Origin of the sequence: Microbacterium sp. NPDC091382 (assembly GCF_044757025.1) — a bacterium.
Lineage (GTDB): Bacteria > Actinomycetota > Actinomycetes > Actinomycetales > Microbacteriaceae > Microbacterium.
Genome location: NZ_JBIVUD010000003.1, coordinates 195903 through 418404, shown reverse-complemented (window position 1 = coordinate 418404; position 222502 = coordinate 195903). Strand labels below are relative to the sequence as shown.

The window sequence follows — 222502 nt, the reverse complement described above, 5'->3', positions numbered from 1 at the left end:
CGAACATGAAGAAGTTGACGATGATCTCGTCGACCTCCCACACGAATGACAGGATGAACGCCGCGATGCCGAACGGGGCGGCGATCAGGGTGACGGGCAGCGCGCGTCGGCGCATCTCGGCGGGGTCGGCCTTGCGCTTGGCTTCGAGGGCCTGCGCGTAGCGGCGACGGGATCGGACGGGGTACTCGACGTCGCCGGGATGGTTCTGGAGCGCGTTCACGTCAGGGGCCACCGGACCATCCTGGCACCGCTGTCGTGCTCCGACTGTCAGGGGGCGCCGGCGACGACCTCGGCCTTGAATCCGGCGGAGTTCTCGAGCCATCCGGCGTAGTGATCCGGTCCGCCGGCGTGCGGATACCGCTCCTGGTACAGCGGACGCCAGCCGTGCTCGGGCGCGGCGGCGATGATCGCGTCGACATCGGCTCGGGATCCGCCCGAGAAGGCGAGGTGGTTGACCCCGGGGGCTCGCCGGTCGTGCACGGTGGTCGACAGGTTCGGTGAGGTCGTCAGGGTCAGGTAGGCGCCGCCGGCTGCCCAGGACTCCCCCTCGGCCCACATGCCCTCGCGGGCGAACCGAGTTGTCGCACCCTCCTTTGCGAGGAGGGCCTCCGCCATCGCTTCGAGGTAGCGTGAGCACCACCCGATGAGAGGGGAAAGATGACCGAGACGCCGATGAGTCAGCCCGCCGCTGCGCGCCCGTCGAACCGACTCGCGGTCGCGACCCTGGTCGTCGGGATCGTCGCGTTCCTCACCGGGCTCGTCCCGTGGCTCGGTCTGCTCCTCGGTCTGACGGCGTTCGGGCTCGGGATCTACGCCCTCACGCGCGGCCAGTCGAAGGTGATGGCGTTGGTGGGCGGTTCGCTCGGATCGATCGCCGCGGTCACCGGCTTGATCTCGACGAGCGCCCTCATGATGTGGCTGCTCAGCGGTAATGCCTGACGCACTTCTGCCCGCGGCATCCGTCCCGCTACGGTGACCGCATGAGCGATACGGCAGCAGGATGGTACGACGACGGTTCCGGCACGATGCGGTGGTGGGACGGGACCGCCTGGACCGAGCAGACGCAGCCGCCTCCTCGCCCGCAGCCCGGGATCGGCGGCTTCATCGCGCAGGCGCAGGCCGACGCGGTGTCCGGCGCGCAGCCGCGGCCGGCGCAGGCGGGCATGAGTTACGTCGTCCTGCAGGTGGTGCTGAAGGAGAAGTTCTTCGGCAGCGGCTCGGGGAACCTCACGGAGCTCGAGCGGGCGATCAATGCGCAGGCGGCCCTCGGATACCGACTGCACACGATCACGACCGCATCATCGGGCAGCACGGGTTTCGGCGGCGGCGACCGGATCCAGGCGACGCTCGTCTTCGAGAAGCTCGTCTGACCGAGGCTGCCGTCAGTCCTCCGCGAGCGGGGCGCCGTGGAATCGGCGATCGAGCACGGCGCCGGACTCGCTTCCCGCGAGGTACATGCGCAGCGCCGTGGCGAGGCCCGCGAGGTCGGCGGGGTCGAGGAGCAGACGCGCACCCTCGTCGATGACCCGGTCGATCTCGCGCAGCTGCGGGACGATCTGACGTCCGGCGTCGGTGAGCTTCAGCTCGAGGGCCCGCCGATCCTTCACGTGGGGTGTGCGCTCGACGTACCCCCGCTTGACGAGTGTGTCGACGATCCGGCTGGGGCTCCCCGTCTCGCAGACGATGAGCTCGCCGAGCTCCTTGAGCGACACCGGACCGTACTGGTCGAGCACCAGGATGATCTCGAACTGCGACGAGGTGAGGCCGAGCGGCGCCAGCTGCCGTCCGAGCGCACGGTTGCCTTCGCGTTGAGCGGCGAGCACGAGGTAGCGCAGCTCGAAGGGTGCGAGGGTCGCGGGGTCCGCCTCAGAAGGCGTCAGCGCCGTGTCGGTCATGCTTCGTCCAGCCGTTCGGGTCGATCGCGGGTGTCGCTCTGCACCCAGTGTGCCAGGTGAGGAACGCCGGCCGGCGTCCGGGGGGGGAGGAGCTCCACCGGCCGGCATTCCCGCTCAGGTGAGCGCGGGTTCCCGGGTCGGAGCCTCCAGGCCCGCGTCGGGATCCGCCGCCGGCTCCGGCTCGGTGCGTCGTCCGAACGCCCGCGGTCCGATCGCCCGGAGGATGCTCGGCATCACGAGCATCCGGATGACGACCGCATCGAGCGCGACGGCGATCGCCAGTCCGATCCCGATCTCGCGGACGATGCTGATCTGCGCCGTCATGAACGAGAGGAAGACGGCGATCATGATGACGGCGGCGCTGTTGATCATCCCCCGGGTCCGCGCCGCGCCCTGGAGGACCGCCTGCTCGTAGTCCAGCCCGCCTCGGTAGAGCTCCCTCATGCGGGACATGATGATCACCATGTAGTCCATGCTCAGACCGAACATCACGGCGAACAGCAGGATGGGCGTCACGGAGTTCAGGGGGACGTCGCTGATCGCTCCCTGGACCAGCGTCAGCAGTCCGACGCTCGCCCCGACGACGAGCAGGTTGAAGACAAGCGCCAGCAGGGGCAGCAGCACCGACCGCCAGGCGAGTGCGAGCATGATGAAGGTCAGCGTGAGCACGATGGCGGCGATGGCGGGGATGCTGCCGATGATCGTCTCGTCGAAGTCGACACCCTGCGCGGTGGCACCGGTCACGGCGACGTCCGCTCCCCCGTCGATGCGGCCGGCGAGGTCGGCGCGGACGTCCTTCACGAGGTCGTGAGTGCTGACCGTATCCGGTCCCTCCGACGTCGTCACGAGCAGTCGCGTGGCAATGGTGCCGTTCGTCGAGCTCCAGAGGCGCTCGACCTCGGCCGGGACGGTGCCGTCACCCAACGCCTGGGCGAGCGGGCTTCCGGACGGGGCGAACTGCGTCACGTCGAGCACCCCGTCGACGCCCGAATGATCGACGAGCCAATCCCGTGCCTCTCCGGTCTCGGCGAGCGCGGTGGCGGCCGTGGTCCCCTCGGGGAAGGTGAGGATGACGTCCACCGGGAAGAGGCCCTCCTGCCCGATGTCGGCCTCGAGCAGTTCGAGGCCGGCGCGTGCCGGGTCGCCCGCGGGAAGCACCGTCGCGCTGGCGACCGGCGATTGGAGCGAAAGCCCGGCGATCGGCAGGGCGGCGATGATCATGACAGCGGCGCCGGCGAGACCGACCAGCCCGGGGCGGCGGATGCGGGCCGAGCCCGTGGCGGACACTCGCTTCTTCTTTCGCGATGAGAAGGGCAGCCGGCCGGCGTCGATCCGCGTGCCGAGCAGAGCGAGACCTGCAGGCAGAACGAGCATGGTGACGGCGAGCGCGACGAGCGCGACGACGATGCCGCCGAGCGCGATGCTGGTGAGCGCCATGACCTGCGGCACGAAGAGCGCTGACAGGGCGAGGGCCACCGCGAACCCGCTGAACAGGACGGAATGACCGGCGGTCGCCATCGTCACGTGGATCGCGTCGGGCGTTGACCTTCCGGCCGCGAGCTCCTCGCGGAAGCGTTTGATGATGAACAGCGAGTAATCGACGGCGACGGCCAACCCGATCATCGAGACGATGTTCGTGTAGAGGTTGGAGATCTCGGTGACCCCGGTCGCGAGGGTGCCGATGCCCATCGAGATCATCAGAGCCGATCCGGCGACAAGCAGGGGCAGGATGGTCGCGACGACGGATCCGAACACGAGAAGCAGGACGACGATGAGGATCGGGAAGACGATCAGCTCGGCGCGAATCGCATCCGCCTTCGAGTGCGCGTTGAGCTGGTAGTCGAGGGCAGGCTGGCCGGTCACGTAGGCGTCGGCAGCGATGCCCTGTTCGTCGAGGGATGCCTGGAGTTCGGGCACGAGGTTCTGCACCGTCGTGCTGTCCGCTGTGAACCCCGCCACGACGGCGACCGTTCGCCCGTCGTCGGAGGCCAGGGCCGCCTGCTCCGACGGCAGGGTGACCCGGTCGGCCCCGGCCTGACGGGCGAGGTCGGCCGCCTCATCGATAGCGGCGTCGGTGACGGGGTCGGCCGCGGAGAGGACGATCACGAGCTGGTTGGGGGCTTCATCGAACTTCTCCTCGAGGACGGCCTGCGCCTGCAGGGCGTCGGCTCGTGGATTGGTGAACCCCCCGCCGCTCAGCGCACCGTCCAGCCGAAGGGCGAGCAGCGCGCCGGCGATGAAGAGCGTCGCCCACACGGCGAGGACGACACGGGGGTGTCGGATGGATACGGCGGTCAATCGATGCATGGCTTCCCCCAGTTAGGTGTTACGTCATACGTGTTGTGACATGTATACACGACATTGCCCGGTCGTGAACATCGGTGACTTCTAATGCCTCATTCATTGACGGGACACACGTGTATCCCTAGCGTCACGTGTTGTGACATTCATGCGACGACAACCGTCGCCGACATCGATCACGAACGCCGTCTGGGCGGCAGAACTGGGGGCAGTCATGACTATGGAAATCGGTGCGATCGTCGGGTCGACGCTGTTGGATGCGGCGGTCGACGCTATCGAAGCGATCCGACGGGGGGAGATGGTCGTCATCGTCGATGACGAGGATCGCGAGAACGAGGGCGACCTGGTCGTCGCGGCGGATCACGCCACGCCGCAGGTGATCAACTTCATGATCACGCACGGGCGCGGGCTGGTCTGCCTGTCGCTCACCCGCGAGCGGGCGCTGCAGCTGGAACTGCCGCCGATGGTGACCTTCAACGAAGACCACATGGGGACGGCGTTCACCGTCTCGATCGACGCCACGCGTGCGCTCGGCGTCACCACGGGGATCTCCGCCGCCGAGCGCGCCAGGACCATCCAGGTCGCCATGACGGGTGCCGCGGGCGACCTGCAGCGCCCCGGTCACGTCTTCCCGCTGATCGCCCGCGACGGCGGTGTCATCGAGCGGACCGGCCACACCGAGGCATCCGTCGACATCGCGCGCGCCGCCGGCTGCACGCCCTCCGGGGTGATCGTGGAGATCATCGGCGACGACGGCGAGATGCTCCGTCGCGACTCGCTGCGCCGCTTCGCCGACGAGCACGGGCTGCTGATGACGAGCATCGAACTCCTGCGTGAACACTTCCTCGCGGGAGCGCGTTGACGTGCGCGGGGAGGTCACCGTCCGCCGGCTGACCGGCGCGATCGTCCGGCGGCGCCTTCGACGCCATCTCGTCACCATCGACGGCCTGCAGCATCTGCCGACGTCGGGGCCGTTCGTGCTGGTCCCCAACCACCGCAGCTACTTCGACCACTTCGTGATGGAACTGCTCGTGAATGCGACCGTCGGTCGCCCCGTCTGGTTCCTGACGAAGAAGGAGAGCTTCGACGCCTACGTCTCACGGCTCTGGACGCGGGCGTGGTACGGCATCCCGGTCGATCGAGATCGCCCGAGCCCGGAAACGCTGAGAGCCGTGCAGCGGGTGTTCGCGGCAGGCGAGGTGCTCTGCGTCTACCCCGAAGGCACGCGGAACGCGACCGACGAGATGCTGCCGTTCCAGGCGGGGGCGTTCCGCTTCGCCCTGTCGGCGGGGACGCCGGTCATCCCCGTCGCGATGGTCGGCACCGAGACGGTCCTCCCCAAGGGCAGCCGGCGGTTTCGGGATGACGGGCGCGTGCACCTCGTCATCGGCGAACCGATCCTGCCCGATCTGACCGCAGGCAAGCAGCGGGCAGCGAGCGAACTGGCCCTCTCGACCCGGGGGGCCATCGTCGCCCAACTCGAGGCGGCCGCGAAGAATGCCCGGGATGCCGAGAGGCCGGAACTCGTGGTCGGTGCCGCGCACGCCGTCGATGAACTCATCACGGCGGCGCTGAGCGCAGATGGGCGACTGGCGGCATCCGACCGCCGGAGGCTCGAATTCGTGGTGTCGCTCCTGCAGCGGATGGAACGGCACCCGGTCCACCTCGAGACGCAGCGGATCAGGCTGAGCGGGTTGGCGATCTCGAATCTGTCGGCCGCCCTCCGGGTCCTGCCGGCGTTGCGGATGCGGTCTCGACTGGATCGCGTGCTCGCGCGGGATCCGGAGCATGCGGTCGCGAACTATCTGCGGGGAAGGTGGTGCCTCGCGATGCCGTCCGCTCTCGGTGGCGGGCGGGCACGGGCGGAGGCCGCCTTCGTCGTCAGCGCGAGGAATGCGGACCGCGGTGACACGCGGGCGCTGGCGGGTCTGGCCGAGCTGTACCTAGCCGAGGGGCGCATCGACGAAGCGCGGGCGAACCTCGAGCTGATCGCGCGCGCACCGGTACGCGCGGGGAGCCGCGGTGAGGCGCGCGTCGACCGAGCGCGTCGGCAGCTCGAGGCGCTCGAGCCGACGGCGGAGGTGGGGGCATGATCGGGACGCTCCGCGCGGGACCGCTGACCGTCATCGAGGATCTCGCGATCGTGTTCGATGACGACTCGCGCATCCGCTGGTCGCGCGGACAGGGCGATCGATGGCTGCTCGCGGAGAGCTGGCCGAACACGGAGGAACGCGCTGCCGTCGATCAGCACCTCGAGGGTGGCGGCTGCATGCTCGTGCTCACCGATGCGCAGCCGATCACGACGTACGCGCTGGGCGACGAGGTGCCGGCGGCGGACGGCACGGTCGCCGCCGGGGAGATCGTCGAGCTGTCACTCCCCCACTTCGACTGGCTGCCCGACGTCATCCGCGCGCGGGGTGAGGCGTTTCTGCGCACGCAGCGGGAGCGCTTCGCCGCACTTCCCGCCCTCCTCCGTCCGCCGGTGGTGCTCGAGGGCGACAAGCCGTTCTCGGCGGGGAAGGTGAGCTTCGCGCTCCTCTCGGCCGGGGTCACGCGCGCCCGGTTGGAACGCGAGCTCGCCGACTACCTGGCCTATCTCCGCAGCACCGACGCCACGACCTGGAGGACCGCATGATGTACAGCGCGACGCTCACGATCGACGCCCCGCCGGATTCGCTGGTCGACATCCTCACCGACCTCGGTGCTCTCGCCGAATGGAACCCGGCCCTCGGTCGCGTGGATGAGACCGGGCAGGCGCAGCCCGGGCGTCGGTATCGCAGCCGGATCCGCGGCGTGGTGCCCGCGACCATCCGGTACGAGACGATCTGTGACGCGCTGATCACGTATCGGATGCAAGGACCGGGTGTCTCGGAACAGGGCGTCTGGGCGCTGGACCCCCTGCCGGACGGGCGCACGCGCGTGCGGCACGAGTTCGTGCACACCGGGCTCGTCCTGCGGCTGATGTCGACGGCATTCGAGCCGGTCGCGGGGTGGCGGCTCGGACGTCTGAGAGAAGAGGTGCGGAGCCGGCTCGCGGGCCGGAGCTGAGGCATCCGTCGCGGCGGAGCGCCTTGGTACGGTGAGCTCATGGGGGATACCGCACTTCTCATGACCATCATCACCATCGCTGCATCCGCGCTCGGGCTGATCATCACCTTGCTTCTGCTGTACCTGGTGATCCGTCAAGCGATCTTCCACGGCATGCGCGCGCACACCCGTTGGATCGACGAGGGCCGACCATAGACAGGTCGGACTCCGCAAAGCTCGATGCGCCCGCAGCTCGTCCGCCCGAAAGCGGGCTCCGTCATGCGCCGACGTCTGCCGAGACCCTTCCGGCGCTGACCGGAACCGAACGGCACCTCACGCTGAGATTCGCGGGAACCTGTCGTCGCTGTGGGCTGCACCTCGAGGCAGGATCGCGAGCCGTCCACGACCGCGCGACGCGCACGGTTCGGTGTCTCGCATGCTCCGGACCCGCCGCCTCGGAACAGACGCCCGCGCCGGAGTCCGAGGTGGCCTCGCTCGCGAGCCGCCCTCCGGCGGCATCCGTCATCGCTCAGGTGTTGCGCGCACAGTCGACCGCTCCACGGCGCTCTCGCGTCGATCGATTGTTCGGGCGCTCTCCGCTCGCACTCGACGCAGACTCGTGGTTCCGCGGTGCGCTCGGCGAACTGGCGGTCGCACAGCGCCTGGCCGGGCTCGGACCGGAGTGGCGCGTCATCCACGCGGTGCCCGTCGGGACGCGCGGGGCCGACATCGATCACCTCGTCATCGGTCCGACCGGCGTCTTCACGGTCAACACGAAGCACCACGCAGGCCGATCGGTATGGGTCGGGGAACGGCGCGTGATGGTCGACGGCCAGCGGACGGACCATCTGAGGAACGCGGCGCACGAAGCGGCGCAAGCGAGTCGTCGACTCTCGGCGGCGACCGGAGTCGCTGTCGACGTCGCTCCGCTCGTCGTCATCGTCGGCGCGTCGCGGCTCACCGCGAACGCGCGCTCAGCGCAGGTCGTCGTCCTCAGCTCGGGAAGCGTCGCCGGGTGGCTGCGATCGCGCCCGTGGTTCCTCCCGCCTGAGTCTGTCGACAGCATCGCGGCAGCCGCGAGCGACCTGGCGACGTGGAAGGCGGCTCCCCCACCAGAACCCGACCTCGCTGCGTTCGCCGACCTGCGCGAGCAGATCGGGCGTGCTCGTTTCCGTCGTCGAGTCTGGACGGGTGGGCTGCTCGTGGGACTCGTCGGCGTGACGATGACCGCACCGTTGTGGGTGGGGACGGTTCTGGCCGGAACGGTCATCAGATAGTACGGATGCCGCGCCGTGGCCATGGCGACGGGTCGACCAGTACGCGTTCGCGGGTGCGTGCCCGAGCTTCCGCCGCGTCAGGTACCGCTGTGGATGAGCCTGACCTCGACACCGCCGTCGCCGCGGATGGCGGGGTTCGTGGCCGCGATCGCGAGCGCCGCATCCTCGTCGTCCGCTTCGATCACGTACACACCCGCGACGACCTGCGCGGCGTGAACGCGAAGGCGGCACGCAGCGCCCCTGATCTCGCGAGCTTGTCGCCGTGCGGGTTGGGTTCGGCGAGCTGCTCCCCCGATGCGTCGAGAGCGTGCGCGGAGTCGTCGGTGTAGATCAGGACGGCGTACTGCGGCATGACGGCAACCTTTCTCTCCTGGCTCAGCTGGGTAGTCGTCGTCCGGATGATGAGAGTTCGCTAATGTACTGAACGGCCTTTTCTCCACCCGAAGGATTTTGATCTCGTGTCACCCCGACGAATTCGCGTAGCCGGCGTGCGCGGAGATTTCCTCACGCCGCGAGGGTGGCCGACGCCCACTGATGACTGGATTCGCGAGAACGCCTTCTGGCAACCGCCGGTCGGGTGGACGCCGCTCCCCGGGCTGAAGCCTGCCCCGGCGGGGTGGCAGTTCTGGACGACGAACCCGACGTGGGATGCCGCCGCGACAGCATGGTACGCACCGATCCGAGGCTGGTACCGCGCGTTCATGATCGCGTCGAGCGCATGCTGGCCCGCCTTCATCGCCGCGGCGGTCTTCCACATCGATGCGCTCCGGCTCGCGGCGTTCGTCTTCTTCCTCATCGGTTTCCTCTGCCTCGTCACGTACGAGGTACGCAAGCGTCGCATGACGGCGGAGATGTTCCTCCGTGTGACGACCGGCGCCACGCGCAGGCGGGACGAAAGACTGGTGCGCGAGTATCAGTCCTATCTGAGGGATGCCGCATGACGCTCGACGAGGCACGCGAGGCGCTCGGTGTGGCGCGAGGTGCGAGTGTCAAGGAGGTCCGCGATGCGTTCCGTCGGCGCGCACGCGACCTGCATCCCGACCGCCACCCGATGGCGTCCGACGCGGAACGGCGTCGCCTGAGCCTGGCGTTCGACCGGGCACGTCACGCACGCGACATCCTGGTGAGGTTCGTGAGCACGCCGTCTGGGGCCGCGGCATCCGGCCCGACGGCCTCGTCGAGCAGCGCCCGATCGTCGACGACGACGGCTCCGCCCCGCCGGGAACGCGCCCGTCCGCGCACGACCGACTCCTCCCGCAGGACGGAGGCTCCTCGCGTCACCGTGCGCTTCGACGAGTTCGTCCGCGCAGCGGATGCCGCAGGGTTCGGTCCCGGGCCACGCACGCGCCGGTGGTTCGATTGGCCGCGGGCGGTCGCGTGGTCGTCGGTGGGTGTCGCCACCGGGGCGATCGTCGGCGCCGGCTACGTCGCGACGGCCCTGGTGTGATCGAGACCGCCTCTCAGGCGAGCTTCACCATCTCGACGCTGCGGTCCCACAGCTCGCGCGCGAGCTGCTCGTCGGTGGCGAGCTTGTGGGTCTTTGTGACGCGGTCGTTCTCGTAGTAGGCGCCGGGCAGCCAGTCGGTGCCGGGGGTTCCGTCGGCGAGGAACACGAGGCGCTTGCCGCCCTCGTCGGTCGTCGTCAGCAGTCGCTTGGCGAGGGGGTTGTGGTAGATGAACCGGAACGGTCCGGTCAGGTTGGCCGCGAATCCGGTCGCGACGACGCCCGGGTGGAACGCTCCGGCCGAGATGCCCTCGCTCCCCCACCGGCGCTGCAGTTCGCGGGTGAAGAGGATGTTCGCGAGCTTCGCGTTGCCGTAGGCGACGCGTCCGGAGTAGCGGCGTGCGCCGTTGAGGTCGTTGACGTCGAACCGCGAGAAGATCCGTGCCGCGGCGCTGGCGGTCTGGATGATGGATGCCTCGCTCTCGACCAGCCGGTCGTGCAGCAGGTTCGTCAGCAGGAACGGGCCGAGGTGGTTCACCTGGAACGTCTGCTCGAACCCGTCGGTGGTGAGCTTGCGCGGACCGAAGATGCCGCCGGCGTTGTTCGCGAGCACGTCGATGCGCGGGTAGGCGGCGAGCAGTTCGTCCGCGAGGCGGCGCACCTGCGCCAGGTCGGAGAAGTCGGCGAGGTGGTGCGGCATGTTTAGGCCCTCGGCGACGGCGCGGGTTTTCTCGGGTGAGCGTCCGACGAGGACGACCTGATGGCCGCGGGCGACGAGTTGACGGGATGCCGCGGCTCCGATCCCGTCGCTGGCGCCGGTGATGACGATGGTTCGCATGAGGCGAGTGTCACACCCTTCGCTGTGTCGGTGGCGGCTCTTGACGGTGGGCGCGCGGTGTGGCCGGGGTGGGTGGGGTCGGCGCGGTGGCGGGTCGAGGTGCCGCACGGCCCGGAGCCTCGCGTCGGAACGCGGGCTCCCGACTCGGGTGCAGACCACCGCGTTGAGAACCGGACTCAGAACGGCGGCGGATCGCTGGCGGGCCAGGTCCGCTCGGCAGGGGTGAACGCGACGGCCGGTGTCGGTGCGTCTTCGCGATACGTTCTGCCGAGGGGTGAGGTCCATTCGAGGACGCCACCCCCGAGTTGTCGCACTTTCCAGGCGGTGAACTGCTTCATCGAATGATGCCGTTGGCACAGATGCGCCAGGTTGCCGACCTCGGTCGCGCCGCCGAGGGCATGGTCGTGGGTGTGGTCGACCTCGCAGCGGATGGTGGCGAGGCGGCATCCGGGGAATCGGCAGTGCTGATCACGTGCCTGCAGGTGCCGTCGCAGGGGGTTCGGCACGCGGTACGTGTCGACGGCGAGCACGGTGTCGGTGATCGGGTCGGTGACGAGGCGTTCCCACGAGGGCGTGTCACCGGCGAGCCGCCGGGCGGTGGCGGCGTCGATCGGCGTACGCCCGACGAGGTCGCAGGGCACGTCGGCGCCGGCGAGGGTGAGCGCGGGGACGACGACCTGCACGCGCGCGCGTATCGCGCCGAGGGGGCCGGCGGTCGTGTCGCGGGTGTCGTCGAGCGCGGGTGTGCCGGCGAGCAGCAGGTCGGCGAAGACGTCGGCGCGCACCTGGTCGGCGGTGCGCGCGTCGGTGTCGACGATCTCGCTGGAGCGCTCGCTCCGCGTGTCGATGATCGCGCGCGCCTGACGGGTGAGCCGGTCGTGGACGCCCTCGGCGATGACGGTCGGCAGCGTCGCGACGAGGTCGCTCATGCCGTCGCGGCCGGGGATCAGGCGCACGGCGCGGTGGGCGGCGGCATCCTGGTGGCGTTCGGTGAAGGACCGCGGATGCATCTGCAGCGCGAGGATCTCGATCTCGGCGCGCACCCGGTTGGGGGTGTCGCGGCGGCACCGCTGAATGGCGACGGCTTCGAAGGCGGGCCGGACGTCGGCGGGGAGGTCGGCACCGGCCTCGACGATCACGTCGACGTGACCGCGGGTGAGGATGCCCGCCTCCCAGGCCTTGAGGGATGCCTGATAGTCCTCGACGATCGTGCGCGCCTGGGTGATGCGGCGTTGCACGGTGCGGTCGGTGAGGCGGAGCACCCCGCCGAGTTCAGCGGCGATGGCCCGGAGCGCCATGTCGTGCGCCTGCACGCGCGCCGAGGACTCGGCCGCCTGCTGCTCGGCGAGCGCCCCCGCGCGGGCGAGGACCTGCAGCTGCACGATCTGCGCCCGGGTGATGAGCTTCTCGACCATGGCGGTCTCGTGCACGATGTCGGCGAGGGGCGCGAAGCGTTCCCGGATGCCGATGGTGCCGAGCGAGGTCATACCTCCATTGTGGTGGGGGCCTCCGACATCGCTTCTGCGCCCGCGAAGCTGGTCAGCCGGCGCTCTGGCGCGGCGGGTTGAACATGAACTCGAGTCGCACACCGTTGTCGTCTTCGACGAACGACGCGTAGTACCGGTCGCTGAACCGCGGGTACGGTTTCGGGTCGCGGACCGCCGTCCAGCCCGCCGTGATCGCGGCGTCGTGCAGTCGATCCACGTCTTCGCGGGAGTCGACGGCGAAGGCGAGGTGTTGCCATCCGACGCGGCCGTGGCGATGCGGTTCGTCATGGTCGTCGCGGGCCGGGTAGAGGATGAGCTCCTCTTCGCCGCGGTACCACGAGACGGAGCCGTCGGCATCCTCTCGGGTGCACCCGAGCATCGTCATGACGGGGTCGAACTGCGCGGTCGACGTCGCCAGGTCGCGCACGCTGATGCCGATGTGATCGAAGAGAGCCATGCCGCCATCCTCCGGGGCGCGGTCGCCCGCGCGCTAGCCCTCGAGCCGCCGCAACCGCAGTCGCGCCATGTCCTGCGCGCGAGGGCCGGACCCGAGCGCGCGCTCGGTCACACGAAGGATGAGGCGGGTCGCGGTCTTCACGGGCAGCCACGAGCGACGCAGGCCGAGCATCCGTCGGATCCGCGGCGGGAAGGTCGCGACCGCGGCGGCGAACAGCACGCGGTAGGCGACGCCCATGAGCCCGGTGAACGGGGGCTTCTTGAGGAACCGGACGACGTCGTCGACGCGCTCGTCGCGGCGCAGCTCGCCGCGGTCGAGGAAGCCGTCGATCTCGGCGCGGAGGGCGGGGTCGGTGAGCGGCGGATCGGACACGCGCATGAGGCGGCCGGCGGTGGCCCAGTCCGCGACGTACGCGTCGGGTCCGCCGGGGATCGGGCCGCCGTACGCCTCGTGGCTGCGCAGGAACGCGTCTGTGAAGGCGAGGTGCACCCAGCGCACGAGGTCGGTGGCTTCGGCGGTGTACGTCCGCGCGGAGCCGTCGCCGGCGACGTACTCGCCTTGCACGCGCTGGTGGAAGCGCCCGACGCGGGCCGTCTCGGCATCCGCCTGCGTCGTCGACCCGTAGGTGAGCGTGATGACCCAGCGGACGGTGCCGGTGAGGCGGCCGATCGGATCGTCGCGGTAGCGCGACCAGTCGTGCACGCCGGCGAGGGCGCCCGGGTGCAGAGCCTGAAGGAGAAGGGCGCGGATGCCGGCGACCAGGGTGCCCATGCCGGCGTGAACCGTCCACGCGGGGCCGTCCTCGGCGAAGTACCCGGTGTCATCGCCCTCAGCGAGCGCGCGGACGTAGGGCGCCATCCCGGTCGGGTCCCCGGCGAGAGCGATGAGCAGGCGACCGCGGAGCCGGGTCACGCGTGAGGAGGGTGGTGCGGACGTCACGGTTCCAGCGTGCCACCGCCCGGGGGTGGCGGGGTCGGGTGAGACCTACGCGCCGACCGCCATCGCGAGTTCGCCGTACCCCATAGCGATGAGGAAGGCGAGCACGGCGAGCACGATCGTGACGGGCACCATCGTGTTCCGCTCGGGCTTGCTGCGCGAGATCGCGTTCATGAGGATGCCGAGCACGAAGTACGCGAAGACGATCCACATGCTGATCTGGGCGACGACGCCTGGCACGATGTCGATGGCGCGGACGCGATCCCACGCGAGCACGGCGATCAGCGCGTAGACGAGGACGGAGACCAGGCTGCCGATGCGGAACCGCGCCGGCAGAACGCGATGCTGGCCGCCCCACGCGAACCGCCCGAGCGGAGCGCCGAGGACGAGCACGATCTGAAAAAACGCGAGCAGGGCGAGGACGACGGTGAGTGCGAGCGCAAAGGGCACGGGCTCAGGCTAGCGGGCGGGCGTTCTCGGGTCGGATCCGGGCGCCGCGTAGACGACGCCCGAATGAGGTGTCAGTAGCCGACGGCCTTGAGGCCGAACTTCGCCTGCTCGGCGGTGAACTGCGACCCGTACTCGCTCGTCAGCTGGTCGTACAAGCGGTCCTTCGACAGCGACATGGTGTCGAGATACATCTGAGCGGCCTCGGCCGCCTCGGCGTTCCAGTCCGCGCCGGCCTTGTCGACGGCCCACTCGGCGACATCCTTCGGGTACGACTCGCCGTACTCGCTGGTGAGCTGATCGATCAGGCCCGCGCGGCTGAAGGGCATCGAGTCGAGGTACATCACCGCGGAGCCGAGAGCGTTCGCGTGAGCGAGGGACGGTGCGTCATCCTTCGCCGTCTCCTCCGGCTCTGCCTCCGCCTGCTCCTCAGGCTCCGCCTCGGGCTTGGCCGTCTTCTCAACGCTGACGACGACGGTATCGCCGTCCTTCGCCTTCTCTCCCGCAGCCGGAGCCGTGCGGAGGACAGTCCAGTTGTCGCGATCGAGGACCACACCTGACTCGGCCGAGAAGTCGACCTCGAGGCCTGCGTTCTCGAGGAGGGCAGCTGCCTCCTTGGCGGTCTTGCCGACGGTGTCGGGCACATCGACCTCGGCGGCCGCGTCTGCGTTCTGCGCGGGGTTGCTGTCGGCCGCGACGGGCGCTGTCTCAGGGTTGGACGCCGGCTTGTTCGCGGCACCGGCCGCTCCTCCGATGACGATCAGCGCGAGCGCTGCCGCGGGAATGATGATTCGCTTCTTCTTGAACCAGGGCTTGTTCGCCTTCTGGTCCGCCACAGGAGGCGGCGAATACGGAGGCGGCTGGACGTTGCTCATTTGTTTGCCCTTTCGGCTGCTGTGTGCGCGCAAGCGCCATCGCTTGACACGATGAACGACCCTCAAGATCGTTGCCTTTGACGATCGGGCAGAGCGCTTCGGGAGCGATGCCGGGCCGGTTCCGACCCCAGTGGGAACCGATCTATTCCTAACACAGTTAGAGAAATCTCATTTGCTGATAGTAGGGCGAGGTGCGCCTAGCGGACGAGTTGGGATGCCGCGGCGGCGTGAGTGCCCAAAAGGCCCGCCGCGTGATCTCCTCCACCGCCGCGGTCGCGAGCACCAGGCACCAGATCACCAGCCAGGTCGAGAAGTCGGCGTCCCCGATCGAGAAGGCGTGGAGCAGGCTCGCGCCGAGCGGAACGCCGACAGCGCCTGCGACAGCGGTTCCGTTTGTCCGGCGATTCTCGCGTAGATAACCACGAAGTGAACCAGTTAGACGACCTGAGCGCAGGGGCCTGGTTCTGACTCTGGCAGAGCGATTCACCAGGAGAACGATCCTTCTATTCGGCCCGTCGTCGTCAACAACAGCGAAGGCCCCGGAAGCCTCTTCCCCCTCCTGCCCTTAACAGGTTCGGCGGTCCTGCAACAGAGATCCTGCCGAATAGGACCCGCCGGCGCGAGGCGGCGAGTGTTCCGCCCACACCACCGTCACATACGCCGATCCACCCCTCATCACGGAGAAGGGGCCCAGGGTGCGACCTGCGAAAAGCGCGTCGACGCCTTGAACCGTATTGTGTGACAAACGCCAGGTTTCTGGGGCACGGATAGGAGATAGATCGATGGGCGAAGCAGGCAGCCCGAACCCCACGCCGACCCAAGGGTGGTACGACGACGGTAGGGGGCAGATGCGCTGGTGGGATGGATCGGCGTGGACGGAGCATGTCCGACCGGTTTTTCTTTATCCGGCAGAGCCTGGCGCGAGCTCGGTTCAAGCAACGGCTACTGATCGTTCGGCCGATCAAGACTCCCGGCCGCAACACGGGCAAGATCGCGACGCAGAGCATGGACTCGCAACAATCCAGGGGCTCCCAGCTCGCGAGCTTGAAGCCGAACGGAGAAAGGCCAACCGTCAGACCAAAGAAGCAGCCGCGGTGACCGCCCGGGATCAGAAGCGAGCTGCCAGGGAGGCCAAGCAGGCAGATAGAGACGCACAGCGAGCTGCCAAGGACGCTGCACGAGCAGCGGAGCTTGCGGCCTGGGATGAGCTGACAGGGCAGAAAATCTTCGAGCGCTCGTTCGGCATCACGGCCATCGTGCTGTACGAGAATGGATACGCGCGCTTTGGCACGTCTCTTCTGGGAATGACTGGGCAGCCCGGCGCCCCGGAACGGTTGCTCGGCGCGTCGACCAGCACCCAAGTCCAGGACAAGAGCGCAGGCGGACGCGCTGTTGCAGCCGGAATGTCGTTCGGAGTGAGCCTCCTTGCCTCGAACGAAAAGCGACTTGTCTTTCTTACGATCACTACCGACAAACAGGTTCGGGTTCTGAAGATGGACGGCGACATGATGCGCACGGTCGACCGATCCGCCATGGAGATAGCGGCGCGGGCCGCGGCCCTGATTGAGCAAAGTGCTGCCCTGCCGACCGCAGTTCGAGAGGTCGCCGGCGGCGAAACCCCTGTCACGAATCGAGACGACGTGATCGAACAGATCAGGCGAATAGCTGAACTGCGTAACGCGGGGATTCTGACACCCGAAGAGTTCGAGGCGAAGAAGACCGAGCTGCTCAAAAGAATCTGAAGTCGCTGGTGGTCGGAACTTCGATCAGATGAGAGGTCTTCGCGGTGAGTGGGCGCACGGCCCTGAATGATCTCAAGGGACACCACCGTCGATCCAGCAATCAATCTGACGTCCGTGCCGATGGCTTGACGCGAACACCGGCGAGAAAGTCACGATTTCGCGCGCCAGGCTCCTCACCGATACAACCGCCTGAGCACCAACCGTTGCCCCAGCGTCCACGTCACCGTCGTCAGCAGATGGATCCCCGCCGCGAGCGGCAAGAACACCGCGACGACCGCGGTGGCGAACTGCAGCGCTCCCAGCAGTCCCACCGGCACCCCTCCCACCGGCTCGACCCGGAACGCCCGCCGCGTGATCTCCCCCACCACCGCGATCGCGAGGACGAGGCATCCGATCACCAGCCAGGTCGCGAGGTCGGCGGTTCCGGTCGTGACGGCGTGCAGCAGGCTCGTGCCCAGCGGGACGCCGAGCAGCGTCTGCGACAGCAGCTCGTTGGCGTGGCCGGCGATGCTCGCGTGGATGAAGACGGAGTACAGCAGCCCGACGATCGGCGCCTGGATGAGGATCGGCAGGCAGCTCGCAAACGGAGACACGTTCTCGGCGCGGTAGAGCGCCATCGTCTCGCGCTGCACGCGTTCCCCGTCGCCGCGGTGCCGGGTCTGGATCTCGCGCAGCCGTGGCGCGAGCCGCATCCGCGCCTGGTCGGCTTTGGCTTGGGCGATACCAGCCGGGATGAGCGCCGCCCGCACCACGAGAGTTACGAGCACGATGGCGAGCGCGCCCGCGAACGCTCCCGTCCACGGGGTGAGGAGCGAGGTCAGGCCGATGAGGCCGCGGGAGGTGAGGTCGAGCAGGGTGGAGATGACAGGCAGGGTGGTGATGTCCACGGGGTTCCGTTCGTCGGAGCGATCAGGGTCGGCTGATCGGCCGCGAACGGATGCCGGGGCACGAGGTGCCCGGACGGTTCGACGCTACGCGGCCGCAGTCACCTGACCGGGCCCGCGACGGCGGACGTGTCCGGCCGCGTCGGGGTCGCTCTGCGATAGCGGCGCCGTGAGCTCGATGCGACGGGTCGGATGCGGGGTGGATCCGCGCGTGGCGGCGTCGAGCGCGGTCGCGAGGAGCGCGAGCGTGAGGACGGCGAGTGCGAGCAGCGCGACGGTAAGAGCGGACCCGCTCAGCGACGGATCGACGGCGACGAGGAGCCCGAGGACCTCGAGGACGACGCGTAAGAGATCGTGGATCATGCTCGCCTCTCGTCGCGTCGTGTGGACCTCAGGCTAACGGAGCCTCACCCGAGCTGCACCATCTCGGCGCTGCGCTCCCACAGTTCCTGCGCAAGGCGCGGGTCGGTCGCGAGTCGGTGCGTCTTCGTGACGCGGTCGTTCTCGTAGTAGGCGCCGGGCAGCCAGTCCTCGCGCGGGATGCCGTCGGCGAGGAACACGAGGCGCTTGCCGCCCTCCTCGGTCGTGGTCAGCACGCGGCGCGCGAGGGGGCTGTGGTACATCCACCGCAGCGCTCCGCCCGTGTTGCCCGCGAAGTTCGTGGCCACGACGCCAGGGTGGAACGCGACCGCCGAGACGCCGTCGCTCCCCCACCGGCGCTGCAGCTCGCGGGTGAAGAGGATGTTCGCGAGCTTCGCGTTGCCGTAGGCCCGCCACCCCGAGTAGCGGCGCGCGGCGTTGAGGTCGGTGACGTCGAAGCGCGAGAACAGTCGCGCCGCCGCGCTCGCTGTCTGGATGACGGATGCCTCGCTTTCGACCAGCCGCTCGCGCAGCAGGTTCGTGAGCAGGAACGGCCCGAGGTGATTCACCTGGAACGTCTGCTCGAACCCGTCGCCGGTCAGCTGCCGCTTGCCGAAGACGCCGCCCGCGTTGTTGGCGAGCACGTCGATGCGCGAGTACGCCTCGAGCAGCTCCCCCGCCAACCGGCGCACCTGCGCCAGGTCGGAGAAGTCGGCGAGGTGGTACGGCGTGCCGAGCTCAGCCGCGACGGCCCGCGTCTTCTTCGGCGAACGGCCGACGAGGACGACACGGTGGCCCCGAGCGACGAGCTGACGGGATGCCGCGGCCCCGATCCCGTCGCTGGCTCCGGTGATGACGATGGTGCGCATGGGGTGAGTGTCACATGTGCGGTGGGTGTCGGCGAAGCCATTGACGAAGAGGTGGGCGCGGTGGAGGCCTGTTGAGGTCGATGGCAGCCCTCGCCCCTGGACACCGCGTGGAGGAGCACGAACACGCGATGGCAAGCGCGCCGGCGAACGCTTCCGTCCAGGGGGGTGAGCAGCGAGGTCAGGGCGAGCAGGCCGCGCGAGGTGAGGTCGAGCAGGGTGGAGATGACAGGCAGGGTGGTGATATCCGCGAGGGTTCCGTTCGTCGGAGCGATCAGGGTCGGCTGATCGGCCGCGAACGGATGCCGAGGCATGAGGTGCCTGGACGGTTCGACGCTACGCGGCCGCAAACACCTGACCAGGTCCGCGACGGCGGACGTGTCCGGCAGCGTCGGTATCGCTCTGCGCGAGCGGTTCACGACCGAGACACGGCTACGACACCGCGATCACAGCTGCTCACCGACGAAGACCACCGGTCGGGCTGCCGTCCCGACAAGGTCGTCTCGCCGGACACCGCCTCGGCAGAAGGCGAGCGACACGCGCTCCTTGCCGGGAGGGGTCGAGAAGGTCAACAAGTCAGAGGCCGCCCGCGGGGGCGCTATCGGCGGGTGCCGGTTCAGCGCCGCCAGCAAGCTATTTCCCCGTTACTCGGTTCTCGAATGGTTCTCTGATTGGGAGCTTGCACCAGGTACTTGCATGGTTCTTATATATCTTCCCGCCAGCCGGGTTTTTTGAGCGAAGACTTCAGCCAATCAAGTAGCTGAACCCAGGGCATCATTAACGTCATGAAACGCAAACAAGGTTTCGGCGAGAGGGAAACCATCGCCAGCATGCTCGAGCGCTCGAAGCGCCCGAGCGGGATGGTTCAGATCCGCAACGCTTTCGTCCAGCTGGGCACGAGAGGCAAGCCCGCTCCGGGCGTCCTCGCCGACATGGTCGCCGCGCACGATCGGAGTGGCTTGGACCTGTTCCTGCTCCACCGGATGATGGCGAGCGCGGCGCCGTGGGACGCCGGCAAGGAAGCAGGTGTATGGGCGCGTGCCCTCGGACTCGCCGTCTCGGACACTGAGATGCACGCGGAGCGCGTCTCGCGCATCTTCCGCCGTCTCGACGAGAACTACCGCTTGGTGAGCCGCGACCATGCCCGTCGGGGCGGCAAGGTCACGTCCCTGCTTGAGGACGGATCTGGCAATCCGTATACCTCACCCAAGAGCAACTACTTCCGGCTGCCGTTCGCCTATTGGACGAGCGACTTCCACCGACGGCTCAGCATGCCCGGCAAAGCCGTACTGCTGATCGGGCTCACCCAAGAGCCCGGCTTCGTGATCCCGCCGTCGCAGGTGAAGGCCTGGTACGGGATCTCGGACGACACCTGGACAACGGGCGTGAGCGAGCTCGAGGACGAGAAGGTCATGAGGAGCGATCGCGGTAAGCAACGCGACTGGATGAAGGGCCTCGCGTGGAACTACGAGCTCGAGTACACGATGCTGCCGCCGTTCGACACCCGTACGCAGCCTGGCTTCACGGGAGGTCTATGAGCAGCATCTGATCCCGACCGACAAACCACTAGACCATCATCTCGAGCTGGCGTCTCGCCCCAACGGCGAACGCCCGGTGCTGTCACACCGAGCGCTCAACCCGAATCCGTGCCCTAGGAGGACACGTTCATGCACTCTAACTCGCCGCAGGCATCTGTGCCAGGCCACCCCAACGGGGTAAACGTCCACGTCCACGTCAACACCAGTTCGCCGTCGGCCGCGCCGCCATCGCGGATCCCGCGATGGCTAGGCTATGCCGTCATCGGCCTGTTCGCGATCGGCTTCATCGTCGGGCAGCTCGTCGTCGGCGGCGTCATCACCTTCGCCCTACCGTGATGGCGGCGGATCGACATAGGCCTCGGCGCTGACAATCCTTTGCCGCCTGAACCATCGACGCGCACCCACGTGCGCCAGTGATCCAGGCGGCAAAGGCTGATTCGCCGCTCCAACTGCTCACGGCACTCGGTAGCCTCAGCAGGACGGGGCAACGAAAGGAGGAGTAGTGGGTGCGACATCGCTCTTCACCGCCTTCGAGGGGTACTTGAAGCCCGAGAAGGCAGAGGCAGATCTCGCGTTGCGGCGGGCGATGTCCTGTGCGACGGCTCTCACAAATCACTTTTATGGCGACAAAGACTCATCGGAGTTCTTGACCCTGATCGGATCGACCGTGAAGGACACCTGCATCCGGCCGATCTCGGACATCGACCTGGTGTTCCACTTGCCGGCTGGCACATACACCCAGTACGACGCCTACGCAGGAAACGGGCAGTCTGCGCTCCTGCAGGAGGTCCGATCGGCGATAGCGAAGCGGTACCCAGACACGGTCATTAAAGGCGATGGGCCAGTCGTCATGGTGCAGTTCGCTTCCGGCCCCGCTGTCGAGGTCGTGCCCGGCGTCCTGTACTCGGACGCTTCGATCCTGGACATAGATTGTTCCGTGCCGATCACGAGGGATGGCGGGAAGTGGGAGGCAACGGACTACGGCGCCCACTTTGACGCCTTCCACGAGGTCGACCGGGCCCGAAGCCGTCAGATGGCCCGGCTGATGCGCTACGCGAAAGCTTGGCGACGAGAGAAGTCCGCAGTGATCAGATCGATCATGCTCGAGGTCATGGCGGTGGACTTCTTCAACGAGTGGGACACGCCGCGCGCGCAGACGAGCCACACGTACGACGACTGGCTCGTCCGAGACTTTCTCGGATACATGATCAGGAACCAGGACACGACCTACCAGCTGCCCGGAAGCTCGCGCACCATCACGGCCGGATACGGCTGGCGAAGGGATGCCAGCGACGCCTTCGACGACGCAACGACAGCGTGCGCTGCCTCAGATGAAAGCGTCGCCTATGTGACCTATTGGAGGAAGGTGCTGGGCAGTGGTTTCGGAAGCTGACCCTTTCCTCGCTGAAGTGCGCGAGGCGTTCGCGCGGGTGGCGTACTCGCATAAGACTCAGGAGAAGGAAGCCGAGCGAAAGGGGTCCCAGGCGACCCAAATCCGGGTCTGGAACGTAGCTGTCTTCGGGACCGCAGCCATCACGACCGTCGTTGCTCCCCTCCTCGAAAGTGTGATCGCCGCGTGGGTGGCAGCGATCGCGACGATCATCGGCTTCGTCTTCACAGCCCTTCAGCTGAGCTTCGACCCCGCCGACGAAGCAGCATCCCACCGGCTAGCAGCAAAGTCCTACTTGACTGTCCGCAACGACTACATGCGCTTCATCGCTGACGTCAGCGCCGCGTCGTCAGTGACCACCCGAGCTCGTGCCCGCCGTGAGTCCCTCGCGGAGCAGGTTCGACTGCTCGACTCCCTGGCTCCCCAAACCTCCCCGCAGGCGTATGCGGCGGCTCGACATGCGCTGCGAACAAATGAAGAACTCACCTTCGACGAAGCCGAACTCAGTCAATTGCTTCCGGGGCAGCGACCGCCCATCACGTGACCGAGTGGGCTGTCTCCTCGAGCTCAGGTAGCGACTCGAGCGTGAACCCGACAAACAGGATCGCGGCGTCCGCGATCGCTACCGGGTTGATACAGCACCACAGTTCGTCCAGTTCTTTGCTCGTGCCCGCCAACTTCGCGTTCGCGTACCGGCCCGGGAAGCCGCCCCCCGTCAATGGCGCGATCTTCGCGACGAACAGCGAGCACCACGCGCGCTCCTCGTCGGTCAAGTGGTCATAGACGGCACCCTTGAGGGCGCCGTCCATTCTGGCGCCGAGCGAGTGGCGACCGTTGCCGCTTTTGGGGGCACGATGGCGATCTAGCGCGACGTCGAGGGCGTTCTCGCAGAGCTGATGCACTGCGAACAGGATGGGCCGGCTGAGGCTCCACCTGTCTTCGGAGGCCTCGGCAGAGTCCACAAGCGCGCGAAGCGCGCGCGCCCACTGCTCGATGATCGCGACGCGGTCCTCCTCGGGGCCGCTGCCACCAAGGGAAGCGCAGTGGCCGCCTTCGGGGTGCTCGACGTCATCGGCCGGGTAGGCGAGGTTTTCAAGCGGTGGCAGCGCCATGGTGTGATCTCGATTCATCGCAAGATTCCCATTCTCTCGCGATCCCGCATCATCGACCCTGAAAGTTCTCGTGTGCGCCATGCGCTTGGGAGATCAAGGCACCGTTCCGGGCTGGGATGCCGAGCCGAACATCTACCACGCCATCACCAAGCTCCAAGGTCAACGCCCCTCGCGAGATTGCTTGCGCCCCGGGAACCCTACCCGGCAGTCTCAAGCGAGTCGCGCGTGTAGCCACACCCCGCGGCGATGCACTCGACGAGTGTCTCGTCGCCGTTCGCGAGACGTCCACGCCGGTAGAGCGACTTTCCGCAATCGACGCCGCCCTTCGGCCAGAGCATGTACGGGATGTGTCGCCACTCGACCTCGGAGTCCGCCCACCGGCGGAGCGCGTTCTGCATCCGTCGCACGAGGCCGGCGCGTTTCGCTCCACCGGATGTCGAGACGATCGACTCAGGATCCGACCAGCGGTCGACCGCGGCGGGCACTTGGGCGACTAACTCGGCATGGTCTTCCTACATGTCGAGTGCCGCCCGGACGTGGCGGGCGCCGAAAGCCTCCAGGAGACCGTCAGCCGCGATCCACGCGTCGGGCACTAGGGCCCCCGCTGCCCGTCCCATACTTTGCGCGGGTTCTCGGCGAGACGACGCGCACGGGGTCGCGGACGAGATGCGCGACGCGGCCAGCGGCGTACCACCGGCCGCCGAGCATCTTCGAACGATGCGCGAACGCCGCGTGCTCGAGGGGCCCTTCGATGACGACGTGGTCGATGTCGGCTAGATCCGCCCACGGCTGGACCTTGTCGGCGATGAACTCGATGCGCTACGCGGTGCCGTCGTCAGTGGACGTCTTGATCGTGCGGGTATCGGTCGAGCCGTCGTCGCAGAGCGCGGCGAGCCCGGTTGCCCGTCGCGACCAGTCGATGTAGAGAATCACTGGCATAGTCCCTTCGATAGAGTGCAGCGGATGACATGTGAAGAGATCCGCACCGTCGCCTGCGGGCTTTACGAGATTGCCGATGCTCTGAACCGGGCGGACCCGTGGACGACCTACGTCATCCCGATCGCATCGATCGTGGTGACGCTTCTTCTCGGCGCCGCGACGGTGTTTCTCGGCATCGCGTCCTACAAGGTGTCGAAGCAGACTACCGAGATGAATGCACGAACGAATGCGATCGCTGAGCGCGCGGAGCGCCAGCAATACGCGGACGCGATCATCGCCTACTGGGAGTCACGACGGGAGGACATCGCATCTGGCAAGAACTGGAACATGCCTCACTACACGGACGACGTTGAGGCGGTCGGCAAGCGCATCGGCGCGCCGAACGCTGACAAGCTTCTGCGGTGGCTCACGGACAGCATCGACGCGCTCCTGAATGTCGCCGAAGAGCACCGGAGCGATCGAGGCATGAACGCGTTCCACTTCCGCGGCGCTGTTAAGGTCGCTGCCGCGGAGTGGGTCAACGATCCCAAGGGCTTCGATCAGGAGCGATTCAAGCTCTGGCACGAACGGCACGGCGGCTAGGCAAGCGATCCCTTGGGCACTCATCCGCCTCGACGCGCTCGTCGGCACAGACGGTTGTCCAGTGCTTCCACCCGAGCGAGCGAGAGCGTCGACGCAAGTCGGCGAAGAGCTCGCTCATGGCGCACAGTCGGGGAGGTTCTCCAGCTACCGATCAAGCTCGGTCTTCGCAAACTTCACCCGCTTCTCGGTCCCGACGAGTTTGAGCTGACCGCGGGACCGTAGGTCGTCGAGTTCGCGGAGTGGCATCGAAAAGCATTAGGCCGCGGTCTCCCGGGCCATCAGTGCGGCGGGAACTCAATCCGCTGGACGACGCCGGCGCTCATGCGGCTTCCATCGCGCGTCGGGCGTCGGCGGCAGTGCTCGCGGCTTCGGTGGCCAACGCTTCGGGGTTAGGGATGCGTGCGACGTGGTTACTCGACGCTGCCTACGCCTCCTTCTCGGCGCGGTAATGCCGAGCCCGACCGCGCCGACATCTGTCGGTTTGAGGAGCGCGATCCGCTTGCGGCCTGTAAAGCGGATGATCCAGTCGTGGCCCCGCTTCGCCGACATGACGTCCTCCCGATGCACACATACGGCACACATGGACTCGCAATCACTGTGTTTGCAGGTGCGTCCGAATCCGGGCCCGCGATCGGTGGAAACACGCGGGTTTGCGCTAAATGTGTGGTGCCCCTGGAGGGACTCGAACCCCCAACCGTTTCCTTAGGACGGAACTGCTCTTCCATTGAGCTACAGAGGCTGGCCCGTCGAGTCTACCGATCCCCCAGCGTCCGGTAGGTTCGCGACATGACCGTCCGGCGCGCAGCACCCCTGATCGCCGCGACCGCGCTGCTGCTCACCGGATGCGCCGGCCAGGAACCGCCGCCACACGATCCTCCCGCCGGGCCGCAGCTGCCACCCGCCGGTGGTCAGCTCGATTACCAGCTCGGCGGCTCGTACGACCCACCCGACGGCGTCGATATCGTGGTGCGCGACCGGGCCGCGGCATCCGTCGACGACCTCTACTCCGTCTGTTACGTCAACGGCTTCCAGACGCAACCGGGCGAACTCGACGCCTGGCCCGACGATCTGCTGCTCCGCGACGATGACGGCGAGCCGGTCATCGACCCGGACTGGCCGGACGAGATCATCCTCGACACCCGCAAGGCGGACGAGATCGCGAAGATCGTAGGACCCTGGATCCGCGACTGCACGTCCGACGGGTTCGACGCCGTCGAGTTCGACAACCTCGACACCTACACCCGCACCGACGGCGCCCTCACCCGCGACGACGCGCTCGACCTCGCGACCCTGCTCGTCGACACCGCACACGACGTCGGACTGGCGGCCGGTCAGAAGAACGCCGCCGAGGATGCTTCCTTCCTCCACTCGCGCGCCGGCTTCGACTTCGCCGTCGTCGAAGAGTGCGCGGCCTACGAGGAATGCTCCACCTACACCGAGGTCTACGGCGATCACGTCCTCGCCGTCGAGTACACCGACAACCTCCCCCGCCCGTGGGACGAAGTGTGCGCCGACCCAGGGACACCGGCATCCGTCGTTCTGCGGGATCGGGACCTCGTCACGCCGGATGACCCGGCGTATGTGTACGAGACGTGCGAGTAGGAACCGACTCGGTTACTCACTGACGGGCATGTGCGACCTGAGGTACTCGCGAAGCGCCGGATCGCAGACGTAGATGTATGTCCCGCGGATCCCGCGCGTGAGCAGGACCCCGTAGATGTTGCGGATGAACGTCAGCAAATCGTCGTCGGAGTAGACGACGCCGAGTTGCTTGTTGTTCTCCTTGCCCTTCGCGTCGTGATACGCCGCACGATCGACGAACAGCCGGCCGCTCGCCTCATCGAATCGCAGGTCCGGTCCGACGATCACGCCCGCGTAGTTCAGGTCGTAGCCCTGCACGGTGTGAATGGATCCAACCTCGTTCACCGAACTCGCCTGGTTGATCCAGTCCTTGTCGGTGCTGTTCCACCTCAACTGAACATCGCCGATCTCGATGTCGAAGGCTGACGGGTCCTTGCGGCTTCGCCACTTCCACGCGTAACCGGCGAGAAGTCGGGCAAGCCCGTGTTCCCTCTCGCGCTCGAGAATCTGACGACGCATCTCGCCGAGGTCGTCGAAGAAGCGCAAGTCGTAGTCCCCCAGACCGCGCAGCGCACCCGGCGACGGCTCGCCACGGAGAAGGCCGCGAATGCCCGCCACGTAGTCCGATCCCGCGGTGACGCGCATCTGGGTCATCAAATGGAAGGCACGGTTCTCGGCCTTCGCCTGCTCGAGAATGCCGCGGAGGGTCGCCAGTGGCAAATCAGCCGGTCGAACCGTCTGCTCCGCATCGAGGAGAAAGATCTGGTGCTTGCTCTTTGCGCGGATCCAATCCAACTGAGTCTTGGACAGATCATCCGCACCGAACAGGTCCGCATTGATACTCGAGAACCGCTTGTTGTTGACCCCGGACGACTGGTTCGCTCGCTGGTTCAGTCGGTGCGTTTCGTCGACGAGGAGAATGTCCCATGTTTCGGGAGACGCACCGACATCGAACGGGGTGAGGACCTGAGCCTGACTCAGCTTCGGGGTCTTCCGAAAGACCCGCTTGATCGACTCACGAAGCGACTGCTGCGGCACCACGATGCCGATGCGAAGGTCGCGAAGGAGCTCCCGGTTCTCGGGAACGAAGTGCTCGGCGAACAACGAATCGGGTTCGAAATCGACCGCTGAGTCGTAGTCACGGATGTCGGCGAGCAGCTTCATGAGATAGATCGCGACGATCGTCTTGCCCGTACCGGGGTGCCCCTCGATCACGCTCGTCGACGTGCCTCCGACGGCGAGGTCCTCGAAGAGTCCATCCAGGATGTTCTCCACCGCGCTGGCCTGCTCCGCAGTGAGTACCTTGAACGGCGACAGCTTGAAGAGATCGCTGTTCTCGATCTCGGGGATGGTTTGGCGGAACAATCCTTCGGAGCGAAGCTGGTCGAAGATGTCGGCGAAGCTCTCACGATAGATCCCGCGCTCGTAGTAGCGAGCGTCAACGATCCCCTCGTTGCCGTTGACCACCTCGAACTGCCCGTCGCCGGCCAGCCATCTGATCAGGTGGGACTCTAGGTCGAGACACGCGGACTTGTTGAACGTCTCGTCGAAGACCCCACGGACGTGGCGGAAATTCGCTTTCGACGCACTGGCGAGGTGCTGCCGCATCCGGGACCCCGCATTGACGGTCTCGCCCACGTACACCGACGATGTACCGGCTTTGCCCGCACCATCAAGCACATAGACCACAGGCCAATTGCGCCGACGCTCGTCCGCTCGGGCCCAGGCATCCGCAGCGTCTTTCGCGAACGGAAAGCGCTCGATCTCAAAGGGCGTCATATTTGGCGCTGGTCCCCTTCGCGCGGTCGACGGGATACTTCTGCGTCGTTGTTCGGAGCTTCTCAAGCACGATCTCGTCGAGATCGAGATCAAGCTTCTCGGCAAGGAGGGTGCAGTACGTCACCACATCGGCGAGTTCTTCTCGAACGCGCGTGGCATCCGCGTCGTCACTCCACTGAAAGCATTCGAGGAGTTCGGCGGCCTCGATTGAGACGCTCTTCGCGAGGTTCGCCGGTGAGTGGAACTGAGCCCAATCGCGCTCCTCAACAAAGTCGCGCAGCGCACGCCTGACCTGCTCACTCGTCACAGCACCGACGCTATCAGCGCCTCGAACACAGCTCAGCGATACCGGATCACCGCTTCGCGAATGGCGTCGGCGTACTCGTAGATCTCGTCGAGCGTCTCGATCGGATGCCGGGTCTCGACCTTCGCCTCATCGAGAAGGCCGAGGTACTTCTGCTTTCCGTTGAAGTGCAGGCGAGCGAGCGGCTTGCGGTTGTTGTCGTCGAGGAGGACCGCGAAGTAGCTCTTGGCGTCACGGTGGGTGACCCGCTGCGGCTTCGTCTCACCACACGCGATCGCCTTGACGATCTGGTATCCCTCGAGTTCCTCAAGAGTCGTCTCGATCTCGGTGTCGCGATCGAGGTCGTCCTGCACGACCGGTTCGCTCGTCACTGCGGGCGGCTCGGTCGGAACACGAACACCCACCCCCGCGCCGAGGGCGGTCTTCAAGCGGTCGTTGACGCTTTCGTTGAGGAACTGACGCGCGGCCTTGGCCACAAGGCTCGTGAACTGCTCACGGACACGCTGGGTATACGAACCCTCGTAGACCTTTTGAGCGAAGTATTTGATCCAGTCGTCACTGGGCTCGCGGAACTGCGCGGCGATCTCACGCTTGAGGGCCCCCACATACTTCAGCTCTTCCGCGGCATTGATGATGGACTCGAGGTCGAAGTTGTCCTTGCTCAGCTTCTGAACTTCAGGGATCAAGGTCTCGTCGATGTCCAGCAGGTCGAGCACGAGGAAGGGCTTGGCGTCCATCCGGTTCGGGGCGTCCAGGTCGGTGAAGAATTGCCAGATCACGCCGTTTGTCAGCGCAGCGATACGCGCATTCGTCGTGGCGAAGTAGCGGAAGAGCTGCGATGCGTGCTCGATCTTCGGCGCCCCCGTCGACGCCTTGCACTCGATCAGGATCTGGACTTCGCCGTCTCGCATGATGGCGTAGTCGATCTTCTCGCCCTTCTTTATGCCGACGTCCGCCGTGAATTCGGGCACGACCTCGAGGGGATCGAAGACGTCGTATCCGAGGATGGTCGAGATGAACGGCATGACGAAAGCGTTCTTCGTCGCTTCTTCCGTGCCGATTGCTGACGCCTGATTCTCGACTTTGACAGCCAGCGCGCTCAAGCGGTCGTGAAACTCCATTGTTTCCCCCATTGGTTCGAGTTAGTCGAGGCTATCGACCAGCGCCGAATCGGGAAAGCGCCACGCCACGCGCACGCTCGAACTCCCGTACCGAGCACGCCACGACGACTCCCCACACCGCGAGAGTGAGGGCTAGATCACCTCATCGGGCGATGCACCCCACCACCCCGTCTGCCAGACTGCCCCCATGCGCCGCGCCTCGACGATCCTCGCCCTCGCCACCACGGCGCTCCTCACGGCGGGATCGCTCACGGCGTGCTCGGCCATGGAGATCGTCGCGACGAGCGAGAAGCCTGCCGCGACCCCCGCAGCGCCCGAGTCCGCCGACGCCGCCGCCCCCCACGCCCCCGACTGGGAGGGTCTCCCCTCCGAACCGGTCTCGCCCGCGGAGTACGCCGACACCTACATGCAGGCGAACCCGAACCACATGCTGCACCGCGACCTGGGCGGCATCCTCGAGTACTACCGCGCCGCGGCGACGGCGTTCCCCTTCCCGCTCCCCGCCGGGTACTCCTTCCCCGTCGACCCGGGCTACTACGACCGCCCCGAAGACGGGCCGAACTGGGCCGAAGTCACAACCGCCAACCGCATCTGGAGTTACTTCGAGTACGCCAACGTCGACGCCGCCCGCGCCGCCTTCGACCGGGGCGATGAGCCTGCCGCCATCGGCTACCTCGACGTCATCCGCGACGCCTACCTGTCGGACGCGTTCCCGAACAACTTCGAAGGCACGTCTCCCGAGGGCTGGTACGACGGCGTCTACAGCGGCATGCGCGAGGGCGACTTCACCCTGCAGGAGAACTTCATCTTCAACCCGTTCCCGTGGAAGCCCGGGCAGTCCTGACGCGTCATCCCGTCGGAGGCTGATCGCCCTCGCTCTTGCCCCACCCGGTCTCGCGTCGCAGCTGGACGAACCCGGCCACGATCAGACCGAGCGCTACGGGGATGAACAGCAGCTTCACCCACCACTCCGCGAAGTTGAAGAACAGCACCGGCGCCACTCCGGCGAACGTCGCTCCGATGAAGTACCAGAAGGCGACAGGCACCTCAGCCTTCTCTTCCGTCATGGTTCACTCCTTCCGCGGTTCGAGGCTAGGCCGGGCCGCAGCCGGCCGACCTCCCCCTCGCGACGGAAATCAGTCGGCGACGTTGCGCTCCTGCTCCATCATCTGCTCGAGCTCGGCGATCCGCTCGCGTCGGTCGTCCGCCGATGCCGGGTGCAGGTCCCGCAGGAAAGCATTGAAGATGGCGCCCGCCGCCGACTCGTCGACCTCCAGGCGCGCAGCGATCGCGGCGACAGCCTCGTCGTCGGTCGTCGTCCCCTCGAGTGCGGCGACGATGTCCGGGAGGCGGTATGCGGCATCCGACACCGCGCGTTGCTGGTTCAGTTCCTGCGTCATCTCCCGCAGCGACCAGCCCGAGTCCTCCCACCTCTCGCTCGGACGAAGGGCGTCGATGGATGCGGCGGTGATGATGATCGGCAGCGGCTCGCCCTTCATCCGAAGCGGCACCAGCCACGCGTGCAGGGTCGCTTCGCCCGGCTCCAACTGCGCCCACGACCCCCGATCGATCACGACCGGGACGCGCGCGTACTCACCGGGATCGAGCGCCACCGCCGGCGTCCCGTCGGAAGCCGCCCAGTGCATCACCACGCGCGGGTCACCCGGCCCCGCCACAGCACCGACGACGTGGAACGTGTCGCCGTCGGGTTCCCACCGCCGCTCGCCCGTGTTGACGATGTCGATCGCGAAGCCGTCGGGCCCGGCATCCGTCCGCTGACCTTCCGGCCACCGCAGCGCCAAACCGCGCCGCCGCTCGGCGTAGCTGCCGCGAAGCCGCGCGGGGCTTTCCTCGGCCCAGACGCTCTCGCCCTCGTGGACGGTACCCACCCACCACGTCTGACGGCCATCGTCCGCCGGAGCGCCGATGACAGCGCTCGACTCGTGTTGCCGGAGGATCCGCCACCCCTGCGCCACCGGCACCGGGATCGGATCGGCACCGCACCTGCTCACGAGGTCGACGAACGGTTCGCCCTCACCCTCGAGCGCAGCGGGGTCGACAGCGTGGTTGTGGAGTCGCGGCAGCTCATCCTCAGGATCCATGCCGTCATGCTCCCACGCGCGCGACCCCTCCCTTAAGCCGGCAGGCGCCGCCGCCGCACCACGAAGCCGACCCCGACCGCCGCCATCACCAGCAGCGCGATGCCGGCCCACGTCCAGCTCTCGTCCGAGAGGCCCACCGGAGGCGCGGCATCCCGCACGTTCTGCGCGAACCGGGCCGACACGATCTCGGCCGCACGATCGATCGGTGTCGCCACGCGGATGTCGTCGAAACGCGCGGAACCCACCGGCGTCACGATCCCGGCATCGAGCGTGTACCAGGCGGCGATCGTCGGGTCCTCGACGACCGTCGCGCCGGCAGCGACCTCGGCGAGCGCGGCGGCGGTCGCGGCATCCCCGTCCACTCCGGCGAACGTCGCGTCGGAATCCGGCGTCTCACGCCACACTCGGTAGACACCGAGAGCCTCACCCGACCCGGACAGGACCGGCGCCACCCACTCGTCCATCGCCGACACCGGGTCGCCCACCCCCGCGATCAGCGACGCGCTCCACGCGTGCACCCGATGCACTGTGCCGAAGGATGCCGCATCCGCCAGATCTCCGAGCCCACTGGCCTCGTCCGACTCGAGCTCGACGGCGTTCTCGACCGAGAACGCGGCGACCACGTCGGCAGGAGTGTCACCCTCAGCAGCGGATGCCGCGGGTGCGCCGACGGCGAGCAGACCCAACATCGCCACGACCGTCACGACGATCCGCCACCGCTTCGTCCCGCTGCCGGCCATGCGTGCCCCTCCGCCCGAGCGATCCCCTTCCGCTGAACGCAGCGCGCGGGGATCGGGCGCGGGATCACGGTTCGGCGGCGAACCGTTGAGCGCGAATTGCCGCGTTCCGGTGGGCCGGGTTAGCGTGCAGTGTGCGCACGGGGGTGAAAGTCGCAGCTTTGGCGACTGCAGGTTCAATTGCTGTCCTCTCGGTGACGGCGTTCACGGTGTCGCTTATCAGCGGGGCGGCAGACTCTGTCATCGTTGTTTCGCCGCCGGCCCCGACGTCGGATCCGAGGACACCAGCCCCTTCTGAGGTGTCCGCGGAACATGCTGCCTACACCGATGCCGTTGCGTCGTTCGATCGACCGATGCCTGACGGTTACAGCTTTCCCGAGGGTCTCGAGGGTGCTGAGACGGCGGAGAAGTGGTGGTGGTGCGCCAATCTGCATGGCGCGTGGCACGCCTATTACCGCGAAGACGACGAGCCACGCGCGATCGAGTACCTCTCGCGAATCAAGGACGTCGACCCCGGTTCCTTCGGCAAGTACGACGACTGGGTCCTCGAGAACGGCACGATCTCCATCGTCAGCCGGAATGTCTCCTTCATCGATGGTGGCGTCGACGGGTACTACCTCGAGGAGAACTCCAAAGGCTGTTATCGCTGGGCCCGCGATACTGGCGGCGAGATGTGGCCGACCGAGCTCTCCGGCTGAGGAACATCGCCTCAGACCACGAATCGAGGATCAAACCTAAAGGGTGTAGGTTTACTCCTCGTGCCCCGCGCGAACCTCTCCCCCGACGCCCTCACCCGGGCGGCGCTCGACCTCATCGACGCCGACGGGCCCGACGCGCTCTCGATGTCGTCGCTTGCCCGTCGCGTCGGCGTGCAGACCGCCAGCCTCTACACGCATGTCCGCGACCTCGCCGCGCTCCGCAGCGCCGTCCAGGCCGCCGTCTTCCACGAACTCGCCGACACCATCGGCGACTCCCCTACCCTCCGCGACCTCGCGAACGCGCAACGGTCCTACGCCTTCGCGCACCCGGCACGCTGGGCGATGATCTCGCAGCCGGTCGAGCGCAACGAGATCACCGAGCCGGCGGCATCCCGCATCTCGGCCCTCGTCGTCGGATCGCTCGGCGACTACGCCATACCCGAAAGCGAGACCGTCCACGCGGTGCGCTTCGCGAGCGCCACCATCGGCGGCTACCTCGCCCTCGAATCCGCCTCGTCGTTCGCCCACCGCGACGAAGCCACCAACACCTCCTGGAACCGCGCCCTCGACGCCCTCGACCGCGCGCTCCGCACCTGGACTCCGAAGGACCCCGCATGATCGACATCACCCTCGACACCGCGACCGTCCGCGGACTCGCCGAGCTCGAACCCACCAGCCGCGGCCTGCGCCTGCACCGCCTGCCCGCCTGGGTCCGCACGCAGTACCCCGAGCCGCAACTGCTCGGCGTCGAGGCGCAGCCCGCCGGCGCGCGCATCGCGGTGCGCACCGCGGCATCCCGCCTCGAACTCGACCTGCACGCGACCCGCGCCACCCTGCGCGGACTCTCCCGCCCGCGCGGACGAGTCGACGTCCGCATCGACGGCGCCCTGCACGCCAGCGTCGAGCTCGACGGCGGCGACACCGTCGACACCAATCCGGCGACCGGAATCCGTCAGCTCGTCGACGGGCCCGCGCAGCGCATCACCGTCGACGGACTCGACCCGCGCGACAAGCTCGTCGAGCTGTGGCTGCCGCACAACGAGACGATCGAGCTCATCGCGCTGCGCGCCGACGCCCCCGCCACCCCCGACACGACCGAGCGGCCGCGCTGGGTGCACCACGGCAGCTCGATCAGCCAGGGCTCCAACGCGACGCAGCCGAGCGCCACCTGGGCCTCGCTCGCCGCCCGGCGTGCCGGCCTCGACCTGCGCAACCTCGGCGTCGGCGGCAGCGCGCAGGTCGACCCGTTCATGGCGCGCGTCATCCGCGACGCCCCCGCCGACGTCATCAGCGTCGCGCTCGGCATCAACGTCGTGAACGCCGACGCCATGCGGCTGCGCGCGTTCGTCCCGGCGGTCCACGGCTTTATCGACACGATCCGCGACGGCCACCCCGACACGCCCCTGCACCTCATCACGCCGATCTGGTGCGGCATCCACGAAGACACCCCCGGCCCCGGCACCATCGACCCCGATTCCTTCGCCACCGGCACGCTGCTCTTCGGCGCAGCCGGAACCCCGGGCGACACCGCGGGCGGACGCCTCACCCTCCGCGTCATCCGCGACGCCCTCGCCGACGTCTTCGCGCACCGCGACGACCCGCACCTGCACCTCGTCGACGGCCTCGCCCTGTACGGCGAAGCGGATGCCGCCACGCACCCGCTCCCCGACCGGCTGCACCCGAGCCCCGAGGCGCATCGCCTCATCGGCGAGCGCTTCGCCGCGACGGCGTTGCGGTCAGTACGAGACGGAGTACGTGAGCAGTGAGCTGAAGGCGAAGAACATCGCCACGAGGCCGGCTGCAGCGCTGGCGTAGAGCCACCAGAGGTGACCGTGGCCGCTGCGACGCGAGATCACGGCGGCGACCGCCGTCGGCACCGCCAGCCAGAAGAACGGCAGGTGCGCGAAAAGGAGGACGAGCGATACGACCGCCCAGACTCCCAGAACATGCCACGGCGTGATCACCGGGGGCGCGACCGTCTTGGGTTCCACCGGCGCGGCTGCCACCGGGTCGATCGTCTCCTGCATGCCCGCACCTTCCGCCACTCGTCACTGAACCATGACAGGCGGGCGGGCTCGTGCGCAACTGGGCCACTACGCCCGACCCGACGCGCACCAACCTCCCCGCCGAATCTCCGAAGCTCAGGCGAACGCCGCGATCTGCAGCAGGTTCCCGACCGTGTCGCTGAACACGGCGGTCGTCACCGGCCCGTGGTCGATCGGCGCCTGCGTGAACTCCACGCCGAGCCCCTGCAGCCGCTCGTACTCGGCCTGCACGTCGTCGACACCGAGCACGAAGAACGGGATGCCGTCCTCGATCAGCGCGTCGGTGAACGGCGCCACCGCGGGGTGGGCCTTCGGCTCGAGCGACAGCTGGGTGCCGTCGGGCGACGCGGGATCGACGACCGTCAGCCACCGGAACTCACCCATCGGGACGTCTGCGGCCACGGCGAAGCCGAGCTTCTCGGTGTAGAACTCGAGTGCGCGCTGCTGGTCATCGACGAACACGCTCACGGTCTGGATCTTCATGACTCTCCTGCGGAAAGGGGCCAGCGCTCCGAGATCTGAGCGAGCGGCCGGGTGTCGATGGTGTGGAACTTGAACTTGCCGCGACGCTCACTGTGCACGAGGCCCGCCTCTTCGAGGACCGCCAGATGCTGCGACACCGCCTGACGCGAATGCGTCACGCCGCGATCGGCCAGTCGCACGCACAGCTCGAACAGGGTCTGTCCGTCGCGCTCGGCGAGGTCGTCCAGGATCATCCGACGCGTCTCGTCGGCGAGAGCCTTGAACACATCGCCCATGCCGCGAGTATAGGCAAGTCGCTACTTGCCTATCAAGACCCCACCGGATAGTCGACGTACGCGAACCGCGACCCGTCGGACGTCCAGCTGTTCACGTTGATCGTTCCCTGACCGCCGAACACCGTCGCGACGGCCTCAGGGTGGCGCCAGTGCCCGTTCCGCACGAGGCGCAGCTCTACCTCGACGTCCGCCGGATGCCCCTGCGTCCCGGGCGGGAAGCTGATGTACACCGCGTCGCGTCCCGTGGGTGAGGGATGCGGGAACCAGTTCACCCGATCGTCGAACGTGAGCTGCTCGAGCCCCGACCGGTCCCGCCGCATCCGCGCGATCTGCGCATGCCCCGGCGCCTGCGAGAACTGCTCGGTATTCAGGTAGATCCACGAGCCTCCCGGTGACCATTCGCTCCCGTCGGCGACCTCACCCGTCGTCAGCGGCGCATCCTCCGATCCGTCGATGCGCGCCGTCCGCAGGTCCGCCGAGAGCACCTCGCCGTCCTCGATCGACAGCGCCGTGTACGCGATCCATGCGGCATCCGGGCTCACCCCGTGCAGGAAGTGCATGAACGGATCACCCGGATCCGTGATCCGCACGCCTTCTCCCCCGGTCCGCGGTGCGCGGTAGATCTGCCCGTCGTTCGCCGACAGCAGGATGTCCCCCGACTTCGGCACGAGCACGTGGTCGTTGTTGAGCGGCGGGATGCCGGTGAACGCCACCTCTGCGATGTCGGCACCCGCGGCATCCGGGTCCAGCAGCCACAGTTTGCCGGCGCCGTTGAGGAGCAGACCCTCCGGCGCCCAGTTCGGAGCCTCGAGAAGCACCTCGTCGGTCTCGAACACGACCCGGTCCGTTCCGGTCACGACGTCGTAGACGTGGACGCGGCATCGCTGCCCGTCGAGGGCGAAGTCGCGCGGCGGGAAGACGGTGATGGCCATGCCTCACCGTATCGGCCCGTCAGTGATCCTCGTCGATGTCCTCGTTCTGCGTGCGCATCTGCTCGATGTGCGCCGCCGTCAGCTGATCCTTCGGCGTCCCCTGCGTCAGCGACCACTCCGGGTTCGCCTCGGACCCGCCGAGGATGCACTCCTGGTAATACTGGCCGAACTCGTTCTCGGCGAGGATCGTGACGTACCAGCGCGGCGAGACCGAACGCTCGTAGACGGTCGGCTTTCCGATCTGCGTGTCGCCGGCGCTCTGCCCCGTGCGATGCTCCGCGGCGCAGAGGGTTCCCGCCTGGGCGGAGGTCATCGCCGCGGCATCCGGGTCGGTACCGGTCGGCGGCTCGACGGGCCGCGTCGCGGGCGGGCCGACGGGCGACGACGTCGGACTCGGGCTGTCGCTCGGGGTCGGCGGGATGCCGGGGCTCGGGTCGCTGCTGGGTGTCGGGCTCGGTGACGAGACGCTCGGCGACGGTGACGAGATCGTCGGCGACGGGGACGGCTCGGGAGCGCATCCCGCCAGCATCAGCGCGGCGACCACCACCGCACCTGTGGCCGCACCGGCTCGCGTCGTCATCCGCCTCACGGCAGCCTCCCTCGGTCGTCGGTTCAGTGTCTCACCGCGAAGCGCCGACTCACGGCATCCCGCGGTCACGCGTCGTCCGGGGTCTGCCCCTTCTCCGTCGCACTGAACCAGCCGAGCCAGCCGGCGTCGGTCCTCACGACCTCGTATGGACCGCAGGCGAACACGGTCGTCGGCAGCGGCTCGCCGAGACTCCCGTAGCGGCTGTCGAAGGGCAGTCCACGGCGGTCCATCTCGGAGCACCCCTCGAGTTCCCCGCCCTCGACGGCGATGACGGCGTTCGTCTCGTCGTCGGTCGCGGTGTTCTTGATGCCCGTGGCCCCGGCGGGGATCCACTCCGGCATCGCGACGCCCACCCATCCTTTCTGGGCCGCGGAGCGATCGGCGAACTCCTCGGAATGGACCTTCTGCAAGGCGTCCATCGGGTTGCAGGCGGCGAGCGCGAGGACGAGGAGCGGTGCGACGAGACCGGCGGCGGCAGCCACGCGAAGACGAGTGTGGGTCATGACTCGAGTCAAGCCGGACGGCCCTTCGGGCGAATCGGTCCGCGTGATGATCCGGCGTACGTCGTGGGGATGATTCCCGAACCTCCGTATGCCGTGTGAGTGCGCGGCAATGGTGTGTCAGCGGTTGCGGCGGCGCCCGATTCTCGGCATCGTTGCCCGCTCACGCCCGCAATCCACGGAAGGGAGCATCATGCTCACTCTCACCGAGAACGCCAGCACCGCCGTCAAGAGCCTCTCCTCGCAGATCCCCACCGAGACCGGTGGCCTCCGGATCGCCGAGGCCGCAGACCCGCAGAACGGGTACGCCCTGTCCCTCGCACCCGAGCCCGTCGAGGGCGACACCGTCGTCGAGAGCGACGGCGCCCGCGTCTTCGTCGCCCCGGCCGCAACGGTCGCGCTCGACGACCGCATCCTCGATGCCCGCGTCGAAGAGGACGGATCGGTCGGCTTCGCCCTCGCGCAGGCCGTCTGACCCCAGAGTTTTCTCGAAAGCCCCGGACCTGTGCGGTCCGGGGCTTTCGCGCGTTCAGGGGCGCATCCCGCGTCTCAGAACGAGGCGCCGATGCGCTTCTGCAGCTTCCGGAGGTTGGTCGACTCGGGAATGGTCCACTCGGCGGCGCCGCCGTCGAACTCGATGCGGACCACCTGAGCGCGCTGCTGAATGTCGTCGAGGTACGACACGCGGAGCGGCCGCGGGGCGATGGCGACGCCCGTGAGGGTCACGTCGTTGATGGCGATCGTGCGATGGTCGATCGCCGCCTCGCCGCCGACATCCTCCCGCGGCGAGAGACCCTCGACCTCGCCCTGGATCAACCGGATGCGGCCGTGCACGTACCGCGGACCCCGCCGAGCGTCGCCGACGGCCACGAGCGCGTCGCCGAGTACCTCGAGGATGTCAGCCAGCATGCGACGATCATGGCACGTCGCTCCGCGCGCGTCAGGCCATGCGTTCGACGCGCTGCTTCGCCTTCTCGGGGCGCATGAGCGCCCGCACCGACGCCGCGATGCACAGACCCGACAGCACCAGGACGGCGACGGCGCCGATCAGCATCAGCACCCCGAGGACGACGACCGGCATCGGGTTCGTGATGAACAGCACCCCGAGGATCGCGAAGCCCGCCGCGACGACGAGGAACACGAGGCTCATGAAGATCGCGACGAACGCCCCCGAGCCCATCTGCTTGCGCTGGACAGCTTCGTTCCGCTGCGCGTAGTTCGTCATGATGCCCTCCGACCGGTGAAAGTCCTCTCACGCTAATCGCGTCACCCCGGTTCTCCCCAGGGCTTGCGCAGCGACGCCGAGCCCGCAAGGACCACGGCCCCTGTCACAATGGACGCGTGCGCCCGTCCCGAGTCTCCCGCGTCGCCCGCGGCGCACTCGCGGCATCCGTCGCCACGTGGGCGGCCCTGCTCTCGCACGTCGCCGGCGGCGGACGGGTCCCCGGCTGGCTCGGCATCATCGTCCCGCTCGCGCTCTCGCTCTTCGTCTGCACGGCGCTCGCGGGACGTCGCCTCTCGCTCCCCCGTCTGGCCCTCGCCGTCACCGGCAGCCAGCTGCTGTTCCACGCGCTCTTCGTGATCGGCACGATCACGCCGACGGGCGCGCCGCACCAGCACGGGATGACGCTGATGACGGATGCCGGGGGCACCGCCGCCGCGATCGGCGCCGATCCGCTCATGTGGGCCATGCACGGCCTCGCCGCGGTCCTGACCGTCGCGCTGCTGCACCGTGGCGAGCGCACGGCGCAGCGCCTGCTCACCCTCGCCGCCGACATCGCCCGGTGGGTGCGCCGCCGCATCCTCACCGCGGTCCTCGTGCTCGGAGCCATGGGCCGCCCGGTGCCGACACCCGCGTCCGCCGACGTCCCGGTCCTGCGCTCGGTCACGCTTCGCGTCGCCGCCGGTCGCGGTCCGCCGCGCGCGCTCGCCATCTGACGCGCGCCGCCGTTCCGCTCTCGACGAGGGATGCCGCGGTGCGCCGCGCGCGCTCACATGGGGCGCGCGCCGACCCTGGGCCCTCGACGAGCGATGCGCGCACCGCGCCCTCTCGTCGGCGGCCCGCCCGCAGCATCCCTCTTCTTCGAAAGCGATCATGACCGCCACCCTGCCCACCCGACCCGCCACGGTCCGCCCCACTCGACGACCGGGCTGGTTCGGCGCCTTCCTCGTGCGCCTGCACTTCTACGCCGGCATCCTCGTCGGACCGTTCATCCTCGTCGCCGCGCTCAGCGGCGCCCTCTACGCCCTGTCGCCCACGATCGAGCAGGCCGTGTACGCGCGGCAGCTGCACGCTCCCGTGACCACGACGCAGCTCAGCCTCGGCGAGCAGGTCGAGATCGCCGAGACGCACGTCGGCGACGCCGCGACGCTCGCGGCCGTCCGGCCCGCTCCTGAGCCGGGCGACACGACGCGCGTCATGTTCGCGCAGGACGGCCTCGGCGAGAGCGAGTCGCGGGCCGTCTTCGTCGACCCCGGCACCGGCGAGATCCGCGGCGACGAAACGGTCTACGGCACGAGCGGATCGCTGCCGCTGCGCACCGCGATCAGCAACATCCACCGCAGCCTCGGCCTGGGCGACCCGGGACGCCTGTACAGCGAGCTCGCGGCATCCTGGCTCGGCATCGTCGTCGTCGCCGGCGTCGTCATGTGGGTCATCCGCATCCGCACGGCACGAACGAAGAAGGACTTCGTCCGGCCCGCCCGGACCTACACCGGGTACCGCCGCTTCTTCAGCTGGCACACGTCCGTCGGCATCTGGATCGCGCTCGGCGCGGTGTTCCTCTCGGCGACCGGCATCACGTGGTCGACGTACGGCGGGCAGAACGTCACGAACCTGCGCGCCGCCCTCGACTGGACCACGCCCGCGGTGTCGACGAGCCTCGGCGGAACCGCCGGGGGCGCCGATGAGCACGCGGGGCACGGCACGGCATCCGCTGCTCTCACCGTCGATCCGGGCACATTCGACGACGTGCTCGCGGCGGCTCGGAAGGTCAACATCGACACGAACCTCGTGCAGATCACGCCGCCCGCCGCGGCCGATCAGGCGTGGAAGGTACAGGAGATCGACCGAGGCTTCCCCGGACACCTCGACGCCGTCGCGATCGACGGTGCGACGCTGAAACCGGTCGACCGCGTCGACTTCGCGGACTTCTCGTTGCCGGCGAAGCTCGCCTCGTGGGGCGTCTCGATCCACATGGGCACGATGTTCGGCCTCGCCAACCAGATCGTGATGTTCCTGCTCGCCCTCTCGATCGCGGGCATGGTCGTCCTCGGCTACGTCATGTGGGTGAAGCGCCGGCCGACCAAGACCGCGCGGGTCGGGATGCCGCCGCGCCGCGGCGTGCTCGACGGCGCACCCTGGTGGGGCGTCACGGCCGTCGTCGTCGGCGGGGTGCTGGTCGGGCTCGCGCTGCCGCTCGTCGGCTGGACCCTCGCCGCGTTCGTCGTGGTCGACGTGATCGTCGACGCGGTGCAGCGGCGGCGTGCCGCGGCCTGATCCGCGACACCGGTCGAGGGTCACTGGAAGTCCCTCGACCGGTGCGTCACCCCCACTCTCAGGTCTTCGAACCCGTCGGCGACGAGGTTCGTCACCCCTTCGGGTGAACGTTCGAGCATGCCGCGTGCGATGAGCGCGGGGCTGTCGCGCAGGATGCGGCGGTACCTGTTCCACACCCCGACCGAGCAGATCACGTTCATGACGCCGTGCTCGTCTTCGAGGTTCAGGAAGGTGATCCCGGATGCCGTCGCCGGTCGCTGCCGGTGCGTCACCAGGCCCGCGACCTCGATGCGGCGGCCGACCTCGTGCTCGCGCATGCCGCGCGACGTGATCACCCCGCGTGCGTCGAGCTGCGACCGGTAATGCGTCAGCGGATGGTCGTCCGCCGACACCCCCGTCGCCCACAGGTCGGCGGCGAGCACGTCGTAGCTCGACTGGTCGGGGAACAGCGGCGGCTGCACCGAGACCAGCGACCCCTCGAGGAACTCCTGGCGGTCCTGCGCGGCATCCCCCGCCAACCAGATGCCCTCGCGCCGCGTGATCCCGAGACTCTCGAACGCGCCCGCCGTCGACATCGCCTCGAGGTGCGCCGCCGTCGCACCGGTACGCCGCACGAGGTCGCGCAGGTCCCGGTACGGACCGGATGCCTCGCGTTCGGCCACGATCTTCGTCGCCAGTGGCACCCCGATCCCCGTGATCGAGGCGAGCCCCAGCCGCACCGCGAAGTTGCCGTCCCGCCGGTGCGCCGCGGACTCGTCCGGCAGCGCCCGGTCGAACTCCGGCACGGGCGGCTGGATGCGGTCGGCGCAGGAGTCCCGACCCGTCGGGGCGCGGCGGTGCGTGTCCCCCTCCGTCACCGGTTCCAGCCCGGCATCCACTCCCGAGGCGTGCAGATCGGGCCGGCGCACCTCGACCCCGTGCCGCCGTGCGTCGGCGGTCAGGGTCGCAGGCGAGTAGAAGCCCATCGGCTGCGCGCGCAGCAGCGCGGCGAGGAACGCCGCCGGGTAGTGCAGCTTCAACCACGACGACGCGTACACGAGCAGCCCGAACGACAGCGAGTGGCTCTCGGCGAAACCGAAGTTCGCGAACGCCTGGATCTTCACGTAGATGTCGTCGGCCGTCTTGCCGGTCAGACCGTTGCGCGCCATCCCCTCGTAGAGCTTCTTCTTCAGCGAATCGATCCGCTCGATCCCGCGCTTGGAACCCATGGCACGGCGCAGCAGGTCGGCATCCTCCCCCGAGAGATCGCCGACGGCCATGCCCATCTGCATGAGCTGCTCCTGGAACACCGGGATGCCGAGGGTCCGCTCCAGCACCGGCTTGAGCTTCGGGTGCGCATAGGTGATCGGCTCGTCGCCCAGCTTGCGCCGCACGAACGGGTGCACCGCACCGCCCTGGATCGGCCCCGGACGGATGAGGGCGATCTCGACCACGAGGTCGTAGAACTTCCGCGGCTGCAGGCGGGGCAAGAGTCCCATCTGCGCCCGCGACTCGACCTGGAACACCCCGATCGAATCCGCCCGGCACAGCATGTCGTAGACCGCGGCCTCCTCCTTCGGCATCGCATCGAGGGACCACCGCTCCCCCGTCGCGGCCGCGATCATGTCGAAGCAGTACTGCAGGGCGGCGAGCATCCCGAGCCCGAGCAGGTCGAACTTCACGAGCCCCATCCACGCAGCGTCGTCCTTGTCCCACTGGATAACGGTGCGGTTCTCCATGCGCGCGTGCTCGATCGGGACGACCTCGCCGACCGGCCGATCGGTCAGCACCATCCCGCCGGAGTGGATGCCGAGATGTCGAGGCGCCTTCAACAGCTCACCCGCGTAGGCGACCACCCGCTCGGGGATGTCGTGGTCGGGCGGGGTGTCGAGCGACGCACCCCACCGCTCGACCTGCTTCGTCCAGGCATCCTGCTGACCGGGCGAGTGCCCGAGCGCCTTCGCCATGTCGCGGACGGCGTTCTTCGGTCGGTACTGGATGACGTTCGCGACCTGCGCCGCGCGCTCGCGGCCGTAGGTCTCGTAGACCCACTGGATGATCTCCTCGCGCCGGTCCGAGTCGAAGTCGACGTCGATGTCGGGCTCCTCGTCGCGCAGCGCCGACAGGAACCGCTCGAACGGCAGGTCGTAGAAGATCGAGTCGATCGCGGTGATGTCGAGCAGGTAGCAGACGGCACTGTTCGCGGCCGATCCGCGCCCCTGACACAGGATGCCGCGGCGCCGCGCCTCTTGCACGATGCCGTGCACGATGAGGAAGTACCCGGGGAAGTCCTTCTGCTCGATGACCCCCAGCTCCTTCTCGATGCGCGCCCGGTTCGCGTCGGTGGCATCCGGGTATTTGCGGGGCACCGCCTCCCACACCAGGTGCCGCAGCCACGTCATCGGCGTGTGCCCCTCGGGCACCTGCATCTTCGGCAGCGCGGGCTTCGCGCGGCGCAGCGGGAACGCGAGCTCGTCGGCGAGCTCGACCGTGCGCTCGACCGCACCCGGATACCGCCGGAACCGCCGCGCCATCTCGGCTCCCGAGCGCAGGTGCGCGCTCGCGTGCGAGGGCAGCCACCCGTCGAGCTCGTCGAGCCCCCGGTTCGCGCGCACCGCCGCGACCGCCGCGGCGAGGTGCACCTTCTCGGGCACGGCGTAGTGCACGTTGTTCGTCGCGACCACCGGCAGCCCGCGCTCGGCCGCGAGCGCGGCGAGCACGTCGTTGTCGCGCGAGTCGGTCGGCGCTCCCTGGTCGATGAGCTCGACGTCGACGCGCTCCGCCCCGAACAGGTCGATGAGCCGGTCGAGCTCGTACGCCGCGGCGGCCGGGCCGTCAGCGGCGAGCGCCTGCCGGACGGCGCCCTTGCGGCATCCGGTCAGCACCTGCCAGTGCCCGCCCGCCCGATCGGCGAGGTCACGCAGGTCGTAGACCGGCCGTCCCTTCTCGCCGCCCGACAGCTGCGCGTGAGTGATGGCGGCGGCAAGCCGGTGGTACCCCTCCTCGCCGCGCGCGAGCACCAGCAGGTGCGTGCCGTGCGGGTCGGGCTCGCCGTTCTGCGGACCAGGCAGCCCCAGCGACAGCTCGGCGCCGAAGACGGTCTGCAGCTGCAGGTGCTCGGCCGCCTCGGCGAACCGGACGATGCCGTAGAACCCGTCGTGGTCGGTGATCGCGAGGGCGTGGAGGCCCAGCCGCTCCGCCTCTTCGACGAGGTCTTCGGGCGAGGACGCCCCGTCGAGGAACGAGAACGACGAGTGCGCGTGCAGCTCGGCGTAGGGCACGACGTCGCGCGGCCGCTCGATCTCGGGAGCACGATATTTGCCGCGCTTGTGCGACCACGCCGGACTGTCACCGCCGTCGGTACCCGCCGGCGCCCCCTCGGGACGGCGCCGGTCGCTGAGGATCCGCTCCATCTCCGACCACGAGACCGACGGGTTGTTGCCCCACCCCATCAGTCGTACCTGCCCTCGGCGTGCCAGACGCCCTCTTCGCACACCAGCAGCCAGGCCGTCTGCGCCTCGTCGACGATCTGGAACCGGTGCGCGCGACGGGCACGGGCGGCATCCCACCCCCGCTCCATGACCGGCCACGGTCCTGCCCACGAGTCGATGCGGCGCGGATGCCGGGGCCTCCGCGCCCCCGATGCGTCCGGCGCTCCCGGCAGGATCAGTGCGACCGGCTCGGCCGTCAGCTCGCCGCGTCCGTCGACGGCGACCATGTCGTCGTCGCGGTCGATGACGGCGACGGGCACCGGCTCGGGGAACACGGTCGCCGGCAGCGGGTCGGGCAGGCTCCCCGGCCACGGCCGCGCGCGCTCGGCGATGACGGCGCGGTCTCCCCACGGCACGAGCACCTGCCGCTCCGCGAGCCAGCGCCCGCCGCCGACCTGCGGGGTGACGACCCCGGTGTGCCCGAGCATCGCCTGCACGCGCGAGAGCGCCGAGTGCACGCGCTCCTCGGGCCCCGAACCGAACAGCCCCTTCACGTGATGGGATGCCGCGTCCACCTTCTCGGGCGCGATCCGCACCTTCGCGACCGCGCTCTTCAGCCCGCGCTCGGCGAGCTGCCAGCGCACCCGGTCGACGACGGCGGCCGCATCGAACGCCCCCGGATGCAGCCAGACCCGCTCGCTGTGGTCGCCGCGGTCGCCCGTCAGCGCGACACGCAGCTCGGTGCAGACGAGGTCGACGGCACCGAGCCCCGAGATGAACTGCTCCGACGCGAGCCTGATGCCGAACGCCACCTGGTCGGCGATCTCGAGCGGCGGCTCGAAGCTGACCTCGCGCTCGAGCTCGGGCGGCGGCGTGCGCGGCTGCACGGGCTGCGAGTCGAGCCCCGACGCGAGCGCGTGCAGTCGCGCCCCGCGGGGACCGAGCCGTTCGACGAGCCGCGCGGGCGGCAGCGCGGCGAGCTGACCGAGGGTGTGGATGCCGAGACGCGCGAACAGGCTCGCGACCGAGTCGTCCTCGAGCGTCGTCACCGGCAGCGGCGAGAGGAACGCGGCCGCCGCCCCGGGCGGCACGATCCGCATCGGCGCATCCGGTCCGGTGGTGCGGGCGGCCTGCTCCGCCGTGAACGGGCCGTCGCCGACACCCGCCCGCACGTCGGTGATGCCGAGCTCGGCGAGGGCACCGGTGAGCGCCGTCGCCGCTCCTGCTTCGCCGCCGTAGAACCGTGCCGGCCCCTTCACCCGCAGGGCGCACAGTCCCGGCTCACGCAACTGCACCCCGGGGGCGATCTCCTCGAGCCTCGCGATGAGCGGGGCGAACGTGCGGTGGTCGCGCGCGTCGTCGGCGTCGACGACCTGGAGCTGCGGACACCGCGCCTGCGCATCGCGGCGCCGCATCCCCCGCCGGACTCCGTCGGCGCGCGCGGTCGGCGAGGTCGCGGCGACCATCCCCTTCGCGAAGACGGCGATCGGCCCCTCGGCCTCGGCGAGTCCTTCACGGGCGAGCGCGACGACCGGCCAGTCCGGCACCCACACGACGAGGCTGCGGACCGGCTCGGTGCCGGTGTCGACGAGCGCGGGATCCATCAGCTCACCGCCCGCATCGGCAGGTCGACCACCGGGACGACGGGCTGCTCGCGCACCGCGATCGCGCCGTCCGGGGCGGGCAGCAGCATCCGCGACGACCGCGGCACCGGAAAGCGTCGGCTCGTCACCGTCACGGTCAGCTCCCGATCCGACAGCACGCCGTACCCGTCGCCGAGGCCCGACCAGCGGGCATCCGTCACGTCGATCATCGCCTCGGTCTGCGGCCACGGCCCCTGCACGAGCAGCACGACCCCCCGCTCTCGCATGCGCGCCGCGAGCCGTGAGATCTCGGCATCCTTCGCCCGCGACGGCGGACGCACCGCGACGACCGGGAGCACGTCGGCGATCGTCGCGATCACCGCGAGCCAGCGCGGCCCCGGCTCGGGGATCAGCACGAGGTGCGTCAGGTCGACCCCCGCCTTCTCGGCCGCCTCGGCGCCGAATCCCGGCATCCCCACCACCCCGCACCAGCTGCCGGTCTGCGACGGCTGCGCCAGCAGACCGAACAGCAGCGACATCGAGCCGCCGATCGCGTAGGACGAACCGGGGCGCAGTCCCCCGCCCGGCAGCAGCTCAGCCAAGGCAGGATGGGTGGGAAGGGGCGGCGCATCGAGCTTGCGCCCCTGGATCTGCGCCATCTGCGCGCGCAGCCGCTGCACCTCTTGGGCAGTGGCGGTGTTGCGCACGATGGATCTCACCTCGACATGGTAGAAGCTTTGTTCGAGTGACTCAAGCGGTCGAGTTCGAAGATACGCACGGGTTCCGACATGGCCCTCGTCGGCGCGGGACGGAACGGCGCGCACGAAACGACGCGCCGCCCCTCGGCGTGTCAGACCACCTCACCGGGGAACGGCCGCGCGCATCCCTCGGATCAGGACATTTGCCGCAGATTCGGACGCGAAACCGCTTCGCGCTCCGAATCCGGGCGCATCATCCGAATCCGCGACATGCGCCGCACGCCCGGGCGACTCCAGACCCCGACTGCGGTTACGCCGCGAGCGCCAGATACGGCTCCCACACCGGATCGGCGCGCTCCGCCCCGCGCACGCGCCACCCGGCACCGCGGGGCGGCTGCGGCATCCACTTCAGCTCCCAGTGCATCTCCTGAGGTGTGCGGTCGCCCTTCAGGTTGTTGCACCGCAGGCAGGCGGCGACGAGGTTCTCCCACGAGTCCGCTCCCCCGCGTGAACGCGGCAGCACGTGATCGATCGTGGTCGCACCCTTGCCGCAGTACGCGCACCGGTTCCCGTCTCGCCTAAGTACGCCCCGCCGCGTGACGGGCACCCGGCGCGCCGCAGGGATCCGCACATAGCGGGTCAGCACGATGACGGCCGGTCGGTCGTACACGTCGCGCGTACCCCAGACGGGATCCTCCTCGACGCGCTCGATGATGGTCGCCTTCTCGGTCATGACGAGCACCAGGGCTCGTTTGAAGGAGATGACGGCCAGGGGTTCGTAACCTGCGTTCAGCACCAGAGTGCGCATAGGGGTGTCCTCTCGAACGGCCGTGACGGCTTCAGCGGCCTTCCGTGTCGTCGACGCGGCGCGGGTCGAGAGGGGTGCGGGTACGAAAAAAGGCGCCGTCATGAAGACAGCGCCTTTTTCGCACGACCGATGTCGTGGCAATCGTGCACACGATGCCGCAGCACATGCCTACCTAGCGCATTCCGGTTGCGAATGCGGGGTTGGATGTCCATGCGGCTCCCCTCGGCTCGAACGAGCGTCGGGGTCAGGGTATTACACCCCGGGATGCCCCGGGGCGAACAACAGCAGAACGACAGCTGTGTGTCGTCAGCCGGCGTTGGCCTGCAGCCAGGACTCCGCGTTGGTGTACCCGTTGTTGATGCGGATCTCGAGGTGGAGGTGAGTGCCGAACGCGCGTCCGGTGTCGCCGACCTGGCCGATGAGCTGACCGACCGAGACCGTGTCGCCCACCTGGACACGGCGCGTACCCCAGTCCATGTGCGCATACAGGGACGTGACCCGCACGCCGCCGATGTTGTGGGCGATCTTCACGTACACGCCCCAGCCCGGCCCGGACTCGGACGAGGCGACGACGGTGCCGTCGGCGACCGCGTAGATCGGCTCTCCGCGACCGACCATGTAGTCGGTGCCCTTGTGGCCGGCGTACGGCGTACCGAAGTTGTTGAAGTGCGCGAGCGGACGACGCACGGTACCCGAACCGGGAGACACGAGCGGCACCGAGTTCGAGAAGCTCGACGACGACCGCGCCGAAGAAGAAGAGGACGACGACGAGGACGAGGATGCCGCCGCCAGGCGAGCCGCAAGAGCAGCCTTGGCCGCCTTCTCGGCGGCTTCCTTCGCCTTGGCGGCCTTGATCTCCTCGGGCGTCGTGGCCGAGTATCCACCGCGGTCGAGGGTCGCAGGGGTCCCCTCCGAGGCGACGACGAGCGACTGGGCGTCGTCCGCCGAGACCTGCTGCAGCGTCTGCGCCTCGGCGACGTCGCCGCGATCGGCCGCGGCGAAGGCGGGAATGGCCACAGTGGCGACCATGCCCGCAACAGCGGCGAGGGTCACGAAACTGCGGACGGGGTGAGGGCGGGATGCCGTCGAACGGGTGGCGGGCGCCTTCGCGGCGATCCGTCTACTCAAACGACCTTTTCGGGGGGCCGTCGATGCCTCAGAAATCTCGTTCGACGGGTGGAACTCTTCAGCCAAGCTGTCCTCCAGCGCCTCCGCATCCGGGGGCGGATGCTGGCTCGTCGGCACTCCATGTCGGGCACGGATGTAGGGGGCACTTCGCGAACGACGAGCCGGAGAGGCAACTCGCGGAGCGGTCCGAGGCGGGCTTCTCGCCGGTGGACCCTCCGAGGCTACCCGAAGGTAACGAATATGTCACGCTCTCGCCCTTGCGTGAGGGCGGCGCGGGATCCCGTCAGATCTCGTGCGCGTCGATGACGAAGATGTGCGACGCCACCTCGACGGGGAGTTCGAGCGCCTCGTCGATGCCGTCCATCTCGACCAGGACGTACCCCTCGTTGAACCGGAACGACCCGGTCCGACCGGGCACGACGCCCGCGTCGCGCAGCTGGGTGAGGAGCTCCGGGTCGACCTGGATCGGCTCCGCCAGACGACGGATGCTGCCCGTCACCGGGCCGCCGGCATCGTTCAACCGTCGCACGAGACCGACCACTCCGCTGTCGAAGGCGTTGGCCGGGACGTCGCCCAGCTGGTCGAGCCCGGGGATCGGATTGCCGTACGGCGATTCGGTCGGGTGATCGAGGAGCTCGATGAGGCGACGCTCGACGAGCTCGCTCATGACGTGCTCCCAACGGCAGGCCTCTTCATGGACGTAGGCCCAGTCGAGACCGATGACGTCCGACAGCAGTCGCTCCGCGAGACGGTGCTTGCGCATCACGTCGACCGCCTTCTGTCGCCCCGGGTCGGTGAGCTCGAGCGTGCGGTCCTCCGACACGACCACGAGACCGTCGCGCTCCATGCGACCGATCGTCTGCGACACCGTGGGACCCGAGTGCCCGAGGCGCTCCGAGATGCGCGCGCGCAGGGGCGTGATGCCCTCTTCCTCGAGCTCGAGAATGGTGCGCAGGTACATCTCGGTGGTGTCGATGAGGTCGGTCATCAGAGCCCTTTTCGCGCGGGAGACAGTGCCTTCCCAGCCTATCCGGCATCGGGTCTCGGAGCGTCATGCGGCCGGGACCGCCGGAGCCTGCGCCCTAGACTTCTCGGCATGGCGACTGTGACCCTCCCCCGCGAGTTCCTGCCCGTCGACGGACGCTTCGGCTGCGGCCCGTCCAAGGTCCGTGCCGAGCAGCTCGAGGCGCTCGTCACCCAGGGGGCGTCCCTGTTCGGCACCTCGCACCGCCAGGCCCCGGTCAAGGACCTCGTCGCGCGGACCCGGTCCGGTCTCGCCGATCTGTTCCGCCTTCCCGACGGGTACGAGATGATCCTCGGCAACGGCGGGTCGACCGCGTTCTGGGACGCGGCGGCCTTCGGCCTCATCGAGAAGCGAGCGCAGAACCTGGTCTTCGGCGAGTTCGGCGGCAAGTTCGCCGCTGCAGCGGCAGCGCCCTGGCTCGAGGCGCCGGACGTCCGCAAGGCCGACCCCGGCACGAGCGCCGCACCCGAGGCCGTCGAGGGTGTCGACGTCTACGCCTGGGCACACAACGAGACCTCCACGGGCGTCGCGACCGCGATCACGCGCGTCCACGGCGACGCCGGCGCCCTGACCGTGATCGACGCCACGAGCGCCGCCGGCGGTATCGACATCGACATCGCCGAGGCCGACGTCTACTACTTCGCGCCGCAGAAGAACCTCGGCTCCGACGGCGGCCTCTGGTACGCCGCGGTGTCGCCCGCCGCCATCGAGCGGATCGAGCGGGTCGCGGCATCCGGCCGGTACATCCCCGAGTTCCTGAGCCTGAAGAACGCCCTCGACAACTCGCGTCTGCAGCAGACGCTCAACACGCCTGCGATCGCGACCCTCCAGCTGCTCGACACGCAGCTGCAGTGGATCAACGGAAACGGCGGACTCGCGTGGGCCGGCGCCCGCACGGCGGAGTCCTCGGGTGCGCTGTACACGTGGGCGGATGCCGCATCCTTCGCGACGCCGTTCGTCGCCGACCCCGCCGACCGCTCCCCCGTCGTCGTCACGATCGACTTCGACGACTCGGTCGACGCCGCCGCTGTCGCCAAGAGCCTGCGCGCGAACGGCATCGTCGACACCGAGCCGTACCGCAAACTCGGCCGCAATCAGCTTCGCGTCGCGACGTTCGTCTCCATCGAGCCCGACGACGTGCGCCAGCTCATCAAGGCCATCGATTACACGGTCGAGCACCTGGCCGACTGACCCCCGCACGACGAACGCGGCCCCGAGGAGTGATCCCCGGGGCCGCGTTCGTGTGCGAGCGGATGCCGCGCGTCAGTACTCGCGCAGCGACTCGCCGTCCTCATCGTCGTCGTCATCAGCGTCGTCTGAGTCGTCTTCGTCGGGCTCGTCTTCGTCCGACTCGTCGTCGTCCGAGTCGTCGTCGGCGGAGTCGTCCTCGTCCGCCGCGGTGTCGTCGAGCTCGTCGATGTCGACGCCATCCACATCCCCTGCGTGAAGGATGGGCGATCCGTCGCTGTCGAAATCGGCGGCGTCGAGGTCCTCGGCGTCGTCGTCCGCATCGTCGTCGTCTTCCTCGTCGTCGACGTCGTCGTCGTCATCCTCGTCGGAGTCGTCCTCGCCGGCGGCGGCCTGTGCGGCCTGATACTCGGCGAGCCGCTCCGCCCACGGCAACCACTCGGGCGCGAGGAGCGCGCCGTCGCCGGGCAGGAGCTCCACCTCGAGCACGGTCGGCTCGGATCCTTCGACGACTGCGACGCTGACCGTCCAGAACCACCCCGGGTATCCGGCCATCCGGTTCGAGAAGCGGAGCGAGACCACTCCGCCGTCTTCGAGCAGGTACCCGGCGGCTTCGCCGACCGTCGCCTCAGGGGTCACTTCGAGAAGAGCCGCGCGAGCCAGGTCGTACGCCTCGAACAGGCGCGGATCCGTCGGAGCCGACTCCTCTTCGTCGACGCCAGCCGACTCCGCCGCCCCCGTGGTGTCCGTCGGCTCGCCTGACTCCGTCGACTCCACGATGTCGGCCGACTCGGCGGCTCCGGCCGACTCGGCGACATCCGTCGATCCGGTCGACTCCGTCGAATCCGTCGACTCAGGCATCGAGGTCATCGGCGACCTTGCGGAGCACAGCGGCGACCTTCTTGCCGTGCGCGCCGCTCGGGTACCGTCCGTGACGCAGGTCCCCGCCGATGCCGTCGAGCAGCTTGACGAGGTCCTCGATGATGACCGCCATGTCGTCGGCGGGCTTGCGGTTTCGCTTGCTGAGGCTGACGGGCGCGTCGAGGACGCGGACGGCGAGCGCCTGCAGGCCGCGGCGGCCGTCGGCCACGCCGAACTCCAGGCGCGTCCCGGGCTTCATCGTGGTGGTCCCGGCGGGAAGTGCGGTCGCGTGCAGAAAGACGTCCTGACCGTCGTCGCCGGTGATGAAGCCGAATCCCTTCGCCTCGTCGTAGAACCTGACCTTGCCGGTGGGCATGTGTCGAACCTCGCTGATCGGCCCGCGCGCGGGCATGGAAAAGTGGGACCGTCTCAGCCCCACCACCAGACTACGGCACCGCGGCGAGCCGCTACTCTGATCGGATGAGCACTCCGCCCCCGGCCGGCGACCTTCCCGTACGTCGTATCGACCGCATCCTGGCGTTCATGTCCCTCGGACTGCTGGTGCTCTCGGTGGTCTGCTTCTTCGCGATCATCATCGCGTCGGGTCCCGGCGGCCTGAAGCAGGAGGACTTCGCCACCGGCGTCTGGCCTGCGGTGAGCCTGGTTGTCTACATCGCCCCTCCGGTGGCCTTCGCGCTTCTGCTCGCGCTCCTGATCATGACCTTCGTGCGACGGGGACGGGCGAACAAGGGCCGGTGACGTGACCGCCTCCGACGCTCGTGCCCTCGCGACCCGACTCGCGACGCTCGATCCGGATGCCCTCGCCACCCTGCTCGATGCCCGGCACGTCGCACCGTCCACGTCGTGGATGGACTTCTTCGATGCGGCCGACGGATTGCTCGACCCGGCGCAGCTGAATCGCGCCCTCGCCGATGTCTCGGACGTCGAGGCGGCCGCACTGCGCGACGCCGTGCAGAGCGCGACACCGGTCGACGGGCCGTTGCGACGCCCCCTCGCGGCACGCGCACTGACGGACGAAGACGGAACCCCCTACGACGCCGTGGCCGCAGCCCTCTCGTCCGCCGCGACCGTGGAGACGACGCCCGTCGTCGCGGGAGCGGCCGAATCGGATGCCGCCAGCGCCGAGCGTGCCTTCGACGCCGTCGCCTCGCTCGCCGACATCCTCCATTCCGCGACGCGGACGCCGCTTGGCCGGATCGGCTCGGGCGCGCTCAGCGCAGGCGATCGCCGCCGGCTCGTCGATGCCGGCGCTGCCGCGAGCCATGACGACGCCGACATCCTCGTCTGGATCGCCGACGAGGCGGGACTGCTCGACGGCTCCGAGCGCAGCTGGACGGTCACAGAGACCGGGACGTCGTGGCTCGACAGCCGCACCGTCGAGCGCTGGCTCAAGGTCGCCGATCGACTGCGCGATCGGCTGCCGCCCGCGGTGCGCTCCCCCGAGGGCGGCTGGCGTCCCCTGACGGAGTGGCCGGGAGCCTATCCCTTCGACCCGGCATGGCCGGAGCGGGTCGCGCGTCTGGTCGCGATGCTCGTGCAGTGGGCCGTCCTCGGCCCGGACGGCACTCCGCCGACGTGGGCGGCCGATCTCGCCGAGGGCGGCGATGCCGACGCCGACGCGCTCCGCGCCCTGCTCCCGCACGAGGTCGACAAGGTCTATCTGCAGAACGATCTGACCGCGATCGCACCCGGTCCCCTCGAGCCGCGTCTCGACCTGCGCCTGCGCACCACCGCGCGCCGCGAGTCCCGCGCGCAGGCGGCCACCTACCGGTTCACCGCCGAGACGATCGGCGCCGCCTTCGCCGCGGGTGAGACCGCGGCATCCCTCACCGGATTCCTCACCGAACTCTCGCTCACCGGCGTGCCGCAGCCGCTCGCCTACGAGATCGAGCGCGCTGCCACCCGCCACGGGACCCTGCGCGTCGGACCCGATCGGCAGGGTTACACCCGCCTGTCGGGTCAGCGCGATCTGCTCGACGCCATCAACGTCGATCAGGCGCTCCGACCGCTCGGTCTCATCGTCGACGGAGACGACCTCGTGACCCGCACGAGCGTCGACACGACCTTCTGGATGCTCGCCGACGCCCGCTACCCGATCCTGGCGGTGGACGCCGACGGCGCTCCGCGCTCCGTCGGGCGCCACGACGTCGCCGTGACGGCGCCCCCCGAGACGTCGGCGTCGGACCGCTACCGTCCGCTCATCGAGACGCTGCGCTCCAGCCTGTCCGACGATGCGGATGCCGCCTGGCTCGAGCGCGAACTCGACCAGGCGGTCCGTGCCCGGGCGACGATCGACATCACGGTCCGCATGCCCGACGGGTCGACGCGTGACGTGACCCTCGAGGCCGCAGGTCTCGGCGGCGGGCGCCTGCGCGGACGCGACCGGGCCGCCGACGTCGAACGGACACTGCCACTGTCGAGCATCGTGAGCGTCCGGCCGGTGTGACCGTCGGGGCCGGTAGACTCGTCCGTTATGGCTGACGGCCCCCTCATCGTCCAGAGCGACCGCACGGTGCTGCTCGAAGTAGCTCACCCCGACGCGGAGAACGCGCGACACGAACTCGCGATCTTCGCCGAACTCGAGCGCGCACCCGAGCACATCCACACCTACCGGATCACCCGGCTCGGGCTGTGGAACGCACGCGCCGCCGGGCACGACGCCGAGGACATGCTCGCCACCCTCGAGCGCTGGGCGAAGTTCCCGGTTCCGCCGTCGGTCTCGATCGACATCCGTGAGACCGTCGGCCGCTACGGACGCCTGGTCATCGAGCGCGACGACGAGGGGACGCTCATCCTCCGCTCCACCGATAAGCCGGTGCTCGCCGAGATCGCCCGGAACCGCCGCATCCAGCCTCTGCTGATCGCCCACCCGAGCCCGGAGACCTACGTCATCGACGCCTGGGCCCGTGGTCAGATCAAGCAGGAGCTGCTGAAGATCGGCTGGCCGGCCGAGGACCACGCGGGCTTCACTCCCGGCACGCCGCACGAGATCGAGCTGCACGAGGACGGCTGGACGCTGCGGCCGTATCAGCGGAAGGCCGTCGACATCTTCAGCGAGGGCGGCTCCGGCGTCGTGGTCCTCCCCTGCGGCGCAGGCAAGACCCTCGTCGGCGCGGCGGCGATGGCCGACACGAAGACCACGACCCTCATCCTCGTCACCAACACGGTCAGCGCCCGGCAGTGGCGCGACGAGCTGCTCAAGCGCACCTCGCTCACCCCCGAGGAGATCGGCGAGTACTCCGGTCAGTCGAAGGAAGTGAAGCCGGTCACGATCGCGACGTACCAGATCCTCACCGCGAAGCGGAAGGGCGAGTACGCCCACCTCGCCCTGCTCGACGCGCTCGACTGGGGGCTCATCGTGTACGACGAGGTGCATCTGCTCCCCGCCCCCGTCTTCAAGCTCACCGCCGATCTGCAGGCGCGGCGCCGGCTCGGTCTCACCGCGACCCTCGTGCGCGAGGACGGCCGTGAGGGCGACGTCTTCAGTCTCATCGGCCCCAAGCGGTTCGACGCTCCGTGGAAGGAGATCGAGGCGCAGGGCTTCATCTCCCCCGCGGTCTGCTACGAGGTGCGCATCGACCTGCCGGCATCCGATCGGCTCGAATACGCTGCGTCCGCCGATGACGAGCGCTACCGCCTCGCGGCGACCGCGCACGCGAAGATCGACGTCGTCCGCGACCTCGTCGCCAAGCACGAGGGCGAGCAGATCCTCGTGATCGGCCAATACCTCGACCAGATCGATGTGCTCTCCGAGGAGCTCGGCGCGCCGAAGATCACCGGTTCGACGCCGGTGGACGAGCGCGAGGAGCTCTTCGACGCCTTCCGCAACGCGCGCATCCCCGTCCTCGTCGTCTCGAAGGTCGCGAACTTCTCGATCGACCTGCCGGACGCCTCGGTTGCGATCCAGGTCTCGGGGTCCTTCGGGTCACGGCAGGAGGAGGCTCAGCGCCTCGGCCGTCTGCTCCGTCCGAAGTCCAACGGTCACAAGGCGAGCTTCTACACGCTCATCGCGCGCGACACCGTCGACCAGGACTTCGCTCAGAACCGTCAGCGGTTCCTTGCGGAACAGGGCTACAGCTACACGATCCTCGACGCCGACAACCTGATGGCGGCCTGAGCATCCGGCTCAGTCCGACGAGGACGAACCCGACGACGCGTCGGAGCCACCGGCATCCGTTCCGGAACCGGACGATCCGCGGTCCGCGGAATCGGACGGTGTCGGGCCGGACGCAGGAGTCGATCCTGGCGCGGGGGTCGCGTCGGGCGAGGGTGCGTACTCGCCCCATCGCGGCGCCTGGTGCGGCTGCAGGGGCGGACCGTCGTAGGGCGCGGCCGGAGGCGTCGACGCCGGAGCCGGTTCGACCGGAGGCTGGCCATAGACCGGAGGCTGACCGTACACCGGAGGCTGACCGTACACCGGCGACTGCCCGTACACCGGCGACTGCCCGTACACCGGCGGCTGCCCGTACACCGGCGGCTGCCCGTAGACGGGCGGATATGCGCCCGCGTACACCGGCGGAGCCGGCACGGGTTCGAGGGCCGGCGTGATCCGCAGCGTGCGGCGGCCGTCGCCGCGGCGCCAGAGCCATTCGACGACTCCCACGAATGCAGCGATCATCACGGCCGACGATACGAGGCTCACGACGCTCGTGTCCGTCGCCGCCGCGTCGGTGAGGCCGAACACCGAGAACCCGAACGCGGCGAGGTTGTTGACGATGTGCAGCGCGATGGCTGCCTCGAGTCCCCCGGTGCGCCACGTGAGCCATCCGGCGGCGACAGCGAAGACGCCGACACTGACCTGACCGGCCCAGTCGTACATGTGCCCCAGCACGAACAGGGGCACGGGCAGCAGGATCGCCCACGCGGGGTGCTTCAGCCAGCGTCCCACCGTCTGCATCAGGTACCCGCGGAAGACGTATTCCTCGGCCGTCGCCTGGAACGGAACGAGGATCAGCACGATGAGGAAGGATGCCACGAACGCGGGATTGTCCTGCGGCGAGACGAGCGTGCCCCCCGATCCCTCCTCCGCCGGGAGCAGGAAGGAGAGCGCGGAGACGACGATGTACACGACGACCGCCGCGCCGGCGCACAGCAGCAGCCACCTCCAGCGGAGCGAACCCGCGACCGACGACAGGAAGCCGACGCGTCGACCGTTCACGAGGAACGACGACAACAGGTAGATGGGCCACATCACCGCGAGCGACGACAGGATGACGGCGAGTCCCACCGGATCCGTCACATCGATCGTCTGCAACCGGTCCAGGAGTGCGTAGACATCGCCGGACGGGTCCGAGGCGAAGACGCTGAGCGCGAAGACGAAGCCGATCACCGTGGACACGATGAGGTAGAGCACGACGCCGATCGCCCCCGTCGCCAGAGGGGTCCACCAGCCGCGACGCTGCCGCGCGAACAGCAGGCGGTGGAAGGCGGCACCCGGGCCTGTGGTGTCGGCGGGGAGCGCCTTCGCGGGGCGCTGAGGAACGGGGACGGGCGGCGGGACGGTCACTGTTCCATCCTGTCCCACCCCGGGACGGGATCGTACCCCCGAGCGACCCGGGATCGGAATGTCCAGCAAACCGATTGATTCCGGTGCCAGTATGGGCTCATGACCGCTGCACGAATCCTCGTCGTCGACGACGAGCCGAACATCCGGGATCTGCTCGTCACGAGTCTCCGGTTCGCCGGATACCAGGTCCGTGCCGTCGCGAACGGCGCTCAGACCATCTCGGCCGTCCTCGAGGAAGAACCGGACCTGATCATCCTCGACGTCATGCTCCCCGACATGAACGGGTTCAGCGTGACCAAGCGTCTGCGCGGCGCGGGCTACACCGCGCCCATCCTGTTCCTCACGGCGAAGGATGCCACCGAGGACAAGATCGAGGGGCTGAACTCGGGCGGCGACGACTACGTCACCAAGCCCTTCAGCCTCGATGAGATCGTCGCGCGCATCCAGGCCATCCTCCGACGTACGATGCAGGCCGACGAGGACTCGATCATCAAGGCCGGCGAGATCACGATGGATCAGGACACGCACGACGTCCAGGTCGGCGACACCTCGATCGACCTCTCCCCGACCGAGTTCAAGCTCCTGCGCTACCTGATGCTCAACCCCAACCGCGTGCTGAGCAAGGCGCAGATCCTCGACCACGTGTGGGAGTACGACTTCAACGGCGACGCGGGCATCGTGGAGAGCTACATCTCGTACCTCCGCCGCAAGATCGACCCGCACTCCTCCGAGCCCCTCATCCAGACCAAGCGCGGCTTCGGATACATGCTGAAGGCCGACCGCACCGCCTGAACGGAGGCGCCCCCTGGGCCCGACGGCATCGCAGGACCGCGTCACGCACTGGTGGCGCGGTCTCAGTCTGCGCACCAAGGTCACCGGCGTGACGGTCAGCATCCTCGCGTTCGGCATGATCGCGGCCGGCGTCGGCACCATGATCTTCCTGCGCAACGCGCAGCTGTCCGCCGTGGATCAATCGCTCACGCAGACGGTCACCACCGACCTCGCGAGCAGTCTGATGAACGTGACGCTGGACGGCGGCGAGGCGACCTTCACCCCCATCGCAGCGGCCCCGACGGATTTCTCCGTCGCGGTGTACAGCGGCAAGGGCAAAGGAGCGCGCCTCGCGGTCGCCGGCGGCGACGGTTCGCTGGCCCCGCCGGAGTTCCCCGCCACGTTCTCGCTCGATCAGACGGTGCTCGACGGCACCGCGCCGTTCGATCTCACGTCGGCCGACGGCACCGTCCGCTATCGCGCGAGCGTCGACACGCTGCCCATCCCCGGATCGCGGGAGTATTACACGCAGCTCGTCGCCCTCCCCCTGAACGACGTCAACCGGACGGTCGCCAACTACATCGGCATCTACACGGCTCTGGCCCTGTTCACCATCGTCTGCAGCGCGATCCTCACACGCGGACTCGTAACCCTCGCCTTCCGCGGCCTCGGCCAGGTCGAATCCACCGCCATGACGATCGCGCAGGGCGACTTCAGCCAGCGCATGAGCGACATCGCCCCGGGAACCGAAGTCGGACGACTCAAGACGGCGATCAACGTCATGCTGGAACGCATCGACGATGCCCTCGGTGAGCGGGACTCGACGGTCGACCGGATGCGCCGATTCATCGGCGACGCCAGCCACGAACTGCGCACGCCCCTCGTGACCGTCCGCGGCTACGCCGAGCTGTACCGGATGGGGGCCATCCAGGACCAGGAGCAGACCGCTCAGGCCATGGAGCGCATCGAGAAGGAGGCGATCCGCATGGGCGCGCTCGTCGAGGATCTCCTCGCGCTGGCGCGTCTCGACGAGCAGCGCGACGTCGCCGTCGTCCCCGTCGATCTGCGCCCCATCGCACGGGATGCCGCTCTCGACGCCCGCGCCGCCTCCCCCGACCGCGAGGTCGCCTTCACGGGCCACACCCCGACGACGGCCATCCCGCTCGCCGTGTTCTCGGAGCAGGAGCCCGCACCGAAGCGCCGCAACGGCCCCATCGCCGGCGCCGGCCGGCTGCTCCGCAGAAGGCCCCGCACGGACGCCGCGCCCCCCGCGCTGCAGACGGAGCCGATCCGACTCTCCGAGCCCCAGGTGGTCCTTCCGATCGTGCTCGGCGACGAGAACCGCATCCGTCAGGTGGTCGCGAACCTGCTCGGCAATGCCCGCCGTTACACACCTGCCGGCTCGCCCATCGAACTGACCGTGGGAGCCGATCCGGACTCGGGGCGCGGATGGATCTCGGTCGCGGACCATGGCGAGGGCGTGCCCGAACAGATCCGCAGCAAGATCTTCCAGCGATTCTGGCGCGCCGACTCCTCTCGGACCAGGGAGACGGGCGGCTCGGGCCTCGGCCTCTCGATCGTCGCATCCATCGTCGCGACCCTGCACGGCACGATCGAGGTCACCGACACCCCCGGCGGCGGCGCGACCTTCACGGTCTCCCTCCCCCTCGCCCTCGACCGCGCCACGGCCGGTGAGGCCGTCGATCTCGCGACGCAGCCGCTCCCGCGTGCGTCCCGCAGCGAGGACTGAGCGCCTTCTCCCCAGGGCACGGGTGCACGCCGCTCTCCCCCGGGCGACGTCTCCGCGGCGGAGCGCGGCGGCGGTGTCTCTAGCGTGGCGGCATCCCATCGAAAGGAACCGCCATGACCGTCTTCACCGTCGACAGCGACGCCGTTCTCGCCGCAACCGCAACGATTCGGGCGACCGGCGATCGGGTGCAGTCCGAGACCACCGCGATGCTCGGCCACCTCACGCAGCTGCAGGGATCGTGGACCGGCAACGCGTCGGTCGCCTTCCAGGGAGTCGTCGAACGGTGGCGAGCCGCGCAGCGGGAGCTGGATGCCGCTCTCTCCGACATCAGCACCGCATTGGGGAGCGCCGGGCAGCAGTATGCGCAGACCGAGATGGCCGCCGCCGGCATGTTCCGCTGACCACGGCATCCCACCGGATACGACGAAGGGCCCCTCCCGGAGGAAGGGCCCTTCGTGCTGACTGTCAGCGCTGGATCAGAAGTCCATGCCGCCGGTCGGGTCGCCGGCCGGAGCCGCCGCCTTCTCGGGCTTGTCGGCCACGACCGCCTCGGTGGTGAGGAAGAGGCCGGCGATCGACGCGGCGTTCTGCAGCGCCGAGCGGGTGACCTTGGCCGGGTCGATGATGCCCGCGGCGAACATGTCGACGTACTCGCCGGTCGCAGCGTTCAGGCCCTCGCCCGCGGGGAGCTCGGCGACCTTGTTCGACACGACACCCGGCTCGAGGCCGGCGTTGAGAGCGATCTGCTTCAGGGGAGCCTGGATGGCCACCTTGACGATGTTCGCACCGGTCGCCTCGTCGCCGACGAGCTCCAGCTTCGCGAACGCCTTCTCACCGGCCTGGATGAGGGCCACGCCACCACCGGGGACGATGCCCTCCTCGACCGCTGCCTTCGCGTTGCGGACGGCGTCCTCGATGCGGTGCTTGCGCTCCTTGAGCTCGACCTCGGTCGCCGCGCCGGCCTTGATGACGGCGACGCCGCCGGCGAGCTTCGCGAGGCGCTCCTGGAGCTTCTCGCGGTCGTAGTCGCTGTCGGTGTTGTCGATCTCGCGGCGGATCTGGGTCACGCGACCCTCGATCTGCGACGCCTCGCCGGCGCCTTCGACGATCGTGGTCTCGTCCTTGGTGATGATGACCTTGCGGGCACGGCCGAGCAGGTCGAGGGTGGCGTTCTCGAGCTTGAGGCCGACCTCCTCGGTGATGACCTGGCCACCCGTGAGGATCGCGATGTCCTGCAGCTGAGCCTTGCGGCGGTCGCCGAAGCCGGGAGCCTTGACGGCGGCCGACTTGAAGATGCCGCGGATCTTGTTCAGCACGAGCGTCGCGAGGGCTTCGCCCTCGACGTCCTCGGCGATGATGAGGAGCTCCTTGCCCTCCTGGATCACCTTGTCGACGACGGGCAGAAGGTCCTTGATGTTCGAGATCTTCTGGTTCGCGATGAGGATGTAGGGGTCCTCGAAGACGGCTTCCTGACGGTCGGCGTCGGTGACGAAGTAGGGGTTGATGTAGCCCTTGTCGAAGCGCATGCCCTCGGTGAGCTCGAGCTCGGTGCCGAAGGTGTTGGACTCCTCGACGGTGACGACGCCTTCCTTGCCGACCTTGTCGATGGCCTCGGCGATCAGGGCGCCGATCTCGGGGTCGGCAGCCGAGATGGATGCCGTCGCCGCGATCTGGTCCTTGGTCTCGATCTCCTTCGCGCCGGCGAGCAGCTCGTCGGAGAGAGCCTTGACGGCCTTCTCGATGCCCTTCTTGAGCGAGATCGGGTCGGCACCGGCCGCGACGTTGCGCAGGCCCTCGCGCACGAGCGCCTGGGCGAGGACGGTAGCCGTCGTCGTGCCGTCACCGGCGACGTCGTCGGTCTTCTTGGCGACCTCCTTGACGAGCTCCGCGCCGATCTTCTCGTACGGGTCGTCGAGCTCGATCTCCTTGGCGATCGACACGCCGTCGTTCGTGATCGTGGGAGCGCCCCACTTCTTCTCGAGCACGACGTTGCGACCGCGGGGGCCGAGCGTCACCTTGACGGCGTCGGCCAGGGTGTTGAGGCCGCGCTCGAGGCCGCGGCGGGCCTCCTCGTCGAAAGCGATGATCTTTGCCATAACTGTGTCGTCCCTCCCGGACGTGAGGTTCAGTACCGTGCTCCCAGGGACTGGGAGCGGGATCGTTCTGGCACTCAGGATGAGTGAGTGCTAAATCATTCTGGCACTCGACCATAGGGAGTGCAAGCCGCACGGCACCTCCGACGGTCGCGACGAATCGGCGGGCTGGGAGCACTCCGCCACCGCACGCGACGACGCGGAAGCCGTCGAGGATCGCTCCGGCTCGGAGCGGAACACGCCCGGGGTGAACGGACGGTTCTCCGGCCGCTACGGGAGCTGGCCGCCGTCAGGCGAGGACGCGGACGGACTCGGCCTGCGGGCCTTTCTGCCCGCTGCCGACGGTGAACTCGACGGACTGTCCCTCTTCGAGCACGCGGAAGCCCGACATGTCGATGTTGGAGTAGTGGACGAAGACGTCCTGTCCGTCACCGAGGGTGATGAAGCCGAAGCCCTTCTCGGCGTTGAACCACTTGACGGTTCCCTGGGTCATGCGAATCTCCTGAAGCTGTGGGACATCGAAATGCTAGCCACGGCGTCCGTGCCGGATTCGGGGTTACGGCGTCTTTTGACACCACCGAACCGAACTGTTTACGACCGCGAAACACATCCCGAGGGACCCCTCCCTCCAGGCTCACTCCGAGCGGAAGTCCAGACCCACGACGATCACGAGCTGCGGACGGCTCGTGCCTCCGGCATCCGTCGTCTCGGGAGGAGCCACGACCTGGTACGAATCGTCGAGCGAGACGTCCGCACCGCCGATGGCATCCGCAAGACCGCGTGCGGCCGCTTCGTCGCCCGCCGTGCCGTAGTAGACCGTCGTCGTCGGGAAGTCGTCCGAGCTCGCGTTGCTCGCTTCGACGTCGGCGGCCGCCCATCCGGCAGCGATGACGTCGTCGCGGACCTTGGCGCCGAGTCCGCTCTCCTTCGTCGCATTCAGGACAAGGACCTGGTACGAAGTGTCGACGCGCGGCGCCACGACGCTCGCCCGCCCTGTCGCGGCCGGCGCCGCCTCGAGCCGTCCGGTGGCGTAGAGGGTGCCGAAGACTCCCGCGGCCACGATCGCGACGGTCGCGACGACGGACCAGAGCACGATGACGCCCACGCGCAGGCGAGGAGCCTCGGCGCGGTGCGCACCGACGCGCGCGGAGCGCACCGGGAGGTCGTCGAAGCGATCCGTGCTGGCGGACCGGCCCTGCGAGGCGGAAGGATCCGTCGGGGCGGGCTGCTCTGGCTCGGTCGAGGAAGTCGGAGACGGCACCCGAGGATCCTACCGGGCCGAGGCCGGGAGGATCCTGGCGCGGGTGCGTCGCTCGCGTTCCTGCGCAGCCTGCAGCCGCCGAAGCCGGTGGACGAGCACCGGATCGTGAGCGACGGCATCCGGTGAGTCGAGGATCCGACCGAGGAGCTGGTAGTACCGCGCAGGCGTCAGCGACAGCTCAGCCCGCAGCGCCTCCTCCTTCGCACCCGAATGCCCGTGCCACAGCGCCTCGAAGTCGAGGATGGCGCGGTCGCGGTCGGAGAGGGGCACTCCCCCACCGTACGACCGTCATGCGGCGACACTGCGGAACATCCGGGCGGTTCGTCCGGTTGAATAGCACGAGGGAAGGAAGAACACATGAGCTATCGCGTGGAGAAGACCGACGAGCAGTGGCGTGAGGAGCTGACGCCCGAGCAGTACGCCGTCCTGCGTCAGGCCGGGACGGAGCGCGCATGGACCGGCGAACTCCTCGATGAGGATCGCGCCGGGTTCTACACCTGCGCAGCCTGCGGGTCGGAACTGTTCCAGAGCGGCACGAAGTTCGACTCGCACTGCGGGTGGCCGAGCTTCTACGAGTCGGTCCGCCCCGAGGCGGTGGAGCTGATCGAGGACAACAGCCACGGCATGGTCCGCACCGAGGTGCGCTGCGCCAACTGCGGATCGCACCTGGGGCACGTGTTCCCCGACGGGTTCGGCACCCCGACCGGAGACCGTTACTGCATGAACTCGCTGTCGCTCTCGTTCACCCCGAGGGCCGACGAGGCCTGACCGACCGCGGCGCTCAGCGCCGTACGCGCCAGAAGGCCGCGACGGACACCGACGCGAGGCCGATCACGACCGTGATCGCCTCGACCACGAGTCCGGGGCCTGCCGGTGCAGGCCACGCGGCGTCGAGGGCCAGTGAGGCGACGAGCTGACCCGATACGGCCGCCAGGCCGAACAGCAGGACCCCTGTCCGCGCCACGATCGCGGCCGACATCACGATGTACGTGACGCCCAAGACGCCCCCGAGGTAGAGCCACGGCTCCCCCGGGGGCGTCGCGGGCGGGCCGCTGACCAGCGTGACGATGACGGCGAGCACCGTGAGGATCGCGGTGCCGACCACGAAGTTGACGAGAGTCGCCGTCAGCGGCGTCCCGACGCGAGCCCGCAGACGACCGTTCGTGGCCTGCTGCCAGGCGAGTCCGACCCCGACGATCACGGGCAGGATCACCATCCACACCGGCACCCCGGCCAGACCGTCACCCGCGACGAGCATGACGGCCACCGCCGCGAGCGCGAGCACCCCGCCGACCAGGCGCGGCACCGTGACGGCCACGACGCCTCCCGGGCCGTAGCCGATTCGATCGAACACGAGACCACCCACCGTCTGTCCGGCGACGATCCCCACGGTGAACAGCGAGACACCGACGATCCCGACGGCGAGACTCTGCGTCCCGACGGTGAGGGCGCCGGCTGCGCCGCCCACCAGCATCCACCAGGGGATCGAGTGATCACGGATGCCGCGGGCCAGCGCCGCGGCGCCGCGTCGCCCCGCGGGCGTGGCCGCACTGATGACCGCGATCAGCAGCAGCCCGCTCGCGAACGAGATGACGGCGGCGGCCATCGCGTGCTCCAGACGCACCCCGAGTTGCCCGTTGATGCGGGCCTGAACGGCGGTGAGGACACCGACCGCCACCGCGCCCGCCAGGGCGGGACCGATGGATGCCGGGGCTGATGGAGACCCAGTCGTCACGCGGATCGGCTCAGCCGAACAGCGCGGCGGCTTCTTCGTACCGGTGCAGAGGAACCGTGTGGAGCGACCCGAGCGCCTCGGCGAAGGGGACGCGGACGATCTCGGTGCCCTGCATGGCGACCATCTGACCCCACGCGCCGTCGACGATCGCGTCGGCGGCGTGCAGACCCAGACGGGTCGCGAGAACGCGGTCGAAGCCCGAGGGCGATCCGCCGCGCTGGATGTGACCGAGCACCGTCGAGCGGGTCTCGATGCCGGTGATGCGCTCGATCTCGGGAGCGAGGATCTCACCGATGCCGCCGAGACGCGGGCGGTTGAAGGCGTCGAGACCCTTGTCGCTGTAGGCCTCCTCCATGCCGGTGAGCTTGAAGCCCTCCGACACGACGACCAGCGGCGCACGACCGCGGTCGTGTGCCTTGGTGACCTGCTCGGCGATGTCGTCGATCGACATCGGCACCTCGGGGATGCAGATGACGTGGGCGCCGGACGCGATGCCCGAGTGCAGGGCGATCCACCCGACGTGGCGACCCATGACCTCGGCGACCATGCAGCGCTGATGAGAGTCGCCGGTCGTGCGCAGCCGGTCCATCGCCTCGGTGGCGATGTTCACCGCCGTGTCGAACCCGAAGGAGTAATCGGTGGCGTGCAGGTCGTTGTCGATCGTCTTCGGCACACCCAGGACGTTGATGCCGTCCTTGTGCAGCCGGTCGGCCGCCGCGAGCGTGCCCTCGCCGCCGATCGCGACGATGCCGTCGAGGCGGTGTCCGTACATCGTCTTCGAGATGTTCTCCGCGCCACCGCGAGGCCCCTCATAGGGGTTCGTCCGGCTCGTGCCGAGGATCGTGCCGCCGACCTTGGACAAGCCCTTCACCTCGTGACGCGTCAGGGGGAAGAAGTCGCCGTCGACCACGCCGCGCCACCCGTCGCGGATACCCACGAACTCGATGTCGTAGGTCGTCGTGCCCTTCAGCACGATGCCTCGGATGACGGCGTTCAGTCCAGGACAGTCGCCGCCGCTCGTGAGGATACCGATCTTCATGGGTGGTCCTTAGGTGATTCGGGTTGATGCTCGGGGCGACGCTGCCTCCACGACACTAGCGTCGCGGCGGCATCCCCTGCCAGCGGACCGGCGTCAGGCTGCGCCGAGTGCCTGTCGGAGCAGATGCATCAGCGCCGACAGCTGCACGGAGTCGCTCGAGGTCGGATCGACCGCGTCACCGTCGAGGGCGCGCTGCGCGAGACCTTCCTTGCTGTCGATGAGCTCGGCGATCTTCGTGTCGATCGTGTGCGCGGCGATGATCCGCCACGCGGTGACCGGCTCGCCCTGCCCGATGCGGTGCACGCGGTCGATCGCCTGCGTCTGCTCTGCGGCCGTCCAGCTGAGTTCGGCGAGGACGACGTTCGAGGCCGCCTGCAGGTTCAGGCCGACACCGGCGGCGGTCAGCGAGCAGACCGCGATCGCCACGTCCGGCTCGCCGTTGAAGGCATCGATCGCCTGCTGACGGACGGGGGTCGTCTGGTCGCCGCGGATCGAGACGGTCCGGAGCCCCGCCGATGCGAAGTGCGCCTCAGCGGCATCCATCACGTCGATGTGCTTCGCGAAGAAGACGACCTTGCCGACCGAGCGCTGCAGCTGCGCGGCGTAGTCCGCCGCCAGCTGCGCCTTCGCCTGGCCGATGCGGCGGACCATGGTGAAGACGTTCTCGGAGCCCGACCCGGCGGCCTTCGCCTCTTCGAGCTCGCCGTGGGCGACGAGGCGCACGATGTCGTCGTCGGCCTCGCCGCGGATCACACGGTCGCCGCGGGCCTCGATGATCCGGCGGTACTTGGCCGCCAGACGCTCGCCCAGCTCGCGCTCGGCGGCACGGATCGAGCGGCCGTACTCGTCGTCGAGCTCCACGGGGAGGTCGGCCACGAGCTTGTCGGGCAGATCCGCGGCGACGTCCTTCTTCTTGCGGCGGACGATCCCCATCGAGATCACGGCCGAACGCGCCTCGGGGTAGAACGCCTTGTCGGCGGGGGTCAGCCCCGTCTCGTCGAGCCGCGCCATGAGATCGGGACCGGGCTTCTCGCCGTTCGTCCAGCCGAGGAAGCGCCAGATCGCGTCGAAGTCCTCGACATCGTTGATGAGCGGCGTACCCGTCAGGGCGAGCAGGAGCGGATCGCGCACCTGCTCACGGATCCGCGAAGCCAGGGCGAGCACGTTCCGCGAGCGCTGCGAGGTGAGGTTCTTGATGAAGTGCGCCTCATCGACGACCATGCCCTTCAGCCCGATGGAGCTCAGCCAGGCGAGGTGACGATCCAGGATCTCGTAATTCACGATGAAGACGTCGGCGAAGGCGTCCATCGTCTCGCCATCGCCCTGGATGACGGTCGCGCGGCGCTGCGGCGTCCAGCGCTCAACCTCGCGGGCCCAGTTCATCTTCACCACGTTGGGGACGACGACCAGCAGCGGGTAGGCGTCGGCGACGGATGCCGCGAGCACCGACTGCGCCGTCTTGCCGAGGCCCGGCTCGTCGGCGAGCAGGAAGCTGCGGTGCCCGGCGCGGACGGATTCCAGGAACCGCGACTGGTGGGGCATGACGTCAAGACCCTTGGGCGAGAGCCGGTCGAACTCGGGTACGGGCGGGAGCTCCATCGAGGCCGCACCTCCCCCGGCACCGGTCTCGAACGCCTTGTAGAGGGGGCCCATGAGCTCCCAGCCGTCGAGGCGACGACGAGGCGTCGGTCCGGCCGCGCGCAAGGCGACGTCGGGCGCGAGGAAGGGGTTCGACTCCTTGCGCGCCTCGACCTGCGGCGGCACGACCTGGCGATCGGCGACGCCCTCGGGGACGACGGGAGCCTGCGCGGGCTTCGCGTCGGTGATGATCAGCTCGTCCTCGGCGAGGTCCGCACCCGATTCGAGCAGCCAGTCGCGCCTCATGCGACGGGCGACCGGCGACGTCGCCTGGTCGACCTCCAGCAGCTGGATGAGGGAGGTGTCGCGGGCGGCGGTCTTGGCGAGGATGGTCGCGACGCCGTCGAGCCGCTTGAGCAGCTCGGCGCGGGCGCCGTCGGCGATGTCGGTCGCGGCCTTGACGCGTGCGCGCTCCTCGCGGACCAGGAACGCGATGACCTGGAACTTCACCCGGTTGGTGGGCCCCAGCTTCCCGCGCTGCGCCTTGGCTTCGACCTCGCGCACCTTGCGGGCGAGGATCGGGATGAGGGGTGCTTCGTCGTCTCGACGCGACGACGATCCCCGGCGACGCCGAGCGGCGGTCTTGGGGGCGGTGGCTGCCGTGGTCGGCATGCTCCTCCTGAGCGTGACACCGGCGGATGCCGGCGGTGGCCGTCGATGACGACGGTCTTACGGGACCGCGACGAAGGACCGCGGTGCGAATGTGTTCCCCGGATCCCCCGGCTGCGGGCACTCGCTTCTGCGGGCTGCGGCGACGGAAGGATCCTTCTCCCCCAGTCTAGCGCGTCCGCGACCCCGGACACGTCGCGCCGCGGCCGGGCGCGTACGCTGGGAATCATGCCCACCGAACGCGAACTCGCCGCCACCATCGACCACGCGATCCTGAAGCCCGAGCTGACCCGAACCGACGTCGACGCCGAACTCGACATCGCGGCGGAATGGGGCGTGTTCAGCGTGTGCGTTCGCCCCAGCGACATCCCGCACGCCGTCGAGCGTCTCGCCGGTACCGGCGTCGCCGTCGGCACCGTGATCGGGTTCCCCCACGGCACCACCTCGACGGCGGCGAAGGTGGCCGAGACCCGTCAGGCTCTCGCCGACGGCGCCGTCGAGGTCGACATGGTCATCAACATCGGCGCACTCCGCTCGGGCTTCGACGACGTCGTGGTGGCCGACATCGCGGCCGTCGTCGAGGCGGCGGACGGACGCGTCACCAAGGTGATCCTCGAGACCGCGCTCCTCGACGACGAGCAGATCGAGCGCGGCAGCCGCCTCACCGAGGCGGGCGGCGCGCACTTCGTCAAGACCTCCACCGGCTTCGCCGGCGGCGGCGCGACGGTCCCCCATGTGGAGCTCATGCGTCGCACGGTGGGTGCGGACGTCGAGGTGAAGGCCTCCGGCGGTGTCCGCAGCTACGCCGACGCCCTCGCCATGATCGAGGCGGGTGCCACGCGCCTCGGTACGAGCGGCAGCGCCGTCATCCTCGGCGAGGCACGACGAGTGGATGCCGGGGCCTCGGCGACCGGCGCGGTGGACGACACCTCGTACTGAGGCCTCCCCCGGCGGCCCGCCGCCGGGGCCGACCCTCAGCCCCGCAGTGCGGCGCGGACGTCGACGACGTCGGCATCCATCTGGGCGATGAGAGCCTCGATGCCCTCGAAGGCGACCATGCCGCGGACTCGGGCGACGAACTGCGCCTGGACCATGTGCCCGTACAGGTCGAGTCCCGTCTCGTCGAGGACGTACGCCTCCACCTGCCGGACCGGCACGTCGTCGAACGTGGGGTTCGTCCCGATCGAGATTGCGGCGGCGTATCTCGTCGCGGGCGCGTAACCGCCGGCATCCGTGCCCTCGTCGACCAGCCAGCCGGCGTAGACACCGTCGGCGGGAATGAAGCCTTCCGCATCGGTGGCCAGGTTCGCGGTGGGGTAGCCGAGCTCGCGACCCCGTTTGAGCCCGTGGACGACCTCCGCCCGGACGGCGTGCGGGCGGCCGAGCAGCCGCGCGGCGTCCTCGACCTGACCGGCTGCCAGCAGTTCGCGCACCCAGGTCGACGAGACGCGGCGTCCGCCCCCCTGGACGTCGCCGACGACGTCGACGGTGAAGCCGTGCTCGCGCCCGAACTCGATCAGGAACTCCGGCGTGCCCGCTCCCCCGCGACCGAATCGGAAGTCGGCGCCCACCATGACGCAGACCGAGCCCAGGGCGTCGACGAGGATCCGCTCGGCGAAGGTCTCGGGCGCGAGCGCTGCGAGAGCCTCGTCGAACCGCAGCACGAGCACCGCGTCGACACCGGCGTCGCGGAGCAGGGCGATCTTCTGGTCGACGCTCACGAGAGATTCGGGGCAGCGGTCGGGGCGCAGGAGGCTCAGCGGATTGCGGTCGAAGGTCACCGCGACGACGCGAGCCGCGGCATCCGTCGCCGTCACGCGGGCACGGTCGATGACCGCGCGGTGGCCGGAGTGCACGCCGTCGAACTTGCCGATCGCGACGACGCTGGGGCCGAAGCCGGCGGGGATCTCGGCGGGGTCGCGGAAGACGATCACACGGCGCCGCCCGTCGTGCGGACGCGCCGATGCGCGATGAGCCACCAGAGGCCGAGGAACGGCAGAACGAGCGGGATCAGGACGTACCCGATGCCGTAGCCGGACCACACCGTGGGGTGGTTGAAGAGCTCGGGATGCGTCAGCGAGAGGGTCCCGACGACGAGGACGCCGACGAGCTCGAAGACGATCGCGGCCCACGCGATGCGGTACCACCGCTCCGACGCACTGAAGATCAGGGCGAGGGTCGCGAGGACGTAGACGAGCGCGGAGAGCGCCGACAGCGAGTACGCGAGCGGTGCGTCGTCGAACTCGCGGACGATCTGGACGAACGAGCGGCCCGTCGCTCCCAGTGCCATGATCGCGTAGACGACGACGAGGACGCGGCCGACTCCGGTCATCCGACGAGGGGATGAGGATGCGGCCGACGGAGCGGACGGGGTCGGCGCGATCTCAGGCATGGCCCTTCAATCCTACGGCCGTGGCGAGCGGGCCTCGCCGCCCGGCCGGCAGGCCTCAGGCGACCTGGATCGTCCAGATGACGTTCATGCGCCACACCATGATCGCGATCGCGAACGCCGCGACACCCATGACGACGGTGCTCCACCGGCTCCGCTCGATGAGAGCCCAGATGACCGCGGCCGGCGGTATCAGCACCGCCGAGACCAGGTAGACCCAGAACTCGAGCAGATCGCCCGACGGCGGATTGCCCGCGAAGGGAGCGATGATGGCGATCACCACCTGCACGATCAGCAGCACCAGGATGAGAGCCTGGGTCCCGACCGACAGGTCGCTGGGGCGTCGCCCCGCGAGACCCAGCACGGTGCACAGGAGCCCGGCGGCGCACGCGACGGCGATGACGACGACGGTGAACCAGGCGATCACGGCTGCTGCTCCTCGGGCATGTTCATGAGGCTCTTGACGTCGCCGCCGCGGCGGCCGACGATGCCGACGAGGGCTCCGTCGGGAGCGATCGCGGCCGGGGTCTCCGCCTCGAGTCGCTCGGCGGCGCCGAGCAGGCGCTTGCCGTGCCGCAGGTCGCGCGCCTCCTCCGCGGTGACGGGGAAGGCCCCGAGAAGGGATGCCGCGACCCCGGCGGCATCCCTCAGCGGCATCGCGGGGGTCAGCTCCGTCACGGCGTCGGCGACGTCGAACGGGCCGACACGGGTGCGCCGCAACGCGGTCAGGTGCCCGCCGACGCCGAGGTCCGCGCCGAGATCACGGGCGAGTGCACGGATGTAGGTGCCGCTCGAGCAGTCCACGACGACGTCGACGTCGATGATCTCCTCGCTGCGGCGGACCTCAAGCACGTCGAACCTGCTCACGACGACATCCCGCGCCTTCAGCTCGACCTGCTCCCCCGCGCGAGCCAGGTCGTAGGCGCGTCGCCCGCCGACCTTGATCGCCGACACCGTGCTCGGGATCTGGGCCATGGGCCCGGTCAGCGAGCGGATGCCGCGGTGGATCGCGTCGTCGGTGACACCACCGGCATCCGTCCGCGCGGTCTCAGCACCGTCGGCGTCGTCGGAGTCCGTCGCGACGCCCAGCCGGATCGTTGCCTCGTACGTCTTGTCGAGTCCGACGACGTAGGTCAGCAGCCGTGTCGAGTGGCCGACGCCGAGGACGAGGAGCCCGGTCGCCATCGGATCGAGGGTGCCGGCGTGACCGATCTTGCGGGTGTTCAGCGCGCGGCGGGCTCGAGCGACGATGTCGTGACTCGTGACGCCGCCCGGCTTGTCGACGAGGAGGATCCCGCCGCTCGCCTGACTCTGGTGCATGGCTTCCAGCCTAGGCTGGCGCCCGTCCCCGCTCACGCTCCCGCCTTCTGTCCAGATCATGTTCTCTCGTCGACATCACACGCTGTGCGCGTTCGTGCGATGTGCTCTCGACGAGAGCACATTATGTGGCCGGGCAAGGAGGGCACGCGTGGCGACCTAGGCTGGAGCGGTGCCCGACCTCGCCCCGCCGCTGATCGCGTGGTACCGCGAGAACGCCCGGGACCTGCCGTGGCGTCGCAAGGGTTTCAGCGCTTGGGGGACGCTCGTGAGCGAGTTCATGCTGCAGCAGACCCCCGTCGCGCGTGTCATCCCACGTCTCGAGGAATGGCTCGAGCGCTGGCCGACTCCCGCCGACCTCGCCGCCGCTCCCCCGGCCGACGCCGTGCGGCTGTGGGCGAACCTGGGCTACCCGCGCCGCGCGCTGTGGCTGCACCGCGCGGCGACGGAGATCCGCGACCGACACGACGGTGTCGTCCCCCGCGACGTCGACGCCCTGCTCGCCCTCACCGGGATCGGGGACTACACGGCGCGGGCGGTGGCGGTGTTCGCGTTCGGCGACCGGCATCCCGTCGTCGACACGAACACCCGGCGCGTGCTCGCGCGCGCCGTCGACGGCCGCTCCCAGCCGGGGCCTCCCGCGAAGACCGACCTCGCCGCGATGGCCGCGATCCTCCCCGCGGACGACGACGACGCAGCGATCGTCAACGCGGCCGCGATGGAACTCGGCGCCGTCGTGTGCACGGCGCGGTCGCCGCGATGCGAGGCGTGCCCGCTGGCAGAGACCTGCGCCTGGCGCGCGGCCGGGTACCCGGACACGGGCGACGAGCGCCGCAAGCAGGCGCGGTACGAGGGCAGCGACCGGCAGGCGCGCGGCGCCGTCATGAAGGTGCTGCGGGATGCCGACGGTCACGCCGCGCCCGCAGAGTCCGTGATCGCCGAATGGCCCGACCCGCAGCAGCGGGACCGGGCCATCGACTCACTCATCGTCGACGGCCTGGTCGAGGCCGTCGACGGGATGCTGCGGCTGCCGCGATAGAACGCGTCAGGCAGACGGTGTCAGTCCTCGTCGCCCTCTTCGCGCGGCTTCACGTAGGGGTCCGCTTCGCCGGCGTAGGTGCCGGATGCCGCGATGCCCGCCACCTGCGCGTCGCGCTCGCGCGCCTCGCGGAGGAGGTCCTCGATGTGCCCCGCGTTCTCGGGGAGCCCATCGAGGATGAATTCGAGGGTCGGGGTCAGACGGGTGCCGAGCTGGCGCCCGACCTCGCTGCGCAGCATCCCCGTCGCCGCCTTGAGGGCAGCGGCCGAGTCCGTCCGCGCGTCGTCGTCGCCGTAGACCGTGTAGAAGACGGACGCGTGCTGCAGGTCACCCGTGACGCGGACGTCGGTGATGGTGACGAATCCGAGCCGCGGGTCGCGCAGCCCCTTCTCGAGGCGCTCCGCGATGAGCACGCGGATGCGGTCCGCCAGCCGTGCCTGCCGTTCTCCGGCCATGTCCTTCTCCTCTTGTGCTCCCCACCCGCGATCGGCGGACGGGGGAAGTGCGGAGGCGATGGATGTCGCCGGGATAGTCGGGGTCTTGGGGTCCCGTTATCCCGGCGGCATCCATCGCCGTAGCAACAGACGCGATCAGCCGCGCGGCTTCTCCACCATCTCGGTCGTCTCGATCTCGTCGCCGATCTGGATGTCGTTGTACTTGCCGAGACCGATACCGGCCTCGAAGTCCGTACGGACCTCGGTGACGTCGTCCTTGAAGCGGCGCAGCGACTCGATGGCCAGACCGTCGGCGATCACGACGCCGTCGCGGATGACCCGCGCCTTGGCGTTGCGCGTGATCGTGCCCGAGCGGACGATGACACCGGCGATGTTGCCGAACTTCGAGGAGCGGAACACCTCGCGGATCTCGGCGACACCCGACTGCACCTCTTCGAACTCCGGCTTGAGCATGCCCTGGAGGGACTGCTCGACGTCGTCGATCGCGTTGTAGATGACCGAGTAGAACCGGACGTCGACACCTTCACGGGCGGCACGTTCACGGGCCTTCGTGTCGGGGCGGACGTTGAAGCCGATGACGATCGCGTTGTCGATCGTCGCCAAGTTGATGTCCGACTCGGTGACGGCACCCACACCGCGGTGGATGATGCGCAGCTGGACGCTGTCGTCGACCTCGATCTTGAGGAGGGACTCCTCGAGGGCCTCGACGGCACCCGAGACGTCACCCTTGATGATGAGGTTGAGCGACTCGACCTTGCCCTCTTCGAGAGCGCGGGTGAAGTCCTCAAGCGAGATGCGCTTGCGGGCCTTGGCCAGCTGGGCGTTGCGCTCGACCGCTTCACGCTTCTCAGCGATCTGGCGGGCCATGCGGTCCTCTTCGGTGACGATGAACACGTCGCCGGCGCGGGGCACGGAGTTCAGACCCTGCACCTGCACGGGACGCGACGGGTAGGCCTCGTCGACCGCGTCGCCGTTCTCGTCGATCATGGCGCGGACGCGGCCGTAGGCCGTGCCGGCGACGATCGCGTCACCGACGCGCAGCGTTCCGGACTGGATCAGCACCGTGGCGACCGAGCCGCGACCCTTGTCGAGCTTGGCTTCGATCGCGACACCGCGAGCCGCCTTGTTCGGGTTGGCCGTGAGGTCCAGACCCGCGTCGGCGGTGAGGAGAACGGCATCCAGCAGCTCCTGGATGTTCGTGCCCTGCCGAGCCGACACATCGACGAACATGACGTCGCCGCCGTACTCCTCGGCGACCAGGCCGTACTCGGTGAGCTGCTGACGGACCTTCGCGGGGTTCGCGTCGGGCTTGTCGACCTTGTTGACCGCGACCACGATCGGCACGTTCGCCGCCTGAGCGTGGTTCAGCGCCTCGACCGTCTGCGGCATGATGCCGTCGTCGGCCGCGACGACGAGGATCGCGAGGTCGGTCACCTGCGCACCGCGGGCACGCATGGCGGTGAACGCCTCGTGACCCGGGGTGTCGATGAAGGTGATCGCACGCTCGATGCCCTCGTGCTCGGTCCACACCTGGTAGGCACCGATGTGCTGGGTGATGCCACCCGCTTCACCGGCGACGACGTTGGTCTGACGGATCGCGTCGAGCAGTCGCGTCTTACCGTGGTCGACGTGGCCCATGACGGTGACCACCGGGGGACGGATCTCGAGGTCGTCCTCGCTCTCGGCCTCGAGTTCGGCCTCGAGGTCGAGACCGAAGCCTTCGAGGAGCTCTTTGTCCTCGTCCTCGGGAGAGACCATCTGGATCTTGTAGCCGAGCTCCTCACCGAGGATCTCGAAGGTCGCCTCGTCCAGCGACTCGGTGGCCGTGGCCATCTCGCCGAGGTTGAAGAGGATCGTCACCAGGGTGCCGGGCTGAACGGTGTAGCCGCGCAGGGCCTCGAGCTTGTCGGCAAAGTCCGCGATGGACGCGCCGCGGCGCAGGCGGATGATCTCGCCGTTGCCCTTCGAGACGTTGACGCCGCCGACGACCGGCGCCGACCGCATCTCGAACTCTTGCCGCTTCGCCCGACGCGACTTGCGCTGCTTGGACTTGCCGCCGCCCTTACCGAAGGCACCCGCGGTACCACCGCCGGGGCCGCGGCCACGACCGCCGCCACCACCGGGACGACCGGCGAAACCGCCGCCGGGAGCACCGGGACGCGCAGCACCGAAGCCGCCGGCGCCGCCGGGACGACCGGGGCCGCCGGGACGCTGCTGGAAGGGTGCGCCGGGACGACCGCCACCGGGACGGCCCGCACCGCCGGGGCGCGGAGCGCCGGGGCGAGGGGCGCCGGGACGCGGAGCCTGCGGACGCGGGATGTTGCCCGGGTTAGGACGCTGGCCCATGCCCTGCGCCGAGGCGAAGGGGTTGTTGCCGGGACGCGGGCCGGCGGGACGCTGTCCCATGCCCTGCGAGCTGGCGAAGGGGTTGTTGCCGGGGCGCGGTGCACCACCGGGGCGCGGCGGCTGAGCACCAGGCTTGCCCGGAGTCGCGCCGGGGGCTGCTGCACCCGGCTTGGGAGCCGCGGACTCGGCGGCAGCCGGTGCGGGCTTCTGCGCGGCCGGCTCAGCCGGTGCGGCGGGCGCCGCCGGCTCGGGAGCCGGACCGGGCTTGGGAGCCGACGGGCGGGGGCCGGGGGTCGCACCGGACGCCGGCGACTTGGCAGCGGGCTTCGCGGGCGCAGCGGCAGGAGCCTTGACGCCTTCCGCCTCGAGGGCGGCGCGGAGCTTGCGAGCCACGGGGGGCTCGATGGTGGACGAAGGGCTCTTGACGAATTCGCCGAGCTCCTTCAGCTTCGCGAGGGCGACTTTACTGTCGACGCCGAGCTCGGAAGCGATCTCGTGCACGCGTGGTTTTGCCACAATTCTCCTGTCTGGGGTCCGCCCCGGACAGGGCGGACCGTCATTCGCGGACGGGTCTCATTTCGAGCCGTTCACTTTGTGTCCATAGCCGTTCAGCCGTTTCGCTGGAGGGATTCTCTGGTGGTCCGCGCATCCAGTTCCGCTGTGTCCAGCGGTGTGGATACCCGTAGTGCGCGTCCGAATGCGCGCCGCTGGAGGGCGGTGCTCACGCATTTGTCCGTGTCATGCACCCACGCGCCCCGTCCCGGGAGGACGGCCTTCTCGTCGATGACGAGGGCACCGTCCCTGGCCACGATGCGGAGCAACGAGGACCGGGCGGCACGCGCGCGGCATCCCACGCACGTTCGAACAGGTTCCATCCTACCGCGTCAGGACTCGTCGAGAATGCTGTCGGGCTGGATGTCGATCTTCGCGCCGGTCAATTTCGCCGCGAGCCGCGCGTTCTGGCCCTCCTTGCCGATCGCGAGCGAGAGCTGATAGTCGGGGACGAGGGCACGGACGGCCTTGGTGGCCTGGTCGAGCACGAAGCTCGAGGTCACCTTGGCGGGCGAGAGCGCATTCGCGACGAACTTCGGCAGGGTCTCGTCGTAGTCGACGATGTCGATCTTCTCGCCGCCGAGCTCCTCGGTCACGGCGCGGACGCGCCGGCCGAGCTCCCCGATGCAGGCGCCCTTGGCGTTGACGGCGGGATCGTTCGCCTTGACGGCGATCTTCGTGCGGTGACCGGCCTCTCGGGCGAGCGAGACGATCTCGACGACGCCCGAGGCGATCTCGGGGACCTCGAGGGCGAAGAGCTTGCGCACGAGGCCCGGGTGGGTGCGCGACACGGTGATCTGCGGGCCCTTCAGACCCTTGGAGACGGACGTCACGTAGACGCGGAGGCGGGAGCCGTGCGGGTAGTCCTCGCCGGGGACCTGCTCCTCGGGAGGAAGGATGGCCTCGATCGTGCCGAGGTCGACGTGCACCATGCGGGGGTTCGGCCCCTGCTGGACGACGCCGGCGACGATGTCGCCCTCCTTGCCCTTGAATTCTCCGAGGACGGCGTCGTCGGCGATGTCGCGCAGACGCTGGCTGATGACCTGCTTCGCGGCGAAGGCGGCGATGCGACCGAAGTCGTCGGGAGTGGACTCCTCCTCGCCGATGACCGCGCCCTCGTCGTCGCGCAACGGGATGTACACGGCGACGTGTCCGCTCTTGCGGTCGAGGTGGGCGCGAGCGCCCTCGGGGAGTTCACCGTCGGGAGAGGTGTGCTTCGCGTAGGCCGTCAGGATGGCCTGCTCGATGATCCGGATCAGCTCATCGAACGGGATCTCCCGTTCGCGCTCGACAGTCCGCAGCAGCCCCAGGTCGATGTCCATAGGTGCCTCCCTTTTCAGTTGCTCAACACGGCGCCGCGATCACGCCCGGGAACCCGGTGCGTCGCGGCATCCCGTCAACGTTACCCGATCGGCTCGGCGGCGACCTGAGAAGATCGGAGGATGACCGATGCCGTGGAGGACGCCGCGCGCAGCGTGCGCCGCTCCCCCGTCGCACGGGGCCTGGCACGCGGGGGGTACGCCGCCAACGGCATCGTGCATCTGCTCTTCGGGGTCATCGTCGTCGTGATCTCGTTCGGCGGGCGCGGCGAATCCGATCAGGCGGGAGTCTTCCGCGCGATCCTCGAGGCGCCGCTGGGCCTCGCCCTCGTGTGGCTGCTCGGCCTGCTGCTCGGGGCCCTCGGCCTGTTCCAGGTGCTACGCGCCTTCCTCGCGAGGGGAACGGATGCCGCGGCCTGGGGACGCCGACTCTCCGCCGCCGGGCAGGCCGTCGTCTACCTGGCGCTCGCAGCGATCGCCGTGACGGTCGCGCTCGGCGCCCGCCTCGACGGCGACCGCAGCGCCCAGCGGGTGACGCGGTGGCTGCTCGACACTCCGGGAGGCGTGTTCGTCGTCGCCGCGGCCGGGATCGGACTCGCCATCGGCGGTCTCGTGTTCGCCTCCATCGGTGTGCGCCGTTCCTTCGACAAGCAGGTCCGGATCCCCCGTGGAGCGATGGGGACGGCCGTCACCGTCACGGGCATCGTCGGCTACCTCGGCAAAGGCCTGTCGGTCGTCATCGTCGGCGTGCTGCTCGTCGTCGCCGCCGTCAAGCAGGAGGCTGCGGCGGCCGGCGGGTTCGACGCCGCCATCGCGGCGCTCCTCGAGCAGCCTCTCGGCCCCCTCCTCGTCTTCCTGATCGGGTTCGGCCTCATCGTCTACGCCGCATTCAGCTTCCTGCGCGCCCGCTACGCGAAGCTCTGAGGCGCTCCGATCACGACACGGCGTGCGGCTCGTTCGGCGGGGAGGCGGTCGGCGCGGATCCGAGCTCGTTGACGGCGCGGATGAGGTGATGCAGCTCGCCGACGCGGTGCCGGTCGAAGTCCATGATCAGCCGCGGCATGTCGAGACGGTCGTCGTCCTGCCGCTCTCGCCGGAGAGGGGCCGTGCGCTCTATCCGGCCGCCGGTCAGCAGATGAGAGAACCGCTGCGAAAGGTCGGCGACCTCAGCGTCGGTGGGTTCGGCGCACAGGCGCAGGACGAGGCGCGAACCGATCCAGCGCAGCGAGTCGTAGTTCCGCCAGAACCCGCTGATCTCCGCCTCCGCATCGGCCACCGAGTCCGTGATGAGGACGCGGTCGAGGTCGTCGGGAGAGATGACCCCCGACGGGATGAGCTGCTCCCGCGCGAACCGCTCCAAGCCGCGCCAGAACGTGCCGCCGGGGGCGTCCAGGAGCACGATCGGCGTCGGCTCCGCCTTGCCGGTCTGCTGCAGGGTGAGCAGTTCGAACAGCTCGTCCAGGGTGCCGAAGCCGCCCGGGACGGCGACGAACCCCCGTGACTCCTTGACGAGCATGAGCTTGCGCGTGAAGAAGTACTTCATCGCGACGACGCGATCGGCCTCGGCGATCACGGCGTTCGGCTTCTCTTCGAACGGGAGGCGGATCGACACGCCGAGCGACCGCTCGGGCCCTGCACCCTCGGCGGCCGCCTGCATGATGCCCGGACCGGCACCCGTCACGACCATCCAGCCGCGGTCGGCGAGCGCACGCGCGATGTCGGCCGCGGCCCGGTACAGCGGGTCATGCGGCTGCGTCCGCGCCGACCCGAAGATCGTGACCTTCGGCGACGACCGGTACGGCGCGAACAGCGAGAACGCCGAGCGCATCTCCGACAGCGCGGCCGACGCGATCTTCAGGTCCAGGCGATCGGTGTCGTCGACTCCCAACCCCACCCCCGTGACGAGGATGCGTGCGACGAGGTCGACATCCTCCTCGACACCGGCATGCGAGAGAAGGGTGCGGATGGCGTCGGTGACGTCACCGTCGAGGGAGGACGTGGAGCTCGGCGACATGCCACCAGGCTGTCACGATCCGACGTCCCACGGGTGAACGACAGGCTCTCCGGCGGTGACGGATGCCGGCGCTCAGGCGGTCAGCGCTGCGACCGCATCCGCCGCGGCGAGCGTGGTGCGCTCTCCCGACCGGCGATCCCAGAGCTCGACCTGGCCTTCCGCGGCGCCCCGGCCGACGATGAGGATCTTCGGCACGCCCACGAGCTCCGCATCGCCGAACTTCACGCCGGGCGAGACCTTCGGGCGGTCGTCGAAGAGCACGTCGCGCCCTGCGGACTCGAGGTCGGCGGCGAGTTCCTCAGCGAGGTCGAAGGCCGCCGCATCCCGTCCGGTCGCGACGACGTGGACGTCGAACGGCGCGATCGACTCGGGCCACACGAGCCCCCGGTCGTCGTTGTTGAGCTCGGCGAGGATCGCGAGGATGCGCGTCACGCCGATGCCGTACGAGCCCATCGTGACGGTGACGAGCTTGCCGTTCTCGTCGAGGACCTTCAGGCCGAGCTTCTCGGCGAAGAAGCGTCCCAGCTGGAACACGTGGCCGATCTCCATGCCGCGGGCGAGCTCCACGGGACCGGAGCCGTCGGGCGCGGCGTCGCCGGCGCGGACGTCCGAGACGTCCACGACGCCGTCGGCGGTGAAGTCGCGGCCGTAGACGACGGAGTGCGCGTGCTTCTCGTGCTCGTTCGCACCCGTCACCCAGGCGGTGCCATCGACCACCCGGGGGTCGACGAGATAGCGGATGCCGGTGGCCGACTCCTCTCCCAGGACAGCGCCGTTCGGCGACCAGGGTCCGATGTACCCCTTCACGAGACCGGGGTGCGTGGCGAAGTCGGCCTCGGTCGCGGCCTCGACCTCGGCGGGCGCGAAGGCGACCTCGGCGCGCTTGTCGTCGATGTCGCGGTCACCGGGGAGCCCGACGACGACGAGCTCACGTGTGCCGTCGAGATGGGTCAGCGCGAGCACGACGTTCTTGAGCGTGTGTGCGGCCGTCCACTGCTGCACACCGTCGGTCGCGGGACCGGCGATGCCGGGCGCGGGTGCCTCCAGATGCGCGTTCGTGTGCGCGACGAGGGTCTCGATCGTCGGCGTACCGGGCGAGTCGAAGACGACGGGCGCACCGCCCGGGATCGGCAGGGCGTCGGGCACGACGGTCGCGAAGGCCTCCACGTTGGCGGCGTACCCGCCCGCGGAGCGGACGAAGGTGTCCTCGCCGACGGCGATGGGGTGCAGGAACTCCTCGCTGCGCGCGCCGCCCATGAGGCCGTTGTCGGCGGCGACGATGACGTACTCCATGTTCAGGCGCGTGAAGATCCGCTCGTAGGCGTCGCGCTGCGACTGGTACGAGACGTCCTGGCCCGCGTCCGTGTAGTCGAACGAGTAGGCGTCCTTCATCGTGAACTCGCGACCGCGCAGGAGGCCCGCGCGGGGGCGCGCCTCATCCCGGTACTTGTTCTGGATCTGGTAGATCGTCAGCGGCAGATCCTTGTACGACGAGTACAGGTCCTTCACGAGCAGGGTGAACATCTCCTCGTGCGTGGGCGCGAGCAGGTAGTCGGCGCCCTTGCGGTCCTGCAGACGGAAGATGCCGTCTCCGTAGGAGGTCCAGCGGCCGGACTCCTCGTAGGGGTCGCGGGGCAGGAGGGCCGGGAAGTGCACCTCGAACGCGCCTGCCTCCGCCATCTCCTCACGGATGATCTGCTCGAGCTTCGCCTTCACGCGCAGACCCAGCGGCAGCCACGTGAAGATGCCGGGCGCGGCACGGCGGATGTAGCCGGCGCGCACCAGCAGCCGGTGGCTGGTGACCTCGGCGTCGGCCGGGTCTTCGCGGAGCGTGCGGAGGAAGTATGTCGAGAGACGGGTGACCACGAGGGTCAAGTCTAGGACCGCCCGCCGGCCGCGCGTGGCGGGTGACGCGTAGCCTGGACGGATGCCGACACTGCTGCTGACCGGCTTCGAACCCTTCGCGGGCGACACCGTCAATCCTTCCGGTGACGCGGTCCGCGCCGTCGCCGAGCGGTGGACCGGGTCGGATCGTCTCATCACCGAGGTTCTGCCCGTCACCTTCGACGGCGCCATCGCACGGATGGCGGCCTTGCTCGACGAGCACCGACCGGACGTCGTCCTCGCCACCGGTCTCGCCGGCGGCCGCACCGCCGTCACTCCGGAGCGCATCGCGGTGAACCTCGCCGATGCCCGGATCCCCGACAACGTCGGTCACCGCCCGCAGGACGCCGCCGTCGTCGAGGGCGGCCCCGCCGCATACTTCGCGACACTCCCGGTCAAGGCGATCAGCGCGGCCCTCGGAGCGGCCGGCATCCCGTCCACCCTCTCGCACACGGCGGGCACCTTCGTCTGCAACGCGACGATGTACGCCGCGCTCCACGCGACCGAGGGCACCGCCACGCGCGCCGGATTCATCCATCTGCCGTGGGCCGAGGGGACCGGGCCCGACGGAGCACCGAGCCTGCCGATCGAGACCATCAGGGACGCCCTCGAGATCGCGGCGCGTGTGGCGCTCGCTTCCGAGGACGACGTCGCTGCAGCAGGCGGCGAGCTGTCCTGAGAAAGGCGGTCCGGCTCGACCCGACGAGGGCCGCCCGGACCTACACTGACCGCGTGCCCAGCCGTCGCGCGCGTCTCGTCTCCCCCGCCCAAACGGAACTCCGCGACGCGCTCGCTGCCCTTCGCACCGAGTTCGATCTCCCGGCGGACTTCCCGGCCGATGTGCAGGCCGAGGCCGAGCACGCCGCCCGCACCGTCCCCGTCGATCCGGCGGTCGAGGAACTGGCGGACCTCCGCGACGTCCCTTTCCTCACGATCGATCCCGCGGGCTCGACCGACCTCGACCAGGCGCTGCACCTCGAGCGGACCGCCGACGGCGGCGGCATCCTGCACTACGCCATCGCCGACGTCCCGGCGTTCGTCGCCCTCGGCGGGACGGTGGATGCCGAGGCCCGCCGCCGCGGCCAGACCGTCTACGCGCCCGACGGGCGGATCCCCCTCCACCCCGCCGTCCTCAGCGAGGACGCCGCCTCACTGCTGCCGGAGCGGGATCGTCGCGCCTACGTCTGGCGGTTCGAGCTGGATGCCGGGGCCCGGCCGACCTCCACGACGCTGACCCGCGGGGTGATCCGCTCCCGGGCCCAGTGGTCGTACGTGGACGCGCAGGCCGCGCTCGCGGGCGGCGGCGCGCCCGACTCCATCCATCACCTCGTCTGGTTCGGCGAGGAACGCGCCCGCCGGGAGATCGAACGCGGTGGAGCGAGCCTGAACCTCCCCGAGATCCGCGTCGTCGCCACGGCGGACGGGTACGCGCTCGAGGCCGACGACGGCATCCCGCTCGAAGACGCCAACGCGCAGGTGTCGCTGCTGACCGGGATGGCCGCGGCCGAGATCATGATCGCCGGGCGCGTCGGGATCCTCCGCACGATGCCCCCGGCATCCAACGAGGACGTCGCGGCCTTCCGCGCGCAGACCGCCGCCCTCGGTCTGCCGTGGCGCGAAGGCGTCGCCTACGGCGAGTACCTCCGGGATCTGCCGCGCACGCCTGCGGGCCGGGTCGTCCGCGACCTCGCCGCCGGACTCTTCCGCGGAGCCGGGTACGCCGCCTTCGACGGAGACCTGCCGGAGCTGACGACGCAGGCGGCGATCGCGGCTCCGTATGCGCACGTGACGGCCCCGCTCCGGCGGCTCGTCGACCGATGGTCCCTGCTCGTCTGCGACGCACTCGCCAACGGTCGCGCGGTTCCGGGCGAGGTCCGCGCCTCGCTCGCCGAGATCCCCGAGGCGATGGAGCGGTCCGCCAGGTCCGCGTCGCAGGTCGATGCGGCGGCCGTCGAGCGTGTCGCGGCGGCGGTCCTGTCGGCCCGCGTGGGCGAGGAGTTCGAGGCCGTCGTCCTCCGGCGCCGCGAGAACGGCGCGCGCGTCGCGATGTCGGATCCCCCGCTCGAGACCGTCGTCCCGGGCCTCGACGCCGAGCCCGGCAGCCTAGTCCGCATCCGCCTGGTCGCGGCGGACGTGACGACCGGCACGAGCGAGTTCACCGCCGCGTGAGCGTGTCGATTTGCACGGCGGGGCGGTGACGTGTGCAATATATTGCATGCCAGTCCCCTCCACCTCTCTCCCTCCCCGTGGACTCCTCCGCGACGAGGTGCGCGCGACGCTGCGCGATGCCATCGTCGACGGCACCCTCGCGCCGGGCGAGCAGCTCCGCGACGCGGAACTCTCCGCCTGGCTCGGCGTCTCACGGACGCCTGTCCGCGAGGCGCTCCTCGACCTCGCCCGCTCCGGGCTCGTCCTCGCCCAGCCGGGCCGATCGACGATCGTCGCGCCCATCGACGGGCGGGCTCAGCGCGATGCCGCCTCGGTCGTGGCGGCGATGCACCGCATCGCCGTCGTCGAATCCACGCCGCGCCTAACCGACGACGACATCGATCGGATGCGGCGGGCGAACGACGCCTTCGTGGCCGCCCACGCCGCCGGGGACGCCGCTGCGGCCCAGCGTGCCGACCACGACTTCCACGCCGTCGCCGTCGATCGGGCCGCCAACGAGGCCGTCCGCACGGTGCTCGCCCTCTACGGACCGGTCCTCGAGCGCGCCGAGCGCCTGCGATTCTCCTCCGACGAGGCAGACGCCTCCGCCGCCCGCCACGCCGACCTCATCCGCCACTGCACGGCGCGGGACGCCGAGTCCGCAGGCGCCGTGGCCGAGGGCCTCTGGCTCGACCTTCTCGCCGACACCACCCCTCAGGAGACCGCATGATCCTCGACCAGTTCCCCCGCCATCCGCTCACCTTCGGACCGAGTCCGCTGCAGCACCTGAAGCGGCTGACCCAGCACTTGGGCGGCGCGGAGGTCTGGGCCAAGCGCGAGGACGTCTCGAGCGGTCTCGCCTTCGGCGGCAACAAGACGCGCAAGCTCGAGTACATCGTCCCCGACATCCTCGCGAGCGGTGCCGACACGATCGTGTCGATCGGCGGCTACCAGTCCAACCACACCCGTCAGGTGGCGGCCGTCGCCGCGCATCTGGGGCTGACGGCGCGTCTCGTGCAGGAAAAGTGGGTGCCGTGGGACGAGCCGGTCAACGACAAGGTCGGCAACATCCTGCTGTCCCGCATGATGGGCGCCGACTCCCGCCTCGACGAGGCCGGTTTCGACATCGGCATCCGCGATTCGTGGAAGCAGGCGCTGCAGGAGGTGGAGGATGCCGGCGGCACCCCCTACCCGATCCCCGCCGGCGCATCGGAGCACCGCCTCGGCGGTCTCGGCTTCGCGAACTGGGCGTTCGAGGTCGCTGAGCAGGAGAAGCAGTTCGGCGTCTTCTTCGACACGATCGTCGTCTGCACCGTCACCGGGTCGACCCACGCGGGCATGATCGCCGGGTTCGCGGCGCTCGAGGAGATGACCGGTGTCCGGCGTCGGGTGATCGGCATCGACGCATCCGCCACGCTGCAGAAGACGCGCGACCAGGTCGCCCGCATCACGCGGAACACCGCCGAGCTCATCGAGCTCGGCCGCGACCTCCGCGAGGATGAGATCCAGGTCCTGGAGGGGTGGGCCGGCGACCTGTACGGAATCCCCGTCGAGTCCACGATGAACGCGATGGCGCTCGGCGCGCAGCTCGAGGCGATGATCACCGACCCCGTCTACGAGGGGAAATCGCTCGCCGGGCTCATCGACCTCGTGAAGGGCGGCGACATCCCGAAGGACTCGACCGTGCTGTACGCGCACCTCGGCGGTCAGCCGGCGATCAACGCCTACCACTCCCTCTGGAGCTGACCGGGAGCGGATGCCGGAGGTCAGGCCCGCGGCATCCGTGTCCCGTCAGGAGGTGACGACCTGGGCGGTCCCGATCGGGGCGTCCGGCCCCATCTCGTCGGCGAGACGGTTCGCCTCCGCGATGAGGGTCGCGACGATGTCCTCTTCGGGGACGGTCCTGACGACCTCGCCCTTGACGAAGATCTGTCCCTTGCCGTTGCCCGAGGCGACACCGAGGTCGGCGTCGCGCGCCTCGCCGGGGCCGTTGACGACGCAGCCCATGACGGCGACGCGCAGCGGCACGGTCATGTCCTTGAGACCCTCGGTGACGTTGTCGGCGAGGGTGTACACGTCGACCTGGGCGCGACCGCACGACGGACACGACACGATCTCGAGCTTGCGCTCGCGCAGGTTCAGCGACTGAAGGATCTGGTGGCCGACCTTGACCTCTTCGGCGGGGGGTGCCGACAGCGAGACACGGATCGTGTCGCCGATGCCCTCCCCCAGCAGGATGCCGAAGGCGGTCGCGCTCTTGATGGTGCCCTGGAAGGCGGGCCCGGCCTCGGTCACGCCGAGGTGGAGGGGCCAGTCGCCCCGCTCGGCGAGCATGCGGTAGGCCTTCACCATGACCACGGGGTCGTTGTGCTTGACCGAGATCTTGAAGTCGTGGAAGTCGTGCTCCTCGAAGAGGGATGCCTCCCACACGGCGCTCTCGACGAGGGCCTCGGCCGTCGCCTTGCCGTACTTCTCGAGGATCCGCTTGTCGAGCGATCCGGCGTTGACGCCGATGCGGAGAGAGACGCCTGCGGCCTTGGCAGCTGCGGCGATCTGACCGACGTTGCCGTCGAACTCGCGGATGTTGCCGGGATTGACGCGCACGGCGCCGCAGCCCGCGTCGATCGCGGTGTAGATGTAGCGCGGCTGGAAGTGGATGTCGGCGATCACGGGGATCTGGCTCTTGGCAGCAATGATCTTCAGCGCATCGGCGTCTGCCTGGTGGGGCACCGCCACACGGACGATCTCGCAGCCCGAGGCGGTGAGCTCGGCGATCTGCTGGAGGGTCGCGTTGATGTTGGTGGTGGGCGTCGTCGTCATCGACTGGACGCTGACGGGCGCGTCGCCACCGACGAGGACCTTGCCGACCTTGATCTGACGGCTCTTGCGACGAGGTGCGAGGACCTCCGGCACGCGGGGCATCCCGATGTTGACAGCTGGCACGGGTCCAGCCTAAGCCGCCGGGGCGCGCGCGGCACGGTGTGCGGCCGCGAGGATGCCGCCAAAGCCGCCTGTGGTAGGTTCACCCCATGTTCGCGAACCGCACGTGGTGGCGCACCGCCTGAGGCGGACGCCGCGAACATTCGACGACCGCCCGAGCTGAGAGCCCGGCGGTCGTTTCTCGTTTCATCGGCGACCGCCCCGAACGGAAGAACCACCATGACCGGCACCGCCCCGATCATCCTCGCCGACCTCGCCGCCCGCGGCGTCCCCTTCGCCCTCCTCGCCCGCGACGGCGAGACGGTCGAGGTGCTCACGGGCGAGGTCGTCGACGTCGACCTGCTCGCCGACATCCCCCTCTCCGACGCGGACGGCGCCGACCGCGAGGTCCTCGCCCTCGTGCCGTTCCGTCAGGTCGTCGAGCGGGGCTTCGCGTGCCACGATGACGAGGCACCCCTGCGCTGCCTCGTCATCGGAGAGCGACGCGCCCTCCCTCTCGCCGACGCACTCGCGCAGCTGCCGACCGACCGTATCCCGCTCGAGGACGCGGGCTTCGACATCGACGACGAGGCGTACGCCGACATCGTCCGGCGCGTCATCGCGGACGAGATCGGCCGCGGCGAAGGCGCCAACTTCGTCATCCGGCGCGACTACGTCGCCGGCGTCGGCGGCGACCCGCTCACCGCCGGCCTGACGTGGTTCCGCGCCCTCCTCGAGCACGAGCGCGGCGCCTACTGGACCTTCCTCGTCTCGACGCCCGGTCACCTCGCCGTCGGTGCCAGTCCCGAGGCGCACGTGAGCGCGCAGGACGGCATCGTGACGATGAACCCGATCTCGGGCACGTTCCGGCACCCCGCCGGCGGCGCGACCGCCGAAACGCTCACCGAGTTCCTCTCGTCCACGAAGGAGACCGAGGAGCTCTTCATGGTCGTCGACGAGGAGCTGAAGATGATGTCGGCCGTCTGCAGCGACGGCGGACGGATCACCGGCCCGCACCTCAAGGAGATGTCCCGCCTGACGCACACGGAGTACATGCTCCGCGGGACGAGCACGATGGACCCGCGCGACATCCTCCGCGAGACGATGTTCGCCCCGACCGTCACGGGCTCCCCCATGCAGAACGCCTGCACCGTCATCGCCCGTCACGAGCAGAGCCCGCGCGGCTACTACTCGGGCGTCGCCGCGCTGTTCACCCCGCGCGCCGGCGGCGGCCACGACCTCGACGCCCCGATCCTCATCCGCACCGCCTACGTCGCGGGAGGCCGACTGCGGGTGCCCGTCGGGGCGACCCTGGTGCGCCATTCCGACCCCTACGGCGAAGTCGGCGAGACGCACGGCAAGGCCGCCGGTGTCCTCGGCGCGATCGGCGCCATCCCCCGCGACACGGTCGTCACCGCCGAGGTCGACGAGGATGCGCCCGCCCCCGCGCGCCGGCCGCTGGGCGAAGACCCGGCGATCGCCGAACTCCTCGCGTCACGCAACGCCCGCCTCGCGGCGTTCTGGCTCAACCCGCAGGGTGAACCCGGACGCGGTCCTCTCGCGGGACGGACGGCCCTAGTGGTGGATGCCGAGGACCGCTTCACGACGATGCTCGCCCATCAGCTGCGTCACCTCGGCTTCGAGGTGACGATCGCCCACTGGTCGGAGGCGACCCCGGATGCGGTCGCCGCGGCCGACCTCGTGGTCTCGGGCCCCGGCCCCGGCGACCCCCGGGATGCGGACAGCGAGCGGATCGCGAGACTGCGCCACGTCGTGGGCGCCCGCCTCGATTCCGGCGCGCCGCTGTTGGCCGTGTGCCTGAGCCATCAGGTGCTCGCCGACCGGCTGGGCATCGAGCTCGCGCCCCTGGCGAGCCCGCACCAGGGGCTGCAGAAGACGGTCGACGTGTTCGGGGCCGAGGCATCCATCGGGTTCTACAACACCTTCACCGCGCGCGTCGCGCCGGGGACCGACCGGGTGGGGGCGACCCACGTCGCCGCGGACCCCGCCACCGGCGACGTCTACGCACTCCGTGGTCCGGGGTACGCGTCCGTTCAGGGCCACCTGGAGTCGATCCTGTCGCGCGACGGGCTGACGACCCTCGAGCGGCTCGTGACGCACGCGCTCCAGCCCGCTGAGGGCTGACGCGACGTCAGCCGAACAGCTGGACCGGGTTGACGATGTCGGCGAGGATCAGCGTCCCGCCCATGAGGATGAGACCGATCACGACGACGTAGGTGACGGGGACGAGCTTCGTGGCGTCGACAGGTCGCGGTGCGCGGCGCCCCGTCAGTCGTGCCCAGGCACGCTTGAGTCCGTCCCAGAGCGCCACCACGATGTGACCGCCGTCGAGCGGGAGCAGCGGCACGAGGTTGAAGACGAACAGGGCGATGTTCAGCGACCCGAGCAGGGTGAGCATGCCCGAGATCCGGTCGAGCACGGGAGCTTCGGTCGCCGCGACCTCGCCCGCGATGCGGCCGGCGCCGACGACCGAGAGCGGTCCGTTCGGATCGCGTCCGGCACCCGTGAACGTGTCCACCGCTGTCTGGTAGACGCGCGCCGGGAGCTGCCAGATGATCCCCATGACCCGTCCGGTCTGCTCGATCGCCGCCTGCGGTCCGTCCCAGATCGGCTGCGGGACCCGCGCGACCGTGGCGGTCATCCCGACGAAGCCGACCTCGGCCGTCTTCGAGGTCCCGTCCTCCCCCGCGATCTGACGGGTGGCGAGCACGGGGGTGACCTGGAGCGTCTCGCGGCGGCCGTCGCGATCCACGACGACCGGAAGGGTGGCGCCCGGGGACTTCTGGATGATCGCGGATGCCTCGGCGAAGGTGTCGACGGCGGTCCCGTCCACCGAGACGAGGACATCGCCCGGACGGATGCCGGCGGCCGCCGCCGGGGATGCGGGGTCTTCGGGGGCGCACGCCGTCTGGGACGTCCCGGCCGGCAGGACGCACTCGTTGACGGCGGCGACCGTCGTCGTCGCTGTCTGCAGACCGATGCCCGAGAAGACGATGCCGAACAGGATCACGGCGAGCACGAGGTTCATCACCGGCCCACCGAGCATGATGATGACCCGCTTGTAGACGGGAAGTCGATAGAAGGCGCGCTCCGCACCGTCTCCCTGGAGCGTCTCCTCGTTGACGACGCGGGCGTCCTGGATCATCGCTTCGAACAGGCGTCGACGGCGGACGGGGCCGCCCTCGGGTTCCCCGGCGGCCGCCGCCTTCGACGGCGGGTACATGCCGGCCATCGAGATGAACCCGCCGAGCGGGAGCAGCCGGAAGCCGTACTCCGTCTCGCCGATCCGACGCGAGAAGATCCGCGGACCGAAGCCGATCATGTACTGGCTGACACGCACGCGGAACGCCTTCGCCGGGGCCAGGTGTCCGACCTCATGGAGGGCGATGGAGACGGCGAGTCCGACCACCAGCACGAGGACGCCGACGATGAATGCGAGAACGGTCACGAGCCGACGCTACCCCCGCTCACTATGAACCTGCGATGACCGCGCTCGCCACCACCGGGACGCTCCCGATCTAGGCTGGTGGGGTGATCCTCCGCCCCGTCGACTCGCGTCGCGCACGCGTCGTGCGAGCGGGCGGAGCGGCGGCGATCGCCACTCTCACAGCGTCCGCCGCGCACACCCTCGGAGGCGGCATCCCTCCCGCGCCGTGGCTCGTCCTCACGGTGATGCTCCTGTCGTGGCCGCTCGCGCTGGCGATCGTGGGACGCCGTCCCGGGTCGGTCCGCACGGCCCTGGCGGTCGTGTCCGCGCAGGCGCTGCTGCACACCGCGTTCGCGCTGGTCGGCGGTGCGGAACCGCACGGGATCTGGGGGACGCACCATCACGGCCGCCTCATCCTCGACGCCACCGCCGCTGCCGGTGCCCCACCGGACACCGGCATGCTGTCGGCCCACGTCGTCGCGGCGATCGTGACCGCAGCGATGGTCTGCCACGGCGAACGGATGCTGCGCGCCACGGCCCGCGGCATCCGCTACCTCCTGCGCCTCCGGACGCCTGCGCTCCTCTCACCGACGCCTGTGCCGACCGCGGCCGGCCCGCTGCCGCGTCGTCCGCGGCCCCGGCTGCTTCTCGCCGACCTCTCCCGACGCGGCCCGCCGCGCTGAGCCCGCCGCTCCCGCAGCGGCCGACGCTCACCATTCATCCGCGGGCCCCGGGCCCGCATCCCTCACGGAGACCTCGATCATGACCACCCGTTCTGCGCGCCGTTCCGCGCTCACCCTCACCGGCCTCGCCCTCGGCGGCGCCCTCGTCCTCGCCGCTCCCTTGGCGGCATCCGCGCATGTGCACGTCCACGCCGACGGGGCCGCCGCCGGCGCGACCTCGCGCCTGGAGTTCTCGTTCAGCCACGGCTGCGACGGTGCAGCGACCACCGCGCTCGTCTTCGACATCCCGCAGGGGGTCGACAACGTCACCCCCGTCGTCGACGGCGTGTGGAAGGTCAGCCGCGTCCTCGGCGAGAACAACGTCCCGACGCAGCTGACCTACACCGCCATCACACCGATCGAGAACGGCTACGCCGCCTCGGCATCCTTCGACGCGCTGTTCTCGTCGAAGGTCGGCGGCACCGACGTCGCCTTCCCTGTGACGCAGGAGTGCGTGTCCGGGGAGACCGAGTGGAATCAGATCGCCAAGGACGGCGAGGACCCCGAATCGCTCGAGTCCCCCGCCCCCGTCGTCGCGGTCGGCGCGGCCTCGGCGGCGTCGTCGGACCACGATGACGACGGCGACCACGACGAGCACGTCGCCGCCGCACCGGCGGCGACCGAGACGACCTCCACCGACCCGATCGCCACGTGGCTCGGCGGCGGAGCCCTCGTCCTGGGAGCGGCCGCGCTCGTCGTCGCGATTCTGAACCGCCGCAGGGTCTGAGCCGGGCCGGCCGGAGGCCGGATGCGATGATGGAGGGACCATGCAGAACCCCTCCGCCCCGCCACCCGTCCTCCGGCCGTCGGCTCCGACGGCCGTGCCCCTCGCCGACATCGCGGCGCATCTCGGCGTCGACGCGCGCGAGGTCTTCGACGGAGTCAGCGTCCGCGGCGTGACCCTGGCCACGGCCGACCTCCGCCCCGGCGAGCTGTTCGTCGCCGTTCGCGGCGTGCACCGGCACGGCGCGGAGTTCGCCGCCGACGCGATTGCGCAGGGTGCCGTCGCCGTCGTGACGGATGCCGCCGGCGCCGCGCTCCTGGCGGACGCCCGGGTTCCCGTCCTCGTCGTCGAGAACCCCCGCGCGATCCTCGGAGATCTGTCGGCGCTCGTCTACGGGACGGGAGCGGATGCCGCGCTCCCCCCGCTCCTGGCCGTCACCGGCACGAACGGCAAGACGAGCGTCACCCACCTCATGGAGGGGATGCTGCACGGCCTCGGCGTCGTCACGGGCCTGTCCTCGACCGCGGAGCGTCACATCGCGGGCGAGGTGATCCCGTCGCGGTTGACGACGCCCGAGGCGTCCGAGATGCATGCCCTCATCGGCCTCATGCGTGAGCGCGACGTGCAGGCGATCCTCGTCGAGGTGAGCGCTCAGGCACTCACGCGCCACCGCGTCGACGGGCTCCATTTCGACGTCGCCGGATTCACCAACCTGTCGCACGACCACCTCGACGACTACCGCGACATGACGGAGTACCTCGCCGCCAAGGCAGCGCTGTTCACTCCGGCACGCGCGCGACGGGCCGTAATCTGCGTCGACCAGCCGGCGGGCATTCGGATCGCGGCGACCACCGGCATCCCCGCCACGACCGTCCTCACCCCGGCGATCGCCGAGGACCCGACCGTCGCAGCCGACTGGCGGGTGGAGATCACGTCGGAGACCCCTGAGGGCACGACGTTCACCCTCAGCGGCCCGGCCGGCGCACTCACGACCACCGTTCCCGTCATCGGCCCGCACATGGCCTCGAACGCGGGCGTCGCCATCGTGATGCTGCTCGAAGCCGGATGGGAGTGGGCGGCGCTGACCGGCCTCATCGACGGCCGACGCATCGACGCCCGCCTTCCCGGCCGCATCGAGCGGCTCTCAGGCGAGCGGGGCCCCGCGCTCTATCTCGACTTCGGCCACTCCCCCGACGCGTTCGCCAAGACGCTCGACGCGGTGCGCCGGGTCACGCCCGGACGCGTGATCATGGTCTGCGGGGCCAACGGCGACCGCGACACCACGAAGCGTGCCGACATGGGCGCCGTCGCAGCGCTCGGGAGCGACATCCTCGTCATCACGGACCAGCATCCTCGCTCAGAGGACCCCGAACTGATCCGACGCGCTCTTATCGACGGGGCCCTCGCGGCGAAGCCCGATGCGGTCATCCGCGAGGTGACGCCTCCGGAAGAGGCGATCGCGACGGCCGTCTCGCTGGCCGGTGACGGCGACGCGATCCTCTGGGCGGGACCGGGCCATCAGCACTACCGCGAGATCCAGGGCGTCCGGACGCCCTTCGATGCGGCGGGCGCTGCACGGGACGCGCTTCGGCGCAGCGGCTGGCCGATCCCGGGCTGAGCCTCGCTCAGCGCTCGGCGATCACCCGATCCGCCGTTTCCCGTGCCCACCGCTCGGCCTCGGCGAGAGACTCCCGGGTGAGCTCGCTCGGGGCATCGTGCGCGTCGACGACCCGCGAGATCGTGTCGACGATGCCGAGGAACGGCAGCGCACCCTCGTGGAAGGCATCGACCGCCTGCTCGTTGGCGGCGTTGAACACGGCCGGATAGGTCGCTCCGGCGACCCCGACCTGCTTGGCGAGGCCTACGCTCGGGAAGGCATCGGCGTCGAGCGGCTCGAAGGTCCAGGTCGACGCCGAGGTCCAGTCCAGCGGAGCGCCGACACCGGCGACGCGATGCGGCCAGTCGAGCGAGAGCGAGATCGGCAGGCGCATGTCGGGCGGGGACGCCTGGGCGATCGTCGAGCCGTCGATGAACTCGACCATCGAGTGCACGATCGACTGAGGGTGGACGGTGACGTCGATGCGGTCGTAGGGGATGCCGAAGAGGAGGTGCGCCTCGATGACCTCGAGGCCCTTGTTGACGAGCGTCGCGGAGTTGGTCGTCACGACGCGTCCCATGTCCCAGGTCGGATGCGCGAGGGCCTCGCGAGGCGTGACATCACGCAATCGGTCGCGCGTGCGTCCTCGGAACGGTCCCCCCGAGGCGGTGAGGACGAGCCGGCGCACTTCGGCCGGGTCACCTGACCGAAGGCACTGCGCGATCGCTGAGTGCTCGGAGTCGACCGGGACGATCTGACCGGGGGCCGCGAGCTTCGTCACGAGCGGCCCACCCACGATGAGCGACTCCTTGTTGGCCAGCGCGAGCACCGCCCCTGACTCGAGGGCCGCGAGGGTCGGCCCGAGCCCGACGGAGCCGGTGATGCCGTTGACGACCACGTCGGCCTCGACATTGCGGACGAGGCGCTCGGCATCGGCCGCGCCGAGCGCGGTCTCGCTCACGCCGAACTCGTCGGCCTGCACCTGCATCCCGTCGCGATCGCGCCCCGCGGCGAGACCGACGACCTGGAACCGGTCGCGGTTCGCGCGGATGACATCGAGCGCCTGCGTTCCGATCGAGCCGGTGGAACCCAGGATCAGGATGCGTCGCATAGCCCTCACCCTACCGGCGGGCGTCGAGGCGCCGCCGAAGCGTCAGTCCTCGGGGGAACCCGCCGTGGGCGACTGCGCGCCGAGGATGTCGACGACGAAGACGATCGTCTCGCCCTTCAGGTCGGTCTCGTTGATCTTTCCTTCGCCGTAGCCTTCGGCGGGCGGGATCACGACGAGGACCTGAGACCCCACGGTCTGCCCCTCGAGGGCTTTCTGGAAGCCCTCGACGTACTGCGTCGTGGGATACGCGATCGGCGTCCCCTTGTCCCACGTCGAATCGAACGTCGCACCGTTCGACCACCGTACGCCCGTGTACTGGATGAGGGCGTAGTCGCCCTTCTTCACGGTGTAGCCGTCGCCCTTCTTGAGGACGGCGAGCTCGGTCTCGGTCGGCGGCTCCTCGCCCTTCGGGATCGTGACCTTCGGTGCCCCGGTGGGAGCGAGCTCCACCTTCGGGAAGCCCGCGGGCGCCTCCTGCGGCTCGCCCCACGCGGCCGTCGGCACGGTGCCGAGCAGGTCGAGCACGTAGACCTCGGCCTGGGCCTTGTCGGTCGCGGGGAACGCGGCGACGACGCGCTCACCGATCTTGCCGCATCCGAACACCTGGCCGAGGACCGAGTCCGCCGACAGCTGCGAGGGGAGGAACTCACCGGGCTTGTACCCGACGGTGGCAAGCTCGTCGCCGGTCTTCGCGTTGTAGGCGGTCATCGCGTACGAGACGAATTCGCCGGGCTTGACGGCCTTGCCCTTGCCCTCGTCGAGCACGGTCACTTCGAGTTCCTTCGGCTCCAGCGGAGTCGTGAACGTCGCTTTCGAGGGCTTACCGGCGTCGCCGTCGACCTTGACGGACTCGGATGCCGAACCGGACGGAGCCGCCGCGGCGCAGAGATCTGCGGCCGCAGTCCCGGTGGGCTGGGCCGAGCCCTGACCGGCCGCGCACCCGGCCAGGATGAGGACGGCCGCAGCGGCGGCGGAGACGGCGGCGAAGGGACGAAGACGCACGGATGAACCTCACAGATGAACGGGGAGTCGTTACATCCTCCCCCAGGTTCTTTTGTCCGGGGTGTGAGTCGCTCCGATTCGTCCGCGGATCGGCGGATCCGTCATGTCGGGACGCGCATGGGTTTGGCAGTACCCTCTTCTGGTGACCGAAGCGCCGACTCCACCCGAGACCTCCGCCGAGTCGTCCGCAGATGAACTCGCCCGCGCCGGCGGACTCTACTATCTCGTTCGCTGGGGGTTCGGACCGCTCGCACGACTCTTCTACCGCCCCCGCATCGAGGGTGCGAAGAACATCCCCCGGTCGGGACCGATCATCCTCGCCAGCAACCACTTGAGCTTCATCGACTCGTTCGTGCTGCCGCTGTTCGCCCCGCGCCCCGTGTACTTCCTCGCCAAGTCGAGCTACTTCGACGGCGGCGGCGTGAAGGGCTGGTTCAGCAATCGCTTCTTCCGCGCCCTCGGCGCCACCCCGGTTCAGCGCGGCGCCGGCCAGGCCGCCCTCGACGCCTTGGACCAGCAGCGCCGCATCCTGCAGTCCGGTAAAGCGATCGCCCTCTACCCCGAAGGCACGCGCTCGCTGGACGGACGCCTTTACAAGGGGCGCACCGGTGTCGCCTTCCTCGCCCTCGAGACCGGGGCCAAGGTCGTGCCGGTCGGAATCGTGGGGACCAACGACGCGATGCCGGTCGGCGCCAAGTGGCCTCGGCTCTCTCCCCGCGTGACGATCCGCTACGGCGAGCCGATCGATCTCTCGCACCACGGTGCGTCATCGTCCGGCCGTGCCCGGCGACAGGCGACCGACGACATCATGGCGGCGATCCACGCGCTTTCGGGGCAGGAACTGGCGGGCGCGTACAACGAGGTCCCGGCGCAGAACCCGGTGGAACGCCTCAAGCAGGTGCTCCCCCACGAGCGGCGCTGACCGATCCGCGCATGTCCCGGGTTCACGCTGCCGTGACGACCGCCTCGTGGCGCACGGGGAAGTTGACCGAGTTCGCGATGAAGCACCACTCGTTCGCCTGACGGTGCGCCGCCTCGGCGGCGGGGATCATCGCCTCGTCGGCGACGGTCACCCGAGGGCGGAGGATGACCTCACGGAAGGCGCCTCCGCCTTTCCCGTCCAGCACCAGGGTGCCCGTCGCGTCGTCCTCGTACGAGGTCACGACGACGCCCGCGGTGACGCAGGCGTGGAGGTACGACAGCAGATGGCACTCCGACAGAGCCGCAAGGAGCAGATCCTCGGGGTTCCAGCGAGTCCGGTCGCCGCGGAACGGGCGGTCGCTCGAGCCGAGGAGATCCGGTTTGCCGTCGACGCGGAGGGTCACGTCCCGGTCGTAATCCCGGTAACCGCTCGTCCCGGTGCCCCGGTCCCCGGTCCATCGAGCGTTGACGCGATAGTGGTGTTCGTCGTGCACGCGGCCAGTCTTGCACGCTCGGAGCCACGGCCGCGCCGGAGAGGCTGGGTAGGCTTGGCGGGTGCCTGAGACCTTCGCCGTGACGGATGCCGTCGAACTCGCCGTCGTCGAGCGGAGCGGTTTCGTCGAGTCCCGCCACGCGGGTTCGGCGATCGTGCTCGACACGGACGGGGGTGTCGTGTCGTCTCTCGGAGACGTCGATTCCCCGATCCTCCCCCGGTCTGCGCTCAAGCCGATGCAGGCGCTTGCGAGCGTGTCCGCGGGCGCAGCGCTCGACGGCCCGCACCTCGCCGTCGCGACGGCGAGTCACTCGGGCACCGACCGGCATGTGACGCTCGTGACCGACATCCTCAACATGGCGGGCGTCGCCGAGGACGCCCTCCTCTGCCCGCCCTCCTGGCCCGGAGACGCGGCCGCACGGGACGAGATGACCCGGGAGCTCATCGGGCCTCAGCGCGTGCGGATGAACTGCTCGGGCAAGCACGCGGCGATGCTGCTCGCCTGCCAGGTCAACGGCTGGGACATGGCGAGCTATCTCGACCCGCAGCATCCGCTCCAGGTCCACACCCGCGAGGTCGTGGAGCGGCTGACCGGTACGAAGATCTCCGTGACGGCGGTCGATGGATGCGGCGCGCCCGTGCATGCGATGAGCCTCGCCGCGCTCGCGCGGGCCGTCCACCGCATCGGTGCGTCCTCGGAACGCTCGCCGTTCGCGCTGCATCGCAGCGCCGGCGCTCTCGTACGCGCAGTCCGCGAGCACCCGTGGGTGATCCAGGGACCCGGCCAGCCGGACTCGGTCGTGACGGAACGGCTGGGAGTGTTCGCCAAGCACGGCGCGGAGGGGGTCATGTCGATGGTCGCCCCCGACGGCACGACCGTCGTGCTCAAGATGCTCGACGGCAGCAACCGCGCGGGCGTCGTCACGGCGTTGACGCTGCTCGTCCGTGCGGGTGCGCTTCAGGCCGCGGACGTCGCCCGCACCCTCGGCGACCTGCCGCTGACGGTGACAGGCGGGGGCAGGGACGTCGGCGTCATCCGTCCCACCGTCTGACCCCGCTGCGGACCGCATCTATGCGTCCTCGAGGACGACACGTCGCACCGCCCGCTCGGGTGCGTGCAGCCACGCACGGCCGACTCCCGGCAGAAGGAACGGCGGCAGTTCTCGGGAGCCCACGAGCGCGCGGTACTCGTTCGCACACGCGGCGTCGATGATGAGATCCGCGTCGGCCCGAGCCGCGGCGAGAAGACGCCACTGCCCGAGCCAGGCGTCCGGTGAGCCGACGACGACGCTCCCTCGCTCGAGCGTCGTTCCCGCATCGATCCGACTCACGCGGATCCCGATACCCTCCCACGTCGCGATGAGCCGCCGGGATCGAGGCCCGGCGGGAACGACGACGGCCGCGGGGCGCCGTCCCGGTCGCCACACGGGAGGCCGGGCACCCCGCTCCTCGACGTCGGGCTCGTCGACATCGACGACCTGAACGAGCGTGCGCCCGAGGCGCCCGCGCCCGGGCGGGAGGTCCGGTACGAAGTCGGCGGCCTCGCCGCCGGCCGCGACGTGGTCGGTGCGGGATGCCGTACCGAGGATCAGACGTCGCGGCACGAGCTCGAGGAGGCGACCGATCCCCGCTCCGACGCGCTGCGTCGCGAGGACGATTCGGACGCCGCGTGTCCGCGCTCCCCGCAGTGCACGATCGAGCGCATCGGAGGCCGCTGCGCCGTATTCTCCGGGCAGCCCGGAGATGATCGCGTCGAGGTCGTCGATCAGCACCGTCGTCCCGCTCCGCGCATGCTCCAGCGCAGCGATCGCGTCCCACGCTGCCTCCGGATCCGCGGGCACCCGCACGACAGCGGTCTGGGCGGCTACCGCGCGCAACACCCCGCTCCGTCCGCTGCCGGGCCCCCCGATCACCGCCAGGGCCGCGTCGCTCCACATGACCTCCTGCTGCCGCTGATGCTCCGGCTCGTCGGCGACGGCCAGCAGGACGCCCGCCCTCGCGGCGTTCGTCTCGAGTGGGATGCGCTGCGGGAGCGCGGGGAGCCACGGGCGTCGCGCTCGGGCGCCCGTGTGCCGCTGCGCGACGCTCGTCACGAGGTCGGACGGGCAGAGCGCGACACGGACCACGTGAGGTGCGGTGTCGCGGCTCCGCCGGATGAGGGCGGTCCCGCGCGCCTCGGCGCGACCGGAGAGCCGACATGCGTCCTCGACCCCGAGGACCGCGCGCGAATCCGCTCCGTCCGCAACGCGGAGCGCGATCCGCAGCGGCGCGTTGGCGAGGACCGCGTCGCGGAACACGCCGTTCGCGCGCTGCGCGGCGAGGATGAGGTGGATGCCGAGTGCCCGCCCCCTCGCGGCGAGGTCGCCGAACAGGTCGTGCAGGATCGGATGCGCGGCGACGAGCGCGGCGTACTCGTCGACGACGATGATGAGCCTTCCGAGGGCGTCGTCTGCCTCGTCGATGTCGCGCGCGCCGACGGCGGCCAGAGCCCGCTCGCGATATCGCACCTCCGCGCGGAGACTCTCGATCGCCCGCAGCGTCGTCGGCTCGTCGAGATCCGTGAGGACTCCGGTGACGTGCGGCAGCGGCGCGAGGTGGTCGAATGTCCTGCCGCCCTTGAAATCGACGAGGAGGAACCCGAGCTGCGTAGGCGAGTGCGTGGAGCACAGAGAAACCACCCACGAGGTCAAGAGCTCGCTCTTGCCCGCTCCCGTCATCCCGATGACCACCGCGTGCGGTCCGTCGACGACGAGGTCTATCGGCACGGCCGTCCCGCCCGCGCCCGCGAACGCCGCGGGGAGTGTCCCCGGGCGCGCCGCCGGTGCCGTCTCCCACGCGGTTCGGAGCGTGAGCGGTTCGTCGGCCGCGTGCCCGAGCGCGCGGGCGGCGCGGTCGGCGAGCACCCGCATCACACGCGCGGCCTGCGCCTCGCTCACGACATCGACCGTCACGTCGCGGATGCGCCCGTCGAGGTCGAGACGCGCCGTCGTCGGACCGGTCATCCGCAGAACGGCGCCGCAGCGCGGGGGCGGCGGCGCGCCGTCGGGCACCACGATGAGGGGGATGTCCACGTCGCCGCCCACGACGCCGCCCGCTTCGAGGATCTGGAGCAGGGGCCCCACGGCCGCGGCTCGGTGGGGCGCCGCATCCGTCCAGGCGGGACCGCCGTCTCCGAGGCGCAGCCGTCCCGGCGCCAGGCACAGCAGCGCCTGAACCGCGAGCGCCCGTGCGACCGCAGCAGCGATCGCGGGGGGCCCGACGACGGCGACACCCGTCGTCATCGGGACGAGAATCGGGACGTTCGTCACCACACCGGCAGCGCGTCGCAGCGCGATCGCATCGTCGTCGCCGTCCCCGCCGGAGACGCGGAGCTCACTGGCGTCCTCCCCTGAGCCGATCACGAGCGACTGCTCGCGCTCGGGCACCGCGCGCCAGATCGACTCGGGCCGCGCGAGGAACCGAGGGACGTCGGGATGAGTGGCCCATCGCTGCTCGCGCTCCTCGGCGTGACGACGTTCCACCTCCGTTTCCGCGGCGGCCAGCTCCCGCGCGGTCGAGGCGGCATCCTTTCGCGCGGTGCGTCGCGACGTCCGCGCCGCGTCGGCGACCGACGCGACGGCGATGAGCGGACCGAGTGCGGCGAACAGAAGCGCGTATACCGATCCGGTGACGGCCCAAAGTATGACTGCTCCGATGACGGGGATCACCGCCGTCCACACCGGGACCGGCGGTCTCGGTGTGGCAGCGGCGCGGCGCGGCAGGGTCAGCGGATCATCGCGAGAGAGGGAGGACACGCATCCACGATGCGCAAGATTCCGCGCCGCCGGCCCTCGAGCGGAGCGACCTGTGGAGGGTTCCGATCAGGAGGAGACCGGGGAGGAGATCTCTGCCGTCGCGGTGTCCGCCTCCGCAGACATCACGTGCGCGCTCACGACGATGACCGTCACGTTGTCGCGTCCGCCGTTCTCCAATGCCGCCTCGAGCATTGCGTCGACCGCGGCTGCGGGGTCGTCGTTCTGCAGCAGGAAGTGGAGGATCCCGTAGTCGGTCAGCTCCTTCGTGAGCCCGTCACTGCAGACGACGAAGCGATCGCCGTCGACGACCTCGAGTCGGACGTAGTCCGGGACGACGCCGTCGCTCGGGCCGACCGCACGCGTGATGACGTTGCCGTACGGGTGGTTCTCGGCCTCTTCGGGGCTGAGACGCCCGGCGGCGATGAGCTCTTGGACCACGGAATGGTCGGTGGTGATCTGCGCGAGCGCTCCGTCGCGGAGCAGGTATACGCGTGAATCGCCGATGTTGAGGGTGACCCACGTCGGCTCGTCGCCGGTGAGGTCGAGGTACACGCCCGTGACCGTCGTGCCGGTGCCGTCGTCGGTCGTCTCGGCGTGGGAGGCGATGTCGTCGACGGCGCGCTCCAGGGCGTCCTCGATCACGTCGGGCGACACCGTGCCGCGCTCCACCGCAGCGGACAGACGCTCGACCGTTCGGGAGCTCGCGATCTCGCCGCCGATGTGACCGCCCATGCCGTCGGCGACGACGAACAGCGGGAACGCCGACAGCACGGCATCCTGATTGTTCTCACGGCGGCGCCCCTGGTGGGTGACCTCCGCCCAGCGCACCTCGATGGAGCCCGCGCCCGTAGGGACGACGCGGGATGAGGTGACGGCTTCGGGCACGCTCCCACCCTTCTTTCCTGATCGGCGCAGCGTCCTCACACTCTAGTCGACGGCGCCCCCGTCATCATGCGGCACTACCCGTTGCGATCGACTCGGTGCGCCCAGTACGGTTTCGCTGAGCCAGCGCGCACGCGCTGAACGCCGCCTGTGCGGCGTCGCCGACAGAAGGGCAGATCGATGTCAGACCCGAACACGCCGCCGCACGACGGTCCCGCGTCTCCCCCTCCGGCCGGCGCGCCCACACCCCCGACCAACCAGACGCCCGGCGGGTACTCCGCCCCGCCGCCCCCGCAGCAGGCGTACGGTCAGCAGCCTCCGCCGCAGCAGCCGTACACCCAGCAGCCCTATTCTCAGGCGCCCGCCGGGGCCCCGCTGCCCCCTGACCAGGACAAACAGTGGGCGTCCTTCGCCCACTTCGGCGGCATCATCGGGTTCCTGCCGGCACTGATCATCTGGCTGGTCTTCAAGGATCGGGGCCCACGCACCAACACCGAGGGGAAGGAAGCCCTGAACTGGCAGATCACGTTCACGATCGCCATCATCGTGGCGAACATCGCCGCCCTCGTGCTGGGCTGGATCCCGGTCATCGGCTGGATCATCGGACTCCTGCCCGTCGCCATCTGGGTCGTCAACATCGTGTTCTCGATCTTGGGCGGCGTGCGCGTGAACGCCGGCGGGAGCTACCGCTACCCGGTGACGCTCCGTCTCATCTCGTAACCGCGGGGACGACGAGCTCCCACTCGCCGGCAGCCGCAGATGGGCGCAGGACGATCTTCTCGTCCTGCGCCCATCTCATGAGCGCGGCGGCATCCGTCGCGTCCGGTCGGGTCAGGGCGAGCCGGCGCACCAGCTCCCCCTTCGCGTGCTTGTTGAAGTGGTTGAGCGCACGGACCGCACCACCCGGAGCCTCCGCGACCACGCGGACGTACGCCTGCGGGATGCCGCTGGGCACCGGCCCCAATGCGACGTACGCCTCGGAGCGCAAGTCGAGCACGAACGACGGCGACGCCGCTGCGATGGCGTCACCCACGGCATCCGCCCAGATGGATCGCGTCGACGGCAGACCGGGAACGCGGATGCCGGCTCCCAGACGGTAGGCGGGCAGCGGGTCGAGCGCGCGGACGATCCCGAAGGGCGCGGAGTGGATCGCGACGTGGGACGAGAGCCACTGTCGCGCGGGTGAGTCCAGCGACGGCGCGTCGAGGGCGTCGAACAGGACCCCGGTGTAACGGTCGACGGCCGGGAGCGTCGGGGACGTCCGGAGTGCGGCATTGACCGCGATCTCGGGGCGCTGCCGCTCCGAGAGCTTCAGCACGCGGGCCGCGGCATCCTCGTCGGCGCTCAGCGTGATGAGTGCGTCGACCACGCGATCGCGTTCGGCTCGAAGACCCGGGAACGACAGCGCGTCGGCCCGCCATGACGGACCGTCCCCGCCGACGCGCTTCGTCTCGGACGGTGGAAGCAGGATGAGCACGGAAGACCTCCGGGAAAAACGCAGCGCCGCCCGGCGAACCGGACGGCGCTGCGCGAAAAGGTGTCAGGACTGCAGGGCTGCGTTCCCGGCCACGATGGTGAGCTCGTCGTTCTCCATCGAGAGGAAGCCGTCCTCCGCGGTCGCGACGATCTTCTCGCCGTTCGACTGCGTGATGCGGACCTGTCCTTCGGCGAGGATCGCGAGCACGGGCTCGTGACCGGCCATGAAGCCGATCTCGCCCTCGACCGTCTTGGCAACGACGAGGCTCGCCTCGCCGTGCCAGACCTCCGCCTCAGCGGAGACGAGGGTGACGGTCAGCGCCATGTCAGCCGTTCTCCTTCTGGATCTGCGCCCACTTCTCTTCGACGTCGGAGATGCCGCCGACGTTGAAGAAGGCCTGCTCGGCGACGTGGTCGAAGTCACCCTTGACGATCGCGTCGAACGACTCGATCGTCTCCTTGATCGGGACCGTGGAGCCCTCGACGCCGGTGAACTTCTTCGCCATGTAGGTGTTCTGCGAGAGGAACTGCTGGATGCGACGTGCACGCGACACGACGATCTTGTCCTCTTCGGAGAGCTCGTCGACACCGAGGATGGCGATGATCTCCTGCAGTTCCTTGTTCTTCTGCAGGATCTGCTTCACCGAGGTGGCCACGCGGTAGTGGTCCTCACCGATGTAGCGCGGGTCGAGGATGCGGCTCGTCGAGGTCAGCGGGTCGATCGCGGGGTACAGACCCTTCGATGCGATCTCACGCGAGAGCTCGGTGGTCGCGTCGAGGTGGGCGAACGTGGTCGCCGGAGCCGGGTCGGTGTAGTCGTCAGCGGGGACGTAGATCGCCTGCAGCGAAGTGATCGAGTGACCGCGGGTCGACGTGATGCGCTCCTGGAGCACACCCATCTCGTCGGCGAGGTTCGGCTGGTAACCGACGGCGGAGGGCATGCGACCCAGCAGCGTCGAGACCTCGGAACCGGCCTGCGTGAAACGGAAGATGTTGTCGATGAACAGGAGGACGTCCTGCTTCTGGACGTCGCGGAAGTACTCCGCCATCGTCAGGGCCGACAGAGCGACGCGCAGACGGGTCCCCGGCGGCTCGTCCATCTGGCCGAAGACGAGAGCCGTCTTGTCGAAGACACCCGCCTCTTCCATCTCACCGATGAGGTCGTTGCCCTCACGGGTGCGCTCACCGACACCGGCGAACACCGACACACCACCGTGGTCCTGCGCGACGCGCTGGATCATCTCCTGGATGAGGACGGTCTTGCCGACACCGGCGCCACCGAAAAGACCGATCTTTCCACCCTGCACGTAGGGGGTCAGGAGGTCGATGCTCTTGATGCCGGTCTCGAACATCTCGGTCTTGGACTCGAGCTGGTCGAAGTTCGGAGCCTGGCGGTGGATGCCCCATCGCTCGGTGACCTCGATGGTCTCGCCGGGAGCGGCGTTGAGGACGTCGCCCGTGACGTTGAAGACCTTGCCCTTGGTGACGTCGCCGACGGGGACCGTGATGGGGCCGCCGGTGTCGCGCACCTCCTGGCCGCGGACCATGCCGTCGGTGGGCTTGAGCGAGATGGCGCGGACGAGGTCGTCGCCGAGGTGCTGCGCGACCTCGAGCGTGATCTCGGTCGACTCGCCGTCGATGGTGATGGTGGTCTTGAGGGCGTTGTAGACCTCGGGGATCGAGTCGTGCGGGAACTCGATGTCGACGACCGGGCCGGTGACGCGCGCGACGCGACCGACGACGGGGGTCTCCGTCTTCTCAGCGGTGAGGCTCATGGCTTCTCTTCTTTCGTGTGGTCTATTTGCCCGACGCGAGGGCGTCGGCGCCGCCGACGATCTCGGCGATCTGCTGCGTGATCTCGGCCTGACGCGCGTTGTTGCGCAGGCGGGTGTAGTCGGTGATGAGCTTGTCGGCGTTGTCGCTGGCGGACTTCATCGCCTTCTGCGTGGCGGCCTGCTTCGCGGCGGACGACTGCAGTAGCGCGTTGAAGACGCGGCTCTGCACGTACACCGGGAGAAGCGCGTCGAGCACCGTCTCGGCATCCGGTTCGAACTCGTAGAGCGGGTAGACCTGGCTCGATGCCGTGTCATCCGCCTCGACGACCTCGAGCGGCAGCAGACGGACCGTTTCCGGCGTCTGCGTCATCATGCTGACGAAGCGGTTGTAGACGAGGTTGATCTCGTCCACGCCGCCCTCTTCGCCACCGAGCTCGTATGCCGCGATCAGCGCCGCCGCGATCTCCTCGGCCGTCGAGAACGCCGGCGTGTCGGTGTCCCCGATCCACTCCCCCGCCGTCGCGATGCGACGGAACTGGAAGAAGCCGACCGGCTTGCGACCGATGAGGTAGTACACCGGCTCCCGGCCCTCGCTGCGCAGCAGCTCGCCGAGCTGCAGCGCCTCGCGGATGACCTGCGAGTTGAACGCACCGGCGAGGCCTCGGTCGGAACCGAAGACGACGACGGCGGAGCGACGGATCTGCTCCCGCTCGGTGGTCAGCGGGTGCTGCACGTTCGAGTGCGTCGACACGGCGGAGACGGCACGCGTCACGGCCCGCGCGAAGGGGTTGGACGCGCGGACGCGTGCCATCGCCTTCTGGATGCGCGAAGCCGCGATGAGTTCCATCGCCTTCGTGATCTTCTTGGTCGTCTGAGCAGAAGAGATCTTCTGCTTGTAGACCCTGAGTTGTGCGCCCATTGGTTATGAGTCTCCCGTCGGCGTCAGCCGCGGCGGCCCTTGACGATCTTCTCCTGGTTCACGTCGTCGACGTCCGCAGCAGCGACCTCTTCGTGACCCGGCGCGCCGAGTGCCTGACCCTTGCCGCCCTGGAATTCGAGGACGAACGCGTCGACCGCCTTGTCGAGCTCGGCGACGGTGTCGTCACCGAGGACGTTCGACTCGCGCAGCGTGTCGAGGATCGACGTGTTGCGCTTCAGGTGGTCGAGCAGCTCGCGCTCGAAGCGGAGGACGTCCTCCACCTCGATCGTGTCGAGCTTGCCGTTCGTTCCGGCCCAGATCGAGACGACCTGCTCCTCGACGGGGTACGGCGAGTACTGCGGCTGCTTGAGGAGCTCCGTCAGACGCGCACCACGGGCGAGCTGACGACGCGACGCGGCGTCGAGGTCGGACGCGAACATCGCGAAGGCCTCGAGCGAGCGGTACTGGGCGAGCTCGAGCTTGAGCGTTCCCGAGACCTTCTTGATCGACTTCACCTGGGCGTCACCGCCGACACGCGAGACCGAGATACCCACGTCGACTGCGGGACGCTGGTTGGCGTTGAAGAGGTCGGACTGCAGGAAGATCTGGCCGTCGGTGATCGAGATCACGTTGGTCGGGATGTACGCCGAGACGTCGTTGGCCTTCGTCTCGATGATGGGAAGACCCGTCATCGATCCGGCGCCGAGCTCGTCGGACAGCTTCGCGCAACGCTCGAGCAGACGCGAGTGCAGGTAGAAGACGTCACCGGGGTACGCCTCGCGGCCCGGCGGACGACGCAGGAGGAGCGACACCGCACGGTAGGCCTCGGCCTGCTTCGACAGGTCGTCGAAGATGATCAGGACGTGCTTGCCCTCGTACATCCAGTGCTGGCCGATGGCCGAGCCGGTGTAGGGAGCGAGGTATTTGAAGCCGGCGGGGTCGGATGCCGGGGCCGCGACGATCGTCGTGTAGTCCATGGCACCGGCGTCCTCGAGCGCGCCCTTCACCGAAGCGATGGTCGAGCCCTTCTGGCCGATCGCGACGTAGATGCAGCGGACCTGCTTCGTGACGTCGCCCGACTCCCAGTTGGCCTTCTGGTTGATGATCGTGTCGATCGCGATCGCCGTCTTGCCGGTCTGGCGGTCACCGATAATGAGCTGGCGCTGACCCCGACCGACGGGGATCATCGCGTCGATGGCCTTGATGCCGGTCTGCATGGGCTCGTGGACCGACTTGCGCTGCATGACGCCGGGCGCCTGCAGCTCGAGGGCGCGACGGCCCGTCGTGGCGATCTCGCCGAGACCGTCGATCGGGTTGCCGAGCGGGTCGACGACACGGCCGAGGTAGCCCTCGCCGACGCCGACCGAGAGGACCTCGCCCGTGCGGGTGACCTTCTGGCCGGCTTCGACGCCGGAGAAGTCGCCGAGCACGACGACACCGATCTCATGCTCGTCGAGGTTCTGCGCGAGGCCCTCGACGCCGTTCTCGAAGCGCACGAGCTCGTTCGCCATGACGCCGGGCAGACCCTCGACGTGGGCGATGCCGTCCGCGGCGTCGACGACGGTGCCGACCTCGGTCGCCGCTGCCCCGGTGGGCTCGTAGGCGGCGACGAAGTCTTTCAGCGCGTCACGGATGACGTCGGGGCTGATGGACAGTTCTGCCATGGTCTTCCTTCTTAGTGAGGTCTTGTGGCGGGCACCTGGCCTGCCGGGTCCGCTCCTCGGTGGAGCGGGAAGAGTCAGCCCGCCAGACGCTGGCGGAGATCGCCCAGTCGGGACGAGACGGTGGCGTCGATCACGTCGTCGCCGATCTCGATGCGGACACCGCCGACGACCGCGGGGTCGACGACGACGTTCAGCGAGACCTCGGTGCCGTAGCGAGCGGCCAGCGTGCTCTGCAGACGCGACGACTGCTCGTCGGTCAGGTCGGCTGCCGCGAAGACGGTCGCCACGGCCCGGCCGCGCTGGTCGGCGACCACGCGCAGCGCACGGCTGAGCATCGAGCGGACGCGACGCTCACGCGGGATCTGGACGAGCGAGGACACGACGATCGTCGTCGCCTCGGCCGCACGGCCGTTTAGCAGGTTCTCGACGAGAGCGCCCTTCGCGGCGGAGTCGCCCAACCGGCTTCCCAGCGCGAGCTCGAGCTCGGGATTCGCGGCGATCGTGCGGGCCACGGAGAACAGCTCCGCCTCGAGGTCGACTTGCGGCTCGGCGATGGCGGCGGCGCGGACGCCCGCCTCCTCGATGCCCGAGATCAGGTCGTCCGCGGACGACCAGCGCTGCGCGACAGCCGCATCCAGAACCGCCACGGTCCCTGCCGAGTACCCGCCGAAGACGCTCGAAACCACCTTGCGTCGCGCCTCGGCGGGTGCCGACGCATCGGAGAGCGCGCCGCTCAGCTGCGACGAGCCGGCCAGGGTGCGCACCGCGGCGAAGAGCTCGCGGGCGACACCGAGGTCGACGCCCGGCGCGGCCGTGAGGGCCGACGTCGTCGCCGCGAGGGCTTGAGTGGTCGCGCTGCCCATTACTTCGCCGCCTTCTCGGAGGATTCGAGGTCGGCCAGGAAGCGGTCGACCACGGCCTTGGCCTTGGCGTCGTCGGAGAGCGTCTCACCGATGACCCCGCCGGCGAGGTCGAGGGCGAGCGTGCCCACTTCGCTGCGCAGCGAGACGAGTGCCGTCTGGCGCTCAGCCTCGATCTGGTGGTGCGCGGCGGAGGTCAGACGCGCGGCCTCGGCCGATGCGGTGTCCTTCGCCTCGGCGACGATCTTCTTACCGTCCTCGCGGGCGGTCTCACGGATCTCGCCGGCTTCCTTGCGAGCCTCGGCCAGCTGGGCCGTGTACTCCTCGAGAGCAGCCTCAGCCTTGCGCTGCGCCTCGTCGGCCTTCGCGATGTTGCCCTCGATGGCAGCAGAGCGCTGGTCGAGCAGAGCCTGCATCTTGGGCAGGGCAACCCGCCAGAAGACGAAGAGGATCACGAAGAAACAGACCGCGGACCAGACGATGTCGTAGATCGCCGGGATCAGCGGGTTGTACGACTCGCCTTCTTCGGCAGCAATGACAAGAGCGTTCAGCATCCTGTCTCCTTACAGTGCGATCGAAGCGAGATTACGGAGTGACGTTCGTGAAGATGAAGTAGGTCGCGATGCCGATGAAGGCGAGTGCCTCGGTGAACGCGATACCGATGAACATCAGGACCTGAAGGCGACCGGCCAGCTCGGGCTGGCGGGCGACGCCTTCGATCGTCTTTCCGACGACGATACCCACGCCGATGGCGGGACCGATGGCGGCAAGACCGTAGCCGACGGTGGCGATGTTGCCGTGCAGGGCGGCGAGAACCGTAGTTGCGTCCACGGAGGTGTTTCCTTTCGGTTGGATGGCTCGGCGTGCGCCGGACCGCTTAGTGCTCTTCTGCCACCGCGAGCTGGATGTAGACCGCGGTGAGGATGGCGAAGACGTATGCCTGGAGGAAGGCGACGAAGATCTCGAACAGCGTGAAGGCGAACCCGAACGCGAGCGTTCCGGCTGCGAGCGCCGAGAACCAGCCGCCCAGGGTGAAGAGGAAGAACTGCGTCGCTGCGAAGAACAGGACGAGCATGAGGTGTCCGACGATCATGTTCATCAGCAGTCGGAGCGTCAGAGTGACGGGCCGGATGATGAAGGTCGAGAGGAACTCGAGCGGGATGATCAGGATGTAGAGGAACCACGGCAGCCCGGGAGGCATCAGCGAGTTGCGGAAGAAGTTGCCGGGGCTCGCCTTCAGGCCGGCGTAGATGAACGTCACGTACGCCACCACGGCGAGAAGCAGCGGGACGGCGACGATCGACGTGCCTGCGATGTTCAGACCCGGGATGACACCCGTGATGTTCATGAACAGCACCATGAAGAAGATCGTGGTGAGGATCGGCAGGAACCGGCGGCCGTCCTTCTTGCCGAGCAGGTCTTCGGCGATGTTGACGCGGACGAAGTCCAGGCCCATCTCGACGATGCTCTGGAAACGGCCGGGGACGACCGTCATGCGGCGCGTGCCGAGCCAGAAGATGAGGACGATCGCGATCGTCGACAGGAACTGGATCAGGTGGATCCGGTTGACCTCGAGGAAGCCGATCTGGAAGATCGTCTCCGGGAAGAACTCCGAGATGGACGGCCCGTGGAACTCTTCAGGGGCTTCTTCGGCGGCAGTAGCGATCAGGGTCGCAGCTTGAGTAAACAGCGCTGGCTCCAGCTTCGGGGCGTCGATCTCACGATCGGGCGACGATGGTCGGTGAGCTTACTCCGCAGACATCCCGTCGGGGTTCAGGCGGGCTCGGTGAATAGCCTATCAGCCCCGCGGCGCACTCGAGTCCCCCGCGCCTCGTTCGCCCTCCTCGATCTGCGCCGCGGTGGGCAGGCGGGCGTCGCTGACGGTCGGAATCCTCATGCGGATCATGACGACGACATCGACCACGAGCGAGGCGACGATGCTCGCGACGAGGGCGCCGAGGAACACCATCGGCGTGAGCCACGGCTGATCGCGGAGCACGAACAGGACGATCAGGAAGACGACGAACTTCAGGATCCAGCCGCCCATCACCGCGCCGAAGAAGATCGGCACGAACAACGGGTCGCCGTAAAAGCGATTGGCGACGAGGATCGACACGATCGTGAAGGCCAGGAAGACGGCGGCCATGAGAACCGCTACCAGCGCACTCCACAGCCCCGAGGTGCCCGCCGCAATGAGACCGACGACACCTCCGACGATGGCGAGGACGGCGGTGACGATGCCCGACCAGACGAGGGCGGTGCGAAGCAGGGGCGTGGAGGAGAGGTCGCTCACGTGAGGGCCTTCGGTTCGGGCGCGACGGCTCGGGTGCGACGCGCGGGGGGCAGGGTGACGATGACACAGGCGATGCACCCGATGACGAGGAAGGCGACCCCCGGCCAGTAGCGACCGGGCCATCCCTTCGTGGTGCCGATGTACATGAGGAGGACCGACAGCGAGACCACGGCCGTCCACGCGTAGAACACGAAGACGGCGTTGCGATCGGTGTGCCCCATGTCCAGCATCCGATGGTGGAGGTGCTTCCGGTCGGGCGAGAAGGGCGATTTACCCTTGGCCATCCGTCGCACGACGGCGAGTCCGAAATCGACGAGCGGGAGCAGGACGATGACGACCGGCAGGATGACGGGGATGAAGGCACCGAGCAGCTGCGACCGCCCGAAGAGGTCGTTGTCGCTCAGAAGGTTCGGCGGCAGGTTGCCCGTGACGACGATCGCCGAGGACGCCATCATCAGCCCGAGCAGGAGGGCGCCGGCATCCCCCATGAACATGCGGGCGGGATTCCAGTTGAACGGCAGGAACCCGGCGCACATGCCCAGCAGCACGATCGCGATGAAGACCCCGGTGTTGCTCTGCTCACTGTTGTCGAAGTCGCGCACGAGCATCGCCGAGTACGCGAAGAACACCGCGTTCGCGATGAGGCAGACACCCGCGACGAGACCGTCGAGACCGTCGATGAAGTTGACGGCGTTCATGACGATCACGATCAGGAGGATCGACAGTGCGATGCTCACCCAGCTCGAGACGACGACCTGCTGCCCGAAGGGCAGATAGAAGATCTGGATGCCGCCGAGGAAGACCACGATCCAGGCCGCGACGAACTGGGCGCCGAGCTTGATCATCCAGTCGAGGTCGAAGAGGTCGTCGGCGACCCCGACCACCACCATCAGAGCGGCAGCGCCGAGGAGCGACCACACCATCGATGGTTCCTGCCAGACGATGGAGAAGGCCGGCAGCTGGGAGGAGAGGACGAAGAATCCCAGCATCCCGATGAACATCGCCACACCACCCAGCCGCGGGGTGGGGGTCTTGTGGACGTCCCGTTCGCGGATGGCCGGGTGGAGCCCGAACTTCATCGCCACGCGCCAGACGACCCACGAGAAGACGAAGGTGAGGACGCCGGTGAGGACGAACGCGAACAGGTAGTCCCTCACGCGGCGTCGGATTCGTCGGCGTCGGATTCGTCGGGGTCGACCGGATCGGGTTCGAGCAGGTCTCCGAGCACGTCGCGCAGCTCCGCGCGCGAGACCGCGCCCTCGCGCAGAACGGCGACCGGCCGCTGATCACGGCCCACGAGCCCGGTCGCGTCGATGATCGTCGAGGCGACGCCGGTCGCCACGATCCCCCCGTCGAGGTACAGAGAGATGCTGTCGCGGAGCATCTGAACGGCTGAGTCGACCTCGAGAGCGGCCGGCCTGCCGGTCAGATTCGCACTCGACACCGCGAGCGGACCGGTCTCCTGCAGAAGTTCGAGGGCGAAGGGGTCGTCGGGCATCCGCACGGCGACGGTCCCCCGGGTCTCCCCGAGATCCCATCGCAGCGAGGGCTGAGCCGGCAGCACGATCGTCAGACCTCCCGGCCAGAAGCGCTCGACGAGTCGGTCCACGGCCTCGGGCACCTCGGCGACGAGCGCGCGCAACGTGTCCGGACCGGACACGAGCACGGGCGGCGGCGACTGACGTCCCCGCCCCTTAGCCGCCAGCAGACGAGCGACGGCGGAGGCGTTGAACGCGTCGGCGGCCACACCGTAGACGGTGTCGGTCGGCATGACGATGAGTTCGCCGCGACCGATGGCCTGGCGTGCCTGGCGGAGCGCGGGCAGCAGCTGGTCGGCGTCACGGCAGTCGAGGACGGGAGACATATCCGCAGCATTCTACGAGGAGAGGGCATCGCCGCGCCTGCGAAAGGGCGGGGCGGGCCGTCGGGCGGGTCAGGGGTCGATTCAGGGCCGGAGCGCGGTCGTGGCGCGATCGCGCAGCGTCAGGTCGGGATGCGTGGCCGCACCGCGCCAGCCATCCGCCCTCAGGATCTCGCGGATCCCGGCGCCCTGCCACTCGCCGTGCTCGATCACGAGCGTCCCTCCCGGGTGCAGCAGGCGCAGCGCGACTCCGGAGAGGATCCGCACGACGTCGAGCCCGTCGGGACCTCCGTAGAGCGCGGCGGGAGGGTCCCAGTGACGCACCTCGGGGTCGCGCGGGATGGCGTCGTCGGGCACGTAGGGCGGGTTCGAGACCACGACCGAGACGGTGCCGTCGAGTTCGGGGAACGCGTCGGCGAGGTCGATGAACGCGAGCCTGGCGTGCGGGGCGTGCTCGGCGAAGTTCTCCTTCGCCCAGATGAACGCGTCGACCGAGTTCTCCGCGGCGTGCACGTGCGCGTGGGGCACCTCGGTGGCGAGGGCGAGCGCCAGGGCACCGCTCCCCGTCCCCAGGTCGACCGCCACCGGCTCGGGACCGGGCGCCTCACGGAGGGCGTCGATCGCGAGCTGCGCGACCATCTCGGTCTCGGGCCGCGGAACGAAGACCCCGGGGCCGACGCGGAGCTCGAGGTGCCGGAACGGAGCGCGTCCCGTCAGGTGCTGCAGCGGCTCGCGGGCGGCTCGCCGCGCGATCAGCTCGGCGAAGCGGGTCGCCTCGGGTTCCGGCATCCGATCGCCCCGCAGCATCGCGGCCGCGAGCTCGCCGCGACCGACCCCCAGGACGTGCGCGGCGAGGAGTTCGGCGTCGACGTCGGCCGAGGGGACACCGGCGTCCGAGAGACGCTGGGCGGCCGCCCGGACGAGGGGCGCGAGGTCGCTGCCCGCGGGCGCGGCGGAAGTCCGTGAAGTCGACATGGGAGAGCCCAGGATACCGCGCCCGGCAGCGTCACACGGGGCCGCGGCCGGCGCGAGGACCGTAGGCTGAAGGCGCATCGCGGGCACCTGAGCCGCGACCGACGTTCTCCATCCGCACGGAAGGCATCCCATGACCGGCATCCACTCCGACATCACCAGCGCATTCGGCAACACCCCGCTCGTCCGATTGAACCGCGTATCGGAGGGCCTGCCCGGAACGATCCTCGCCAAGCTCGAGTTCTACAACCCGGCATCCTCGGTCAAGGACCGCCTCGGCATCGCGATCGTCGACGCCGCGGAGGCATCGGGTGAGCTGAAGCCCGGCGGCACGATCGTCGAGGGCACGAGCGGCAACACCGGCATCGCCCTCGCGATGGTCGGCGCCGCCCGCGGCTACAAGGTCATCCTGACCATGCCGTCGTCGATGTCGACCGAGCGCCGGATGCTGCTGCGCGCCTACGGTGCCGAGCTCGTCCTCACCGACCCCTCGCTCGGCATGAAGGGCGCCGTCGGCGAGGCGGAGCGCATCGCGGCGGAGACGCCCGGTGCCGTGCTCGCCAAGCAGTTCGCCAACCAGGCCAACGTCGAGATCCACCGGAAGACCACCGCCGAGGAGATTCTGCGCGACACCGACGGCGCGGTCGACTACTTCGTCGCCGGCATCGGCACGGGGGGCACCATCACGGGCGTCGGTCAGGTCCTCAAGGAGCGCGTGCCGTCCGCGAAGGTCGTCGCCGTCGAGCCCAAGGACTCGCCTCTGCTGACCGAGGGCAAGCCCGGCCCCCACAAGATCCAGGGCATCGGCCCGAACTTCATCCCGCCGATCCTCGACCAGGGCGTGATCGACGAGGTCCAGGACGTGACCTTCGACGACGCCATCGAGACCGCGAAGAAGGTCGCCACGAGTGAGGGCATCCTCGTCGGCATCTCGTCGGGTGCCGCGATCTGGGCGGCGCTGCAGGTGGCTGCGCGCCCCGAAGCCGAGGGCAAGAACATCGTCGTGATCATCCCCTCCTTCGGCGAGCGGTACCTCTCGACGGCGCTGTTCGAGGAGTTCCGCGACTGACCCGCACGCCGACACCCGAAAGGTCCGCCGTGCCCGGTCCCGCTTCCTCGTTCGTTCGCGGCGTCGCCGCCGCGTCACGGTCCGTCCGTGAGGACGTCGCCGCTGCGAAGCTGCGCGACCCCGCCGCCCGCGGTGGCGTCGAGATCGCTCTGCTGTACCCGGGGCTCCACGCCGTGTGGAGCCACCGGGTCGCGCACGCCCTGTGGCGACGCGGCAGGCGGTTGCCAGCGCGCGCGATCTCCCAGGTGACCCGCTGGCTCACCGGGATAGAGATCCACCCGGGGGCGCGCATCGGGCGGCGGTTCTTCATCGACCACGGGATGGGCGTCGTCATCGGCGAGACCGCCGAGGTGGGGGACGACGTCATGCTCTACCACGGGGTGACGCTGGGCGGTCGCACCCGGGACGGCGGCAAGCGGCATCCGACCCTCGAGGACGGCGTGGCCGTCGGCGCGGGCGCGAAGATCCTCGGTCCCGTCGTCATCGGGGCGCATTCGGTCATCGGCGCGAACGCCGTCGTGACGAAGGACGCTCCCGCCGACTCGGTCCTCGTGGGGGTCCCCGCGCGAGCGCGTCGGCGTACGGTCAATGAGGACACGCGGGCGATCCTCATGGCGCCCGAGTATCACATCTGACTCCGGTCAGGCCTCCGAGCCCACCGCCGCCAGCTGCGCTTCTTCGTCCGCGGCGATCGCGGACTCGATGAGGGGCCCGAGGGCGCCGTCCATCACCTGGTCGAGGTTGTACGCCTTGTATCCGGTGCGATGGTCCGCGATGCGGTTCTCGGGGAAGTTGTAGGTGCGGATCCGCTCGGAGCGGTCCATTCCGCGGATCTGCGATCTGCGAGCGTCGGATGCCGCGGCATCCCGCTCCTCCTGCTGCTTGGCCAGCAGGCGCGCCCTGAGTACGCGCATACCGGCTTCGCGGTTCTGCAGCTGGCTCTTCTCGTTCTGCATCGACACGACGATGCCGGTCGGGACGTGCGTGATGCGGACGGCGGAGTCGGTCGTGTTGACCGACTGCCCGCCGGGTCCCGAGGAGCGGAAGACGTCGATCTTGAGGTCGTTCGGGTCGATCTGCACCTCTTCGGGCTCGTCGACCTCGGGGAAGACGAGGACGCCGGTTGTCGAGGTGTGGATGCGCCCCTGCGACTCGGTCGCGGGGACGCGCTGCACCCGGTGCACGCCGCCCTCGTACTTCAGGTGCGCCCAGACGCCCTGGGCGGGGTCGCTCGACGAGCCCTTGATCGCGATCTGGACGTCCTTGTAGCCGCCCAGGTCCGACTCGTTGCGCTCGAGCAACTCCGTCTTCCAGCCGCGGGATGCCGCGTACTGCAGGTACATGCGGAGCAGATCGGCGGCGAACAGCGCGGATTCCGCGCCCCCCTCCCCCGCCTTGATCTCCAGGATCACGTCGCGCGCGTCGTCGGGGTCGCGCGGGATGAGGAGGCGCCGAAGCTTCTCCTGCGCGTCGGCGAGGCGTTGCTCGAGAGCGGGGATCTCCTCGGCGAACGCGTCGTCCTCCCTGGCGAGTTCACGCGCCGCGACGAGGTCATCCTCCGCGCCGCGCCACGCGTCGTACGCGGCGACGATGCGCGACAGTTCGGCGTAGCGCCGATTGACGCGCTTGGCGCGCGCCGCATCGGCGTGCACCGCGGGGTCGGAGAGTTCCTCCTGCACCGCGCGGTGCTCGTCGATCAGCGTCTGAACGGACTCGAACACGGCTCGAGGATCAGCGGATGCTGTTCTCGTGCCCACCGGCGGCGGGAGCCGGCATCGACTTCTGCATCTGCACGAGGAACTCGACGTTGGACGTCGTCTCCTTCAGCTTGCCGAGGACGACCTCGAGGGCCTGCTGCTGGTCGAGTCCGGCGAGGGCGCGACGCAGCTTCCAGGTGATCTTGACCTCGTCGGCCGAGAGCAGCATCTCCTCGCGGCGTGTGCTCGACGCGTTGACGTCGACGGCCGGGAAGATCCGCTTGTCGGCGAGCTGGCGAGACAGGCGCAGTTCGCTGTTGCCGGTGCCCTTGAACTCCTCGAAGATGACGTCGTCCATCTTGGAGCCGGTCTCGACGAGGGCGGTGGCGAGGATCGTGAGCGACCCGCCGTTCTCGATGTTGCGGGCGGCGCCGAAGAAGCGCTTGGGCGGGTAGAGCGCGGAGGCGTCGACACCGCCGGTGAGTACGCGGCCCGAGGTGGGCGCCGAGATGTTGTAGGCGCGGCCGAGGCGGGTGATCGAGTCGAGCAGGACGACGACGTCGCGACCGAGTTCGACCAGGCGCTTGGCGCGCTCGATGGCGAGTTCGGCGACCGTCGTGTGGTCCTCGGCGGGGCGATCGAAGGTCGAGGCGATGACCTCGCCCTTGACCGTCCGCTGCATGTCGGTGACCTCTTCGGGACGCTCGTCGACGAGCACGACCATGAGGTGGACCTCGGGGTTGTTCGTCGCGATCGCATTGGCGATCTGCTGCAGCACGATCGTCTTTCCGGCCTTCGGGGGCGCGACGATCAGCCCGCGCTGCCCCTTGCCGATCGGCGCGACGAGATCGATGATCCGCTGCGTGAGCTTCTCGGGCGCCGTCTCGAGGCGCAGGCGCTCCTGCGGGTAGAGGGGCGTCAGCTTGCCGAACTCGACACGGGTCGCCGCGTCCTCCACCGACAGGCCGTTGACGGCGTCGACCTTGACGAGGGCGTTGTACTTCTGACGGCTCGACTGCTCGCCCTCGCGGGGCTGCTTGATCGCGCCGACCACGGCGTCGCCCTTGCGCAGGTTGTACTTCTTGACCTGGCCGAGCGAGACGTAGACGTCGCTCTGGCCCGGGAGGTAACCGGTCGTACGCACGAAGGCGTAGTTGTCGAGGACGTCGAGGATGCCGGCGATCGGGATGAGGACGTCGTCCTCGCCGATCTCGGTGTCGAACTCGTCGTTCGGGTTCTGCCCGCGGCGCTTGTTGCGCTGCCGGCCGCGGCCCTGCCCCTGCTCGTCGTCGGAGGCGGACTCGACGGCGGGCTTGTCGGCGGGCGCGTTCTGGGCGTTCCCGCCCTGGCCGTTGCCGTTCTGGGCGTTCTCGCCCTTGTTGCGGTTGCGGTTGCGGCTGCGGCTGCGCGAACGGCTGCGGCCGTTGCCTTCGCCGTTCCCCTCGGAGTCATCGGATGCCGCGGCGTTCGCGTCGCTCGATGCGGACGCGTTCGCATCGGCGGGAGCCTGCTCGGCGGAGACCTCGGCCGGGGTCTCGGCGTCGGCGGCGCCGGTCGGAGCATCCGACGATGCGGCCTCGGCTGCGCGAGCCTCGGTCGCCTCGGCGGGCTCGGAGGTCGGAGCGGCCTCTGCCGCCGGCACGTCGCTACTCTTCGCCCGGCGCGGGGCACGCTTGCGCGGCGCCTTCGCCGGCTTCTCGTCGGCAGGCTTCTCGTCGGCGGACGGCTCGACGGATGCGTCGGCTGCCGAGGCGTCGTCCGCGCCGGACTCCGCGGGCGCCTCGGCGGCGGCCGCCTTCTTGGCGGACGTCCGCTTGGTGGCCGGGCGCTTGGCGCGTGCCGGCGCTGCGGTCGCGTCAGCTGCGGTCTCGTCGGCGGCCGGGGCGTCGACAGCAGCCGCGTCGGCGGCATCCGTCGTCGTGGCCTCCGCCGGAGCGGCGGTGGTGGTCTCGTCGGCAGCGGCGCCGCCGGTGGCGACGTCGTCGCCGGTCTGGATCTCGGAGATGGACTCCACGAGTTCTCCCTTTCAGATGTGGAAAGTCATAACCGCAGGTGGTCCCGTCCACGACGGATCCGATTCCTCAGCGGGGTGTACGCGCAGGCACAGAGTTGCGCAGGCCCGTCAGAAGGGGTGTGCGGTGGTTCGCAGATTGCGATGGAGGGCAGATTCACGTGATCACGTGGCATCCTCCGTATGGTCCCTCACTGTACCACCCCGTACATCGACGGCCAGCAGCAGGGGCTTCCATGGCGTGTCCGTCGATGTCGCGGCGTGGTCGACCGCCTCGAGTCGGCGGCCCGGCCCGTCGGCGAGGACGAGGACGCTGGGGCCGGCTCCGGAGACGACGGCGGCGAACCCGGCGGCGCGCAGGCTCTGCACGAGCGCGTCGGTCGCCGGCATCGCCTGCGCACGATAGGACTGGTGCAGCTTGTCCTCGGTGGCCGCCATCAGCAGCTCGGGGCTCTGCGTCAAAGCAGCGATGAGAAGGGCGGAGCGCGAGACGTTGAAAACGGCGTCTTCGCGCGTGACGTGGAGCGGCGCGAGACCGCGCGCGACCGAGGTCGACATCGTGAACTCCGGGACGAAGACGAGCGGCGAGACCCCCCGGTGGACGGCGAGCTTCTTGTGCTGCGGCCCGTTCTGATCCATCCAGGCGATCGTCAGGCCGCCGAACAGCGCCGGCGCCACGTTGTCGGGGTGTCCCTCGAGTTCGGTCGCCAGGCGGAGCAGCGTGTCGGGGCCGAGCGTGACGTCACCCTCGAGCAGCCCCTGGGCCGCCAGCAGTCCTGCCACGACGGCGGCGCCGGACGATCCCATGCCGCGGCCGTGCGGGATCACGTTGTGCGCTCGCAGACGGATGCCGGGCATCGGCCGACCGACCGCCTCGAATGCATACGCCATCGAGCGGACCACCAGGTGCGAGGCATCCGTCGGAACGTCGGCGGCCCCCTCCCCCGACACCTCGATCTCGAGGCCGGGACCGCCGAGGGCGGTCACGACGAGCTCGTCGTGGACGCTCAGGGCGAGACCGAGCGTGTCGAAGCCGGGTCCGAGGTTGGCGCTCGTCGCGGGGACGCGAACGGCGACGGAGCGCCCCGCGAGCGTCATCCCGCCACGCGCGTGAGATCGAGCGCGGAGGCCACCTCGCTGGTCGCCGCGTCAACGACGAGGGGCTCGACCTGCGAGCCGTCGGGGTTGCGGAGCGCCCACTGCGCGTCCTTCAGGCCGTGACCCGTGACGGTGAGAACGACCTTCGCGCCGTTCGGGATCACACCCGCCTCGGCACGGTCGAGCAGGCCCGCCACGCTGATCGCGGAGGCCGGCTCGACGAAGACGCCGACCGTCCCGGCGAGGAGCTTCTGCGCCGCGAGGATGCGCTCGTCGTCGATGGCACCGAACCAGCCGTCGGTCGCGGCGCGCGCCTCGAGGGCGAGCTCCCACGACGCGGGGTTGCCGATGCGGATGGCGGAGGCGATCGTCTCGGGGTTCTTCACGACCGCGCCGCGCACGAGCGGCGCCGAGCCCTCCGCCTGGAAGCCGAACATGCGGGGCACACGGGTCGCGACGCCGCGCTCGGCCTCTTCGCGGTAGCCGCGCGAGTAGGCGGTGTAGTTGCCGGCGTTGCCGACGGGGATGAAGTGGAAGTCGGGGGCGTCGCCGAGCTGACTGACGACCTCGTACGCCGCGGTCTTCTGACCCTCGATGCGGTCGGGGTTGACCGAGTTCACGAGATGCACCTTGTAGCCGCCGGCGAGCTCGCGCGCGATCTCGAGGCAGTCGTCGAAGTTTCCGCGGATCTGGATGAGCTTCCCGTTGTGGGCGACCGCCTGGCTGAGCTTGCCCATCGCGATCTTGCCCTCGGGGACGAGGACTGCGGCCGTGATGCCGGCGTGCGCGGCGTAGGCCGCAGCGGATGCCGACGTGTTGCCGGTCGAGGCGCAGATGACGGCCTCGGCGCCGTGCTCGACGGCCCGGGAGAGCGCGACCGTCATACCGCGGTCCTTGAAGGAGCCGGTCGGATTCATGCCCTCGAACTTGATGTAGACATCGGCACCCGTGATGCGCGAGAGCGATGCCGCCGGGATGAGCGGGGTGCCGCCCTCGCCGAGCGTCACGACGGTCGAGGCGTCGGTGACGCCCAGTCGGTCGGCGTACTCGCGGAGGACTCCGCGCCAGACGTGTGCCATGTCAGTCTCCTTCTACCCGCAGGACCGAGACCACCCGACGCACCGCGCTGGTCGCAGCGAGGCGCTCGACGGTGTCGGCCAGGTCCTGCTCCCGGGCCGTGTGGGTTCCGATGACGAGGTGCGCGACGGCATCCTCGTCCTCCTGGGCGACGGCGCCGCCCGAGGTGGTCTGTTCGACGGTCGCGATCGACACGTTCCCGTCGCTGAGGATGCCGGCGACGGTGGCGAGGACGCCGGGCCGGTCGTCGACCTCGAGGGTGATCTGGCAGCTGGTGCGGATGCGACCGATCGGCACGATCGGCAGACCTCCGCGCGTCGACTCGCCGACGCCGGGACCGCCGGCGACATGGCGACGAGCGGCCGACACGACGTCGCCGAGGACGGCGGAGGCGGTCTGCACTCCCCCGGCACCCGCGCCGTAGAACATCAGGTCGCCGGCGGCCTCAGCCTCGACGAACACGGCGTTGTTCGCGCCGTGGACGGAGGCCAGGGGGTGCTCGCGCGGAACCAGCGCGGGGTACACCCGCACAGAGATCGCCTCGCCCGAGGGCGCGGCGTCCGCCTGGTCGACCAGCCGTTCGCACACGGCGAGGAGCTTGACGACGTAGCCGGCCTTGCGGGCTGCCTCGATGACACCGGCATCCACCGACGTGATCCCCTCGCGGTGCACGGCATCGAGCGGCACGGTCGTGTGGAACGCGAGGCTTGCGAGGATCGCCGCCTTCTGCGCGGCGTCGTACGCCTCGACGTCCGCGGTCGGGTCGGCCTCGGCGTAGCCGAGTCGCTGCGCCTCGGCGAGCACCTCGTCGAAGCCGAGACCCTCGCGGTCCATACGGTCGAGGATGTAGTTCGTCGTGCCGTTGACGATGCCCATGATCCGTCGCACGCGGTCACCGGCCAGCGAGTCCCGCAGGGGGCGGATGATCGGGATCGCCCCGGCGACGGCGGCCTCGTACGCGACCGTCGCGCCCACCTGATCGGCGGCGTCGAAGATCTCGCTGCCGTGTGTGGCGAGGAGGGCCTTGTTGGCGGTGACGACGTCGGCGCCGGAGGACAGCGCGTGGAGGATGCGGGTGCGCGCGGGCTCGAGCCCACCGGTGACCTCGATCACGATGTCGGCGCCCGCGATGAGGGTGTCGGCATCCGTCGTGAACAGATCGCGCGGGAGGTCCGCCTCGCGAGGGGCGTCGACGTCGCGGACGGCGATCCCGACGAGGTCGAGCGGGGCACCGGCACGATCGGCGAGTTCGTCGGCGTGGGTCAGCAGGAGGCGGGCGACCTGGGATCCGACGGCGCCGGCTCCCAGCAGCGCGACGCGCAGGCGGCGGGGTTCGATCATGCGGACTCCTCGGAGGTGCGGGATGCCGGTGCGACGCCGAGGTCGCGCGCCAGCAGGTCGTTCTCGTCCTCCCCGCGGATGATCAGCCGCGCGGCACCGCCGCCGACGGCGACCACGGGAGGACGCGTCAGGTAGTTGTAGTTGCTCGCGAGCGAGAAGCAGTAGGCACCGGTCGCGGCGACCGCCACCAGGTCCCCCGGCACCACATCACCGGGAAGGTACTCGTCCGACACGACGATGTCGCCCGCCTCGCAGTGGCGACCCACCACACGGGCGAGCGCGGGGGCGGCGTCGCTCCGGCGGCTCGCGATGCGAGCGCTGTAATCCGCGCCGTAGAGGGCGGTGCGGGCGTTGTCGCTCATGCCGCCGTCGACGCTCACGTAGAGCCGTTCGAGGTCGTCCGAGACGCGCACGGGCTTCACGGTGCCGACCGAGTACAGGGTGACGCCCGCGCGTCCGACGATCGTCCGCCCCGGTTCGAAGGCGAGCTCCGGAAGCGGGATGCCGCGGCTCTCGCACTCGCGGGCGACCGCCGCGACGATGCCGTCGGCGAGCTCCGCGATCGGGGTCGGGTCGTCCTTCGACGTGTAGGCGATGCCGAAGCCGCCGCCGAGGTTGAGGAGAGGGACCTCGCCATCGGCGAGGAGCCGCGCGTGCAGCTCCACGACCCGAGCCGCGGACTCGGCGAAACCGGAGGTTCCGAAGATCTGCGAACCGATGTGGCAGTGGAGTCCCGCGAAGCGGAGCGCCGGCAGCTCGCGGATGCGCGCGACCGCAGCCCCGGCATCCGTCAGCGTGAAACCGAACTTCTGATCCTCGTGAGCCGTCGCGAGGAAGTCGTGCGTCTCGGCGTGGACGCCGCTGTTGACCCGGACGAGCACGGTCTGGACGCGACCCTGGGCCTCGGCTTCGGCGGCGATCCGCTCGATCTCGGTGAGCGAGTCGATGACGATCGAGCCGACGCCGACGCGCACGGCGCGGGCGATCTCGGGGACGAGCTTGTTGTTGCCGTGCAGCCCGAGGCGAGCCGGGTCGGCGCCCGCGGCGAGGGCGACGGCCAGTTCGCCGCCGCTGGCGACGTCGACCCCGAGGCCCTCCGCGGTGACCCAGCGCACGACATCGGTGGTCAGGAGCGCCTTGCCGGCGTAGTAGACCCGGGCCGTGCCGCCATGGCGGGCCGCGGCATCCTGGAACGCCGTCAGCACCTCGCGGGCGCGGGCGCGGACGAGATCCTCATCGACGACGTACAGCGGCGTGCCGAACCGCTCGGCGAGCTCCGTCGCGGGGACGCCGCCGAGGACGATCGCACCGGCGTCGTCACGGGCGGCTCCCTCGGGCCACACGGCCTCGACGAGCGCATTCGCGTCGTGCGGCTGGGTCAGCCACTCGGGCACGGCGGGACGGTCGGAGGTGGTGGACACGCAGGGGCACCAATCGGGGTGGGAACGGGTACGTCGGGCGGTGTGGCCACGCCCCGACGGTGCCCACAGTCTAGGGCACCGGCGCGGAGCCTCCCGGCTCCGTGACGCTAGCGGTCGGCGGCGCAGGAGCCGGGCTCCTGCGCGGACGTGTCACGGAGGATCGAGCTGTCGATCTCGAAGCTCGCGACGATCCCGCGATCCTCGACGGCGACATCCGTGAGAGTCATCGCCTTCGGCAGGTACTGGGACACGCAGACCGGGAACTCCTCCAGCATCGATCCGACGAGCGGACCCAGCTGCTCGCGAAGGGCGTCGGCCGACAGGTCCGCTCCGCCGAGGCGGAACGTCGTGGGCGAGAGGATGATCTCGCCGTCGCGGGCGGCGGGCGAGAGGGTCACCCCGACGGGGACCGACGTGCCGAGGACCGGGAAAGAGGTATCGACGGCGACGTCGGGCGGGTCGAGGGTCACGGCCTCCGCGGGGAAGCCGTCGACCTCCGACAGCAGGGCACGGGTCTGAGCCTGATCCATCACGACCGTCGCGTTCGCGAAGGACCAGTCGGCATCCCTGTACATCGGCACATCGGCCGCGGTCACGTCGACGTCCGCGGTGATGCCGTTCAGCTCGACATCATCGGCCGTCAGCCTGATCTCGGGCAGCTGTCCGACCACGACGAGCGGGAGCATGAGCGCCGCGGGGATGTCGACGTCGATCTTCTGATCGGCGGGGAGACCGACGTTCTCGACGATCTGATCGCGGATGATCTGCGGCGTGACGATGCGCGCGGTGATCTCCGCCGCCACCAGGACGCCGACGATCGCGACGATGACGACGACGACCCACGTGACGCGTCGACGCGGACGACGGCGAGCAGGCTGAACCCCGGCCGCACCCGTCATGTCACATCCGTTCGGGCGCGCTGACGCCCAGCAGATCGAGACCGTTGCGGAGCACCTGGCCGGTGGCGTCGTTGAGCCACAGGCGCGTGCGGTGCACGTCGGTGATCCCCTCGTCGCCGAGGGGCGTCACGCGGCAGGAGTCGTACCAGCGGTGGTACAGGCTCGCGAGCTCCTCCAGATAACGGGCGACACGGTGCGGCTCACGGAGCTCGGCGGCGAAGGCGACGAGGCGCGGGAACTCCTGCAGCGCGCCGAGGAGCGCGGACTCGGTCTCGTGGGTGAGCAGTTCGGGGGCGAACGCGTCACGGGCGACGCCGGAGTCGGCGGCGTTCCGGGCCACGTTGTGCGTGCGCGCGTGGGCGTACTGCACGTAGAAGACCGGGTTGTCGTTCGTCCGCTTCTGCAGGATCTCGGGGTCGAGCGTCAGCGGCGAGTCCGCCGGGTAGCGCGCGAGCGAATAGCGCAGCGCGTCGGTGCCCAGCCACTCGCGCAGGTCGTCGAGCTCGATGATGTTGCCGGCGCGCTTGGACAGGCGCGCGCCGTTGACGGAGACGAGCTGCCCGATGAGCACCTCGATGTCCTTCTCGGGGTCGTCGCCCGCCGCGCCCGCGAGCGCCTTCAGTCGGTGCACGTAGCCGTGGTGGTCGGCGCCCAGCAGGTAGATCTTGTGTGCGAACCCGCGGTCCCCCTTGTTGAGGTAGTACGCGGCGTCGGCGGCGAAGTAGGTGTACTCGCCGTTGGAACGCCGGATGACGCGGTCCTTGTCGTCGCCGAAGTCGGTCGTGCGCACCCACACCGCATCGTCGGCGTCGAAGACGTGTCCCTGCGCACGGAGGCGATCCACGGCCTCGTCCACGAGGCTGGGTCCGCCGTCCGCCTTCTTGGCGTGGAGCGTCCGCTCGCTGAAGAAGACGTCGAAGTGGACGTTGAACTTCTCGAGGGATGCCTGGAGCTCCGCGAGCTGCAGTTCGTAAGCCTTGTCGCGGACCGCAGGCATCCGCTCCTCTTCGGGCAGATCGCCGATGCCGGGCTCGGCGTCGGCGACCCGCTTCGCGAGATCGTCGATGTACGCACCGGAGTAGCCGTCCTCGGGAGCGGGATCGCCCTGCATGCGCGCCAGCACGGAGCGGCCGAAGCGGTCCATCTGCGCACCGGCGTCGTTGATGTAGAACTCGCGGACGAGCGTGGCACCACTCGCGAGCAGCAGGCGGGCGATCGCGTCGCCGAGCGCCGCCCAGCGCGTGTGCCCGATGTGCATGGGACCGGTCGGGTTCGCGCTGACGAACTCGAGGTTGATGGTGTTGCCCTCCTGGCTGCGGCCGCGACCGAAGGCGGCACCCGACTCGACGATCGTCTTGGCGAGCGCGCCGGCAGCGGCGGCATCCAGTCGGATGTTGATGAAGCCGGGCCCCGCGACCTCGACGGAGGCGATGCCGTCCACCGCGGCGAGCGCCTCGGCGACCTCGGCCGCGAACTCGCGCGGGTTGGCGCCGACCTGCTTCGACAGCTTGAGGGCGGCGTTCGAGGCCCAGTCGCCGTGGTCGCGGTTCTTCGGGCGTTCGACCGGGAAGTCCGCGATCGTGAGCGCCTCACCGGAGCCGGGTCGTCGCGCCTCCGCGAGCGGGGAGACGACGGCGAGAAGGGCTGCGGAGAGGGCTTCTGGAGTCATAGCCCGTCAAGTCTACGTTTCGGGCGCTCCTCACGCCGACGGCAGGACCACCCACACCCGAGCGCCGCCGGCGGGCGACTCGTCGATGCCCATGCGGCCGCCGTGCGACTCCACGATCCGGTGGCACGTCGCCAGGCCGATGCCGAAGCCCGGCACGGCGGCGTTCGATCCGCGCTCCAGCGGCTCGAAGACGAGCTCCCGTTCGGCGGCCGGGACGCCGGGGCCGTTGTCGTCGACGGTGATGCGGACGCCCGCGACGACGGCGCCGACGGTCACCGTGATGGCCGGCGTGCGCTCACCGGCACCGGCGAACTTCACCGCGTTGCCGACGAGGTTCTGCATGAGGACGCCGAGCAGGGTCGGGTCGGCGGGGATCGGAACGGATGCGTCGACCGTCACCTCGGCGCCGTTGTCGAGACCGGCGCTGCGCAGGTCCTCCATCGTGGCAGCGACGAGAGGGCCGACGTCGACCGCGGAGCGACGGATGGGGGCGCCGCCGACACTCGCGTAGTCCAGCAGACGCGCGATCATCCCCGACATCCGGTCGGCGACCGACTCCGCGCGCGCCAAAGCCCGGGAGGCGGCGGGCACACCGGCGACCTCCGGCACCTCCGACGCCAGCTCGATGTAGCCCGTCAACGCCGTCAGCGGGTTGCGGAGATCGTGCGCGACTTGCGCGGCGAAGCTCTCGAGCTGTTCGTTCGACTCGCCGAGCTCGCGCGTGAGGCGGCGCAGCTCGAGCACGTCGACGATCTGGTGAGCGATGAGAGCGAGCGCGGCGCTCTCCTCTTCGGGCAGCTCGCGCGGCTCCTCGTCGAAGATGCAGACCGTTCCGATCGGGACGCCGGACGGAGTGATGAGGGGGCTCGACGCGTAGAACCGCACGTTCGCGACTTCGCCCGTGACGAAGGGGTTCCCCGCGAAACGGTCGTCGAGCGCCGCGTCCTCGACGACCGTGTGGCCGGGCTCGCGGAACACGACGGCGCACATCGAGTCCTCGCGGCTGCACACGGCCGGTTCGAAGCCGACGGCGGCGATCTGATGCTGCGAACGGTCGTCGATGATGTTGATGACCGCGGTGGGAACGCTGCACACCGTCGCCGCCAACTGCACGAGGCCCTGCAGATCCGGCTCGGGCGCCCGCCCGAGCACGCCGTAGCCCTCGATGATGGCGCGCCGGATGGCGTCGTCGGCAGTCTTCACATTCAGCTCCCGGATCTCCCTCACTTCACCCTAGTCACCCCGTGCCGGGCGGGCTCGGTGCCGCGTCAGGCGATCGTGACGAGGGAGGCGCGATCGTCGCGCAGCGGATCGGATGCCGCGGCCACAGCCGCGTCGTCGCCCTCGACGCGCGCGTCGACGAGCATCCGCTGCAGCGACAGGTTCGCGCCGTAGTAGCTGAGGAACGCGCAGTCGGCGGCATCCCTTCCCGTCGAGATCCGCACCAACCCTCGACGGTTCGACAGACGGGTCGCGTCGACGACCAACCAGCGGCCGTCCATCCACGCCTCGGCGACGGCGTGGAAGTCCATCGGCACGAGACCCGGGGCGTAGCAGGCGACGTAGCGGGCGGGAACGTCCATCGCCCGCAGCAACGCGATGACCAGATGCGCGTAGTCGCGGCAGACGCCCTGCCCCGTCGCGAGCGTCGTCACTGCGGAGTCCGTGCCGAGCGAGAGACCGGGCGAGTACGTCACGGTCTCGGCGACGAAGGCCTCGACCGCGGCGAGGAGGTCCGTGCCGCGCAACCCGCCGAACTGCCGGCGCGCCTGCGCGAAGACGGCGTCCGAAGGCGCATACCGGCTGGGGCGCAGATAGACCGCGGTGTCGAGGTCGGACGCGGACGCCGCGTCCGCCTCTCCGAGGACGCGGGCGTCGTAACGGACCTGGAGCGGCCCCGGGGCGACCCGGAGGCGGTGGAGCCGCGACCCGGCGGCATCCGTCACCTCCAGGGGGGCGAGGTCAGCACCCTCCCGCACGAGCGACAGCCGTTCCGAGGCGACGGGGACCCCCGTCGCGACGGCGACGGACAGGATGAGGTCGAGCTCACCGTCGACATGGAGGTCGAGTTCGGCTGTGACGACGCGCTGCACCGAGCAATACTCGCACGGCGGTACCGACACCCGGCGATGACGCGGGACCGGTCCGTGTATCGGTCCGGTGAACAACGGCTCGAGATGATCCGGGATCGCTTACCCTCGTCGCATGAGTTCTGTACGACGCGCCCGCAGCTGGGGGCTGGGCGTCGTCGCCGCCGGTGTGGCTGCGATCGTCGCCGTGTCCGCTTGGCAGCCGTGGCGAACCCCTCCCACCGCCGAAGCCGCGTCGGCCGTCGGCGCCGTCGCGGACGTCGAGCCGCTGTCCATCCCCGCCGACGCGAAGGTCCTCGTGTTCGGCGATTCGTGGACGTACGGCGCGGCGGCGACGGTGCCCACCGACGGCTACGCCTACCGGCTGGGCAGGCTCAGCGGGTGGAACGTCACCGTCGACGGGGTTCGGGGATCCGGCTACATGAAACCCGGTCGGGACGGACCGGACTTCCGGCGGCGCGCTGAAGCGCTGGACCCGTCGACGGCGTACGACCTCATCATCATCCAGGGCTCCATCAACGACGACCAGCAGGGTGAGCGCGGGTACCGGGAAGCCGTCGACGCGACCTGGGACACCTTCGAGCGGCTGTTCCCGACGGCGCAGATCGTCATCTTCGGACCGACGCCGCACGAGTTCCCCGTCAACGAGGGCACCGCGCGCATCGACTCCGATCTCGAGGCCGCCGCGGCCTCCCGCCACTGGTGGTACATCTCGTCCCTGCAGGAGCGGTGGCTCACACCGGCCAACTATCACGAGATGATCGACACGGGAGCGGGGCGCAAGCACCCATCGGACCGCGGACACGAGTATCTCGCCGAGAAGCTCCTGGCCGCCCTCCATGAACGCAGCGTCACGACGGACGCTGGCGCGCCCCGCGAGGACGCACCGGCACCCGTCGTTCCGTGACGACGGGCGCGATCAGGCGCGGATGGCCTCGGCGATGGGCTCGTCGCCGTTGTTGAACGAGATCGTCCGGCCGATCGTGCTCGGATCCGCAAGCGCCGCCGCGATCACCGCAGCCACGTCGGCACGCGACACCGAGGTTCCCTTCTCGGCGGCGGCATCGATGCGTCCGGTCGGCTCGTCGAGGGTCAACGCCGACGGCGCGAGGATCGTCCAGTCCAGGTCCGCCGCGCGCAGGTGCTCATCGGCGGCCGCCTTGGACTCCGCATACGCGAAGAAGTCATCGGACGGGTCGACTCCGTGGTCGGGGCCGGCGCCGAAGTAGGAGACCATCAGGTATCGTCGCGCCTCGGCGGCCGCGGCGGCATCGATCGATCGGATCGCGGCATCCCGGTCGACCGCGTAGGTGCGCTCCGGAGACCCTCCGCCGGCGCCTGCCGACCAGACGATCGCGTCGCTGTCGGCGAAGAGCTCGGTCATCGCGCCGGTGTCGGATGCCGCGACATCGGCCACGAGTGCAGTGGCGCCGGTCGCGCTCACGTCGTCGGAGTGATCGGGGTTCCGGATGACGGAGGTCACGTCGTGCCCCGCCTCGACGAGCAGGGGGGCGAGGAGCAGACCGACCTTGCCGTGTCCGCCGATGATGGTGATGCGTGCCATGAGGTGGCTCCTTTCGTCAAGACCCGACGCTACGTCGACGTACCGCCGGGTGGCTCGCCCTTGCGCTTGTACCCTCGACGTGGAAGGGGTCACCGACCGCTTCCACGTCCACACGCACGAGGGGGAAGACACACGTGAGCGAGACGACTCCGGCCGGGTGGTATCCGGCTCCGCACGCCGGTAACGAGCTCCGCTACTGGGATGGGACCTCCTGGCACGCAGCGCCCGCGTATCTCCCCGCCGGCACGTCCGCAGCCCCCGGCATCCCCTCCCCTGCGCCCGCGGCGCCGGTGCTGCCGCCGTACGCGTCCGGCGCGCCCGGCATGCCGCCCGGATACCCGCCCTACTCCGGCGGCCCCGTCCCGCGGCCCCGCTCCGTCGGCCTCGGGGTCACCGCTCTCTCGCTCGGAATCGCGGCGTTCGTCCTGGGGTGGATCCCGTTCCTGGGCTTCGTCGTCGCGATCGCGGGTGCCGTCTTCGGTGTGATCGCGCTCGTGCGCCGTCAGCCGAAACCCCTGGCGCTGACCGGGACGATCCTGTCGGGGGTCGCCCTCGTGGTGGCGTGCCTCGCGACGTTCTCGATCCTGTCCCTCATCTGGAGCGATACGACCGACGACTACAGCTACAACAGCGAGCAGGACTACGGTTCGGATTCGAACGACGCCCCTGCCGTCCCCGAGCTCGAGCCGTACGCACCCGCGACCGGTCCGGGATCGCTCACCGACCCGCTCCCCCTCCCCTACGTCCACGAGACGGGGTCGCGCACGGAGTACAGCGCGGAGGTGCGCATCGTGGACGAGGACGCGACCGACGAGGTGCGGTCGTGGAACTCGCTCAACCCGGCCGCGAGCGACGGGTACCGCTACGTGCTCGTGGAGATGACCGTGGCGAGCCTGGACCCGGACGGTCTTCCTGCCGCGTTCCCGACCTACGACCTCTCCCTCGCGACCGACGACGGCGGGGTGTATCCGTACTCCTTCGTCGTCGCGCCCGACGACTCGACGCTCCTGCGCGACGCGGGCACGATCGCCGAGGGCGACACGGCAACCGGTCTCGTGGCGTATCTGGTCCCGGACGACGCGACGGACTTCCTGCTGACCGATCTCGCGGGCTACTACGCTTTCTGACGCGGCAGCGGGAGAACGCGCTCCCGATCCCATGGCTCGGTCCATCCCAGCCGGGAGAACAGTCCGTCGAGGATCATCGCCGTGAACCCCCACACGAGCCGCTCGCCGCGCGCCGTCGGGAGCAGGAAGGCGGGCCCGCGGAACTCGCCGCGATCGGTGCGGACGACGGTGACACCGCGGTGGGCCGGATCGAGCAGGTCCGCCACGGGCGCCCGGAACACGTCGGCCGACTCCGCCTCGTCGACGACCCGGACCGCAGAGGGACGTCGCCACCACGCCAGCACCGGGGTGACCAGGTGCCGCGAGTACTCCAGCGGGATCGGCTCGAGCACCCCGAGGACGTCGACGCCGGCGACATCGAGGCCGGTCTCCTCACGCGCTTCGCGGAGGGACGCCGCGATCGCATCGGCATCCTCGTCGTCCATCCGTCCGCCCGGGAACGCGACCTGACCCGGGTGGGACCGGAGCGTCTCGGCGCGGGAGAGGAGGAGGACATCGAGGTCCCGCGAGACGGCCGCGGCGGAGTGATCACGATCGGCCGGAACGTCGTCGAGGACCCCGAAGAGGATGAGCACCGCCGCCGCGCGTGCACCCGGCACCGCGGGCAGGGCCCGGAGAGCGTCGAACCCGGGGTGGACGACCCCGCGCGCGATCGAGTCGACGAGCTGCTCGAGCTGCGCTCGCGCGGCGGGGACGGGCGCGGGCGAACTCATGGAGTCAGGCTATGCGACGCGGTGCGGGTGGACGCGGAACCGGCTGCACCGGTGATAGTCTCGATCGGTACGCCTCCGTAGCTCAGGGGATAGAGCGTTGGTTTCCGGTACCAGAAGTCGGGGGTTCGAATCCCTCCGGGGGCACAGTGAGATGAAGGGGACTCGGCATTGCCGGGTCCCCTTCATCGTTCCCTGATCCAGATCAGTCGTCCGCAGCGTCGCTGTCGGGGTCGACCGGCTGACCGAACGGCGGGATGCCGCCGGGCACCGCGCCGTCGTGCGTGGGGAGTTCCACGTCGGGGCCCTCGTAAGCGTTCTCGTCGGTACCGCGTTGCTCACCTGACATGTCGTCCTCCGTGGTCGGTGTCGTCCGTGTGGACGCGACGCTACTGCGAGCCCCCCGGGTCTGCCCGGGGTTGACAGTCGAGCGCGTCAGTCGGAGACGAGCTTCAGCCCGACGATGCAGCCCACGAGCCCGAGGATCAGGAGGACCTTCACGACGGACACCGACTCCGCACCGGTGACCATCGCCCAGACGACGGTGAGGGATGCCCCGATCCCGACCCACACGGCATAGCCGGTGCCCGTCGGGATCTCGCGGAGCGCGAAAGCCAGTCCGCCCATGCTCGCGACCAGAGCGACGGCGAACGTGACCGTCGGCCACAGTTTCGTGAAGCCTTCCGAGCGCCCGAGGGCGGTGGCCCACACGGCCTCGAGCATCCCGGCGACGATGAGTACGATCCACGACAGCATGACTGACCTCCTGGCCAGTCTTGTCGCTCACCGGGTACTGAACCCTCGTCCGGGGGCCCGGTCGAGGGCCCGCCGTGAGTCTATCGACGCTCGCTGGGCGGAGTCGGTGCGGACGGGATCGCGCCGCGCCACGTCGTGACGGCCTCGGCGGTGGCGGCGTCGGCGTGAGCGTCCAGCCACGCATCGAGGTCGAGCCGGCGGTACATGTCGCGGAAGGCGGACTCCGGCGTGTGCGCGAAGCGATCGAGGACGCTCAGACGCTCGGCGACGTCGAACGAACGGCTGTGCAGCTCCGCCATGGTCTCGGCGTTGGCGAACGACGAGAGGTAGTCCCGGGTCGCGGCATCCTCGGTCACACCGACGGCCTTCAGCAGGACCGCAGCCAGCAGGCCGGTCCGATCCCAGCCTGCGCCGCAGTGGAACAAGATGCCGCCCGTACGGGCGCGAGCGATCTCGTCGAGGGCGCCCGCGAGCCGATGCGGCAGTTCCCTCACGTGATCCACGTAGTACAGCGGGGTCCCCCACTGACCGTCCTTCTCCCGGGATTCCCAGAAGTGCCGTTCGTCGCCGTCGAGGTCGACGTACCGGACGGTGATGTCGTGGGGGACGGACACCGTCCGCTCACTCGGGCGGCGAAGGTCGACAACCGTGCCCACGCCATGCGCTCGAAGGCGATCCCACCCGGCGTCGGGCACACGGTCGAGCGTCTCAGCTCGGATGAAGACGCCGGCCGGCGTGCGGGAACCGTCCGTTCGTTCGAGTCCGCCGAGGTCTCTCGCGTTGGCCAACCCATCGATCCCCAGAGGCGTCTGCATGTGGCGATCCTGCCACGCCGGGTGCGCAGCAGCGCCGGAACCGATGTCGGAACCCTCTCCTTCTCTGGGACTATGTCCGGCCCACCCCCGTTCGTCGACGAGGTCCCCGAGGGGATCCCAACGACCCTGGACTGGGTGGTGATGAGTTCACCCCCCGACCCACCGACCCACCGCTGTTCTCGCGGCGAGGTCATCCCGAAGGATGACACGGGCCAGCCCCAGGGCTGACGCGGGAATCCGCGGCGATTCGTAGCGTCGAGACATGGCCACCGCGACCCTTCCCACCGCCTCGAACTCCCGCTCCCGTGTGGGCACCACGACGTCCGCCGCCGTACTGTCCGTGCTCGGAACGATCGCCGCGATCGGCATCGCGGCGACGAGCCTGCTCGTCGTCCCCATCGCTCTCTTCGTCGCATTCGGCCCGTCGCTGCTGTCGCGCTTCTGAGCACCTGAGAGGATGCCGGAGATGTCGATCCTCCTGCGCCCCTGGAACTCCGACGACGCCGACGACCTCAGCCGCGCCGCTCGCGGGAGCGACGATCTCGCGCCGCAATTCGGCGGCGCGGACCTCGCCGATGCATCTGCTGCTCGGGGATTCATCGAACGACACCTTCGCTTCGACGACACGGCCAAGAACTGGGCGGTCGAGATCGATGGTCACGCCGTCGGCAACGTCGGGGCGACCGGCATCGAATTCCGCCACCAGACGGCGTGGATGTCCTACTGGCTCGCGCCTGATGCTCGGGGTGGCGGCGTCGCCGCGGCATCCCTCGCCCGGGTCAGCGACTGGGCCTTCCGCGCCGGGCTGCACCGACTCGAGCTCGGGCACCGCATGAACAATCGGGCGTCGTGCCGAGTCGCCCACGCCGCCGGGTACCTCGTCGAAGGCATCGAACGGCAGAAACTCCGGTACGGCGACGAGCGATACGACGTCGAGACCCATGCGCGACTCGCGACCGACCCGCAGCCTCGCGAACGAGGAACTGCCGTCGCGCTGAGGACGGACATCCCCGCGCGACGGCAGAACTGATACTCAGGTCGATCTAGCCGCCCGAGGGGTTCTCGATGGGAGTTCCGTCCTCGTTCGTGGTCACCGGCGGGTTCTCGTCGGGCGATCCACCCGACGCCGTGTCGGCGTCGACCTGATCGTCGGGGACACCCTGGGTGTTGTGCTCATCCGAGCCGTTCGTGTCGCTCATCGCGGTCCTTCCGGTCGCTGTCGGTCACGTGAAGGCGACGGTACGCACGCCGCCCCCGCGCGGTGAGGGCCTTGACAGCCGGCGCAGATCAGAGATCGACCGTGTCGTTGCGTCCCTCGTACGGCGTCCCCGTCACCTTGGACTTCACGAGGCTGATGATCGACGCGACCGTACCGCCCGGGCTGCTCCAGTACTCACCCGACGCGGCGTCGATCTTCAGGAGCGTGACATTCGGGTCCTCCGGGCCGTCCGGGAACCAGGCCTCGACGGCCGGCGACCAGTACTCCCGCAGGCGCTCGAGATCGTCCACGACCTCGGCGTTGCCCGCGAGCGACACCCAGGCGTCGTTCGTGCTCAGCGCGACACCCACCGCGGGCCGCGCAGCGACGTGCGCGGCGACCGACGAGTCGCGGCCGACGATGAACCACAGATCCCCGTCGAACTCCCGGTCCTGGACGGTCAACGGGCGTGCGACGTGCGCACCCTCCTCGTTCATGGTCGTGACCATCGCGAAGCGGAACTTCGGCAGCAGGTCGATGAGTGTCGCGTGCGGATCGTTCTCGGTGGCCATGGGGCCCTCCTTCGTCTCCGCTTCAGCGTCACACCCGTCGCGGCATCCGACCTCGGGGTTGACACGTCCGAGCGAGTGGCGTCTCAGGGCGCGGGGACGAGGAAGATCGCGTCGAGCAGCCCGGGGTTGTGGGCGTGGACCAGCACGCCGAAGACCACGGCGTCGAACAGCAGGTGGACGGTCACGACGTAGGCGAGCGACCTCGTGCGCAGGAAGATGACGGCCTGCAGCAGGGCGAACGGGATCGTCAGCACCGGACCCCACTCGCGGTAGCCGAGCTCCCACAGGAAGGACACGAACACGATCGCCTGCAGCACGTTCGCGGTCGCGTCGGCGAAATGGCGCCGCAGCAGCGCGAAGCACGTGCAGATGAAGAACAGCTCATCCCAGATGCCGACCGCCCCGACGCCGACGAACAGGCGCGCGATCAGGTCGGGAGTGTCGACGACGGGCCAGTTCTCGTACACGCCCGAGGTGATGAAGTAGAACGGCAGCAGCAGCCAGCCGAGCACAAGGACCGCGATCAGCCACGCCCACTGCCACGCCGTCCAGCGGCCACCACCGCGCCACGGGAACCGGATCGCATGGTCACGGTACACGAAACGCGAGACCAGGTACGGCACGAGAACCGCACCGCCCAGGGCGAGCGTGAAGCGGATCATCGCCGCGTCGTCGAGCTCCGCCTTCAGCGGGATGACGCTCACGATGAGCATCCCGAGGGCGATGAGCGAGAGGTCGCGCGTGATCGACGGGCCGGATGCCGCGGCATCCCGCCGTTCGATGATCAGGGCGACGACGAGGCCCGCACCCAGCAGGAGCCACCCGAGCCAGGGTGTCAGCAGGACGAAGAACGCTGGCGCCGCGAGGCACACGAGAAGCGCGGGTACGACGCGGACGTCGAGGACGGGCCGGCGCCCGCCGTCCGCGCGGGCCATCACGCCGACCGGGGATGGCGGCGGTAGGTCAGGTCGCGGATCTCGCGCCCCTTCGCGATGCCCTTGCGCTCGAAGGCGGTCATGATGCGACCGTCGAAGCGGTCCGCCCACTCCCCCTCGAACACCGGCTCGAAGTGGTCGGCGCCGGAGAGCACGTCGCGCATCTGCAGCGCATAGTCCTCCCAGTCGGTCGCGAGGCGCAGGGTTCCGCCGTCACGCAACGCCCGTGCAGCGAGCGCGGGGAACCCGTCTGCGATGAGACGGCGTTTGTTGTGCTTGGTCTTGTGCCACGGGTCGGGGAAGAAGATCCACACCTCGTCGACCGATGCCTCGGGCAGCAGGTGCTCGAGGACCTCCGGCGCGTTCGCCTCGACGAGACGGAGGTTGCGCACGCCCTCGCGGTCCGCGTCGAGCATCGTGCGGGCGAGCCCCGCGCGGAACACCTCCACGGCGATGAAGTCGCGCTCGGGCGCCTGACCGGCGGCGTGCACGATCGCGTGCCCCTGGCCCGAACCGATCTCGACGACGAGCGGGGACTGCCGGCCGAACTCGGCGACCGGATCGATCGTCGAACCGGGACGGATGCTGGTGGCAGCGGCATCCCGTTCCACCTCGAGCAGGTATGTGCTGGAGAGATCGTCCCAGGCTCGTTCCTGCGCGTCGCTCATCCGGCCGCTCCGACGCACGAACGACACGGGCTTGTCTCGGAAGCGCGGCGCGGACTCGGGCGCGTCGGGATCGGGCATGCGACCAGGGTATCCCGCGGGGTCGGGGGTCTCCGCGGGCCTGCCTCGGCGTCGCCCGCTCATGCGGTCACGAAATCGATGAGTTCCTCGACGCGGCCGAGGAGAGCCGGGTCGAGGTCGCGGAAGGTCGTGACGGACCCGAGGATGCGCTGCCAGTTCTCGGCGATGTCGGTCTGGTCCTCTGCGGGCCAGCCGAGGGCGCGACTGACGCCCTTCTTCCACTCGATGCCACGGGGAACCTCTGGCCACGCGGCGATCCCGAGGGCGCGGGGTGTGACGCACTGCCAGACGTCGATGTACGGGTGGCCGACGATCTTGAGGTGCGGGCCGTGCGGGCCGCGGAGGATCTGCTCGGCGATGCGCGTCTCCTTCGACCCGGGGACGAGGTGGTCGACGAGCACCCCGTAACGCCGCTCGGCGCTCGGCGGCTCTGCGCGCAGCAGATCCTCGAGCAGGTCGACGCCCTGCAGATATTCGACGACGACACCCTCGATGCGGAGGTCGGCGCCCCACACCTTCTCGACGAGTTCGGCGTCGTGGCGTCCTTCGACGAGGATGCGCGAGGCGCGGGCGACGCGGGCGCGTGCCTGCGGGTCGGCGAAGGAGCCGGACGCCGTGCGCGTGCGACCGGCGGGGGTGGCGGCGCGCGGCGGGACGAGCTGGACGGGCTTGCCGTCGACGAGGAAGCCGCCGCCCATCGGGAACACCCGCACGCGCCCGTGCCGGTCCTCGAGTTCGACGTGACCCGCCGTCGCTCCCGTCACCGCTCCGACGAAGTCGTCGAGGGCCACCTCGACGACCAGACCGGGGTCCGCCGGAACGGTCGTCACCGTCGGCCGTCCCTTGTCGCGCCATCCCGCGGCGAGCACATCACTGCCGTACCGATCGTCCACTGACACCTCCCGAAACCTCGGGAAGCCTAGATCAGCAACGCAGGGGGAACGCACAGGCGCTCCGGCCGCAACCCGGTACCGAGACATACGGGCCGCGGCATAGACTCGCGACAAGCGGCTGTGTCCGCTGCGCGACTCACCGAGCGACTCCCGGAGGCCTCACCGATGCGATCCCGACTGACGTCCGTCGTCGCGGCCTCGATCGCGGTCCTCATCGGGGCCTTCGGGTTCGCGGCACCGGCCTCGGCGACCGCGCCCGTGACGCTCGGCGACAGCCGTGTGCTGGATGCAGCCGATGTCCTGACGGACGCGCAGGAGGCGAGCCTCGACAGCCGTCTCGAGAAGCTCACCGATGACACCGGACTCGACCTCTGGGTCGTCTACGTCGACAGGTTCACCGATCCGACCGGCGCGCAGCAATGGTCCGCCGACACCGCGGAGCTCAACAACCTCGGACCCGATCAATACCTCCTCGCCGTCGCCACCGAGGGGCGCGCCTTCTACCTCTCCTCGGACTCGTCGGGCCCCCTCTCTGACGGTCGGATCACCGCGATCGAGCAGGACCGTGTGTTCCCCGCCCTGGATCGAGGCGACTGGGAAGGCGCCGCAGTCGCCGCCGCCGACGGGCTCGCCGACGCCCGATCCGGCGGCGGGAGCGGTCTCATCTGGGTCGTGCTCCTCGTGGTCGCCGCCCTCGCCGGTCTCGTCGTCTGGGCGGTCGTCCGCAGGCGCCGCGCCGCGACCGGCGCCGACCCGGGAAAGCGACAGGTGCCCCTCGACGAGTTGGAGCGGCAGGCCGGCGCCGCCCTCGTGCAGACCGACGATGCGATCACGGCGAGCGCGCAGGAGCTCGGGTTCGCCGAGGCGGAGTTCGGGGATGCCGCGACCGCCGAGTTCTCGCAGGCGATCGCCGCGGCGCGGACCGCGCTGGAGCGCGCGTTCTCGCTGCAGCAGCAGATGGACGACGAGACCCCCGACTCCCCCGACCAGCAGCGCGCCTGGTACGAGCAGATCCTGGACCTCTGCCGGAGCGCCCAGGCGACGCTGACGGAGAAGGCGGACGCCTTCGACGCGTTGCGCGACCTTGCGAAGAACGCTCCGGAAGCCCTCATCCGCGTGCAGCAACGGCGAACCGAGGCGGGCGCGCGTCTCGACGGTGTCGACGCGCGGCTCGGCGAGCTCCGCGCCGCGTACCGGGCCGAGGCCGTCGCCGCGGTCGCCGACAACCCGGCGCAGGCCCGCGATCGTCTCGCGTTCGTCGACGCCCGATTGGCCGAGGCGCAGACCGAGGTCGCGGCGGGCAACGGCGCAGGGGCGGCCGTCGGCATCCGTGCCGCCGAGCAGGCCGTCGATCAGGCGGTCCGCCTTCAGGACGCCGTCGGAAAGCTCGCCGCCGACTTGTCCGCAGCCGAACGGGAGGGTGCCGCCCTCGTCACCGAGCTCGACGCCGACCTGGCGGCCGCCGCCGCGACGCCCGACCCCGAGTCGCGTCTCGCCCCGGTGATCGCGTCGACGCAGCAGAACCTCGACACCGCACGCGAGAAGCTGACCGGACCGGCGCGCGATCCCCTGGCCGCCGTCGATCTCCTCGAAGACGCGAATGCGGCTATCGACGGCGCCCTCGGTCAGGTGCGGGACGCTCAGCAGCGCGCCGACCGCGCCCGCAGCGTGCTGTCCCAGACGCTGCTGCAGGCGAAAGCCCAGGTGTCGGCGACCGAGGATTTCATCAGCGCTCGTCGCGGTGCGGTCGGGGCGGCGGCGCGCACGCGTTTGGCCGAAGCCGGGGCCGCCCTCGTTCAGGCGACACAGCTCCAGCAGAGCGACCCCGAACGCGCGCTCGATCTCGCGCACCGATCCGCCGCCCTGGCCGGCGAAGCGATGCAGCGCGCGCAGGGCGATGTCGGATCGTTCGCCGGCGGCGGAAACGCTGGCGGCGGGGGCGACTTCGGCGGCATGCTGGGCGGCATCATCCTCGGCTCCCTCCTGGGTGGCGGTGGCGGGTCGCGACGTTCCTCCGGTGGGTTCGGAGGCTTCGGCGGCGGCTTCGGTGGCTCATCCTCCCGTCGCACCGGCGGTTTCGGCGGCGGATCCACCGGACGCAGCGGCGGCGGTTCCCGCTCCCGGCGCGGAGGGGGACGCTTCTGATCTTCCGACGCCGCACCTCTCAGACCTCGACAGCACGACCTCTCGTAACGAAAGGAAACCCGATGGCAAAGCAGTCCATCTTCGGCCGCATCTCCACCCTCGTGAAGGCGAACGTCAACGCCCTTCTCGACTCCGCCGAGGACCCGCAGAAGATGCTCGATCAGCTCGTCCGCGACTACACCAACAACATCGCCGACGCCGAGACCGCCATCGCCGAGACCATCGGCAACCTGCGCCTGCTCGAACGCGATCACGACGAGGACGTGAAGGCCGCCGCGGAGTGGGGCAACAAGGCCATCGCCGCGAGTCGCAAGGCCGACGAGCTGCGCTCGGCAGGCAACACGACGGATGCCGACAAGTTCGACAACCTCGCCAAGATCGCACTGCAGCGTCAGATCAGCGAGGAGAACGAGGCGCGTGCCATCGCCCCCTCGATCGCCGCGCAGACCGAGGTCGTCGAGAAGCTCAAGGACGGTCTCAACGGCATGAAGCAGAAGCTCGACCAGCTTCGCTCGAAGCGCTCCGAGCTGCTCGCCCGCGCGAAGACCGCCGAGGCGCAGAACAAGGTGCACGACGCTGTGAAGTCGATCGACGTGCTCGACCCCACGAGCGAGCTCGGCCGGTTCGAGGACAAGGTCCGCCGCCAGGAGGCCCTCGCTGCAGGCAAGGCCGAGATCGCCGCCTCCACGATCGACGCGCAGTTCAACCAGCTCGAGGACCTCGGTGAGCTGACCGAGGTCGAGGCGCGTCTGGCCGCGCTGAAGACCGGCGGCAGCGCCGGCGCGATCGAGCAGTAAGACCCGCACGCACGACGCGGCGCCGGACCTCTCGGGTCCGGCGCCGCCGTGCTCCCCCGGAGGTGCCCATGACCCGATTCCTCGTCGTCCCGCAGTGGCAGGGTTCGCCGTCCGCCCGCGCGATGCGCCTCATCGACGGGGCCGAGGCGATCGCCGACGACCTGCCGCGCTCGGGGCTCACCCGCGTCGACGTTCCCGCAGAAGCGGGCGAGGCGGTGGGCACCGGCATCCGTCGGTTCAGCACCCTCACCCGCGTCCGTGACGCGATCGCCGACATCCTCGACTCCGGGGAGGAACCTGCGCTCATCATCGGCGGGGACTGCGCCGTCGCCGTGCCGGCGATCGCGGCCGCCGCGAAGCGGCATCCCTCTCTCGCGGTCGTGTGGCTCGATGCGCACGGCGACCTGCACACGCCGGACTCGTCCCCCTCGGGCGCGCTGGCGGGAATGACCCTGCGGGCGACGATCGAGCCGGGACCGTTCGTCGCCGATCCGCTCATCCCCGCCGCCCGGACCGTCCTCGTCGGCGCCCGCGCCCTCGACGACGCCGAGGCCGCATTCCTCGACGGCTCCGGCGTCACGTCAGTCACCGCGGGCGCCCTCACCGACCCGGCGGTGCTGGCGGACGCGGTCGCCGCGACGGGGGCCGACGCGGTCTACGTGCACATCGACCTCGACGTCCTCGACCCCGCCGCCGTGGTCGGCGTCCTCGAACCGGTCCCCTTCGGCGCCGACCCCGCCCACGTCACCGCGTCGATCGCCCGACTGCGCGAGCGCATGCCGCTGGTCGGCGCCTCGCTGTCCGGGTTCGCGCCGGCGACACGGGACGCCGCTGTCGAAGACCTCGGCACGATCCTGCGCCTGCTCGGGGCCCTCGCATGAGCCCGGTCCCCCCGGAAGGCTGGGAGGCTCGGGCGGAGCGCGCCGTGGCGCGCGGACGACGGGTCGACCGCTGGATCCCCGGCATCCTGCTCGATTCGCCGCTCAGCCGCCTGGGCTACCTCGCCGGCACGGCGTTCGGCTTCACATGGGGAACGCTCTGGTCGACCGGCCGCGTCGAGCGGCGAGCGGGGCTCTGGGTCTTCCGGGGGATGCCGGGGGTCACCTTCGGTCGCGGGGGTGTCTGCGTCGGCGGGTGCTTCCTCACCGGCGATGGTCATATCGACGACCGGCTGCTGCGCCACGAAGCCGCGCACCGCGAGCAGTGGCGCCGCTACGGCATGCTCATGCCGCTGCTCTACCTGCTGGCGGGCCGGGATCCGCTGACCAACCGGTTCGAGATCGAGGCGGGTCTCGCCGACGGCCGCTACATCCCCCGCTGACGGTCGGTCACGAGCACACGCCTCAACTCCGCCGTCTCTGCGGTCGTGAGGCCGTGCGCCTGGAGATACTCGACGGGACCGCCGTACCGCAGGCGGAGGTCGTCGAACACGGCGCGCATCGCGTCCACCGGCGACCGGGTGACGAGATCCTCCAGGTGCCGCGCACCCGGGTATCGCCTCCGGAGGTACCGCAGGACGCCATCGTTCCGGGCCGCGGGGAGCAGCGCCTCCGTCCGCGCGTAGTCGGCGATGACGGCGCCCTCGTCCACGCCCGCGGCGGCGAGGATGAGCGCCACCGACAGCCCGGTGCGGTCCTTGCCCACCGTGCAGTGCACGAGCACCGGGTGGACCTCGAGCACCGCACGTGCCGCCTCGATCAGCCGCGATGCCGACCCGTCGACGAGCGCCCGGTAGACGTCGTCGAGCGACAGGTCGTCGGCGAAGAACGACGCCACCGAGCCCGCATACATCGGTAGGCGGACCGTCTCGATGCCGAGGCCGTCGATCCGCGAGGGCTCGAGGAGGCGCTCGTCGTCGTCGCGCAGGTCGACGATGCGACGGATGCCGAGGCTCGCGACGCGGTCTCTTCCTGCCGCCGTCAGGTGGCCGAGGTTGCCCGAGCGGAACAGGACACCGGGCCGGGTGCGCCCCTGCCCCGCCGGTAGGCCCCCGACGTCGCGGAAGTTGAAGGCGCCCGGGACCTCGACGACGCTCACCGGGTCGGCGGCGGCGTCCGCCGTTCGGGAACCGGGTAGCGGCCGGCGATCGCGATGCGGTTGAACGCGTTGATCGAGACGAGCAGCCAGCTGAGGGCGACGTACTCCTCCTCCGAGAGGATGCCGCCGACACGGTCGTAGACCTCGTCCGAGACGCCCTCGTCGTGGATGAAGACGTAGGACTCCGTCAGCTCGAGGGCCGCCCGTTCCCGCTCGCTGAAGACACCGGATTCCCGCCAGACCGGGAGCTGCGCGACGACATCGAGGGTGAGCCCGGCCTTCACACCCCGGTCCGCGTGGACGCGGACGCAGTACGCGCAGCCGTTGAGCTGGGATGCGTGGATGAGGGCGAGCTCACGCAGCCGCGCATCGATCCCGGCCTCGGCAGCGAGGTCCCCGACGGTCGTCGCGAACGCTTCGAGGGCGTCGTAGGCCGGGCGGGCGGCCTTGGCGAGGTGGACGCGGTGGTGATCGCTCATGCCGTCACCCTAGTCGCGGCATCCGCCTGCGGCATCGGTCACAATGGTGTGCGTGAGCGACGCCGCCTTCGACGAGTTCTCCTACCTTCCCGCCCAGGCGGCCGACATCGGCGTCCCGCCGCCCGAGGTGCGCCGGGTGACGCATCGCCTGCCGGACGGCCGCGCGATCAGCGCGTTGCGCTTCGGGGATCCGGACCGCGCGCCGGAGGTCACGTTCCTGCACGGTGCCGGGCTCAACGCGCACACCTGGGACACCACGATCCTCCACCTGGGTCTGCCCGCCCTGGTCCTCGATCTGCCCGGCCACGGCGATTCCTCATGGCGGGACGACGCGCGGTACACCGGCGAGAGCATCGCCGCCGACATCGCGCCGGCTGTGCACGAGTGGACGAACGGTCGCCGCCAGGTGCTCGTCGGCCACTCGCTCGGAGGTCTCACGGCGGCGGCGCTCGCTGCGCGGCATCCGGACCTCGTCCGCTCCCTCGTCCTCGTCGACATCTCCCCCGGCGTCGATCCGGACGGGGCGGCGTCCTCCATCCGCGCCTTCTTCGCCGGCCCGACGGACTGGGCCAGTCACGACGAGCTCGTCGACCGCGCCCTCTCGTTCGGGCTCGGCGGCACCCGCGAGGCGGCCACTCGTGGCGTCTCCCTGAACTCGCGCGTGCGCCCCGACGGCCGTGTCGAGTGGAAGCACCACTTCGCACACCTCGCCAATCGACTCGCCGCGGACCCCGACGCGGCGAGCGCGGTCGATGCGGCGCAGCGATCGGAAACGGGGGCGCTCTCCGCCGCAGGGTGGGACGACCTCGCTGCCGTCGCCGCACCCGTCGACCTCGTCACCGGTACCCGCGGATTCCTCACCGATGCGGACCGCGCCGAGTTCCTCCGCCGCGTTCCGCAGGCCCGGCACACCGAGCTCGACGCGGCGCACAACGTGCACGAGGAACGGCCCCGGGAACTCGCGGCCCTCGTGCGGTCGACTCATGACGAGCCGTGACCGAACCGCGCGCGCGGGACTCTAGGCTGTAACGCGCACCGAGCACCGCGATGGGCCGGCGTCGACGCCGACGCCCATCGACGCCGAAAGGACCCCCCCACACACATGCTTCGCCGCACCGCTTTGGCCGCCACGGCGCTCCTCGCCGCCGGAGCCCTGTTCCTGTCGGGCTGCACCGGCTCGCAGCCGGCTCCCTCCGGATCCGCCGGAACCCCCGACCCCGACGCGACCGTCAACGTGCGCCTCGTGCTCGAACCCGGCAACCTCGACATCCGCACGATGGCGGGGTCGGCTCTCGACCAGATCCTGATCGACAACGTCTACCAGGGCCTCATCGCCCGAACCCCCGACCAGAAGATCGTGCCGGCGCTCGCCAGCAACTACGAGGTGTCCGCCGACAAGCTCACCTACACCTTCACGCTCCGCGAGGGCGTCACCTTCCACGACGGTCAGCCCCTCACCCCGCAGGACGTCGTCTGGTCGCTGACCCAGGAGCGCGACACCCCGGAGTTCCGTGACTCGGCACGACTGGCGAACGTCTCGCAGATCACCGCCGACGGCCAGAAGATCACGCTGACGCTGAAGGCGCCCGACTCGACCCTGCTCTGGAGTCTGACCGGTCGCGCCGGCCTCGTCCTCAAAGAGGGCGACACCATCGACCGCAAGACCGCCGCCAACGGCACCGGCCCGTTCCGTCTCACCGACTGGCGCGAGGGCGACAGCATCGTCTTCGAGCGGTTCGCCGACTACTGGGGCACCCCGTCCGCGGCCGCAGAGGTCGTCTTCTCGTACGTGAGTGACAACCAGGCCGCACTCAGCGGCGCCCTGGCCGGCGAGTTCGACGTGCTCACCGGCTTCGACGCGAACCTCCAGGACCAGATCGAGGCGAACGGCGACTTCGCTCTCGAACTCGGCGACTCCACCGACAAGGGCACCCTCGCGTTCAACCAGACCTCTGGCCCGCTGGCCGACAAGCGCGTGCGCAAGGCCATCCGGCAGGCCATCGACAAGAAGGCGATCGTCGAGGCGCTCGGCGCCGGTAAGACGATGTACGGCCCGATCCCCTCGCTCGACCCGGGATACGAAGACCTGTCGAAGGTCGCCCCCTTCGACCCCGAGGCCGCACGGAAGCTTCTGGCCGAGGCCGGCGCGGAGAATCTGTCCCTGACGCTGACGATCCCCTCGGCGTACGGCACGACGATCCCGCAGATCCTCGTCTCGAACCTGCGCGACGTGGGCATCACCTTGAAGGTCAACCCGGTCGAGTTCCCCACCTGGGTCAACGACGTCTACGTCAACAAGGACTACCAGCTGAGCTTCGTCCTCCACACCGAGGCGCGCGACTTCGAGAACTGGGCGAACCCGGCCTACTACTTCACCTACGACAACCCCGAGGTGCAGAAGCTCTACGCCGAGGCCGTCGCCGCGACGGACGACGCCGCAGCCGCCGACCTCTTGAAGGAGGCCGCGCGCATCGTCTCCGAGGACGACGCCGCCGACTGGCTCTACAACGGCCAGTCCGTCCTCGCCGTCGCGTCGAACGTCAGCGGGATGCCGACGGTCAACGTGAACGAGCGCCTGAACGTCGCCGAGCTGGCCAAGAGCGAGGGGTGATCCGTTACGCGCTGACGCGACTGACCCTGCTGGTGCTGGGTCTGTTCGTCGCCAGCGCGCTCATCTTCACCGCACTCCGGGTCCTGCCGGGCGACATCGCGCAGCTGATCGCCGGGGTGAACTCCACCCCGGAGCAGCTCGCGGGCATCCGCGAACAGCTCGGCCTGGATCGCCCGCTCCCCGTCCAGTACGGCGAGTGGGTCGGCGGCATCCTGAGCGGCGACCTCGGCAGGTCCCAGCTCACCGGCACTCCGGTGGCGTCGGAGCTGCTGCGGAAAGCGGAGGTCACGGTGCCCCTCGGCATCCTCTCGTTCATCATCGCGCTGCTCGTCGCCCTCCCCTTCGGGGTGCATGCGGCGGTGCGGCGCAACCGGCCGGACGGCGTCGCCGTCTCGGTCGGCGCACAGGCCCTCGCCGCCGTGCCCGTGGTCTGGGCGGGCATGATGCTCGTCGTCGTCTTCGCCGTGTCGCTCGGGTGGCTGCCTGCTCAGGGCTTCCCGCGGGCGGGGTGGGCGGACCCGGCCGCCGCCCTCCGCGCCCTCGTGCTGCCCGCCGTGACGATCGGCGTCGTGGAGGGCGCGGTCCTCCTGCGCTTCGTCCGTTCAGCGACGCTGCAGGCGATGGGGCAGGACTTCGTGCGGACCGCCGCGGCGAAAGGCCTCACGCGCACGCAGGCGCTGCTGCGGCACGGCCTGCCGAGCGTCGGGCTGTCGGTGATCACGGTCCTCGGCGTGCAGGTCGCGGGAATCATGGTCGGCGCGGTCGTCATCGAGCAGCTGTTCAGCCTGCCCGGGATCGGACGCATGCTCGTCGAGGACACCGGCAACCGCGACCTCGTCAAGGTGCAGAGCGAGCTCCTGGTCCTGACGGGCCTCGTCCTCGTCATCGGGTTCGTCGTGGACCTCGTGCACCGCGTCCTCGATCCACGCCAGCGAGAGGCCGAGTGATGCGACGACCGCAGTGGGCGACACGTGTGTGGGGGTCGGGCCCCGGCCGCTTCGGGGTGATCGTCGTCCTCGTGATCGCCGCGACGGCGCTGGTGTCGCTCTTCTGGACGCCGCTCGACCCGCAGCGCGTCGACATCGCGAACCGCTGGGTGGGCCCCGGCGCCGAGCACCTGCTCGGCACGGACGGATCGGGGCGCGACATCCTCAGTCTGCTGATGGCCGGTGCGCGCACCACCGTCCTCGTCGCAGTGGGGGCGGGCCTCATCGCGACCGTCATCGGACTCCTGCTTGCCGCGCTCGGAGCGCTGACCCCTCGGCCGGTCCGCGAGGGTGTGACGGTGCTCGTCGACATCCTCATCGCCTTCCCGGTGCTGCTCATCGCGATGATGATCTCGGCCGCGTGGGGCGGATCGCTGCTGGTCGTCATCGCGTCCGTCGGCATCGGGTTCGGCGTCAACATCGCCCGCGTCACCCGCCCCGAGCTGCGCCGCATCCTCCGCAGCGACTTCGTCCTCGCCGGTCGCGCCTCGGGGCTGACCCCGGTGCAGAACCTGTGGCGTCACCTGCTCCCGAACGTCGCCCCCGTCTTCATCGTTCAGCTGTCATGGGGTATGGCCGTCGCGGTGCTCGCCGAAGCAGGGCTCTCCTACCTCGGGTTCGGTGCCCCCCTGACTCAGCCCTCGTGGGGACTGCTCCTGGCCGACCTGCAGCGCTTCATCAGCGTCCACCCGCTGTCGGTGCTCTGGCCGGGCCTGGCGATCACCCTCACCGTCCTCGGCTTCAACCTCCTCGGCGACGCCCTGCGCGACGCCACGGATCCGACCCTGTCCCGCGGCTCCGCGCCGCGCGGCACCCAGCCTCCCGCGGCGGTGACGGCATGACGCTCTCGGTCACCGGTCTGACGATCGACATCGCCGGACGCCGCGTCGTCGACGGGATCGACGTCGAGGTCGGCGACGGCGCGCGCGTCGGCCTGATCGGCGAGTCCGGATCGGGCAAATCCCTGACCGCCCTCGCCGTGCTCGGCCTGCTCCCCGACGGCGCTCAGGCGAGAGGCAGCATCCGCTGGGACGGTCGGGAACTGATCGGCATGCCGGACCGCGACCTCGCACGCCTGCGCGGTGACGAGATCGGCATGGTGTTCCAAGAGCCCCAGACGGCCCTCAACCCCATCCGGACGGTGGGTCGGCAGATCGCCGAGTCGATCCGCATCCACCAGCGCGGCGTCTCCCGCGCGGAGGCGTGGGAGCGAGCCATCGAGGAGGCCCGCCGGGTGAGGCTGCCCGAACCCGAGGTCATCGTCCGCCGCTACCCGCACCAGCTCTCGGGCGGCCAGCGGCAGCGCGTCGCCATCGCGATGGCGCTCGCGTGCCGACCGCGCCTGCTCATCGCGGACGAGCCGACCACCGCCCTCGACGTCACGATCCAGGCCGAGATCCTCGACCTGCTCCAGCACCTCGTCGACGAGGCCGGGATGTCCCTCGTGTTCATCACGCACGATCTCGCCGTGCTGTCCCAGATCGCGACCGACGCCGTCGTGCTCGAGGCGGGACGCGTGGTCGAAGCGGGACCCCTGCGAACCCTGCTGCGCTCCCCCGCCTCGCCCGTGACCCAGGCGCTCCTGCGCGACGCGACGGCCACCCTCTGGCGACCGGGAGGACGCGCATGAGCGACCTGATGCGCGCACGCGGGCTGACGCGCAGATATCGGATGCCGCGGTCCCGCCCGTTCGAGCCCGCACGATGGACGACCGCCCTCGACGACGTCGACGTCGATGTCCGTGCCGGCAGCGCCCTCGGCGTCATCGGCGAGTCGGGCTCGGGCAAGTCGACGCTCGTCCGGCTGCTGCTCGGCCTCGATGCACCGAGTGCCGGAACCGTCGAGTTCGACGGACGTCGCGTGGACGCGTCGGCGTCGGCGCGCTCGCTGCACTGGCTGCGGCGCCGCACCGGGATCGTCTTCCAGGACCCGTACGGGTCCCTCGATCCGCGGATGAGCGTCGGCCGCATCGTCGCCGAGCCGCTCTCGGCCCTCGACCTCCCGGGCGACCATCGGGCTCGCGTCCGCGAGGTCCTCGACGACGTGGGGCTGCCTGCCGACGCCGCGACCCGCTTCCCCCACGAGTTCTCGGGCGGGCAGCGGCAGCGCATCGCGCTCGCACGGGCACTCGTCCACCGTCCCGACGTCCTCGTCGGAGACGAGCCGCTGTCGGCCCTCGATGTGACCGTACGGGCGCAGATCCTCGACCTCATCCGCGAACTCCGGCGACGCGACGGCCTCACCCTGGTGATGGTCTCGCACGACATCGGGGTGGTGCAGAACCTCTGCGACGATGTCGTCGTCATGACCGAGGGCCGCGTCGTCGAAGAGGGTCCGACCGAGAAGGTGCTGCTCGAACCGCAGGTCGCCTACACCCGCCGCCTGCTCGCCTCGATCCCGGTCATCGATCCGCGGGACCGGTGACCGGCGGTCACGCTGTCGGCGACGGGGACTAGCGTGGCGGCATGCACGCCATCGTCCCGCCGTATCTGCTCGCCCGTCTCGCGGCCGCTCCGGCCGAACGATTCCCCCACGCCGTCGCCGCGGCGCGCGCAACCCTCGCCCTCCCTCGCGCCTACGCACCGATGCGCGCCCACCTCGACCTGTCGGTCGATGGGGACGCGCTGGTCGTCTCGGCCAGCCCCGACCCCGATCGGCTGATCTCCGACGCCGAGAACCGCGAGGAGCTGCCGGGCAGGCCCGCCCGTGCCGAGGGCGCCGCTCCGACCGGCGACGCGGCGGTCGACGAGGCCTACGACGGGCTCGGCGCGACGTTCACGTTCCTCTGGGAGGCCTTCGAGCGCGTCGGGCTCGACGGACGCAGCGGCTCCCTCGCCGCCACCGTCCACTACGGCCGCGCCTACGACAACGCGTTCTGGGACGGCGAGCGCATGGTGTTCGGCGACGGCGACGGCGAGGTGTTCGCCGGATTCACCCGCTCGCTCAGCGTGATCGCGCACGAGCTGGGGCACGGCGTCATCGAATCCGCGGGTGGCCTCGACTACTCGGGACAGTCTGGTGCCCTCAACGAGTCCATCGCAGACGTGTTCGGCGCCCTCACCGACCAGCACGACAAGGGACAGACGGCGGATGCCGCGACCTGGCTCGTCGGCGCCGAGATCTTCACCGACGCGGTCACCGGCTCCGCCCTCCGTTCCCTCGCCGCCCCCGGCACCGCGTACGACGACGACGTGCTCGGTAAGGATCCGCAGCCCTCCCACATGCGCGATTTCGTCGAGACCTCGGGCGACAACGGCGGAGTGCACATCAACTCCGGCATCCCGAACAAGGCCTTCCACCTCGTCGCGACCGCTCTCGGCGGTTACGCCTGGGAACGGGCGGGGCGCATCTGGTACCTCACCCTCGTCTCGGGCTCCGTTTCGCCGTCCGCCACCTTCGCTCAGTTCGCCGCCGCCACCGCCCAGACGGCGGAGCGGGAGTACGGTGAGGATTCGGAGGAGGCCGTCGCCGTCCGCACCGCGTGGGCGAGCGTCGGAGTCGTGGAGGATGCCGCACCCCGTTGATCCGCTGACGATCGTCGTCGTCCGCACCGGTGGATTCGCCGGACTCCGTCGCGCCTGGCGCGTCGAGGTCGTCGGCGACGACGCGGACGCCTGGCTGCCGCTTCTCGATGCCTGCCCGTGGGGGGACCCCGGGGCATCCGCGTCCGGAGCCGACCGGTTCTCGTGGGAGGTCGCGGCCGCCCACGGGGAGGTCGATCACCGGGCGGTCGTCGGTGAGGCCACCGGCCCCTGGCGCGAGCTCATCGAGCGCGTGCAGGCCGACGGCACGCCCATGCGTCCCGCCGACCTCAACGAGAACGCAGGCGCGTGAGGAGCGAGTCCTTCTTCTTCGGGTTCAGGTGCTTCTGCAGGTAGATCGTGCCGAGCGGGCGACCGAACTTGTACCCGACCCTGCCCATCCTTCCGACCTCGACGAATCCCAGTCGCTCGTGCAACGCGAGGGAGGCCTCGGCCCCCTTGTCGCTCACGACGGCCACCATCTCGCGGATGCCCTTCTCCTCGCACGCGGCGATCAGCCCCTCCAGGAGCGCGCGGCCGAGACCCTTGCCGGTGGCCGCCTGCCCCAGATAGATCGAGTTCTCGACGGTGTAGCGGAACCCGCTCTTGCCCGCCCACGGCGAGACGAGTCCGTACCCGAGGATCTGCCCGCTCGGCGACACCGCGACGAGGAAAGGCAGGCCGAGCTTCGCGAGATGGTCGAACCTCTCGACCCACTGCCGGTGGGTCCAGCGCTTCTCGTCGAAGGTCACGACCGAGTTCGCCACGTAGTGGTTGTAGATCTCACGGACGTCGGCCATGTCGGTGCGGACGGCGGGGCGCAACTCGAACGAGAACCCGCGCTCGGGCTCGGGGCGACGGCGGAGGTGGCGGGGAAGGCGACGGCGATCGCGCTCGTACTCGTCCTCCAGCATGCCGCCAGCATACGGCTCAGTCGGGCAGTCGCCAGTCGACGGGATCGGCGCCCTGCGCCTCGAGCAACGCGTTCACCCGTGAGAACGGCCGCGAGCCGAAGAAGCCGCGTCGCGCGGACAGCGGGGAGGGATGCGCCGACTCGACGCGCGGGGTGTTCCCGAGCATCGGAACGAGACTCGCGGCATCCCTCCCCCACAGCACGGCGACGAGCGGTTCGGGACGCGCGACGAGCGTCGAGATGGCGTGCGCCGTGACGCGCTCCCACCCCCAGCCGCGGTGGGATCCCGCATCACCGGGTGCGACCGTCAGCACGCGGTTGAGCAGCATGACACCCTGCTCCGTCCACGCCGACAGGTCGCCGTGAGACGCCGGGGGGATGGCGAGATCGCTGGAGAGCTCGGCGTAGATGTTCCCGAGGCTCCGCGGGAGCGGGTGCACCTGGCGGTCGACCGCGAACGACAGGCCGATCGGATGCCCGGGAGTCGGATACGGGTCCTGCCCGACGACGAGCACGCGCACCGCTGAGAGCGGACGTGTGAACGCACGCAGCACGTGCTCGCCCGCCGGCAGGTAACCGCGCTCGTCGGCGCGCAGACGATCCCCGAGGGCCGCGATGTCGGGGGCGACGGGGGCGAGGGCTTCGGCCCATTCGGGATGCAGCAGCCCGTCGGCGGCGAGCTCCGGCAGGGAACGCCCGGTCATGCTCCGGCGGGCAGGCCCGCATCCTCTTCGGCGACGGATCCCTGGAACGACCAGGGGAAGTCGATCCACCGCTCCGTCTCGCGCCACGAGTAGTCGGGCACCGCGACGGAGCCGGGCTTCGTGTAGATGCAGATCGAGCGGACCTCGGCGCCGGCGTCCCGGAGCAGCTGCACCGCGAGCGCCAGGGTGCGGCCGCTGTCGGCGACATCGTCGACCAGGACGACGCGCTTGCCGTGGAGAGCGCCGAGGTCGAGGTCGGGCGGAAGGATCTCGGGGGCGTCGAGCACCGTTCCGATCCCCGTGTAGAACTCGACGTTGAGCGCCCCGCAGCTCTTGACCCCGAGCCCGTAGGCCACCGCGCCCGCCGGGAGGAGCCCGCCGCGGGCGATCGCGACGACGACGTCGGGCACGAACCCGTCCGCGACGACCCTCCGCGCCAGCTCTCGGGTCGCCCCGCCGAAGTCGTCCCAGGTCAGCGTCTCGCGTTCGGCGGCCACCGGCATCCCTTCGTCCATGGATCCTCAGAATACGGCCTGCGTGGAGATGGGCCCCTCCGACGCTAGGCTCGCGCTCGTGACCGGGATCCCACCCTCCTCCGCGCCGCTCCTGCGCTCCTCCGCGCTGCGTTCCTCCGCCATGGGCATCACCGCGGTGCTCATCGGGTGGTTCATCGTCGTCGAGCTGGTCAGCGGCATCCTGCAGGGGTTCTACGTTCCCCTGTTCAGCGACATCGTCATCCAGCTGGGCATCCGCGACGCCGACGTGAACTGGTTCGAAGCCGGCCAGCTGCTGCTGAGCGCCCTCGTCGTCCCGGTCCTCGCGAAGCTCGGCGACATGTTCGGGCACAAGCGGATCCTGCTCGTCGCCGCGATCCTCACTGCCCTCGCCTCGTGGGGACTCGTGTTCGCCGGGTCGTTCTGGACGTTCCTGCTGTTCTGGTCGCTCCAGGGCTTCTACGTCGTGTGGCTGCCGCTCGAGGTCGCCCTGATCTTCGAGCGCGGCAGGCAGCAGAACCGCGGTGTCTCGCTGACCCGTCGTGCGGCAGGCCTGCTCGTGGTGGGACTCGAAGCGGGAGCCATCATCGGTGCCCTCGCCGCCGGCCGCATCTACGCGGCCACGGGCGACCTCGCCCTCACCCTCATGGTCCCCGCGATCGCGGTCTCGCTCGTCGTGGTCGTCATCTGGCTCGCGGTGCCCGAGTCCACCCCGAGCGGGGAACGGCGCCTCGACACGGTCGGCGTCGTCCTCCTCGCCTGGGGACTGCTGCTGGTGACCGGCGCTCTCGCGTGGATGCGACTCATCGGGGAGCTCGCCCTCGGGGCGGGAACGTGGGTGGGAGTCGCCGTGCTGCTCGTACTCGGCGTCGGGGTGCTCGTCTGGTTCGTCCGGCACGAGCTGGGGCACCGGCATCCCGTCGTCGACATGCGCGTCCTCGCCCGTCCCGACATGTGGCCGGTGCAGGCCACCGCGTTCCTCATCGGCATCAGCCTCCTGGGCGCGCAGGGACCGCTGTCGACCTACGCGGGGACCGACTCGTCGCTCGGCTACGGACTCGGGCTCGACGCGACGGAGCGCTCATACGTGATCGGGCTGTACCTCGTCTCGCTCATCGTGGGTGCGGTGCTGTTCGCCATCACCTCGCGACGTGTGAGCCCGCGCCTCGCGCTCATCGCCGCCGCCGTCCTCGTCGGAGTCGGGTATGCGCTGTTCCTGCCCTTCCACCAGGAGGTCTGGCAGGTGCTCCTGAACCTGTCGATCGCGGGCATCGGCTGCGGCGCGCTCGTCGGGGCGATGCCGGCAGCCGCAGCCGCGGCGGCCCCCGTCGGCAAGACCGGCGAGGCGTCGGGCATGACGAACACGACGAAGACGATCGGAGGCGCGTTCTCGTCCGCTGTCTTCGGCGTCGTGCTCGCCGCAGGCGCCGGTACCGTCGCCGGGCAGACGGCGAGCTCGCTCGGCGGCTACCTCACGGTGTGGGCGATCTGCGCGGCCGGCGGTTTCCTCGCCGCCCTGCTCCTCCTGCTCGTCCCGAAGGTCGCTTTCGCGGACGCTCCGCCGGCGGGCTGAGCCGGCTCAGCTCTCGAGGGTGCGGGGACGCAGGGGCCCGCGCGCCAGCAGGTGCTGCGCGGACTGGGCGACCGGACGCATCGTGATGAGGTCCAGGTTGACGTGGCCGGGGGCGTTCAGCGCGTAGGCGACGACGTCGGCGACATCCGCGGCCACGAGCGGCTGCTCGACGCCGTCGTAGACCTTCTCGGCCGCCGCGCGGTCGCCACCCAGACGATTGAGCGAGAACTCCTCGGTCTGCACCATGCCGGGGGCGACCTCGACGACGCGGATCGGCTCACCGTTCAGTTCGAGTCGCAGGGCGTGCACGAGCATCGCCTCGCCCGCCTTCGCCGCGTTGTAGCCTGCGCCGCCCGGATAGGCGGTCTGCGCGGCGGTCGAGGTCACGTACACGGTGTCGGCATGGCCGTCGGCCTCGGCCGCGCGCCGCAGGTGCGGTAGGAGCGCTGCGGTGATCAGCTGCGCCGACAGCACATTCGCCTCGAACATCCACCGCCAGTCGGCCGGGTCGCCCTCCTCGACGCGCTGCGCCCCACGGGCGCCGCCCGCCACGTGGACGAGGGCGTGGAGGGGGCCGGTGTCCTCGAGGTGCGCGGCGAGAGCCGTGACATCGGCCTGACTCGTCAGGTCGGCCGCGTACGACTGCGATCCGGTCTCGGCGTCGAGGGCCTCCAGGCGGGCAGCGCGACGGGCGACGCCGACGACGTCCCATCCGGCGGCTCTCAGCGCGCGGACGACCGCCTCGCCGATCCCCGAACTCGCACCGGTCACCACTGCACGTCGATTCGCCATGTCGACAACGCTAGTGACTCCGCGCGCTCGGGCGGACCACGGCACGTTACGCCCCGTGTCCCGTCCCGTTGTCCTCCCGGGGCGCGGCTCGTAACGTCGGTGTCGGGCCCGCGGCATCCGTCGCTGACCGCCACCCGACCACACACGCAGGGAGCCATGTCATGTCCGCACCCGAGAACTGGCGCTTCGAGACCAAGCAGATCCACACCGGCGCCGCTCCGGACCCGGTGACCAAGGCCCGCGCCACGCCGATCTACCAGACGACGTCCTACGTCTTCGACAACGCCGACCACGCCGCGAACCTCTTCGCGCTCGCCGAGTTCGGCAACATCTACACGCGCATCCAGAACCCGACGCAGGACGTGCTCGAGCAGCGCCTCGCCGGCCTCGAGGGCGGCACCGGCGCGCTCGTCCTCTCGAGCGGCCAGGCGGCGTCGACGTTCGCCGTCCTGAACATCGCGCAGGCGGGCGACCACATCGTCTCGTCGAGCTCGATCTACGGCGGCACCTACAACCTCTTCAAGTACACACTCGCCAAGCTCGGCATCGAGACGACGTTCGTCGAGAACCAGGACGACCCCGAGGAATGGCGGCGCGCCGTCCGCCCGAACACGAAGCTGTTCTTCGCCGAGACGATCGGCAACCCGCAGATCAACGTGCTCGACATCCGCACCGTCGCCGACGTCGCCCACACCGCCGGCCTGCCGCTCATCGTGGACAACACGATCGCGACGCCGTATCTCATCCGCCCCTTCGAGCACGGGGCCGACATCGTCGTCCACTCCGTGACGAAGTTCCTCGGCGGACACGGCACCACGATCGGCGGCGTCATCATCGACGGCGGCACGTTCGCATGGTCCGAGCACTCCGACCGCTTCCCCGGCCTCACCACGCCGGACGAGTCCTACCACGGCGCGGTCTACACGGATGCCGTCGGTGACGGCCTCGCGTACATCATCAAGGCACGTGTCCAGTTGCTGCGCGACCTCGGCTCCGCCATCTCGCCGCAGAGTGCCTGGAACCTCATTCAGGGTGTCGAGACGCTGTCGCTGCGCATCGAGCGTCACGTGCAGAACGCGCAGGAGATCGCGGAGTGGCTCGAGAACCACCCCGACGTCGCCTCGGTGAACTACTCGGGCCTGCCGACCTCTCCCTGGTACGCCGCGGCGAACCGTTACGCCCCGAAGGGTGTCGGCGCGGTCCTGTCGTTCGAATTGAAGGGCGGCGTCTCGGCCGGCCGTGAGTTCGTCAACGCCCTGACCCTGTTCAGCCACCTGGCGAACATCGGCGACGTCCGCTCGCTCGTCATCCACCCGGCATCCACGACCCACTCGCAGCTGACCCCGGAGCAGCAGCTCACCTCGGGCGTGACCCCGGGTCTCGTCCGTCTGTCGGTGGGTCTCGAGAACATCGAGGACCTGAAGGCGGATCTCGACCAGGCTCTCGCCGCCGCGCGCCGCCACTCCGAGGCCGCCCGCGCCTGACCTCCCCTCCTCAGGAGACCGACACCCCGCCCGGCCGCGGCCCGGCGGGGTGTCGCGCGTACGGACGTCCGCGTGACCGGCCGTGAGGAATCGTCATCCGCGGGGATGATGCGCCCACGACGCGAGATGGACGCGGCGGTGCCGCGGGACGCATAGGTTCGCAGAATGCAGATGAGCTACAAGAAGCGCGCAGTCAACATCGGTTTCGGCGTCGGGATCGGCTTCATCGTCGTGGGACTGCTCATGGTGTGGTTCGCACCGGCGGCCTGGAGCGGTTGGGCGACCTTCGCCGTCGTCGTCGGGATCGTTGCCGCCCTCGTCGGCTTCGTCTTCGCCGTGGTGCCCGCCCGCGACCAGCGCTGACCGACTCCTGCTTTCGGCGTCGACGCGGCGGAACGGCGTGGTGCCGGTGCCTCGCGTCCGTAACACGACGCCGAGCGTCCGCGCGGCCCGGGACAATGGAGGCATGGACTGGCAGACCTCGGAGGACACGGTGCCCTCGGCCCCGGTGACCGAGGCCGATGCCCGGTTGCTCCTCGGGCGCCCGCCGGCGACCGGCGCCTGGCGCGACGGCGACCCGATCGGCGAGCGCAGGTTCGCGCAGTTCGGCGCCTTCACCACCGAGGGCGGAGCGAGCCTGCCCGGCATACGTCTCGCCTACGAGACGTGGGGCGAGCTCTCCCCCGCCCGCGACAACGCTGTGCTGATCCTGCACGCCCTCACCGGCGACAGCCACGTCCGCGGCGAGGCTGGCCCCGGTCACGCGACCGACGGGTGGTGGGGCGACATCGTCGGCCCGGGAAGGGCCATTGACACCGACCGCTGGTTCGTCGTGGTGCCGAACATGCTGGGCGGATGCCAGGGGTCGACCGGTCCCGCGAGCATCTCCCCGGACGGCTACGAGTGGGCCTCCCGGTTCCCGTTCCTCACGATCCGCGATCAGGTCGCCGCGCAGGTCAGGCTGGCGGACGCCCTCGGCGTGGACGTCTGGGCGGGCGTGATCGGCGGCTCGATGGGCGGCATGCACGCCCTGGAGTGGGCGGTCGGGCACCCGGAACGGGTCGAGCGTCTCGGCGTGCTGTGCTCACCGCCGACGACGACAGCCGACCAGGTCGCGCTGAACTCCGTCCAGCTCGCCGCCATTCAGATGGACCCGCGCTTCGCGGGCGGCAACTACTACGACGCCCCGGACGGCGACGGCCCCCACCGCGGGCTCTCGCTCGCGCGACGCATGGCGCTGCTGAACTACCGGACGCCGACGGAGCTGAACCAGCGCTTCCAGCGGTCGTGGCAGTCCGACAAGAGCCCCTTCGGCGAGGGCGGTCGCTACGCCGTCGAGAGCTACCTCGACTTCCACGGCAACCGGTTCACCCGCCGGTTCGACGCGAACTCCTACCTGACACTCGTCGAGGCGATGAACTCGCACGACGTGGGCCGCGACCGCGGCGGCGTGGAAGAGGCGCTCGCCCGTGTCACGGCGCGCACCCTCGTGCTCGGTGTCGACAGCGACCGCCTGTTCCCCGTCGAGGGGCAGCACCGCATCCACCGCGGCATCCGCACGACGATCCACGACGACACGGTCGTGCTGAGCAGCGACTTCGGGCACGACGGGTTCCTCATCGAGACCGAGCCCGTCGGGCGTCACCTGCGGCAGCTGCTCGAGAGCTGACGACGACCTACCGCGGTGCGAGATCCGGCGAGATCCGCGTGCCGAAGGTGTGACGCAGCGCTGAGCGCGCCGCGTGCCACCCGGCCAGGCCGTGCACGCCGGGCCCCGGACTCGTCGATGCCGAGCAGAGGTACACGCCGTCGAGCGGCGTGCGCCACGGCTCGGGCGACACGATCGGCCGTTTCAGCAGCTGCCACAGGGCGGGAGCACCGGCCGCGATGTCGCCGCCGGGGTAGTTCGGGTTCTCGGCCTCGACCTCGACGGCGTTCCGCGAGTTCATGCCCACGATCAGGTCGCGGAAGCCGGGCGCGAACCGCTCGATCTGCCGGATGACGGCCTCGGCTCGATCGGCGGTGCTTCCCGACGGCACGTGCGTGTACGTCCAGAGCACGTGCCCGCCCGCCGGCGCGCGCGACGGATCGAATCCCGACGGCTGCGCGACCAGCACGTAGGGAGCGTCCGGCAAGCCGCCGCGGGAGACGAGGTTCTCGGATGCCGCCATCTCGGCGCGCGTGCCGCCGACGTGCACCGTGCCGGCGGAGCGCACCTCCTCGTTCGTCCACGGGACCGGGCCGGACAGGGCGAAGTCGATCTTCGCGACAGCGCCGCCGTAGCGGAAGCGTTCGAGCGCATCGCGGTAACCGGCGGGCACGGCGTCGCCCGCGATCCGGAGGAAGTCGCGCGGGACGACGTCGAGCAGGACGGCCGTGGCTGCGGGCAGCTCCCGCAGCGACCCGACCTCGGAGCCGATGACGATCTCGCCGCCGTGCTCGCGCAGGTCGTCCGCCATCGCGTCGACGATGCTCTGGCTTCCACCGACGGGGATCGGCCACCCGCGTGCGTGCCCGTACGTCGACAGTGCGAGCCCCGCCCCCGCCGCCGCCAGACTCGGCAGCGACAGGATCGTGTGCGCGGCGACACCCGTCAGCAGCGCCGGAGCGGCATCCTCTTCGAAGCGGGCGTTCCAGAGCCCGCTCCCCTGTTCCAGCGCCCGCAGACCGAACCATACGGCGGCGACCGGGTCGGCGGGCAGGCGCAGCAGCGGGTGGCCCGTGAAGTCCGCGACGCCCGAGGCGCGCTCCACGAGCGGACGCATCAGGCGCACATAGGCGTCGCCGTCTCGGCCGAGGTTGTCGGCGGTGCGGTCGAGGTCTCGGTAGGCGACGGCCGCCCGGCCGCCGTCGAGGGGTTGAGCGAACGACGCGTCCGGAACGGCGAAATCGACGCGTCGCCGTAGGCCGAACTCGCGGAAGAAGCGGCTCTCGAAAGCGAGCGGATGCACAGCCGAGCAGACGTCGTGCCGGTAGCCGGGAAGAGTCATCTCCATCGTCCGGGCGCCGCCGCCGACGGTGTCGCCCTTCTCGTAGACGCGGACGGCGAGACCGGCACGGGCCAGGGTGACGCCTGCGGCGAGCCCGTTCGGTCCCGCGCCGACGACGATCGCGTCGAGGTCGCTCACTCGCCGACGCCCTCGTCCTCGGCGGAGGTCTCGTCGGTCGGACGCGCGGCGCGGCCTTCGGCGAGGTACGCGAGGCGGTGGAGGGTCTCGTGGTTGCGCAACTGCAGCCCGAGGTCGAGCAGAGCCGACGGGATCAGGCTCCCGGGGCCCGCGACGGCCTCCTCCTGGAGGCGTACCACCGCGCCGTCGCGGTGGGGCCGCACCTGGATGTCGACCTGCGCCTCGCCCATCGGCCATCCCTTGGCTCGCAGGAGGATGTGACGCGGCGGGTCGTAGGCCAGCACCTCGGTCTCGTCGTCGATGAGGACCGGCCACACGCCGAAGGAGTGATGCAGGTGCGATCCGACCCGGGGCCACGAGTCCGCGACCTCGCGCATGCGGGACGCACCGACCACCCACGACGGGAAGAGCCACCCGTCAGCGAGCACGGCGAAGACGTCGTCAGGGGTGCAGGCGAACACACGCGAGTTGCGGGACATGCCTCGACGCTATCGACTGCGGATGCGCCTCACCGACGGGGTTGCGCCCTCCGACTGAGCGTGTCAGACGCCGGCCGGGGTACGCGCGGCTGCGCGCCGTTCGACCGTCACGCTGACGACGCCGATCACCAGGCCGCCGAGGGCGAGCAGAAGACCCACCCAGACCGGAGCCGTGAAGCCGAGACCGGCGGCGATGACGGCCCCGCCGAGAGCCGCACCGACCGCATTGCCCGTGTTGAAGGCCGAGTGGTTCAGCGCGGCGGCGATCGACTGATTGTCCCCGGCGACGTCCATCAGCCGGGTCTGGACCGTCGGGCTCACGGCGGACGAGGCGAACGCCACGGCGAACACGAAGACGATCGCAGTGACGATCCAGCCCGCCGTCAGCGCCAGCGACAGCTGCGTCACCACGAGAAGAGCGAGCAGTCCGAGCATCGACCGGACGAGGTTGACGTCGGCGAGGTGGCCGCCGACCAGGTTGCCGACGGTCATCCCGAGCCCCAGGACGACGAGCACGATCGGGACGAGCCAGGCAGGGGCCCCGGCTGCCTCGGTCACGAGGGGCGAGACGTAGGTGTACACGGCGAAGAAACCGCCGAATCCGATCGCGCCGATCCCGAGGGCGAACCAGACCTGTGGGATGCGGAACACCTTGAGCTCCGCGCGGAGGGTGCGGGACGGCTCGCCGGGACGGTGCGGCACGGTGCGGGAGATCGCGGCGGTCGCCACGGCGAAGATGACGACGACCATCACGAACGCCCACCGCCAGCCGAGGTTCTGACCGAGGAACGTGCCGAGCGGTACGCCGACGACGTTGGCGACCGTCAGTCCCGTGAGGACGAAGGCCACACCCTTGGCCCGGTTGCCCGGCCCCATGACGTCGGCGGCCACGAGAGCGCCGATCCCGAAGTACGCGCCGTGCGGCAGGCCCGCCAGCAGACGAGATGCCGCGACGAGCTCGAACGTCGGCAGGATCAGCGTCAGAGCGTTGCAGAGGGTCAGGGCCGCGGCCAGGAGCACCATGACGCGGTGCCGGGGGTACTTCGCGACGGATGCCGCGATCGTCGGGGCGCCGATCACGACGCCGAGCGCATAGAGCGTGATGAGCCAGCCCGCCTGGGCGATGGCATCCTCCTGCGACGAGGCCCAGTCGGTGGGCAGCAGCTCGCGCGCGATCTCGGGGAGGAGACCCATGACGACGAACTCCGTCATCCCGATGGCGAAGCTGCCGATGGCCAGCGCCAGAAGGGCGCGTCGGGGTCGCGCGGGCGTCGAAGTCACTCAGGGATCGTAGTCCCGCTCCCCTCCTGAGGACGAATCGATTCGAGCGCGGACTCGAGGCGTGCGATCTTGCCGTCGATCTCGCCGGTGTAGCCGGGCCGGATGTCGGCCTTCAGCACCAGCGACACGCGAGACCCGAACGGCTGGACGGCGTCGACCGCGCCCTTGACGACGGCCATCACCTCGTCCCACTCCCCTTCGATCTCGGTGAACATGCTGGTGGTCCGGTGCGGCAGTCCCGCGGCGCGGACGACGGCGACGGCAGCCGCCACCGCATCGTGGACGGAACCGTCCGGGTTGCCGTTCCCGGACGGGGCGACGGAGAAGGCGACGATCATGGGGACCTCCGGATCAGGGGATGGAGCGGACGGGGAGACGCACGAGGCGGACGACCATCCACACCGTCAGCACGACCAGTGCGAGGTTGCGGAGGGTCAGCACGGTCACGGCGACGACCTCGGGCGAGACGATGCCGTTGTAGAGCACGGGATAGACGAGCTGAGTCAGCACGGCCGAGACGAGGACGAGGATGCCGGGCGCCACCCATCGGCGACGATCCACCACGAGCCCGAAGACGACGATCGCGAACATCCACGTCTGGAACTGCGGCGACCCGACCTTGTTGACGACGATGAGGACGGTCGTGAGCGCGAGCCCGAGGGTCGGGAAGAGGCGCACGAACGGAGCGTTCCGGCGGACCTTGACGACGCCGATCGCGACGACCGCAGCGGCAGCCAGGACCAGAGCCGGGGTCATGAGCGCCGAGACGGCCCCGAGTAGGGGTCCCGTGACCTGGAAAGTGAGGATCCCCTGGTCGTAGTAGACGGTCCACCCCTCGGCTCCGAACAGCGCGCCCCACAGGTAGACGGCGCTCACCGGGGCCTCCACCTGCAATCCGCGACCGGTCTGGCCGGACACGAAACCGAGCGCATGGTCTGCGCCGCCCGCCGCCACGACGACACCGAGGACGACGACGCTCACGAGTGCTCCCGCGCCCAGGACGACGCTGCGCCGACGAACCGCGACGACCGCGGTCGCCACGAGGGCGGCGGGCCAGATCTTGATCCACGTCGCGGCGGCCAGCAGCGCGCCGGCGACGCCCGGCCGACGCAGCAGCCACAGGCATCCGAGGATCGCGAGCGGAACAGAGATCGCGTCGATCCGATACATCCCCACGGGCCCGAGGGCGACGACCGCGACGAGCCAGAACCCGGCGGCGGTCAGCCTGCCGGTGGATCGTCCCGCGCCGATCAGGATGGCGAAGGCGATCGCGTCGAGGACCGTCACGAGGATCGCCCACCCGACGGTGTAGCTGCCGACGAGCGTGCCCGGCAGGTGCGCGGCGAGCATCGGCAGGAGCGCGAGGTGCGGGTACACCCAGTCCTGCGTCACGCCGACGATGCCGCCGCCCGAGAAGACGGCACGCGACCACGGCTCGTACACGCGGTAGACGTCGCCCATCGGCTCGTTCGGCAGCAGGAAGCCGAGCGCGCCGACGACGAGGTGGACGAGGGCGAACGCGGCCCACAGCAGCACGCGGTTCGTCACGCCCTCCAGCCTAGGGCGAGGGGCTCGCGTCACCCCGCGAGCGCTGCCGCGACGGCGTGCGGCAGGTGCTCGGCGACGTCGAGGGCGACGATCGGCCCCCCGCCGTGGGCGGCGACGGCGAGCGCGGCGGCGTGGCCGTGCAGCCAGACGGCGGATGCGGCGGCTCGCTGCAACGCCGCGAGGTCACCCGGCGACATCCCCCGCCCGATGACGCCCGCGAGGACTGCGCCGACGGTTCCGGCGAGGACGTCCCCCGTGCCGGCGGTCGCGAGCCATGATGTCGGCGCGGTGACCTCGACGGGGTCGATCCCGGGTGCGGCGACGACCGTGGTGGCACCCTTCCGGACCACGACACCGCCGAGCGCCGCGGCGGTGCCCGCGACGTCGTCGACGTCGGGATCGAGTCCCAGCATCTCGCGAAGGCGCGCGTGCTCGCGGCCGTGCGGTGTTGCGACGACGGACGCCGACGCACCGACGGCGAGGTCGAGCGCGCCCGCGTCGACGACGACGGGTTGCGCACCCGAGAGGATGCCGACGAGCGCCGCGCGTTCCCGCGCAGACCGGTGAGCGGCATCCGTCCCGGAGCCGATCACCCACGCCTGGACGCGACCGTCGGCGGTCACCGTCTCGGGCCGCCTCGTCAGGACATGGTCCGCGGCCCGCTCGGGGCCGAGATAGCGCACCATCCCCACGCCCGTGCGCCACGCGGCCTCGACGCCGAGGACCGCGGCACCGGGGAAGGCGGCCGAGCCTGTGCGCATCCCGACCACGCCACGGGAATACTTGTCGTCGTCCGCCGTTGGCTCGGTGATGACTGCGGCCGTGTCCGCACCGTTCCACGTCTGCGCCGTCATGGCGCCAACCCTATGCGACGGAGTCCGCTCATGACCCTCCTCTTCCGCCCGCTCGACCTGTCCGGTACGACCGCCCGCAACCGCCTCTGGGTCTCGCCCATGTGCCAGTACTCCGCCGTCGACGGCGTGCCGAACGACTGGCACCATGTGCACCTCGCACAGTTCGCGGACGGGGGCGCCGGGGTTGTCATCGCCGAGGCGACGGCCGTCGTGCCGGAGGGCCGGATCACCCCGTCCGACACCGGTCTGTGGAACGACGCGCAGCGGGATGCCTGGGCTCCCGTCGTCGAGGCGATCCATTCCCGCGGGGCGCTCGCCGGCGTTCAGCTCGCGCACGCGGGCCGTAAGGCCTCGACGCACCGTCCGTTCGACGACGCCCGCGGCAGTGTCGCTCTCGACGAGGGCGGCTGGACGACCGTCGCACCCTCCGCCGTCGCGTTCGACGGGTATGCCGAGCCGGTCGCCCTCGACACGAACGGGATCGACGCGCTCGTGGTCGCGTTCGGCGACGCGGCACGTCGCGCCGACGAAGCCGGATTCGACCTGCTCGAGGTGCACGCCGCGCACGGCTACCTGCTCCACCAGTTCCTCTCGCCGTTGTCGAACGAGCGCAGCGACGAGTACGGCGGATCGCTCGAGAACCGCGCCCGACTGCTCCTGCGGGTCGTCGAGGCGGTCCGGGATGCCGCGCCCCGCCGCACGCTCGCCGTCCGCTTCTCGGCGACCGACTGGGCCGATGGCGGCTGGGGCGTCGACGAGACCGCGACCGTCGCCGGCTGGGTCGGCGAGCGCGGGGCGAGCGTCATCGACATCTCGACGGGCGGGCTCGTCGCGCACCAGAAGATCACGACCGGCCCCGGCTACCAGGTGCCCTTCGCCGCGACCGTCCGCGAGCGCACGGGCCTGCTGGTCACCGCCGTCGGTGAGATCCTCGACGGCCCGCAGGCGGAGTCCGTCCTGCAGGACGGACTCGCCGACGCGGTGATGGTCGGCCGCGGGTGGCTGCGGAACCCCCACTTCGCGCTCGAGGCCGCCGACGCGCTCGGCGACGCGGAGGCCGCGGCGCTGTGGCCGCCGCAGTACCTCCGCGCCCGCCGGCGCTGAACCCTCTCAGAGGCGACGCGTCGCTTCGGTCCGTCAGAGGCGACGCGTCGCGTCGTGCACTTCGCCGACGAGTTCCTCGATGATGTCCTCGAGGAACAGGACCGCCGTGGTCTCGCCCGCCGAGTCGCGCACCTGGGCCAGGTGACGGCTCGACCGGCGCATGAGGGCGAGCGCGTCCTCGAGGTCGGTGGTCTCGCCGATGGGGATCATGTGGTGGATCCGCTTGGGCTTGATCGGTTGGGCGACCGTCGCCTCGGAGTCCTCCCCCTCGGCGGCCCGCAGGACGTCCTTCAGGTGCACGTAGCCGAGCGGCATCCCCTCGTCGTCGACGATCACGTAGCGCGAGAACCCGTGCCGCGCAACGGCGCGCTCGATCTCGTCGGGCGTCGTGTCCTCGGGCAGGGTGACGAGCTCCGAGAGCGGGACCGCGACATCCTTCGCCTTCTTGTCGGTGAACTCCACCGCGGCAGCGACCGCGCCCGACGCGTCGTCGAGCACGCCCTCGATGCGCGACTGGTTCACGATCGTGGCGACCTCGTCGAGCGTGAAGGTCGAGGCGGCCTCGTCCTTCGGCTCGACGCGGAAGAGCCGTACGACGTGGTTCGCGATCCAGTTGAGCGCCACGATGATCGGGTGGAAGACCCGCGAGACGAACACGAGCGGCGGCGCCAGCAGCAGGACGGCGCGGTCCGGGAGCGAGAACGCGAGGTTCTTCGGAACCATCTCGCCGAACACGACGTGCAGGTACGAGACCAGCAGCAGGGCGATGACGAATCCCGTGACGTCGACGACCGCATAGGGCAGACCGACGGCCTCGAGCGGCACCGCCAGCAGGTGGTGGATCGCCGGCTCCGAGACGTTCAGGATGAGCAGCGAGCAGATGGTGATGCCCAGCTGGCACGTCGCCAGCATGAGCGTCGCGTGCTCCATGGCCCACAGTGCCGTCTTGGCGGAGCGCGAGCCCTTCTCGGCGAGGGGCTCGATCTGCGAGCGGCGCGCCGAGATGACGGCGAACTCGGCACCGACGAAGAACGCGTTCGCGACGAGGAGGACGACGAGCCAGGCGATTCCGATCCAGTCGTTCATCGACGTTCACCCCCCTCGGTCTCGGCGCCGATCGGCACGGGGGCGGCCACGAACTTCACGCGGTCGACGCGCCGCCCGTCCATTCGCTGCACGGTGATGGTCCCGTCGTCGAGGGTGATCTGGTCGCCCACCGCGGGGATGCGCTCCAGGGTGGCCATGATGAATCCGCCGACGGTGTCGTAGACGTCGCCTTCGGGAACACGGATGCCGGTGCGGTCGAGCACCTCGTCGGGTCGCAGATCGCCGGGGAAGATGATCGACCCCTTGGCCCGGACGACGCCCGCGCGGTTCCGGTCGTGCTCGTCGAGCACCTCGCCGACGATCTCCTCCACGAGGTCCTCGAGGGTCACGACACCGGCGGTGCCGCCGTACTCGTCGACGACGATGGCCATCTGGTAGCCGCGGGATCGCAGCTCGGACATCAAACCGTCGAGGTGCACGGCCTCCGGGACGCGCAGCGGGTCCTCGGCGATCGCGGCGGCGGGCACGTCCGCGCGTCGGTCGCGCGGGACGGACACCGCTTGCTTCAGGTGGACGATGCCCGTGATGTCGTCCATCGACTCGCCGTACACGGGGAACCGGCTGTGGCCGGTGCGTCGGGCGAGCTGGACGACGTCCTCGACGCTGTCGTCGGCGGCGACGGCGTGCACGCTCGGTCGCGGGGTCATGACGTCCGCCGTCGTGAGACGGGAGAACGTGAGCGTGCGGTCCAGCAGCGACGCGGTGTCCTCCTCGAGGACGCCGGCGCTGGCCGAGCGGCGGACGAGGCTCGACAGCTCCTCGGCCGTGCGGGCGCCGGAGAGCTCCTCCTTGGGCTCGACGCCCATCGCACGGAGCACGGCGTTCGCGCTGCCGTTGAGGAGCTGGATCGCGGGCTTGAAGACGGTCGTGAAGACGGTCTGGAAACCCATGACGAGCTTCGCCGTCTGACGCGGGATCGCGAGCGCGAAGTTCTTCGGGACGAGTTCGCCGATGATCATCGAGAAGATCGTCGCGGTCGCCATGGCCACCACGGTGGCGATGGGGCGGGATGCCGCTTCCGGCAGGCCCCATACCGTGAACACCGGGTTCAGCAGGTTCGACAGCGCCGGTTCCATCGTGTAACCGGTGAGGAGCGTCGTCAGCGTGATGCCGAGCTGGGCGCTCGACAGGTGCGTCGACGTGATCCGCAGCGCGTTGATCGTGAGCGAGAGTCGGCTCTCGCCGGCAGCGCGGCGCGCTTCGAGGTCGGCCCGGTCGAGATTGACGAGTGCGAACTCACTGGCGACGAACAGGCCGGTTCCCACTGTCAGGAGCAGCCCCACGCCCAACATGACGTAGTCCATCACACGTCACCCCCGATCGTCGGGGTGCAGGGTCGGTGGGGCGAAGGTCTACTGGGAGGGTCGTCCATTGTGCGGATGATTCTACGGCACCGCCTGCGTCGCGCGGACGCGTTCTCTCACCAACTGACCGGCAGTGCCTTGCCCTCTTCGTATCCGGCCGCCGACTGGAAACCCACCGTCGCGCGCTCGTGGAAATCCGCGACGGTGGCCGCGCCCGCATAGGTGAAGGAGGACCGCACGCCCGAGGTGATCATGTCGAGCAGGTCCTCGACGCTCGGCCGGAGCGGGTCGAGGTAGATCCGCGACGACGAGATGCCCTCGGCGAACAGCTCTTTGCGCGCCCTCTCGAACGGGTCGAGCCGGCCGAAGCGTCCCTGCACGGCTTTGGTGGAGGCCATCCCCCACGACTCCTTGAACACGCGCCCCTCGGCATCGACGCGCAGGTCGCCGGGGGCCTCGATCGTGCCGGCGAACCAGGAGCCGATCATGACGGATGCCGCGCCCGCCGCGAGCGCCAGCGCGACGTCGCGCGGGTAGCGGACACCGCCGTCGGCCCACACGTGCGCGCCGAGCGCGGCAGCGGCCTCGGCGGTCTCGAGGACAGCGGAGAACTGCGGGCGCCCCACGGCCGTCATCATGCGGGTGGTGCACATGGCGCCCGGGCCCACGCCGACCTTCAGGATCGTCGCGCCCGCCTCGACGAGGTCCCGCACGCCTTCCGCGGTGACGACGTTGCCGGCCACGATCGGGAGGCCCAGGTTCTCGGCGGCGACCGCGCGGAGCGCGCGGATCATGCTCTCCTGGTGCCCGTGCGCCGTGTCGACGACCAGCGCATCGACGCCTGCGGCGGCGAGCGCGCGCGCTTTCGCTGCGACGTCGCCGTTGATCCCGACCGCGGCCGCGACGATCAGGCGTCCGTCGGCGTCGACGGCGGGCCGGTAGAGCGAGGAGCGCAGGGCGGTGCGCTGGGAGAGCGTGCCGACGAGGTGGCCGTGTTGCACGACGGTGACGATGTCGGCCTCGGCCGCGACGAGCAGATCGAAAGCCGCACGAGCGGTGTCGACGTCGTCCGCGTCGATGGATGCCGCACGCCCCCGCACGAGGTCGCCCAGACGCGCGTCGGGAAGCGCGGTGCCCAGGCGCTCGGCGGGGACGATGCCCAGGATGTCGTCCACATGGATCCGGCCCGCACTCGAAGCGACGACGACGCCGTGTCCCGCCGCGGCCGGCAGGAGCGAAGCGGCGTCCGCGACCAGCGCCTCGGGCGGGAGCACGAGCGGGGTGTCCCAGCGCACCGGCTGTTCCTTCACCCACCGGATGCCGGCATCCACATCCTGGAGCGCCATGTCCTGCGGCAGGACGGCGAGACCGCCACGGCGCGAGAGAGTGGCCGCGAGCCGGGGGCCCGTGACCGAGTTCATGTTCGAGGCGACCAACGGGATGGTCGCGCTCGTCCCGTCGCCCGGCGAGAGGTCGACGTCGAGTCTGCTCGCCACGTCGGAACGCCGCGGAACGAGGAACACATCGGAGTAGGTCAGGTCGCCTGCGGGCCGCTCGCCGGAGAAGTGCATACACCCACGCTAAGCGACGAGGAACCCCCGCGTCCTGGCCGCTGGTGCGGGTCGGAGGGGCGGCAACCTGGGATACCCTTGACGTCTGTGCGCGAGGCCGCGCGAGGCCCGCACAATTTCGAACGTCGACGACGAAAGCAGGCGGAACCGTGTCCAGTCAGGCGACCGGCGTGGGAACTACGAGCGACGGGGAGTTCGGAGCCAACGAATGGCTCGTCGCAGAGCTGTACGAGCAGTACAGCCGCGACAAGAACTCGGTGGACAAGGAGTGGTGGCCGGTCCTCGAGGCCTACACCCCCGACGCCCCCTCCGGTGGAGCCGCCGCGACGGCGGCACCGACGGCATCCGCTCCGGCAGCTCCCACCGCCGCACCGACGGCATCCGCCCCCGCCGCGGAATCGCGTCCCGCTCCCGCCGGCGCCCAGCCCGTCGCCCGCACGACCGCTCGCCCCGCGGCGCCGCAGCCGATCCCGGCCGAGGCTCCGAAGGCGGCCACCGGCGAGAAGGCGACCCTCGAAGACACCGTCACCCCGCTGCGCGGCCTCCCGAAGACCCTCGCCGCGAACATGGACGAGTCGCTGACCGTCCCCACCGCGACCAGCGTGCGCACCATCCCCGCGAAGCTGATGATCGACAACCGCATCGTCATCAACAACCACATGTCCCGCACGCGCGGCGGCAAGGTCAGCTTCACCCACATCATCGGGTGGGCGCTCATCCAGGCGCTCAAGGCGTTCCCGACGCAGAACGTCTACTACGCCGAGGTCGACGGCAAGCCGTCCGTCGTCGCCCCCTCCCACATCAACCTGGGCATCGCGATCGACCTCCCGAAGCCCGACGGAACGCGCGCGCTCATGGTGCCCAGCATCAAGCAGGCCGAGACGCTCACCTTCGGCGAATACCTCTCCGCCTACGAGGACCTGGTCCAGCGCGCTCGCAAGAACAAGCTGACCGCCGCCGACTTCCAAGGCACCACCGTCTCGCTCACCAACCCCGGCGGCATCGGCACGGTCCACTCGGTCCCCCGCCTCATGAAGGGCCAGGGCTGCATCATCGGTGCCGGGGCCCTCGACTACCCGGCTGAGTTCCAGGGCGCGAGCGAGAAAACGCTCGGCGAACTCGGCATCGGCAAGACCATCACGCTGACGAGCACCTACGACCACCGCGTCATCCAGGGTGCCGGCTCGGGCGAGTTCCTCAAGATCGTGCACCAGCTGCTGATCGGTCAGGAGGGGTTCTACGACGACATCTTCGCGGCCCTCCGCATCCCCTATTCCCCCATCCGCTGGTCGAGCGACATCAAGGTCGACATCGCCGAGCGTGTCGACAAGACCGCCCGCGTGCAGGAGCTCATCAACTCCTACCGCGTGCGCGGTCACATGATGGCCGACATCGATCCGCTCGAGTACGTCCAGCGCACGCACCCCGATCTCGAGATCGAGAACCACGGGCTGACGTTCTGGGACCTCGACCGCGAGTTCGTCACGAACGGCTTCGGCGGCAAGCGCACGATGAAGCTGCGAGACATCCTCGGGATCCTCCGCGACTCCTACTGCCGCACCGTCGGGGTCGAGTACATGCACATCCAGGACCCGACCCAGCGCAAGTGGTTCCAGGACAACCTCGAGGTCAAATACCAGAAGCCCGGCCACGACGAGCAGCTCCGCGTCCTCGGCAAGCTGAACGAGGCCGAGGCGTTCGAGACCTTCCTGCAGACGAAGTTCGTCGGTCAGAAGCGGTTCAGCCTCGAAGGTGGCGAGTCCCTCGTCCCGCTCCTCGATCAGATCCTCCAGGGCGCTGCCACCGAGGGCCTCGACGGAGCTGCCATCGCGATGGCGCACCGCGGCCGCTTGAACGTCCTCACCAACGTCGCCGGCAAGACCTACAGCCAGCTGTTCCGGGAGTTCGAGGGCTCCGTCGCCGTCGGTTCCAAGAGCGGATCCGGTGACGTCAAGTACCACCTCGGAACCCAGGGGACCTTCGTCGCCGACGGCGGCGAAGAGCTGCCGGTCTACTTGGCGGCCAACCCGTCGCACCTCGAGACCGTCGACGGCGTCCTCGAGGGGATCGTCCGGGCCAAGCAGGACCGCCTGCCCATCGGGTCGTTCTCCTGGCTGCCGATCCTGGTGCACGGCGACGCCGCCTTCGCGGGCCAGGGCGTCGTCATGGAGACGCTGCAGATGTCGCGTCTGCGCGGGTACCGCACCGGCGGCACGGTCCACGTGGTCGTCAACAACCAGGTCGGCTTCACGACCCTCCCACTCGATGCGCGCACGTCGATCTACGCGACCGACGTCGCCAAGACGATCCAAGCGCCGATCTTCCACGTGAACGGCGATGACCCCGAGGCGGTCGTCCACGTGGCCGAGCTCGCCTTCAGGTACCGCCAGGAGTTCAACCGCGACGTCGTCATCGACCTCGTCTGCTACCGCCGCCGCGGTCACAACGAGGGCGACGACCCCTCGATGACGCAGCCGCTCATGACGAACCTCATCGAAGCGAAGCGATCGGTGCGCAAGCTCTACACCGAGGCGCTCGTCGGTCGCGGCGACATCACCGAGGAGGAGTACGACAAGGCCAAGCAGGACTTCCAGAACCGCCTCGAGATCGCCTTCGCCGAGATCCACGCCGCTCAGACAGGGACCTCCCCCGTCGTCTCCGACGAGACCCAGGCCGAGCCCGCGGTCGGCGAGCCCGAGTCCACGGCGGTCAGCCGAGAGGTCATCGAGCGCATCGGCGATGCCTTCGTGAACAAGCCCGAGGGTTTCACGGTGCACACGAAGCTGCAGCAGCTCCTCGACAAGCGCCATGACATGAGCCGCAACGGCAAGATCGACTGGGGCTTCGGCGAGCTGCTCGCCTTCGGGTCGCTCCTCGCCGAAGGCTCGAACGTCCGCCTGGCCGGCCAGGACGTCCGCCGCGGCACGTTCGTGACGCGTCACGCGGTCATGCACGACCGGGCCAACGGACAGGAATGGCTGCCGCTGGCCAACCTGAGCGACAATCAGGGCCGCTTCTACGTCTACGACTCCCTCCTCAGCGAGTATGCGGCGATGGCGTTCGAGTACGGATACTCGGTCGAGCGCGCCGACACCCTCACCCTGTGGGAGGCGCAGTTCGGCGACTTCGCCAACGGCGCGCAGTCGGTCATCGACGAGTTCATCTCCTCGGCCGAGCAGAAGTGGGGTCAGCAGTCGGGCGTCGTCCTCCTGCTCCCCCACGGCTACGAGGGCCAGGGGCCGGACCACTCCTCGGCACGCATCGAGCGCTATCTGCAGATGTGCGCGCAGGACAACATGACCGTGGCCCGACCGTCGACACCCGCGTCGTACTTCCACCTGCTGCGCCGCCAGGCGTACGCCCGGCCGCGGCGGCCCCTCGTCGTCTTCACTCCGAAGGCCATGCTGAGGTTGCGCAACGCGACGAGCTCCGTCGAGGACTTCCTCGAGGGCCGGTTCGAGCCGGTGATCGACGACGAGCGCTCGCTCGACCGCGAGTCCGTCACCCGCGTGCTGCTGCACGCCGGCAAGATCCATTGGGACCTCACCGCGGAGCTCGAGAAGAACCCGAACGAGAAGGTCGCGCTCGTCCGCCTGGAGCAGTACTACCCGGCGCCGATCGATCGCCTCAACGCGATCCTCGACAGCTACCCGAACGCCGAGCTCTACTGGGTCCAAGAGGAGCCGGAGAACCAGGGCGCCTGGCCGTTCATCGCCCTCGAGGTGGTCAAGCACCTCCACGGTCGGACGATCAAGCGGATCTCGCGCTCGGCAGCGGCGTCCACCGCCACCGGCTCGCCCAAGGTCCACGCGCGACAGCACGCCGAGATCATGAATGAGGCGCTGAACTTCTGAGCACCCGTTCCGATACGGAAGAAGGCCCCGCTCCTGCGGGGCCTTCTTCCGTATCGGACGATCGAGTGTCGCGTCAGTGGTGGGTGGCCTGCTCTGCCCGCAGCCGCGCGAGCACCTGATCACGCAGATCCTCGGGCGCGGCCTCCTTGCAGGCGCGCGCGACGACGGCCGTGAGGGTCGTGGCGACGAGGGCCTCGTCCCGACACGCCGCGCAGTTCTCGAGGTGCTCGGTGATGTCGGCGTGACGGGTGTTGCACACCTCGTTGCGCAGGTATTCTTCGAGGTCCTTCTGGGCTTTGTCGCAACCGCAGTCGGTCATTTCGCACTCCTTGTGGCGGGCACCTCGATGCCGCGCTCCTTCGCATAGTCGGACAGCAGGTCGCGGAGCTGTCGTCTGCCACGGTGCAGACGGCTCATGACCGTGCCGATGGGGGTTTTCATGATGTCCGCGATCTCCTGATACGCGAACCCTTCGACGTCCGCGAGGTACACGGCCAGTCGGAAGTCTTCGGGAAGGGACTGCAGAGCGTCCTTCACGACGGATGCCGGCATATGGTCGATCGCTTCGGCCTCGGCGGAGCGAGCAGACGAAGCCGTCGTCGATTCCGCGCCGCCGAGCTGCCAGTCCTCGAGCTCGTCGATGGTGCCCTGGTAGGGCTCACGCTGCTTCTTGCGGTACGTGTTGATGTACGTGTTCGTGAGGATCCGGTAGAGCCACGCCTTGAGGTTGGTGCCCTGGGTGAACGACGCCCATGCGGCGAACGCCTTGACGAAGGTCTCCTGTACCAGGTCCGACGCGTCGGCGGGGTTGCGGGTCATCCGCATCGCCGCCGCGTAGAGCTGGTCCATGAAGGGGAGCGCCTGCTCCTCGAACTGGGTACGCGGGTCTTCGACCGCCTGATCGTTCATCGCAGGCCAGTCTACGTCGGCCCATTCGGCGAGTTCCGGTGCCTCCAGTGTGGCGATCATCCCGCTCCTCTCCCGTCCGTGCACGTCGTCGACACGATGGTCCAACGGGCATGGGGCTGGGCCTATTCCCCGCCGGGTCCGGAAGCCCCGGTCACCCCGTGCCGACGGGCAGGTCGATGCTCACCCGCGTGCCGCGCCCCTCGGAGGAGTCGACCGAAACGGTGCCGTCGTGTCGTTCCACGATGGTGCGGACGAGGGCGAGACCCAGGCCGCTTCCGGGTCGATCCCGCGCATTCGAGCCTCGCGCGAGCTCTTGCAGAACAGTCGGCGCGTCGGCGGCGGGGATGCCGCGACCCGTATCGGCGACTTCGATGGTGACGCGGCCGGACCGCTCGATGCCGCGGATCTCCACCGTGTCACCGGGGTCGGAGTACTTCACGGCGTTCGCGACGACGTTGTGGAGGGCTGTGAAGAGCAGATCGGGGTCGCCCATGACTGCCGGCAACGGCCACGGCGCCGACGGGAGGGTGACTCGGACGTCTCTGCCATGCGCATCGCGGATCGTGGCAGCGACGTCGGTGACGATCGCGCCGGGATCGACGGGAACGCGTTCCATCTCCGCGGTCTGCAGCTCGCCCAGCTTGCGGAGGTCTCCGACCAGACGCGCCATTCGAGTCGTCTGGGTATCGATCGCCGCGAGTTGCGGAGTGACGTCGTCACTGACCGCGACCGCGGCGCGGATCGCGGTGATGGGGTTCTTCAATTCATGATCCAGCCGGTCGAGGAACCGACGGTGCTCGGCGGCGGCCGACTGCAGCGCGCCCCGTTCTGCACGCGACGACGCTCGACGCACGTGCGCCCACCACGTCACGACAAGGGTCGTGACGGCGGCGACCACCGCGGCCGCGATGAGCAGAGACGACCCGAGCGGGGCGGACACGGTGATGGTGCGTCGGTCGACGACGAGGAGCACAACACCCGCGACGAGGAGAGCGAGCGTCGGCGCCGCGGCGAGGACGAGGCGACGCCCGCTCATGCGCGACGCACCGGTCGGACGAAGCGGTAGCCGACCCCCGGCACGGTCTCGATGTACGACGGCGCGGACACATCGTCTCCGAGGACGGAACGCAGTTCGGCGATGCGGTTGTCGACGGCGCGGGTGTGGGCGGCGAAGTCGAATCCCCACACGACGCTGAGCAGACGTTCTCGGGCGTGCGCCTCTCCGGGCCGGGTCATGAGGAACTCCAGCAGCTGGAACGCCTTCGGCGTGAGCGACACCTCGACGCCGTCGCGCCAGACCCGCCGTGCCGGCCGGTCGAGTCGGAGCCCGTGCGCCTCGACCACTTCGGACGAGACGAGCCCGCCCGCTCCCGCCGCCACGCGCCGCAGGACGGCTCGACTTCGAGAGACCAATTCCTGAGGATCGAAGGGCTTGTTGAGGTAGTCGTCGGCGCCTTCGTCGAGAGCCGCAGATCGCTCGCCCGACTCCCCGACGTGCGTCAGCAGGATGACCGGCGTCGTGTCGCCGGTGCGCCGCAGCCGTCGCAGCAGCTCGCGTCCGTCGACCACGGGCATGACGACGTCGCTCACCACGATGTCGGGATGCCGGGACTCGATGATCCGCAACGCGGCAGCGCCGTCCGCGGCGACATCGACCTCGAAGCCGCTGCGACTGAGGAAAGGAGCGAGGCTGTCGGTGATCGACTGCTCGTCGTCGACGAGAAGCAGTCGCGGCGCCGATTCGGAGGGCATATCCGGATCGTAGCGATCAGGGCAGGGGCGTCGTGACGTTGGCCGTGCCCCCGTAGGCGATCTCCGGCGTTCCGCTCTCCCAGCCCACGACATTGATGTCGGCGCTCTCGTCGAACGCGATCCTCTTCGCCGACGCCAGGACGACCGTCGCACCGTCGCCCTCGATCGTGAGGGTCCCGACGTCGGGCAGCAGAACGCCGCCGGCGCTCGCGAGGATCGTCACCGTCGCGCATTCCCCGGTGAGCTCGACGTACATCCCGTCGAGATCGCGCCCCACGGTCGCGGCGCCGTCGACGCACGTCAGGTTCTGCGTCACGAGCTGACGCAGGCGCGCCCGATCCAGCTGCGCCGGCAGGTCGGGGTCGACCTCGACGCTCGATCCCGCGTCCGGCGCCGGCGACGCGTCCGGCGCCGACGATGCGGCCGGCGCGTCCGGCATCGAGCTGCGCGGGTCCGACGCTGCAGGTGCGGAGCTCGACGCGGGGTCGGTGACGGCCACGGAGCATCCCGCCAGCAGGAGGGGCGTGAGAAGGGCAGCGGTGAGGACGACGGATCGGATGCCGGTGCGGGTGCTGTGTTCCATGGGATTCACGCTAGGGGGTCGGTGTCGCCGCGCTGTCGCGAGGATGTCGCAGATCGGCGACATCCTCGCGGCACTCGCACCTCGGCGACGACGACCCGTTCAGTAGGCTGGACGCGATGAGCGACGCCCCTTCCTCCCCCGCCCCCGCTGACGAGATCCCCGACGGATCGTGGCCGGCGCCTACGCCGGATGCGCCCGTGCACGCGCGCGTCGCCGTACCGGGGTCGAAGTCGCTCACCAATCGTGAGCTGGTCCTCGCGGCCATCGCCGACGGACCGAGCCTGCTGACGGGCGCGCTCCACTCCGACGACTCCGCTCGCATGATCGAGGCGCTGCGCGAGCTGGGGGTCCGCATCGAGACCGTCCCGGGCGACTCGCCGTTCGGGCCCGACCTCGACGTCACGCCGCCCTCCGCCTTCACGGGCGGTACGACCATCGACTGCGGCCAGGCGGGAACGGTCATGCGCTTCGTCTCCCCCATCGCGGGTCTCGCGGCGGGCGACGTTCACGTGACGGCGCATCCCACGGCCATGCACCGACCGATGGGCGCGATGATCCACGCCCTCCGCGAGATCGGTGCCGACATCGACGACGGCGGCAGCTGGGCTCTCCCCTTCGACATCCGCGGCCACGGGCACATCCGCGGCGGCGAGGTGACGATCGATGCGAGTCAGTCCAGTCAGTTCGTCTCGGGGCTCCTTCTCGCCGCCGCGCGTTTCGACGTCGGACTCCGGCTCATCCACGAGGGCGAGCGACTCCCGAGCCTGCCGCACATCGAGATGACCATCGAGTCGCTGGCGCGCCGCGGTGTGCACGTGGAGCACCCGGCACCGAACGAGTGGGTCGTGCCCGCCGGGCCCATCCGCGGCAAGGACGTCGCGATCGAGCCGGACCTCTCCAACGCAGCGCCCTTCCTCGCCGCCGCGATCCTGACGGGCGGGTCGGTGACGGTGCCCGGGTGGCCCGCCCACTCGACCCAGCCCGGGGCCCTCCTCGCCGACATCCTGCCCGTCATGGGGGCCCACGCGTCCCGCCGGGCGGGAGCGCTCACCGTGACCGCCGGAGAGCGCATCGCCGGGGTCGACCTCGACCTCTCGGCCGCGAGCGAGCTGACACCCACACTGTTCGCGCTCGCGGCGTTCGCCGACGCGCCGACGACCTTCCACGGCATCGGGCACATCCGCGGCCACGAGACGGATCGCATCTCCGCGCTCGTCGACAACCTGCGCGCGCTCGGCGGCGATGCGCAGGAACAGGAGGACGGCATCCACATCCGGCCCCGCCCCCTCCATGCCGGGCTCTGGAAAGCACACCACGATCACCGGATGGCGACCGCCGGCGCCGTGATCGGACTGCGGGTGCCGGGCGTCGTGGTCGACGACATCGGCACGACCGCCAAGACCATGCCCGAGTTCCCCCAGCTCTGGGCGGACATGCTCGCGTGAGCTGGCTCAGCGACGACGATGACGACGACCTCGAGTTCGACGAGGCCGACATCCGCGTGCGCCCCAACCCGAAGGCGAACCGACCGCGCACGAAGCGGCGTCCGGCCCACGCGGACGCTCAGACGGCCCGCGTCCTCGGTGTCGACCGTGGTCGGTACACGGTCCTCATCGACGAGGACGGCCCGGACGAGCGACAGATCCTCGCGTCCCGTGCGCGCGAGCTGCGCAAGCAGCCGATCGTCAACGGGGACCGTGCGCGCGTGGTGGGAGACACCTCCGGGAACGACGGCACACTCGCGCGGATCGTCGGCATCGAAGAGCGGACCTCGCTCCTGCGACGCAGCGCCGACGACACCGACCACGTCGAGCGGATCATCGTCGCCAATGCCGACCAGCTCCTCATCGTCGTCGCCGCTGCCGACCCGGAGCCGCGACCGCGTCTGGTCGACCGCTACCTGATCGCGGCGCTGGACGCCGGGATGCATCCGATGCTCGTCGTCACCAAGACCGACCTGGCCGATCCGACGGTGTTCCTCGCCCACTTCGAGGGTCTCGACGACCTCGAGGTCTTCACGAGCGGCCGCGACGCGATGCCGGTCGACGCCATCGGCGCCCGCCTCGCGGGGCACGCCACCGTTTTCGTCGGACACTCCGGCGTCGGCAAGTCGACGCTCGTGAACGCTCTCGTCCCCGACGCGCTGCGCGCGATCGGGCACGTCAACGAGGTCACCGGCCGAGGCCGGCACACCTCCAGCTCGGCGGTCTCGCTGCGGTACACCGGAGACGACGGTCGCGGGTGGGTCATCGACACCCCCGGAGTCCGGTCGTTCGGCCTGGGCCACGTGGATCCCGCCAACATCCTGCGGGCGTACACCGATCTGGCCGCTGTCGCAGAGGAGTGTCCCCGCGGCTGCACCCACCTGCCCGACGCGCCGGATTGCGCTATCGCCGAGGCCGTGGCCGAGGGACGCCTGGGCGAGCGAGGACCCGCGCGTCTCGACTCGCTGCAGCGCTTGCTCGCCACCTTCGCGACCTGACGAGGCGGCCTAAGATGGTCGGATGCCGCGCCTGAGCACTGGATCCCCCGCACCCGAGTTCTCCCTCGTCGACCAAGACGGACGCACCGTCTCGCTCGTCGACTTCCGCGGGAAGCGTCTCATCGCCTTCTTCTACCCCGCCGCGATGACGCCCGGATGCACGACCGAGGCCTGCGACTTCCGCGACAGCGTGGCACCGCTTCAGGCCGCGGGGTACACGGTCGTCGGGATCTCGCGCGACGAGCCTGCGAAGCTCCAGGCCTTCCGCGAGCGCGATACCCTCCCCTACGACCTGTTGAGCGACCCCGATCACTCCGTCCACGAGGCCTACGGCGCGTGGGGCGAGAAGATGAACTACGGCAAGGTCGTCGAAGGCGTCATCCGATCGACCTTCGTCATCGACGAGGACGGCGTGATCGCGCACGCGCTCTACAACGTGAAGGCGACCGGGCACGTCGCCCGCGTCAGGGCGCTGCTGGAGGTCTGATCAAGCCTCGCCCGGGTCGTGGGCGGACTCCTTCGAGCGCTGTCCTGCCGTCCGCGCCGCTGCGATGAGCAGCACCAGTCCCACCAGCGCCGGCACGGCGATCGCCGCAGCGAGCCGAGGGTCCGCTCCCTCACCGGTGAGCGTGCCGAGCGCGACGGACAGGACGAGGACCTGGACGACGACGCCACCCGACCGGCCACCCGACGCTCCGCGCCACACGGCGACGGCGAAGGCGACGAGCGCCGCAGCAGCGAGCACCGTGAGGGCGAGGAGCGCGATCGAGCTCGGGACGCTCTCGCTGTCGCCGCGCACGAGGGCGACCAGCTCCCACACCGCGAGGACGAGGATGCCGGCGGCTTCGAGGGCGAGCCATCCGGCCGCAAGACGCTCGACACGGCTGATGCGCACGATGATCGCTTCTTCCTGGGCGCCGGGCCACGGCGAGGCGCCGAAATACTCCGTTAACCCTTGATTCACATGCCCGGGCATGGGAATATTGACAGGCAAGTGTGCTCCCACAGCGGCGTGGGGCGAGCATCAGCTCGCACACCACCCAGGTTAGTCGACGTCGCCCGGCGTCGCATCCCGACTTCCGATCCCCCCACAAGGAGCACCGCTATGGATTGGCGCGACAAAGCCGCCTGCCTGACCGTCGACCCCGAACTGTTCTTCCCCGTGGGGAACACCGGGCCCGCCGTCGACCAGATCGAGAAGGCGAAGTCCGTCTGCGCCCGGTGCACCGTCACCGAACTCTGCCTGCAGTACGCCCTCGAGACCGGTCAGGACTCGGGCGTCTGGGGCGGCCTCTCCGAGGACGAGCGTCGCGCGCTCAAGCGTCGCGCCGCCCGCGCCCGCCGCGCCTCCTGACGAGCCCGCGCGCGGGCCTCAGGCCCGCGCGCGCTCGATGTAACGCATCGGGATCTCGATCGTCACCTCGGTGCCGCTCCCCACCAGGGTGTGCCAGTCGATCGTCCCACTGAGTTCGCCCTGGATGAGCGTGCGGACGATCTGAGTTCCCAGCCCACGGCCCACTTGGCCTTCCGGCAGGCCGACGCCCGTGTCGCGCACCCGCACCAGCAGCTGATCCGCATCACGTTCGGCGATGATCTCGACCTCGCCTTCCTTGTCGGCCAGGCCGTGCTCGACGGCGTTGGTCACCAGCTCGGTCAGGGCGAGGGCGAGGGGCGTGGCGTACTCGCTCGGCAACGTGCCGAATGTGCCGGTCTTGACCGTCCGGGCACGCGTGTTCGGGGCCGCGGCGACCTCGGCGACGAGTTTGAGCACGCGTTCGAAGACGTCGTCGAAGTCGACGCTCTGCGTGAGGCCCTCCGAGAGCGTGTCGTGCACGACGGCGATCGCGCTCACGCGACGCATCGCCTGCGTGAGGGCATCCCGGCCCTCGTCCGAGTGAGTGCGGCGCGCCTGGATGCGCAGAAGCGACGCGACCGTCTGCAGGTTGTTCTTGACGCGGTGGTGGATCTCGCGGATCGTCGCGTCCTTCGTGATGAGTTCCTGCTCCTGATGGCGGATCTCGCTGACGTCGCGGCAGAGCACGATCGCGCCGATGCGCGTGCCGTTCTCGCGCAGCGGGATCGTGCGGAGCGAAACGGTCACGCCCCGCGCCTCGACGTCCGCGCGCCACGGTGCGCGACCGGCCATGACGATCGGGAGGGACTCGTCGAACTGACGGGATGCCGGCATGATCGTCGTCGCGACCTGCATGAGCGACTCACCCTCGAGCTCGTCGTCGAAGCCCAGCCGGTTGAAGGCGGACAGCGCATTGGGGCTCGCGAAGGTCGTGATGCCGTCCACGTCGAGCCGGATGAGACCGTCCGACGCGCGTGGCGCCCCGCGCCGGGGGGAGGTCGGTGCGGTGAGGTCGGGGAAGTCCGCCGAGGCGATCATGCCGAACAGATCGTCGGCGCAGTCGTTGAAGGTGATCTGCTGGCGCGACGGCGTACGCGCCTCGCCCAGGTTCGTGTGTCGGGTGAGGACGCCGATGACGCGGGTCTCGCGGCCCTCGGCGGCGCGTTCGCGCACGATGGGAACCGCGCGCACACGCGTGGGCGTCTCCTCGAACCAGTCCGGCGACGCCGAATCGACCATCCGGATCTGGGTGAAGGCATCCTTGACCTGCGTGCGCCACTGCGGACGCACGACGTCGCCCACGATGTCGCGGTAGAAGAGGGTCGCCGCACCGCTCGGACGCGTATGAGCGACCGCGATGAACGAATCGTCGGGAGTCGGCACCCAGACGACGATGTCCGCGAATGCCAGATCGGCGAGCAGCTGTCCGTCACCCGCGAGACGGTGGAGCCATTCGACATCCTCCGCGGTGGAACGGCCTTGGGCGTAGACGAGGTCGCTGAGGGTGGACACGCCTCCACCCTAGATCCTCCTCATCGGAGCTCCCGCGAGAGCTGCCGGGAGGGGGTCAGGCAGTCCGCGCGAGACGGCGAAGCGAGTGACGTGTCGCCGTCGCCGCGCGCGCCTCTCGCGGGGCGAGGGACTCGGCGACGAGGCGTCGCACCGCGGTCGGCACCGCCGAACGCGGTGCGACGTGGGCGATGGGACGGGCCGCGAGCATGGCGGCATCCGTCCCCCGGGCATCCCACGGCACGAAAGCGACATCCGTGACGCCCGTGTAGCGCTCGAGCGTGCGACGCACCTGCCCTCGGGCGTCGACGCCGAGCGCGGCCGCGCGCACCTTGTTCACCACCACGCGGACCGGCGCCGCACCGGACGCGGCACGGAGGTCGGGCCACGCCCGCACGAAGCGGGATACGCCGACGGGATCCGCGGCGACCACGGCGAGGACGACGTCCGCGGATTCGAGCGACGCGAGAGTGGCGGCGTTGCGACGAGGACCGTCGACGAGGTCGCTCACGATCTCCTCGTCTCGCTCGAGCGGCGCGGCGGTGTCGATGACGACGTCGTCCACCCAGGACCGGCACGCGTCGATGGCGGCGACGACCCGGGTGTGCGAGAGTTCCGGCCAGCGACCCGGCCGGTTGAGACCGGTGAGGACGTCGATTTCGCCCACGGACGAGGCGATCCGACTGAGCTCCGCAGTCGTCAGCGCACCCCGTTCGGCCTGCCGGCATGCGGCCGCGAATCCGGGCCCTTCATCGGCGAGCCCCGTGGCGAGGGCCAGCGACGGCGCGTGCGCATCCGCGTCGATGAGAGCGACGCGTCGCGTCGGGCTCGACAGGGCGCAGGCCACCTCGATGGCGAGGGTCGTGCGGCCCGGAGCGCCCGGCGCCCCCCAGACGGTGATCACCCGTCCGCTCGTCGGTTCGACGGGCGCGAGAGGCATCGGGGCGGCGAGGAGATCCGCGGCGGGCACTCCGGGGTCGTAGGCGGTGAGCCCGAGGGACCTTGCGAGGCGGTCGTCCGACGCACGAGAGGACAGCGGCACGATCCGCACGGACATGCGATCGCACGCTGCGACGAGCGGCGCCGTCAGCGTCGCGGGTCGCCCGTCGACGATCAACACATCCGCGCGCGACAGCTCCGCGAGCAGTTCCGCAGCCTCGGGGGCCGCCAGGGCATCCCTGGCAGCAGCAGCCGGAGCGGATGCCGCCACCACCGCGCGGACGTCCGCGCCCTCCTCGCGCACGCGCCGTGCGACGTCCTCGCCGGTACGGCCGTCGAGGGCGACGACGACCCTCATCTCGGCTCCCCCGCAACGGGCACGACCGACAGGCTCGAGTCGTCGGACAGGGCCGCCAGCGTGGCAGCGACGTCCGCCCGCGGGATGACGATCTCGAGCGAGACATCCTCGCCCGAAACGACCCCGTCGTCGCGGGTGACGGCGACCACCGTCGCCGACGGAACGAGGATGCGGGGTTTCCCGAGCTCGCCGCCGTCGTCCGTGGGCGCCGCCCAGACCTCCACGGCGGAGCCCGCCACCACGGCGGCCGACACGTCGCCCGCGGTGCGGATCACGACGCTCGTCGTGGTTCCGGAATCGGCGTCGCCTACTGCTCCTTGCGGGACGAGTTCCCCCTCGAAGATCGTGCGGGTGGCGACCGCGCCCGGTTCGAGCGAAGCGGGCGACACATAGGTGTCGCCCGCTTGACCGAGCGCGACGTCCATGACGCGGAGATCGTCCGCCGTCACGGTCTGCCCGGGAACGATCGTGCGCGCCGCCGCGAACACGGGGGCCGTCTGGCGTGCCGAGGCGACGACGAGCCAGACACCCGCGACCGAGGCGATGATGAGCGCGATTCCGAGCAGGAACCGCGCATCGGCCCAGAACGCGCGCGGGGCGGGTCTCACGGTGTCGGGAGTGGTCATGGGCCCATGGTGACGGAGCCGTTCATGACGAGGCGTGGATTATCCACAAGCCGTCGACAGTCGGGAGAAGACCCACCGCCGGGCCCATAATGGCCTCATGCCCGATCGGACCCCCGTGCGTATGCTCACGCCTGCCCAGGTTGCGGAGATGCTGCAGCTCCAGGTGGATGAGGTCGTCGCGCTCGTGCTGGACGGCCGGCTCCGTGGCGCCCGGGTGGGCTCCCCCGCGGCCTGGCGGGTCGAGGAGGCCAGCGTCGAGGACTATCTGGACGATCAGGCCGAGGACGCCCGTCTGCATGCGCTCTGGCGCGAATCGAACGCCGCGAGCTTTCCCGAGCTCTGGGGCCGGGGCCGGCGCGGCGGCGGCGCGTAAGACGACGCTGTCGTCGCCGCGATCAGAGGGCGACGGGCGCCTCGAGCCTGACCCCCGCAACCGCAGTGAAGGGGACGAGACGGTGGCCGGCCACGAGGTCGGCGCGGCGGGGTGTCCCCCGGTCGTGCAGGGCCAGGTCGAGATGATCCGACGCGGCGCGATCGACGGTGCCGCTGTATTCACGACCGTCCGTCGTCAGCAGGGTCACCGGCACTCGACGCCGAGCGAGATCGCGCAGAATGAACCCGAGCGTCATCCGTTCGCGGATCCGGCCGGGCGCTCCGCCCCGAGCGCTTCGCAGGACATCGGCGTGTGATGCACCCAGCGCGATGACCGCGGCGAACGGGACGACGAGCACTCCACGGGATGTGCCGTCGTCGAGCGCGACCCAGTCAGGGCCGGCGGCGACCGGACGTCCCGTCGCCGACGCACCGCCGCGTATGTCGACGAGCACGTCGGCCTCTGTCGAGCCCGACAGCGCGCTCAGCCGTTCGAACAGCGAGAGCCGCGCCACCCGGAGCCGCTCGGCCTCGCTGTCGAGCGCGGCTCGTTCGGCCTCCCATTCAGAGTCGAGTTGGTCTTCGAGGTCTTCGAAGAATCGGTCCCAGCGCACCCAGGCGACAGTAGGCGACCGGAGTATCGGGCGCGGGGTTTGTCCACAGGTTGGAGTATTCTCATCCAGCCGCGCGCCTGCCTGTGCTGTACTCGTGCCGTTCACACGCCCCGCAGACACCTGTCGCCCGAGAGGAATCGACATGGCCCTCGCCGCCCCCGAAGACATCCGCATCCCGCGGTCGGGAAGCTCCCTCGAGGTCGCGGAGTACTTCGCGCCGCAACGCACCTCCTCGAGCGACCTGCCGGACCCGCTTCCGCTGGTGAAGAACCTGACGATCGGCGTCCTGGAGGTGCTCGCCGGCGTTCGCGACGTGGATCAGCTCGCTCGATGGCTCGGCGAGGATGCGTACCGCGCCCTCGTCACCCGCGCGAACCTGTCCGCCCGCGCCCGAAGCGCACGTGGCGTCGCCGCTGTGCGACCGGCGCATCGGATCCTGACCGAGCGGACGTGCGAGCCGTCGGACGGTGCGCTCGAAGCAGCCGTCATCGTGAGCGGTCCGGTGCGCACGCGGGCTGTCGCGATGCGCCTCGAAGGGTGGGACGGGCGCTGGCGCGCCACCTCTCTCGCCCTCCTCTGATCCGCGTCACTGCCGGTAGGACGAGAGGAAGTTCCCGAGTCGTTCGATCGCCTCGGTGAGCACGCGAGCCTCCGGCAGGGTGACGATCCGGAAGTGATCCGGGGTCGGCCAGTTGAAACCCGTCCCCTGGACGAGGAGAACGTGCTCGGCTACGAGGAAGTCGTACACGAACTTCGCGTCGTCACGGATGTCGTGGACCTCGGGATCCAGGCGAGGGAAGGCGTAGAGTGCCCCCTGCGGCTTGACGCAGGTGACCCCGGGAATCGCCGTCAGGCCCTCCCACGCCGCGTCGCGCTGCTCGTGCAGGCGGCCCGTGGGTGCGATCAGCGCGTCGATCGACTGGATCCCGGAGAGCGCAGCCTGCACAGCGAACTGAGCAGGCACGTTGGGGCACAGGCGAGTGGAGGCGAGGAGCTGGATCCCCTCGAGGAAACCCACTGCGTGCTTCTTCGGTCCGGTGATGACCATCCACCCGGACCGGTATCCCGCGACGCGGTACGTCTTCGACAGCCCGTTGTACGTCAGGCACAGCAGATCGGGGGCCAGGGTGGCGAGCGGGATGTGCGTCGCACCGTCGAACAGGATGCGATCGTAGATCTCGTCCGCGAGCAGCAGGAGCTCGTTCTCCCGAGCGATCTCGACGATCCCCTGGAGGACCTCGCGGGTGTACACGGCACCCGTCGGGTTGTTCGGGTTGATGACGACGATCGCCTTCGTGCGGGGAGTCACCTTCGCGCGGATGTCGTCGAGGTCGGGCTGCCAACCGTTCTCCCCGTCGGCGACGTAATGCACCGGCGTGCCCCCGGCCAGGCTCGTCATCGCCGTCCACAACGGGTAGTCGGGCGACGGGATGAGGACCTCGTCGCCCTCATCGAGCAGCGCCTGCATGGTCATCGTGATGAGCTCGGACACACCGTTGCCCAGGTAGACGTCGTCGGGGTCGAACTTCGGGAAGCCGGGCTCCTCCTCGTACCGCGAGACGATGGCGCGACGCGCCGACATGATGCCCCGCGAATCCGAATAGCCGTGCGCCTGCGGTACGGCCTCGATCATGTCGCGCACGATCTGGAACGGAGCCTCGAACCCGAAGATCGCCGGGTTACCCGTGTTCAGCTTGAGGATCGTGTGACCCTCGTCCTGCAGCCGGTCGGCCTCGACCAGGGCGGCACCGCGGATCTCGTACAGGACGTCCTTGAGCTTGGATGACTGGTCGAGGGTGCGCGGGGTCATCGGTTCAGAATAGCGAAGGCCGACGGGGCCAATGGCGGGTCCGTGGACCGCCCGGCGCCCGTCGGCCCGCCGTCACTTCTTCTTGCCGGCCGCCCGGCGCTGCGCTCTGTTGCCGGCGTCCGCCGGCTCGGAAGCGGCATCCACCTGCTGCCCGAAGGAGCCCCGCTGGGTCTCCGCGGGCGCTTCCTGCTCGGCCTCGCGCTGACGGGCCTTGGTGGTCGCCGCCTGCTGCACCTGACCGCGCTCGTTTCGCACCTCGACCTCGCCGGCGTCGTTGGGCGCGGTGTACTGCAGCTTCTGAGCGTCGATGTCGGGAGAGTCCAGCCCCTTCGCCTCGATGTCGCCACCCTCTGTCTGGCGCACCTCGACCTCGAGGTTGAAGAGGAATCCGACCGACTCCTCCTTGATCTGCGCCATCATCGACTGGAACATCTGGTAGCCCTCGCGCTGGTACTCGATGAGCGGGTCGCGCTGAGCCATGGCTCGGAGGCCGATGCCGTCCTTCAGGTAGTCCATCTCGTAGAGGTGGTCACGCCAGCGGCGGTCGAGGACCTGCAGCACGACGCGACGCTCGAGCTCCCGCATCGCGGGCTCGCCCAGCTTCTCCTCGCGCGACCGGTAGGCGATCATGGCGTCCGAGAGCAGCTCGCGCTTGAGGAGCTCCGGAGTCACCTTGCCCTTGGCTCCGCTCTCGGCGACGACCTCGTCGATCGTGACGCCGACGGGGTAGAGCGTCTTCAGCTCGGCCCACATCGCGTCGAAGTCCCAGCTCTCGTTGTGCCCCGAGCCGGTGTGCTCGTCGATGATCGCGGAGATGGCGTCCTCGATGAAGTGCTCGACGCGCGAGGACAGGTCGTCACCTTCGAGCATCTGACGGCGGTCGGCGTAGATCGCCTCGCGCTGCCGGTTGAGGACGTCGTCGTACTTGAGGACGTTCTTGCGGATCTCGGCGTTCCGGGCCTCCACCTGGGCCTGGGCGCTCTTGATCGCGCGCGACACCATCGACGACTCGATGGCGACGTCGTCGGGGAAGTTCGTGCGGGCCAGGATCGCCTCGGCGGCGCCCGACTGGAACAGCCGCATGAGGTCATCGGTCAGCGACAGGTAGAAGCGGCTCTCGCCGGGGTCGCCCTGACGCCCCGACCGACCGCGCAGCTGGTTGTCGATACGACGCGACTCGTGACGTTCGGTGCCGAGGACGTACAGGCCGCCCGCCTCGACCACGCGGTCCGCCTCTTCCTGAACCGTCGCCTTGACGCCTGCGTAGACGTCCTCCCACGCGGCCTCGTACTCGTCCGGCGTCTCGACCGGGTCGAGGCCCTTGGCCTTCATCTCGGAGACGGCGATGAACTCGGCGTTGCCGCCGAGCATGATGTCGGTGCCGCGACCGGCCATGTTGGTGGCGACCGTGACGGCGCCGTACCGACCGGCGCGGGCGACGATCTCGGCCTCGCGCGCGTGATTCTTCGCGTTGAGGACCTCGTGCTTGATGCCCTTCTTGGCCAGCAGACGCGAGAGGTACTCGCTCTTCTCGACGCTGACCGTTCCGACCAGCACCGGCTGTCCGGACGCGTGGCGCTCCGCGATGTCCTCGACCACCTGCGCGAACTTCGCCTGCTCGTTCTTGTAGACGAGGTCGGACTGGTCCTTGCGGATCATCGGCTTGTTCGTGGGGATCGGGACCACGCCGAGCTTGTAGGTCGACATGAACTCCGCCGCCTCGGTCTCGGCGGTACCGGTCATGCCGGCGAGCTTCTCGTAGAGGCGGAAGTAGTTCTGCAGGGTGACGGTCGCGAGGGTCTGATTCTCGGCCTTCACCGCGACACCCTCCTTGGCCTCGATGGCCTGGTGGATGCCCTCGTTGTAACGGCGGCCGACCAGGATGCGGCCGGTGTGCTCGTCGACGATCATGACCTCGCCGTTCATCACGACGTAGTCGGTGTCGCGCTTGAACAGGGCGAGCGCCTTGATGGAGTTGTTGAGGAACGAGATGAGCGGCGTGTTGGCCGACTCGTAGAGGTTGTCGATGCCGAGGTAGTCCTCGACCTTCTCGATGCCGGGCTCGAGCACGCCGATGGTGCGCTTCTTCTCGTCGACCTCGAAGTCGACACCGGGCTCGAGGGTGCGGGCGATCTTCGCGAACTCGGTGAACCAGCGGTTCGCCTCGCCCGAGGACGGCCCGGAGATGATCAGCGGGGTACGCGCCTCGTCGATGAGGATCGAGTCGACCTCGTCGACGATGCAGTAGAAGTGGCCGCGCTGAACGAGGTCCTCGCTGCGCCAGGCCATGTTGTCGCGCAGGTAGTCGAATCCGAACTCGTTGTTCGTGCCGTAGGTGATGTCGGCTTCGTACTGCTGGCGGCGGACCTCGGGATTCTGCCCCGAGACCACGGTGCCGGTGGTCATGCCGAGGGCGCGGAACACGCGGCCCATGAGCTCGGACTGATACGACGCGAGGAAGTCGTTGACGGTGATGACGTGGACGCCCTTGCCGGCGATCGCGTTGAGGTACGCCGGCAGTGCCGCCGTGAGGGTCTTGCCCTCACCGGTCTTCATCTCGGCGATGTTGCCGAGGTGCAAAGCGGCACCGCCCATGACCTGGACGTCGTAGGGGCGCTGGCCGAGGGTGCGGCTCGCGGCCTCGCGCACGGCGGCGAAGGCCTCGGGCATGAGCTTGTCGAGCGACTCCCCGGCCTCGTGACGCGCGCGGAGTTCCGCCGTCTCGCCTCGCAGCTCCTCGTCGGTGAGGTGCGCGTAGTCCTCTTCGAGCGCCGACACGGCTTTCACGACCTGCTGCAGCCTGCGCAGAACGCGGCCTTCACCGGCACGAAGCAGTTTCTCGAGGGGGTTCGCCACGGAGGTTCTCCATCTGTCGATTCAGCATTCCGACGAGCGATGTCGGGATGCCGGTGCGCAGGACGCGCAGACATACATCGCCATGTTATCCGCCCGTGACCTACGAGGTTGCTGGAGACGGCGGCATCCTGCGGCAGGCGACCGACCGCCGGCATCCCTCGGCCCGTAAGATCGGGCGCATGGCGGGTTTCTGGGGTAGACGCAAGCGCGAGGACGCGGAGATCGAGGCACAGGATGCCGAACTCAGTCGGAAGGCCGGCGCAGCACTCGTCGCCGCGGACGAGCGCATCCGGGTGACCGACGACGAACTCGCGTACGCGGAGATCGAACTCGGGCGCGACGCGACGAAGGACCTGCGCGATGCGCTGGCCGCCGTGCGCCAGCACCTGGGCGAGGCGTTCCAGTTGCACCAGCTGAACCACGACGAGATCCCCGACACCCCCGAGGAACTGCGCACGCGCAACGCCCGCATCGTGCAACTGTGCGAGTGGGCCGAGGACCTTCTCGACGACCGCACCGAGTCGCTTGCCGAGTCCATCGCCCGGGCGCGCCGTGCTCCCGAGATCATCGCGGGTATCCGCACCGACGTCGCCAGGCTGCGAGAGCGCCTCCCCGCGTTGAACACGAGTCTCGAGCGACTGTCGACCCGGTACTCGGATGCCGCGATGCGCACGGTGCTCGGCAACGCCGCCGAGGCGGCTCAGCTGCTGAATTTCGCGGAGCACAGCTCGGACGTGTCCGAGCGTCGCCGCGACGCCGGGCAGCGCGAGCAGGCGAATCTGGCGCTGGAGACCGCGATCGAGGCCTCACGCCGGGCGGGCACACTCGTCGAGGCCGTCGACACGTTCGAGATCGAGGCGCTTCGCGCCGAGTCCACGCTCGCCGCGATCGTCGACGACTCGCGCGACGATCTGATCGTGGCGCAGCCGATGCTCTCCAACGCGGCCGTCGCCGCGGCAGCAGCCGACCTTCAGGCGGCGCTGGGCGAACTGACTCCGGCGGGAAGCAAGCCCGATCCCTTCACCGAGCTCACCCGCCTCCGCGCCGCGAACGCCGCGCTGGATGCGGCCGTCGCGAAGGCTCGGGAGCGCGCCGCTCGACCGGTGCCCAGCGAGGCGCACGTCCATCACGCCATCGACGACGCCGACCGGCAGATCGGCGTCGCCCGCAGTGTCATCTCCGGTCACCGCGGATGGATCGGGGCGGACGCACGCACCCGACTCGCCGAAGCCGAGCGCGTCCGGAACGACTTGCTGCGCTTCGCCGGGACGATCGATGAGGACGACCGCGACGAGGCGATGGGCCTCGCACGGCGCGCAGCGCACCTGGCCGGCGAGGCGCTCCAGCTCGCGCAGCGCGACATCGACTCCTCCCGACCGAACGACTGGGGGAACGGCGGATACGGCGGCCGCGGCATGGGCAGCGGCATGGGCGGCGGAAGCCTCGCCGGAGGCCTCCTCGGCGGGCTCGTCATCGGCGGGCTCCTCGACGGCATGTTCGACTGATGACTGCCCTCGACGACGCGGTTTCGTTGTCCCAGCGTTGGGACGTTCCCCACGCCTCGGTCGCGGTGGTCGGCGCCGACGGCCGGACCAGGGCATCCGCCGGGGACCAGGACCGGGTCTACCGACTGGCTTCGGTGACGAAACTCCTGAGCGCGTACGCGGTACTCGTCGCCGTCGAAGAGGGAGCGCTCGCACTCGATCAGCCGGCGGGCCCGCCGGGTGCGACCGTCGAGCATCTTCTGGCGCACACGGCCGGCTACGACTTCTCCTCGTCGGCACTCCGCGCGTCCCCCGGCGAGCGCCGCCTGTACTCCAACACGGGCTTCGAGGTCCTCGCCGATCTCCTGGAGTCCGAGACGGGCATCGCCTTCGATGCGTACGCGCACGAAGCCGTCTTCGCGCCCCTGGGGATGGCCCACACCTCGATCGGCGACTCGGCCGCAGCGAGCGGTTCGTCCACGACCACGGACCTCGCGCGTTTCGCCGCGGAACTCCAACGGCCGCGGCTCCTCGATCCTGCGACGCTCGAGCGCGCCACGGGCGTCGCATTCCCCGGCCGACGAGGCGTGCTGCCCGGCTTCGGGCAGCAGCCGGAGAATGACTGGGGCCTCGGCCTGGAGATCCGTGGAACGAAGACCCCGCACTGGACGGGTGCCCACAACTCCCCCGAGACCTTCGGACACTTCGGCCAGTCCGGCACGTTCCTCTGGGTGGACCCTCGCGCGGGTGCCGCGCTGGTCGCACTGACGGATCGGCCGTTCGGCCCGTGGGCCGCCGACGCCTGGCCTGCCTTCAGCGATGCGGTCCTCGAGGCCCTGCGGACCGGCTGACACCGACGGCTCCTCCACATGAAGAGGGTGGATGCCGCGCGGCATCCACCCTCTTCTGTCGGTCGTCGGGTCAGGAGGCGAGCTCCGCCGGCGCGGCCGTGGTGGTCAGGGAGATCACGCCGTAGTCCCAGCCCTTGCGGCGGTACACGACGCTCGGCTGGTCGGTTCGGGCATCGATGAAGAGGAAGAAGTCGTGACCGACGAGCTCCATGCGGTCGACGGCATCCTCGACGGTCATCCACTCGGGATCGAAGCGCTTGGTGCGGATGACGACGGGGGTGTAGTCCTCCTCGTCCTCGGCGCCGGTGATGATCGGCACCTCGCCCGTCACGACGGCACGGATCACGTCGACCGACGCCGGCTGGACGTCGATGCCCTGCAGCGTGCCGGTGCCCTTCTCGAGCTTGGCGCCGCGCGGATGGTTGCGCAGATCGACGCGCTTCTCCTTCGCACGACGGATCTGCTCTCCGAGCTTGGTCATGGCGAGATCGAGAGCGGCGAACTTATCGCCGTCCACCGCCTCGGCGCGGACGACGGGACCCTTGCCCGTGAGGGTGACCTCGACGGTCTCGTCCTCGCGGCCCCCGTTGTGATAGGCGCGATGCGTGACCTTGACGTCGAGCCGTTGGGCTCGGGGCGAAAGGTGCTCGATCCGGGCGGACTTCTCCTCGACAACGGAGCGGAAACGGTCGCTGACGCTCACTCCCACGCCGACGATACTGATCTCCATCGTGACCTCCTTGTTCCGGTCCACCCGGTCAAGGGCGGACCTCGGTTCGCCTTGTGTCCCCCCACCGTAGTGCCGTCCCCGCGTCGTGTCACGGACTGATCACGATGAATCCGCACTCAGCGGGAAGAAGCCCCGCGCAGGGGGGTCGAGGCGATCGTGACGGCGCCGATCACGTGGATCCCCGCCGCGGCGAGCGCGCGCGCCGCCTCGGCGAGGGTGGCTCCCGTCGTCACCACATCGTCGACGAGGACGACGTCTCGTCCGGCGAGCCGGGCCACTGCGCGGCCCCTCACCCCCATCACGCCCGAGAGGTTGACTGCGCGCTCCTCCCGGCCGAGCGCACGCTGGTCTGCAGTCGGACGCGCGACGCGCAGCAGTTCGTACGGGCGCCAGCCCGCACGCCGGCAGACCAGGACGACCGGAGCGTACCCGCGTCGACGCATCGACGACGCACTCGCGGGGATCGGCACCGGCACGGCGTCCCACTCCGGCGGCCACACCTCCCGGAGGACATCGCCGAGGGCTGAGGCGAGCGCGGTGCGCCCGTCCTCCTTGAATGCACGGATGACGCGGGCTGCGACTCCGTCGAAGACCACAGCGCTGCGCACCCGCAACCCGCCTGGGAGCCGTCGCTCGAGGGCATCGGATGCGAGCTCCGCAGCGCAGGGAGCGCACAGGTCGACATCGGGGCGGTCGCAGCCCGCGCATCTGACGGGGAAGGCGACGGCGAGCGCATCCGCGACCGCGCTCCGCAGCGACGACAGGGCGGCGGGACCGGCGGGGCGGAACATGCCTCCACCCTGGGACATCACCCGCGTCGCGGGCCGCCCTGCCGCTGTCGCCGTGCTCACGAACGCGTTGCGACGGCCTGGGGAGGAGGATCAGCCGGGAAGGCCCTGCTGGTCGGCGAGCACGCTCACGTCCGCCGCGAGGATCTGCCACGATCCGCGCTGGGCGTACAGGCTGCCGTCGTCCGTGAGCAGGAAGACGCTGCCGCTCTGGTTGCCCCCCGCGATGGCGACGACGCCGTCGGGCCCGCGGACCTCGGTCCCCAGCCCCCCGACCGTCTGCTCGCGGACGACCCGCTGCTGCCCGTCGACGTACACGACCGCGATGGTCGCCCCGTCGATCCACGACAGATCGACCCCCCGGCCCCCGAGGGCGGCCACCGGGAGCGGCTCCCCGAGGGATACGGGGACGGAGCCGCTCTCGTCGCGGACGATCCCCGCGACCCAGACCGCCCATCCGCTTCCCGTTCGGACGAGGGCGGCCAGGCGAGCACCGTCGCGGGACACCCGCATCGCCGAGACCTCCGTGGCGCCGGCCCATCCGGCCGGGATCTTCCGGGCGCTGCCGTCGGGAGCGTAGGCGACGACCTCGCCGGGCCGCTCCTCGGGCACCGTCCAGATGTACCCGAACGTGTCGATCGTCGGTGCCGTCATCCCGGCTCGCGTGTCGAGTTCTCTCCGGCTGCCGTCGGAGTTCACACGGAGGATCGTGCCGGCGCCGGTGCGCACCGCCGCCGTCGTGCGCGGGGCATCCGTCTCCACCGCCTCGGGGTCCGCCTCGTCGAGCGCCTCGGCCAAGCCGGGAACCGTCTCGATGTCGTTGCCGGAGAGGAAGCCGAACGCACCGTCCCGGAGGACGAGCGGACGCGCATCGACCGCCGTCGACCTCGTCGTGCGCGCGGTGACGTCGAGGGGCTCGTCGCCCACCAGCATCTGGACGTCCAGGATGCCCGCTCCGGCCAGGCTCGCCTCGAGCTGGGTCTTCATTCGTGCAAGCGTCTCGCGGTTCAGGTCACGGATCGACGGATCGAAGGAGATCTGCGCGATGCCCGACTCCACCGGTACGGAGGGCTGCGTCAGCGTCACCTCCCCCGTGAACGCCGATCGCACGGATTCCGCCAACCAGGGGCTCGGCGAGCCCGAGACGAGCGCCGCCGTGATCCGCGTGGCGGGGTTGGTGGATGGGAACCAGCGCACGTCGGGGATGAGCGTCCGCCACCCGCGATCGAAGTACGAGAGGTCGTAGCTCTGGAACACCGAGCCGAAGCGGTTCGCATCGAGGATGATCCCGTCGGGCGCCTGCGAGATGCGCCACTGACCCCGTTCCTTCAGGAGGGAGAAGGTGAACGGGATGCGGCCGGGATCGGCCGGACGGTAGGAGCCGGTCGCATCCACCGTCGCGACCGGTTCGACGCTGAACACGAGCTCGTCCTCAGCCGGGGACGTGAGGGAGCTCTCGCCGGGAGCGTAGACGGTGACCCCCGCCTGCGGCTGCCATTTCTGCCGGAACGTCGTCGTCAGGAACTCCTGCGCGACCTTCCAGTTCCCGCGTGGGCCCGAACCGGCGGCGATGAACCCCTCGACGATCTGCTGGGGGGTGGCATCCTTCACGGGACTGTTGGGCACATAGGAGAAGTCCGGCGGACCCTCGACCTCGTCGATCGCCTTGCCGACGTGGACGGGACCGCCGGTGGGCAGACCCGCGCACGCCGTGAGGACGACGGCGAGGAGCAGCGCGACCACGGCGCTGACGGTACGGCGACGGGTCATGATCTCTCCTCCCGCGGGGGCAGGGTGATGGGCTGGGTGAGACCGAGCTCGCCGAGGGCGGCGTCGTCCCGTGGGTCGAGTTCGATGGGCGATCCACCGGTGAGGTGCTCTCCCACCCGCCGCGGCAGCGTCAGGACGAAATGACTCCCCCCGCCCAGCTCCGACCACACCTCGAGCGCGCCGCCGTGCAGGCGCGCGTCTCCCAGCGCGATCGAGAGGCCGAGGCCCGTTCCCCCGATCGTGCGGCGCCGGGACGGGTCGGCGCGCCAGAACCGGTCGAAGACCCTTTCGGTGTCCGCCTCGCTCATCCCCAGCCCGAAGTCGCGCACACCGAGCGCGACGGCGCGTTGATCGCTGTCGACGGTGACGACGATCGGACGGCCCTCGCCGTGCTCGATCGCGTTGCCGAGCAGGTTGCGGACGATGCGTCGGATGCGGCGGGGGTCCATCTCCACGGGTGAATAGCCGCCGGGGGCGACCAACCGCACGTCGCTGCCGTGCTGCTCCGCGAGCTGAGCCATCGACTCGATCGTGTCCTCGGCCAGATGGGCGAGGCTGGTCGCCTCGAGCTCGAGTTGGACCGAACCCGCGTCGTACCGGCTGATCTCCAGCAGGTCGCCGAGGAGCACCTCGAACCGCTGCACCTGGGCGTGCAGCAGCTCGGCGGCGCGGGCGGTCGAGGCATCGAACTCGTCGCGCTGGTCGTTGATCATGTCGGCGGCGAGGCGGATCGTCGTGAGCGGTGTGCGGAGCTCGTGCGAGACATCGGAGACGAATCGCTGCTGCACGAGCGACAGCTCGGCGAGCTCCTTGATCTGTCCTTCGATGCTGTCGGCCATCGCGTTGAAGGAGCGCCCCAGAGTCGCGAATTCGTCCTCGCCGCGAACCGGCAGGCGCACGGCCAGGTCGCCGCCGGCGAGTTTGGCGCTCGTCTCGGCGGCCTGCGCGATGGGCACGGTCACGGACCTCAGGACGAACAGCGAGATTCCGCCGATGAGCACGAGGAGGGCGGCGCCGACCACCCACAGGGTCACCTGGACGAACTGGAGCGTCTGCGCCTCGGAGCCCAGGTCGTACGCGAAGTAGACCTCGTAGGCGCCGGCCTCGGGCACGATCAGCTGCTGCCCCACGATGATGCCGGGTGTCTCGCCGCCGTCGGGCTCGGGAAGGCCGATGGACTGCCACCACTGCCGATCGGCCGACAGCCGCACGCTTTCGCGGAGCTCTGGAGAGATCATCGACTCCTCGAGCCCCCCGGCCTCGAAGTTCTGCGGCGCGATCGCCGAAGGCTCGTCGTCGATGCGGAACACCGCGAGCATGGTGGTCCCCGCCTGTCGGGACAGGATCTCGCGTCGCACCTCATCCATGAGGACCTGCAGCGCCACTTGATCGCTGTCGACGACGGCTGCGTCGAACGTGCTCTGGGCAGCCTGCGTGGCGCGCTGCGCGGCATCCTGCACCTGCTCCGCACGGGATTCGTACAGATCGGTGAGGATCGCGAGCGACATCCACACGAGCGCCACGAGGATCGTCAACGCGGTGAGGGTCAGGGTCACCGCCAGCGTGCGGAACCGGAGCGACCGTCGCCACAGGAATCGGATGCGTCGCTGCCACGACCGCCAGTCGCGCCAGCCCGGGACGACCGTGTGCGTACCGGTGCGAGCCGTCACCGACACGGAACGCTACCCCGACCGGTCACACGGCGGCGCCGGCGCGGTACCCCACGCCGCGCACGGTCGTCACGATCTGCGGATTGTCGGGGTCGCGCTCCACCTTCGCGCGCAGCCGCTGCACGTGGACGTTCACGAGCCTCGTGTCGGCCTTGTAGTGGTATCCCCAGACTTGTTCGAGCAGCATCTCGCGGGTGAAGACCTGCTGGGGCTTGGAGGCCAGTGCGACGAGGAGCTCGAACTCCAACGGGGTGAGGGCGATGACCCCGTCCGCACGGCGGACCTCGTGCGCGGCGACGTCCACCGTCAGATCCCCGATCCGCAGGTTCTCGGTCTGCGCCTCGGCGGTGGGCCGCAACCGGGTGCGGATGCGGGCCACGAGCTCCTTCGGATTGAAGGGCTTGACGATGTAGTCGTCGGCGCCGGACTCCAGGCCCCGGACGACGTCCGCGGTGTCCGTGCGGGCGGTGAGCATGATGATGGGGATGCCGGATTCGGCACGCACCCGGGTGCACACCTCGATGCCGTCCATGCCGGGGAGCATCAGGTCGAGCAGGATCAGGTCGGGACGCTCGTCACGCCACGCGTCGACGGCTTCCGCGCCATCCGCGCAGAAGGCGACGTCGAAGCCTTCGGTGCGCAGCACGATGCCGATCATCTCTGCGAGGGCGGTGTCGTCGTCGACCACCAGGATGCGCGATGTCATAGAACCGATGTCGTCCTTCAGGGATGGCGGAAGCCGGTGCTCCGCCCACGGGTGAGTCCACAGTAACCGACAGTCGGTCGCTCCCGCCCGGACGACGCACGGCCCCTCCTGCGCAGGAGGGGCCGTGCGGTCGCGATGGCGGTGCCGATCAGGCGTGGAGGTCGAACCGGTCCAGCTCGGTGACCTTGGTCCACGCTGCGACGAAGTCGTGGACGAACTTCTCCGCCGCGTCGTCGGAGGCGTAGACCTCGGCGATCGCGCGCAGTTCCGAGTTGGAGCTGAACACCAGGTCGGCACGGGTGCCGACGCCGATCTGCGAGCCGTCGGCGGCGACGCCGCGGAAGGCGTGCGAGCCCGGATCCAGCGGCGTCCACGTCGAACCGAGGTCGAGCAGGTTCACGAACACGTCGTTCGTCAGCGCGCCCGGCCGGTCGGTGAACACGCCGTGGGTCGAGCCGTCCCAGTTCGCGCCGACGGCCCGGAGGCCGCCCACGAGCACCGTCATCTCGGGCGCGCTGAGGGTCAGCAGGTTCGCCTTGTCGATGAGGTGGTGCTCGGCGGGCAGGAACGCGTTCGGGCCGTAGTAGTTGCGGAACCCGTCGGCGGCCGGCTCGAGGTAGCCGAACGACAGCTCGTCCGTCTGCTCCTGCGATGCGTCGGTGCGGCCAGGGCGGAACGGCACGGAGACGTCCACGCCGGCATCCTTCGCCGCCTTCTCCACGCCCGCGTTGCCCGCGAGCACGATGAGATCGGCGAGCGAGACCCTCTTGCCGCCCTGCTGCTCGGCGTCGAAGTCCGCCTTCACGCCTTCGAGGGCGGCGAGGACCGTCTGCAGCTGCTCGGGGTTGTTGACCTCCCAGTCCTTCTGCGGCGCGAGGCGGATGCGGGCGCCGTTGACGCCGCCGCGCTTGTCGCTGCCGCGGAAGGTGGATGCCGCCGCCCAGGTCGTCGCGACCAGCTGGGCCGTCGTCAGGCCGGTGCCGAGGATGCGCTCCTTGAGGACAGCGGCATCCGCGTCGTCGATCAGCTCGTGGTCGACCGCGGGCACCGGGTCCTGCCAGATGAGCTCCTCCTGCGGCACCTCGGGACCGAGGTAGCGGGCCACGGGGCCCATGTCGCGGTGGGTGAGCTTGAACCAGGCGCGGGCGAACGCGTCACCGAAGGCGACGGGGTCGTCCTTGAAGCGCCGCGACACCTCGTCGTAGGCCGGATCCATCCGGAGGGCGAGGTCGCTCGTGAGCATGCGGGGCTCGCGACGGCCGTCGGAGTGGGCCAGCGGCACCATGTCGGCGCCGGCGCCGTTCTTCGGACGCCACTGGTGTCCGCCGCCGGGACTGCGCATGAGCTCCCAGTCGTAGGCGTAGAGGATGTGGAAGAACTCGTTGTCCCAACGGGTGGGGTGGTAGGTCCACGTGACCTCGAGGCCCGAGGTGATCGTGTCGTCGCCCTTGCCGGTGCCGTGGTTGTTCTTCCAACCGAGGCCCTGGTGCTCGAGGCCGGCGGCCTCGGGGTTGTCCTCGACGTTGGTGTCGGGGGCGGCGCCGTGCGTCTTGCCGAAGGTGTGCCCACCGGCGATGAGGGCGACGGTCTCCTCGTCGTCCATGCCCATGCGACCGAAGGTCTCGCGGATGTCGCGGGCCGACTTCAGCGGGTCGGGCTCACCGTTCGGGCCCTCGGGGTTGACGTAGATGAGCCCCATCTGGACCGCTGCGAGCGGCTTCTCGAGGTTGCGATCACCGCTGTACCGCTCGTCGGCGAGCCACGTGGTCTCGGGTCCCCAGTACACGTCGTCGTCCGGCTCCCAGACGTCGGGGCGTCCGCCGCCGAAGCCGAAGGTCTCGAAGCCCATGGTCTCGAGCGCGACGTTGCCGGCGAGGATCATGAGGTCGCCCCACGAGAGCGACTGGCCATAGGTCTTCTTGACGGGCCAGAGAAGGCGACGCGCCTTGTCGAGGTTGACGTTGTCGGGCCAGCTGTTGAGCGGCGCGAAGCGCTGCTGCCCGGTGCCGCCGCCGCCGCGGCCGTCGGTCGCGCGGTACGTGCCGGCGGAGTGCCAGGCCATGCGGATCATGAGGGGGCCGTAGTTGCCGAAGTCGGCGGGCCACCAGTCCTGCGAGGTGGTCAGCACCTTGGCGATGTCCGCCTTCACTGCGGCGAGGTCGAGGCTCTCGAACGCCGCCTTGTAGTCGAAGTCCTCGCCGACGGGGTTGCCCACCGCGGGGTTCTTCTTCAGGATGCGGAGGTTCAGCTGGTTGGGCCACCACACCTGGTTGGCGGTCCCGACGGTGGGATGCGGCTGGCCGCCGTGGTTGGCACGGTCGGCGCCGGGCGCCGCGTGGATGACGGGGCAGGCGTCGGCGGTGTTCTCCCGGGGCCGCGTCTCGCCGTCGCCGCGCTCGTCGACCGGGGTGTCGATGGGGGTGACGGCCTGGTCGACGTCGGTGGCCTCGGCGCCGATGGGCTCGGCCTGGGGGTCACGGTCGCTCATGGTGATCCTTCCGTTCGGGTGGGTGGGAGTGGGCGGATGGGTTCAGGCGGCGGCCTCGGCGGCGCACGGGCCGCAGAGCCCCCAGTAGGTCACTTCGGCGGACGCGATCCGGAAGCCGTGATCGTCCGAGGGGTGCAGGCAGGGCGCGGCGCCGACGGCGCAGTCGACGTCCTGCACGCGGCCACATGAGGTGCACACGAGATGGTGATGGTTGTCGTCGACGCGCAGCTCGAACAGCATGGGCTGTCCGGCCGGCTCGATGCGACGGACGATAGCGGCATCCGCGAAGTCGTTCAGCGCGTTGTACACCGACTGACGACTCGCCTTCGGCAGGGCGCCGACGACCTCGGCGAAGACGGCGTCCGCGCTCGCGTGCGGGTGGGCGGCGAGCGCGGCGAAGACCGCCAGCCGCGACTCGGTCACCCGCAGCCCGGCATCGCGCAGGGCGACAGCGTGGTCCGCGGCGAGATCGGTCATGATGACCAGCGTACGCGTTCTTTTGATCCCATCAAAAGAGAGGAACGTCGGGCGTGTCGGCTCCACAGCCGCGGGCACGCACCCGTCCGCTGCGCAGGATCAGACGCGGAGCGTCTCGTGACGGACGACGACCCACCCCTTGGGAACCGACATCCGGCCGGTGTGGATGGCGCAGAGATCGTGGGCGTGCGGGTCGTTCCCCGCGCCGAGCGGACCGAGGACGGCCATCTGGTCGCCGTAGTCGTAGGTCAGGGTCGTGACGGCCTCACGGGCGCAGCCCACCTTGGAGCAGAGTCTGTCGAGCATCGCCTCCACGCTATCGGCGCGACGCGGCACCGGCGGGGAGCCGCGCCGGACTCAGCGCACCCCGCGGGCAGTGAGTGCGTCCCCGAGATCGTCCGCGTGACGGAGCGCGAGTACGAGGAAGGGAACCACGAAGACCCGGATGCCGCGGGCGCCCCGCGCGCGCTGGGCGTCACGGACCTCGCGCGCCAGGCGTGCGAGGGTCGGCACCGTTCCGAGCGCGACCACGAGCAGGAGAGCGACACGGCCGGCATCCACGCCGAAGACCCGCAGCGGAACCAGCGCTCGCTCCGCGGTGTCGAGGAGAGCCGCCACCGGGGTCGTCAGGGCGAGCAGCCCGGCGAGCGAGACGGCCGCGACGATGCGAACGGTTCCGACGGTCGCCGCTTCGACGCCCAGGAAGATGCACGGAATGCCGAAGGCCACCGCGATGAGCCAGCGCAGCGTCCACACCTGTCGGGCCAGCTGCGCCGGACCGACCCCCGGAACGAGGTAGCAGACGATGCACGCGCCGGCGGCGACGACCGCGGCCGGCCACGTCGAGGGCAGGAGCGAGACGCCGAGCACCAGGAGGAGGAGGACGAGCGTCTTCGGCCCTGCCGGCATCCGGTGCCACGGTCCCGTTCCCGGGCGGTAGAGGGTCAGCATCGCCAGCTCGCGGAATGCGCCGCGACGACGTCGGCCGCCGCACCCACCTGCGCGATCCGACCCTCGCGCATCCGGACGGCGACATCGCACCGCGCGGCGAGATCGAGGTCGTGCGTCACGACGACGAGGCGGTGGCCGGCGTCGGCGAGGAGATGCCCGGAGACGACGTGCGCGTTCCGCCCGTCGAGGAAGGCGGTCGGCTCGTCGGCGATCACCAGGTCCGGTCGCCGGACGAAGGCCCCGCAGAGCGCGAGGAGCTGCTTCTGCCCGCCGGAGAGCTCATACGCAGGGCGATCGGCGAGGCCCGCGAGGCCGAACCTCTCGAGCGCAACAGCGACGCGCATATGCCGCTCCGGCCGGGACAGCCGGTCGGCGCGGAGCGAGAAGGCGACGTCCTCCGCGACGGTGGGCATGACGATCTGCGCGTCGGGATTGCTGAAGACGATCGCGGTGCGGCGGCGGAGGGCCGCGGCATCCCTCACCGTGTCGAGGCCCAGGACCTCCACGCGTCCCGCCGACGGGCGCACGAGTCCACCGATGAGCCGGGCGAGCGTCGACTTGCCCGAGCCGTTGTCACCGACCACGGCGACCGTGCGGGCGTCGAGCACGAGGTCGACGTCGTGGAGGACGTCGGTGTCGGCCAGTCGGACCGAGACGCCGGCGAGTCGGACGGCGCTGGTCACCGGACCGGCGCCGCCTCGCGTGCGACGCTCGGGCGCGGAGACCAGGTGCGCCGGAACGCGCGTGGGTAGCCGCGGACCAGCGCACCCACGACGACGGTCGCGACGACGGCCTTGACGAGGTCGCCGGGCACGAACGCGAGGTTGGCGAGCGCGGCCTCCCCTGGACCGATGCGCATGACGAGGCTCTGGAGCGGGATGCCGCAGGCGTACACAGCGAGGACGCCGCCGACGAGCACACCGAGGAAGGTGCGCCACCACACCGGCCGCCGTCCCCCGGCATGCACGATCAGCCCGATGATCACGACGCCGACGAGCCAGCCGAGGAGGTAGCCCGCCGTCGGCCCGACGAAGACCGCCGCTCCCCCGCGCCCACCGGCGAGCAGAGGCAACCCGAGGGCCACGAGCGCCAGCAGGGTCGCGACGGACACCGCGCCGACGAGCGGCCCGAGGATCGCGCCCGCGAGCATGACTCCGAGCGTCTGTGCCGTGATGGGCACCCCGCCGAAGACGGTGAAGGACCCGGGGAGCCCGAGGACGGCGATGACGCCGGCGAAGATCGCTGCGCGTGCGAGATCGGTGGTGTCCAGACGCAGAGTCGGGTGCGGGCGGGTCATCTCATCCTCCTGAACGCCGTTCATGTGAACGGCGTTCAGGTAGGGTAACCGCATGACGCCTCCGGACTCAAACCGGCCCCCTCGTGCGCCGCGCCGGACGAAGGACGACGTCGTCGACGCCGCGGTCGAACTGCTCGACCGCGTCGGTCTTCCCGACCTTTCGATGCGGCGCCTCGCCGAGGAGCTCGGCGTCCAGCCCAGCGCCCTGTATTGGCACGTGGCGAGCAAACAGGAGCTGTTGGCCGCCGTCAGCGCACGCATCCTCGCTCCCGTCGCCCTCCGCCCGTCAGACCCGGAGGACCTCGCCGCCGCGGCCGTGACGTTGGGACATCGCCTCCACGACGGGCTGCTCGCCCACCGGGACGGCGCCGAGGTCGTCTCCAGCTCGCTCGCGCTCGGCCTCGTGGCATCTCCGGTGCACCAGGCTCTCTCCGCACAGGCCGATTCGACGACCGCCCGCGTGGTGGCCGACGCGGTCACCCATTACGTCGTCGGGGTCACCTTCCACGAGCAGCAACGCCGGTCAGCGGATGCCTGGGGCACCGCCGCACCCGGGGTCGCCGTCACGGCATCCTCGTTCGCGCACCCGACCGAGGATGCGTTCTCCGCCGCACTCGCTCTCATCGTGGACGGCATCGCGGCCCGGCGGAGCGGCATCGGACGACCAGCCGACGCCTAGGATGGCGTCATGCGCAGCAAGGTGGACCCGTGAGGCGACGCGCTCGCACGACCGCCCGGCCCGATCGGCACGGCCGGCACGGCCGGCTCGACCGCAGCTCCGTGGTCCGCCCACCGCTGCCCGCCATCGAGACCCGCGCCGAGAAGTTCGACCTGACCGTCACGACGGCCGTCGAGTTCCTCCGGAGCGCGTGGCCCGAGCTCCGGGAAGTCCGCTTCGACATCGGGTGGATGCCGGACGCGTCCGACGACGACGGGATCCCGCGCTGGGAGGTCCAGGGCGAGCAGAAGCGGATCATCCTGTTCCGCCTGCCGATCGAACGGCTCGCGCGGCTTCACCGCAATGACGACCTGCACCGCCGCATGATGATCGAGAGCTGCGTCTTCCGCGCCGCCGCGGAGTATCTCGATCGCGATCCGTGGGACCTCGGCCCCGACCGCTTCCGTTTCTGACCGCGGCGGAGCCGCGGGGGTGGGTGTCAGCGGGGCCGCACGACGACCGGCGCGGCCGCCGCATCGGCCGGGACGACGGCGTAGCCCGCGATGGCGTCGGGCGCGGTGAAGGTGACGCTCGCGCGGAGGGTCCCCCCCGCGGGATCCAGCCGGTACAGTCCGCCGGCCCGCAGATCGACCGACGCCGAACCCCCCGCGGGGATCCGGATCTCGCGAGGCTCGCCCTCGCCCGCGTCGTCCGTCAACACCGCCGCGACCTCCTGCGTGCCGGGGTTGACGACGGCCAGCTGCGGCTGCGGCCCCTGTGCGACGGCGAAGAGGGAGGGGACCCGGATGTCGTCGGCCGTGCCGTACCAGGCGAAATCAGACCCGGCATCCGCCCCGGTCGAGGCATGGGCGGAGGCGACGACCGGAGCGCCGGCGTCGACGTCCACGCGGTAGCGACCCTGCGACAGTCGGTCCAGATCGATCTCGATCGGGACCCCCGCCGTCAGCGCCAGCTCGGGGAACGAGGCAGCGGGGGTCTTCCCGCCGACGGGAGTCACCGACACCGACGCCGTCGTGTCGTCGGAGGGCGCGAGCAGTCGCACCGCGGTGTCGGTGGGCTCATCGCCCTCGCCGATCGCGCTGAACGCGGGAATCGTCTGCTGCGCGCGCGGCAGACCGGTCGCTCCCCCTTGATCCACCCCGACCGGGACGAGGGTGCGGGTGAGACTGGACTGGAGTGTCGCCTGCACCGGGGCCTGCGTGGCGGAGACGAGCACGACGGGGCTCGCCTCGCCGAGCGCCAGGGACGCCAGCGGCACGATCCGCTGCTGCTTCGGCGGCACGAGGATTCCCGCTCCTGCTTCGGGCGTGACGCGGCCGCCGGATGCGAAGACGGTGAGCTCGACCCGGGCGGCGACGTCTCCCGGATTCGCGATGATCACGAGGTCGGCGGCACCGGTCAGGCCCGTGCCTGCGGAGAGCCACGTCTCCATCGCGGGCGGGCCGCACGCTGAGGCGGCGAAGCCGGTGAGATCGTCGGCATCCACCCGAGCGGACCCCGCGGCTGCGAGGTCCGTCCGCATCCGATCGACGGGCGCGGCGGAGAACGAGTCGACGGGCGGACCGTCGGGTACCGCGGAGGCGATCTCCGCAACCGACGGCGGGGCATCGCCTGCAGCGGTCCCCGACACGACGCTCTGCTCGGCGGCGACCTGCACCTCCGCCGCATCGTCCGAGTTGCGCCCGGCCGCGAGGACGGGTCCGGTACACGACAGGAGGGATGTGGCGGCCTCGGGACGGGTGGTGAGCGACAGCGTCGGACGCTCGATCTCAGGCAGGGGCGTCGTCACGAACAGGAACGCGCCGGTGACGACGAGGACGCTCACCACACCCCCGATGCCCCGACGGATTCGCCTGCCGGTCGTCATGAAGCGCTCCTCTCCGCCGCGAGGGCGTCGCGTTCGCCGATGATGCGCGGGTGCCGTCGACCGGCTCGGAGGCTCGCCCGGGTGGGGACGGCCAGCAGCAGGGCAATCACGATGACACCGAGCTGGAGGAGCGCGACACGGATCGATGTCGGCCCCGATGCGTCGTCGACGGTGCGTTCCGCGATCGCACCCTCGACACTCCACAGGGTGCCGCGGGCCGTGTCGCCGACGCTCACGAGATCGGCGCGCTGATTCAGCAGGTTCTGGGCGCCGAGTCGACCCGCCCGGGCCAGATCGCTCTCGCGGGGCGCCCGCTCGAGGAGGACGTACGCCACGCCGTGGCGGGCGAGGGTCGACACGACGTCGCCGCCGGTCGTCGAGACCAGGTCGGCCGTCACCCGGGCGAGCTCCCGGTCACCGGTGGTCAATCCGGAACGGGTCGATTGCAGCGTCGTCTGCCCGCCGAGCGTCTCGCTCGCACCCCAGACCACGGATGCCGAATACGCGGCATCCGACTGCACCGTCAGGACGAGGGTCGCCGTCTGCTCACCGTCGCGCTCTCCTTCGCTGCCCGCGGTCTGCACATAGGCGGGGAGCGTGCTCGTCGGTCCGTCCGTCAGAGCGGACTGTCCACGGACGGCGGCCGTGAGCGCCGGCACCGCGCCGACGGCGAGGAATGCGATCACGAGGGACGCAGCGACGGGCACGAGCGCGTCGGCACGTCGCAGCCCGTCCAGCCCCGCGACCGCGGCGAGAACGAGACCCGCCCAGGCAAGCGAGAGTCCACTGCCGGGCCAGATCGGGACGGGTCCGGACATTCCCGCCGTCAGGGCGATCCCGGATCCGACGACGGCGGTCGCAACACCCAGAAGAGCCGCGACGAGGGCGACGGATGCCGGCAGGAGCCGTCCGAGGACAGGACCGAGCAGCGCCAGGATCAGGACAGGGGCGGTGAAAGCCGCAACCCACCAGGCCCGTCCGTCGTCGCCGAGGAATTGTGCCCAGCCGACGCCGTCGGTCGAGGGGAAGCCGAAGGCGAACAGGATCTTCGGCAGCAGCCCATCCGGCTCGCCGGCGATCGCGAGCGGACGCCCGGGGTCGGCGAAGATCGCCAGCGGGTCACCGAGCACCACGTGATACCAGCCCACGGGCACGAAGACGGCGATGGACGGCACGACCAGCCAGGCGATGCGGCCGGCGCCCCTGCCGCGGCGGGTCGAGACCGACAGTCCGAGCGCGCCGAGCCAGAGCACGATCAGCGCGGGGCCCAGCGAGGGGGCGCACGCCGTCACCACCACGAGGAGGATCGACGCCAGTCCCGCGCTGCTCCACGAACGCCTGGCGGCGAGCGCCGTGTACACCAGCCACGGGAGTGTCAGGTGGAGGATGACCGCGGCCGGTCGCCCCTCGACGAGGGCCGCGAGGAACATCGGCGCCACGGCCCACGCGAATCCCGCAGCCGCGCGCAGAACGGGACGCGCCGTGACCCGTGTCGCGGCGAACCAACCGCCCAGAGCAGCCAATGGGAGCGCGAGGAACCAGAGGACGACGAGCGCGCGGGACGGAGCGAAGGGCGCCAGCGATCCGATCGCGGCGACGACGGCGGCGAACGGGTCGGCGGGGCCGACCGTGTCCCATCCCAAGGCACGGGGGCCGTAGGCGGCATCCGTCCACAGCGCGAGGACGCCACTGCGCAGCGGAGCGAGACCGCCGCCGCCGAGGACGGGCCACGCCAGAAGCGCACCGAACGACAGCACCGACGTCGCGAGGGCGCCGAGGACGAGCCACGCCCCTCCCCCGCTGAAGAAATGCAGATCCTCCCGGGGAGCGGCGGCGGCATCGGCCTCGTCCTCGAGACGCTCGCGCAGATCGCGGCGCCCGATGCGCAGCGGTGCGATGGACGACCACGGCGCGGAGCGGTGGCGGCGGATCGCTCGGCGCGCACGCACCACGGCGGCGAGACCGAACAGGACCGCGAACGACGCCACCCACTCCGGGCCGATCCGACCCGGGTTCTTCGCGAGGAGATGTCCCAACGTCCGCCACAGCGCCAACGGGAGGAGGCTCAGCCAATGGAAGGGGGCGGCGAGCGCAGGTGCGTAGACCATCCGGCGATGCAGTTGAGCTTTGCGTTCGGCGTAGAGACGACGGCCCCGCGCCCCCGCGGAACGTCCCGTCGAGGCGCCGGCGACACCGTCGCCCGCAACGGCCACGAGAGCGGTGGGGGCGAGCGCGACCCGCCCGCCCGACAGCCGGGCGCGGATGCCGAGGTCGAGTCCCTCGTCGGCGCCCGCGAGACCCGGGTCGACGCCGCCGAGGTCCTGCCACACCTGCGCACGTACGAGGACGCCGCGGATGTCCGCGCCGAGCACGTCTTCGCCCGTGTCGTGCTGCCCCTGGTCGAGCTCGCCGTCGGCCAGGCCGACGGTGCGGCCGGTGCGCGTCATGGTCACACCGAGGGAGACGATGCGACTCGGGTCATCCCACGAGACCAGCTTCGGTGCCGCGAGGGCGACGGACGGCGCGGTCTCGAGTGCACCGGCGAGTCGGGCGAGCGCATCGGGAGCGGGCGCCGTGTCCTGCGCGAGCAGCCACACCGCGTCTCCGGTGAGGCGGCGTTGGGCGAGTCGGAGCGCGTCGGCGAAACCCGTTGCGCGGCCCGTGACGATGACGGCCTCGGCGCCGGACTCTGAGGCCAGCTTCTTGAGCGCCTCGTCGGGGCCGCACAGGACGACCGTCAGCGCGTCGACGCGCCGCGTCTGGGCGGCGAGCGCACGCAGCGTGCGACTCAGATGAAGATCCCTGGGGCCGCGTCCGTGGGGGCGGACGACGAGGATCGCGTGTACTCGGGCGGGCATGACCAGGTCAGCCTAGGTCGCGTGTCGGCCGTCGCGGGGAGGACGGCCGGGGTGGCGCGGATCGCGTCAGGACGCGTGTCGCTTGAGCTTGCGGCGCTCCCGCTCGCTCAGTCCGCCCCAGATGCCGAACCGCTCGTCGTTCTGCAGCGCGTACTCGAGGCACTCACCCCGAACGTCGCAGGAGGTGCAGATGCGCTTGGCGTCGCGCGTGGATCCGCCCTTTTCGGGGAAGAACGCCTCGGGATCGGTCTGTGCGCACAGGGCATCGGCCTGCCATGCAAGAGCCGTGTCCTCATCGGTGTCGGCACGCCGGCGGACACCGGGAACCCCGAGGTTCACCGGGTCGACGAACCAATTCTCGGGAACGCCGGAACGGTAACCCGTCATCTTGCTCTCCCACCTGTAGACACTCGCCGCGGTGCGGCCGATGCCTAATTACACCCGTGTGATTCGCTCCGGTCAAGTCGCAAATCGTAAACCCTCAACCCGACATTGAATCTTCTTGAGGCCACCGGCGTGTCGCGCGCCTCACCGCCGACGTCCGGGGCGGGCGACGTACACGACGCCGACTCCGTCCAGGACCAGTGAGTCCTCGTCCTGCGCGTACGCGGCCGTGCCCGGGGTGAGTTCGACACCCGCTCCGTCGACGGACACGGAGACCGCGCCCTCGGTCGCGAGGACGATCGCGGGACCGTCGAGCGCGACCGCCATGGGTCCGCGGGCCACCCGATGACGCGTCAGGAGGAAGTCGGGGACGCCGACGTCGAACACCTCGCCGGCGCCGTCGTCGACGGGGATCAGCGCTGCGGCCGCGGCGGGTTCGGTGTCCACGATGCGCATGAGCTCGGCGACATCGATGTGCTTCGGCGTGAGGCCGCCGCGCAGCACGTTGTCGCTCGCCGCCATCACTTCGACGCCGAGACCGTCCTGATAGGCGTGGAGCACACCGGCAGGTGCGAAGACGGCCTCCCCCTTTCGCAGCACGACGAGGTTCATGAGCAGCGCGACCACGATCCCCGCGTCACGCGGGAAGTCTCGGACGATCGCGCGGAGGACGTCGATCTCCTCCTCGAATCCGGGGACGTCGGCGTCCTGAAGCACCGAGGACAGATCCGTGACGACGTCCTCGGCGCGACCGCTAAGAGCCGCGTCGATGACGGAGCGGAGCGCGTCGCCGGGGGCGCCCTCGGCCAGCTCCTTCCGCAGCCGTCGCACGCCGGATGCCTCGCCGAGACCTGCCAGCAGCCGGTCGGTGTCGGCGACGGGACGCAGCCCCACGAGCGCACGGAAGCGCTCGCTGACGGCGACGATGATCTCCGGCTTGTGGTTGTCGTCGCGGTAGATGCGCTCCGCTGCGTCACGCGGGATCCCGGCGGCGTCCTCGGCCGCGAAACCCGCCCTCGCCTGGGCGAGATCGGGGTGCGCCTGGATCGACAGTGACGAGGAGGCCGCCAGGATCTTCAGCAGGAAGGGCAGGTGAGGCTCGCCGGCCTGCGAGCGCGCATCCGCGAGGGTCCGTCCGTCGCCCAGTCGCGCGGGGCTTCCCGGGTGGTCGCCGAACCAGACCTCGGCCTCCGGTTCGCCGGTGGGCGTGCGCCCCTGCAGTTCCGGGATGGCCGTGGGGGAACCCCACGAATAGTCACGGGGATCGTTCGCAAGCGTCTCGAGCACGCGATCAGCCTAGGCCGTGGGCCGGAACGCACGGGGTCGCGCGATACCCTTCTGTCACCATGGCCGTCCACTCCTCGCACCCGGTCTCGGCGCCCCCGGCAGCCCCGCCGCGTGAGCGGACGAGCCACATCCTGCTGCGGGGATGGTGCATCGCCCTCCTGGTCATCACGCTCTCGGGAACGGCGCTCCCCCTCGCCTTCGGCGTCCCCGTCGCCGCGGCCATCGGCGTCGTCAGCTTCCTCGTGTCGGTCATCCTCTGGGTGACGATCCGGCCTCGCGTGCAGTGGCCGCGGTTGCCCTGGTACGCGCTGGCCTACCTCGTCTGGGCGCTCGCGTCGATCCTGTGGACGCAGTGGCGGGAGGCGACCCTGACCACGGTCGCCCTCCTGATCGTGACGACCGTCGGCGCACTGTTCGTCGGGGCGGTCCTGACCTGGCGCGAGGTCGTTCGGGCCCTGGCATCCGCTCTCAAATGGATGCTGGCGCTGTCGATCCTCTTCGAATTGTGGGTCAGCGTCATCTGGCGCGGACCGATCCTGCCCCACTTCGAGCGCCCCGTCGGCCGCGTCGCCGACCCCATCGTCCTGTGGGTCCGCGACAATCTGCTCGACGGCGGTCGCATCCAGGGCGTGTTCGGCAACTCCAACGCACTCGCGTACGTCGCGCTCCTCGCGATCGTGGTCTTCGCGATCCGGATCGCCTCGCGCGCACCCCGTCGCCCCGTTCTCGTTCTCTGGCTGCTGCTGGCGGTGTACCTCTTCGTTCGCGCCGGCTCCGCGACGGCGACCCTCTCCGCCGTCGCCGTGATCGTCGTCCTGCTGACGGTCCTGGTCATGCGGACGACGACGCGGGCCGGTGAGCGCACGCGCTACTACATCGCCTATGTCGTCCTCGCCGTCGGCGGCCTCTTGGCCGCCTGGCTGCTGCGAGACCGCATCTTCACTGTTCTGGGCCGCTCGAGCGACCTCACCGGCCGGGAGAGCATCTGGCAGAAGGTGCTCGAACGCGCCGTCGAGCACCCCGTGACCGGATGGGGCTTCTCCACGCCGTGGATCCCCACCGACCCTGCGTTCGACGGATGGATCATCGACCACGGCCAGACCGTCATGCAGGCGCACAACATGTGGGTGGACGTCTTCCTCCAGCTCGGTGCCGTCGGGGTCGTCCTGATCGCCGCCGCCTACGTCGCCTTCGTGTGGCGGTCCTGGTTCTTCGCCGTCGATCGCCCCAGGTGGGATCTCGTGTCCGACCGCCCCTACACCGCAGTGACCCTGCTTCCGACCCTGACCGGCGCGATCCTGCTGGTGCAGGGCTTGGCGGAATCGACCCCGCTCCTGAACTGGGGGTGGTTCCTGCTCATCCTCTTCGCCTTCAAGATCAAGCAGGCACCGCTGGTGGGTCGTGGACCGTCGGAGGAACGTCTCATCGGCGAACAGGGCGACAGGCCCGCCGAGTGATGAACCCCGGCCTCGTCCGCGTCCTCGACGTCCTCCGATCGAGCGACTTCGCCGCCGCTTACGCGAGCGCGACGATCGGCGCCCTGTTCGCCACGCACGCGCTGCGTCAGCTCATGGGCGACGCCGGATTCGGCGCCGTCACGACGTCACTGTGCGTCATCGGGGCGGGAATGATCATCGCCCGCCGGCGGGAATTGCGTCTCGTCGAGATCATGCCGACGACGCTGGCCCTCCTCCTCATCTGGCTGCTCGCCTCGTTCCTCTGGGGCCCGTCCGCATCGCAGACGTTCGCCGGCTGGCTGCAGATCGCGGTCCCGACCTTCCTCGCGGTCGTCGTCGCGCAGCTGCGCGACACGCTTCAGACCGTCCGCTCGACCGGTGACGTCCTCCGCTTCCTGCTCGCGTTGTCGCTCGGGCTCGAGATTCTCAGCGGCATCCTCCTCGACGTACCGATCCGCATCCTCGGCATCGGCGGCAACCTCGCCCTCGGCGGCCCGATCCAAGGCGTCTTCGGCACACGCACCGTGCTGGGCGTCGTCACGATGATCGCGCTCATCACGTTCCTCGTCGAGTGGCGGACCCGCTCGGTCGCACCGGGGGTATCCCTCTTCTCCGTGATCCTCGCCTCGGCCCTCGCCGTCTTCACGGATTCCCCCATCGTCCTGGTGATGGCCGTCGTCACCGTGCTCGCGACGCTCGTCCTCGCGCTGCTGCGGCGGGCGCCGGTGCGGGCACGACCCGCCCTTCAGCGGGTGATCGGCGGAGCTGTCGCCCTCGGGCTCGTCCTGACATACGTCTTCCGCCGCCCGCTCGTCTACTGGCTCAACGCGGAGCCGGACTTCCTCGTGCGATCGCGACTGTGGAACGCGGCACTCGACCTCTCCGAGAGCAGGCCGGTGCAGGGATGGGGATGGGTCGGCACGTGGCCCGACTATCTCTCGCCGTACTCGTACATCCGGCTGATCGCGGGGCGCGACCACGGGTCCGCTCTCAACGCCTGGGTGGACATGCTCCTGCAGGCGGGCGGCGTCGGCGTCGCCCTCCTCGCCCTGCTGGCCGGCTTCGCACTCGCCCGCTCGTGGATGAGCGCGACCGAGCGACGCTCTACGGTCTACACGTGGACACCGCTCGTGCTCATCATCCTCCTGGCCGACTCGATCGTCACGAGCGCACTCCTCGGCGGCTTCGGCTGGTTCCTCCTCGTCGTGTGCAGCGTCAGCGCGTCGAAGGTGCGCGGGTGGCGTCGGGACCTGTCCGAGCGCGTCGGCGGCTGAGGCGGGTTTCGTCTCGCGGTTATAGTTGAGGGCGGGAGCCCTGCGGATCCGCTCGCGTGTCGTGCTGGTCGAGCGTTGGACGGCGGCTCGCCGAGAGCATCCGCGCGGACGGCGAGCAGACTGCGGCCCCCGCCGATGATCAGCGATGGGAACCAGAATGACGGACGGCACTGCACTCTTCTCGATCATCGTCGCGATGTACAACGTCGAGCCGTACCTGCCCGCCTTCCTCGACAGTCTCGACGCGCAGAGCACAGACCTCGGCGAGGCCGAGATCGTGTTCGTGGACGACGGTTCACCCGATGACTCTCGACGGATCGTCGAGGAGTGGGCCGCGAGCCGCGAGGCCCGCACCGTCATCGTCGCTCAGGAGAACCAGGGTGTCGCCGCCGCCCGCGAGGCCGGCACCGCCCACGCCGGCGGGACCTGGATCACCTACGCCGACCCGGACGACGTGCTGGAGCCCGGGTACCTCGGCTCGGTGAGCGAGGCGTTGCGATCGGCCTCCGACGCGGGCGTCGTCCCCACGATCGTGTCGACGCGCCTCATCTACACAGACGACACCCTCCTCACCCGACGCGACACCCACCCGCTGCGCAAGCAGTTCGACGGCGGGCGACGCATCGTGTCACTCCGCGACGATCCTCAGCTCATCAAGCTGTCCGCAGCGACGTCGTTCCTGCGCCGCGAGGACGTGCTTCGAGCCGACATCCATTGGGACCACCGCATCCGTCCGAACTTCGAGGACGCCTCGTTCATCGCCCGGTACCTGCTGACGTTCGACGACCCTCAGGTTCTCGTCGTCCCCGAGGCGCACTATCTCTACCGGCGCCGGACGGCGACGAACTCGCTGACGACCACGAGCTGGCAGCGCGTCGAGAAGTACCTCGATGTCCCGCGATTCGGATGGCTGGCGATGATGGAGGACGCGGTCGCTCAGCGCGGGCACGTGCCGGTGTGGATGCAGAACACCGTCCTGTACGACATCTACTGGTACTTCCACTACGACGCGCAGATCCACAGCCCGACCCGCTGGATCCCGCAGGACGTGAAGGACCGCTTCCTCGAGACCGCGTCCCGGGTCCTCCGCCTCATCGACCCCGAGGTGATCGCGACCTACCGGATCACCCCGTTCTCGCCTCAGCTGCGCGCGGTCCTCATGTCCCTCGGGGGCCACACGCTGCCCCTCTCCCCCGTCCACCTGTGGCGCGCGGACCCGGGCAATCGTCAGGCGCTGGTGAAGTACTACTTCGCGGGCGACCGGCCGACCGAGGAGTTCACGGTCGGGCGCGAGCAGGTGGTGCCGTCGTACGCGAAGGACCGCGTCATCGTCTACTTCGGCCACGACGTGCTGTACGAGCGGATCCTGTGGCTCGAGCCGCGCGAGGGCCTCACCATTCGTCTCGACGGCCAGCGTGCCGAGATCCGCTACAACAGCCCCGGGGCCCACGAGCTCGCGGTGTCGAACGAAAGCCTCCGCAACCGCCTGGGCATCACCGAGCGAGCGCGCCGGCTGCCCGCTCCCCCCGCTGCTGCCGAGAAGCGCACCCAGGACCTCCTCGGTGCACGCATCCGCAAGCGCGCCGCCCAGGTCGGCCGCATCGTCCGCGGCGAGTCGGTCTCCGCTCGCCGCCCGTGGGCCGCCGCCGCGCGTCGAGCCGCGCAGACCCCGCCCGTCCGCGACCGCTACGCCGGAGCCTGGGTCTTCATGGACCGCGATGTCCAGGCTCAGGACAACGCGGAACACCTGTACCGCTGGGTCCTCCAGAACCGTCGCGATGTGAACGCCTGGTACGTCCTCCGCAAGACCAGCTCCGACTGGGCCCGACTGAGCCAGGAGGGGTTCCGGCTCGTCGACTTCGGCTCCACGGAGCACTTCATGTTGATGCACCACGCGAAGTTCCTCATCTCCTCGCACGTCGACCAGTACGTTCTGCAGCCGTGGAGCACGAAGCTCCTGCGAAAGCGCGACTGGCAGTTCGTCTTCCTGCAGCACGGCGTGACGAAGGACGACATCTCCCGCTGGCTCAACCGCAAACCCATCCGCCTCATCCTGACGACCGGACAAGCGGAGTTCGACAGTTTCGTCGACGACGGGACGCCGTACACCTTCACGACGCGCGAAGTCGCCCTGACGGGCTTCCCACGGCACGACGCCCTGGCGCAGAAGGCCGCGACCGTGCCCGCGGCTGAGCGCGACCTGGTCCTCGTCATGCCGACCTGGCGCGAGTACCTCATGACGAAGATTACCGACAAGGGAACGGTGCGCGGGCTGATCGACGACTTCGACGACTCGGTCTACGCGTCGCAGTGGCGCGAGCTCCTCGCCCGACTCTCGAAGGACCCGGCGCTGGCCCAGCAGGGCTGCCGCGTCGGCTTCGTGCCCCACCCCAGCCTCGAGCCGCACCTCGACCGACTCGGGGTTCCGCCGGGTGTCGAGGTCTTCCGCTACCGGGACAACGACATCCAGTCGGTCATCTCGCGTGCCCGACTCCTGGTGACCGACTATTCCTCTCTCGCGTTCGAGGCGGCGTACATCGGGACACCCGTCGTCTACTTCCAGTTCGACGCCGAGCAGTTCTTCGAGGAGCACCCGCACCGCGCGGGGTACTTCGACTACGCCGACAACGGGTTCGGGCCGATGACGCATGATGCCGACGAGGCGGCCGCCGCGATCCGCGAGTCGCTCACGACGCCGGAGTCGACGGCTGTCTACGCCGACCGGGCGACGACGTTCTTCATCGACCGGGACGGCAAGAACTGCGAGCGCGCCTTCGACGCCATCCGCTCGATTCGCTGACAGGCGCGGCCACGTAGACTTGGCCGATCCCCTCCGAAAGCGGTGACTGCTCGTGCGTGAACTCCTCCGGGCGAGTCGGGTGCTCCGTTGGCTCCGCGCGCAACCCGTCGCGCTGCCCTACCGCATCCTGCTCCGGATCACTCGGGTCCGGCCCGAGCGGTTCCTCTTCCTCTCCGACTCCCACCTCGGCTTCACGGGGAACATGGGTTTCGTCCGCGACGAACTGGTACGACGGACGCCGGAGGCACAGGTGGCGGGTGTCTTCAAGCCGCATCTGACCGCCCGACGGCCCGTGCGCGATGTCATCCGTCTGCCGTGGCTGCTGGCGACGAGCGGAACGATCGTGGTCGACGACTTCTACCCGATCATCTATCCCCTGCCCATCCGTCGAGGAGCACGACTGGTGCAGATCTGGCACGCGGCGGGCGCTTTCAAGCAGGTCGGCCACAGCCGCGCCGGGCTCCCGGGCGGGCCCGTGCCGGGGAGCGACATCCACCGCAACTACACGCACGTGCCCGTCAGTTCCGAGGCCGTGCGTGCCGACTATGCGGAGGCCTTCGGGATCGACGTGTCGCGCGTCCAGGCACTCGGTGTGCCGCGCACCGACGCCTTCTTCGACGCCGACGACGTGGCGGCGACGCGCACACGCGTGCGCGCCCGCCTCGGCGTCTCTGACGATGCGCGCCTCGTCCTGTACGCCCCGACCTTCCGCGGCAACGGTCAGCGCTCGGCGCGCCCGGAGGAGTCCGCGGACTGGGGGCGGGTCGCCTCCGAGCTCGGCGACGGATTCCGGATCGTGGTTCGACAGCACCCCTTTGCGGCGAAGTCCGCGCCACCGCTCCCCCGCGACGTCCTCGACGGCGGATCGGAGGAGATGAACGACCTGCTCATGGCCACCGATGTCCTCGTCACCGACTACTCCTCGTCCATCTTCGAGTTCGCCCTGCTGCGGCGACCGATCGTCTTCTTCGTGCCGGACATCGACGACTACGCCGGGTCGCGATCGTTCTACCGCCCGTTCGAGTCCTACGCGATCGGGCCGGTCGTGCGCGAGCCCGCAGGCCTCGCGGCCGCCCTGCGAAATGCGCGAGTGGATGAGAGCCTCCTCGACGCGTTCCTCGAGGAGTTCTGCGCCGCCCTGGACGGGGGATCGACCGCTCGGATCGTCGAGCGGATGCTGCTCGCCGCCCCGGAGCGCGTCATCGTGGACGAGGAGGCGGTGGCACCCGGCTCCGTCGAACCCACCCGTGCCGAAGGAGCGATGGGACTCCGAGTCGCCGTCGCGCACCTCGCCCGCATCGTCCTGGGCCTCGCGTACGCACCCCTCAAGCTCCTTCCCGTGCAGCGGAAGGTGGTCATGATCAGCCGCGAACACCCCGTCGTCCCCGACGACTTCACCGACCTCGCCGCCGCCCTCACCCGGCGCGACGGCGATGTGCGCGTGGTCATGCTCGTCCGCATGGTGCCCCCCGGCATCCTGCGGAAGGTCGGCTACGGCTTCCACCTCCTGCGCCAGCTGTACCACGTGGCGACGGCACGCGTTCTGATCATCGACACATACGCGATCGTCGCAAGCGTCCTCCGTCATCGCGATGAACTCACGGTGATCCAGATGTGGCACGCCCTCGGGGCGTTCAAGAAGTTCGGACTCAGCATCCTCGGGCGCGAGGAGGGGCGCGACAGGCGGCTGGCCGAGGCCATGCGCATGCACCACGGCTACGACATCGTCCTCACGAGCGCGGAGGACTGCCGCCCGGCGTTCGCCGACGCGTTCGGGACTCCGCTCGACCGGGTGCAGGTGGCACCGCTTCCGCGGGTGGACCGGCTCCGAGACCCCGCGCGCCGCGAGCGGACCCGCGAACGCATCCTCGAGTCGCTGCCGCACCTGGCCGGGCGGCGGATCGCGGTCTTCGCCCCCACGTTCCGGCTCGACGGCACCGTCGCCGTAGACGTCCGTGCACTCACCGAGTCACTCCGCAGTCAGGGCGTCCACACCGTCGTCAAGCTGCATCCCCTCATGCACGCGGACTTCGGGCCCGACGTCGACACCGGAGGCGACTTCTCGACGCAGGAGATGCTGGCGATCGCGGACCTGTTCATCACGGACTACTCGTCCGCTCTGTACGAGGCTGCGGTGCTCGACATCCCGACGTACTTCGTCACGCCCGACCTCGACGCCTACCTCGAGTCACGCGATTTCTACCTCGATTACCGCCGCGATCTGCCGGGGCCGATCGTTCGGAGCGTCGAAGAGCTCGCGAGCGCCGTCGGACGAGGGGACGCGTCTCCCGACGATGCGCAGCGATTCGCGCGACGTTGGGTTCAGGTTCCGGGTGACCCCGCTCCCGCGCCGGGTGCGACGCCGTGCGCTGATGCGATCGCCGACATCGTGGCCGCGCAGCTCGCACCTCCGCGCAGCTGATCAGAGGGCGGGCGTCGCCGCCGGTGTCCGTTCGATGCGGGTGAAGGATCTCTTGACCTGGGTCCGCAGCCACCGACGCGTCCGACGCTCAACCCACCGCTCGATCGCCGCAGCCAACAACAGGACGAAGGCGATCGCCGCGATGAGGACGACCCACTTGTTCAGGTAGGGGCTGAGCTGCCCGATGACCCACCAGCCCCAGAGCTCGTGAACGAGGTAGAGCGGGTAGGTGAGGGCACCCAGGTAGGTCATCCATGCGAGACCGCGGGACTGCAGTGGGGAGAGCGTCACGAGGGCGACCGACGCGAAGATGACGACCATGATGACCACCGCGACCGGTTCTTTGAGGTCGATCCCGGTGAGCCGCTCCGCGTTGGCCATGTCGTACATGATGGTCTGCTGGGCGGCGAGGATGCCGTTGCCGATGACGAGCATCCAGCGGAGGAGGTTCGACCCTCGCGAGTGGATGACATAGAGCATCATCCCCGCAGCGAAGAGGGACGCATACGCCGGCGAGAGGAACATCGCCAGGAACTGCATGTTCGACCGGTCCGCGATGAGCGCGGCCAGCGGCCACAGGAACGCCAGCCAGGTCACCTTCTCGACGGTCAGGTTCCGGCTCATGAAGATGCCCACGAGCACGTAGAACAACAGCTCGACGGCGAGGGTCCAGTAGACGCCGTCCACGTGGGGCACGCCAGCCCACTCCTGGAGCATCGTCAGGTTCGTGAGCACCTGGACGAACGTCACGCTCTTGCCGAGCTGGTCGCCCGCGATGAACTCGATGAGGATCGCCGTCAGGATCACCGCGGCCCAGTATGCCGGGAACAGACGCGAGACGCGCGCGGCGACGAAGTCGCCGACGGACCGCCCCTCGACCGACATCAGAATGACGAAGCCACTGATGAGGAAGAACAGCTGCACGCCCATGAAGCCGTACGCGCTGATTCCGGAGAGGAACGGAAAGTTCTCGTCGGGAGAGCCCTGCCATTGCGTGTGACGCCGAGCCGTGTAGTGGTACAGGACGACGGCGAACGCGGCTCCGAAGCGAAGCAGGTCGAGCAGCAGAAGACGCGGACGCGGGGCGACGTCGGCGGTGGCGGGAACCGGGAGCACGAGTCGCCATTCTAGCCATCACCAGTCTGCGGACTCGGTGCGAGCGCGGAACCGTCCCGTATCGCGCGTCGACGGTTCAGGCGGTGCGGCGGGAGATCGCCCGACGCGCGACACGCTTTCCCAACTGCGCGGCGACCCTGATCAGGCTGCGGAGCCGGAGTGTCCACGCGACCTCCGGATCTGTCACGGGCTTCCACACGCGAACGTCGCCCCGGCGGGACGGGATCGCCCACACCCCGACGGTCGCGCGGCGGTGCCGGTCCATCGTCTCGGTCATGGTCTCGCGCGCGCGGGCCCGCACGACGGGTCGTTCGCGACCATCCACCTCGATGCGATGAGGCACGCGATCGACGTCGGCCACGTGAACCTGCAGCAGATCCTGACCGAAGTAGTCCGGAGTCGAGCGCTCGACGTGAGTCGCCGCGATCACGCGCCCGCCCTCGTCGAGCAGGCGGATGCCGGCGCCCGCCGTGACGGGTGTGCTCACCCGCATGCCGCCGCCGCTATGCGATGCATACGACCCGATCCACGGCGGCAGGGGCCGCCCCGCCAGCAGCTGCAGCAGCAGCCGACTCTCCAGGGGGAGCGCCGTCGCGTCGTATTCGAAGAGTCGCTTCTCGGAGACGTACCGGGCGCATCCGGCGAGGGCGCGGAGGGTCGTCTCACGCTGTGCGTCGTCGAGCACCTCGGCGCGGCCGTCCGCGGTCAACTGGACAGGCAGCAGCCACTGGCACTCGTAGAGGAACATTGACTGCAGCCAGTCCGGCGGGCCGTCGTCGCCGCGTCCGCTCAGGAGCGGCTCGTACCCGTCGAGGAACCTCTCGTAGTACGCGCGCGGATCGGTCCGGAAGGCGTCGACCGCGGAATCCCGTGCGGCTCGGCGGCGATAGACATAGGACGCGGACGCGATAAGACCCAGTCTCGGCGCGCAGAGCCCGAGCAGATACTGCGCCACGAAAAGCGCATCCTCGGACGCATGCAGCCCTGTGCGGAACCGCACCCCGGCACGCCGCAGATCCGCCAACCGGAAGAAGGCCGACGCGACGTTGAGCTGGAAGACGTCCGGGTGCTCGAGCATCGACACGACACGGTCGCCTCCGGCGAACCGGAAGCTGAGCGCGTGCACGTCCTCGGGCACGGGTGCGGGCTCGCGCAAGCGGAGCAGCCGTGCCGACGCGAGGTCGATGTCGCCGGCGCGCGCTGTCAAGAAACGTGCAGCGGCCGCGAAGTAGTCGTCGGCGAGCAGGTCGTCGGAGTCGGGGAACGTCACCCACTCCCCCGTCGCGGCATCCATCCCGCGGTTGCGCGCCGCGCTGACCCCGGCGTTGTCCTGACGCACCAGGACACCCGTGACCGACGTCGAGGCCAGCCAGCGCTCCACCATGCCGGCCGAGTCGTCCGGCGAACCGTCGTCCACGAAGACGACGTCCAACTCGTAGGGCCCCGGATCCTGCGCGTCGAGCGATCGGAGCAGGTCCGGAAGGTACCGTTCCACGCGGTGGAGCGGCACGACCGCCGTGATCGTCACCACGATGGCCACCGTCGTCGCTGCATCCGCTCAGTTTACGTCGGCTCCTTGGCTCGTCTCGCGGGGCGGCGAGGAGGCGGCGGATAGGATGGACCGTCCCCACCCGAGGAGCACCATGCCCACTCAGAGCCGAACCGTCGCCGTCGTCCTGGCGGGCGGGATCGGGGTCCGCGTCGGCCTCGGCATCCCCAAGCAGTTGCTGAAGATCGCCGGAAAGGCGATCGTCGAGCACACACTCGAGGCGCTCGAAGCGAGCGAGGACATCGACGAGATCCTCGTCATGATGAACGCCGACTCGATCGGCGAGCTCGACCACCTCATCGAGAGCGGTCGGTTCGGCAAGCTCAGCCGCATCCTCCCGGGCGGTGCGACGCGCAACGACACCACGAAGCTCGCCATCTCGGTGCTCGACGGCGACGACACGAAGGTGCTCTTCCACGACGCCGTACGCCCGTTCATCGATGCGCGGATCATCAGCGACTGCGTCCGCGCGCTCGACACCTACGACGCGGTGGACACCGCGATCGCCTCCGCCGACACGATCATCGAGATCGATGCCGCGAGCCTCATCACCGCCATACCCGACCGGTCGCGGCTGCGACGCGGCCAGACGCCGCAGGCCTTCCGGCTGGGCACCATCCGACGCGCCTACGAGCTCGCCGAAGGCGACCCCGCCTTCCGCGCCACCGACGACTGCGGTGTCGTCTTCACCTACTTGCCCGACGTTCCGATCTTCGTCGTCGAGGGGACGCCGGAGAACATGAAGGTCACCGAGCCGATCGACGTCCACATCGCCGACAAGCTCTTCCAGCTGCAATCGGCGAGCCTGTCGATGGAGAGGCTCGTGCGTGAGCTCCCCGATCTCACGGGAGCCGGAATCGTCGTGTTCGGCGGCAGCTACGGCATCGGGGCGAGCATCGTCGAACTCGCTCGCGCGCAGGGCGCCGACGTCATGGAGTTCAGCCGCACCTCCACCGGCACCGACGTGCGCTCGGCATTCCAGGTGGGTGATGCCCTGACCGAAGCGGCCCAGAAGATGTCGCGCATCGACGCCGTCATCGTCACCGCCGGTGTGCTGCGCATCGGACCGCTCGTGGAGACGTCGCAAGAGGACCTCGAGCACACCATCGAGACGAACCTGCTCGCCCCGGCGATCATCGCCCGCGAGGCGTATCCGCACCTCGCCCGCCACGGCGGCCAGGTCGTCCTCTTCACCTCCAGCTCGTACACACGAGGTCGCTCCGGCTACGCCGCCTACTCGGCCACGAAGGCCGGTGTCGTCAATCTCACCCAGGCTCTGTCGGAGGAGTGGGCCGCGGATGGTGTGCGGATCAACTGCATCAATCCCCAGCGCACGGCGACCCCGATGCGGACCGCCGCGTTCGGATCGGAGCCGGAGGGCTCGCTGCTGGACGCCGAGGACGTCGCGAAGGTGACCGTCGGCATCCTGGGCTCGGAGCTGACCGGCCAGATCGTGACCGTCCAGGTGTCGGAGATGAAGAACCTCCGCTAGTTCGGCGACGTCGTCGGCTCCCGAGCGTCAGGACTCGAGGATCTCTAGTGCCTCCGCGATGGGGCCGTCGAACACGACGTCTCCCTTGCGCAGCACGATGCCGCGGGTGCAGAGTTCCTTGACCTGTCCCTTGCTGTGGCTGACGACCATCATCGTGACGCCCTGATCAGCGAGCTCTTTGAGCTTCGCGTTGCACTTCGCACGGAAGGGTGCGTCGCCGACCGAGAGGACCTCGTCGACGAGAAGGACGTCGAGTTCGACGTGGATCGCGACGCTGAACGCCAGGCGCATGAACATGCCCGACGAGTAGTGCTTGACCTCCTGGTCGATGAAATCGCCGATCTCGCTGAAGGCGACGATCTCGTCGAAGCGCGCCTTGGTCTCCTTCTCGCTCATCCCGAGGATCGCCGCGTTCAGGAAGACGTTCTCCCGGCCCGTCAGGTCGGGGTGGAAACCCGCCCCGACCTCGATCAAGCCGGCGACCTTGCCGCGGGTGAGCACGCGCCCGGAATCGGGCTCGAGGACGCCCGAGACGAGCTTGAGCGTCGTGGACTTACCCGAACCGTTGAGGCCCATGACAGCGACGGACTCGCCTTCGCCGATGGAGAACGACACGTCCTTCAGTGCGTGGAACCTCGTCGAGCGCACGGGCTGGCGGCGCACCGCGGCGATGAAGGCGTCCTTCATCGAGCGGGTGCTTCGCTTGCTGAACCACTTCGACACGTGGTCGACGATGATGCGGGGCTGGGGCTGAAGTGAAGTCGACATCACAGGTCCTGTGCGAAGCTGCGCTCGAAGCGCCGGAAGACGAACTGGCCGATGACCAGCGAGAGGATGACCACGCCGATGGCAGCCACGACGTGCCACTCGAACTGAGGCGGCCAGTCCAAATTGATCGGGCGGGGCTCAGCGTCATTGACGACCGGGAGGGTGCCCCAGAAGGCGTGGTGGTAGAGCTCGACGCCCACCGCGAGCGGATTGGCCATGTAGAGGTCGAACAGCCACGGTACGTGGTGGCTGCTCGTGACCTTCTGGACCATCTCCCAGGTGTAGAGGATGGGCACGGACCATGTGGCGATCGTGCGGATGATGTCGACGATGTTGCTCGCGTCGCGGAAACGGACGTTGACGGCCGAGAAGAACAGCCCGAGTCCCATCACGAACGTGACGACGAGCAGGATGCCGAGAAGGGCGAGACCGACCGACGCGAACGACGGCAACCACCCGAAGAGCAGGCTCACCACGATGAGGACGGCCAGCTGCGGGAGGAAGTGCGTGAAGGTGCCGATGATGGCGGCGAGGGGGAAGAGCTCGCGCGGAAGGTAGATCTTCCTGACGAGGGCCTTGTTGCTGACGATCGAACTCGTTGCGGCCGACATGGTGTCGTTGAAGAGGTTGACGAGCACGAGACCGCTGAACAGGTAGAGCGGGAAGGCGGGCACCTTACTGTGCAGGCCGAGGATCTGACCGACCACGAGGTAGTACACGAGGAACTGGACGGTCGGGCGGACATAGGACCAGAACCATCCGAGGACCGAGTTGCGGTAGCGCAGAGACGTGCTCTTGCCGATGAGCAGGCGCAGCAGGTAGTGATACCGGAAGACGTCGAGGATGCCTCGGCCACGCCCCGGGGTGTCGTAGGCGCTGTAATCGATCTGGGTCACAAGGTTCCTCGCGGTGTCGTGATGCCACCGGGGTCTTCGCCACCGGGTAGGCCATCCGCCATCCTAATGGACCGCGAGCTTGGCCTTTCCGGTGAGCACGGCCCGGATCAGCGCAGGTAGTCCCCGTGCACCCAGCCGGTCCGGGTTCCCGCAGTCACCTGGAACCAGACGCCGCTGGTCGCTGTGACGGTGACGACGGTTCCCTTCGCGAGGGTCGTGATCTTCGCGCTCGAGGTCGAGGCAGCACTCCGCATGTTGACGGCGGTCGTCGTGGTCTTCCGCGTGGACACCGGCGCGGTGGTCACCGCACTCGCGAGCACCCACCCCGTCGAACTCCCCGACGTGACCGCACGCCACCCCGAATACGAATCGACGATCGAGACCTTCGCCCCCTTCGCCAACGACACCACCGACGCCGTCGAACCCGACGCACCCGCACGCACCGTCACCGCCACCGTCGTCGTCGCCGACACCGGAGCAGACACCGACGGCTTCTTCGCGACCAGACGCTTACTGTCGACCCAGCCCGTCGCCCCACCCAGCTTCACCTGAGTCCACGCACCCTCGACCTTCACGACCGAGACCTGATCACCCTTGCGCGCCGTCGCCGTCATCCCACTCTGACTCTTCTGCGGACGCAGATGCACCACATCCGTCGTGAACATCGACACCGGCGCGGTGGTCACCGCACTCGCGAGCACCCACCCCGTCGAACTCCCCGACGTGACCGCACGCCACCCCGAATACGAATCGACGATCGAG

229 protein-coding genes, 2 tRNA genes and 1 riboswitch (1 of these 232 running past the window's edge) are annotated in these 222502 nt (G+C 69.8%); of the genes, 86 read left to right on the top strand and 145 right to left on the bottom strand.

What is annotated here, in order from left to right; translation table 11 throughout:
• Positions 1 to 232, bottom strand: the beginning of a protein-coding gene (locus ACIQLK_RS13535) for a DUF1266 domain-containing protein (RefSeq protein WP_400365383.1). 812 nt of this gene lie to the left of the window's left edge; only the first 232 of its 1044 coding nucleotides appear in the window; it begins with the start codon at positions 230 to 232; its stop codon lies off the left edge, out of view.
• A 35-nt stretch (positions 233 to 267) separates the two neighbouring features.
• Positions 268 to 615 (bottom strand): glyoxalase, encoded by a 348-nt coding sequence (locus ACIQLK_RS13530; RefSeq protein WP_400365381.1) that lies wholly within the window; start codon positions 613 to 615, stop codon positions 268 to 270.
• A 42-nt stretch (positions 616 to 657) separates the two neighbouring features.
• Between ACIQLK_RS13530 and ACIQLK_RS13525 the strand changes: the two genes are divergently transcribed.
• Positions 658 to 939 (top strand): hypothetical protein, encoded by a 282-nt coding sequence (locus tag ACIQLK_RS13525; RefSeq protein WP_065570082.1) that lies wholly within the window; start codon positions 658 to 660, stop codon positions 937 to 939.
• A gap of 41 nt (positions 940 to 980) precedes the next feature.
• Positions 981 to 1370, top strand: a complete 390-nt coding sequence (locus ACIQLK_RS13520; protein ID WP_400365379.1) for a DUF2510 domain-containing protein — start codon at positions 981 to 983, stop codon at positions 1368 to 1370.
• Between the two features lie 12 nt (positions 1371 to 1382).
• On the opposite strand, the gene ACIQLK_RS13515 is transcribed toward ACIQLK_RS13520, so the two are convergent.
• Together ACIQLK_RS13515 and ACIQLK_RS13510 are read right to left on the bottom strand one after the other, a co-directional pair.
• On the bottom strand, positions 1383 to 1895 hold the full coding sequence (locus tag ACIQLK_RS13515) for a MarR family winged helix-turn-helix transcriptional regulator (RefSeq protein ID WP_400365377.1): 513 nt from the start codon (positions 1893 to 1895) through the stop codon (positions 1383 to 1385).
• 114 nt (positions 1896 to 2009) lie between these two features.
• Positions 2010 to 4193, bottom strand: coding sequence for an MMPL family transporter (locus tag ACIQLK_RS13510; protein ID WP_400365375.1), 2184 nt, complete (start codon positions 4191 to 4193; stop codon positions 2010 to 2012).
• 217 nt (positions 4194 to 4410) lie between these two features.
• Between ACIQLK_RS13510 and ribB the strand changes: the two genes are divergently transcribed.
• From ribB to ACIQLK_RS13480, 6 genes are all read left to right on the top strand, one after another.
• Positions 4411 to 5058: a 3,4-dihydroxy-2-butanone-4-phosphate synthase gene (gene ribB / locus ACIQLK_RS13505; RefSeq protein ID WP_400365374.1), complete on the top strand. Its 648-nt coding sequence runs from the start codon at positions 4411 to 4413 to the stop codon at positions 5056 to 5058.
• Entirely contained in the window at positions 5030 to 6289 is a 1260-nt protein-coding gene (locus ACIQLK_RS13500; RefSeq protein WP_400365373.1) for a 1-acyl-sn-glycerol-3-phosphate acyltransferase, read from the top strand. Before ribB ends, ACIQLK_RS13500 begins: the two co-directional genes overlap by 29 nt.
• Positions 6286 to 6831, top strand: a complete 546-nt coding sequence (locus ACIQLK_RS13495) for a hypothetical protein (RefSeq protein ID WP_400365371.1) — start codon at positions 6286 to 6288, stop codon at positions 6829 to 6831. Before ACIQLK_RS13500 ends, ACIQLK_RS13495 begins: the two co-directional genes overlap by 4 nt.
• The gene (locus ACIQLK_RS13490; protein WP_400365369.1) at positions 6828 to 7244 is read left to right on the top strand and encodes an SRPBCC family protein; all 417 of its coding nucleotides are present in this window, start codon (positions 6828 to 6830) and stop codon (positions 7242 to 7244) included. The genes ACIQLK_RS13495 and ACIQLK_RS13490 overlap by 4 nt, the downstream gene beginning before the upstream one ends.
• Positions 7245 to 7304: 60 nt before the next feature.
• Positions 7305 to 7439, top strand: coding sequence for a hypothetical protein (locus ACIQLK_RS13485; RefSeq protein ID WP_400365367.1), 135 nt, complete (start codon positions 7305 to 7307; stop codon positions 7437 to 7439).
• A gap of 269 nt (positions 7440 to 7708) precedes the next feature.
• A complete protein-coding gene (locus tag ACIQLK_RS13480; protein WP_400365366.1) occupies positions 7709 to 8500 on the top strand; it encodes a nuclease-related domain-containing protein in 792 nt (263 codons plus the stop codon).
• A 77-nt stretch (positions 8501 to 8577) separates the two neighbouring features.
• Here ACIQLK_RS13480 and ACIQLK_RS13475 read toward each other — a convergent pair whose 3' ends face one another.
• Both ACIQLK_RS13475 and ACIQLK_RS13470 read right to left on the bottom strand, forming a co-directional pair.
• Entirely contained in the window at positions 8578 to 8685 is a 108-nt protein-coding gene (locus ACIQLK_RS13475; RefSeq protein ID WP_400365364.1) for a hypothetical protein, read from the bottom strand.
• Positions 8682 to 8852, bottom strand: a complete 171-nt coding sequence (locus tag ACIQLK_RS13470; RefSeq protein ID WP_400365362.1) for a hypothetical protein — start codon at positions 8850 to 8852, stop codon at positions 8682 to 8684. Before ACIQLK_RS13470 ends, ACIQLK_RS13475 begins: the two co-directional genes overlap by 4 nt.
• Positions 8853 to 8988: 136 nt before the next feature.
• On the opposite strand from ACIQLK_RS13470, the gene ACIQLK_RS13465 reads away from it, so the two are divergent.
• Together ACIQLK_RS13465 and ACIQLK_RS13460 are read left to right on the top strand one after the other, a co-directional pair.
• The gene (locus ACIQLK_RS13465; RefSeq protein WP_400365360.1) at positions 8989 to 9441 is read left to right on the top strand and encodes a hypothetical protein; all 453 of its coding nucleotides are present in this window, start codon (positions 8989 to 8991) and stop codon (positions 9439 to 9441) included.
• The gene (locus ACIQLK_RS13460; RefSeq protein WP_400365359.1) at positions 9438 to 9947 is read left to right on the top strand and encodes a DnaJ domain-containing protein; all 510 of its coding nucleotides are present in this window, start codon (positions 9438 to 9440) and stop codon (positions 9945 to 9947) included. Before ACIQLK_RS13465 ends, ACIQLK_RS13460 begins: the two co-directional genes overlap by 4 nt.
• Before the next feature lie 13 nt (positions 9948 to 9960).
• On the opposite strand, the gene ACIQLK_RS13455 is transcribed toward ACIQLK_RS13460, so the two are convergent.
• From ACIQLK_RS13455 to ACIQLK_RS13430, 6 genes are all read right to left on the bottom strand, one after another.
• Positions 9961 to 10782 (bottom strand): SDR family NAD(P)-dependent oxidoreductase, encoded by an 822-nt coding sequence (locus tag ACIQLK_RS13455; RefSeq protein WP_400365357.1) that lies wholly within the window; start codon positions 10780 to 10782, stop codon positions 9961 to 9963.
• 176 nt (positions 10783 to 10958) lie between these two features.
• On the bottom strand, positions 10959 to 12269 hold the full coding sequence (locus ACIQLK_RS13450) for a DUF222 domain-containing protein (protein WP_400365355.1): 1311 nt from the start codon (positions 12267 to 12269) through the stop codon (positions 10959 to 10961).
• Positions 12270 to 12321: 52 nt separating this feature from the next.
• The gene (locus ACIQLK_RS13445) at positions 12322 to 12726 is read right to left on the bottom strand and encodes a VOC family protein (protein ID WP_400365353.1); all 405 of its coding nucleotides are present in this window, start codon (positions 12724 to 12726) and stop codon (positions 12322 to 12324) included.
• A 33-nt stretch (positions 12727 to 12759) separates the two neighbouring features.
• The gene (locus ACIQLK_RS13440) at positions 12760 to 13638 is read right to left on the bottom strand and encodes an oxygenase MpaB family protein (protein WP_400365351.1); all 879 of its coding nucleotides are present in this window, start codon (positions 13636 to 13638) and stop codon (positions 12760 to 12762) included.
• Between the two features lie 72 nt (positions 13639 to 13710).
• Positions 13711 to 14112, bottom strand: a complete 402-nt coding sequence (locus tag ACIQLK_RS13435; protein ID WP_400365349.1) for a hypothetical protein — start codon at positions 14110 to 14112, stop codon at positions 13711 to 13713.
• A gap of 71 nt (positions 14113 to 14183) precedes the next feature.
• Positions 14184 to 14984 (bottom strand): Ltp family lipoprotein, encoded by an 801-nt coding sequence (locus tag ACIQLK_RS13430; RefSeq protein WP_400365347.1) that lies wholly within the window; start codon positions 14982 to 14984, stop codon positions 14184 to 14186.
• A 782-nt stretch (positions 14985 to 15766) separates the two neighbouring features.
• Here ACIQLK_RS13430 and ACIQLK_RS13425 point away from each other — a divergent pair.
• On the top strand, positions 15767 to 16726 hold the full coding sequence (locus tag ACIQLK_RS13425; protein ID WP_400365345.1) for a DUF2510 domain-containing protein: 960 nt from the start codon (positions 15767 to 15769) through the stop codon (positions 16724 to 16726).
• Between the two features lie 173 nt (positions 16727 to 16899).
• Here ACIQLK_RS13425 and ACIQLK_RS13420 read toward each other — a convergent pair whose 3' ends face one another.
• From ACIQLK_RS13420 to ACIQLK_RS13410, 3 genes are all read right to left on the bottom strand, one after another.
• Positions 16900 to 17613 (bottom strand): YidC/Oxa1 family membrane protein insertase, encoded by a 714-nt coding sequence (locus tag ACIQLK_RS13420; RefSeq protein ID WP_400365343.1) that lies wholly within the window; start codon positions 17611 to 17613, stop codon positions 16900 to 16902.
• Positions 17614 to 17697: 84 nt separating this feature from the next.
• Positions 17698 to 17973: a DUF6412 domain-containing protein gene (locus ACIQLK_RS13415; protein ID WP_400365341.1), complete on the bottom strand. Its 276-nt coding sequence runs from the start codon at positions 17971 to 17973 to the stop codon at positions 17698 to 17700.
• Between the two features lie 44 nt (positions 17974 to 18017).
• On the bottom strand, positions 18018 to 18839 hold the full coding sequence (locus ACIQLK_RS13410; RefSeq protein WP_400365339.1) for an SDR family NAD(P)-dependent oxidoreductase: 822 nt from the start codon (positions 18837 to 18839) through the stop codon (positions 18018 to 18020).
• 782 nt (positions 18840 to 19621) lie between these two features.
• On the opposite strand from ACIQLK_RS13410, the gene ACIQLK_RS13405 reads away from it, so the two are divergent.
• The 4 genes from ACIQLK_RS13405 (at position 19622) to ACIQLK_RS13390 (ending at position 22308) form a co-directional block, all read left to right on the top strand.
• Positions 19622 to 20374, top strand: a complete 753-nt coding sequence (locus ACIQLK_RS13405) for a hypothetical protein (RefSeq protein WP_400365337.1) — start codon at positions 19622 to 19624, stop codon at positions 20372 to 20374.
• A gap of 129 nt (positions 20375 to 20503) precedes the next feature.
• Positions 20504 to 20710 (top strand): hypothetical protein, encoded by a 207-nt coding sequence (locus tag ACIQLK_RS13400; RefSeq protein WP_400365335.1) that lies wholly within the window; start codon positions 20504 to 20506, stop codon positions 20708 to 20710.
• 166 nt (positions 20711 to 20876) lie between these two features.
• Positions 20877 to 21767, top strand: coding sequence for a hypothetical protein (locus ACIQLK_RS13395; RefSeq protein ID WP_400365333.1), 891 nt, complete (start codon positions 20877 to 20879; stop codon positions 21765 to 21767).
• 16 nt (positions 21768 to 21783) lie between these two features.
• Positions 21784 to 22308, top strand: coding sequence for an SLATT domain-containing protein (locus ACIQLK_RS13390; RefSeq protein WP_400365331.1), 525 nt, complete (start codon positions 21784 to 21786; stop codon positions 22306 to 22308).
• Here the strand turns inward: ACIQLK_RS13390 and ACIQLK_RS13385 are convergent.
• Both ACIQLK_RS13385 and ACIQLK_RS13380 read right to left on the bottom strand, forming a co-directional pair.
• A complete protein-coding gene (locus tag ACIQLK_RS13385) occupies positions 22301 to 22876 on the bottom strand; it encodes a hypothetical protein (RefSeq protein WP_400365329.1) in 576 nt (191 codons plus the stop codon). The two genes, ACIQLK_RS13390 and ACIQLK_RS13385, sit on opposite strands and share 8 nt — an antisense overlap.
• A gap of 197 nt (positions 22877 to 23073) precedes the next feature.
• Positions 23074 to 23361, bottom strand: a complete 288-nt coding sequence (locus ACIQLK_RS13380; protein WP_400365327.1) for a hypothetical protein — start codon at positions 23359 to 23361, stop codon at positions 23074 to 23076.
• Between the two features lie 478 nt (positions 23362 to 23839).
• On the opposite strand from ACIQLK_RS13380, the gene ACIQLK_RS13375 reads away from it, so the two are divergent.
• Complete coding sequence (locus ACIQLK_RS13375; RefSeq protein ID WP_400365326.1) at positions 23840 to 24397, top strand: hypothetical protein; 558 nt, start codon at positions 23840 to 23842, stop codon at positions 24395 to 24397.
• 664 nt (positions 24398 to 25061) lie between these two features.
• On the opposite strand, the gene ACIQLK_RS13370 is transcribed toward ACIQLK_RS13375, so the two are convergent.
• Positions 25062 to 25136: transfer RNA gene (locus tag ACIQLK_RS13370), tRNA-Arg, on the bottom strand.
• A gap of 47 nt (positions 25137 to 25183) precedes the next feature.
• On the opposite strand from ACIQLK_RS13370, the gene ACIQLK_RS13365 reads away from it, so the two are divergent.
• Positions 25184 to 25999: an endo alpha-1,4 polygalactosaminidase gene (locus tag ACIQLK_RS13365; protein ID WP_400365324.1), complete on the top strand. Its 816-nt coding sequence runs from the start codon at positions 25184 to 25186 to the stop codon at positions 25997 to 25999.
• 12 nt (positions 26000 to 26011) lie between these two features.
• Here ACIQLK_RS13365 and ACIQLK_RS13360 read toward each other — a convergent pair whose 3' ends face one another.
• The 3 genes from ACIQLK_RS13360 to ACIQLK_RS13350 are packed head-to-tail and all read right to left on the bottom strand — an operon-like array spanning position 26012 to position 29182.
• Positions 26012 to 27757 carry a DNA/RNA helicase domain-containing protein gene (locus ACIQLK_RS13360; protein ID WP_400365322.1) on the bottom strand — a complete coding sequence of 582 codons (1746 nt, stop codon included), beginning with the start codon at positions 27755 to 27757 and terminating at the stop codon, positions 26012 to 26014.
• Positions 27744 to 28064 (bottom strand): nucleotide pyrophosphohydrolase, encoded by a 321-nt coding sequence (locus ACIQLK_RS13355; RefSeq protein WP_400365321.1) that lies wholly within the window; start codon positions 28062 to 28064, stop codon positions 27744 to 27746. The genes ACIQLK_RS13360 and ACIQLK_RS13355 overlap by 14 nt, the downstream gene beginning before the upstream one ends.
• 32 nt (positions 28065 to 28096) lie before the next feature.
• Positions 28097 to 29182, bottom strand: a complete 1086-nt coding sequence (locus tag ACIQLK_RS13350) for a type I restriction endonuclease (RefSeq protein ID WP_400365319.1) — start codon at positions 29180 to 29182, stop codon at positions 28097 to 28099.
• Between the two features lie 187 nt (positions 29183 to 29369).
• Here ACIQLK_RS13350 and ACIQLK_RS13345 point away from each other — a divergent pair, with 187 nt between their 5' ends.
• Positions 29370 to 30026: a hypothetical protein gene (locus ACIQLK_RS13345; protein WP_400365317.1), complete on the top strand. Its 657-nt coding sequence runs from the start codon at positions 29370 to 29372 to the stop codon at positions 30024 to 30026.
• 4 nt (positions 30027 to 30030) lie between these two features.
• Here the strand turns inward: ACIQLK_RS13345 and ACIQLK_RS13340 are convergent, their stop codons facing one another.
• The 3 genes from ACIQLK_RS13340 to ACIQLK_RS13330 form a co-directional block, all read right to left on the bottom strand.
• Entirely contained in the window at positions 30031 to 30249 is a 219-nt protein-coding gene (locus ACIQLK_RS13340) for a hypothetical protein (RefSeq protein ID WP_400365315.1), read from the bottom strand.
• A 69-nt stretch (positions 30250 to 30318) separates the two neighbouring features.
• Entirely contained in the window at positions 30319 to 31284 is a 966-nt protein-coding gene (locus ACIQLK_RS13335; protein ID WP_400365314.1) for a hypothetical protein, read from the bottom strand.
• Between the two features lie 32 nt (positions 31285 to 31316).
• Positions 31317 to 32024, bottom strand: a complete 708-nt coding sequence (locus ACIQLK_RS13330) for a hypothetical protein (RefSeq protein WP_400365313.1) — start codon at positions 32022 to 32024, stop codon at positions 31317 to 31319.
• A gap of 350 nt (positions 32025 to 32374) precedes the next feature.
• Between ACIQLK_RS13330 and ACIQLK_RS13325 the strand changes: the two genes are divergently transcribed.
• The 3 genes from ACIQLK_RS13325 to ACIQLK_RS13315 are packed head-to-tail and all read left to right on the top strand — an operon-like array spanning position 32375 to position 34485.
• Positions 32375 to 32719 carry a hypothetical protein gene (locus ACIQLK_RS13325; protein ID WP_400365312.1) on the top strand — a complete coding sequence of 115 codons (345 nt, stop codon included), beginning with the start codon at positions 32375 to 32377 and terminating at the stop codon, positions 32717 to 32719.
• Between the two features lie 60 nt (positions 32720 to 32779).
• Positions 32780 to 33337 carry a TetR/AcrR family transcriptional regulator gene (locus tag ACIQLK_RS13320; RefSeq protein WP_400365311.1) on the top strand — a complete coding sequence of 186 codons (558 nt, stop codon included), beginning with the start codon at positions 32780 to 32782 and terminating at the stop codon, positions 33335 to 33337.
• A complete protein-coding gene (locus ACIQLK_RS13315) occupies positions 33334 to 34485 on the top strand; it encodes a GDSL-type esterase/lipase family protein (protein WP_400365310.1) in 1152 nt (383 codons plus the stop codon). Before ACIQLK_RS13320 ends, ACIQLK_RS13315 begins: the two co-directional genes overlap by 4 nt.
• Here the strand turns inward: ACIQLK_RS13315 and ACIQLK_RS13310 are convergent.
• The 6 genes from ACIQLK_RS13310 to ACIQLK_RS13285 all read right to left on the bottom strand — a co-directional run bounded on the left by ACIQLK_RS13310 (position 34456) and on the right by ACIQLK_RS13285 (position 37546).
• Positions 34456 to 34746, bottom strand: a complete 291-nt coding sequence (locus tag ACIQLK_RS13310) for a hypothetical protein (RefSeq protein WP_400365309.1) — start codon at positions 34744 to 34746, stop codon at positions 34456 to 34458. The two genes, ACIQLK_RS13315 and ACIQLK_RS13310, sit on opposite strands and share 30 nt — an antisense overlap.
• Positions 34747 to 34860: 114 nt before the next feature.
• A complete protein-coding gene (locus ACIQLK_RS13305; RefSeq protein ID WP_400365308.1) occupies positions 34861 to 35247 on the bottom strand; it encodes a VOC family protein in 387 nt (128 codons plus the stop codon).
• On the bottom strand, positions 35244 to 35522 hold the full coding sequence (locus ACIQLK_RS13300; RefSeq protein ID WP_400365307.1) for an ArsR/SmtB family transcription factor: 279 nt from the start codon (positions 35520 to 35522) through the stop codon (positions 35244 to 35246). Before ACIQLK_RS13300 ends, ACIQLK_RS13305 begins: the two co-directional genes overlap by 4 nt.
• A gap of 32 nt (positions 35523 to 35554) precedes the next feature.
• Positions 35555 to 36454 (bottom strand): hypothetical protein, encoded by a 900-nt coding sequence (locus tag ACIQLK_RS13295; protein ID WP_400365306.1) that lies wholly within the window; start codon positions 36452 to 36454, stop codon positions 35555 to 35557.
• Between the two features lie 19 nt (positions 36455 to 36473).
• Positions 36474 to 37034 carry a hypothetical protein gene (locus ACIQLK_RS13290; protein ID WP_400365305.1) on the bottom strand — a complete coding sequence of 187 codons (561 nt, stop codon included), beginning with the start codon at positions 37032 to 37034 and terminating at the stop codon, positions 36474 to 36476.
• Positions 37035 to 37108: 74 nt separating this feature from the next.
• Positions 37109 to 37546 carry a hypothetical protein gene (locus ACIQLK_RS13285; protein WP_400365303.1) on the bottom strand — a complete coding sequence of 146 codons (438 nt, stop codon included), beginning with the start codon at positions 37544 to 37546 and terminating at the stop codon, positions 37109 to 37111.
• A gap of 190 nt (positions 37547 to 37736) precedes the next feature.
• On the opposite strand from ACIQLK_RS13285, the gene ACIQLK_RS13280 reads away from it, so the two are divergent.
• A complete protein-coding gene (locus tag ACIQLK_RS13280; protein ID WP_400365302.1) occupies positions 37737 to 38018 on the top strand; it encodes a HesB/IscA family protein in 282 nt (93 codons plus the stop codon).
• A gap of 74 nt (positions 38019 to 38092) precedes the next feature.
• Here the strand turns inward: ACIQLK_RS13280 and ACIQLK_RS13275 are convergent, their stop codons facing one another.
• Together ACIQLK_RS13275 and ACIQLK_RS13270 are read right to left on the bottom strand one after the other, a co-directional pair.
• Complete coding sequence (locus tag ACIQLK_RS13275) at positions 38093 to 38452, bottom strand: hypothetical protein (RefSeq protein WP_400365301.1); 360 nt, start codon at positions 38450 to 38452, stop codon at positions 38093 to 38095.
• Between the two features lie 31 nt (positions 38453 to 38483).
• Positions 38484 to 38768, bottom strand: a complete 285-nt coding sequence (locus ACIQLK_RS13270) for a hypothetical protein (RefSeq protein WP_400365299.1) — start codon at positions 38766 to 38768, stop codon at positions 38484 to 38486.
• A gap of 116 nt (positions 38769 to 38884) precedes the next feature.
• Here ACIQLK_RS13270 and ACIQLK_RS13265 point away from each other — a divergent pair, with 116 nt between their 5' ends.
• Together ACIQLK_RS13265 and ACIQLK_RS13260 are read left to right on the top strand one after the other, a co-directional pair.
• Positions 38885 to 39481 (top strand): hypothetical protein, encoded by a 597-nt coding sequence (locus ACIQLK_RS13265; RefSeq protein WP_400365297.1) that lies wholly within the window; start codon positions 38885 to 38887, stop codon positions 39479 to 39481.
• A gap of 157 nt (positions 39482 to 39638) precedes the next feature.
• On the top strand, positions 39639 to 41042 hold the full coding sequence (locus ACIQLK_RS13260; protein WP_400365295.1) for a PepSY-associated TM helix domain-containing protein: 1404 nt from the start codon (positions 39639 to 39641) through the stop codon (positions 41040 to 41042).
• A gap of 20 nt (positions 41043 to 41062) precedes the next feature.
• On the opposite strand, the gene ACIQLK_RS13255 is transcribed toward ACIQLK_RS13260, so the two are convergent.
• The 6 genes from ACIQLK_RS13255 to ACIQLK_RS13230 all read right to left on the bottom strand — a co-directional run bounded on the left by ACIQLK_RS13255 (position 41063) and on the right by ACIQLK_RS13230 (position 49657).
• On the bottom strand, positions 41063 to 44473 hold the full coding sequence (locus ACIQLK_RS13255; protein ID WP_400365293.1) for an error-prone DNA polymerase: 3411 nt from the start codon (positions 44471 to 44473) through the stop codon (positions 41063 to 41065).
• Positions 44473 to 46056, bottom strand: coding sequence for a DNA polymerase Y family protein (locus ACIQLK_RS13250; protein ID WP_400365291.1), 1584 nt, complete (start codon positions 46054 to 46056; stop codon positions 44473 to 44475). Before ACIQLK_RS13250 ends, ACIQLK_RS13255 begins: the two co-directional genes overlap by 1 nt.
• A complete protein-coding gene (locus ACIQLK_RS13245) occupies positions 46056 to 46754 on the bottom strand; it encodes a hypothetical protein (protein WP_400365289.1) in 699 nt (232 codons plus the stop codon). The genes ACIQLK_RS13250 and ACIQLK_RS13245 overlap by 1 nt, the downstream gene beginning before the upstream one ends.
• Before the next feature lie 289 nt (positions 46755 to 47043).
• Complete coding sequence (locus ACIQLK_RS13240; RefSeq protein WP_400365287.1) at positions 47044 to 47541, bottom strand: HNH endonuclease; 498 nt, start codon at positions 47539 to 47541, stop codon at positions 47044 to 47046.
• A 306-nt stretch (positions 47542 to 47847) separates the two neighbouring features.
• Entirely contained in the window at positions 47848 to 48669 is an 822-nt protein-coding gene (locus ACIQLK_RS13235; RefSeq protein WP_400365285.1) for a M23 family metallopeptidase, read from the bottom strand.
• A gap of 283 nt (positions 48670 to 48952) precedes the next feature.
• A complete protein-coding gene (locus ACIQLK_RS13230) occupies positions 48953 to 49657 on the bottom strand; it encodes a metal-dependent transcriptional regulator (protein WP_400365283.1) in 705 nt (234 codons plus the stop codon).
• Between the two features lie 108 nt (positions 49658 to 49765).
• Between ACIQLK_RS13230 and serC the strand changes: the two genes are divergently transcribed.
• Complete coding sequence (gene serC, locus ACIQLK_RS13225) at positions 49766 to 50884, top strand: phosphoserine transaminase (RefSeq protein WP_400365281.1); 1119 nt, start codon at positions 49766 to 49768, stop codon at positions 50882 to 50884.
• A 72-nt stretch (positions 50885 to 50956) separates the two neighbouring features.
• Here the strand turns inward: serC and ACIQLK_RS13220 are convergent, their stop codons facing one another.
• A complete protein-coding gene (locus tag ACIQLK_RS13220) occupies positions 50957 to 51751 on the bottom strand; it encodes a DUF3027 domain-containing protein (protein ID WP_400365279.1) in 795 nt (264 codons plus the stop codon).
• On the bottom strand, positions 51735 to 52118 hold the full coding sequence (locus ACIQLK_RS13215; protein WP_065570028.1) for a cold-shock protein: 384 nt from the start codon (positions 52116 to 52118) through the stop codon (positions 51735 to 51737). Before ACIQLK_RS13215 ends, ACIQLK_RS13220 begins: the two co-directional genes overlap by 17 nt.
• A 104-nt stretch (positions 52119 to 52222) precedes the next feature.
• On the opposite strand from ACIQLK_RS13215, the gene ACIQLK_RS13210 reads away from it, so the two are divergent.
• From ACIQLK_RS13210 to ACIQLK_RS13200, 3 genes are read left to right on the top strand one after another with little or no spacing between them, the layout of a single operon-like run.
• A complete protein-coding gene (locus ACIQLK_RS13210; protein WP_400365277.1) occupies positions 52223 to 52501 on the top strand; it encodes a multidrug ABC transporter ATPase in 279 nt (92 codons plus the stop codon).
• A 1-nt stretch (position 52502) separates the two neighbouring features.
• Positions 52503 to 54209, top strand: a complete 1707-nt coding sequence (locus ACIQLK_RS13205; protein WP_400365276.1) for a helicase-associated domain-containing protein — start codon at positions 52503 to 52505, stop codon at positions 54207 to 54209.
• Between the two features lie 27 nt (positions 54210 to 54236).
• Positions 54237 to 55880 (top strand): DNA repair helicase XPB, encoded by a 1644-nt coding sequence (locus ACIQLK_RS13200; protein WP_400365274.1) that lies wholly within the window; start codon positions 54237 to 54239, stop codon positions 55878 to 55880.
• A 9-nt stretch (positions 55881 to 55889) separates the two neighbouring features.
• On the opposite strand, the gene ACIQLK_RS13195 is transcribed toward ACIQLK_RS13200, so the two are convergent.
• Positions 55890 to 57269 carry a type II CAAX prenyl endopeptidase Rce1 family protein gene (locus tag ACIQLK_RS13195; protein ID WP_400365272.1) on the bottom strand — a complete coding sequence of 460 codons (1380 nt, stop codon included), beginning with the start codon at positions 57267 to 57269 and terminating at the stop codon, positions 55890 to 55892.
• Between the two features lie 99 nt (positions 57270 to 57368).
• Between ACIQLK_RS13195 and ACIQLK_RS13190 the strand changes: the two genes are divergently transcribed.
• From ACIQLK_RS13190 to ACIQLK_RS13180, 3 genes are all read left to right on the top strand, one after another.
• Positions 57369 to 58061: a response regulator transcription factor gene (locus ACIQLK_RS13190; RefSeq protein WP_091355396.1), complete on the top strand. Its 693-nt coding sequence runs from the start codon at positions 57369 to 57371 to the stop codon at positions 58059 to 58061.
• 88 nt (positions 58062 to 58149) lie between these two features.
• Positions 58150 to 59790: a sensor histidine kinase gene (locus ACIQLK_RS13185; protein WP_400365269.1), complete on the top strand. Its 1641-nt coding sequence runs from the start codon at positions 58150 to 58152 to the stop codon at positions 59788 to 59790.
• A 113-nt stretch (positions 59791 to 59903) separates the two neighbouring features.
• A complete protein-coding gene (locus ACIQLK_RS13180) occupies positions 59904 to 60191 on the top strand; it encodes a WXG100 family type VII secretion target (protein WP_400365267.1) in 288 nt (95 codons plus the stop codon).
• Between the two features lie 75 nt (positions 60192 to 60266).
• On the opposite strand, the gene groL is transcribed toward ACIQLK_RS13180, so the two are convergent.
• The 4 genes from groL to ACIQLK_RS13160 form a co-directional block, all read right to left on the bottom strand.
• Positions 60267 to 61886 (bottom strand): chaperonin GroEL, encoded by a 1620-nt coding sequence (gene groL / locus ACIQLK_RS13175; RefSeq protein WP_400365265.1) that lies wholly within the window; start codon positions 61884 to 61886, stop codon positions 60267 to 60269.
• 286 nt (positions 61887 to 62172) lie between these two features.
• Positions 62173 to 62376 carry a cold-shock protein gene (locus tag ACIQLK_RS13170; protein ID WP_400365263.1) on the bottom strand — a complete coding sequence of 68 codons (204 nt, stop codon included), beginning with the start codon at positions 62374 to 62376 and terminating at the stop codon, positions 62173 to 62175.
• 141 nt (positions 62377 to 62517) lie between these two features.
• On the bottom strand, positions 62518 to 63144 hold the full coding sequence (locus ACIQLK_RS13165; protein ID WP_400365262.1) for a LytR C-terminal domain-containing protein: 627 nt from the start codon (positions 63142 to 63144) through the stop codon (positions 62518 to 62520).
• A gap of 9 nt (positions 63145 to 63153) precedes the next feature.
• Entirely contained in the window at positions 63154 to 63414 is a 261-nt protein-coding gene (locus tag ACIQLK_RS13160; RefSeq protein ID WP_400365260.1) for a DUF3263 domain-containing protein, read from the bottom strand.
• Positions 63415 to 63501: 87 nt separating this feature from the next.
• Between ACIQLK_RS13160 and msrB the strand changes: the two genes are divergently transcribed.
• A complete protein-coding gene (gene msrB / locus ACIQLK_RS13155; RefSeq protein ID WP_400365258.1) occupies positions 63502 to 63912 on the top strand; it encodes a peptide-methionine (R)-S-oxide reductase MsrB in 411 nt (136 codons plus the stop codon).
• A gap of 13 nt (positions 63913 to 63925) precedes the next feature.
• Here msrB and ACIQLK_RS13150 read toward each other — a convergent pair whose 3' ends face one another.
• The 3 genes from ACIQLK_RS13150 to ACIQLK_RS13140 form a co-directional block, all read right to left on the bottom strand.
• On the bottom strand, positions 63926 to 64879 hold the full coding sequence (locus ACIQLK_RS13150; RefSeq protein ID WP_400365257.1) for a DMT family transporter: 954 nt from the start codon (positions 64877 to 64879) through the stop codon (positions 63926 to 63928).
• Positions 64880 to 64889: 10 nt separating this feature from the next.
• Entirely contained in the window at positions 64890 to 65918 is a 1029-nt protein-coding gene (locus ACIQLK_RS13145) for a 6-phosphofructokinase (RefSeq protein WP_400365255.1), read from the bottom strand.
• Between the two features lie 93 nt (positions 65919 to 66011).
• Positions 66012 to 68168 carry a DEAD/DEAH box helicase gene (locus ACIQLK_RS13140; RefSeq protein ID WP_400365253.1) on the bottom strand — a complete coding sequence of 719 codons (2157 nt, stop codon included), beginning with the start codon at positions 68166 to 68168 and terminating at the stop codon, positions 66012 to 66014.
• A gap of 225 nt (positions 68169 to 68393) precedes the next feature.
• On the opposite strand from ACIQLK_RS13140, the gene deoC reads away from it, so the two are divergent.
• Positions 68394 to 69104 carry a deoxyribose-phosphate aldolase gene (gene deoC / locus ACIQLK_RS13135; RefSeq protein ID WP_400365251.1) on the top strand — a complete coding sequence of 237 codons (711 nt, stop codon included), beginning with the start codon at positions 68394 to 68396 and terminating at the stop codon, positions 69102 to 69104.
• A gap of 35 nt (positions 69105 to 69139) precedes the next feature.
• On the opposite strand, the gene ACIQLK_RS13130 is transcribed toward deoC, so the two are convergent.
• Genes ACIQLK_RS13130 through truB form a run of 4 tightly spaced genes read right to left on the bottom strand, consistent with a single transcriptional unit; the run spans position 69140 to position 71874 of the window.
• Entirely contained in the window at positions 69140 to 70099 is a 960-nt protein-coding gene (locus tag ACIQLK_RS13130) for a bifunctional riboflavin kinase/FAD synthetase (RefSeq protein WP_400365249.1), read from the bottom strand.
• On the bottom strand, positions 70096 to 70557 hold the full coding sequence (locus ACIQLK_RS13125; protein WP_400365247.1) for a hypothetical protein: 462 nt from the start codon (positions 70555 to 70557) through the stop codon (positions 70096 to 70098). The genes ACIQLK_RS13130 and ACIQLK_RS13125 overlap by 4 nt, the downstream gene beginning before the upstream one ends.
• A 55-nt stretch (positions 70558 to 70612) precedes the next feature.
• Entirely contained in the window at positions 70613 to 70981 is a 369-nt protein-coding gene (locus ACIQLK_RS13120; protein WP_400365245.1) for a hypothetical protein, read from the bottom strand.
• The gene (gene truB, locus ACIQLK_RS13115; protein ID WP_400365243.1) at positions 70978 to 71874 is read right to left on the bottom strand and encodes a tRNA pseudouridine(55) synthase TruB; all 897 of its coding nucleotides are present in this window, start codon (positions 71872 to 71874) and stop codon (positions 70978 to 70980) included. Before truB ends, ACIQLK_RS13120 begins: the two co-directional genes overlap by 4 nt.
• 169 nt (positions 71875 to 72043) lie before the next feature.
• Here truB and ACIQLK_RS13110 point away from each other — a divergent pair, with 169 nt between their 5' ends.
• Positions 72044 to 72910 (top strand): A/G-specific adenine glycosylase, encoded by an 867-nt coding sequence (locus ACIQLK_RS13110; RefSeq protein ID WP_400365241.1) that lies wholly within the window; start codon positions 72044 to 72046, stop codon positions 72908 to 72910.
• A gap of 20 nt (positions 72911 to 72930) precedes the next feature.
• Here ACIQLK_RS13110 and rbfA read toward each other — a convergent pair whose 3' ends face one another.
• The 4 genes from rbfA to nusA all read right to left on the bottom strand — a co-directional run bounded on the left by rbfA (position 72931) and on the right by nusA (position 77585).
• A complete protein-coding gene (gene rbfA / locus ACIQLK_RS13105) occupies positions 72931 to 73365 on the bottom strand; it encodes a 30S ribosome-binding factor RbfA (RefSeq protein ID WP_400365239.1) in 435 nt (144 codons plus the stop codon).
• Positions 73366 to 73500: 135 nt separating this feature from the next.
• Positions 73501 to 76227 (bottom strand): translation initiation factor IF-2, encoded by a 2727-nt coding sequence (gene infB / locus ACIQLK_RS13100; RefSeq protein ID WP_400365237.1) that lies wholly within the window; start codon positions 76225 to 76227, stop codon positions 73501 to 73503.
• A 92-nt stretch (positions 76228 to 76319) separates the two neighbouring features.
• Entirely contained in the window at positions 76320 to 76586 is a 267-nt protein-coding gene (locus ACIQLK_RS13095; protein ID WP_400365235.1) for a YlxR family protein, read from the bottom strand.
• 9 nt (positions 76587 to 76595) lie between these two features.
• Positions 76596 to 77585: a transcription termination factor NusA gene (nusA, locus tag ACIQLK_RS13090; RefSeq protein ID WP_400365234.1), complete on the bottom strand. Its 990-nt coding sequence runs from the start codon at positions 77583 to 77585 to the stop codon at positions 76596 to 76598.
• 120 nt (positions 77586 to 77705) lie between these two features.
• Here nusA and ACIQLK_RS13085 point away from each other — a divergent pair, with 120 nt between their 5' ends.
• Complete coding sequence (locus tag ACIQLK_RS13085; protein WP_400365232.1) at positions 77706 to 78506, top strand: DUF1206 domain-containing protein; 801 nt, start codon at positions 77706 to 77708, stop codon at positions 78504 to 78506.
• Between the two features lie 10 nt (positions 78507 to 78516).
• Here ACIQLK_RS13085 and ACIQLK_RS13080 read toward each other — a convergent pair whose 3' ends face one another.
• Together ACIQLK_RS13080 and ACIQLK_RS13075 are read right to left on the bottom strand one after the other, a co-directional pair.
• Complete coding sequence (locus ACIQLK_RS13080) at positions 78517 to 79596, bottom strand: TIGR00730 family Rossman fold protein (protein WP_400365230.1); 1080 nt, start codon at positions 79594 to 79596, stop codon at positions 78517 to 78519.
• A 72-nt stretch (positions 79597 to 79668) separates the two neighbouring features.
• Positions 79669 to 81462 (bottom strand): proline--tRNA ligase, encoded by a 1794-nt coding sequence (locus tag ACIQLK_RS13075; RefSeq protein ID WP_400365228.1) that lies wholly within the window; start codon positions 81460 to 81462, stop codon positions 79669 to 79671.
• Between the two features lie 61 nt (positions 81463 to 81523).
• Here ACIQLK_RS13075 and pcp point away from each other — a divergent pair, with 61 nt between their 5' ends.
• From pcp to ACIQLK_RS13055, 4 genes are read left to right on the top strand one after another with little or no spacing between them, the layout of a single operon-like run.
• Positions 81524 to 82159 (top strand): pyroglutamyl-peptidase I, encoded by a 636-nt coding sequence (pcp, locus tag ACIQLK_RS13070; RefSeq protein WP_400365226.1) that lies wholly within the window; start codon positions 81524 to 81526, stop codon positions 82157 to 82159.
• Between the two features lie 53 nt (positions 82160 to 82212).
• Positions 82213 to 83649, top strand: a complete 1437-nt coding sequence (locus ACIQLK_RS13065; protein WP_400365224.1) for an RNB domain-containing ribonuclease — start codon at positions 82213 to 82215, stop codon at positions 83647 to 83649.
• Between the two features lie 46 nt (positions 83650 to 83695).
• Positions 83696 to 84358 carry a GntR family transcriptional regulator gene (locus tag ACIQLK_RS13060; protein ID WP_400365222.1) on the top strand — a complete coding sequence of 221 codons (663 nt, stop codon included), beginning with the start codon at positions 83696 to 83698 and terminating at the stop codon, positions 84356 to 84358.
• A complete protein-coding gene (locus ACIQLK_RS13055) occupies positions 84355 to 85374 on the top strand; it encodes a 1-aminocyclopropane-1-carboxylate deaminase (RefSeq protein WP_400365220.1) in 1020 nt (339 codons plus the stop codon). Before ACIQLK_RS13060 ends, ACIQLK_RS13055 begins: the two co-directional genes overlap by 4 nt.
• Positions 85375 to 85419: 45 nt before the next feature.
• Here the strand turns inward: ACIQLK_RS13055 and ispG are convergent, their stop codons facing one another.
• Positions 85420 to 86550, bottom strand: a complete 1131-nt coding sequence (gene ispG, locus ACIQLK_RS13050) for a flavodoxin-dependent (E)-4-hydroxy-3-methylbut-2-enyl-diphosphate synthase (RefSeq protein WP_400365591.1) — start codon at positions 86548 to 86550, stop codon at positions 85420 to 85422.
• A 237-nt stretch (positions 86551 to 86787) separates the two neighbouring features.
• Here ispG and ACIQLK_RS13045 point away from each other — a divergent pair, with 237 nt between their 5' ends.
• Positions 86788 to 88692 carry a chorismate-binding protein gene (locus ACIQLK_RS13045; RefSeq protein WP_400365218.1) on the top strand — a complete coding sequence of 635 codons (1905 nt, stop codon included), beginning with the start codon at positions 86788 to 86790 and terminating at the stop codon, positions 88690 to 88692.
• Between the two features lie 7 nt (positions 88693 to 88699).
• On the opposite strand, the gene ACIQLK_RS13040 is transcribed toward ACIQLK_RS13045, so the two are convergent.
• Positions 88700 to 90016 carry a M50 family metallopeptidase gene (locus ACIQLK_RS13040; protein WP_400365216.1) on the bottom strand — a complete coding sequence of 439 codons (1317 nt, stop codon included), beginning with the start codon at positions 90014 to 90016 and terminating at the stop codon, positions 88700 to 88702.
• A gap of 83 nt (positions 90017 to 90099) precedes the next feature.
• On the opposite strand from ACIQLK_RS13040, the gene ACIQLK_RS13035 reads away from it, so the two are divergent.
• From ACIQLK_RS13035 to ACIQLK_RS13025, 3 genes are all read left to right on the top strand, one after another.
• Positions 90100 to 90678, top strand: a complete 579-nt coding sequence (locus ACIQLK_RS13035) for a hypothetical protein (protein WP_400365214.1) — start codon at positions 90100 to 90102, stop codon at positions 90676 to 90678.
• A gap of 79 nt (positions 90679 to 90757) precedes the next feature.
• Positions 90758 to 91444, top strand: a complete 687-nt coding sequence (locus ACIQLK_RS13030) for a DUF1775 domain-containing protein (RefSeq protein ID WP_400365212.1) — start codon at positions 90758 to 90760, stop codon at positions 91442 to 91444.
• 40 nt (positions 91445 to 91484) lie between these two features.
• Positions 91485 to 93059 carry a Mur ligase family protein gene (locus ACIQLK_RS13025; protein ID WP_400365211.1) on the top strand — a complete coding sequence of 525 codons (1575 nt, stop codon included), beginning with the start codon at positions 91485 to 91487 and terminating at the stop codon, positions 93057 to 93059.
• Positions 93060 to 93066: 7 nt separating this feature from the next.
• On the opposite strand, the gene dxr is transcribed toward ACIQLK_RS13025, so the two are convergent.
• The gene (gene dxr / locus ACIQLK_RS13020; protein WP_400365210.1) at positions 93067 to 94149 is read right to left on the bottom strand and encodes a 1-deoxy-D-xylulose-5-phosphate reductoisomerase; all 1083 of its coding nucleotides are present in this window, start codon (positions 94147 to 94149) and stop codon (positions 93067 to 93069) included.
• A 42-nt stretch (positions 94150 to 94191) separates the two neighbouring features.
• Positions 94192 to 95151, bottom strand: coding sequence for an FKBP-type peptidyl-prolyl cis-trans isomerase (locus ACIQLK_RS13015; protein WP_400365209.1), 960 nt, complete (start codon positions 95149 to 95151; stop codon positions 94192 to 94194).
• A 142-nt stretch (positions 95152 to 95293) separates the two neighbouring features.
• On the opposite strand from ACIQLK_RS13015, the gene ACIQLK_RS13010 reads away from it, so the two are divergent.
• Positions 95294 to 96073, top strand: a complete 780-nt coding sequence (locus tag ACIQLK_RS13010; protein ID WP_400365208.1) for a lysophospholipid acyltransferase family protein — start codon at positions 95294 to 95296, stop codon at positions 96071 to 96073.
• Between the two features lie 22 nt (positions 96074 to 96095).
• Here the strand turns inward: ACIQLK_RS13010 and ACIQLK_RS13005 are convergent, their stop codons facing one another.
• Positions 96096 to 96566 (bottom strand): OsmC family protein, encoded by a 471-nt coding sequence (locus ACIQLK_RS13005; protein WP_400365207.1) that lies wholly within the window; start codon positions 96564 to 96566, stop codon positions 96096 to 96098.
• 61 nt (positions 96567 to 96627) lie between these two features.
• Between ACIQLK_RS13005 and ACIQLK_RS13000 the strand changes: the two genes are divergently transcribed.
• Entirely contained in the window at positions 96628 to 97617 is a 990-nt protein-coding gene (locus ACIQLK_RS13000; protein ID WP_400365206.1) for an asparaginase, read from the top strand.
• Between the two features lie 18 nt (positions 97618 to 97635).
• On the opposite strand, the gene ACIQLK_RS12995 is transcribed toward ACIQLK_RS13000, so the two are convergent.
• Both ACIQLK_RS12995 and ACIQLK_RS12990 read right to left on the bottom strand, forming a co-directional pair.
• Complete coding sequence (locus tag ACIQLK_RS12995) at positions 97636 to 100359, bottom strand: FtsK/SpoIIIE domain-containing protein (RefSeq protein WP_400365205.1); 2724 nt, start codon at positions 100357 to 100359, stop codon at positions 97636 to 97638.
• A gap of 66 nt (positions 100360 to 100425) precedes the next feature.
• Positions 100426 to 101244 carry a PP2C family protein-serine/threonine phosphatase gene (locus ACIQLK_RS12990; RefSeq protein ID WP_400365204.1) on the bottom strand — a complete coding sequence of 273 codons (819 nt, stop codon included), beginning with the start codon at positions 101242 to 101244 and terminating at the stop codon, positions 100426 to 100428.
• 177 nt (positions 101245 to 101421) lie between these two features.
• Between ACIQLK_RS12990 and ACIQLK_RS12985 the strand changes: the two genes are divergently transcribed.
• Complete coding sequence (locus ACIQLK_RS12985; protein WP_400365203.1) at positions 101422 to 101961, top strand: DUF4870 domain-containing protein; 540 nt, start codon at positions 101422 to 101424, stop codon at positions 101959 to 101961.
• Here the strand turns inward: ACIQLK_RS12985 and ACIQLK_RS12980 are convergent.
• From ACIQLK_RS12980 to prmC, 13 genes are all read right to left on the bottom strand, one after another.
• The gene (locus ACIQLK_RS12980; protein ID WP_400365202.1) at positions 101951 to 102718 is read right to left on the bottom strand and encodes a YaaA family protein; all 768 of its coding nucleotides are present in this window, start codon (positions 102716 to 102718) and stop codon (positions 101951 to 101953) included. The two genes, ACIQLK_RS12985 and ACIQLK_RS12980, sit on opposite strands and share 11 nt — an antisense overlap.
• A gap of 63 nt (positions 102719 to 102781) precedes the next feature.
• Entirely contained in the window at positions 102782 to 103042 is a 261-nt protein-coding gene (locus ACIQLK_RS12975; RefSeq protein ID WP_018188622.1) for a F0F1 ATP synthase subunit epsilon, read from the bottom strand.
• Between the two features lies 1 nt (position 103043).
• Positions 103044 to 104492 carry a F0F1 ATP synthase subunit beta gene (gene atpD / locus ACIQLK_RS12970; RefSeq protein WP_400365201.1) on the bottom strand — a complete coding sequence of 483 codons (1449 nt, stop codon included), beginning with the start codon at positions 104490 to 104492 and terminating at the stop codon, positions 103044 to 103046.
• Positions 104493 to 104514: 22 nt separating this feature from the next.
• Positions 104515 to 105411, bottom strand: coding sequence for a F0F1 ATP synthase subunit gamma (locus ACIQLK_RS12965; RefSeq protein WP_400365200.1), 897 nt, complete (start codon positions 105409 to 105411; stop codon positions 104515 to 104517).
• A 23-nt stretch (positions 105412 to 105434) separates the two neighbouring features.
• A complete protein-coding gene (atpA, locus tag ACIQLK_RS12960) occupies positions 105435 to 107075 on the bottom strand; it encodes a F0F1 ATP synthase subunit alpha (protein ID WP_400365199.1) in 1641 nt (546 codons plus the stop codon).
• Between the two features lie 74 nt (positions 107076 to 107149).
• Positions 107150 to 107938, bottom strand: a complete 789-nt coding sequence (locus tag ACIQLK_RS12955; RefSeq protein WP_400365198.1) for a F0F1 ATP synthase subunit delta — start codon at positions 107936 to 107938, stop codon at positions 107150 to 107152.
• Positions 107938 to 108489, bottom strand: coding sequence for a F0F1 ATP synthase subunit B (locus ACIQLK_RS12950; protein WP_400365197.1), 552 nt, complete (start codon positions 108487 to 108489; stop codon positions 107938 to 107940). The genes ACIQLK_RS12955 and ACIQLK_RS12950 overlap by 1 nt, the downstream gene beginning before the upstream one ends.
• A gap of 31 nt (positions 108490 to 108520) precedes the next feature.
• Positions 108521 to 108766: a F0F1 ATP synthase subunit C gene (atpE, locus tag ACIQLK_RS12945; RefSeq protein ID WP_036312539.1), complete on the bottom strand. Its 246-nt coding sequence runs from the start codon at positions 108764 to 108766 to the stop codon at positions 108521 to 108523.
• Between the two features lie 46 nt (positions 108767 to 108812).
• On the bottom strand, positions 108813 to 109604 hold the full coding sequence (gene atpB, locus ACIQLK_RS12940; RefSeq protein ID WP_400365589.1) for a F0F1 ATP synthase subunit A: 792 nt from the start codon (positions 109602 to 109604) through the stop codon (positions 108813 to 108815).
• Positions 109605 to 109733: 129 nt separating this feature from the next.
• Positions 109734 to 110228 carry a hypothetical protein gene (locus ACIQLK_RS12935; protein ID WP_400365196.1) on the bottom strand — a complete coding sequence of 165 codons (495 nt, stop codon included), beginning with the start codon at positions 110226 to 110228 and terminating at the stop codon, positions 109734 to 109736.
• Positions 110225 to 111385, bottom strand: coding sequence for an MraY family glycosyltransferase (locus ACIQLK_RS12930; RefSeq protein WP_400365195.1), 1161 nt, complete (start codon positions 111383 to 111385; stop codon positions 110225 to 110227). Before ACIQLK_RS12930 ends, ACIQLK_RS12935 begins: the two co-directional genes overlap by 4 nt.
• Positions 111382 to 112092 carry an L-threonylcarbamoyladenylate synthase gene (locus ACIQLK_RS12925; RefSeq protein ID WP_400365194.1) on the bottom strand — a complete coding sequence of 237 codons (711 nt, stop codon included), beginning with the start codon at positions 112090 to 112092 and terminating at the stop codon, positions 111382 to 111384. Before ACIQLK_RS12925 ends, ACIQLK_RS12930 begins: the two co-directional genes overlap by 4 nt.
• Before the next feature lie 81 nt (positions 112093 to 112173).
• Positions 112174 to 113064 carry a peptide chain release factor N(5)-glutamine methyltransferase gene (gene prmC, locus ACIQLK_RS12920; protein ID WP_400365193.1) on the bottom strand — a complete coding sequence of 297 codons (891 nt, stop codon included), beginning with the start codon at positions 113062 to 113064 and terminating at the stop codon, positions 112174 to 112176.
• Positions 113065 to 113194: 130 nt separating this feature from the next.
• Between prmC and cysK the strand changes: the two genes are divergently transcribed.
• Both cysK and epsC read left to right on the top strand, forming a co-directional pair.
• Positions 113195 to 114130, top strand: coding sequence for a cysteine synthase A (cysK, locus tag ACIQLK_RS12915; protein ID WP_400365192.1), 936 nt, complete (start codon positions 113195 to 113197; stop codon positions 114128 to 114130).
• Positions 114131 to 114159: 29 nt separating this feature from the next.
• Positions 114160 to 114765 (top strand): serine O-acetyltransferase EpsC, encoded by a 606-nt coding sequence (epsC, locus tag ACIQLK_RS12910; protein ID WP_400365191.1) that lies wholly within the window; start codon positions 114160 to 114162, stop codon positions 114763 to 114765.
• Positions 114766 to 114771: 6 nt separating this feature from the next.
• Here the strand turns inward: epsC and prfA are convergent, their stop codons facing one another.
• From prfA to ACIQLK_RS12860, 10 genes are all read right to left on the bottom strand, one after another.
• Complete coding sequence (gene prfA / locus ACIQLK_RS12905) at positions 114772 to 115851, bottom strand: peptide chain release factor 1 (RefSeq protein WP_400365190.1); 1080 nt, start codon at positions 115849 to 115851, stop codon at positions 114772 to 114774.
• Positions 115852 to 115861: 10 nt separating this feature from the next.
• On the bottom strand, positions 115862 to 117841 hold the full coding sequence (rho, locus tag ACIQLK_RS12900) for a transcription termination factor Rho (RefSeq protein ID WP_400365189.1): 1980 nt from the start codon (positions 117839 to 117841) through the stop codon (positions 115862 to 115864).
• A 162-nt stretch (positions 117842 to 118003) separates the two neighbouring features.
• Positions 118004 to 118936, bottom strand: coding sequence for a homoserine kinase (gene thrB, locus ACIQLK_RS12895; RefSeq protein WP_400365188.1), 933 nt, complete (start codon positions 118934 to 118936; stop codon positions 118004 to 118006).
• Positions 118933 to 120015 carry a threonine synthase gene (gene thrC / locus ACIQLK_RS12890; RefSeq protein WP_400365187.1) on the bottom strand — a complete coding sequence of 361 codons (1083 nt, stop codon included), beginning with the start codon at positions 120013 to 120015 and terminating at the stop codon, positions 118933 to 118935. Before thrC ends, thrB begins: the two co-directional genes overlap by 4 nt.
• 1 nt (position 120016) lies before the next feature.
• Positions 120017 to 121354 (bottom strand): homoserine dehydrogenase, encoded by a 1338-nt coding sequence (locus tag ACIQLK_RS12885; RefSeq protein ID WP_400365186.1) that lies wholly within the window; start codon positions 121352 to 121354, stop codon positions 120017 to 120019.
• Positions 121351 to 122775, bottom strand: a complete 1425-nt coding sequence (gene lysA, locus ACIQLK_RS12880) for a diaminopimelate decarboxylase (RefSeq protein WP_400365185.1) — start codon at positions 122773 to 122775, stop codon at positions 121351 to 121353. The genes ACIQLK_RS12885 and lysA overlap by 4 nt, the downstream gene beginning before the upstream one ends.
• Positions 122776 to 122882: 107 nt before the next feature.
• Positions 122883 to 123674: an LmeA family phospholipid-binding protein gene (locus ACIQLK_RS12875; RefSeq protein ID WP_400365184.1), complete on the bottom strand. Its 792-nt coding sequence runs from the start codon at positions 123672 to 123674 to the stop codon at positions 122883 to 122885.
• 1 nt (position 123675) lies between these two features.
• Positions 123676 to 125343, bottom strand: a complete 1668-nt coding sequence (locus ACIQLK_RS12870; protein WP_400365183.1) for an arginine--tRNA ligase — start codon at positions 125341 to 125343, stop codon at positions 123676 to 123678.
• A gap of 30 nt (positions 125344 to 125373) precedes the next feature.
• Entirely contained in the window at positions 125374 to 126546 is a 1173-nt protein-coding gene (locus ACIQLK_RS12865) for an ATP-binding protein (RefSeq protein ID WP_400365182.1), read from the bottom strand.
• Between the two features lie 65 nt (positions 126547 to 126611).
• Positions 126612 to 127436, bottom strand: coding sequence for a transglutaminase family protein (locus ACIQLK_RS12860; RefSeq protein ID WP_400365181.1), 825 nt, complete (start codon positions 127434 to 127436; stop codon positions 126612 to 126614).
• 112 nt (positions 127437 to 127548) lie between these two features.
• On the opposite strand from ACIQLK_RS12860, the gene ACIQLK_RS12855 reads away from it, so the two are divergent.
• A complete protein-coding gene (locus ACIQLK_RS12855) occupies positions 127549 to 128340 on the top strand; it encodes an SGNH/GDSL hydrolase family protein (protein WP_400365180.1) in 792 nt (263 codons plus the stop codon).
• A 12-nt stretch (positions 128341 to 128352) separates the two neighbouring features.
• Here the strand turns inward: ACIQLK_RS12855 and ACIQLK_RS12850 are convergent, their stop codons facing one another.
• Entirely contained in the window at positions 128353 to 128997 is a 645-nt protein-coding gene (locus ACIQLK_RS12850) for an NAD(P)-dependent oxidoreductase (RefSeq protein ID WP_400365179.1), read from the bottom strand.
• A gap of 134 nt (positions 128998 to 129131) precedes the next feature.
• Here ACIQLK_RS12850 and ACIQLK_RS12845 point away from each other — a divergent pair, with 134 nt between their 5' ends.
• Positions 129132 to 130124: a DUF2510 domain-containing protein gene (locus ACIQLK_RS12845; protein WP_400365178.1), complete on the top strand. Its 993-nt coding sequence runs from the start codon at positions 129132 to 129134 to the stop codon at positions 130122 to 130124.
• On the opposite strand, the gene ACIQLK_RS12840 is transcribed toward ACIQLK_RS12845, so the two are convergent.
• Positions 130112 to 130837: an NUDIX hydrolase gene (locus tag ACIQLK_RS12840; RefSeq protein WP_400365177.1), complete on the bottom strand. Its 726-nt coding sequence runs from the start codon at positions 130835 to 130837 to the stop codon at positions 130112 to 130114. The genes ACIQLK_RS12845 and ACIQLK_RS12840 overlap by 13 nt on opposite strands.
• Positions 130838 to 130908: 71 nt before the next feature.
• Here ACIQLK_RS12840 and ACIQLK_RS12835 point away from each other — a divergent pair.
• Positions 130909 to 130981: transfer RNA gene (locus ACIQLK_RS12835), tRNA-Arg, on the top strand.
• Between the two features lie 58 nt (positions 130982 to 131039).
• Here the strand turns inward: ACIQLK_RS12835 and ACIQLK_RS12830 are convergent.
• From ACIQLK_RS12830 to ACIQLK_RS12820, 3 genes are all read right to left on the bottom strand, one after another.
• Positions 131040 to 131183 (bottom strand): hypothetical protein, encoded by a 144-nt coding sequence (locus ACIQLK_RS12830; RefSeq protein ID WP_400365176.1) that lies wholly within the window; start codon positions 131181 to 131183, stop codon positions 131040 to 131042.
• An 86-nt stretch (positions 131184 to 131269) separates the two neighbouring features.
• Positions 131270 to 131587 (bottom strand): DMT family transporter, encoded by a 318-nt coding sequence (locus ACIQLK_RS12825; RefSeq protein WP_400365587.1) that lies wholly within the window; start codon positions 131585 to 131587, stop codon positions 131270 to 131272.
• A 12-nt stretch (positions 131588 to 131599) separates the two neighbouring features.
• A riboswitch (guanidine-III (ykkC-III) riboswitch) is annotated at positions 131600 to 131664 on the bottom strand.
• Positions 131665 to 131670: 6 nt separating this feature from the next.
• On the bottom strand, positions 131671 to 132405 hold the full coding sequence (locus ACIQLK_RS12820) for a tyrosine-protein phosphatase (protein WP_400365175.1): 735 nt from the start codon (positions 132403 to 132405) through the stop codon (positions 131671 to 131673).
• A 262-nt stretch (positions 132406 to 132667) separates the two neighbouring features.
• Here ACIQLK_RS12820 and ACIQLK_RS12815 point away from each other — a divergent pair, with 262 nt between their 5' ends.
• Positions 132668 to 132850, top strand: a complete 183-nt coding sequence (locus ACIQLK_RS12815; RefSeq protein WP_400365174.1) for a hypothetical protein — start codon at positions 132668 to 132670, stop codon at positions 132848 to 132850.
• 21 nt (positions 132851 to 132871) lie between these two features.
• Positions 132872 to 133435: a GNAT family N-acetyltransferase gene (locus tag ACIQLK_RS12810; protein WP_400365173.1), complete on the top strand. Its 564-nt coding sequence runs from the start codon at positions 132872 to 132874 to the stop codon at positions 133433 to 133435.
• A 13-nt stretch (positions 133436 to 133448) separates the two neighbouring features.
• On the opposite strand, the gene ACIQLK_RS12805 is transcribed toward ACIQLK_RS12810, so the two are convergent.
• From ACIQLK_RS12805 to ACIQLK_RS12785, 5 genes are all read right to left on the bottom strand, one after another.
• Complete coding sequence (locus ACIQLK_RS12805; RefSeq protein WP_400365172.1) at positions 133449 to 133604, bottom strand: hypothetical protein; 156 nt, start codon at positions 133602 to 133604, stop codon at positions 133449 to 133451.
• A gap of 88 nt (positions 133605 to 133692) precedes the next feature.
• Positions 133693 to 134175, bottom strand: coding sequence for a pyridoxamine 5'-phosphate oxidase family protein (locus ACIQLK_RS12800; RefSeq protein WP_400365171.1), 483 nt, complete (start codon positions 134173 to 134175; stop codon positions 133693 to 133695).
• Between the two features lie 83 nt (positions 134176 to 134258).
• On the bottom strand, positions 134259 to 135110 hold the full coding sequence (locus ACIQLK_RS12795; protein ID WP_400365170.1) for a CPBP family intramembrane glutamic endopeptidase: 852 nt from the start codon (positions 135108 to 135110) through the stop codon (positions 134259 to 134261).
• Positions 135110 to 135856, bottom strand: coding sequence for a tRNA (guanosine(46)-N7)-methyltransferase TrmB (gene trmB / locus ACIQLK_RS12790; protein WP_400365169.1), 747 nt, complete (start codon positions 135854 to 135856; stop codon positions 135110 to 135112). The genes ACIQLK_RS12795 and trmB overlap by 1 nt, the downstream gene beginning before the upstream one ends.
• Positions 135857 to 135915: 59 nt before the next feature.
• Positions 135916 to 136749, bottom strand: a complete 834-nt coding sequence (locus ACIQLK_RS12785) for a DUF3097 family protein (protein ID WP_400365585.1) — start codon at positions 136747 to 136749, stop codon at positions 135916 to 135918.
• Between the two features lie 165 nt (positions 136750 to 136914).
• Here ACIQLK_RS12785 and ACIQLK_RS12780 point away from each other — a divergent pair, with 165 nt between their 5' ends.
• The 4 genes from ACIQLK_RS12780 (at position 136915) to ACIQLK_RS12765 (ending at position 141012) form a co-directional block, all read left to right on the top strand.
• Complete coding sequence (locus ACIQLK_RS12780; protein WP_400365168.1) at positions 136915 to 138894, top strand: TPM domain-containing protein; 1980 nt, start codon at positions 136915 to 136917, stop codon at positions 138892 to 138894.
• Positions 138895 to 138956: 62 nt separating this feature from the next.
• Positions 138957 to 139691 carry a PspA/IM30 family protein gene (locus ACIQLK_RS12775; RefSeq protein ID WP_400365167.1) on the top strand — a complete coding sequence of 245 codons (735 nt, stop codon included), beginning with the start codon at positions 138957 to 138959 and terminating at the stop codon, positions 139689 to 139691.
• Between the two features lie 68 nt (positions 139692 to 139759).
• Positions 139760 to 140572, top strand: a complete 813-nt coding sequence (locus ACIQLK_RS12770; protein ID WP_400365166.1) for an arginase family protein — start codon at positions 139760 to 139762, stop codon at positions 140570 to 140572.
• Positions 140569 to 141012: a Fe-S oxidoreductase gene (locus tag ACIQLK_RS12765; RefSeq protein ID WP_400365165.1), complete on the top strand. Its 444-nt coding sequence runs from the start codon at positions 140569 to 140571 to the stop codon at positions 141010 to 141012. The genes ACIQLK_RS12770 and ACIQLK_RS12765 overlap by 4 nt, the downstream gene beginning before the upstream one ends.
• Here ACIQLK_RS12765 and ACIQLK_RS12760 read toward each other — a convergent pair.
• Both ACIQLK_RS12760 and ACIQLK_RS12755 read right to left on the bottom strand, forming a co-directional pair.
• Positions 140997 to 141728: a tyrosine-protein phosphatase gene (locus tag ACIQLK_RS12760; RefSeq protein ID WP_400365164.1), complete on the bottom strand. Its 732-nt coding sequence runs from the start codon at positions 141726 to 141728 to the stop codon at positions 140997 to 140999. The genes ACIQLK_RS12765 and ACIQLK_RS12760 overlap by 16 nt on opposite strands.
• Positions 141725 to 142207, bottom strand: a complete 483-nt coding sequence (locus ACIQLK_RS12755) for a carboxymuconolactone decarboxylase family protein (RefSeq protein WP_400365163.1) — start codon at positions 142205 to 142207, stop codon at positions 141725 to 141727. The genes ACIQLK_RS12760 and ACIQLK_RS12755 overlap by 4 nt, the downstream gene beginning before the upstream one ends.
• A gap of 43 nt (positions 142208 to 142250) precedes the next feature.
• Here ACIQLK_RS12755 and ACIQLK_RS12750 point away from each other — a divergent pair, with 43 nt between their 5' ends.
• The 8 genes from ACIQLK_RS12750 (at position 142251) to ACIQLK_RS12715 (ending at position 149638) form a co-directional block, all read left to right on the top strand.
• On the top strand, positions 142251 to 143204 hold the full coding sequence (locus ACIQLK_RS12750; protein ID WP_400365162.1) for an alpha/beta fold hydrolase: 954 nt from the start codon (positions 142251 to 142253) through the stop codon (positions 143202 to 143204).
• 105 nt (positions 143205 to 143309) lie between these two features.
• Complete coding sequence (locus ACIQLK_RS12745) at positions 143310 to 144818, top strand: ABC transporter substrate-binding protein (RefSeq protein WP_400365161.1); 1509 nt, start codon at positions 143310 to 143312, stop codon at positions 144816 to 144818.
• Complete coding sequence (locus tag ACIQLK_RS12740) at positions 144815 to 145765, top strand: ABC transporter permease (RefSeq protein ID WP_400365160.1); 951 nt, start codon at positions 144815 to 144817, stop codon at positions 145763 to 145765. Before ACIQLK_RS12745 ends, ACIQLK_RS12740 begins: the two co-directional genes overlap by 4 nt.
• On the top strand, positions 145765 to 146646 hold the full coding sequence (locus tag ACIQLK_RS12735; RefSeq protein WP_400365159.1) for an ABC transporter permease: 882 nt from the start codon (positions 145765 to 145767) through the stop codon (positions 146644 to 146646). Before ACIQLK_RS12740 ends, ACIQLK_RS12735 begins: the two co-directional genes overlap by 1 nt.
• On the top strand, positions 146643 to 147434 hold the full coding sequence (locus ACIQLK_RS12730) for an ABC transporter ATP-binding protein (RefSeq protein WP_400365158.1): 792 nt from the start codon (positions 146643 to 146645) through the stop codon (positions 147432 to 147434). The genes ACIQLK_RS12735 and ACIQLK_RS12730 overlap by 4 nt, the downstream gene beginning before the upstream one ends.
• Before the next feature lie 41 nt (positions 147435 to 147475).
• Positions 147476 to 148228, top strand: a complete 753-nt coding sequence (locus ACIQLK_RS12725) for an ABC transporter ATP-binding protein (protein WP_400365583.1) — start codon at positions 147476 to 147478, stop codon at positions 148226 to 148228.
• A 41-nt stretch (positions 148229 to 148269) separates the two neighbouring features.
• Positions 148270 to 149328 carry a M4 family metallopeptidase gene (locus ACIQLK_RS12720; protein ID WP_400365157.1) on the top strand — a complete coding sequence of 353 codons (1059 nt, stop codon included), beginning with the start codon at positions 148270 to 148272 and terminating at the stop codon, positions 149326 to 149328.
• On the top strand, positions 149312 to 149638 hold the full coding sequence (locus ACIQLK_RS12715; protein ID WP_400365156.1) for a protealysin inhibitor emfourin: 327 nt from the start codon (positions 149312 to 149314) through the stop codon (positions 149636 to 149638). Before ACIQLK_RS12720 ends, ACIQLK_RS12715 begins: the two co-directional genes overlap by 17 nt.
• On the opposite strand, the gene ACIQLK_RS12710 is transcribed toward ACIQLK_RS12715, so the two are convergent.
• From ACIQLK_RS12710 to ACIQLK_RS12700, 3 genes are read right to left on the bottom strand one after another with little or no spacing between them, the layout of a single operon-like run.
• The gene (locus tag ACIQLK_RS12710; RefSeq protein ID WP_400365155.1) at positions 149616 to 150239 is read right to left on the bottom strand and encodes a GNAT family N-acetyltransferase; all 624 of its coding nucleotides are present in this window, start codon (positions 150237 to 150239) and stop codon (positions 149616 to 149618) included. The genes ACIQLK_RS12715 and ACIQLK_RS12710 overlap by 23 nt on opposite strands.
• A gap of 16 nt (positions 150240 to 150255) precedes the next feature.
• Positions 150256 to 150942 (bottom strand): uracil-DNA glycosylase, encoded by a 687-nt coding sequence (locus ACIQLK_RS12705; protein WP_400365154.1) that lies wholly within the window; start codon positions 150940 to 150942, stop codon positions 150256 to 150258.
• Positions 150939 to 151457 (bottom strand): phosphoribosyltransferase, encoded by a 519-nt coding sequence (locus ACIQLK_RS12700; RefSeq protein WP_400365153.1) that lies wholly within the window; start codon positions 151455 to 151457, stop codon positions 150939 to 150941. Before ACIQLK_RS12700 ends, ACIQLK_RS12705 begins: the two co-directional genes overlap by 4 nt.
• A gap of 121 nt (positions 151458 to 151578) precedes the next feature.
• On the opposite strand from ACIQLK_RS12700, the gene ACIQLK_RS12695 reads away from it, so the two are divergent.
• On the top strand, positions 151579 to 153009 hold the full coding sequence (locus ACIQLK_RS12695) for an MFS transporter (protein WP_400365582.1): 1431 nt from the start codon (positions 151579 to 151581) through the stop codon (positions 153007 to 153009).
• 6 nt (positions 153010 to 153015) lie between these two features.
• Here the strand turns inward: ACIQLK_RS12695 and ACIQLK_RS12690 are convergent, their stop codons facing one another.
• Positions 153016 to 153801: an SDR family oxidoreductase gene (locus ACIQLK_RS12690; protein ID WP_400365152.1), complete on the bottom strand. Its 786-nt coding sequence runs from the start codon at positions 153799 to 153801 to the stop codon at positions 153016 to 153018.
• A gap of 161 nt (positions 153802 to 153962) precedes the next feature.
• On the opposite strand from ACIQLK_RS12690, the gene ACIQLK_RS12685 reads away from it, so the two are divergent.
• The 3 genes from ACIQLK_RS12685 (at position 153963) to ACIQLK_RS12675 (ending at position 156954) form a co-directional block, all read left to right on the top strand.
• Entirely contained in the window at positions 153963 to 155285 is a 1323-nt protein-coding gene (locus ACIQLK_RS12685) for a bifunctional o-acetylhomoserine/o-acetylserine sulfhydrylase (protein ID WP_400365151.1), read from the top strand.
• A gap of 165 nt (positions 155286 to 155450) precedes the next feature.
• On the top strand, positions 155451 to 155648 hold the full coding sequence (locus ACIQLK_RS12680) for a hypothetical protein (RefSeq protein WP_400365150.1): 198 nt from the start codon (positions 155451 to 155453) through the stop codon (positions 155646 to 155648).
• A gap of 103 nt (positions 155649 to 155751) precedes the next feature.
• Positions 155752 to 156954 carry a homoserine O-acetyltransferase gene (locus tag ACIQLK_RS12675; protein WP_400365149.1) on the top strand — a complete coding sequence of 401 codons (1203 nt, stop codon included), beginning with the start codon at positions 155752 to 155754 and terminating at the stop codon, positions 156952 to 156954.
• Positions 156955 to 156961: 7 nt separating this feature from the next.
• Here ACIQLK_RS12675 and ACIQLK_RS12670 read toward each other — a convergent pair whose 3' ends face one another.
• The 6 genes from ACIQLK_RS12670 to ACIQLK_RS12645 all read right to left on the bottom strand — a co-directional run bounded on the left by ACIQLK_RS12670 (position 156962) and on the right by ACIQLK_RS12645 (position 162575).
• A complete protein-coding gene (locus ACIQLK_RS12670; RefSeq protein WP_400365148.1) occupies positions 156962 to 158413 on the bottom strand; it encodes a phytoene desaturase family protein in 1452 nt (483 codons plus the stop codon).
• Positions 158410 to 158892, bottom strand: coding sequence for an SRPBCC family protein (locus ACIQLK_RS12665; RefSeq protein ID WP_400365147.1), 483 nt, complete (start codon positions 158890 to 158892; stop codon positions 158410 to 158412). Before ACIQLK_RS12665 ends, ACIQLK_RS12670 begins: the two co-directional genes overlap by 4 nt.
• A 63-nt stretch (positions 158893 to 158955) precedes the next feature.
• A complete protein-coding gene (locus tag ACIQLK_RS12660) occupies positions 158956 to 160173 on the bottom strand; it encodes an MFS transporter (protein WP_400365146.1) in 1218 nt (405 codons plus the stop codon).
• Positions 160170 to 160511: an MTH1187 family thiamine-binding protein gene (locus ACIQLK_RS12655; RefSeq protein ID WP_400365145.1), complete on the bottom strand. Its 342-nt coding sequence runs from the start codon at positions 160509 to 160511 to the stop codon at positions 160170 to 160172. The genes ACIQLK_RS12660 and ACIQLK_RS12655 overlap by 4 nt, the downstream gene beginning before the upstream one ends.
• A gap of 13 nt (positions 160512 to 160524) precedes the next feature.
• A complete protein-coding gene (locus ACIQLK_RS12650) occupies positions 160525 to 161721 on the bottom strand; it encodes a hypothetical protein (RefSeq protein WP_400365144.1) in 1197 nt (398 codons plus the stop codon).
• A gap of 29 nt (positions 161722 to 161750) precedes the next feature.
• Positions 161751 to 162575, bottom strand: a complete 825-nt coding sequence (locus tag ACIQLK_RS12645) for an NAD(P)H-hydrate dehydratase (protein WP_400365143.1) — start codon at positions 162573 to 162575, stop codon at positions 161751 to 161753.
• 30 nt (positions 162576 to 162605) lie between these two features.
• Between ACIQLK_RS12645 and ACIQLK_RS12640 the strand changes: the two genes are divergently transcribed.
• Positions 162606 to 163679 (top strand): NADH:flavin oxidoreductase/NADH oxidase, encoded by a 1074-nt coding sequence (locus tag ACIQLK_RS12640; protein WP_400365142.1) that lies wholly within the window; start codon positions 162606 to 162608, stop codon positions 163677 to 163679.
• Positions 163680 to 163712: 33 nt separating this feature from the next.
• Here the strand turns inward: ACIQLK_RS12640 and ACIQLK_RS12635 are convergent, their stop codons facing one another.
• The 3 genes from ACIQLK_RS12635 to ACIQLK_RS12625 form a co-directional block, all read right to left on the bottom strand.
• Positions 163713 to 164765 (bottom strand): hemolysin family protein, encoded by a 1053-nt coding sequence (locus tag ACIQLK_RS12635; RefSeq protein ID WP_400365141.1) that lies wholly within the window; start codon positions 164763 to 164765, stop codon positions 163713 to 163715.
• On the bottom strand, positions 164762 to 166090 hold the full coding sequence (locus ACIQLK_RS12630; RefSeq protein ID WP_400365140.1) for a hemolysin family protein: 1329 nt from the start codon (positions 166088 to 166090) through the stop codon (positions 164762 to 164764). The genes ACIQLK_RS12635 and ACIQLK_RS12630 overlap by 4 nt, the downstream gene beginning before the upstream one ends.
• A 116-nt stretch (positions 166091 to 166206) precedes the next feature.
• A complete protein-coding gene (locus ACIQLK_RS12625; RefSeq protein WP_400365139.1) occupies positions 166207 to 167661 on the bottom strand; it encodes a GuaB1 family IMP dehydrogenase-related protein in 1455 nt (484 codons plus the stop codon).
• 149 nt (positions 167662 to 167810) lie between these two features.
• Here ACIQLK_RS12625 and ACIQLK_RS12620 point away from each other — a divergent pair, with 149 nt between their 5' ends.
• Positions 167811 to 171515 (top strand): multifunctional oxoglutarate decarboxylase/oxoglutarate dehydrogenase thiamine pyrophosphate-binding subunit/dihydrolipoyllysine-residue succinyltransferase subunit, encoded by a 3705-nt coding sequence (locus ACIQLK_RS12620; protein ID WP_400365138.1) that lies wholly within the window; start codon positions 167811 to 167813, stop codon positions 171513 to 171515.
• 73 nt (positions 171516 to 171588) lie between these two features.
• On the opposite strand, the gene ACIQLK_RS12615 is transcribed toward ACIQLK_RS12620, so the two are convergent.
• The 5 genes from ACIQLK_RS12615 to ACIQLK_RS12595 all read right to left on the bottom strand — a co-directional run bounded on the left by ACIQLK_RS12615 (position 171589) and on the right by ACIQLK_RS12595 (position 174759).
• Positions 171589 to 171834, bottom strand: a complete 246-nt coding sequence (locus ACIQLK_RS12615) for a zf-HC2 domain-containing protein (protein WP_018188697.1) — start codon at positions 171832 to 171834, stop codon at positions 171589 to 171591.
• Positions 171831 to 172484, bottom strand: coding sequence for a sigma-70 family RNA polymerase sigma factor (locus ACIQLK_RS12610; protein WP_400365137.1), 654 nt, complete (start codon positions 172482 to 172484; stop codon positions 171831 to 171833). The genes ACIQLK_RS12615 and ACIQLK_RS12610 overlap by 4 nt, the downstream gene beginning before the upstream one ends.
• Positions 172485 to 172575: 91 nt before the next feature.
• A complete protein-coding gene (locus ACIQLK_RS12605; RefSeq protein ID WP_400365136.1) occupies positions 172576 to 173460 on the bottom strand; it encodes a sensor histidine kinase in 885 nt (294 codons plus the stop codon).
• Positions 173457 to 174176 (bottom strand): response regulator, encoded by a 720-nt coding sequence (locus tag ACIQLK_RS12600; RefSeq protein WP_400365135.1) that lies wholly within the window; start codon positions 174174 to 174176, stop codon positions 173457 to 173459. Before ACIQLK_RS12600 ends, ACIQLK_RS12605 begins: the two co-directional genes overlap by 4 nt.
• 16 nt (positions 174177 to 174192) lie before the next feature.
• The gene (locus tag ACIQLK_RS12595; protein ID WP_400365134.1) at positions 174193 to 174759 is read right to left on the bottom strand and encodes a hypothetical protein; all 567 of its coding nucleotides are present in this window, start codon (positions 174757 to 174759) and stop codon (positions 174193 to 174195) included.
• 116 nt (positions 174760 to 174875) lie between these two features.
• On the opposite strand from ACIQLK_RS12595, the gene aroA reads away from it, so the two are divergent.
• Genes aroA through bcp form a run of 3 tightly spaced genes read left to right on the top strand, consistent with a single transcriptional unit; the run spans position 174876 to position 177728 of the window.
• On the top strand, positions 174876 to 176204 hold the full coding sequence (gene aroA, locus ACIQLK_RS12590) for a 3-phosphoshikimate 1-carboxyvinyltransferase (RefSeq protein ID WP_400365133.1): 1329 nt from the start codon (positions 174876 to 174878) through the stop codon (positions 176202 to 176204).
• On the top strand, positions 176201 to 177241 hold the full coding sequence (rsgA, locus tag ACIQLK_RS12585; protein WP_400365132.1) for a ribosome small subunit-dependent GTPase A: 1041 nt from the start codon (positions 176201 to 176203) through the stop codon (positions 177239 to 177241). The genes aroA and rsgA overlap by 4 nt, the downstream gene beginning before the upstream one ends.
• Before the next feature lie 22 nt (positions 177242 to 177263).
• On the top strand, positions 177264 to 177728 hold the full coding sequence (bcp, locus tag ACIQLK_RS12580; RefSeq protein ID WP_400365131.1) for a thioredoxin-dependent thiol peroxidase: 465 nt from the start codon (positions 177264 to 177266) through the stop codon (positions 177726 to 177728).
• Here the strand turns inward: bcp and ACIQLK_RS12575 are convergent, their stop codons facing one another.
• Positions 177729 to 178136, bottom strand: a complete 408-nt coding sequence (locus ACIQLK_RS12575) for a histidine kinase (RefSeq protein ID WP_400365130.1) — start codon at positions 178134 to 178136, stop codon at positions 177729 to 177731.
• Positions 178137 to 178346: 210 nt separating this feature from the next.
• On the opposite strand from ACIQLK_RS12575, the gene ACIQLK_RS12570 reads away from it, so the two are divergent.
• Positions 178347 to 178595: a WhiB family transcriptional regulator gene (locus tag ACIQLK_RS12570; RefSeq protein ID WP_018188706.1), complete on the top strand. Its 249-nt coding sequence runs from the start codon at positions 178347 to 178349 to the stop codon at positions 178593 to 178595.
• Positions 178596 to 178613: 18 nt separating this feature from the next.
• On the opposite strand, the gene ACIQLK_RS12565 is transcribed toward ACIQLK_RS12570, so the two are convergent.
• From ACIQLK_RS12565 to ACIQLK_RS12555, 3 genes are read right to left on the bottom strand one after another with little or no spacing between them, the layout of a single operon-like run.
• Positions 178614 to 180107, bottom strand: a complete 1494-nt coding sequence (locus ACIQLK_RS12565; protein ID WP_400365129.1) for a sensor histidine kinase — start codon at positions 180105 to 180107, stop codon at positions 178614 to 178616.
• 55 nt (positions 180108 to 180162) lie between these two features.
• Positions 180163 to 181401: a CpaE family protein gene (locus ACIQLK_RS12560; RefSeq protein ID WP_400365128.1), complete on the bottom strand. Its 1239-nt coding sequence runs from the start codon at positions 181399 to 181401 to the stop codon at positions 180163 to 180165.
• The gene (locus ACIQLK_RS12555) at positions 181398 to 182027 is read right to left on the bottom strand and encodes an SAF domain-containing protein (RefSeq protein ID WP_400365127.1); all 630 of its coding nucleotides are present in this window, start codon (positions 182025 to 182027) and stop codon (positions 181398 to 181400) included. The genes ACIQLK_RS12560 and ACIQLK_RS12555 overlap by 4 nt, the downstream gene beginning before the upstream one ends.
• A gap of 121 nt (positions 182028 to 182148) precedes the next feature.
• Here ACIQLK_RS12555 and ACIQLK_RS12550 point away from each other — a divergent pair, with 121 nt between their 5' ends.
• Positions 182149 to 182400, top strand: coding sequence for a helix-turn-helix domain-containing protein (locus ACIQLK_RS12550; protein ID WP_400365580.1), 252 nt, complete (start codon positions 182149 to 182151; stop codon positions 182398 to 182400).
• Between the two features lie 22 nt (positions 182401 to 182422).
• Here ACIQLK_RS12550 and ACIQLK_RS12545 read toward each other — a convergent pair whose 3' ends face one another.
• Entirely contained in the window at positions 182423 to 183013 is a 591-nt protein-coding gene (locus tag ACIQLK_RS12545; protein WP_400365126.1) for a hypothetical protein, read from the bottom strand.
• Positions 183014 to 183155: 142 nt separating this feature from the next.
• Here ACIQLK_RS12545 and ACIQLK_RS12540 point away from each other — a divergent pair, with 142 nt between their 5' ends.
• Positions 183156 to 183593, top strand: coding sequence for an Rv3235 family protein (locus ACIQLK_RS12540; protein WP_400365125.1), 438 nt, complete (start codon positions 183156 to 183158; stop codon positions 183591 to 183593).
• A 6-nt stretch (positions 183594 to 183599) separates the two neighbouring features.
• Here ACIQLK_RS12540 and ACIQLK_RS12535 read toward each other — a convergent pair whose 3' ends face one another.
• Both ACIQLK_RS12535 and secA read right to left on the bottom strand, forming a co-directional pair.
• A complete protein-coding gene (locus tag ACIQLK_RS12535) occupies positions 183600 to 184823 on the bottom strand; it encodes a pyridoxal phosphate-dependent aminotransferase (protein ID WP_400365124.1) in 1224 nt (407 codons plus the stop codon).
• Positions 184824 to 184895: 72 nt separating this feature from the next.
• The gene (secA, locus tag ACIQLK_RS12530) at positions 184896 to 187679 is read right to left on the bottom strand and encodes a preprotein translocase subunit SecA (protein ID WP_400365123.1); all 2784 of its coding nucleotides are present in this window, start codon (positions 187677 to 187679) and stop codon (positions 184896 to 184898) included.
• Between the two features lie 179 nt (positions 187680 to 187858).
• Here secA and ACIQLK_RS12525 point away from each other — a divergent pair, with 179 nt between their 5' ends.
• Both ACIQLK_RS12525 and ACIQLK_RS12520 read left to right on the top strand, forming a co-directional pair.
• Positions 187859 to 189184 (top strand): hypothetical protein, encoded by a 1326-nt coding sequence (locus ACIQLK_RS12525; protein ID WP_400365579.1) that lies wholly within the window; start codon positions 187859 to 187861, stop codon positions 189182 to 189184.
• Positions 189184 to 190014 (top strand): serine hydrolase domain-containing protein, encoded by an 831-nt coding sequence (locus ACIQLK_RS12520; RefSeq protein ID WP_400365122.1) that lies wholly within the window; start codon positions 189184 to 189186, stop codon positions 190012 to 190014. Before ACIQLK_RS12525 ends, ACIQLK_RS12520 begins: the two co-directional genes overlap by 1 nt.
• A gap of 70 nt (positions 190015 to 190084) precedes the next feature.
• Here ACIQLK_RS12520 and hpf read toward each other — a convergent pair whose 3' ends face one another.
• From hpf to ACIQLK_RS12465, 11 genes are all read right to left on the bottom strand, one after another.
• On the bottom strand, positions 190085 to 190744 hold the full coding sequence (gene hpf, locus ACIQLK_RS12515; protein ID WP_400365121.1) for a ribosome hibernation-promoting factor, HPF/YfiA family: 660 nt from the start codon (positions 190742 to 190744) through the stop codon (positions 190085 to 190087).
• A 116-nt stretch (positions 190745 to 190860) separates the two neighbouring features.
• Positions 190861 to 191535 carry a ComF family protein gene (locus ACIQLK_RS12510; RefSeq protein ID WP_400365120.1) on the bottom strand — a complete coding sequence of 225 codons (675 nt, stop codon included), beginning with the start codon at positions 191533 to 191535 and terminating at the stop codon, positions 190861 to 190863.
• Positions 191536 to 191625: 90 nt separating this feature from the next.
• Entirely contained in the window at positions 191626 to 193302 is a 1677-nt protein-coding gene (locus tag ACIQLK_RS12505) for an LpqB family beta-propeller domain-containing protein (RefSeq protein ID WP_400365119.1), read from the bottom strand.
• Entirely contained in the window at positions 193299 to 194978 is a 1680-nt protein-coding gene (gene mtrB, locus ACIQLK_RS12500) for an MtrAB system histidine kinase MtrB (protein WP_400365118.1), read from the bottom strand. The genes ACIQLK_RS12505 and mtrB overlap by 4 nt, the downstream gene beginning before the upstream one ends.
• Positions 194979 to 194997: 19 nt before the next feature.
• Positions 194998 to 195678, bottom strand: a complete 681-nt coding sequence (gene mtrA / locus ACIQLK_RS12495; protein WP_400365117.1) for an MtrAB system response regulator MtrA — start codon at positions 195676 to 195678, stop codon at positions 194998 to 195000.
• Positions 195679 to 195826: 148 nt separating this feature from the next.
• Positions 195827 to 198166, bottom strand: coding sequence for a catalase/peroxidase HPI (gene katG, locus ACIQLK_RS12490; RefSeq protein ID WP_400365116.1), 2340 nt, complete (start codon positions 198164 to 198166; stop codon positions 195827 to 195829).
• 42 nt (positions 198167 to 198208) lie between these two features.
• Positions 198209 to 198643: a Fur family transcriptional regulator gene (locus ACIQLK_RS12485; RefSeq protein ID WP_400365115.1), complete on the bottom strand. Its 435-nt coding sequence runs from the start codon at positions 198641 to 198643 to the stop codon at positions 198209 to 198211.
• 99 nt (positions 198644 to 198742) lie between these two features.
• Complete coding sequence (locus ACIQLK_RS12480) at positions 198743 to 198949, bottom strand: DUF3499 family protein (protein ID WP_065569900.1); 207 nt, start codon at positions 198947 to 198949, stop codon at positions 198743 to 198745.
• 51 nt (positions 198950 to 199000) lie between these two features.
• A complete protein-coding gene (locus tag ACIQLK_RS12475) occupies positions 199001 to 199594 on the bottom strand; it encodes an energy-coupling factor transporter transmembrane component T family protein (RefSeq protein ID WP_400365114.1) in 594 nt (197 codons plus the stop codon).
• Entirely contained in the window at positions 199588 to 200277 is a 690-nt protein-coding gene (locus ACIQLK_RS12470; RefSeq protein ID WP_400365113.1) for an energy-coupling factor ABC transporter ATP-binding protein, read from the bottom strand. Before ACIQLK_RS12470 ends, ACIQLK_RS12475 begins: the two co-directional genes overlap by 7 nt.
• Positions 200274 to 200891: a biotin transporter BioY gene (locus tag ACIQLK_RS12465; protein ID WP_400365112.1), complete on the bottom strand. Its 618-nt coding sequence runs from the start codon at positions 200889 to 200891 to the stop codon at positions 200274 to 200276. The genes ACIQLK_RS12470 and ACIQLK_RS12465 overlap by 4 nt, the downstream gene beginning before the upstream one ends.
• 52 nt (positions 200892 to 200943) lie before the next feature.
• On the opposite strand from ACIQLK_RS12465, the gene ACIQLK_RS12460 reads away from it, so the two are divergent.
• Positions 200944 to 201570 (top strand): TetR family transcriptional regulator, encoded by a 627-nt coding sequence (locus tag ACIQLK_RS12460; protein WP_400365111.1) that lies wholly within the window; start codon positions 200944 to 200946, stop codon positions 201568 to 201570.
• 29 nt (positions 201571 to 201599) lie between these two features.
• A complete protein-coding gene (locus tag ACIQLK_RS12455; protein WP_400365110.1) occupies positions 201600 to 202022 on the top strand; it encodes a metallopeptidase family protein in 423 nt (140 codons plus the stop codon).
• Positions 202023 to 202048: 26 nt separating this feature from the next.
• On the opposite strand, the gene ACIQLK_RS12450 is transcribed toward ACIQLK_RS12455, so the two are convergent.
• From ACIQLK_RS12450 to manA, 4 genes are all read right to left on the bottom strand, one after another.
• Entirely contained in the window at positions 202049 to 203437 is a 1389-nt protein-coding gene (locus ACIQLK_RS12450; protein WP_400365109.1) for a DUF5719 family protein, read from the bottom strand.
• Positions 203434 to 206295, bottom strand: a complete 2862-nt coding sequence (locus ACIQLK_RS12445; protein ID WP_400365108.1) for a glycosyltransferase — start codon at positions 206293 to 206295, stop codon at positions 203434 to 203436. The genes ACIQLK_RS12450 and ACIQLK_RS12445 overlap by 4 nt, the downstream gene beginning before the upstream one ends.
• Before the next feature lie 66 nt (positions 206296 to 206361).
• On the bottom strand, positions 206362 to 206682 hold the full coding sequence (locus tag ACIQLK_RS12440; protein ID WP_400365107.1) for a WhiB family transcriptional regulator: 321 nt from the start codon (positions 206680 to 206682) through the stop codon (positions 206362 to 206364).
• 141 nt (positions 206683 to 206823) lie between these two features.
• Positions 206824 to 207966 (bottom strand): mannose-6-phosphate isomerase, class I, encoded by a 1143-nt coding sequence (gene manA / locus ACIQLK_RS12435; RefSeq protein WP_400365106.1) that lies wholly within the window; start codon positions 207964 to 207966, stop codon positions 206824 to 206826.
• A gap of 59 nt (positions 207967 to 208025) precedes the next feature.
• Between manA and ACIQLK_RS12430 the strand changes: the two genes are divergently transcribed.
• The 4 genes from ACIQLK_RS12430 to ACIQLK_RS12415 all read left to right on the top strand — a co-directional run bounded on the left by ACIQLK_RS12430 (position 208026) and on the right by ACIQLK_RS12415 (position 215919).
• On the top strand, positions 208026 to 209423 hold the full coding sequence (locus ACIQLK_RS12430; RefSeq protein ID WP_400365105.1) for an O-antigen ligase family protein: 1398 nt from the start codon (positions 208026 to 208028) through the stop codon (positions 209421 to 209423).
• Positions 209423 to 210697, top strand: coding sequence for a hypothetical protein (locus tag ACIQLK_RS12425; RefSeq protein ID WP_400365577.1), 1275 nt, complete (start codon positions 209423 to 209425; stop codon positions 210695 to 210697). The genes ACIQLK_RS12430 and ACIQLK_RS12425 overlap by 1 nt, the downstream gene beginning before the upstream one ends.
• 157 nt (positions 210698 to 210854) lie before the next feature.
• Entirely contained in the window at positions 210855 to 213497 is a 2643-nt protein-coding gene (locus ACIQLK_RS12420; protein WP_400365104.1) for a CDP-glycerol glycerophosphotransferase family protein, read from the top strand.
• Positions 213498 to 213549: 52 nt separating this feature from the next.
• Positions 213550 to 215919, top strand: a complete 2370-nt coding sequence (locus tag ACIQLK_RS12415) for a CDP-glycerol glycerophosphotransferase family protein (RefSeq protein WP_400365103.1) — start codon at positions 213550 to 213552, stop codon at positions 215917 to 215919.
• Here the strand turns inward: ACIQLK_RS12415 and ACIQLK_RS12410 are convergent, their stop codons facing one another.
• Positions 215920 to 217035 (bottom strand): acyltransferase family protein, encoded by a 1116-nt coding sequence (locus ACIQLK_RS12410; RefSeq protein WP_400365102.1) that lies wholly within the window; start codon positions 217033 to 217035, stop codon positions 215920 to 215922. It lies immediately after the preceding gene.
• Positions 217036 to 217111: 76 nt separating this feature from the next.
• The gene (locus ACIQLK_RS12405) at positions 217112 to 218566 is read right to left on the bottom strand and encodes a glycosyltransferase family 2 protein (protein WP_400365101.1); all 1455 of its coding nucleotides are present in this window, start codon (positions 218564 to 218566) and stop codon (positions 217112 to 217114) included.
• Positions 218567 to 218678: 112 nt separating this feature from the next.
• On the opposite strand from ACIQLK_RS12405, the gene ACIQLK_RS12400 reads away from it, so the two are divergent.
• Positions 218679 to 220076 (top strand): SDR family NAD(P)-dependent oxidoreductase, encoded by a 1398-nt coding sequence (locus ACIQLK_RS12400; protein WP_400365100.1) that lies wholly within the window; start codon positions 218679 to 218681, stop codon positions 220074 to 220076.
• A 27-nt stretch (positions 220077 to 220103) separates the two neighbouring features.
• On the opposite strand, the gene ACIQLK_RS12395 is transcribed toward ACIQLK_RS12400, so the two are convergent.
• The 3 genes from ACIQLK_RS12395 to ACIQLK_RS12385 all read right to left on the bottom strand — a co-directional run.
• Positions 220104 to 220844: an ABC transporter ATP-binding protein gene (locus tag ACIQLK_RS12395; protein ID WP_400365099.1), complete on the bottom strand. Its 741-nt coding sequence runs from the start codon at positions 220842 to 220844 to the stop codon at positions 220104 to 220106.
• Positions 220844 to 221740, bottom strand: a complete 897-nt coding sequence (locus ACIQLK_RS12390; protein WP_400365098.1) for an ABC transporter permease — start codon at positions 221738 to 221740, stop codon at positions 220844 to 220846. Before ACIQLK_RS12390 ends, ACIQLK_RS12395 begins: the two co-directional genes overlap by 1 nt.
• A gap of 107 nt (positions 221741 to 221847) precedes the next feature.
• The coding region (locus tag ACIQLK_RS12385; protein ID WP_400365097.1) for an SH3 domain-containing protein at positions 221848 to 222502 on the bottom strand (655 nt) is incomplete at its 5' end.

Bases quoted from the DNA above. Each gene is read 5' to 3' on its own strand.
- ACIQLK_RS12595 (WP_400365134.1), bottom strand. From the start codon at position 174,759: ATGGAACACAGCACCCGCACCGGCATCCGATCCGTCGTCCTCACCGCT.
- ACIQLK_RS13140 (WP_400365253.1), bottom strand. From the start codon at position 68,168: ATGCCGACCACGGCAGCCACCGCCCCCAAGACCGCCGCTCGGCGTCGC.
- ACIQLK_RS13425 (WP_400365345.1), top strand. From the start codon at position 15,767: ATGGGCGAAGCAGGCAGCCCGAACCCCACGCCGACCCAAGGGTGGTAC.
- ACIQLK_RS13080 (WP_400365230.1), bottom strand. From the start codon at position 79,596: ATGTCGCCGAGCTCCACGTCCTCCCTCGACGGTGACGTCACCGACGCC.
- ACIQLK_RS13190 (WP_091355396.1), top strand. From the start codon at position 57,369: ATGACCGCTGCACGAATCCTCGTCGTCGACGACGAGCCGAACATCCGG.
- ACIQLK_RS13270 (WP_400365299.1), bottom strand. From the start codon at position 38,768: ATGACGAACTACGCGCAGCGGAACGAAGCTGTCCAGCGCAAGCAGATG.
- ACIQLK_RS13055 (WP_400365220.1), top strand. From the start codon at position 84,355: ATGATCCTCGACCAGTTCCCCCGCCATCCGCTCACCTTCGGACCGAGT.
- ACIQLK_RS12645 (WP_400365143.1), bottom strand. From the start codon at position 162,575: ATGACGGCGCAGACGTGGAACGGTGCGGACACGGCCGCAGTCATCACC.
- dxr (WP_400365210.1), bottom strand. From the start codon at position 94,149: ATGCGACGCATCCTGATCCTGGGTTCCACCGGCTCGATCGGAACGCAG.
- ACIQLK_RS12840 (WP_400365177.1), bottom strand. From the start codon at position 130,837: ATGAGTTCGCCCGCGCCCGTCCCCGCCGCGCGAGCGCAGCTCGAGCAG.
- serC (WP_400365281.1), top strand. From the start codon at position 49,766: ATGGCGACTGTGACCCTCCCCCGCGAGTTCCTGCCCGTCGACGGACGC.
- ACIQLK_RS12770 (WP_400365166.1), top strand. From the start codon at position 139,760: ATGACCCGATTCCTCGTCGTCCCGCAGTGGCAGGGTTCGCCGTCCGCC.
- groL (WP_400365265.1), bottom strand. From the start codon at position 61,886: ATGGCAAAGATCATCGCTTTCGACGAGGAGGCCCGCCGCGGCCTCGAG.
- ACIQLK_RS13300 (WP_400365307.1), bottom strand. From the start codon at position 35,522: ATGGGCGATGTGTTCAAGGCTCTCGCCGACGAGACGCGTCGGATGATC.
- truB (WP_400365243.1), bottom strand. From the start codon at position 71,874: ATGCACCAGAGTCAGGCGAGCGGCGGGATCCTCCTCGTCGACAAGCCG.
- ACIQLK_RS12780 (WP_400365168.1), top strand. From the start codon at position 136,915: ATGCGATCCCGACTGACGTCCGTCGTCGCGGCCTCGATCGCGGTCCTC.
- ACIQLK_RS13095 (WP_400365235.1), bottom strand. From the start codon at position 76,586: ATGGAACCTGTTCGAACGTGCGTGGGATGCCGCGCGCGTGCCGCCCGG.
- ACIQLK_RS12810 (WP_400365173.1), top strand. From the start codon at position 132,872: ATGTCGATCCTCCTGCGCCCCTGGAACTCCGACGACGCCGACGACCTC.
- ACIQLK_RS12460 (WP_400365111.1), top strand. From the start codon at position 200,944: ATGACGCCTCCGGACTCAAACCGGCCCCCTCGTGCGCCGCGCCGGACG.
- cysK (WP_400365192.1), top strand. From the start codon at position 113,195: ATGACCGGCATCCACTCCGACATCACCAGCGCATTCGGCAACACCCCG.
- aroA (WP_400365133.1), top strand. From the start codon at position 174,876: ATGAGCGACGCCCCTTCCTCCCCCGCCCCCGCTGACGAGATCCCCGAC.
- ACIQLK_RS12885 (WP_400365186.1), bottom strand. From the start codon at position 121,354: ATGATCGAACCCCGCCGCCTGCGCGTCGCGCTGCTGGGAGCCGGCGCC.
- ACIQLK_RS12615 (WP_018188697.1), bottom strand. From the start codon at position 171,834: ATGACCGACTGCGGTTGCGACAAAGCCCAGAAGGACCTCGAAGAATAC.
- ACIQLK_RS13405 (WP_400365337.1), top strand. From the start codon at position 19,622: ATGAAACGCAAACAAGGTTTCGGCGAGAGGGAAACCATCGCCAGCATG.
- ACIQLK_RS13250 (WP_400365291.1), bottom strand. From the start codon at position 46,056: ATGGATCCCGCGCTCGTCGACACCGGCACCGAGCCGGTCCGCAGCCTC.
- ACIQLK_RS12705 (WP_400365154.1), bottom strand. From the start codon at position 150,942: ATGACCGGGCGTTCCCTGCCGGAGCTCGCCGCCGACGGGCTGCTGCAT.
- ACIQLK_RS13295 (WP_400365306.1), bottom strand. From the start codon at position 36,454: ATGGCCATCACCGTCTTCCCGCCGCGCGACTTCGCCCTCGACGGGCAG.
- ACIQLK_RS12430 (WP_400365105.1), top strand. From the start codon at position 208,026: ATGGCCGTCCACTCCTCGCACCCGGTCTCGGCGCCCCCGGCAGCCCCG.
- ACIQLK_RS13275 (WP_400365301.1), bottom strand. From the start codon at position 38,452: ATGCTGGCTGACATCCTCGAGGTACTCGGCGACGCGCTCGTGGCCGTC.
- ACIQLK_RS13530 (WP_400365381.1), bottom strand. From the start codon at position 615: ATGGCGGAGGCCCTCCTCGCAAAGGAGGGTGCGACAACTCGGTTCGCC.
- ACIQLK_RS12485 (WP_400365115.1), bottom strand. From the start codon at position 198,643: ATGACCGATCTCGCCGCGGACCACGCTGTCGCCCTGCGCGATGCCGGG.
- ACIQLK_RS13330 (WP_400365313.1), bottom strand. From the start codon at position 32,024: ATGGCCGGCAGCGGGACGAAGCGGTGGCGGATCGTCGTGACGGTCGTG.
- ACIQLK_RS12720 (WP_400365157.1), top strand. From the start codon at position 148,270: ATGCACGCCATCGTCCCGCCGTATCTGCTCGCCCGTCTCGCGGCCGCT.
- ACIQLK_RS13180 (WP_400365267.1), top strand. From the start codon at position 59,904: ATGACCGTCTTCACCGTCGACAGCGACGCCGTTCTCGCCGCAACCGCA.
- ACIQLK_RS12710 (WP_400365155.1), bottom strand. From the start codon at position 150,239: ATGCTGGAGGACGAGTACGAGCGCGATCGCCGTCGCCTTCCCCGCCAC.
- ACIQLK_RS12950 (WP_400365197.1), bottom strand. From the start codon at position 108,489: ATGCTGAACGCTCTTGTCATTGCTGCCGAAGAAGGCGAGTCGTACAAC.
- ACIQLK_RS12420 (WP_400365104.1), top strand. From the start codon at position 210,855: ATGACGGACGGCACTGCACTCTTCTCGATCATCGTCGCGATGTACAAC.
- ACIQLK_RS12925 (WP_400365194.1), bottom strand. From the start codon at position 112,092: ATGTCTCCCGTCCTCGACTGCCGTGACGCCGACCAGCTGCTGCCCGCG.
- ACIQLK_RS12965 (WP_400365200.1), bottom strand. From the start codon at position 105,411: ATGGGCGCACAACTCAGGGTCTACAAGCAGAAGATCTCTTCTGCTCAG.
- ACIQLK_RS12510 (WP_400365120.1), bottom strand. From the start codon at position 191,535: ATGTTCCGCCCCGCCGGTCCCGCCGCCCTGTCGTCGCTGCGGAGCGCG.
- ACIQLK_RS12870 (WP_400365183.1), bottom strand. From the start codon at position 125,343: ATGACTCCAGAAGCCCTCTCCGCAGCCCTTCTCGCCGTCGTCTCCCCG.
- ACIQLK_RS12985 (WP_400365203.1), top strand. From the start codon at position 101,422: ATGTCAGACCCGAACACGCCGCCGCACGACGGTCCCGCGTCTCCCCCT.
- ACIQLK_RS13315 (WP_400365310.1), top strand. From the start codon at position 33,334: ATGATCGACATCACCCTCGACACCGCGACCGTCCGCGGACTCGCCGAG.
- ACIQLK_RS13515 (WP_400365377.1), bottom strand. From the start codon at position 1,895: ATGACCGACACGGCGCTGACGCCTTCTGAGGCGGACCCCGCGACCCTC.
- ACIQLK_RS12975 (WP_018188622.1), bottom strand. From the start codon at position 103,042: ATGGCGCTGACCGTCACCCTCGTCTCCGCTGAGGCGGAGGTCTGGCAC.
- atpD (WP_400365201.1), bottom strand. From the start codon at position 104,492: ATGAGCCTCACCGCTGAGAAGACGGAGACCCCCGTCGTCGGTCGCGTC.
- ACIQLK_RS12815 (WP_400365174.1), top strand. From the start codon at position 132,668: ATGGCCACCGCGACCCTTCCCACCGCCTCGAACTCCCGCTCCCGTGTG.
- thrB (WP_400365188.1), bottom strand. From the start codon at position 118,936: ATGACGCTCGCGGGGCGCTCCGTCGCCGTTCGCGTCCCCGCGACGAGC.
- ACIQLK_RS12735 (WP_400365159.1), top strand. From the start codon at position 145,765: ATGCGACGACCGCAGTGGGCGACACGTGTGTGGGGGTCGGGCCCCGGC.
- ACIQLK_RS12450 (WP_400365109.1), bottom strand. From the start codon at position 203,437: ATGACGACCGGCAGGCGAATCCGTCGGGGCATCGGGGGTGTGGTGAGC.
- ACIQLK_RS12560 (WP_400365128.1), bottom strand. From the start codon at position 181,401: ATGAGGGTCGTCGTCGCCCTCGACGGCCGTACCGGCGAGGACGTCGCA.
- ACIQLK_RS12540 (WP_400365125.1), top strand. From the start codon at position 183,156: ATGGCCCTCGCCGCCCCCGAAGACATCCGCATCCCGCGGTCGGGAAGC.
- ACIQLK_RS12440 (WP_400365107.1), bottom strand. From the start codon at position 206,682: ATGACGGGTTACCGTTCCGGCGTTCCCGAGAATTGGTTCGTCGACCCG.
- ACIQLK_RS13255 (WP_400365293.1), bottom strand. From the start codon at position 44,473: ATGGGGTGGGGCAACAACCCGTCGGTCTCGTGGTCGGAGATGGAGCGG.
- hpf (WP_400365121.1), bottom strand. From the start codon at position 190,744: ATGGAGATCAGTATCGTCGGCGTGGGAGTGAGCGTCAGCGACCGTTTC.
- ACIQLK_RS13145 (WP_400365255.1), bottom strand. From the start codon at position 65,918: ATGAAGATCGGTATCCTCACGAGCGGCGGCGACTGTCCTGGACTGAAC.
- ACIQLK_RS12725 (WP_400365583.1), top strand. From the start codon at position 147,476: ATGCCGCGGTCCCGCCCGTTCGAGCCCGCACGATGGACGACCGCCCTC.
- ACIQLK_RS12625 (WP_400365139.1), bottom strand. From the start codon at position 167,661: ATGCACTTCTCCGGCGAGCGGCCCGCAGGCGACCTGACCTACTCCGAT.
- ACIQLK_RS13495 (WP_400365371.1), top strand. From the start codon at position 6,286: ATGATCGGGACGCTCCGCGCGGGACCGCTGACCGTCATCGAGGATCTC.
- nusA (WP_400365234.1), bottom strand. From the start codon at position 77,585: ATGGACATCGACCTGGGGCTGCTGCGGACTGTCGAGCGCGAACGGGAG.
- mtrA (WP_400365117.1), bottom strand. From the start codon at position 195,678: ATGACATCGCGCATCCTGGTGGTCGACGACGACACCGCCCTCGCAGAG.
- ispG (WP_400365591.1), bottom strand. From the start codon at position 86,550: ATGCCCCGCGTGCCGGAGGTCCTCGCACCTCGTCGCAAGAGCCGTCAG.
- ACIQLK_RS13485 (WP_400365367.1), top strand. From the start codon at position 7,305: ATGACCATCATCACCATCGCTGCATCCGCGCTCGGGCTGATCATCACC.
- ACIQLK_RS13220 (WP_400365279.1), bottom strand. From the start codon at position 51,751: ATGACCTCGATGCCTGAGTCGACGGATTCGACGGAGTCGACCGGATCG.
- ACIQLK_RS13410 (WP_400365339.1), bottom strand. From the start codon at position 18,839: ATGCGCACCATCGTCATCACCGGAGCCAGCGACGGGATCGGGGCCGCG.
- ACIQLK_RS13375 (WP_400365326.1), top strand. From the start codon at position 23,840: ATGACATGTGAAGAGATCCGCACCGTCGCCTGCGGGCTTTACGAGATT.
- ACIQLK_RS12755 (WP_400365163.1), bottom strand. From the start codon at position 142,207: ATGAGCGATCACCACCGCGTCCACCTCGCCAAGGCCGCCCGCCCGGCC.
- ACIQLK_RS13335 (WP_400365314.1), bottom strand. From the start codon at position 31,284: ATGGATCCTGAGGATGAGCTGCCGCGACTCCACAACCACGCTGTCGAC.
- ACIQLK_RS13340 (WP_400365315.1), bottom strand. From the start codon at position 30,249: ATGACGGAAGAGAAGGCTGAGGTGCCTGTCGCCTTCTGGTACTTCATC.
- ACIQLK_RS13460 (WP_400365359.1), top strand. From the start codon at position 9,438: ATGACGCTCGACGAGGCACGCGAGGCGCTCGGTGTGGCGCGAGGTGCG.
- ACIQLK_RS13365 (WP_400365324.1), top strand. From the start codon at position 25,184: ATGACCGTCCGGCGCGCAGCACCCCTGATCGCCGCGACCGCGCTGCTG.
- ACIQLK_RS13215 (WP_065570028.1), bottom strand. From the start codon at position 52,118: ATGCCCACCGGCAAGGTCAGGTTCTACGACGAGGCGAAGGGATTCGGC.
- ACIQLK_RS13455 (WP_400365357.1), bottom strand. From the start codon at position 10,782: ATGCGAACCATCGTCATCACCGGCGCCAGCGACGGGATCGGAGCCGCG.
- ACIQLK_RS13285 (WP_400365303.1), bottom strand. From the start codon at position 37,546: ATGACCCACACTCGTCTTCGCGTGGCTGCCGCCGCCGGTCTCGTCGCA.
- ACIQLK_RS12795 (WP_400365170.1), bottom strand. From the start codon at position 135,110: ATGGCCCGCGCGGACGGCGGGCGCCGGCCCGTCCTCGACGTCCGCGTC.
- ACIQLK_RS13345 (WP_400365317.1), top strand. From the start codon at position 29,370: ATGCGCCGCGCCTCGACGATCCTCGCCCTCGCCACCACGGCGCTCCTC.
- bcp (WP_400365131.1), top strand. From the start codon at position 177,264: ATGCCGCGCCTGAGCACTGGATCCCCCGCACCCGAGTTCTCCCTCGTC.
- katG (WP_400365116.1), bottom strand. From the start codon at position 198,166: ATGAGCGACCGTGACCCCCAGGCCGAGCCCATCGGCGCCGAGGCCACC.
- ACIQLK_RS12395 (WP_400365099.1), bottom strand. From the start codon at position 220,844: ATGTCGACTTCACTTCAGCCCCAGCCCCGCATCATCGTCGACCACGTG.
- ACIQLK_RS12425 (WP_400365577.1), top strand. From the start codon at position 209,423: ATGAACCCCGGCCTCGTCCGCGTCCTCGACGTCCTCCGATCGAGCGAC.
- ACIQLK_RS12775 (WP_400365167.1), top strand. From the start codon at position 138,957: ATGGCAAAGCAGTCCATCTTCGGCCGCATCTCCACCCTCGTGAAGGCG.
- ACIQLK_RS12570 (WP_018188706.1), top strand. From the start codon at position 178,347: ATGGATTGGCGCGACAAAGCCGCCTGCCTGACCGTCGACCCCGAACTG.
- ACIQLK_RS12820 (WP_400365175.1), bottom strand. From the start codon at position 132,405: ATGCAGACGCCTCTGGGGATCGATGGGTTGGCCAACGCGAGAGACCTC.
- atpA (WP_400365199.1), bottom strand. From the start codon at position 107,075: ATGGCAGAACTGTCCATCAGCCCCGACGTCATCCGTGACGCGCTGAAA.
- ACIQLK_RS13305 (WP_400365308.1), bottom strand. From the start codon at position 35,247: ATGAAGATCCAGACCGTGAGCGTGTTCGTCGATGACCAGCAGCGCGCA.
- pcp (WP_400365226.1), top strand. From the start codon at position 81,524: ATGCCGACACTGCTGCTGACCGGCTTCGAACCCTTCGCGGGCGACACC.
- ACIQLK_RS13045 (WP_400365218.1), top strand. From the start codon at position 86,788: ATGACCGGCACCGCCCCGATCATCCTCGCCGACCTCGCCGCCCGCGGC.
- ACIQLK_RS13025 (WP_400365211.1), top strand. From the start codon at position 91,485: ATGCAGAACCCCTCCGCCCCGCCACCCGTCCTCCGGCCGTCGGCTCCG.
- ACIQLK_RS12635 (WP_400365141.1), bottom strand. From the start codon at position 164,765: ATGAACGACTGGATCGGAATCGCCTGGCTCGTCGTCCTCCTCGTCGCG.
- ACIQLK_RS12605 (WP_400365136.1), bottom strand. From the start codon at position 173,460: ATGAGCGGGCGTCGCCTCGTCCTCGCCGCGGCGCCGACGCTCGCTCTC.
- ACIQLK_RS13350 (WP_400365319.1), bottom strand. From the start codon at position 29,182: ATGGAGTTTCACGACCGCTTGAGCGCGCTGGCTGTCAAAGTCGAGAAT.
- ACIQLK_RS12445 (WP_400365108.1), bottom strand. From the start codon at position 206,295: ATGCCCGCCCGAGTACACGCGATCCTCGTCGTCCGCCCCCACGGACGC.
- ACIQLK_RS12690 (WP_400365152.1), bottom strand. From the start codon at position 153,801: ATGGCGAATCGACGTGCAGTGGTGACCGGTGCGAGTTCGGGGATCGGC.
- ACIQLK_RS12715 (WP_400365156.1), top strand. From the start codon at position 149,312: ATGCCGCACCCCGTTGATCCGCTGACGATCGTCGTCGTCCGCACCGGT.
- ACIQLK_RS13210 (WP_400365277.1), top strand. From the start codon at position 52,223: ATGAGCACTCCGCCCCCGGCCGGCGACCTTCCCGTACGTCGTATCGAC.
- ACIQLK_RS13125 (WP_400365247.1), bottom strand. From the start codon at position 70,557: ATGCCTGAGATCGCGCCGACCCCGTCCGCTCCGTCGGCCGCATCCTCA.
- ACIQLK_RS12475 (WP_400365114.1), bottom strand. From the start codon at position 199,594: ATGCTGACCCTCTACCGCCCGGGAACGGGACCGTGGCACCGGATGCCG.
- ACIQLK_RS12610 (WP_400365137.1), bottom strand. From the start codon at position 172,484: ATGATCGCCACACTGGAGGCACCGGAACTCGCCGAATGGGCCGACGTA.
- ACIQLK_RS12630 (WP_400365140.1), bottom strand. From the start codon at position 166,090: ATGGACTACGTCATGTTGGGCGTGGGGCTGCTCCTGACAGTGGGAACC.
- ACIQLK_RS13325 (WP_400365312.1), top strand. From the start codon at position 32,375: ATGCCTGACGGTTACAGCTTTCCCGAGGGTCTCGAGGGTGCTGAGACG.
- deoC (WP_400365251.1), top strand. From the start codon at position 68,394: ATGCCCACCGAACGCGAACTCGCCGCCACCATCGACCACGCGATCCTG.
- ACIQLK_RS12680 (WP_400365150.1), top strand. From the start codon at position 155,451: ATGCAGATGAGCTACAAGAAGCGCGCAGTCAACATCGGTTTCGGCGTC.
- ACIQLK_RS12465 (WP_400365112.1), bottom strand. From the start codon at position 200,891: ATGACCCGCCCGCACCCGACTCTGCGTCTGGACACCACCGATCTCGCA.
- ACIQLK_RS13400 (WP_400365335.1), top strand. From the start codon at position 20,504: ATGCACTCTAACTCGCCGCAGGCATCTGTGCCAGGCCACCCCAACGGG.
- ACIQLK_RS12655 (WP_400365145.1), bottom strand. From the start codon at position 160,511: ATGATCGTCGCCTTCTCCGTCGCCCCGTCCGGGAACGGCAACCCGGAC.
- ACIQLK_RS12800 (WP_400365171.1), bottom strand. From the start codon at position 134,175: ATGGCCACCGAGAACGATCCGCACGCGACACTCATCGACCTGCTGCCG.
- ACIQLK_RS12480 (WP_065569900.1), bottom strand. From the start codon at position 198,949: ATGCTCGACAGACTCTGCTCCAAGGTGGGCTGCGCCCGTGAGGCCGTC.
- ACIQLK_RS13415 (WP_400365341.1), bottom strand. From the start codon at position 17,973: ATGATCCACGATCTCTTACGCGTCGTCCTCGAGGTCCTCGGGCTCCTC.
- ACIQLK_RS13520 (WP_400365379.1), top strand. From the start codon at position 981: ATGAGCGATACGGCAGCAGGATGGTACGACGACGGTTCCGGCACGATG.
- ACIQLK_RS12535 (WP_400365124.1), bottom strand. From the start codon at position 184,823: ATGACCCCGCGCACCCTCGACCAGTCATCCAAGCTCAAGGACGTCCTG.
- ACIQLK_RS13060 (WP_400365222.1), top strand. From the start codon at position 83,696: ATGCCAGTCCCCTCCACCTCTCTCCCTCCCCGTGGACTCCTCCGCGAC.
- ACIQLK_RS13030 (WP_400365212.1), top strand. From the start codon at position 90,758: ATGACCACCCGTTCTGCGCGCCGTTCCGCGCTCACCCTCACCGGCCTC.
- ACIQLK_RS13385 (WP_400365329.1), bottom strand. From the start codon at position 22,876: ATGGCGCTGCCACCGCTTGAAAACCTCGCCTACCCGGCCGATGACGTC.
- ACIQLK_RS12675 (WP_400365149.1), top strand. From the start codon at position 155,752: ATGGACTGGCAGACCTCGGAGGACACGGTGCCCTCGGCCCCGGTGACC.
- ACIQLK_RS12555 (WP_400365127.1), bottom strand. From the start codon at position 182,027: ATGACCACTCCCGACACCGTGAGACCCGCCCCGCGCGCGTTCTGGGCC.
- ACIQLK_RS13490 (WP_400365369.1), top strand. From the start codon at position 6,828: ATGATGTACAGCGCGACGCTCACGATCGACGCCCCGCCGGATTCGCTG.
- thrC (WP_400365187.1), bottom strand. From the start codon at position 120,015: ATGGCACACGTCTGGCGCGGAGTCCTCCGCGAGTACGCCGACCGACTG.
- ACIQLK_RS12955 (WP_400365198.1), bottom strand. From the start codon at position 107,938: ATGGGCAGCGCGACCACTCAAGCCCTCGCGGCGACGACGTCGGCCCTC.
- ACIQLK_RS13430 (WP_400365347.1), bottom strand. From the start codon at position 14,984: ATGAGCAACGTCCAGCCGCCTCCGTATTCGCCGCCTCCTGTGGCGGAC.
- ACIQLK_RS13360 (WP_400365322.1), bottom strand. From the start codon at position 27,757: ATGACGCCCTTTGAGATCGAGCGCTTTCCGTTCGCGAAAGACGCTGCG.
- ACIQLK_RS13170 (WP_400365263.1), bottom strand. From the start codon at position 62,376: ATGACCCAGGGAACCGTCAAGTGGTTCAACGCCGAGAAGGGCTTCGGC.
- ACIQLK_RS12520 (WP_400365122.1), top strand. From the start codon at position 189,184: ATGACTGCCCTCGACGACGCGGTTTCGTTGTCCCAGCGTTGGGACGTT.
- ACIQLK_RS12805 (WP_400365172.1), bottom strand. From the start codon at position 133,604: ATGAGCGACACGAACGGCTCGGATGAGCACAACACCCAGGGTGTCCCC.
- ACIQLK_RS13470 (WP_400365362.1), bottom strand. From the start codon at position 8,852: ATGCCGCAGTACGCCGTCCTGATCTACACCGACGACTCCGCGCACGCT.
- ACIQLK_RS12730 (WP_400365158.1), top strand. From the start codon at position 146,643: ATGACGCTCTCGGTCACCGGTCTGACGATCGACATCGCCGGACGCCGC.
- ACIQLK_RS13240 (WP_400365287.1), bottom strand. From the start codon at position 47,541: ATGCGCACTCTGGTGCTGAACGCAGGTTACGAACCCCTGGCCGTCATC.
- ACIQLK_RS12700 (WP_400365153.1), bottom strand. From the start codon at position 151,457: ATGGACGAAGGGATGCCGGTGGCCGCCGAACGCGAGACGCTGACCTGG.
- ACIQLK_RS13260 (WP_400365295.1), top strand. From the start codon at position 39,639: ATGACCGCCACCCTGCCCACCCGACCCGCCACGGTCCGCCCCACTCGA.
- trmB (WP_400365169.1), bottom strand. From the start codon at position 135,856: ATGCCCGATCCCGACGCGCCCGAGTCCGCGCCGCGCTTCCGAGACAAG.
- ACIQLK_RS12745 (WP_400365161.1), top strand. From the start codon at position 143,310: ATGCTTCGCCGCACCGCTTTGGCCGCCACGGCGCTCCTCGCCGCCGGA.
- ACIQLK_RS13290 (WP_400365305.1), bottom strand. From the start codon at position 37,034: ATGACGACGCGAGCCGGTGCGGCCACAGGTGCGGTGGTGGTCGCCGCG.
- ACIQLK_RS13445 (WP_400365353.1), bottom strand. From the start codon at position 12,726: ATGGCTCTCTTCGATCACATCGGCATCAGCGTGCGCGACCTGGCGACG.
- ACIQLK_RS13525 (WP_065570082.1), top strand. From the start codon at position 658: ATGACCGAGACGCCGATGAGTCAGCCCGCCGCTGCGCGCCCGTCGAAC.
- ACIQLK_RS12400 (WP_400365100.1), top strand. From the start codon at position 218,679: ATGCCCACTCAGAGCCGAACCGTCGCCGTCGTCCTGGCGGGCGGGATC.
- ACIQLK_RS13200 (WP_400365274.1), top strand. From the start codon at position 54,237: ATGGCTGACGGCCCCCTCATCGTCCAGAGCGACCGCACGGTGCTGCTC.
- ACIQLK_RS12665 (WP_400365147.1), bottom strand. From the start codon at position 158,892: ATGTCCCGCAACTCGCGTGTGTTCGCCTGCACCCCTGACGACGTCTTC.
- ACIQLK_RS13230 (WP_400365283.1), bottom strand. From the start codon at position 49,657: ATGACCGACCTCATCGACACCACCGAGATGTACCTGCGCACCATTCTC.
- ACIQLK_RS12750 (WP_400365162.1), top strand. From the start codon at position 142,251: ATGGTGTGCGTGAGCGACGCCGCCTTCGACGAGTTCTCCTACCTTCCC.
- ribB (WP_400365374.1), top strand. From the start codon at position 4,411: ATGACTATGGAAATCGGTGCGATCGTCGGGTCGACGCTGTTGGATGCG.
- ACIQLK_RS13280 (WP_400365302.1), top strand. From the start codon at position 37,737: ATGCTCACTCTCACCGAGAACGCCAGCACCGCCGTCAAGAGCCTCTCC.
- prmC (WP_400365193.1), bottom strand. From the start codon at position 113,064: ATGTCGACTTCACGGACTTCCGCCGCGCCCGCGGGCAGCGACCTCGCG.
- ACIQLK_RS12525 (WP_400365579.1), top strand. From the start codon at position 187,859: ATGGCGGGTTTCTGGGGTAGACGCAAGCGCGAGGACGCGGAGATCGAG.
- ACIQLK_RS12505 (WP_400365119.1), bottom strand. From the start codon at position 193,302: ATGACCCGTCGCCGTACCGTCAGCGCCGTGGTCGCGCTGCTCCTCGCC.
- ACIQLK_RS12875 (WP_400365184.1), bottom strand. From the start codon at position 123,674: ATGACGGGTGCGGCCGGGGTTCAGCCTGCTCGCCGTCGTCCGCGTCGA.
- ACIQLK_RS12550 (WP_400365580.1), top strand. From the start codon at position 182,149: ATGCTCACGCCTGCCCAGGTTGCGGAGATGCTGCAGCTCCAGGTGGAT.
- ACIQLK_RS12695 (WP_400365582.1), top strand. From the start codon at position 151,579: ATGGGCATCACCGCGGTGCTCATCGGGTGGTTCATCGTCGTCGAGCTG.
- ACIQLK_RS13450 (WP_400365355.1), bottom strand. From the start codon at position 12,269: ATGACCTCGCTCGGCACCATCGGCATCCGGGAACGCTTCGCGCCCCTC.
- ACIQLK_RS12850 (WP_400365179.1), bottom strand. From the start codon at position 128,997: ATGGCACGCATCACCATCATCGGCGGACACGGCAAGGTCGGTCTGCTC.
- ACIQLK_RS12765 (WP_400365165.1), top strand. From the start codon at position 140,569: ATGAGCCCGGTCCCCCCGGAAGGCTGGGAGGCTCGGGCGGAGCGCGCC.
- rbfA (WP_400365239.1), bottom strand. From the start codon at position 73,365: ATGGCCGGAGAACGGCAGGCACGGCTGGCGGACCGCATCCGCGTGCTC.
- ACIQLK_RS12600 (WP_400365135.1), bottom strand. From the start codon at position 174,176: ATGCCCTCCGAATCGGCGCCGCGACTGCTTCTCGTCGACGACGAGCAG.
- ACIQLK_RS13310 (WP_400365309.1), bottom strand. From the start codon at position 34,746: ATGCAGGAGACGATCGACCCGGTGGCAGCCGCGCCGGTGGAACCCAAG.
- ACIQLK_RS12685 (WP_400365151.1), top strand. From the start codon at position 153,963: ATGTCCGCACCCGAGAACTGGCGCTTCGAGACCAAGCAGATCCACACC.
- ACIQLK_RS12830 (WP_400365176.1), bottom strand. From the start codon at position 131,183: ATGTCAGGTGAGCAACGCGGTACCGACGAGAACGCTTACGAGGGCCCC.
- ACIQLK_RS12640 (WP_400365142.1), top strand. From the start codon at position 162,606: ATGACCCTCCTCTTCCGCCCGCTCGACCTGTCCGGTACGACCGCCCGC.
- msrB (WP_400365258.1), top strand. From the start codon at position 63,502: ATGAGCTATCGCGTGGAGAAGACCGACGAGCAGTGGCGTGAGGAGCTG.
- ACIQLK_RS13085 (WP_400365232.1), top strand. From the start codon at position 77,706: ATGACCGATGCCGTGGAGGACGCCGCGCGCAGCGTGCGCCGCTCCCCC.
- ACIQLK_RS12855 (WP_400365180.1), top strand. From the start codon at position 127,549: ATGAGTTCTGTACGACGCGCCCGCAGCTGGGGGCTGGGCGTCGTCGCC.